The sequence below is a fragment of the Agrobacterium rubi TR3 = NBRC 13261 genome (assembly GCF_000739935.1).
In the GTDB taxonomy this organism is placed as follows: Bacteria; Pseudomonadota; Alphaproteobacteria; order Rhizobiales; family Rhizobiaceae; genus Agrobacterium; species Agrobacterium rubi.
The window spans coordinates 230,686-461,371 of the sequence record NZ_BBJU01000007.1 but is presented as its reverse complement, the minus strand read 5'-3'; the positions used below and the strand labels follow the sequence as shown (position 1 = coordinate 461,371).

195 protein-coding genes, 1 tRNA gene, 2 pseudogenes and 1 riboswitch (2 of these 199 running past the window's edge) are annotated in these 230,686 nt (G+C 56.6%); of the genes and pseudogenes, 95 read left to right on the top strand and 103 right to left on the bottom strand.

The window, feature by feature from the left end; genetic code table 11:
• From RRU01S_RS06610 to RRU01S_RS06600, 3 genes are all read right to left on the bottom strand, one after another.
• Nucleotides 1–1,589, bottom strand: partial view of a hydantoinase B/oxoprolinase family protein gene (locus RRU01S_RS06610; protein ID WP_045229416.1) — the 5' portion only. The gene continues 379 nt to the left of window position 1, outside the view; only the first 1,589 of its 1,968 coding nucleotides appear in the window; it begins with the start codon at nt 1,587–1,589; its stop codon lies off the left edge, out of view.
• A 3-nt stretch (nt 1,590–1,592) separates the two neighbouring features.
• A complete protein-coding gene (locus tag RRU01S_RS06605; RefSeq protein ID WP_045229662.1) occupies nt 1,593–3,620 on the bottom strand; it encodes a hydantoinase/oxoprolinase family protein in 2,028 nt (675 codons plus the stop codon).
• A gap of 90 nt (nt 3,621–3,710) precedes the next feature.
• Entirely contained in the window at nt 3,711–4,688 is a 978-nt protein-coding gene (locus RRU01S_RS06600) for an AraC-like ligand-binding domain-containing protein (protein WP_045229415.1), read from the bottom strand.
• A 279-nt stretch (nt 4,689–4,967) separates the two neighbouring features.
• Between RRU01S_RS06600 and scpA the strand changes: the two genes are divergently transcribed.
• Nucleotides 4,968–7,109 carry a methylmalonyl-CoA mutase gene (scpA, locus tag RRU01S_RS06595; RefSeq protein WP_045229414.1) on the top strand — a complete coding sequence of 714 codons (2,142 nt, stop codon included), beginning with the start codon at nt 4,968–4,970 and terminating at the stop codon, nt 7,107–7,109.
• 21 nt (nt 7,110–7,130) lie between these two features.
• On the opposite strand, the gene RRU01S_RS06590 is transcribed toward scpA, so the two are convergent.
• From RRU01S_RS06590 to RRU01S_RS06580, 3 genes are read right to left on the bottom strand one after another with little or no spacing between them, the layout of a single operon-like run.
• Nucleotides 7,131–8,177 (bottom strand): glutathione synthase, encoded by a 1,047-nt coding sequence (locus RRU01S_RS06590; protein WP_045229413.1) that lies wholly within the window; start codon nt 8,175–8,177, stop codon nt 7,131–7,133.
• A 10-nt stretch (nt 8,178–8,187) separates the two neighbouring features.
• A complete protein-coding gene (locus RRU01S_RS06585) occupies nt 8,188–10,062 on the bottom strand; it encodes a flavohemoglobin expression-modulating QEGLA motif protein (RefSeq protein ID WP_045229412.1) in 1,875 nt (624 codons plus the stop codon).
• On the bottom strand, nt 10,059–10,877 hold the full coding sequence (locus RRU01S_RS06580) for an N-formylglutamate amidohydrolase (protein WP_045229661.1): 819 nt from the start codon (nt 10,875–10,877) through the stop codon (nt 10,059–10,061). The genes RRU01S_RS06585 and RRU01S_RS06580 overlap by 4 nt, the downstream gene beginning before the upstream one ends.
• 224 nt (nt 10,878–11,101) lie before the next feature.
• Here RRU01S_RS06580 and RRU01S_RS06575 point away from each other — a divergent pair.
• Both RRU01S_RS06575 and RRU01S_RS06570 read left to right on the top strand, forming a co-directional pair.
• Nucleotides 11,102–11,191: transfer RNA gene (locus RRU01S_RS06575), tRNA-Ser, on the top strand.
• 147 nt (nt 11,192–11,338) lie between these two features.
• On the top strand, nt 11,339–11,863 hold the full coding sequence (locus RRU01S_RS06570; RefSeq protein ID WP_045229411.1) for a ClpX C4-type zinc finger protein: 525 nt from the start codon (nt 11,339–11,341) through the stop codon (nt 11,861–11,863).
• 270 nt (nt 11,864–12,133) lie between these two features.
• On the opposite strand, the gene RRU01S_RS06565 is transcribed toward RRU01S_RS06570, so the two are convergent.
• Nucleotides 12,134–12,922 carry a DUF4394 domain-containing protein gene (locus RRU01S_RS06565; RefSeq protein WP_045229410.1) on the bottom strand — a complete coding sequence of 263 codons (789 nt, stop codon included), beginning with the start codon at nt 12,920–12,922 and terminating at the stop codon, nt 12,134–12,136.
• Nucleotides 12,923–13,124: 202 nt separating this feature from the next.
• Between RRU01S_RS06565 and RRU01S_RS06560 the strand changes: the two genes are divergently transcribed.
• Together RRU01S_RS06560 and RRU01S_RS06555 are read left to right on the top strand one after the other, a co-directional pair.
• On the top strand, nt 13,125–13,670 hold the full coding sequence (locus RRU01S_RS06560) for a sigma-70 family RNA polymerase sigma factor (RefSeq protein ID WP_045229660.1): 546 nt from the start codon (nt 13,125–13,127) through the stop codon (nt 13,668–13,670).
• On the top strand, nt 13,667–14,386 hold the full coding sequence (locus RRU01S_RS06555; protein WP_045229409.1) for an anti-sigma factor: 720 nt from the start codon (nt 13,667–13,669) through the stop codon (nt 14,384–14,386). The genes RRU01S_RS06560 and RRU01S_RS06555 overlap by 4 nt, the downstream gene beginning before the upstream one ends.
• A 4-nt stretch (nt 14,387–14,390) precedes the next feature.
• Here RRU01S_RS06555 and RRU01S_RS06550 read toward each other — a convergent pair whose 3' ends face one another.
• Nucleotides 14,391–15,641: a glycosyltransferase family 4 protein gene (locus RRU01S_RS06550; protein ID WP_234902030.1), complete on the bottom strand. Its 1,251-nt coding sequence runs from the start codon at nt 15,639–15,641 to the stop codon at nt 14,391–14,393.
• Between the two features lie 131 nt (nt 15,642–15,772).
• On the bottom strand, nt 15,773–16,927 hold the full coding sequence (locus RRU01S_RS06545; RefSeq protein ID WP_081880008.1) for an acyltransferase family protein: 1,155 nt from the start codon (nt 16,925–16,927) through the stop codon (nt 15,773–15,775).
• Between the two features lie 204 nt (nt 16,928–17,131).
• On the opposite strand from RRU01S_RS06545, the gene RRU01S_RS06540 reads away from it, so the two are divergent.
• Entirely contained in the window at nt 17,132–17,983 is an 852-nt protein-coding gene (locus RRU01S_RS06540; RefSeq protein WP_131367770.1) for a methyltransferase domain-containing protein, read from the top strand.
• Between the two features lie 10 nt (nt 17,984–17,993).
• Here the strand turns inward: RRU01S_RS06540 and RRU01S_RS06535 are convergent, their stop codons facing one another.
• From RRU01S_RS06535 to RRU01S_RS06520, 4 genes are read right to left on the bottom strand one after another with little or no spacing between them, the layout of a single operon-like run.
• Nucleotides 17,994–19,226, bottom strand: a complete 1,233-nt coding sequence (locus RRU01S_RS06535) for a glycosyltransferase family 4 protein (RefSeq protein WP_045229407.1) — start codon at nt 19,224–19,226, stop codon at nt 17,994–17,996.
• Between the two features lie 12 nt (nt 19,227–19,238).
• Complete coding sequence (locus RRU01S_RS06530) at nt 19,239–19,991, bottom strand: polysaccharide deacetylase family protein (protein ID WP_052816022.1); 753 nt, start codon at nt 19,989–19,991, stop codon at nt 19,239–19,241.
• Nucleotides 19,981–21,312, bottom strand: a complete 1,332-nt coding sequence (locus RRU01S_RS06525; RefSeq protein WP_045229405.1) for an O-antigen ligase family protein — start codon at nt 21,310–21,312, stop codon at nt 19,981–19,983. Before RRU01S_RS06525 ends, RRU01S_RS06530 begins: the two co-directional genes overlap by 11 nt.
• Entirely contained in the window at nt 21,312–22,727 is a 1,416-nt protein-coding gene (locus RRU01S_RS06520) for a GumC family protein (protein ID WP_165572211.1), read from the bottom strand. Before RRU01S_RS06520 ends, RRU01S_RS06525 begins: the two co-directional genes overlap by 1 nt.
• Before the next feature lie 168 nt (nt 22,728–22,895).
• On the opposite strand from RRU01S_RS06520, the gene RRU01S_RS06515 reads away from it, so the two are divergent.
• On the top strand, nt 22,896–24,194 hold the full coding sequence (locus tag RRU01S_RS06515; RefSeq protein ID WP_045229656.1) for a lipopolysaccharide biosynthesis protein: 1,299 nt from the start codon (nt 22,896–22,898) through the stop codon (nt 24,192–24,194).
• Nucleotides 24,191–25,279 (top strand): hypothetical protein, encoded by a 1,089-nt coding sequence (locus RRU01S_RS06510; RefSeq protein ID WP_045229404.1) that lies wholly within the window; start codon nt 24,191–24,193, stop codon nt 25,277–25,279. Before RRU01S_RS06515 ends, RRU01S_RS06510 begins: the two co-directional genes overlap by 4 nt.
• Here RRU01S_RS06510 and RRU01S_RS06505 read toward each other — a convergent pair.
• Both RRU01S_RS06505 and RRU01S_RS06500 read right to left on the bottom strand, forming a co-directional pair.
• Nucleotides 25,276–27,465: a hypothetical protein gene (locus RRU01S_RS06505; RefSeq protein ID WP_045229403.1), complete on the bottom strand. Its 2,190-nt coding sequence runs from the start codon at nt 27,463–27,465 to the stop codon at nt 25,276–25,278. The genes RRU01S_RS06510 and RRU01S_RS06505 overlap by 4 nt on opposite strands.
• Entirely contained in the window at nt 27,462–28,457 is a 996-nt protein-coding gene (locus RRU01S_RS06500) for a glycosyltransferase family 2 protein (protein WP_045229655.1), read from the bottom strand. The genes RRU01S_RS06505 and RRU01S_RS06500 overlap by 4 nt, the downstream gene beginning before the upstream one ends.
• Before the next feature lie 286 nt (nt 28,458–28,743).
• Here RRU01S_RS06500 and RRU01S_RS06495 point away from each other — a divergent pair, with 286 nt between their 5' ends.
• The gene (locus tag RRU01S_RS06495; RefSeq protein ID WP_081880006.1) at nt 28,744–29,523 is read left to right on the top strand and encodes a GntR family transcriptional regulator; all 780 of its coding nucleotides are present in this window, start codon (nt 28,744–28,746) and stop codon (nt 29,521–29,523) included.
• 4 nt (nt 29,524–29,527) lie between these two features.
• Here the strand turns inward: RRU01S_RS06495 and RRU01S_RS06490 are convergent, their stop codons facing one another.
• The 21 genes from RRU01S_RS06490 to tssH all read right to left on the bottom strand — a co-directional run bounded on the left by RRU01S_RS06490 (nt 29,528) and on the right by tssH (nt 50,143).
• On the bottom strand, nt 29,528–30,937 hold the full coding sequence (locus RRU01S_RS06490) for an MmgE/PrpD family protein (protein ID WP_065699393.1): 1,410 nt from the start codon (nt 30,935–30,937) through the stop codon (nt 29,528–29,530).
• Nucleotides 30,937–31,713, bottom strand: a complete 777-nt coding sequence (locus RRU01S_RS06485) for an aspartate/glutamate racemase family protein (RefSeq protein WP_045229400.1) — start codon at nt 31,711–31,713, stop codon at nt 30,937–30,939. The genes RRU01S_RS06490 and RRU01S_RS06485 overlap by 1 nt, the downstream gene beginning before the upstream one ends.
• Nucleotides 31,710–32,480 (bottom strand): aspartate/glutamate racemase family protein, encoded by a 771-nt coding sequence (locus RRU01S_RS06480; RefSeq protein WP_045229654.1) that lies wholly within the window; start codon nt 32,478–32,480, stop codon nt 31,710–31,712. The genes RRU01S_RS06485 and RRU01S_RS06480 overlap by 4 nt, the downstream gene beginning before the upstream one ends.
• Before the next feature lie 18 nt (nt 32,481–32,498).
• Nucleotides 32,499–33,899 carry an FAD-dependent oxidoreductase gene (locus RRU01S_RS06475; RefSeq protein WP_045229399.1) on the bottom strand — a complete coding sequence of 467 codons (1,401 nt, stop codon included), beginning with the start codon at nt 33,897–33,899 and terminating at the stop codon, nt 32,499–32,501.
• Between the two features lie 16 nt (nt 33,900–33,915).
• Complete coding sequence (locus tag RRU01S_RS06470) at nt 33,916–34,809, bottom strand: isocitrate lyase/PEP mutase family protein (RefSeq protein ID WP_202032560.1); 894 nt, start codon at nt 34,807–34,809, stop codon at nt 33,916–33,918.
• Nucleotides 34,810–34,865: 56 nt separating this feature from the next.
• Nucleotides 34,866–35,567: an ABC transporter ATP-binding protein gene (locus RRU01S_RS06465; RefSeq protein ID WP_045229397.1), complete on the bottom strand. Its 702-nt coding sequence runs from the start codon at nt 35,565–35,567 to the stop codon at nt 34,866–34,868.
• A complete protein-coding gene (locus RRU01S_RS06460; protein WP_045229396.1) occupies nt 35,560–36,300 on the bottom strand; it encodes an ABC transporter ATP-binding protein in 741 nt (246 codons plus the stop codon). Before RRU01S_RS06460 ends, RRU01S_RS06465 begins: the two co-directional genes overlap by 8 nt.
• Nucleotides 36,293–37,270, bottom strand: coding sequence for a branched-chain amino acid ABC transporter permease (locus RRU01S_RS06455; protein ID WP_045229395.1), 978 nt, complete (start codon nt 37,268–37,270; stop codon nt 36,293–36,295). The genes RRU01S_RS06460 and RRU01S_RS06455 overlap by 8 nt, the downstream gene beginning before the upstream one ends.
• A complete protein-coding gene (locus RRU01S_RS06450; RefSeq protein ID WP_045229394.1) occupies nt 37,267–38,136 on the bottom strand; it encodes a branched-chain amino acid ABC transporter permease in 870 nt (289 codons plus the stop codon). The genes RRU01S_RS06455 and RRU01S_RS06450 overlap by 4 nt, the downstream gene beginning before the upstream one ends.
• Nucleotides 38,137–38,205: 69 nt before the next feature.
• Nucleotides 38,206–39,423, bottom strand: a complete 1,218-nt coding sequence (locus RRU01S_RS06445; RefSeq protein WP_045229393.1) for an ABC transporter substrate-binding protein — start codon at nt 39,421–39,423, stop codon at nt 38,206–38,208.
• 56 nt (nt 39,424–39,479) lie between these two features.
• Nucleotides 39,480–40,094 (bottom strand): 3-isopropylmalate dehydratase small subunit, encoded by a 615-nt coding sequence (gene leuD / locus RRU01S_RS06440; protein ID WP_045229392.1) that lies wholly within the window; start codon nt 40,092–40,094, stop codon nt 39,480–39,482.
• Between the two features lie 10 nt (nt 40,095–40,104).
• Nucleotides 40,105–41,511, bottom strand: coding sequence for a 3-isopropylmalate dehydratase large subunit (gene leuC / locus RRU01S_RS06435; protein WP_045229391.1), 1,407 nt, complete (start codon nt 41,509–41,511; stop codon nt 40,105–40,107).
• A 37-nt stretch (nt 41,512–41,548) separates the two neighbouring features.
• Complete coding sequence (locus RRU01S_RS06430) at nt 41,549–42,472, bottom strand: polysaccharide deacetylase family protein (RefSeq protein ID WP_045229390.1); 924 nt, start codon at nt 42,470–42,472, stop codon at nt 41,549–41,551.
• Complete coding sequence (locus RRU01S_RS06425; protein ID WP_202032559.1) at nt 42,472–43,419, bottom strand: polysaccharide deacetylase family protein; 948 nt, start codon at nt 43,417–43,419, stop codon at nt 42,472–42,474. Before RRU01S_RS06425 ends, RRU01S_RS06430 begins: the two co-directional genes overlap by 1 nt.
• A gap of 1 nt (nt 43,420) precedes the next feature.
• Entirely contained in the window at nt 43,421–44,158 is a 738-nt protein-coding gene (locus RRU01S_RS06420; protein ID WP_244446071.1) for an isochorismatase family protein, read from the bottom strand.
• Nucleotides 44,159–44,559: 401 nt separating this feature from the next.
• On the bottom strand, nt 44,560–45,453 hold the full coding sequence (locus tag RRU01S_RS06415; protein ID WP_045229389.1) for an NAD-dependent epimerase/dehydratase family protein: 894 nt from the start codon (nt 45,451–45,453) through the stop codon (nt 44,560–44,562).
• Between the two features lie 79 nt (nt 45,454–45,532).
• Nucleotides 45,533–45,727, bottom strand: a complete 195-nt coding sequence (locus tag RRU01S_RS06410; RefSeq protein WP_045229388.1) for a hypothetical protein — start codon at nt 45,725–45,727, stop codon at nt 45,533–45,535.
• A gap of 206 nt (nt 45,728–45,933) precedes the next feature.
• The gene (locus tag RRU01S_RS06405) at nt 45,934–46,434 is read right to left on the bottom strand and encodes a type VI secretion system amidase effector protein Tae4 (RefSeq protein ID WP_045229387.1); all 501 of its coding nucleotides are present in this window, start codon (nt 46,432–46,434) and stop codon (nt 45,934–45,936) included.
• A gap of 12 nt (nt 46,435–46,446) precedes the next feature.
• Nucleotides 46,447–46,833 (bottom strand): Rap1a/Tai family immunity protein, encoded by a 387-nt coding sequence (locus RRU01S_RS06400; protein ID WP_045229651.1) that lies wholly within the window; start codon nt 46,831–46,833, stop codon nt 46,447–46,449.
• Between the two features lie 104 nt (nt 46,834–46,937).
• Nucleotides 46,938–47,414 carry an Hcp family type VI secretion system effector gene (locus tag RRU01S_RS06395; RefSeq protein ID WP_045229386.1) on the bottom strand — a complete coding sequence of 159 codons (477 nt, stop codon included), beginning with the start codon at nt 47,412–47,414 and terminating at the stop codon, nt 46,938–46,940.
• 59 nt (nt 47,415–47,473) lie between these two features.
• Entirely contained in the window at nt 47,474–50,143 is a 2,670-nt protein-coding gene (gene tssH, locus RRU01S_RS06390; RefSeq protein ID WP_045229385.1) for a type VI secretion system ATPase TssH, read from the bottom strand.
• Between the two features lie 220 nt (nt 50,144–50,363).
• Between tssH and tssA the strand changes: the two genes are divergently transcribed.
• The 14 genes from tssA (at nt 50,364) to RRU01S_RS06320 (ending at nt 69,042) form a co-directional block, all read left to right on the top strand.
• The gene (tssA, locus tag RRU01S_RS06385; protein ID WP_081880005.1) at nt 50,364–51,425 is read left to right on the top strand and encodes a type VI secretion system protein TssA; all 1,062 of its coding nucleotides are present in this window, start codon (nt 50,364–50,366) and stop codon (nt 51,423–51,425) included.
• A 62-nt stretch (nt 51,426–51,487) separates the two neighbouring features.
• Entirely contained in the window at nt 51,488–51,997 is a 510-nt protein-coding gene (tssB, locus tag RRU01S_RS06380; protein WP_045229383.1) for a type VI secretion system contractile sheath small subunit, read from the top strand.
• 97 nt (nt 51,998–52,094) lie between these two features.
• The gene (tssC, locus tag RRU01S_RS06375) at nt 52,095–53,576 is read left to right on the top strand and encodes a type VI secretion system contractile sheath large subunit (RefSeq protein ID WP_045229382.1); all 1,482 of its coding nucleotides are present in this window, start codon (nt 52,095–52,097) and stop codon (nt 53,574–53,576) included.
• Nucleotides 53,577–53,631: 55 nt separating this feature from the next.
• Entirely contained in the window at nt 53,632–55,023 is a 1,392-nt protein-coding gene (gene tssC, locus RRU01S_RS06370; protein ID WP_045229381.1) for a type VI secretion system contractile sheath large subunit, read from the top strand.
• Complete coding sequence (locus RRU01S_RS06365; RefSeq protein WP_045229380.1) at nt 55,020–55,844, top strand: type VI secretion system accessory protein TagJ; 825 nt, start codon at nt 55,020–55,022, stop codon at nt 55,842–55,844. Before tssC (RRU01S_RS06370) ends, RRU01S_RS06365 begins: the two co-directional genes overlap by 4 nt.
• Nucleotides 55,837–56,346, top strand: a complete 510-nt coding sequence (tssE, locus tag RRU01S_RS06360) for a type VI secretion system baseplate subunit TssE (RefSeq protein ID WP_045229379.1) — start codon at nt 55,837–55,839, stop codon at nt 56,344–56,346. Before RRU01S_RS06365 ends, tssE begins: the two co-directional genes overlap by 8 nt.
• A complete protein-coding gene (gene tssF, locus RRU01S_RS06355) occupies nt 56,339–58,123 on the top strand; it encodes a type VI secretion system baseplate subunit TssF (protein WP_045229378.1) in 1,785 nt (594 codons plus the stop codon). Before tssE ends, tssF begins: the two co-directional genes overlap by 8 nt.
• A 9-nt stretch (nt 58,124–58,132) precedes the next feature.
• Nucleotides 58,133–59,137, top strand: a complete 1,005-nt coding sequence (tssG, locus tag RRU01S_RS06350; protein ID WP_045229377.1) for a type VI secretion system baseplate subunit TssG — start codon at nt 58,133–58,135, stop codon at nt 59,135–59,137.
• A 10-nt stretch (nt 59,138–59,147) separates the two neighbouring features.
• Nucleotides 59,148–60,353, top strand: a complete 1,206-nt coding sequence (locus RRU01S_RS06345; RefSeq protein ID WP_045229376.1) for an FHA domain-containing protein — start codon at nt 59,148–59,150, stop codon at nt 60,351–60,353.
• Complete coding sequence (gene tssK, locus RRU01S_RS06340; protein ID WP_045229375.1) at nt 60,343–61,683, top strand: type VI secretion system baseplate subunit TssK; 1,341 nt, start codon at nt 60,343–60,345, stop codon at nt 61,681–61,683. Before RRU01S_RS06345 ends, tssK begins: the two co-directional genes overlap by 11 nt.
• Entirely contained in the window at nt 61,680–63,194 is a 1,515-nt protein-coding gene (gene tssL, locus RRU01S_RS06335) for a type VI secretion system protein TssL, long form (RefSeq protein WP_045229374.1), read from the top strand. The genes tssK and tssL overlap by 4 nt, the downstream gene beginning before the upstream one ends.
• Nucleotides 63,191–66,676 (top strand): type VI secretion system membrane subunit TssM, encoded by a 3,486-nt coding sequence (gene tssM, locus RRU01S_RS06330; protein WP_045229373.1) that lies wholly within the window; start codon nt 63,191–63,193, stop codon nt 66,674–66,676. Before tssL ends, tssM begins: the two co-directional genes overlap by 4 nt.
• Nucleotides 66,677–66,758: 82 nt before the next feature.
• Nucleotides 66,759–68,180, top strand: a complete 1,422-nt coding sequence (tagF, locus tag RRU01S_RS06325; RefSeq protein ID WP_045229372.1) for a type VI secretion system-associated protein TagF — start codon at nt 66,759–66,761, stop codon at nt 68,178–68,180.
• Nucleotides 68,164–69,042, top strand: coding sequence for a protein kinase domain-containing protein (locus tag RRU01S_RS06320; RefSeq protein ID WP_045229371.1), 879 nt, complete (start codon nt 68,164–68,166; stop codon nt 69,040–69,042). Before tagF ends, RRU01S_RS06320 begins: the two co-directional genes overlap by 17 nt.
• Nucleotides 69,043–69,078: 36 nt before the next feature.
• Here RRU01S_RS06320 and RRU01S_RS06315 read toward each other — a convergent pair whose 3' ends face one another.
• The 7 genes and pseudogenes from RRU01S_RS06315 to RRU01S_RS06285 form a co-directional block, all read right to left on the bottom strand.
• Nucleotides 69,079–70,215: a polysaccharide biosynthesis/export family protein gene (locus RRU01S_RS06315; RefSeq protein WP_045229370.1), complete on the bottom strand. Its 1,137-nt coding sequence runs from the start codon at nt 70,213–70,215 to the stop codon at nt 69,079–69,081.
• Between the two features lie 253 nt (nt 70,216–70,468).
• A complete protein-coding gene (locus RRU01S_RS06310; protein ID WP_045229650.1) occupies nt 70,469–72,802 on the bottom strand; it encodes a bifunctional diguanylate cyclase/phosphodiesterase in 2,334 nt (777 codons plus the stop codon).
• A 189-nt stretch (nt 72,803–72,991) separates the two neighbouring features.
• Nucleotides 72,992–73,330 carry a hypothetical protein gene (locus RRU01S_RS06305; RefSeq protein WP_045229369.1) on the bottom strand — a complete coding sequence of 113 codons (339 nt, stop codon included), beginning with the start codon at nt 73,328–73,330 and terminating at the stop codon, nt 72,992–72,994.
• Nucleotides 73,331–73,452: 122 nt separating this feature from the next.
• Nucleotides 73,453–75,060 (bottom strand): ABC transporter ATP-binding protein, encoded by a 1,608-nt coding sequence (locus RRU01S_RS06300; RefSeq protein ID WP_045229368.1) that lies wholly within the window; start codon nt 75,058–75,060, stop codon nt 73,453–73,455.
• Nucleotide 75,061: 1 nt separating this feature from the next.
• On the bottom strand, nt 75,062–76,192 hold the full coding sequence (locus RRU01S_RS06295; protein ID WP_045229367.1) for an ABC transporter permease: 1,131 nt from the start codon (nt 76,190–76,192) through the stop codon (nt 75,062–75,064).
• On the bottom strand, nt 76,185–77,108 hold the full coding sequence (gene oppB / locus RRU01S_RS06290; protein ID WP_045229366.1) for an oligopeptide ABC transporter permease OppB: 924 nt from the start codon (nt 77,106–77,108) through the stop codon (nt 76,185–76,187). Before oppB ends, RRU01S_RS06295 begins: the two co-directional genes overlap by 8 nt.
• A 146-nt stretch (nt 77,109–77,254) precedes the next feature.
• Nucleotides 77,255–78,853: pseudogene (locus RRU01S_RS06285) on the bottom strand (peptide ABC transporter substrate-binding protein).
• Nucleotides 78,854–79,065: 212 nt separating this feature from the next.
• Between RRU01S_RS06285 and RRU01S_RS06280 the strand changes: the two are divergent.
• The 8 genes from RRU01S_RS06280 (at nt 79,066) to RRU01S_RS06245 (ending at nt 87,495) form a co-directional block, all read left to right on the top strand.
• Entirely contained in the window at nt 79,066–79,845 is a 780-nt protein-coding gene (locus RRU01S_RS06280) for a DeoR/GlpR family DNA-binding transcription regulator (protein ID WP_045229365.1), read from the top strand.
• A 103-nt stretch (nt 79,846–79,948) separates the two neighbouring features.
• A complete protein-coding gene (gene glpD, locus RRU01S_RS06275) occupies nt 79,949–81,457 on the top strand; it encodes a glycerol-3-phosphate dehydrogenase (RefSeq protein WP_045229364.1) in 1,509 nt (502 codons plus the stop codon).
• A gap of 72 nt (nt 81,458–81,529) precedes the next feature.
• A complete protein-coding gene (locus tag RRU01S_RS06270) occupies nt 81,530–82,612 on the top strand; it encodes an ABC transporter ATP-binding protein (RefSeq protein WP_045229363.1) in 1,083 nt (360 codons plus the stop codon).
• 12 nt (nt 82,613–82,624) lie between these two features.
• Complete coding sequence (locus RRU01S_RS06265) at nt 82,625–83,695, top strand: ABC transporter ATP-binding protein (protein WP_045229362.1); 1,071 nt, start codon at nt 82,625–82,627, stop codon at nt 83,693–83,695.
• Between the two features lie 3 nt (nt 83,696–83,698).
• Nucleotides 83,699–84,565: a carbohydrate ABC transporter permease gene (locus tag RRU01S_RS06260; RefSeq protein ID WP_045229361.1), complete on the top strand. Its 867-nt coding sequence runs from the start codon at nt 83,699–83,701 to the stop codon at nt 84,563–84,565.
• 14 nt (nt 84,566–84,579) lie between these two features.
• A complete protein-coding gene (locus tag RRU01S_RS06255; protein WP_045229360.1) occupies nt 84,580–85,398 on the top strand; it encodes a carbohydrate ABC transporter permease in 819 nt (272 codons plus the stop codon).
• Nucleotides 85,399–85,413: 15 nt separating this feature from the next.
• Nucleotides 85,414–85,695, top strand: a complete 282-nt coding sequence (locus tag RRU01S_RS06250; RefSeq protein WP_045229359.1) for a DUF2160 domain-containing protein — start codon at nt 85,414–85,416, stop codon at nt 85,693–85,695.
• Between the two features lie 78 nt (nt 85,696–85,773).
• A complete protein-coding gene (locus RRU01S_RS06245; protein ID WP_045229649.1) occupies nt 85,774–87,495 on the top strand; it encodes an ABC transporter substrate-binding protein in 1,722 nt (573 codons plus the stop codon).
• 295 nt (nt 87,496–87,790) lie between these two features.
• Here RRU01S_RS06245 and fba read toward each other — a convergent pair whose 3' ends face one another.
• On the bottom strand, nt 87,791–88,855 hold the full coding sequence (fba, locus tag RRU01S_RS06240) for a class II fructose-bisphosphate aldolase (protein ID WP_045229358.1): 1,065 nt from the start codon (nt 88,853–88,855) through the stop codon (nt 87,791–87,793).
• Between the two features lie 348 nt (nt 88,856–89,203).
• Between fba and RRU01S_RS06235 the strand changes: the two genes are divergently transcribed.
• From RRU01S_RS06235 to RRU01S_RS06220, 4 genes are all read left to right on the top strand, one after another.
• A complete protein-coding gene (locus tag RRU01S_RS06235) occupies nt 89,204–90,205 on the top strand; it encodes an ABC transporter substrate-binding protein (RefSeq protein WP_045229357.1) in 1,002 nt (333 codons plus the stop codon).
• A gap of 99 nt (nt 90,206–90,304) precedes the next feature.
• Nucleotides 90,305–91,192, top strand: a complete 888-nt coding sequence (locus RRU01S_RS06230; protein ID WP_045229356.1) for an ABC transporter permease — start codon at nt 90,305–90,307, stop codon at nt 91,190–91,192.
• Nucleotides 91,185–92,276 carry a quaternary amine ABC transporter ATP-binding protein gene (locus RRU01S_RS06225; protein ID WP_045229355.1) on the top strand — a complete coding sequence of 364 codons (1,092 nt, stop codon included), beginning with the start codon at nt 91,185–91,187 and terminating at the stop codon, nt 92,274–92,276. The genes RRU01S_RS06230 and RRU01S_RS06225 overlap by 8 nt, the downstream gene beginning before the upstream one ends.
• Before the next feature lie 88 nt (nt 92,277–92,364).
• Complete coding sequence (locus RRU01S_RS06220) at nt 92,365–93,387, top strand: LLM class flavin-dependent oxidoreductase (protein ID WP_045229354.1); 1,023 nt, start codon at nt 92,365–92,367, stop codon at nt 93,385–93,387.
• Nucleotides 93,388–93,430: 43 nt separating this feature from the next.
• Here RRU01S_RS06220 and RRU01S_RS06215 read toward each other — a convergent pair whose 3' ends face one another.
• On the bottom strand, nt 93,431–95,248 hold the full coding sequence (locus tag RRU01S_RS06215; protein WP_045229353.1) for an ABC transporter ATP-binding protein: 1,818 nt from the start codon (nt 95,246–95,248) through the stop codon (nt 93,431–93,433).
• A 191-nt stretch (nt 95,249–95,439) separates the two neighbouring features.
• Here RRU01S_RS06215 and RRU01S_RS06210 point away from each other — a divergent pair, with 191 nt between their 5' ends.
• On the top strand, nt 95,440–95,742 hold the full coding sequence (locus RRU01S_RS06210; protein ID WP_045229352.1) for a hypothetical protein: 303 nt from the start codon (nt 95,440–95,442) through the stop codon (nt 95,740–95,742).
• A gap of 20 nt (nt 95,743–95,762) precedes the next feature.
• Nucleotides 95,763–96,422 (top strand): peroxiredoxin, encoded by a 660-nt coding sequence (locus tag RRU01S_RS06205; RefSeq protein ID WP_045229351.1) that lies wholly within the window; start codon nt 95,763–95,765, stop codon nt 96,420–96,422.
• Between the two features lie 363 nt (nt 96,423–96,785).
• Here the strand turns inward: RRU01S_RS06205 and iolB are convergent, their stop codons facing one another.
• The 5 genes from iolB to RRU01S_RS06180 form a co-directional block, all read right to left on the bottom strand.
• Nucleotides 96,786–97,595 (bottom strand): 5-deoxy-glucuronate isomerase, encoded by an 810-nt coding sequence (gene iolB, locus RRU01S_RS06200; protein ID WP_045229350.1) that lies wholly within the window; start codon nt 97,593–97,595, stop codon nt 96,786–96,788.
• Between the two features lie 15 nt (nt 97,596–97,610).
• A complete protein-coding gene (gene iolE / locus RRU01S_RS06195; RefSeq protein ID WP_045229349.1) occupies nt 97,611–98,510 on the bottom strand; it encodes a myo-inosose-2 dehydratase in 900 nt (299 codons plus the stop codon).
• A 1-nt stretch (nt 98,511) separates the two neighbouring features.
• Complete coding sequence (gene iolD / locus RRU01S_RS06190) at nt 98,512–100,335, bottom strand: 3D-(3,5/4)-trihydroxycyclohexane-1,2-dione acylhydrolase (decyclizing) (protein ID WP_045229348.1); 1,824 nt, start codon at nt 100,333–100,335, stop codon at nt 98,512–98,514.
• A complete protein-coding gene (locus RRU01S_RS06185) occupies nt 100,332–102,254 on the bottom strand; it encodes a bifunctional 5-dehydro-2-deoxygluconokinase/5-dehydro-2-deoxyphosphogluconate aldolase (protein ID WP_045229347.1) in 1,923 nt (640 codons plus the stop codon). Before RRU01S_RS06185 ends, iolD begins: the two co-directional genes overlap by 4 nt.
• 117 nt (nt 102,255–102,371) lie before the next feature.
• Nucleotides 102,372–103,187 (bottom strand): MurR/RpiR family transcriptional regulator, encoded by an 816-nt coding sequence (locus RRU01S_RS06180; RefSeq protein ID WP_045229346.1) that lies wholly within the window; start codon nt 103,185–103,187, stop codon nt 102,372–102,374.
• 149 nt (nt 103,188–103,336) lie between these two features.
• Here RRU01S_RS06180 and RRU01S_RS06175 point away from each other — a divergent pair, with 149 nt between their 5' ends.
• Complete coding sequence (locus RRU01S_RS06175) at nt 103,337–104,962, top strand: ABC-F family ATP-binding cassette domain-containing protein (protein WP_045229345.1); 1,626 nt, start codon at nt 103,337–103,339, stop codon at nt 104,960–104,962.
• A gap of 50 nt (nt 104,963–105,012) precedes the next feature.
• Here the strand turns inward: RRU01S_RS06175 and RRU01S_RS06170 are convergent, their stop codons facing one another.
• From RRU01S_RS06170 to RRU01S_RS06155, 4 genes are all read right to left on the bottom strand, one after another.
• Nucleotides 105,013–105,246: a DUF2171 domain-containing protein gene (locus RRU01S_RS06170; protein WP_045229648.1), complete on the bottom strand. Its 234-nt coding sequence runs from the start codon at nt 105,244–105,246 to the stop codon at nt 105,013–105,015.
• A gap of 110 nt (nt 105,247–105,356) precedes the next feature.
• Entirely contained in the window at nt 105,357–107,111 is a 1,755-nt protein-coding gene (locus tag RRU01S_RS06165; protein ID WP_045229344.1) for a methyl-accepting chemotaxis protein, read from the bottom strand.
• 155 nt (nt 107,112–107,266) lie between these two features.
• Nucleotides 107,267–107,920 carry a DNA oxidative demethylase AlkB gene (alkB, locus tag RRU01S_RS06160; protein WP_045229647.1) on the bottom strand — a complete coding sequence of 218 codons (654 nt, stop codon included), beginning with the start codon at nt 107,918–107,920 and terminating at the stop codon, nt 107,267–107,269.
• Nucleotides 107,920–108,555 carry a hypothetical protein gene (locus RRU01S_RS06155; protein WP_045229343.1) on the bottom strand — a complete coding sequence of 212 codons (636 nt, stop codon included), beginning with the start codon at nt 108,553–108,555 and terminating at the stop codon, nt 107,920–107,922. The genes alkB and RRU01S_RS06155 overlap by 1 nt, the downstream gene beginning before the upstream one ends.
• A 170-nt stretch (nt 108,556–108,725) precedes the next feature.
• On the opposite strand from RRU01S_RS06155, the gene RRU01S_RS06150 reads away from it, so the two are divergent.
• Nucleotides 108,726–109,460, top strand: a complete 735-nt coding sequence (locus RRU01S_RS06150; RefSeq protein WP_045229646.1) for a metallophosphoesterase — start codon at nt 108,726–108,728, stop codon at nt 109,458–109,460.
• Between the two features lie 85 nt (nt 109,461–109,545).
• Here the strand turns inward: RRU01S_RS06150 and RRU01S_RS06145 are convergent, their stop codons facing one another.
• Entirely contained in the window at nt 109,546–111,366 is a 1,821-nt protein-coding gene (locus RRU01S_RS06145) for an IlvD/Edd family dehydratase (RefSeq protein WP_045229342.1), read from the bottom strand.
• Between the two features lie 62 nt (nt 111,367–111,428).
• Between RRU01S_RS06145 and RRU01S_RS06140 the strand changes: the two genes are divergently transcribed.
• The 6 genes from RRU01S_RS06140 (at nt 111,429) to RRU01S_RS06115 (ending at nt 117,180) form a co-directional block, all read left to right on the top strand.
• The gene (locus RRU01S_RS06140) at nt 111,429–111,662 is read left to right on the top strand and encodes a hypothetical protein (RefSeq protein ID WP_045229341.1); all 234 of its coding nucleotides are present in this window, start codon (nt 111,429–111,431) and stop codon (nt 111,660–111,662) included.
• A 197-nt stretch (nt 111,663–111,859) separates the two neighbouring features.
• Nucleotides 111,860–112,819 (top strand): galactofuranose ABC transporter, galactofuranose-binding protein YtfQ, encoded by a 960-nt coding sequence (gene ytfQ, locus RRU01S_RS06135; protein ID WP_045229340.1) that lies wholly within the window; start codon nt 111,860–111,862, stop codon nt 112,817–112,819.
• Between the two features lie 67 nt (nt 112,820–112,886).
• Nucleotides 112,887–114,410 (top strand): sugar ABC transporter ATP-binding protein, encoded by a 1,524-nt coding sequence (locus tag RRU01S_RS06130; RefSeq protein ID WP_045229645.1) that lies wholly within the window; start codon nt 112,887–112,889, stop codon nt 114,408–114,410.
• On the top strand, nt 114,410–115,453 hold the full coding sequence (locus tag RRU01S_RS06125; RefSeq protein WP_045229339.1) for an ABC transporter permease: 1,044 nt from the start codon (nt 114,410–114,412) through the stop codon (nt 115,451–115,453). The genes RRU01S_RS06130 and RRU01S_RS06125 overlap by 1 nt, the downstream gene beginning before the upstream one ends.
• Nucleotides 115,450–116,430 carry a galactofuranose ABC transporter, permease protein YjfF gene (yjfF, locus tag RRU01S_RS06120; protein WP_081880004.1) on the top strand — a complete coding sequence of 327 codons (981 nt, stop codon included), beginning with the start codon at nt 115,450–115,452 and terminating at the stop codon, nt 116,428–116,430. Before RRU01S_RS06125 ends, yjfF begins: the two co-directional genes overlap by 4 nt.
• Before the next feature lie 18 nt (nt 116,431–116,448).
• Nucleotides 116,449–117,180 carry a FadR/GntR family transcriptional regulator gene (locus RRU01S_RS06115; RefSeq protein WP_045229338.1) on the top strand — a complete coding sequence of 244 codons (732 nt, stop codon included), beginning with the start codon at nt 116,449–116,451 and terminating at the stop codon, nt 117,178–117,180.
• A gap of 21 nt (nt 117,181–117,201) precedes the next feature.
• Here RRU01S_RS06115 and RRU01S_RS06110 read toward each other — a convergent pair whose 3' ends face one another.
• The 13 genes and pseudogenes from RRU01S_RS06110 to pcaD all read right to left on the bottom strand — a co-directional run bounded on the left by RRU01S_RS06110 (nt 117,202) and on the right by pcaD (nt 131,637).
• On the bottom strand, nt 117,202–120,459 hold the full coding sequence (locus RRU01S_RS06110) for an error-prone DNA polymerase (protein ID WP_045229337.1): 3,258 nt from the start codon (nt 120,457–120,459) through the stop codon (nt 117,202–117,204).
• Nucleotides 120,456–121,973, bottom strand: coding sequence for a Y-family DNA polymerase (locus RRU01S_RS06105; RefSeq protein WP_045229336.1), 1,518 nt, complete (start codon nt 121,971–121,973; stop codon nt 120,456–120,458). Before RRU01S_RS06105 ends, RRU01S_RS06110 begins: the two co-directional genes overlap by 4 nt.
• Nucleotides 121,888–122,649 (bottom strand): ImuA family protein, encoded by a 762-nt coding sequence (locus RRU01S_RS06100; RefSeq protein WP_045229335.1) that lies wholly within the window; start codon nt 122,647–122,649, stop codon nt 121,888–121,890. The genes RRU01S_RS06105 and RRU01S_RS06100 overlap by 86 nt, the downstream gene beginning before the upstream one ends.
• 145 nt (nt 122,650–122,794) lie before the next feature.
• Nucleotides 122,795–124,066 carry an O-antigen ligase family protein gene (locus RRU01S_RS06095; RefSeq protein ID WP_045229334.1) on the bottom strand — a complete coding sequence of 424 codons (1,272 nt, stop codon included), beginning with the start codon at nt 124,064–124,066 and terminating at the stop codon, nt 122,795–122,797.
• A gap of 7 nt (nt 124,067–124,073) precedes the next feature.
• Nucleotides 124,074–125,270, bottom strand: a complete 1,197-nt coding sequence (locus tag RRU01S_RS06090; RefSeq protein ID WP_412674279.1) for a polysaccharide biosynthesis/export family protein — start codon at nt 125,268–125,270, stop codon at nt 124,074–124,076.
• Nucleotides 125,271–125,471: 201 nt separating this feature from the next.
• Nucleotides 125,472–126,152 carry a sugar transferase gene (locus RRU01S_RS06085; RefSeq protein WP_045229332.1) on the bottom strand — a complete coding sequence of 227 codons (681 nt, stop codon included), beginning with the start codon at nt 126,150–126,152 and terminating at the stop codon, nt 125,472–125,474.
• An 830-nt stretch (nt 126,153–126,982) separates the two neighbouring features.
• On the bottom strand, nt 126,983–127,543 hold the full coding sequence (locus tag RRU01S_RS06075; RefSeq protein ID WP_045229330.1) for a type 1 glutamine amidotransferase domain-containing protein: 561 nt from the start codon (nt 127,541–127,543) through the stop codon (nt 126,983–126,985).
• Between the two features lie 39 nt (nt 127,544–127,582).
• A pseudogene (locus tag RRU01S_RS26435) lies at nt 127,583–127,797 on the bottom strand (hypothetical protein).
• A gap of 203 nt (nt 127,798–128,000) precedes the next feature.
• Nucleotides 128,001–129,053: a 3-carboxy-cis,cis-muconate cycloisomerase gene (locus RRU01S_RS06070; RefSeq protein ID WP_045229329.1), complete on the bottom strand. Its 1,053-nt coding sequence runs from the start codon at nt 129,051–129,053 to the stop codon at nt 128,001–128,003.
• 7 nt (nt 129,054–129,060) lie between these two features.
• On the bottom strand, nt 129,061–129,681 hold the full coding sequence (gene pcaG / locus RRU01S_RS06065; RefSeq protein ID WP_045229328.1) for a protocatechuate 3,4-dioxygenase subunit alpha: 621 nt from the start codon (nt 129,679–129,681) through the stop codon (nt 129,061–129,063).
• A 1-nt stretch (nt 129,682) separates the two neighbouring features.
• Complete coding sequence (gene pcaH / locus RRU01S_RS06060) at nt 129,683–130,423, bottom strand: protocatechuate 3,4-dioxygenase subunit beta (protein ID WP_045229327.1); 741 nt, start codon at nt 130,421–130,423, stop codon at nt 129,683–129,685.
• Nucleotides 130,420–130,836, bottom strand: coding sequence for a 4-carboxymuconolactone decarboxylase (pcaC, locus tag RRU01S_RS06055; protein WP_045229326.1), 417 nt, complete (start codon nt 130,834–130,836; stop codon nt 130,420–130,422). Before pcaC ends, pcaH begins: the two co-directional genes overlap by 4 nt.
• Nucleotides 130,837–130,839: 3 nt before the next feature.
• Nucleotides 130,840–131,637 (bottom strand): 3-oxoadipate enol-lactonase, encoded by a 798-nt coding sequence (gene pcaD / locus RRU01S_RS06050; RefSeq protein WP_045229325.1) that lies wholly within the window; start codon nt 131,635–131,637, stop codon nt 130,840–130,842.
• 91 nt (nt 131,638–131,728) lie between these two features.
• On the opposite strand from pcaD, the gene pcaQ reads away from it, so the two are divergent.
• Nucleotides 131,729–132,661 (top strand): pca operon transcription factor PcaQ, encoded by a 933-nt coding sequence (pcaQ, locus tag RRU01S_RS06045; protein WP_045229324.1) that lies wholly within the window; start codon nt 131,729–131,731, stop codon nt 132,659–132,661.
• Here pcaQ and pobA read toward each other — a convergent pair.
• Nucleotides 132,655–133,827: a 4-hydroxybenzoate 3-monooxygenase gene (gene pobA / locus RRU01S_RS06040; protein WP_045229323.1), complete on the bottom strand. Its 1,173-nt coding sequence runs from the start codon at nt 133,825–133,827 to the stop codon at nt 132,655–132,657. The genes pcaQ and pobA overlap by 7 nt on opposite strands.
• Nucleotides 133,828–133,944: 117 nt before the next feature.
• On the opposite strand from pobA, the gene RRU01S_RS06035 reads away from it, so the two are divergent.
• On the top strand, nt 133,945–134,862 hold the full coding sequence (locus RRU01S_RS06035; RefSeq protein WP_045229322.1) for a helix-turn-helix domain-containing protein: 918 nt from the start codon (nt 133,945–133,947) through the stop codon (nt 134,860–134,862).
• Here the strand turns inward: RRU01S_RS06035 and RRU01S_RS06030 are convergent.
• The gene (locus RRU01S_RS06030) at nt 134,832–135,593 is read right to left on the bottom strand and encodes an IclR family transcriptional regulator (protein ID WP_045229321.1); all 762 of its coding nucleotides are present in this window, start codon (nt 135,591–135,593) and stop codon (nt 134,832–134,834) included. The two genes, RRU01S_RS06035 and RRU01S_RS06030, sit on opposite strands and share 31 nt — an antisense overlap.
• A 118-nt stretch (nt 135,594–135,711) precedes the next feature.
• On the opposite strand from RRU01S_RS06030, the gene RRU01S_RS06025 reads away from it, so the two are divergent.
• The 3 genes from RRU01S_RS06025 to pcaF are packed head-to-tail and all read left to right on the top strand — an operon-like array spanning nt 135,712 to nt 138,334.
• A complete protein-coding gene (locus RRU01S_RS06025; protein WP_045229320.1) occupies nt 135,712–136,419 on the top strand; it encodes a 3-oxoacid CoA-transferase subunit A in 708 nt (235 codons plus the stop codon).
• The gene (locus RRU01S_RS06020; RefSeq protein WP_045229319.1) at nt 136,416–137,120 is read left to right on the top strand and encodes a CoA transferase subunit B; all 705 of its coding nucleotides are present in this window, start codon (nt 136,416–136,418) and stop codon (nt 137,118–137,120) included. Before RRU01S_RS06025 ends, RRU01S_RS06020 begins: the two co-directional genes overlap by 4 nt.
• An 8-nt stretch (nt 137,121–137,128) precedes the next feature.
• A complete protein-coding gene (pcaF, locus tag RRU01S_RS06015; RefSeq protein ID WP_045229643.1) occupies nt 137,129–138,334 on the top strand; it encodes a 3-oxoadipyl-CoA thiolase in 1,206 nt (401 codons plus the stop codon).
• Between the two features lie 62 nt (nt 138,335–138,396).
• On the opposite strand, the gene RRU01S_RS06010 is transcribed toward pcaF, so the two are convergent.
• The 4 genes from RRU01S_RS06010 to RRU01S_RS05995 form a co-directional block, all read right to left on the bottom strand.
• Nucleotides 138,397–139,302: an amino acid ABC transporter substrate-binding protein gene (locus tag RRU01S_RS06010; RefSeq protein ID WP_045229318.1), complete on the bottom strand. Its 906-nt coding sequence runs from the start codon at nt 139,300–139,302 to the stop codon at nt 138,397–138,399.
• Nucleotides 139,299–140,189, bottom strand: coding sequence for an amino acid ABC transporter substrate-binding protein (locus RRU01S_RS06005; protein ID WP_045229317.1), 891 nt, complete (start codon nt 140,187–140,189; stop codon nt 139,299–139,301). Before RRU01S_RS06005 ends, RRU01S_RS06010 begins: the two co-directional genes overlap by 4 nt.
• A 54-nt stretch (nt 140,190–140,243) precedes the next feature.
• Nucleotides 140,244–142,466 (bottom strand): bifunctional diguanylate cyclase/phosphodiesterase, encoded by a 2,223-nt coding sequence (locus RRU01S_RS06000; RefSeq protein ID WP_045229316.1) that lies wholly within the window; start codon nt 142,464–142,466, stop codon nt 140,244–140,246.
• A gap of 266 nt (nt 142,467–142,732) precedes the next feature.
• The gene (locus tag RRU01S_RS05995; RefSeq protein WP_045229315.1) at nt 142,733–143,845 is read right to left on the bottom strand and encodes a citrate synthase/methylcitrate synthase; all 1,113 of its coding nucleotides are present in this window, start codon (nt 143,843–143,845) and stop codon (nt 142,733–142,735) included.
• Between the two features lie 85 nt (nt 143,846–143,930).
• Here RRU01S_RS05995 and RRU01S_RS05990 point away from each other — a divergent pair, with 85 nt between their 5' ends.
• The 3 genes from RRU01S_RS05990 to eglC all read left to right on the top strand — a co-directional run bounded on the left by RRU01S_RS05990 (nt 143,931) and on the right by eglC (nt 147,650).
• The gene (locus RRU01S_RS05990; protein WP_045229314.1) at nt 143,931–145,121 is read left to right on the top strand and encodes a citrate/2-methylcitrate synthase; all 1,191 of its coding nucleotides are present in this window, start codon (nt 143,931–143,933) and stop codon (nt 145,119–145,121) included.
• A gap of 131 nt (nt 145,122–145,252) precedes the next feature.
• The gene (locus RRU01S_RS05985) at nt 145,253–146,050 is read left to right on the top strand and encodes a hypothetical protein (RefSeq protein ID WP_052815988.1); all 798 of its coding nucleotides are present in this window, start codon (nt 145,253–145,255) and stop codon (nt 146,048–146,050) included.
• A 172-nt stretch (nt 146,051–146,222) separates the two neighbouring features.
• Entirely contained in the window at nt 146,223–147,650 is a 1,428-nt protein-coding gene (gene eglC, locus RRU01S_RS05980) for an endo-1,3-1,4-beta-glycanase EglC (RefSeq protein ID WP_045229313.1), read from the top strand.
• 103 nt (nt 147,651–147,753) lie between these two features.
• On the opposite strand, the gene RRU01S_RS05975 is transcribed toward eglC, so the two are convergent.
• Complete coding sequence (locus tag RRU01S_RS05975) at nt 147,754–148,572, bottom strand: bifunctional allantoicase/(S)-ureidoglycine aminohydrolase (RefSeq protein ID WP_173999657.1); 819 nt, start codon at nt 148,570–148,572, stop codon at nt 147,754–147,756.
• Nucleotides 148,573–148,705: 133 nt separating this feature from the next.
• Nucleotides 148,706–149,752 carry a class I SAM-dependent methyltransferase gene (locus RRU01S_RS05970; RefSeq protein WP_045229311.1) on the bottom strand — a complete coding sequence of 349 codons (1,047 nt, stop codon included), beginning with the start codon at nt 149,750–149,752 and terminating at the stop codon, nt 148,706–148,708.
• A gap of 317 nt (nt 149,753–150,069) precedes the next feature.
• On the opposite strand from RRU01S_RS05970, the gene RRU01S_RS05965 reads away from it, so the two are divergent.
• Nucleotides 150,070–152,061, top strand: a complete 1,992-nt coding sequence (locus tag RRU01S_RS05965) for a putative bifunctional diguanylate cyclase/phosphodiesterase (RefSeq protein ID WP_045229641.1) — start codon at nt 150,070–150,072, stop codon at nt 152,059–152,061.
• 91 nt (nt 152,062–152,152) lie between these two features.
• On the opposite strand, the gene RRU01S_RS05960 is transcribed toward RRU01S_RS05965, so the two are convergent.
• Nucleotides 152,153–154,675, bottom strand: a complete 2,523-nt coding sequence (locus RRU01S_RS05960; protein ID WP_081880002.1) for a DNA translocase FtsK — start codon at nt 154,673–154,675, stop codon at nt 152,153–152,155.
• A 494-nt stretch (nt 154,676–155,169) separates the two neighbouring features.
• Between RRU01S_RS05960 and RRU01S_RS05955 the strand changes: the two genes are divergently transcribed.
• Nucleotides 155,170–156,525: an enoyl ACP reductase FabMG family protein gene (locus tag RRU01S_RS05955; RefSeq protein WP_045229309.1), complete on the top strand. Its 1,356-nt coding sequence runs from the start codon at nt 155,170–155,172 to the stop codon at nt 156,523–156,525.
• Nucleotides 156,526–156,608: 83 nt separating this feature from the next.
• Here the strand turns inward: RRU01S_RS05955 and RRU01S_RS05950 are convergent, their stop codons facing one another.
• From RRU01S_RS05950 to RRU01S_RS05940, 3 genes are all read right to left on the bottom strand, one after another.
• Nucleotides 156,609–157,010 (bottom strand): (R)-mandelonitrile lyase, encoded by a 402-nt coding sequence (locus tag RRU01S_RS05950; protein ID WP_174003282.1) that lies wholly within the window; start codon nt 157,008–157,010, stop codon nt 156,609–156,611.
• Between the two features lie 461 nt (nt 157,011–157,471).
• Nucleotides 157,472–158,986, bottom strand: a complete 1,515-nt coding sequence (gene betC / locus RRU01S_RS05945) for a choline-sulfatase (protein WP_045229307.1) — start codon at nt 158,984–158,986, stop codon at nt 157,472–157,474.
• Nucleotides 158,987–159,001: 15 nt separating this feature from the next.
• The gene (locus tag RRU01S_RS05940; RefSeq protein WP_045229306.1) at nt 159,002–159,955 is read right to left on the bottom strand and encodes a choline ABC transporter substrate-binding protein; all 954 of its coding nucleotides are present in this window, start codon (nt 159,953–159,955) and stop codon (nt 159,002–159,004) included.
• Between the two features lie 91 nt (nt 159,956–160,046).
• Between RRU01S_RS05940 and RRU01S_RS05935 the strand changes: the two genes are divergently transcribed.
• The gene (locus RRU01S_RS05935; RefSeq protein ID WP_045229305.1) at nt 160,047–160,946 is read left to right on the top strand and encodes a choline sulfate utilization transcriptional regulator; all 900 of its coding nucleotides are present in this window, start codon (nt 160,047–160,049) and stop codon (nt 160,944–160,946) included.
• Between the two features lie 10 nt (nt 160,947–160,956).
• Here the strand turns inward: RRU01S_RS05935 and RRU01S_RS05930 are convergent, their stop codons facing one another.
• Entirely contained in the window at nt 160,957–161,742 is a 786-nt protein-coding gene (locus RRU01S_RS05930) for an AraC family transcriptional regulator (protein ID WP_234791184.1), read from the bottom strand.
• A 159-nt stretch (nt 161,743–161,901) separates the two neighbouring features.
• Here RRU01S_RS05930 and RRU01S_RS05925 point away from each other — a divergent pair, with 159 nt between their 5' ends.
• Nucleotides 161,902–163,107, top strand: a complete 1,206-nt coding sequence (locus RRU01S_RS05925; protein ID WP_045229303.1) for an MFS transporter — start codon at nt 161,902–161,904, stop codon at nt 163,105–163,107.
• A 64-nt stretch (nt 163,108–163,171) separates the two neighbouring features.
• On the opposite strand, the gene minE is transcribed toward RRU01S_RS05925, so the two are convergent.
• From minE to minC, 3 genes are read right to left on the bottom strand one after another with little or no spacing between them, the layout of a single operon-like run.
• A complete protein-coding gene (gene minE / locus RRU01S_RS05920) occupies nt 163,172–163,432 on the bottom strand; it encodes a cell division topological specificity factor MinE (RefSeq protein ID WP_045229302.1) in 261 nt (86 codons plus the stop codon).
• Nucleotides 163,429–164,241 (bottom strand): septum site-determining protein MinD, encoded by an 813-nt coding sequence (gene minD, locus RRU01S_RS05915; protein ID WP_045229301.1) that lies wholly within the window; start codon nt 164,239–164,241, stop codon nt 163,429–163,431. Before minD ends, minE begins: the two co-directional genes overlap by 4 nt.
• A gap of 30 nt (nt 164,242–164,271) precedes the next feature.
• Complete coding sequence (gene minC, locus RRU01S_RS05910) at nt 164,272–165,009, bottom strand: septum site-determining protein MinC (RefSeq protein WP_045229300.1); 738 nt, start codon at nt 165,007–165,009, stop codon at nt 164,272–164,274.
• Nucleotides 165,010–165,348: 339 nt separating this feature from the next.
• Between minC and RRU01S_RS05905 the strand changes: the two genes are divergently transcribed.
• The 6 genes from RRU01S_RS05905 (at nt 165,349) to RRU01S_RS05880 (ending at nt 172,293) form a co-directional block, all read left to right on the top strand.
• Complete coding sequence (locus RRU01S_RS05905; RefSeq protein ID WP_045229299.1) at nt 165,349–166,122, top strand: amino acid ABC transporter substrate-binding protein; 774 nt, start codon at nt 165,349–165,351, stop codon at nt 166,120–166,122.
• Nucleotides 166,123–166,230: 108 nt separating this feature from the next.
• The gene (locus tag RRU01S_RS05900) at nt 166,231–166,911 is read left to right on the top strand and encodes an amino acid ABC transporter permease (RefSeq protein ID WP_045229640.1); all 681 of its coding nucleotides are present in this window, start codon (nt 166,231–166,233) and stop codon (nt 166,909–166,911) included.
• Nucleotides 166,908–167,663: an amino acid ABC transporter ATP-binding protein gene (locus tag RRU01S_RS05895; RefSeq protein WP_045229298.1), complete on the top strand. Its 756-nt coding sequence runs from the start codon at nt 166,908–166,910 to the stop codon at nt 167,661–167,663. The genes RRU01S_RS05900 and RRU01S_RS05895 overlap by 4 nt, the downstream gene beginning before the upstream one ends.
• Nucleotides 167,664–167,761: 98 nt before the next feature.
• Nucleotides 167,762–169,294: an acyl-CoA carboxylase subunit beta gene (locus RRU01S_RS05890; RefSeq protein WP_045229297.1), complete on the top strand. Its 1,533-nt coding sequence runs from the start codon at nt 167,762–167,764 to the stop codon at nt 169,292–169,294.
• A 10-nt stretch (nt 169,295–169,304) separates the two neighbouring features.
• The gene (locus tag RRU01S_RS05885) at nt 169,305–171,308 is read left to right on the top strand and encodes an acetyl-CoA carboxylase biotin carboxylase subunit (protein ID WP_045229296.1); all 2,004 of its coding nucleotides are present in this window, start codon (nt 169,305–169,307) and stop codon (nt 171,306–171,308) included.
• A gap of 118 nt (nt 171,309–171,426) precedes the next feature.
• The gene (locus RRU01S_RS05880; protein ID WP_045229295.1) at nt 171,427–172,293 is read left to right on the top strand and encodes a D-amino-acid transaminase; all 867 of its coding nucleotides are present in this window, start codon (nt 171,427–171,429) and stop codon (nt 172,291–172,293) included.
• A gap of 18 nt (nt 172,294–172,311) precedes the next feature.
• Here the strand turns inward: RRU01S_RS05880 and RRU01S_RS05875 are convergent, their stop codons facing one another.
• Nucleotides 172,312–173,826 (bottom strand): serine hydrolase domain-containing protein, encoded by a 1,515-nt coding sequence (locus RRU01S_RS05875; RefSeq protein WP_045229294.1) that lies wholly within the window; start codon nt 173,824–173,826, stop codon nt 172,312–172,314.
• Between the two features lie 116 nt (nt 173,827–173,942).
• Between RRU01S_RS05875 and RRU01S_RS05870 the strand changes: the two genes are divergently transcribed.
• From RRU01S_RS05870 to thiD, 9 genes are all read left to right on the top strand, one after another.
• Complete coding sequence (locus RRU01S_RS05870) at nt 173,943–174,980, top strand: dipeptidase (protein ID WP_045229293.1); 1,038 nt, start codon at nt 173,943–173,945, stop codon at nt 174,978–174,980.
• A gap of 181 nt (nt 174,981–175,161) precedes the next feature.
• On the top strand, nt 175,162–177,762 hold the full coding sequence (mprF, locus tag RRU01S_RS05865; RefSeq protein ID WP_045229639.1) for a bifunctional lysylphosphatidylglycerol flippase/synthetase MprF: 2,601 nt from the start codon (nt 175,162–175,164) through the stop codon (nt 177,760–177,762).
• Nucleotides 177,759–179,126 carry a virulence factor family protein gene (locus RRU01S_RS05860; protein ID WP_045229292.1) on the top strand — a complete coding sequence of 456 codons (1,368 nt, stop codon included), beginning with the start codon at nt 177,759–177,761 and terminating at the stop codon, nt 179,124–179,126. The genes mprF and RRU01S_RS05860 overlap by 4 nt, the downstream gene beginning before the upstream one ends.
• A gap of 62 nt (nt 179,127–179,188) precedes the next feature.
• Nucleotides 179,189–180,355 carry a M24 family metallopeptidase gene (locus RRU01S_RS05855; RefSeq protein WP_412674275.1) on the top strand — a complete coding sequence of 389 codons (1,167 nt, stop codon included), beginning with the start codon at nt 179,189–179,191 and terminating at the stop codon, nt 180,353–180,355.
• A gap of 78 nt (nt 180,356–180,433) precedes the next feature.
• The gene (telA, locus tag RRU01S_RS05850) at nt 180,434–181,777 is read left to right on the top strand and encodes a telomere resolvase TelA (RefSeq protein ID WP_045229290.1); all 1,344 of its coding nucleotides are present in this window, start codon (nt 180,434–180,436) and stop codon (nt 181,775–181,777) included.
• Nucleotides 181,778–181,927: 150 nt separating this feature from the next.
• The gene (gene iolG, locus RRU01S_RS05845; RefSeq protein ID WP_045229289.1) at nt 181,928–182,920 is read left to right on the top strand and encodes an inositol 2-dehydrogenase; all 993 of its coding nucleotides are present in this window, start codon (nt 181,928–181,930) and stop codon (nt 182,918–182,920) included.
• Nucleotides 182,921–182,999: 79 nt separating this feature from the next.
• Nucleotides 183,000–183,102, top strand: a riboswitch (TPP riboswitch).
• A 68-nt stretch (nt 183,103–183,170) separates the two neighbouring features.
• Complete coding sequence (locus RRU01S_RS05840; RefSeq protein WP_045229288.1) at nt 183,171–183,908, top strand: hydroxyethylthiazole kinase; 738 nt, start codon at nt 183,171–183,173, stop codon at nt 183,906–183,908.
• Nucleotides 183,895–184,554 carry a thiamine phosphate synthase gene (gene thiE, locus RRU01S_RS05835; RefSeq protein ID WP_045229287.1) on the top strand — a complete coding sequence of 220 codons (660 nt, stop codon included), beginning with the start codon at nt 183,895–183,897 and terminating at the stop codon, nt 184,552–184,554. Before RRU01S_RS05840 ends, thiE begins: the two co-directional genes overlap by 14 nt.
• Nucleotides 184,551–185,351: a bifunctional hydroxymethylpyrimidine kinase/phosphomethylpyrimidine kinase gene (thiD, locus tag RRU01S_RS05830; RefSeq protein WP_045229286.1), complete on the top strand. Its 801-nt coding sequence runs from the start codon at nt 184,551–184,553 to the stop codon at nt 185,349–185,351. Before thiE ends, thiD begins: the two co-directional genes overlap by 4 nt.
• A gap of 3 nt (nt 185,352–185,354) precedes the next feature.
• Here the strand turns inward: thiD and RRU01S_RS05825 are convergent, their stop codons facing one another.
• Nucleotides 185,355–185,816: an Lrp/AsnC family transcriptional regulator gene (locus tag RRU01S_RS05825; protein ID WP_045229285.1), complete on the bottom strand. Its 462-nt coding sequence runs from the start codon at nt 185,814–185,816 to the stop codon at nt 185,355–185,357.
• A gap of 126 nt (nt 185,817–185,942) precedes the next feature.
• Here RRU01S_RS05825 and alr point away from each other — a divergent pair, with 126 nt between their 5' ends.
• From alr to RRU01S_RS05810, 3 genes are all read left to right on the top strand, one after another.
• Nucleotides 185,943–187,097, top strand: a complete 1,155-nt coding sequence (gene alr / locus RRU01S_RS05820) for an alanine racemase (protein ID WP_045229638.1) — start codon at nt 185,943–185,945, stop codon at nt 187,095–187,097.
• 7 nt (nt 187,098–187,104) lie between these two features.
• The gene (locus RRU01S_RS05815) at nt 187,105–188,361 is read left to right on the top strand and encodes a D-amino acid dehydrogenase (protein WP_045229284.1); all 1,257 of its coding nucleotides are present in this window, start codon (nt 187,105–187,107) and stop codon (nt 188,359–188,361) included.
• Nucleotides 188,362–188,498: 137 nt separating this feature from the next.
• Nucleotides 188,499–188,978: a BA14K family protein gene (locus RRU01S_RS05810; protein WP_045229283.1), complete on the top strand. Its 480-nt coding sequence runs from the start codon at nt 188,499–188,501 to the stop codon at nt 188,976–188,978.
• 31 nt (nt 188,979–189,009) lie between these two features.
• On the opposite strand, the gene RRU01S_RS05805 is transcribed toward RRU01S_RS05810, so the two are convergent.
• Nucleotides 189,010–190,371, bottom strand: coding sequence for a sigma-54-dependent transcriptional regulator (locus RRU01S_RS05805; protein WP_045229282.1), 1,362 nt, complete (start codon nt 190,369–190,371; stop codon nt 189,010–189,012).
• A gap of 1 nt (nt 190,372) precedes the next feature.
• On the bottom strand, nt 190,373–192,193 hold the full coding sequence (locus tag RRU01S_RS05800) for a sensor histidine kinase (protein WP_234791185.1): 1,821 nt from the start codon (nt 192,191–192,193) through the stop codon (nt 190,373–190,375).
• 254 nt (nt 192,194–192,447) lie between these two features.
• On the opposite strand from RRU01S_RS05800, the gene RRU01S_RS05795 reads away from it, so the two are divergent.
• Nucleotides 192,448–193,785: a dicarboxylate/amino acid:cation symporter gene (locus RRU01S_RS05795; RefSeq protein WP_045229280.1), complete on the top strand. Its 1,338-nt coding sequence runs from the start codon at nt 192,448–192,450 to the stop codon at nt 193,783–193,785.
• 226 nt (nt 193,786–194,011) lie between these two features.
• A complete protein-coding gene (locus RRU01S_RS05790) occupies nt 194,012–194,551 on the top strand; it encodes a flavin reductase family protein (RefSeq protein WP_045229637.1) in 540 nt (179 codons plus the stop codon).
• Between the two features lie 9 nt (nt 194,552–194,560).
• Here the strand turns inward: RRU01S_RS05790 and RRU01S_RS05785 are convergent, their stop codons facing one another.
• A complete protein-coding gene (locus RRU01S_RS05785; protein WP_045229279.1) occupies nt 194,561–195,004 on the bottom strand; it encodes an RrF2 family transcriptional regulator in 444 nt (147 codons plus the stop codon).
• 299 nt (nt 195,005–195,303) lie between these two features.
• Here RRU01S_RS05785 and RRU01S_RS05780 point away from each other — a divergent pair, with 299 nt between their 5' ends.
• Nucleotides 195,304–196,494, top strand: a complete 1,191-nt coding sequence (locus RRU01S_RS05780) for an AGE family epimerase/isomerase (protein WP_045229278.1) — start codon at nt 195,304–195,306, stop codon at nt 196,492–196,494.
• A gap of 62 nt (nt 196,495–196,556) precedes the next feature.
• On the opposite strand, the gene RRU01S_RS05775 is transcribed toward RRU01S_RS05780, so the two are convergent.
• The 5 genes from RRU01S_RS05775 to RRU01S_RS05755 form a co-directional block, all read right to left on the bottom strand.
• Nucleotides 196,557–198,560: an aldo/keto reductase gene (locus RRU01S_RS05775; RefSeq protein WP_045229636.1), complete on the bottom strand. Its 2,004-nt coding sequence runs from the start codon at nt 198,558–198,560 to the stop codon at nt 196,557–196,559.
• Nucleotides 198,561–198,594: 34 nt separating this feature from the next.
• A complete protein-coding gene (locus tag RRU01S_RS05770) occupies nt 198,595–199,680 on the bottom strand; it encodes an ABC transporter ATP-binding protein (RefSeq protein WP_045229277.1) in 1,086 nt (361 codons plus the stop codon).
• Between the two features lie 15 nt (nt 199,681–199,695).
• Complete coding sequence (locus tag RRU01S_RS05765) at nt 199,696–200,532, bottom strand: carbohydrate ABC transporter permease (RefSeq protein ID WP_045229276.1); 837 nt, start codon at nt 200,530–200,532, stop codon at nt 199,696–199,698.
• Nucleotides 200,529–201,389, bottom strand: a complete 861-nt coding sequence (locus RRU01S_RS05760; RefSeq protein ID WP_045229275.1) for a carbohydrate ABC transporter permease — start codon at nt 201,387–201,389, stop codon at nt 200,529–200,531. The genes RRU01S_RS05765 and RRU01S_RS05760 overlap by 4 nt, the downstream gene beginning before the upstream one ends.
• Before the next feature lie 82 nt (nt 201,390–201,471).
• On the bottom strand, nt 201,472–202,746 hold the full coding sequence (locus RRU01S_RS05755; protein ID WP_045229274.1) for an ABC transporter substrate-binding protein: 1,275 nt from the start codon (nt 202,744–202,746) through the stop codon (nt 201,472–201,474).
• Between the two features lie 57 nt (nt 202,747–202,803).
• Between RRU01S_RS05755 and RRU01S_RS05750 the strand changes: the two genes are divergently transcribed.
• The 4 genes from RRU01S_RS05750 (at nt 202,804) to recX (ending at nt 206,312) form a co-directional block, all read left to right on the top strand.
• Nucleotides 202,804–203,727, top strand: coding sequence for a helix-turn-helix domain-containing protein (locus RRU01S_RS05750; protein ID WP_173999647.1), 924 nt, complete (start codon nt 202,804–202,806; stop codon nt 203,725–203,727).
• 294 nt (nt 203,728–204,021) lie between these two features.
• Nucleotides 204,022–204,252 carry a helix-turn-helix domain-containing protein gene (locus tag RRU01S_RS05745; protein ID WP_045229273.1) on the top strand — a complete coding sequence of 77 codons (231 nt, stop codon included), beginning with the start codon at nt 204,022–204,024 and terminating at the stop codon, nt 204,250–204,252.
• 214 nt (nt 204,253–204,466) lie between these two features.
• Nucleotides 204,467–205,711 carry an adenylate/guanylate cyclase domain-containing protein gene (locus RRU01S_RS05740; RefSeq protein WP_045229272.1) on the top strand — a complete coding sequence of 415 codons (1,245 nt, stop codon included), beginning with the start codon at nt 204,467–204,469 and terminating at the stop codon, nt 205,709–205,711.
• Nucleotides 205,712–205,760: 49 nt separating this feature from the next.
• On the top strand, nt 205,761–206,312 hold the full coding sequence (gene recX / locus RRU01S_RS05735) for a recombination regulator RecX (RefSeq protein ID WP_045229634.1): 552 nt from the start codon (nt 205,761–205,763) through the stop codon (nt 206,310–206,312).
• Nucleotides 206,313–206,316: 4 nt separating this feature from the next.
• Here the strand turns inward: recX and RRU01S_RS05730 are convergent, their stop codons facing one another.
• The 3 genes from RRU01S_RS05730 to RRU01S_RS05720 form a co-directional block, all read right to left on the bottom strand.
• Nucleotides 206,317–206,700, bottom strand: coding sequence for a c-type cytochrome (locus tag RRU01S_RS05730; protein WP_081880018.1), 384 nt, complete (start codon nt 206,698–206,700; stop codon nt 206,317–206,319).
• A 100-nt stretch (nt 206,701–206,800) separates the two neighbouring features.
• Nucleotides 206,801–207,328 (bottom strand): DUF992 domain-containing protein, encoded by a 528-nt coding sequence (locus RRU01S_RS05725; protein WP_045229270.1) that lies wholly within the window; start codon nt 207,326–207,328, stop codon nt 206,801–206,803.
• Between the two features lie 200 nt (nt 207,329–207,528).
• Nucleotides 207,529–208,959, bottom strand: coding sequence for a mannose-1-phosphate guanylyltransferase/mannose-6-phosphate isomerase (locus RRU01S_RS05720; RefSeq protein WP_045229633.1), 1,431 nt, complete (start codon nt 208,957–208,959; stop codon nt 207,529–207,531).
• 325 nt (nt 208,960–209,284) lie between these two features.
• Between RRU01S_RS05720 and RRU01S_RS05715 the strand changes: the two genes are divergently transcribed.
• The 3 genes from RRU01S_RS05715 to RRU01S_RS05705 all read left to right on the top strand — a co-directional run bounded on the left by RRU01S_RS05715 (nt 209,285) and on the right by RRU01S_RS05705 (nt 214,622).
• Complete coding sequence (locus tag RRU01S_RS05715) at nt 209,285–211,576, top strand: NADP-dependent malic enzyme (protein ID WP_045229269.1); 2,292 nt, start codon at nt 209,285–209,287, stop codon at nt 211,574–211,576.
• Nucleotides 211,577–211,714: 138 nt separating this feature from the next.
• Entirely contained in the window at nt 211,715–213,283 is a 1,569-nt protein-coding gene (locus tag RRU01S_RS05710; RefSeq protein WP_081880001.1) for a glycosyltransferase family 39 protein, read from the top strand.
• An 85-nt stretch (nt 213,284–213,368) separates the two neighbouring features.
• Nucleotides 213,369–214,622, top strand: coding sequence for an NAD(P)/FAD-dependent oxidoreductase (locus RRU01S_RS05705; protein ID WP_045229631.1), 1,254 nt, complete (start codon nt 213,369–213,371; stop codon nt 214,620–214,622).
• 56 nt (nt 214,623–214,678) lie between these two features.
• Here RRU01S_RS05705 and RRU01S_RS05700 read toward each other — a convergent pair whose 3' ends face one another.
• The 3 genes from RRU01S_RS05700 to RRU01S_RS05690 form a co-directional block, all read right to left on the bottom strand.
• Nucleotides 214,679–215,626, bottom strand: a complete 948-nt coding sequence (locus RRU01S_RS05700; RefSeq protein WP_045229268.1) for a substrate-binding domain-containing protein — start codon at nt 215,624–215,626, stop codon at nt 214,679–214,681.
• 65 nt (nt 215,627–215,691) lie between these two features.
• Complete coding sequence (locus RRU01S_RS05695; protein ID WP_045229267.1) at nt 215,692–216,699, bottom strand: ABC transporter permease; 1,008 nt, start codon at nt 216,697–216,699, stop codon at nt 215,692–215,694.
• Nucleotides 216,700–216,746: 47 nt separating this feature from the next.
• Entirely contained in the window at nt 216,747–218,273 is a 1,527-nt protein-coding gene (locus RRU01S_RS05690; protein WP_045229266.1) for a sugar ABC transporter ATP-binding protein, read from the bottom strand.
• A gap of 164 nt (nt 218,274–218,437) precedes the next feature.
• Here RRU01S_RS05690 and RRU01S_RS05685 point away from each other — a divergent pair, with 164 nt between their 5' ends.
• Complete coding sequence (locus RRU01S_RS05685) at nt 218,438–219,460, top strand: LacI family DNA-binding transcriptional regulator (protein WP_045229265.1); 1,023 nt, start codon at nt 218,438–218,440, stop codon at nt 219,458–219,460.
• A gap of 39 nt (nt 219,461–219,499) precedes the next feature.
• Here RRU01S_RS05685 and RRU01S_RS05680 read toward each other — a convergent pair whose 3' ends face one another.
• Nucleotides 219,500–219,769, bottom strand: coding sequence for a DUF6074 family protein (locus RRU01S_RS05680; RefSeq protein ID WP_045229630.1), 270 nt, complete (start codon nt 219,767–219,769; stop codon nt 219,500–219,502).
• 396 nt (nt 219,770–220,165) lie between these two features.
• On the opposite strand from RRU01S_RS05680, the gene RRU01S_RS05675 reads away from it, so the two are divergent.
• Complete coding sequence (locus tag RRU01S_RS05675; protein ID WP_045229629.1) at nt 220,166–220,456, top strand: exopolysaccharide production repressor protein; 291 nt, start codon at nt 220,166–220,168, stop codon at nt 220,454–220,456.
• 113 nt (nt 220,457–220,569) lie between these two features.
• The gene (locus RRU01S_RS05670) at nt 220,570–221,565 is read left to right on the top strand and encodes a glycosyltransferase family 2 protein (protein ID WP_045229264.1); all 996 of its coding nucleotides are present in this window, start codon (nt 220,570–220,572) and stop codon (nt 221,563–221,565) included.
• A 20-nt stretch (nt 221,566–221,585) separates the two neighbouring features.
• On the opposite strand, the gene RRU01S_RS05665 is transcribed toward RRU01S_RS05670, so the two are convergent.
• Nucleotides 221,586–222,545, bottom strand: coding sequence for a polysaccharide pyruvyl transferase family protein (locus RRU01S_RS05665; protein ID WP_045229263.1), 960 nt, complete (start codon nt 222,543–222,545; stop codon nt 221,586–221,588).
• A 38-nt stretch (nt 222,546–222,583) separates the two neighbouring features.
• The gene (locus RRU01S_RS05660) at nt 222,584–223,549 is read right to left on the bottom strand and encodes a glycosyltransferase family 2 protein (RefSeq protein ID WP_045229262.1); all 966 of its coding nucleotides are present in this window, start codon (nt 223,547–223,549) and stop codon (nt 222,584–222,586) included.
• 109 nt (nt 223,550–223,658) lie between these two features.
• Between RRU01S_RS05660 and RRU01S_RS05655 the strand changes: the two genes are divergently transcribed.
• The 7 genes from RRU01S_RS05655 to RRU01S_RS05625 all read left to right on the top strand — a co-directional run.
• Nucleotides 223,659–225,140 (top strand): lipopolysaccharide biosynthesis protein, encoded by a 1,482-nt coding sequence (locus tag RRU01S_RS05655; protein ID WP_045229261.1) that lies wholly within the window; start codon nt 223,659–223,661, stop codon nt 225,138–225,140.
• Between the two features lie 356 nt (nt 225,141–225,496).
• Nucleotides 225,497–226,645 carry an acyltransferase family protein gene (locus tag RRU01S_RS05650; RefSeq protein ID WP_234791186.1) on the top strand — a complete coding sequence of 383 codons (1,149 nt, stop codon included), beginning with the start codon at nt 225,497–225,499 and terminating at the stop codon, nt 226,643–226,645.
• A gap of 4 nt (nt 226,646–226,649) precedes the next feature.
• Entirely contained in the window at nt 226,650–227,441 is a 792-nt protein-coding gene (gene exoK, locus RRU01S_RS05645) for an endo-1,3-1,4-beta-glycanase ExoK (RefSeq protein ID WP_045229259.1), read from the top strand.
• Nucleotides 227,442–227,496: 55 nt separating this feature from the next.
• A complete protein-coding gene (locus tag RRU01S_RS05640) occupies nt 227,497–228,681 on the top strand; it encodes a glycosyltransferase family protein (protein ID WP_045229258.1) in 1,185 nt (394 codons plus the stop codon).
• 14 nt (nt 228,682–228,695) lie between these two features.
• Nucleotides 228,696–229,712, top strand: a complete 1,017-nt coding sequence (locus RRU01S_RS05635; protein WP_045229257.1) for a glycosyltransferase family 2 protein — start codon at nt 228,696–228,698, stop codon at nt 229,710–229,712.
• Complete coding sequence (locus RRU01S_RS05630) at nt 229,709–230,653, top strand: glycosyltransferase family 2 protein (protein WP_045229256.1); 945 nt, start codon at nt 229,709–229,711, stop codon at nt 230,651–230,653. Before RRU01S_RS05635 ends, RRU01S_RS05630 begins: the two co-directional genes overlap by 4 nt.
• Nucleotides 230,653–230,686 carry the 5' portion of a glycosyltransferase family 2 protein gene (locus tag RRU01S_RS05625; RefSeq protein WP_045229255.1) on the top strand. 959 nt of this gene lie beyond the right edge of the window, so 34 of the gene's 993 nt are visible here — the first part of the coding sequence; its start codon is at nt 230,653–230,655; its stop codon lies beyond the right edge, outside the window. The genes RRU01S_RS05630 and RRU01S_RS05625 overlap by 1 nt, the downstream gene beginning before the upstream one ends.

Below are 230,686 nucleotides of genomic sequence, written 5' to 3'. Positions count from 1 at the left end.
CCGCCAGCCGTCGGTCGAGCAAACTCATCGCCCGTGAAAACAGGATAATCGGAAAAAACGGAGCCGAGCCAAGTGTCCGCATCCGCACCGGCACGACGGATGGTCAAGCCGTGTGGCATGGAGGGAAGACCGCCTTCAACACCCCAGACAACAGCGCGTTCGCGGTCGCAGATATAGGACATCACCGCCCCTTCCGCCTCCAGCAGCAGAGACGTTTTTTGCACACCGACGCCACCGCGCCATTTGCCTGGACCGGCCGAATCCCTCTTGATCTGAAACTCGGTGGTGCGGGTGGGATTGACGCGCTCATTGCCTTCGTTCGGCTGGGACATCAGTCCCGTGCCAAAGCAGGCAGTCGTGACATCTGCGCCATCCTTGCCGTTGCGACCACCCCAGCCACCCGGTAGCCATTCATAGAACATAAAGATCGGCTTTTCGGGTTTGCGCGCATCACGCCCGCCGGCCAGCAGATATTCCAGATTGAACGCACAGGCGATGGCCCGTTCCGGCATGATCTGCGACCACATCTCGAAGATCGCATTCATGATTTTCTCGAACGGCATAAGGAAGCCAGTGACCGCGACAGGCCATTCGGCACTGACGACGCTGTTCCTCGGCGCTGTCACATGGATCATACGGTAAAAACCACTGTTGAGCGGAAGATCGGGAAAGAAGGTCTTCATCCCCGCGACGACGGCAGAGAAGGTCGCGCCGGGAGCAGAGTTATACATGGAAGCAATGGTGGCATGGCTGCCGGTGAAATCGTAGTGGACGGCATCGCCCTTGATGGTCATCTTGATGCGGATGGGGATCATTCCCTCCCCGGCACCCAGATCGCGGTCGATATAGTCGACGGTTTCCCACGTTCCATCCGGCAGGTCTGCCAGACGTTTGCGCACGGCCCGCTCGACATAATCCTGCACCTCTCCCATGCCGCGCGTGACCTTGTCGCGACCGTATTTCTTGGTCAGCCGTAACAGCTCTCGCTCTGCGGCTTGCGTTGCCTGCGCCTGCGAGTGGATGTCGCCAATGATGGAGGCAGGGTCACGGGTGTTGGCGGCAATCATGTTGGCGACATCAGAGCAAAAGCGTCCCTGTCGGAACAGCCGCACCGGCGTGATCCGCAACCCTTCGCGGAACATGTCGCGCGCCGTCACGTCGAACGAGCCCGGAACCGAACCGCCAAGATCAGACCAGTGTCCGTTGGATTGCGCAAACCCGATCAGCGTATCCTCGTCAAAGATCGGTCGCACCAACCGCACGTCACTGAAATGCGTTCCGCCCGCATAGGGATCGTTGATCGCGTAAACGTCGCCCGGCGCCATATCACCTTCGAAAACGCGGATCACTTCCTTGCAGGTATTGTGAAGGGTACCGACATGCACGGCGATATCGTAATTGCCCTGCGCAACGGAATTGCCATCGGCGTCATGCAGCGCGTTGGAGAAATCGCGGTTGTAGATGACGAAGGAATAGCAGGTGCGCAGCATCTGTTCCGCCATCTGATCGACGGTGGTGATAAAGGAGTTTTTCAAAACCTCGAAGGTCACCGGATCGAGGCCGTTTTCCGTGTTCGCAAACTTGCTCATGTCTCAGCCTTTCGTCCCGATCAGAATGTTGAGGAAAGCATCGACCCTCGCACTCATGCCCGGTGGCACGACGGTAGTGGAATCGAACTGTTCGACGATGGCAGGACCGTTGAAGGTTGCACCTGAGGTCAGACTTTCCCGCTGGTAGATAGCCGCATCGTGCGAAATACCATCGAACCAGACTGCGCGTCGGGAAACCGGGTCAGGCGTGTGCTCTCTCACCTCGTATTTCGGCAAGTCGGCTTTGGGAACTATCCCGACCGCCTTGATGGCGATGCGGAAGATCGACACCGGCGCTTCATCACGGCGATAGTTGAATTCGCGCTCGTGTTCGGAATGGAAGGCTTCGATCAGCGCTCCCATGCTGTCGATTTTTGCAGGCGCGTTGACCGCAAGCGAACGCCACTGGCCCTGATACATCATTTCCACGGTGCGCTGCAAAGCCATGTCATCGGGGGCGATACCTTCATGCGAAAGCCGTTCCGTCGCCTGCCCTTCCATGCGCTGGAACGCCGTTTCCATCTCTTCGGGTGAAACGCCGGATGCATTCGCCATAAAGCTTTCGGAAAAATCGTGCTGCACATCCACCAGCAGGCAGCCAAGTGCAGAGGTCACGCCCGGATTGGGTGGCACGATGACGGTGGGAATGGACAGTTCTCTGGCAACAGCGGCCCCATGCAATGCGCCAGCACCGCCAAAAGCGACCAACGCGAAATCACGCGGATCATAACCGCGACTGACGGACAGAAGCCGTACCGCATTGGCCATGTTGGCATTGGCAACCGCGATGACGGCTTCTGCCGCCTTGTGAAGTTCCATATTGAACGGTGTGGCAACCGTTTCCTGAACGGCTTTTTCGGCAAGCGCTGAATCGAGTGTGATCTTGCCGCCCGCAAGGCTGGTGCCCAGACGTCCCAGAACCACATTGGCGTCCGTATTGGTGGCGATTGGGTTGCCGTTGCGGTAGCAGGCGGGTCCGGGATGAGCACCGGCGGACTGTGGACCATTCCGTAGTGAGCCGCCTTCATCCTGCCATGCAAGGGAACCGCCACCGGCACCGATGGTCAGTACCTCGATCGAAGGGAAGCGGATCGGGTATCCATATTCGATATACCAATCCTTGGTGATGCGAGACTGGCCGTTCCAGGCGAGTGACACATCCGTGCTCGTCCCGCCCATATCGAAACCGATGGAGTTGGGAAAGCCGCAGAGATTGCCGATGAACCGGCTGGCAATGGCACCGGCGGCGATGCCGGATCCTGCAAGACGAGCGGAAAATTCCTTGACGCTGGCAGGTGTCATCACGCCGCCGCCGGAATGGAGAAGCAAGAGATCGCGGTGATAACCGCCCACTGCAAGTTTCTCACTGAGGCGCGACACGTAATCGACGACCACGGGCGCGCAGACGGCATTTGCCATCGTGGTCGAGAACCGTTCGTGTTCGAAGATTTCCGGCATGACCTCAGACGAGACCGACACCGGAATATCCGGCATGACGTCTTTCAGAATATCGCGCATGCGCCGTTCATTCGCACCATTGACATAGGAGTTCATGAAGCAGACCGCGACCGACTTCACGTCACGTTTTCTAAGGATTTCGGCCACGCGGCGGGCGTTGTCCTCGTTCAACAGTTCCAGAACCGCGCCTTCGGCATCGACACGCTCTCGTACTGTCAGCCGGTCACGGCGCGGGATGTAGGGCTTGGCGACATCCTTGTAGGTGTCCCAGAGGTCCTCCTTGTTGGCGCGTCGTATCTCGACCACATCGCGAAACCCTTCCGTGCAGATCATCGCCGCACGTGGCAGGCGTCGTGTGATCAGGGCGTTGGTCGCGACCGTCGTGCCGTGGGAAAACATGGTGACTTCGGACAGGTCGATACCGGCCTGCTCTACGCCGTTCAGAATGGCGCGCATAGGATCATCCGGCGTGGAACCGGTTTTCTCGATGCGGATCGAGCCGGTGTCCTCATCCATGATGCAGATGTCCGTAAAGGTTCCGCCGACATCCACGGCGACTCTCGTCTTGGTCATGCTTTCGTCCTTGCGTGAGACAGCAGTTCTCTGGCTCGGCCACACGCGATGCAGCCGAGGTCTTTGTTTTCTTTCGGAAAAAATATTGTGTCAGTGTCGCAGCGCTTCCGTAGACGACCGCGCCCGCAGCACAGCCTGCCGGCGCGTGTCGCTTGGCGAACATCCAAACCTAGTCCGGTAGTGTCGGCAGAATTGCGACTGGTCGGAAAATCCCCAGCGATAAGCAATTTCCGCGATGGTGGCCGTGTTGGTCACCGACATCAGTTCCTCTGCGCAATGGTCGAGGCGGCTGTCGCGAATGAAACCGTTGATCGACTTATTGCTCTCCTGGAACAGGCCTTGGAGATAGCGCAGCGATATTCCGCCAGCTTCCGCCACAGCTTGCGGGCCGAGGGATCGCTTCTTGATATTGTCGCGAATGAACTGCTCGGCGCGGTGCAGGTGCCCCGCACGGATGGAAGAAACGCTGCTGTCCAGCACGCGGTCATCACTGACGATCGACAGACACAGCATCTCGAGAATATGTCGGCCGGTCATTTCGCGCGCCGCGTCGCTCAGATCAGCAACATGGCCGATGGTGGTACGTACGGTATCGAGAAACAGGGCGGCAACGCCGCTCGTGCCATCGAAACTGAGGGCGCTGAACCTGTCGGTCGAGCCAATGCGCGAGCGCACGCTGGCGGATGGTACTTTCAGCACCCATAAGGCGTTGGGCCGTCCATGCCAGAATTCGTAAGGCGCATCGCCACGCTCCAGCAAAAAGCCACCGGGATTGCATTTGACGCTGCGCGAGCCTTGCGAAAAATTCACTTCACTCAATTCGGGAATGGAAACCAGAAGACTGGCATCGTTTTCATTGAGAAAATGGCGGCGGTGGCGACGGTAGCTGACGCCATCACACTGCATTCGCGAGACACCCACAAGTCCGAGAGACCAGCTTTCCAACTGACCGGTGAATTCCCGCCGGTTGCGATATTCCGTATCCAGCGGAAAGTATGTTTCCGTTACTGCGGCCTGCCAGGCATCGCCTCCTGCAAGACCGCCGACCTTATCGACGACGTATCTCATTCTTCGATATTCCCCTGTGGTCCGGCTTTTCCGGTTCCTTTTATTGACCTCAAGATACATCAAATTCGGGGAGCGTATTGTGAAAAAACGCACAAGTTTCTGAACCCAGCCGTATCGGGCGCAAAGGATAGCGGCCTATTAGGTCGGTATTTTTGGTTGTGCTGCTGCTTTGGGCTGCCTATCCTGCCCGTGGCGATGCGTGCAACGCATGTGTTCCATTCGGGAGTTGACGCGTTCAGGTTGCCAATGGCCCGAATGCAATAATGCGAGGAGACGAGAATGTCCGACGAAAAGACCGTGAAGGACTGGGCTGGGCTTGCGGAAAAGGAACTCAAGCAGTCGCCGGATAGTCTCGTTTGGCAGACGCCTGAGGGCATCGATATCAAGCCGCTCTATACCGCCGAGGACATCAAGGACATTCCGCATCTCGACAGCATGCCGGGCTTCAAGCCCTTCGTGCGCGGCCCACGTGCCACCATGTATGCTGGCCGTCCCTGGACCATCCGCCAATATGCCGGATTCTCCACGGCGGAGGAATCCAACGCGTTCTACAAACGCAATCTGGCCGCCGGACAAAAAGGTCTCTCGGTCGCATTCGACCTTGCAACCCACCGCGGCTATGACAGCGACCACGAACGCGTGGTTGGCGATGTCGGCAAGGCAGGCGTCGCCATTGACAGCGTCGAGGACATGAAAATCCTCTTCAATGGAATACCGCTCGATGAGATGTCGGTGTCCATGACGATGAACGGTGCCGTCATTCCCATTCTCGCCAGCTTCATCGTCGCCGGTGAGGAACAGGGGTGCTCGAGAGCAAAACTGTCCGGCACCATTCAGAACGATATTCTCAAAGAATTCATGGTGCGCAACACTTACATCTATCCGCCAGAACCCTCGATGCGGATCATTGCCGACATCATCGAATATACGGCAAAGGAGATGCCGCGCTTCAATTCCATCTCGATCTCCGGCTACCATATGCAGGAAGCCGGTGCGACCTTGGTGCAGGAGCTGGCCTTCACGCTTGCTGACGGACGCGAATATGTTCGCGCGGCGTTGAAGAAAGGCCTCAATGTCGATGATTTCGCGGGCCGTTTGTCGTTCTTCTTTGCCATTGGCATGAACTTCTTCATGGAAGCAGCAAAGCTTCGCACAGCCCGTCTGCTTTGGGCCCGCATCATGGAGGAATTCCAGCCACAAAAGGCGTCGTCCTCCATGCTGCGCACCCATTGCCAAACATCGGGCGTGTCGCTTCAGGAGCAAGACCCCTACAACAACGTCATTCGCACCGCCTATGAAGCGCTGTCTGCTGCACTTGGCGGCACCCAATCACTTCATACAAATGCGCTTGATGAGGCGATGGCGCTACCGACCGATTTCTCCGCCCGCATTGCCCGCAATACGCAGCTTATTCTCCAGCACGAAACGGGTGTCACGAAAGTCATCGATCCGCTGGCCGGCTCCTATTACGTCGAAAGCCTGACCAACGACCTCGCTGAAAAGGCGTGGGCCTTGATGGAAGAGGTGGAAGCCCTCGGCGGTATGACAAAGGCCGTGGATGATGGTCTGCCGAAGAGGCTGATCGAGGAAGCGGCCACCAAGCGACAGGCAGCGGTGGACCGTGGCGAGGAAATCATCGTCGGCGTCAACAAATATCGTCTGGAAAATGAAGACCCGATCGACATTCTCGATATTGATAACAGTGCGGTGCGCGCTTCCCAGATCAAGAGACTGGAGACAGTCCGCCGTCAGCGAAACCAAGCGTCGGTCGATACGGCTCTCTCAACCCTGACCGAGATTGCCCGCAGCGGCACCGGCAATTTGCTGGAAGCTGCCGTGGAAGCTGCCCGCGCCCGCGCAACGGTTGGAGAAATTTCAGACGCCATGCGCATCGTCTTCGGGGATCATGCAGCCGTGCCGGAAGTGGTGCATGATGTCTATGGCGCGGCTTACGAAGATGATCCCGAATATACGACGCTGTGCACACGCCTTGGTGAACTGTCCAAAGTCGTTGGCGCCAAGCCGAAAATGTTGATCGCAAAGCTTGGTCAGGATGGCCATGATCGCGGTGCGAAAATCATTGCGTCGGCTTTCGGTGACATCGGCTTCGATGTTCTGGCAGGCCCCCTGTTCCAGACCCCGGAAGAAGCCGCGACTCTTGCCGTCGAAAACAAGGTTCATGTCGTCGGTATGTCGTCTCTGGCGGCTGGGCACAAGACGCTTGCCCCACAACTTGTACAGGCCTTGAAGGACAAGGGCGCGGAAAATGTCATCGTCATTGTCGGTGGTGTGGTTCCGCGACAGGATTATGAATTCCTTCTGGCAAACGGTGTGGCCGCTGTCTTCGGCCCCGGAACCAATGTGCTGGAAGCCGCCCGTGCCGTGATCGATCTGATGCAGGGACGGCTTCGCAACGCGTAGCGACGATCTTACTGGCGGCCTTTACAGTGTCGCCAGCAATCGGTTGTTCAGCATGCCTGCCGATGCCTGTTGCATGGCGACTTTCTTTTCGATCGCTTCGATAATCGTGTCGGTAAAATCCACGTTGGCCAGCTCGCGGATGTGCGACAACCCGCCGGGTGAGAAAACATTGACCTCGAGGATCTTGTCGCCGACAATGTCGAGACCAACCAGGAACATGCCGTCTTCCACCAGTTTCGGCCGCATCATTTCCGCCAGCTCAATCACCGCATCGCTTACCTCGACTGCCTCTGCCGTGCCGCTGGCATGGATGTTGGAACGGAGGTCACCCTTGGCAGGGACACGGCGAAGCGCCGCATATTGGCCATCCCGCATCAAGGGCTCACCATTCATCATGAAGAATCGAATGTCCCCCTCTTTAGCAGCAGGCAGATAGGCTTGCGCAATTAGATACCCCTCAATGCTGACGGCTTCGAATATCTGGTTGAGATTGGTCTCCTTGCTCGACCCGATCTTGAAGACATTCTTGCCGCCTGAGCCCTGCAAGGGCTTCACGATAACACCTTTGGGGTGAGCATCGGCAAAGGCCCGAATTTCCTCGACGTTGCGGGAAATCAGCGTCGTCGGTCTGACGATTTCTGGAAAGCTCTGGAAATAGAGTTTGTTCTGGGCAAGCGCCAGACCTTCGGGATCATTCAGCACGACGACGCCCCGCTGTTCGGCCAGCCGCCCGAACAGAATACCGGAATGCACAGCCCAAGGACGCGCGGTTTGATCCAGGGACGGATCGTTGCGCAGCATCAGAACATCAATTTCTTCGATGTCGATGGTTTCCCGCTCCAGCTTCTTTTCCTGAAGCACCGCATGGAAATTTTCGGTCTTTTTGTATTTTTGGCGCGGTATGGCGAGGCCATGCACCACCAGAGAATCATCTGGACGCAACGTGAAATCGCCCGGCGTCAGATAGATGACCTCATGGCCGCGGTTGAGTGCGGCCATTGCCAACAGCCCAGTCGCAAATGTCGGCTGCTCGCCCTCGATTGAATTGACGAAAAATGCGATACGCATGTGCCCTCCCTTACAAAGTTGCCATTTCGGCTATCGATAATCCTGATCTTATTGTCTCTAGGCGTTCAGTGGCTCTCGCGGGCGCAAGAAACGCTGGCCTTATGGCCGGAGGCCGCAGCAGTCCCCGCAATGCCAGTTCCTGCATGATGGGGAAATGAGCCGCAGAAATCTTGCCCATCCAGAACGGGTCCAGCGCTCCACCCTTTCGCAAATGCTCAAGGATTTCATTCAGGCCACGAAGATAAATCGCGTCCTTGGAAAGCCCTCCCCCGCGGTAAATTCTCAGCACCATGTTGAAAGCCGCCGCGTCATCAAAACCATGTGCGTCCGTCATAATACGGTAGGTGTCCACAAAGCTCGCGCCATCCAGCATGGCGGCACAGCCAACCACGCGCCCGGCAATCAGTCGCAACCGTTCCCGCGTCATGCCGCCAGAGAGATGTTCGGCCAGCACGGCCAGCCCCTCCTGCACGCCCTCGTAACCTGATAGCCCTGTCCGAAAGAGCCGCAAACCCTGAGCGGAGCCGTTGAAGTAGGTGAGGAGATGAACGCCGATCTCGTGATGCAACAGGGCATCCAGACGCCTTTTTTCCATGACGGTGTGGCGGGAAACGAGCAGCTTGTTGCCCGAGACCATTAGCCCCGGCGGCAGGTCGTCACGAATGTCAACACGGGCATCAAACTCAGGGTCTTCATTGTGATAGGCCTTCACCATCTCGCGGGCTTTTTTCGTTACCTCGTAACAATCCACCATGGCAATCTCCTCACCATGGTCTGGACGCAGGCACTGCGCCAAAACGGTTTCGGCAAGAGCCAGCAAGGGCGGTTCGACGGAGCCATAAAGCGCGCGGCTGAAATCCGTGAACTGGCGTTTGTGCAGATGCGCCAGCATGCTGAGCTGGAGATCGATCTCCTGCTGTTTTTCACGATAGAGATGGTAAAGGACCGGGTCTTCAAGATGATCGAAGGCCACTGAATAAAGTTTGCGCTTTTGCTCCTCGACATCGACGCTCAACGGTCGATAGAGAAAGTGTGGAGCATATTGGAAGTCGCTCGCCTTGAAATCCGCAAACGCTTTGCGCGCATTGATCGGCGTCACCGAGAGAAGGAAGTCGAACGACGCGGCGATGTCATCGACGGACCTATCGGCGCGGCGCACAGCATCCACGAAGGCCTGGCGACCTAGGGCGCGGTGAGATGTCACTTTCAGCGTTTCCGACGTTGTCGAAAAAGCCGCAAAAGCCCGAAGCCCGGCATCGAACAAATCCGCGATCATCGTCTCGCGCAGACCGGGATAATCGGCGCCGGATTCCGGTTGACGGTAGATCGGTGCGAAACGCACGGCAATGCAGGGAAACCGTAGTCCAGCTGACTTCAGCCTCAAAACAGGATCATGCTCTGCCTCGGGATAGGTGATGCGTGGCGTGCGGAACCGGATATCTGCATCGCAGACGGCTTTGATAAACACCCGTTTTGCGTTTTGTGTTTCGGCTTCCGGGGTGGCAGAGACCTTCACGTCATAATGGGGCAGAAAGGGAGAGTCATCGGCCAGCAGAACATCGTGTTCCAATTCGCCCATATCGAGCACGATGAACGTGCCGAAGTGCTTCGCCATCTCGGCGCCGACCATATCCAGAACAGGCATGGCTTCAGCGATGTTAGCGGCAATGAGGTAAGACGCATTCGCCGCCGCAATGTCACGCGCCGCTAAATCCTTTGAACCATTGATGAGGTGCAGACAGATGAAGGGCAGCGGTCTGTCGATGTGTAGCCGACCGTGATTGCCTATATCGTGGCGAATGGCCTTGCCCGCTTCCAGAAGCGCGGCTACCTCGTCCAGCCCATGAGGCTCATGGCTTACAGTCTTTGCCGGTGATGCACTCATCTGCGCGCATCCAGCAATTCTTCCAGGACCGGCTCGAGCGAGGTTATCGCATCTCGAATATCCTGAATCATTTGGCTGTCTGGCTGCCCGGTCCATTCATCCATGAAGATTTTCTTGAACTCGATTGCAATCGCACAGCCATGCTCAGGAAATCGTTCATGTACAAAGCGCGTCTGCTCGCCCTTGCCCTGAAACGCAATATTTTCCCGAACATCGAGCTGCCGACCCCCGATCGTGGCTGCCCTGAAATGCCGGATCGTAGCATCGATGACATCTGCCCAGCGGTCCCTATCCATTGAAATGGTGCCAATATTGATATCAGGCGCCTTGTCCTGCGATGTGGGCTGCGCTTCGGGGCCAGAGCGCCGGTGGTTGTAGCTGTGGACATCCAGAAGCACGAACGCTCCATGGCGGTTTTCGAGCCGTTTCAGCGACTGCTCGAGCATTGCGTAATACTCATAATGAAAGCCGAGCGATTGCGAAATTGTCTGTTCAGATGGCCGGTTCGCCCAAACCTTCAGCCCCCAGGCCTGCTCAGGCTCAAGATAAATTGCCTCGTCTCTTGCGCGGTTGAGATCGACTTCAAAGCGGGAATGATGAACGACGATCCGGTTCACCAACCCGGAAATCATGTCTGCAGTAAAAGGGTCCTCCTCACGAAGCCGCTCCTCGTCGGAAAGCGCCATCAACTGACCAATATCCCGTCGTGTGCCATGTCCGTCATGTATGGCCGTGCCGATAACCGGAGAATCACCATTTTCAACCGACCAGAAGCGCCGCTCTCCAATGGTCGTTTCTGCTGCCAAAGTGCTCATCATTCCCTCTCATAGGTTGATTTGCAAACACCAAAACGTGCAACTTGTTCCGTATTCTTATTGAGGAGCCGCTTATGTTCATCCATTTTAAGAGCTGACACAGCGTTGGGTCACAAAACCATCAAAAACTTGCAACACCACCGCCAGAACAGAGATTTAGCCCTTGCACGCAACCGCTTTGCTGGTTATGAGAACGCCCGCACGACCTCAAACGTCGTGCCCGCGGAGAGGTGGCAGAGTGGTCGAATGCACCGCACTCGAAATGCGGCATACCTGCAAGGGTATCGTGGGTTCGAATCCCACCCTCTCCGCCATCATGATCCTTCGGATATTAGGCTTTTCAGCTAGCTCCTAACTTTTGATCCGTTGAGGGTGAGGTAACAGCTTGACGCAATACGTGAGGCACAATCGCGTGCTCATCAACACAGAATTGTTCCGCCGCTTGAGGAGGACCAAACCGTATGAACCAACTTTCCATTAAAGATCGCTTGCATGCAGCGAGGCGCGTGCTCTTCGGCCGATCTGACAACGCCGTAATATGCAGTTTCTGCGGAAAATCCCGACAGGACGGCGTTGGTAATATCGTTGCGGGACCAAGAGTGGCGATCTGTGCATCATGCGCTCGCATCGCCTTAGACTGGAACCTTACCAGCTATTTTCAGGATATTACAGGCACCACGATCGACACATTCTCGATCTTTTATCAACATCAAGCATGCTTGCTCTCACAACATCGGAGCCAGATTGATGAGGAACTCCAATGGTGTGCCGGGGCATTTGATGCCGAGTTGATGGGTTGGAATTATGGCTGGGCGAAAGGTGATTTTGTTGATGGGTTGACGGTTTACGTACGGATCCGAAATGACGTGAATATTGCTATTTTCAGAGAGACATTCACCCAAACTTACCTTCGGTTGGCGTCAAGCGATATGACTTCACCACGTACATCCACATTGGCGGCACCTTGGCCGAGTGAAACCATGTGACCGGGACACGTATCATTGAGTTCTGCCAGTTTGCTGATTATGAACCTCCACTCGACAAACGCTGAGGTAGTTTGGGCTCAGTTGCCGCTACAGAAGTTGGGCCACATTGACGCCATGCCAGTGATTTCCGATGCCCCTCAGCAACGTCAGCAAAATGCCTGGCGCACAAATCGATCCGCACACGTCCGATCCGCAAATGCCACGTTCAATATGGAAATGGCCCTGCATGCCACAGGGCCATTGTCGTATCTTATGAGCTTCGCACGCAGTTTACATTGCGGGCAATACAGCGATGTCGCGGATTTCGGCGGTGGTGCCGGTGATTGCTCCGACTTCCGTGGCTGCTCCGGTTTCGAGGTTTACAGTATAGAGCGTCTTGTTGGCAGCTAGATAGGCGGTGTTCTTGCCGCCATCCATGCCCTGGATGTCGAAGGCATAGGTTGCGGGCTTTTCTTTCAGGCCAAGCTTTCCGATTGCCTTCAATGTGCCGTCGTTTGGCTTGGTCTGCTGGATCAGCGCGCCGATGGTGGCGTCGATGTTGTACATTGCGGTTTTCTCAGGCTTGCCGATGGAGTTCGTGTAGGCTGCCGCAACGATGTCTGGCGTTTCGCCCTTGTGCATATCGCCCTCTTCGAAAGCGAGCGTACCATCGACCGTTACTGCGCCCGTATCGGGATGAACGCGGTGGTTCGTGGTACCGCTCATGAAGCGGAGGCGGTCTGCCATGGGGTTGAAATCGACGACAACCGGGGCTTGGGTGACTGTCAGCGTCTTGTCCATCTTGGCAACATCGGTTGCAGCACCGGTCTCCAGATTGATGGACACGATCCGGTAATCCGGGGTCACGCCGATGACGGTCTTGTTTGAGGGTCGGAAATCAATACCAACCAGTTTTTCAACGCCGGTGACATCCATCGTCTGGGTGACAGCTGGCTTTTGCGTATCGAACATGACCAGCGTCTTGTCACCGCTCAACCCCAGAACTGGAGCGGCGATGCTTGTTCCGGCGGTTGCAGCAACAACAGTGGACGCGATCAAAGCGAGGCGAATGGTGTTCATATCTTTCTCCCGTGCGTTTATCCGTTTGGAAGTCATCCGGCCCTCGGCTCTGAATGCTTCCATTGGATAGACACATCAGTCGATGGGTTTGGATGCAGCCGTTAAAATTATTTTTTCGTGCATCCAAATATTCCCTCTGTGGGTATTGAAATCATATGCCATGCTGGTGACAGGATGAGACGTTGAAAAGGACAGGATGCTGATGGGCGTTGTGCCTGATGATTTGAACACAGCCCTTGTTGCATGTGCAAAAGGCGACAAGGGCGCATTGCGGCGCATATTCGATCGTGAAGCGGGCCAGTTGGTCGCGGTTGCGCAGCGGATCGTGCGGCGACGCGATCTGGCGGAGGACGTGGTGCAGGAAGCGTTCATCCGCATCTGGACCCATGCGCATCAGTACAGTGTCTATCGTGGATCGGCACGCGGCTGGATTTACGCGATCGTTCGCAACCGCGCGCTCAACCTGCTTCGCGATGGCAGGCGTGAACACACGGTGGCAGAGATCGAAACGCTGAAAGAGAGTGACCAAGCGGACGAAATCCTGGCGACGTGGCAGAAGCTGGATCGCAATTCGCGGCTTTATGATTGCCTTGCCAATCTCGATGAGACGAAACGGCGCGGTATTTTGATGGCCTATATCAACGGCTACACCCATGGCGAAATCGCTGGCCGATTGCAGATGCCGCTTGGGACCGTGAAATCCTGGATCCGTCGCGGACTTTCGACATTAAGGGAGTGCATGGCATGACGAGAGAGCAAGAGGACGTTGCCAACACTGCCGACGAATACGTGTTGGGCCTGATGGATGATGCAGACGCGGCGAAAGTGGAAGCCGCGATGGAAGATGACGCAGCGTTGCGGGACGCGATCGCAGCCAGCCGTGAGCGATTCCTCCCCTTAGACACCAGCATAGAACCATCTACTGTTGATGACAGTCTGTGGCAACGCATCGAGGCGGAGCTTCCACCTCAAAAGCAGTCTAGGACGCCACCGTCCAGACTGAGTGCCCGGAACCCGATAGCCAACGATAACCGCGCGGGTCCATGGCGCTTGACCGCCATCTCGGCGATTGCGGCAAGTTTGCTGCTGGCGATCGGATTGACTTTCAGTCTCTTGCGAACAGTGGACCCCTTGGTCGTCGCTGTCCTCGTCAATGACACGGGCGACGTACAGGCCGTGGTCGAGGATTTTGGAAACGAGAATGCGACTGTCCGGTTGTTGGCAGACTTCGATGTGCCGAAGGACAAGACGATCCAGGTCTGGACCTTACCATCCCAAGAAATGGGACCGATTTCGCTCGGTCTGCTTGAAGGTGTCCGCTCCGCCAAGCTCGCAGGACCCGCTTTACCAACGCCGCGCGGAAATCAGCTTTACGAAATTACGCTCGAACAGGCGGGCGGATCGCCCACCGGTCGCCCGACAGGTGCGATACTGGCAAAAGGATTTGCGCGCTTTCCACGGTGATGGTCTAACGCGCCACCGGCGTGGCGTCGCGCTTGGGTTGGCGATACGATCTCGAAGGAGCGGTCTTGGAAATCGACCGGTAGATTTCGGCAGTTCTCATGCCGATGGCACGCCAATCGTACTTTGCCATGACCTTTGAACCGTTCTGCCGGACGCGGGCAGTCGATGTGTTGGCCATTTTGCTCTGAAGCGCTGCGGACAAGGCGGGGATATTGCCGAGAGGGAAATAGGAACTGTCTTCCAGCGCCAAAGCGAGATTTGCCTCGATGTCGCTGGCCAAAACCGGAAGGCCGTGCGCCATGGCCTCAAGAAGCGCAATCGGCATCCCCTCATGGCTTGACGGAAGCACGAAAAGACCGGCATTGGCAAAAAGGCTGGCGAGTTTCTTGCCCGACTGCACACCTGTCAAAACCACGTCCGGGTTGCCTTGTGCACGGGCGTGAAGTTCGGTGACGTAATCACTGTCCAGATCGCCACCGCCAACCAAGACCAGCTTGGTGCCCTTCAGCTTTGTCCGAGCGAAGGCATCGATGAGGTCGAACTGGCGCTTTTCGGCAACCAGTCGCGCCACGAGCAAAACATATTGGCCCTTTTTCAAGCCGAACTCATCAAGCACACTGTTTTCGAGGTTCTTCGTATCAACCTTGACGCCATTGGGAATAAAATGGACAGGGGATTGGAAGTCCTTCTGCATGCGGTCGGCGATATGCTTTGCAATCGCGATACGGGCGTGGGAAAACCGCATTCCTGCCCATTCACCGAGCTGTAGAACCCGCTTTTCCACGGAATTCCATTTCTCCCGGTCGTAATCATAGCCATGGTGCGTGAAGACCACCCGCAACCCTAAAAGCCTGGCAAGCGGGGCAACGAGCGATGGACCGACGGCGTGAATATGGACGATATCCGGATTGAGAAGGCGCGCTTTGAAAAGAGCCAGTACGGTGTGGAAAATCGCTTCCAACCGCGCATTGCGCGGCGCCCAGAGTGGATGCACGGTGATGCCACGCCACACGTAGGGAGCGGTATCGGCAACGTAATTCTTGCGGGCAAAGACATGAACATCTGCGCCCAAATCAACGAGATTGGATACGAGCTGCTCGACATGGGTTTCGACGCCACCCTGGACATTGGGAATGCCCCGCAAGCCAATCATGCAGATGCGCATGGAATCGAGGAAATTGGTATTGTCTTCCAAACACACCGTGCTCATCGCCTCAGGTGCAGGCCGCAACTCCCGTGTCTCAACATGATCCATAGCCCGCTCCTAATTCATATTAGAACATTAGGATATAATAACTTAAAATCTCGATTAGGCTAGCGGATTCGGGGAAACATGCGATTGATCCCGCGCGTATAGTAAACGGCGCGGCTGCATAAATCCGAACGCTAGACCGCAATCTTCGATTCGGCATTGTCCTCTCGCCTGATAAACCTATACCCGAGGTTGATCATTGGCTTCTCCAAATACTCGTAGACGAACACTGACATGGCGAGGGTCAAGGCCAGGATGACAAGCGCAATCGGAAGATCGATCGACGTTCCCGTGAGTGGGATCAGTGAAAACACCATGAGTGCAGCGATGCCGTGGAAGAGATAGATCGAATAACTCAGAGCACCCAACCATGAGAGAAACGGGTGATTGGGACGTCCGGTTTTGACCGAAAACACAAAGACGAAGAGCGCAGCGAGATAACTCGCGAGGATTGGAAACTCTCCGACAAGAAAAAACCCGTCCTGCCGCGAGAGCGAAAACTCACCGATGGTGAGAAGCACGCCTGTCTGCACGAGCAAGACGAAGATGGCCCCCACCCAAGCACCGGCAAGCCTGTCCACCAGCGCCATGCGCAACAACAGGCCAAGGTAGACAAACGAGACATGCAGGCTGATATATTGCACGGGCAATGCCAGCCCGGCTGACCGGAGGACAATGGGACCTGCGGTGGCGAGGACAAGCAGAGTAGCGAAGGAGGCGATGACGGCGGGACGGTATAGGACGCGAAGCGTGAACAGGCCTGCCGACAACACGTAAAAGACGATCTCGCTTGTCAGGGTCCAGTAGGCACCAGACATCCATGGCTGGTGGAATAGCGATGGCACCATGGTCATGTTTGCGAGAACGGTGGGAAGCGACGGCATTTGCCCATGCATCGTCGAGGCGATGCCCAAGCAAAGCAGCGCCAGCCACATCGCAGGAAAGAGGCGAAAGAAACGCGAAATCGCGAAGCGATGCAGCGGATAGCGACCCTTGATGCTGAAGGGGACGACAAAGCCGCTGATGAGAAAGAAAAGGACGACGCCGAACCGCCCGGCATCGAAGTGGGCGATGCTCGTTGCGGCAACCCGAAAGGCTATGCCCTGCTGGTTCGTCGCTTCACGAAGAATATCGCCGAACAGGTGTTGGACGACAACGGCAAGGGCCGCGATTGCCCTGAGAGCATCGATGTTTTCGTAGCGATTGATACTTCTTTGAGGTCCAGCCTGGTTGGCAGCGACAGTGGTCGGCAAAACACCGGCTCTTGCAAGACTTTCTCGTGAATGCATCAAACCACGCCTTTCCGCCAGATCAGCTTAGAGCTGAAGCTCAATCTCGATATGAAGATTAGCGTATTGCAGTAAATTCTAAAATAACTAATTCCCCTCTAAGATTGTATGTTCTTGACGTGGCCTGCATGGGAATGCACCAACGCTGAATCGGAACCCGAGATGTTAGATGGGGCTAAAATGCCGTTAGTTTTACGGAATATGATGTTCAAGCTCGTTGGCGCCTTCATTCTGATGGGCGTCTGGGCAAAACACAGGCTGATGGGCTACCGGAAACCAAACACGGTCAGCGCCGACGACAGAACCGCGCGCATTGCCTATGTCCACGATGTCATCCAGTCATGGTTGAAGTTTCTTCCATCGGATGTTTCGGTTAGGGGCCGCTCCGTGCTGGAGTTAGGGCCTGGTTCATCGCTTGCAACGGGTGCCTTGCTTCTGGCACATGGAGCAAAATCCTACACTGCGCTCGATGCCTTCAGGCTGGCAGCCGATGAGACGCAGGATTTCCGTCGCGATGCCATCGCACGTTACCCAGGTCAGTTGAAAACGGAGGATGTCGAGGTCGCGCATCGGACGCTGGAAAATGCCTCCGCTCTTCAGTACCGTGTGGACCCTGGCTTCGATATTCCGGCCCTTTGCAAAGACGACAAGTTCGATCTCATCCTCAGTTGCGCCGCCTTCGAGCATTTTGACGCTATAGAAACAACCATTGACGGCCTGACGCGCGTTGCGCAGAGCGGTTGTGTCAGCCTTCATATCGTCGATCTTCAGACCCACACGAATGCCATCCGACAGCGTGACCCCAACAACATCTATCGTTTTTCGGACCGATTCTATTCCCACTTTGCCTTTCCAGGCCAGCCGAACAGGAAGCGACCGATAGATTACGTCAGGGCATTCGAGCGAAACGGCTGGGTCGATGTCGAGGTCATCGCGGCCAAATCGATCCCCAAAGACCTGCGTAAAAGACTGACGTCAGGTGTCGCAAAAGAGTTCAGGGGACCGGAAATGGACATGCATATTCTAGATGCCGTGATCATCAGCCTATACCCTTGAGGGTACCAAGTTACCGGGCTCCAAGCTCGCGATACAGCGCCGTTGTGCGCTCCAGATAAGCGGCTTGCGAAAACTCCTTACTAACCCAGTCTCTGCCGCGTTCACCCATCTCTTGGCGCGCGCTTTTGGGTAGGTCGTTCATAGCTGTGAGAACCTGAGCAAGGTTTTCGGCATCCAGCGGCTGCGCAATCAGGCCCGTTTCACCATTCTTGATGAGCTCCGGTATTCCGCCGATACGTGTTCCGATCACCGGACGCCCGAGTGCGTAAGCTTCCAGCAGGCTGACCGGGGCGTTTTCATACCATTCGGAGGGCAGAACCAGCGCCTTTGCACCTGCAATCACCTGATGGAGAGCACCGCCCGTCAGATATCCTAAAAACTCGACATCGGCACCGACATCCAGCGCCAATGTGCGAAGTGCCGCTTCATCAGGACCAGTGCCTGCGATGCGCAGCCGCTGCTTCGACAGGCCCGCAGCCCGGATCAAGGTCGCAATCCCCTTTTCAGGCGCCAACCGTCCGGCAAACAGAAAATAGTCACCCTCCTCCGACACGGCGGGATTGTCAGTGATCGACTGGTCCACGAAATTCGGGATATGGACGAGCTGCTCGCTCGGCCACCCCCATTCGATCAGCTTGGCCTTGTAGAACAGGCTAGGGACGATGATGCGATCCAGGTAGTCCCGATAGAGCCCGAACATGCGGTGGACGGCCGTTTCGACCATGACGAGCCCACTGAGAGAGACCGATTCCTTCATGCATCTGTTCGCAAGAACGTTGTAGATTCGTCCGCCCTTGCACTTCTCGCAGATGCCCTGTGGCGAGAGCATTTTGTAGGCGGGACAGGCCAGCTTCAAATCGTGAGCCGTCAGGACCGTTGGAATTCCCTTTTTTTTGAGAAGGGGGAATATGGACGGCGAAATGTGGTGATAGACATTGTGGGCATGGGCGATATCGGGGCGAGCCTGATCGATGAGGTTGCTCAGCAGCGCCCGGGCTTTTCGCGAATAGATGACCTCGAGACTGTGCTCTACCTTGGTCAAAAAGCTGGATTGACGACCGAACTCGATTTCGGGAATGAAATGGGACGACCAGTCAGACTTGAGATTGTTGGGATGCTGCATCGAGAACGGCACTGCGCGCCAACCGGCACGCTCGAACATATCGATCTGATCGAGAAATATCGCCTCCGCGCCTCCGCGCCGGTAAAAGTAGTTGTTGATTGCAAGCAATGTCCCTCCCATCGCGCAGCCGTCCTATTCGTGGATATGGTTGAGGGCGTCGCGGACGGGGAGAACAAGACAGCCGGTGGAGACAGCATAGCGAACCAGCCGCGAAAACGTGTAGGGCGTACAGCCATACGGCGTCGGCGTATCACTGATGTCGTGAGTGAAGAAAATGAGCCAGCCGGGTTGTGCCTTGACGGCATCGATCTGGTTCGTCAAAGCCAGAGCATCCGTCTCGGGCTGTCTGATTTCCATGCCCCAAAGATAGGAACGATTGACCTTGCCGCGATTGATCTGGTCCCCGCCTGCACGTGCGGTCGCATAGCGCTTGGCAAAAGCATGCCGATGACGAAGCGCGCCCTGATTATAGGGATAGGCGAAATTTCGTTGTCCAACAGCATGGTCGAAGCCATCCAGAACCTCGGCGTTGCGATTGAGGTCACGCGCCAACTCCGAGCTACTTAGTGTTCTGACAGAGTCATGCGCAAAAGTGTGGCAGCCGATCTCATGGCCGGATTGTGCGAGCGATCGACACCCTTCGTCCGAAATCAGCTTTCGGTCCGGCTCTGTGGTGCCGATCAAACTGCCGGCAATGTAGAACGTACCTCTCACACCGTTTTCTTCCAGTATTCTTGCGCCTGCGGAGTGGGCGGTATCTGGCACGTCATCGAAGGTGAAAGACACGATCGGGCGCTTGCAGGTTACATTCAGCGTCGAGACCGGCAGTGCCCGCACGGCTCTTTCAGCCATGCGCTCACCGATATATTTCACCTTAGACAGCAACGGCATGTTTCCCCTCCCAAAGGGCCTTTCGGTCACTGACAAGGCTCATCCGAGACTGCATCTCAAGCCCGAAGATGGAGACCAGCATGAAAAAGCAGATTGGGCTACCGCTCTGAAAGAAGATGACTTCGAGACAGCCCGCATAGATGACATAGAGCCAAACCCGCATGAACAGACGCGACAGTGCCGGGCTGTTGGACGCGGTCCCAAGACGTCCCACAGCGCGCAAAGGCACGAAGATGACGAGTGCGATGGTCAGAATGAAGCCAGGAATTCCCGTCGTCAAAAGCGCATCGACATAGGCATTGTGCCCGTTGAAGGCTTTCACGGCCCAGGTCTCCAGTCCAGCCGAACTCTGCGTGATATCCGCTGTCTGCCAGAACCCCTGGAAGCCATAGCCCAAAATGGGTGACTGGGTTATCGCATCGAAGGCGATTTTCCAGATATCGGTTCTGTTGGTAAAGGTGGGGTCGACGCCCAGTGCAGCGATGAAACCGCGAAAGCCTTCCGACAGTGCCGCTCCCAGCGCAAGGAGATTGAAGGCAGCAATGCCTCCAACGGCTATCGGCCAACGGCTCCAGCGAAATTTCTCGAATATCCACTGAAGAAGCAGGATGAGCGGCAACATCGCGGTGGACGATTTTCCGCCTGTCTGGATGAGAAAGAAAACCGACAGGACGATGACGACCAGTCCACTTTTCTTCCAACCGACGCTGCGAAAATAAAGCCCGAAAAAGACGGCCACCAGCATCACGGCGGCTGCCAGATTCTTGTGAGAATATTGCCCTCGCCAGAACCCAGCATTCATTGGCTCGATCAGCTCAGTCGGTTGGTGGATGGCCAGCATCGGCAGGAAGATGACGCCGAAATAGGCGATGCCGAGCATTATCGCCGTACCATACAGCAAAAGACGCGCAAAATGCTGCTCGGAGCGCGGCAGCAACAGAAACATGCCCGCATTGACGCATGTCAGTATCGCCAAAATGGTTCTTTTGATCGCATCCGTCGGATAGTTCGAAAGCGCTGACGAAATCAGAAACCATGAAAACAGGGCGATGACGAGGAGCTGTGGCTGGCAGATTCGCGAACGCAACGGATGCGTGAGTGCTGCGTAGAGAGTAACCAGGGTCAGAACCAGAAAGACCAGCTGGTTGAGGAGATTGGAACCACCCGTGGCATTCGACCCACCAACTTCGACGCTGACGAGATCCACGAAAGGATTGGTCGTGACCCAGAAAAACAGGAAGAGACCGATAAAGACCAGAGACCTGATCCTGGCCTGAAAACCTCCCTGTTCTTCTAGGCCCGCCACGGTCTGCATCAGCTTACCCGCTCAAAGCGCCAATTGTTGTCTCGAAGCAGGACGAACAGGCGCGTTGCCAGAACAGAGATGACGCCCATTATCAACCCGGCCAAGACGCCGCCAATTGCCAGAAGAAGTGTTGGCGGGGGCCAGCTGCGTTTTTCCGGCGGCACCGGTTCTGTGACGATGCGAAGGTTGGAAACACTGATCTGCTGCTGTTCGCTGGTTTCACCGACGCGCTTCAGGAAGGTGTCATACAGAGCGGATTTCGCCTGACTGTTGCGCTCCAACTCCTGCAACTGGACCTGAGCCGTATCGTCAGTCGAGACCCGTTTTTGCGCATCTTCCAACTGCGCGCGCAAGGTTGCGACGGAATTTTCCGCCTGATCCATATCGACCAGGATGGTCTGGAGCGAGCGTTCGGTTTCCCGCGCCATCTCCGCACGAAGTGTTCCAAGCTGGGCCCGCGCGGTGACGAGTTTCGGATAGCGGGTACCGTATGTCAGCGCCAGTTCTTCATATTGTTGCTTAAGAGCGCTGTATTGTGAGCGCAGCGCAATCAGCGTGGGTGAGTCCAGCGTGTCGGTTGGCACGATCCCGTCTGTCGCGGGCTGGCTCAGACGTCTGTAGCGCGATTGAACGTCCGATAGTCGTGAAGAGGCTTCGTTCAACAACGTGTTCAGTTGCGATACGCTTTGCGTGTTGACCGAGCCGCCACCAAGGTTTTGCAGATTGTTATCCTGGCGGAACTGCATCACGCTGTTTGCGGCCTGTGTGGCGGCCAGTCTCAGCTCTTCCAGACGGTTGGACAGTGCGGCACTCGCATTCTTTGCGAGATCAGTCTGGGTTGCCTCCAGCTCCTCGCGAAACGACTGCGCCAATGTCGAGAGCACTGCGACAGATCGACCGGAATCACGCGTCCACAAGCTGATCGACACCAGATAGGTGCCGCCCTGGCGTGCGACCTTGATGCGCTTAGCGAGGTTTCGCATGGCGACAACGACACCGTCGTCCGATGGCTGCGGGCTCGCCGATTTGAGCCAACTGAATAGGCCGTCTTCGGTGTCTGCGGCGGAATTGAACTCTGGCACCTGTTGAAGGTTCTGCTGCTCGACCGTGCGTCTCAATACATTGCCTGACGTTATCAGCAGAAGCTTGCTGGAAATATCGAGGATTTGCGCGTCGCTCTGGATGTTAGGCGTCGTCAGTTCATTCGGCACGACCTGGCCGGTTGGCGGCGGCAGAAGAATATCCATGCTCGACGTATAGCGTGGCTTTACCGCCAACCCAAAGCCGACAGCCAAGGCACCACCCAAAAGTGCAAAAATGATGATGAAAAGCAGGCCATGGCGCAGCCATGTGAGCAAAATCGCAGGCGTTATCATCGGCTCAACAGAGGTCGAACCTTTCGGTTTAACGGTCGCGCTGGGCACTGGATCATCAAATACAGGCCTGGCCCGCTTTTCGGCTGGGTACTCGTACATGCGTCACCGTAACCTCTACATCAATCAAAACGAAACATTTTCTTTATATACAATCTTACTAAATCATAGAGTCCGCTGATAAATCGTTTACAGCACGTCTGTTTTTGCGGCATGGACATGAACGAGATGATAAGCAACGATAAAAAAGACAAGCCAAGGTTGATCAGTATGCTGCTGTCCTACAGCGCATCGTCTGCAAGCTTGTTGATTGCGAATGCCGCACAACTCATCACATTTGCTATTCTGGCCCGCTCTTTCGGTGCGGAAGAATTCGGTCGATACGTCTCCTTCATCGCCATCACCAGCATCGCCGTGCATTTGTGTGGGCTGGGTGCTTCCGAGTGCCTCGTCCGCCGCGTGCCCCAAGATCCCACATGCTTTCCACGCATATTCGGCCACAACCTTATTTTGACATTCGTCAGCGGCGCCGTTCTGGTCGCTCTCGGTACCGCACTCCTGCCGGAGTTCATCAGCTTCGGTGAAACCACCAGCCAAAGCGTCCTGACGACATTTCAGCTGGTGTTGACCAATGTCGTCCTGGTTCGGTTGATCATGCTGGGCGAGAGCATTTTTCTCGCTCATTCTAAGTATGGCGCAGCCAACGCCTCTGTCGTCGGCTTTGCCTTCATCCGCACGGTGACTGCGATATTGGCCTGTCTGGTATTTCAGGTCTCGACTGTTCAGAGCTGGGCAACATGGCAGCTTGCCGCCCATCTCTTCACTCTCGCCCTCTATGCCTACTTCGCCTTGCGCATCGGGCGCCCGAAATATGTGATCGAGCGCGATGAGATACGGCTTGGCCTGCTGTTTGCCACACCCTTCATCTTTCGCGCCATTCGTCAAAACGTCGATCTGCTGGTGCTGGGCTTCGTGGCCGGAGCCGAGGTTGTGGGCAGTTACGGTGTCGCGCGACGAATAACCGACAGCAGCTACATGGCCATCGATGCACTGAACCGGCTCGTCTACCCCCGTCTTGCCGTTGCCAGCATGTCAGGCATCCACCATGCGTTTCGCCTGACGATGCGTATTCTGGGCGTCGCTTTTGCTTTGGGTCTGATCGCGGCCATCGTCATCTTCTTTTCCGCCTCGTTCATGCCTTTGATTTTTGGACCAGAATACGTGTCCCTGCCGCAGTTCTTGCGGATCATGGCATGGCTGATCGTTCTCGTCGCGATATGGTCAATCGCGGTCGATCTACTTGGTGCCGCCGGTGAGCATGCCTCACGGGCCTGGGTGTTGAACCTCTCCAATGGCATCGGCGCGATGGTGATTGGCCTTGCCGCATGGGCTTGGCCGCCCTACGGCATTTTTGTTGCGGGCTACATGATCGAACTGAGCATCGTTTTGGCCGCGTGGCTTGTCGTGAGGTTTCATGTCGCACGGTCTTTGGCCAGAACACGGGAGGTCCCATTATGACATCAGAACCTGCGACCAAGGTGAGACCCACCGAGCCTGCTGACGTAACCCAAATCGCTGATCTCTTTTCATCCGTATTCCGAACCCGTTCAAAGCCGAACAAAGCTGAACTCGCGGCATACCTTTCCCAACTCATGTTTTCCCACCCGAATTATACGCCCGAAAATGGGAGTATCGTTTCGGTCGATGGCGCTGGACGTCTCAAAAGCACCCTCATTATTTTGCCCATCTCATACAGAATTGGCGACGAACCCGTCACGGCGCGGCTGGCTTGCGCCTTCATGGCGGCAAACGATGCCAATCCTCGCAGCATTGCCGCTCTGATCTTCCAGCTGCGTCCTCGCGGACATCAGATCAGCTTTTCCGATAGCGCCGCACCCGTCAGTGTCTCGCATTTGAAAGCGATCGGCGGCACCGAACTGCCGGTTCAGGGGTTGCGCTGGTACAAGATTTTCAAACCCCTGCCCTCTGCCGTGAACTATGTCCGCCGCCGTATCTCGCAAAAATATCCGAAATTGCTGCACCCCGGATCGTTGCCGGTGCCCATCGCCATCGCTCCAACCGTTCTATCTTCTGGATATAGCGTCGCGTCAGCAGATAAGGCTGTCTACGCGCAATATGCCAATCAATTCCTGAGCCATTGCACTGTTGCCCCCATCTACAGCGCCGAACACCTTGACTGGACGATCACCGCATCGTGTGATGCAGACGGTCGCGGTCGGCTTGTTCTAGCTCAGGTGCAGGATGAGAATGGCGATCTATGCGGCCTCTTTTCCTTTGTTGGTGCAAGAGGCGGCGAAGTACAGGTTCTGGACCTTTTGTGGAAAACAGGTCAGCAGGATTCGGTCGTGGACGCGGTTTTCGAATCCTTGAAAGCAGCCGGCTTTTCGTTCGTATCGGCACAACTCCGCCCGGAGATCATACCCGCATTATCGCGACACAAGGACATCTGGTATCGGCATGTCACAGGCGTGTCCGCTACATCGAGATCACCTGAGTTCAGGCAAGCCATGCAGAATGGCCAAGCCTATATTGGCGGGGTTGCAGGGGAAAGCTGGAGCCGCTTGGTCCACGATTTTTACTAAAAGCGCTCGTTGGACGTTGGTGTGTTCGTTTTCTCGACCAGAAAATAGGTCGTTGGCCCCTGGGGCGTATCATTGGTCAGCATGACAGTTTCGCCGATGCCAGCATGGACGAAGGGCGGGTAAACACGACCATCAAGACCGACTGGTGAGATCGTGACCGCGCTATTGCTGCCGAACTGAAGGCCGATCTGCATGCGGCGGATCATCACTGGCAATTGCCCGAAATTCTCGATGATCCGCTCATCCGCATCCCGAAACGTCATATTGCTGTTGCGGGCGTCAGAGGCCATGATGAGCAGCTGTTTTCGGCTGGTCTCAAGCGGCAGGCCATCAAGAGACGACAAAGAAAACAGCCCTTTGCCATAAGTCGACTGCACGGTCACAAATCCGAGATTAATTGGCGTGTTGATGACATCGAACGCAAGCGCCTCAGTCAAAGGCGAGCGCACGGCCAGGCTTTTTTCCGGCGCATTCAATTGCAACTCACCAGTGGAACTGACCACGCGTCCCTGGTCCAGATCGGCGGCATGAATCGCGCTTAGCTTTCCCTGCTCTTTCAATTTCGCGACAATACCCATCGCTGTCTGACCATCTCGGGAGGGTGCCACTGCAACATCGCCACTCTCTTTGCCTGCTAGCGACTGAAGGCCAACGGCTCCGATCAATCCCAGGCGGGTCAGCTCTTCCGGCTCCATATCGTTGATACCGTCAGGCAAGCCGGTTTGCCCATCCACCAGAAAGGGTATGCGAAGCAGGGATGCTTTTACATCCCCACGCCGAAACACGAGTGCGGCGAGCGTCTCGCCTGCGCGCGCTGCGGGGTCGAGCGCAATGGCATAGGGCAGCATCTGCTTCTTATGCGGAAAGTCTTCGCCATAGGCGAGAATGATCGGCCCATGCGCATGCCGACACAGCACATCCCAACCTTGCATGGCGGCAAATGACGGCGCGGCGAGCCCCGCCTCATAACGATAGGGGCTCCAGAACAGATGGTCGTATTCGGTCACAAAAAACGGGTGCCCGAACCAGCGCGCTAGACCAATCGTCCGCAGATACAGAAGCCCATCCTCAAGGGAGCTTTTACCTTGAATGCTGGTGCCGGGTGCGTAGGAATCGACCCAATCTTGATAGGTATTCATCGCCACAGCATCCTGAATGCTGCGGGTGATACCCGTCTGGATCGTTGGCCAATTGTTATAAGGCAGGATAATGCCCTGAAAGCCGAAGCCGCGGAGAGCGCCGGTCATCTTACGCGTAGCGCCCTGCTCCACATCGATGAAAAAGGATTGCAGATCACGCATCCGCTCACTGCGTTCATAACGGTTGGCAGGCAACGCGATTGAGCGATCGGCCAGGTCGCCTTCCGTTACCCACCCGCCCCATTTTTGAGCAAGCGCTTGCGTCGTGCCGTATTTCTTCAAAAGCCATTCGTTGAACAAGGGCTTGAGGCGATCAGAAAACACACTGCCCCGCGTCGTCTCCTGCATCATCGAGTCGAATTCTAATCCATTCTCGTTGAACGGGACGATAGCGACGAGCGCGGGATCGTTAACGGGGGCCATGCCGGTATAGGGATTGACCTTGGCGAGAAACAGCTCCTGGAATTTGAGCCAGTGGCCAAAATCCTTTTCATCGATCTGCGTACCCAGTTTCAGATCGCCTTTAACCTCCCACCGATCACCAAAACCACCATAAGCGCCTCGAGAGGACGTGAGCCCGTCCAAAATCCAGTAGATGCCATTCCGCTTCAAGGCGGCCATCAGGTAGTGAACGCGATCAAGAACCTGCGGATTGAAATTGAAATCATCAGCGCGACCCTCCATCAAGGCCGCGTCCAGGTAATGGAAGCGAGCGATGTTATAGCCGTGCATTTTCAGCTGAGCGGCGTAGCGATCTGCCGTTTCATGATCGGGAAAACCACCAGATGCCGGGCTCCAGGCAAGCGACGCACAAAGAAAGCGCTGTGGCGTCTCGCTGTCTCCGACCTTGGCCAGCTTGCCAGCGGAATTGATCACGATCCTGGCGGCCTCATCAATGCTACCATTCGGTAGTATGCTTGAGAAATCCAGTGGGCTGCCCGGCTGAACTTCCAGTGACTGTTCCCGAACCGGGAGCCAAGCGTCGGCAGCGGCGGGCTGGCACAGCAGCAGGCACCCAACCAGACTGGCAAGAACAAGTGTTTTCATCGGGACTTCAAAAGCCTGCTTTCAATCCACTTGTCCGGCGGCTGGCGGGAGGCAAGAAATCCGAGCGGAAGCGCTGCAGCATGGAAACACCAGGCAACGACGGCATAAAATCCAAGTAACAGACTTTTTTGCTTGATGCTCATCAAGGCGACCGGGACGATAAGGACGGCCAAGAACGCGATGAAGCCGTATCCATTGTAGAAGCCTGCAATCAGACAAATTAACAATAGAACCCACCACGCATAGACACCAAACCACAGTCGAATTTCGGAGAGTTCGTTGGTCAAATGCCCCAAGCGGGACTGTTCGGACCCCGCACGCAAAAGCTCACCGACACCACGGAGGTATTTCGAAGACCAGCGCCGTGTGAGCAGCACATAGGAATTGATGCTGTGGCCGAAGTGGTCCACGAACCGCCTGTCCAGACGATAGAGCGTCCATCCTCGCATACGAAGCCGTTGCCCAAGGTCGAATTCTTCGTAGCCGTGCAGGTTTCGATCCGAAAAGTAGCCGACCTCTTCAATCGCCGCACGACGATAGAGCCCCCCACCATTCAGCCGATCAAGGACACCGCTTTTGTTTTCTGGCGCATTTCTCTGCACCCGCCGGGTGAATTCGAGATTGTCGAGATTGACTTCGTTGACATGGCCGCTCACCCCCGCGACACGCGGGTTCTTATCAAGATAATCGAGCGCTGCGGGCAAGAATGTCGGATCGAGCAACATGTCGCCGTCCATCAGGCAAACGAACTCGCCCTTGCTGTATTGATAGCCCAACTGAGGACCAATGCCGCAACTGGCTTTGGCCGGGGCCTCGATTTGCGCGATGATAACGGGGTAGCGCGAAGCGATCTCGACGGTCTTGTCCCGCGACCCGCTATCGGCAACGATGATCTCGCCCTCGAGACCAGACAGAGCCGCGATGACGCTTTCGATGGCAGCGCCGATGCGCTTTTCTTCGTTCAGTGTTTTAAGAATGATCGATAGTTTCAAATCCGCATCCGACACCTGACAAGCGATGGACCAAGAAGACACATCACAACCGAAACGTATATACGCGACAGCTTAAACGCCTAACGTATTGCGCGTTATTTCAGCATTATCCTTACCATCCTGCAACCTGCACCCGTCGAAAACTTTCAAAGCAGAGTGATGAGTGGGTCGGCCTCAAGGAGACTGCCCAATCATAAATGGTATAAATGACATAATGTTATAATCTTTTGATTTGCGCCGCCAAGTCTCCTGTGCAAGTATTTTATAGCTCTATTCATTTTCCAGGATGCCCTTATTCATGCGCGACACTCATTCTCCGACCCCCCTTTATCATCGGGTGTATGCGGTCATGCGCGAGCGTATCTTGAAGGGCTATTATCCCGGCGATGTGGCCGTGCCCAGCGAAGCGGAACTGTCGGAAAGCTTTTCCGTCAGCCGCATCACCATCCGCAAGGCCATGGAGATGTTGACGGCCGAGGGGCTGGTGACCCGCACGCGCGGGCGCGGCACCTATGTCACGGATCGATCTAAAGAGAATAAACTTAACCGCGCTGTCGTGTCGAACATCAATGGCCTGTTCAGCTATCTGAACGCGGTTGGCAAAAGCACGCGGCTGAAGGCCATCAGTCTCGACATGGGCGAGGCGCCACCCCGGATCTGCGAGCAGATGGGGGTTTCCCCAACCACAGAGCTCGTTCGGGCCGTGCGCGTCCGATCGCTGGATCGCCGACCCTATTCCCTCTCCATTGCTTATTTGTTGCCTGAGATCGGGCAGACGCTCAAACGTCAGGACCTAGCCTCGACCAATATGATTGACCTTGTTCAAAAGGCGGGCGCTGTCGTTGAGAAGGTCGAACAGACGCTGACAGCGACACTGGCCGATGACTACGCGGCCAAGCATCTGGAGATACCCATCGGCGCGCCGCTCATGCTCGTCAACCGACTGTTCTTCAACGCCGAACTCACGCCTTTCTACGCCGCCGAAATATTTTACCGGGCCGACCGTTACGAATATCGTGTGTCGCTGAAACGAGAAGACGGCAAGGATTTCTCGCTCGGAAATTGACGTTTCATGCCATTCGTATCGGACGTCTGAGCAAGTGGCCTATTTCATGCATAAAGTCCGCAGGCGGATCGTTTTCTAGACGATCAACCAACGCCACCAACAGGTCGCTTTGCCTCTCATCCCAGACCGTATTGATCAAACGTCGCGCCTTCAGATCGACATCGCGGCGCGAAAGCGCGCACTCGCCGTCACCTTTGGGGATCAGTACCTCCGCACTTTCCTCGCTTCCATCCGAAAAGGTCAATGTTACCCGCGCCGGTCGCTTTGCCGGGTAGAGCGCGGTAAAGGCGTTATCGATCACCAGACTGGTTTTGCTGACGAGATCAACCACATCCGGGTGTTCGAGACGCTCTTGGTGAAATCCATCGTGTCGCAAAGGGCCGAAGCGCAGGGCTAGGGCCGCAGCATGTCTGAAACTGAACCTCGCAGCCAGATCACTCGCCGGATTTGGGGAATCGTATTGAAGCGCGGTCGAATACACCTCGATCCGCACATTTCGAAGGTGGGCGAGTTCGAAGCCACCCAGGCGCTCGCGCAGGAGTTCGATACAATCCAGCATGGGGCTGAGATGGGCACAGACAGGATGCCATTTCAAATAGGCGTTGGTTATTTCGTCGGAAGACCATTGACCATTATCATCGATACCCTCGGTCAAGAGCGCCGGATTGAAAGCGTCGCCAGCACGCGGCCCGAAAAACCGCTCAAGCGTGGCGTCAGATGGCAAAAACCCTGCTTGCGCACTGCGAGCAGCAGCAATTCCGTTCTGCACACCCAAACCCACGAAAAGATGATGGGTCATCGCACCCTCCATGCAGGTATCGCGAAAAGGAAAGAGCGTGACAGAAGCGGCGTTACCGATCGCTGCTTCTATCAATGCAGCACGACCATGCTCTTCTGAGGTTCGTCCGAACAGATAAGCGGCGGCGACAGCAGCACCGATGCAGCCAAAGGTTCCAGTATCGTGGAGCAAGGGCTGCATGCCACCCAGAGAGGAACCGATCCGCGCGCAAACTTCGTAGCCTGCCACGATTGCGTTGAGAAAGGCATCCGTCGATGCGCCTGTCTCCTCGGCAACCGCAAGTGCGGCGGGCAGGACGTGGCTCATGGGATGACCCCGCGCCCGACGATGGCCGTCTTGCAATTGCAGCACCGTCATCGCCATTCCATTGACGAGACCCGCAATGCCCGCCGGACAAGGCTCTGCGATTCCCAAGGCAGAAGACTTTCCGGATCCGCCGGTCATGACGAAGGCTTGGCGCGCGGATGATATGGATGGATGCGCCGCTCCCGCCGCCATCACCGCAATCGTATCCAGTACAAAATTGCGATATGCCGCGCGCATGGGCGACGCAGCCTCCATGACATTGGTCCCGGCGGCAGCTAAAGCCAGAGATGTGGCGGCGCTTTGCATCATCAGCCTTTCACCTTGCCCTCAGCTTCCGCTCCCGCCTTCATCATGGCGTGCAGCATATCCAGCCGTGGCTCGACCGGAGGCGGATAGACGTCCCTGCCGTGGGTAAGGCCGAGCGCCAGAAATGTTTCGACCAGCTTGTAGGTCAGTGGACCGGGATTGACGACGGGCACGGGCAGGTTCGCAGCGAGGTACTCGCCAGCCTGATGCATGGTCGTCGACCCAAGGCAAATGACCTCAGCGCCATCTTCCTCGATGCAGCGCATGGCAACATCGCGCATGCGTGGGAAGACGCTATCTTCCTTGCCACCCAGCAGGTTGGAGAAATCCGGCGGCTGATCGAAGCTGCGCACCGAGGCGCATTGGCGGTCGAAACCATATTCGCGGATGGCCTTGCGGTATCGCGGCAGCGCCGGTTCCCATTGTGCCAGCACCGAGAATTTGCCGCCGAGCGTCAGTGCGTAAAGCATGGAGGCCTTGCCTGCACCGATGACGGGAATGGAGAGGACGGAGCGGAGCATAACCATGCCGCTATCCGACATCGTGTCGATGCAGACGGCGTCAAAGCCTTCGTCTTGCGCCTTGCATCCGGCCTCGAAGATGGCAAGGTCCATCAGGCCCCAGTCATGCGGAGACATGAAGGATGTCGGGCCGCAGGTGACGGGGCGGTAGGTCAGTTCCCAATCCGCAGGCAGCGGTACATATTGCGACTGCGCCTCGCGATTGCGCACGCCCTCAGCATCCAGCGCGAAGGGAACGATGACTAGAATGCGGGTCATTGGTTGCCCTCCAGATAGGCCGCACCGGCAGCGCCGATGGCACGGATCATGTCATGCTTGGGCGACAGCGGTGTCGGCCATGTCGCCTTGCTGTGGGTGAGGTTCAGATCGAGTGCGATGGACGCCAGCTTGTAGGTGAGCGGACCGGGATTGATGACGGGAACGCCGATGCGGGCGGAGAGCCAGGAATGTGCCTCGTGCATGGTCGTGGAGCCCAGGATCAGCACCTGCGCGCCATCCTCAACGCATTTCTTCGCGGCGTCCAGCAGAAGCGGGAAGACTTCGTCTTCCTTGCCGGCAAGCAAGCTCTTATTGTCGGGCGTCACGCCAATCGAGCGCATGGAGGCACATTTATGCTCCATGCCAAGCTCGCCCAGCGTCTTGGTATAAAGCATTTTCCAGCGATCCCACATCATCAGGATCGAGAATTTGTCGCCCAGCATCTGTGCCATCAGCATGGAATGACGCCCCGGCGCGATGACAGGGATGGTCAGAACGGAACGCAGCATCGACATGCCGCTATCGGACATGGTGTCGATGCAGACAGCGTCGAAACCCTCTTTCTCGGCATCGAGCCCGGCGTCGAGGATCGAGAAATCGGCGAGCGCCATATCGTGCTGGCTCGAATAATTCTTCGGCCCAACCCGCACCGAGCGATAGTGAAACTCGATGCCGGGGCCGAGATCGACCGCCTTCATCTGCGCTTGCCTGCGGGCGAGATCGTCCTGCCCCATGGGAAACGGTACGATGACCATAACCTTCTTCATCATGTCCTCCTCTTGTTTTCAGCTTTCGGAAGCAATCCGCGCAGCTGTGATGCCAGCCAAGCGGCCAAAGGCTGTCGCCGTCAAAAGACCATTGCCGGAGAGATATCCGTAATTGGAATCGCCAGACACGCCGCGCGCAGCCCCACCACCCGCCATAAGGTTCGGCAAAACAGTGCCATTTTCGCGCAGCACCCGCGCCTCGGCATCGATGACCAACCCGCCTTGCGTGTGGAACAATGCGCCGTTGACCTTGACCGCATAATAAGGCGCACTCAGCATCTGATCTGGCGGAAAGCTTCGACCAAACCGATCGGGCTTGCCGGTCCGTGCGCAGGTTTCGATGGCCTCGAACTCTTCGCGGATGGCAGCGAGCGAAAGACCCGTGACGGAGGCAAGTTCTTCCAGACTGTTTGCCGTCTTGATGGCACCCAGCTTGCGGATTTCACGGTAGTCGTAAAAGCCCATCCCAGCCTCGTCGCCCCTGGCATCATAGATGTCCCAAGCGATGTGGTCAGGTTGCGCAGCGACTTCAGCGGCGTGTTCGGAATAGCCGCGCATCTCATTGGAAAAACGTTGACCTTCCACGTTGAGAAGAATGCCGCCCTTGGTGATGACGGCCCATGTCAACGGCAAGGCATGGGGGTGCGCGACCGACCCATGTCCCTGATAGGAGCCCATATCGGCAAGCGCGGCACCAATTGCCTGTCCCCATTTCACCGCATCGCCTGTGTTGGAAAGGTGGCCGCAGCACTCGGCATCGGCAATTTCCGGGATGTATTTCTGGACAAGCGCGACATCGCCTGCAAAGCCGCAGGAGGCAAGAACGAGTGCCTTGCAGCCCAACATTTCCAGCGCACCATCGGGGCGGCGGAAACGGACGCCCGTCACGCGACCCGTCGCATCCACATAGAGGTCTTCGACCGACGCATGTGTAACGATATCGATATCGGCGTTGGACACAGCAGAGAGAAGCGACTGCTGCAGATCGGCACCGGTCCGGCTTTTGGGGCCATGCATGCGGAGGCGCGAATGGCCGGGATAGGTGAACCCCGTGACCAGTTCGAACTCCACCTTATGCGTATCCATCAACCAGTCGATCATCGGGCCTGCGGTTTGTGCCGCAACCAGCGCCATGTCGTGGGGTGTATGGTCATGGGTTTTGGCAACAAGGTCTTGTGCGAAAAGTTCTGGACTGTCCTCAATGCCCGCTTCCTTCTGCAACCTTGTGCAGGGTGCGGGAATGAGACCTGCAGACAGGGAGGTGGAGCCAGTGGGATTCTCGTCCCGCTCCAGCACCATCACCTCCTGACCCGCATCATGCGCCGCAAGGGCTGCGACCAGACCGCAGGCCCCTGCCCCGACGACGACCACCGGCATTTCAAAATCGAACGTCACGCCTTCCGCAGATAGCACTGCCATGGCTCAAATCTCCTGTTCAATAGCTGGTACGGTTTGCTTCCGGGGTGCCGTAGCGGGCTTCCAGTTCTTGAATTTCAGGCATCCGCGCCATATCGAAGAACTCCTTGAAGTTCATGACGTTTGGAGCGACCGAAGCGATGGTCTCTTCCGTCTTCAAGACCTGAAGCGTCTTGCGCGCGGCTTCGCAGGCCGAAAGCAGCAGCCAGTTGGGGTAGATGATGAGCTTGAAGCCCAGTGCTTCGATTTCAGACCGCGTGAGAAAGGGTGTCTTGCCTGAGGTCGCCATGTTGTAGAGCAGCGGAATGCCGGGGAAGCGCGGTGCGATATGCGCCAGGTCATCCGGGCCGGGGCTTTCGATGAAGATGACGTCGGCACCTGCCTCCCGGTACATTTCCGCACGGTCGAACGCAGCGTTCCGGCCATGCAGCGCCAGCGCATCCGTGCGGGCGATGACGACGAAATCTTGGTCGATACGCGCGTCTACAGCGGCCTTCACCTTCGCCACCATGTCTTCGACTGGAACGATCTGCTTGCCTGCCAGATGGCCGCAGCGCTTTGGCAGGACCTGATCTTCCAGATGGACCGCGGCCACACCGCCGCGCTCATAGAGCTGAATGGCGCGCCGCACATTGAGCGGACCGCCAAAACCATTGTCGGCATCGGCAATCAGCGGAATATCGGATGCATCGGCAATGCGGGTGGCATTATCGACCATCTCCGTCATCGTCAGCAAACCCACATCGGGATAGCCAAGCCGCGTGGCAGAGGTGCCAGCACCCGTCATATACATGGCGTCGAAACCGGCTTCTGTCACAAGACGGGCATACATGGCATCGACCACACCGGGAGCCATGAGGGCTCGTTCGCCTGCGAGCAACTGCCGCAGACGTTGGGTACGTGTAAGGGACATTCTATTCTCCATTTCTCCGTAAATTGGCCCCGGCTCACTCCATCCGGGGCCGCGTCTCACATTCCGAGATAGGCCTGGCGCAACTGCGGATCGGCCAGCAGGGTTGCGGCCTCTCCCTGCATGACGAAACGCCCCTGCTCGATGACATAGGCACGCTTGGCAACACCCAGCGACTGCATGACATTCTGCTCGACCAGCAGCACGGCAACACCGTCAGCATTGATCTTGGTGATCAGCCCGAACATTTCTTCGACCATGATGGGGGAAAGACCGAGCGACGGTTCATCCAGAATGAGCAGCTCCGGCTCCGACATCATGCCGCGACCGATTGCCAGCATTTGCTGTTCACCGCCAGACAGCGTGCCCGCCAGCTGGTTCATTCTTTCGCGAAGCCTTGGAAAGATTTCGCAGATGCGCTCGAAGTTCTGCTTGGTGTTTTTGCTGGCACGGCGAAACGCGCCGAGCTTGAGATTTTCGCCAACCGAGAGGTTTGGGAAAACCTTTCGCCCTTCCGGCACATGGGCGATGCCAAGCGCCACGATATCCCGCGCATTCTTGCCGGTGATGGTCACGCCCTTGAAAGAGATCGATCCGGCGCTGGGCTTGATGAAACCCGATATGACGTTGTTCAGCGTGGTCTTGCCGACCCCGTTGGAGCCCAGCAAAGCGACGATTTCGCCATTTTCGACGCTCATATCGATGCCTTGCAGCACGCTCATCGAGCCGTAGCCAGCGCGGATACCCTTGATATCAAGCATGGTTTTCCTCCTGCAGCCGCGCTGCGGCACCGTGGCCGAGATAGGCTTCTACCACGGACGGGTCCTTCACGAGTTCACGCGGCGTGCCATGGGCAATCATCTTGCCCTGGTTCAGCACATAGGCCGTTTCGGCCAGCTGCATCACAGCCTGCATGACGTGTTCGATCATCAGGAAGGTGTGCCCTTCCTCGCGGATTTTTCTGATGATGCCGACGATCTCGGTAATTTCGGAGGGGATCAATCCGGCCATGACCTCGTCGAGCAGCAGCAGCTTCGCTCCCGTTGCCAGCGCCCGCGCCAGCTCCAGCCGTTTGCGCCCGGCAATCGTCAGCGAAGATGCGGGGCGATCAAGCATCGCGCCCATGCCCAGCCGCTTGCCCACATCCCGCGCCACAGACATGGCTTCGCGACGGTCGTGGTGGTGGAGATAGGCACCAACAGCGATGTTTTCCTGAACCGTGAGCCCCGCAAAGGGCTGGACAATCTGGAAGGTGCGGATCATGCCCAGCGCGCAGATGCTGTGCGGCGCAAGGCCGGTGATGTTCTTGCCCTGAAAGCGCACCGTGCCTTCGTCGGCCTTGGTAAAACCGGCAATCATCGTAAAGCAGGTCGTCTTGCCTGCGCCGTTCGGGCCGAGAAGTCCGACAATGGAGCCTTCGGGCACATCGAGCGAAGCGTCGGTGACAGCCTTCAAGCCGCCGAAGCTTTTGGAAAGATTACGAACCTCAAGCATTGTCGTCCTCCTTCTTCTTGAAGGTGCCGAGCTTGCCGGCAAGGCCAACAAGACCGTTGGGCAGGAAGCGCAGCGCGCAGATCAGCACAATCGCGTAGAGCACGAAATTCAAACCGGGCGCATTGGGCAGAAGATGTTTTGCGCCTTCACCGAGGAGATGCAGGCCGAGAGTGCCGAGAAGCGGACCCCAGATGGTTCCGGCACCGCCGATAATCGGGCCGATCAGCGCCTCGATGGAGACGGCGCTGCCATAGACCACGTTGCTGTCGATGAAGAGCCAAAGCTGGAGATAGAGAACGCCAGCCAAGCCACCGAAAGCACCCGAGATGGCCATCGCCTGCACCTTGATCTTGTAGGTGTCGATGCCGAGCGCGCGGGCGGCATCCTCGTTTTCCCTGACGGCTATGAGATAGGCACCGAAGCGGGAATATTTGATGAGAGCCGTCAGCGCCATGACCAGTGCCACCACGACCAGAAGAGCAGTGTAGGCAACGGCGCGGTCGTTGAATTGCAGGTTGGCCACGCCTGGTGCCAGCTTCAATTGCAGCCCGCTGCCGCCGCCGGTAAAGTCAAAGGACGATGCGCAGATGCGCAGCACTTCGGCAAAGGCCAGCGTAACGAGCGCAAAATAGGAACCCTTCAGGCCATAACGGAACGCCAGAGCGCCGATGAAGGCACCCATGACGGCACCGGCAAGAATGCCAGCCCCGAAGCCGACCCATGCGTTGACGCCATACTGCACCTGAAGGATGGCGGATGCATAGGCACCGGTGCCGTAAAGGGCAGCATGACCGAAGGACGACAGGCCGCCGAAACCGCCGGTGATGTTCCACGACAGGGCGACGACCGCGACGATCAGCGCATTGATGGTAAAGCCCATCCACACCGGCGATGAGGCGAAATAGACCCCGAAGAGATAGGCGAGAGCCGCTGCGATGAGGGCAATCTGCCCGATGGATTGAGGTCTCATGTCCTTGCCCTCCCGAGAAGCCCTGACGGTTTGAAGAGAAGGATGAGGATGAAAGCGAGGAAGATGCCGATCTGGCCCAGGCTTTCGCCAAGGAAGAGACCGCAGAGAGACTCGATGACACCGAGCAGCAGACCGGCAACCAAGGCACCCAGCAGGCTACCCATTCCACCCAGAACCACAGTCGTGAAGGCGACCAAAACGAAGGTGTAGCCGACCTGCGGGGTGATGTAGAAGGTGGGCAACAGCAGGCAGGCGGCCAGTGCGACACAGGCGGTGCCGATGCCGAAACAGATGGCATAGGTGTGGTTGACATCGATGCCGACGAGTTCTGCACCGCGCTTTTCGATTGCAACGGCGCGAATAGCAGAGCCTGTGCGGGTATAGGCCATGAAGCACCAGAGCAAAGGCGCGACTGCAAGGGCTGCACCGAAAGCGATGACACGACCAAGCGGCAGGTATGCACCCAGCACTTCGACAGTGTCGTAGGCATAGGCGATATCAGCCGTGCGCGTATTCGACGTCCAGAAGTAGAGCGCCAGATTGTCGATGATCATCGACACCGCGAGGGTGATGAGAAGAACGTTCTGTTCCGAACCGCTGCTCATCGGCGCAATCAGGAACCGCTGCAACACGTAACCGAGCGCGAAGAAGGCCGGAAGAACGAGCGGGATGGCGAGATAGGGATCGACGCCAAAATAGAAGTAAAGGAAATAGACGGCGTAGAGCGCCAGCATCAACAGGCTGCCATGCGCAAAGTTGATGATGTGGAGCACGCCGTAAATCAGGGTGAGGCCCAGCGCCACAAGCGCATAGACGGCTCCCATCATCAGGCCGCTCAACACGGCAGGTAAGATCAGACTTGACATCAGGGCTCGCCTCTCTGTCGTTTGAAGAGCGCCCCCAGGGACATCCGCGTCCATGGGGGCGAGACCGTGTCAGTTTTTGGCTGGGATCGGGAAGACCGCTTCGGCCGTGGCATATTCCTTCGGGAAGACCAGTTCGATCTTGTCACCACGGATCTGCGTGTTCACCGGCTGCGAGTTGACATTGTCGCCATTGACGAACTTCGTCGGTCCATAAGGCATGATGGACTGGTCGAAGGTCGATGCGGCCAAGGCTTCGATCATCTTCTGGCGATCAGCCGAAGCGCCGCGCTCCAGAGCGTCAGCAATGACTTGTATCGTCGCATAGGACACCATGACGTCGTAGGTCAGGTCCAGCTTGGCAGCGGCAACACTGGCGGCGAGTGCCTTGGACAGATCCTTGGACGGATCGTACCAATGATTGCAGTCCATCACATATTGGGCGACTTCCTTGTTCTCGCGAACGAACTTGATGTTGGATGCAGCACCACCAAGGATGGAATAGATGGCCTTGAGTTCAACGCGCTGCTGGTTCAGCGCACGCGCCATCAATGTGTATTCGTTGATGTAGTTCGAAGGGATAAGAATATCGGCTTTCGATGCCTTGACGCGGAGCGCGATGTTGGAGAAATCGCGCTGAGGTGTCGGGTGCGAGATTGTTTCGACAACTTCGATACCCTGCTTCGGCAGCTGCTCAGCCAGAATTTTCGCCATGTTGGAGCCGAACGGACCGTCCTCATGGACGATGGCCGCTGTCTTGATGGAATTGCCAGCGCCTGCATTGAGTAGCTTGAGGTTTTCAAGCGCGACGCTCGTGCATTTGTTGACGCCCGGCGTGAAGCGGAAAACATTCGGCAGGCCGCGCTGGACAACCGTTTCGGCGGTACCGATGGAGAAGACCTGCGCGAGATTGTACTTTGCTGCTGCCTGCGAGGACGCAAGGCCGAGTGCGGATGCTGTCGCGCCGGTGAAGGCGCAGGCATCGGCCTGGATCAGCGTATCGACAGCGGAGGCCGCGGCTTCCGGGCGGCTCTGTGCATCGACGATGACGAGCTCGATTTTCGCGCCGCCCATGGACTTGATGCCGCCTGCGGCATTGATCGCTTCTGCGGCGAACTTTGCTCCGGCAGCACTTTGAGTACCGTTATAGGCGAGGTTGCCCGTCAGTGGCTCGATGACGCCAACCTTCACGGTGGCGGCCTGCGCGCGCAGGATGGATGGTGCAGCCAGGCTGACCGCAAGGGCACCAGAGACTTTTAAAAGGTCGCGTCGTTCGATTTTGAATGTCATTTTTTATGCTCCCAGTTTTTTTATGAGACGGCAAAAGAAACTCGCTGGTCCGCCCGTCAACGGCCCAGCCAGGAATGCGACGCCATTCGATCCGTCTCGAAGGCGGTGATCTGCTCCATGTATGTGAATGTCATCTCGATCTCGTCCAGACCGCGTAAGATGCAGTCCCGCGCGAAGGGATCGATGGCAATGGGATGAGTGCCGAGATTACCGGGCAAGACAAGCTCGCCAGCCTCAAGATCAACCGTAACCTCCGCGTCGGGAAAGCGGGCGAGATGTTCAGCCAGCGCATCACAATGCTCAGCGGTCAGGCGAACCGGCACGAGCCCGTTTTTCAGCGCATTGTTGAAGAAGATGTCGCCAAAACTCGGCCCGATGACAGAGCGAATGCCGTGATCCACCAGCGCGTAGACAGCACCCTCGCGCGACGATCCGCAACCGAAATTATCCTCGACAAGAAGAATGGTCGCGGCATCGGCACCCGCCTTGTTCAGCGGGAAGGCAGGGTCGATTTCCCCATGCTCGTCGCGCCTGATGTCATGGAACAGGAACTGGCCATAGCCCTGCGCACGGTCCGCCTTCAAAAAGCGTCCGGGAATGATCTGGTCCGTGTCGCAGTTGACGCCGGGTATGGCGACAGCCGTTGATGTTTCGCGAGTGAATGCTTTCATCATTGTCCCCTCACATCCTGCGCACGTCGGTCAGACAGCCGCTGATGGCAGCGGCAGCCGCCATGGCGGGGCTGACCAGATGGGTGCGCGCACCGGGGCCCTGACGACCGACAAAATTGCGGTTGGAGGTAGAGGCGCACCGTTCGCCAGGGCCAACCACGTCACCGTTCATTGCCGCGCACATGGAACAGCCCGACTCGCGCCATTCAAAGCCTGCCTCACGGAACGTGCGGGCGATGCCCTCGGCTTCCGCCTGCTCTTTGACATGTGTCGATCCCGGCACGACGATGGCCGGGATCATCGCCTTGCGACCTTTGAGAATGGAGGCCGCCGCCCGCAGATCCTCGATCCGGCTGTTGGTGCAGGAGCCGATGAAGACTTTGTCCAGCTTCAGGCCATCCAGCGGGGTGCCGGGTGCCAGCTCCATATACTCAAGTGATTTCGTCGCCGCCTTGCGCTTGTCGGAACTATCGAAACTCGTCGGATCTGGCACGCGCCCATTGATCGAAACGGCGTCCTCCGGGCTTGTTCCCCACGTCACCATCGGCGCAATATCCGCACCGTCCATTCTCACGTCCGCGTCAAAGAAAGCGTCGGTATCGCTGGAAAGCGTGCGCCAGTGCGAAACGGCACCGTCCCATTCCTGTTCCGATGGTGCAAAATGGCGACCTCTGACATAGGCAAACGTCGTTTCGTCTGCCGCGACCATGCCGAAACGGGCAGCAGCCTCGATCGACATATTGCAAAGCGTCAGCCGGCCCTCGATGGAAAGGTCTCTTACCACCTGCCCGGCAAATTCGATGGCATGGCCGCCGGCACCCGCTGCACCAATCTTCGCGATCAGCGCCAGCATGACATCCTTTGCCGTGACACCCTGCCCCAGCACGCCGTCAATGGTGACGCGCATCGTCTTGGGCCGAGACTGCCACAGCGTCTGGGTGGCCAGAACATGGGCATTTTCGGATTGGCCGATACCGAAGGCAATGGCACCGAGCGCCCCTTGCGTTGATGTATGGCTATCGGAACAGACGATGGTCAGGCCCGGCAGCGTGATGCCTTGTTCCGGTGCCACGACATGGACGATGCCCTGCTCGCGGCTCGACAGTCCGAAATGGCGCATGCCGCCCCATTCCATGTTTTCATCGAAGGTGTCGATCATGTGGGCAATAGCCGGGCTTGCCGCATCGCGCGATGTTCGCCCCAGTGTCGGCACATAATGGTCGGCAACACCGAAAATCTGCTGCGGACGCCGTGGCTTCAAGCTACGCCGCTTAAGATCGGCAAAGGCATGGAAGCTGCCCTCGTGGATCATATCGCGGTCGATATAAAGCAGCGACGGCCCTGCTGGATGCCGCAATATTTCGTGCTCATCCCAGATTTTGCCCAACATTGTGCGCGGTGCGGCTGCTTGCGCCATGACCTTGTCTTCCTGTTAGTCGGCTCGACGTTCGGTTTCAGCCAGCGGCACGGAACGCCGTGCAGATGTCACCTGCGGGTGCGTTCCACACCCCTTCATGCGACAGGATGTAATCCAGTGCTTCACGCAGATATTCAACGCGATACGGCATGCCAGACACCCAGCTGTGCAGCGGCAGGCTCATGACGCGACCACCATATTGCGCACTTTCGCGGTACAGCACATCGAACCGGTCCTTGACCTGCTGCACCCATTCGGCTTCCGACTGGAAATATTCGTCTGCCACCACACGGTCATCGGTCTCGTAAGCCATGGGCATGGCCAGCAGCGAACCGTTTTTCGTCTGCATCTCGTAAGGAAGGTCGTCATTTGCCCAATCAAGGCTGTAGGCGATCCCGTTGCGCGCCAGAAGATCGGGCGTGTTGAACCCCTGCGCACGGCCCGGCGACAACCAGCCCTCGACCTTCTGTCCGCTTGCTTTGCGAAGCAGGCTCAAAGCCTCGGCAATAATTGCGTTTTCCTCGTCTTCGCCAAGACCGGAGTGATGGACCTTTCCCATATCCAGACCATGCGCGATGATCTCATGCCCGCCTCTGACGACGGCCTCGATCAGTGCCGGATAACGCGAGGCAATCACGCCGTTGATGGCGAAGCTGACTTCCAGCTCTTTTTCCGCCAGCAGCTTGAGAATGCGGAAAATGCCGATGCGATTTCCATAGTCACGGTTCGTGTAATAGCGAAAATCCGGGTAAGGCATGGACAAAGCGCCCGGTGCCTTGAAGGGCTTGGACGGCATATCGAGCGGAAAATGCTGTACATGGGTGACGATGGAGAGTGCGATACGTGCACCATCGGGCCATGTGATCGGCTTGCGGGTGAACAAGTCGCTCCACGCATAGCGATCATGATCCATGCCATAATGACGAGCAGGGTATTTGAGATACTCTTCAGGCATAGACATCAGCGCGCTCCCTTCCCGGAATTATGGGCGACCATGGCAGCACTCATGGCGTCATAGACACCGCTGGCGTGATAGGCGGCAGCGATTTCGCGGCCTGTCGTTTGCCAAACGCCGTCATGTCCCGCGATATATTCGATGGCTTCGGCAAAGGCGTCGATGCGATGCGGCTGGCCTACGAGATAGGGATGCAGCGGAATGCACATGACCGTGCCGCTCTCATCGCCTTCCTTGTAAAGCTGATCGAACTGCCGCTTGATGATTTCGCCATAGTGGCGCGGCGTGACCTTCTGGCTGTTGTAAACGATGACATCGTTCATCTCGAGCGAGTACGGCATAGAAATCAGCTTGCCGGACTTGACCTTCACCGGCATTGGCTGGTCGTCATGAAACATGTCGCAGGTGTATTGAATGCCCGCTTCCGACAGAATGTCCATCGTCCAGAAATTGTTGGACAGTGCCGGCGAGAGCCATCCAGCCAGTTCCTGACCGGTGTGCTTGCGCACCGTATCGAAGGCATCGCGGATAACAGCGCGTTCCTGCTCGATATCGAGATTATAGACATAGCGCGTGTTGTAGATACCGTGGGAAAAGAACTCCCAGCCACGATCCGCACAGGCCTTGATGATTTCAGGGTGGTGATCGCAGAGCGCGACATTGAGCGAGACAGAGCCGCGAAAACCCGCCTTGTCCATCGCCGCCATCATCCGTTGCCAACCGGCGCGGTTGCCGTAATCGCGATGGGAATATTGCAGAACATCCGGGTTTGGCCGCGCCCAGGGTGTACGGGTCGGGTTGTTGGGCGGGTTGTATTCGTAGAATTCTATGTTCGGCGCAATCCAGACGGCGATCTTCTTGTTGCCGGGCCAGACGATCTTCGGGCGGTTGGGCCAGGGCAGATAATCGTAGAGCCCCAGATCCGATTTCATGGCGGTGTCTTCAGCGGCCATCTCAGCGAACCTCCGGCTGATAGGCCTCGTACCAGGCAATGGCATCCGAGACCGGGATGACGTCGCCATACTTCACGGAGATATCGTAGAGATTGGCGAAATGCGGGCTCTCATGCTTGTCCGCCACACACTCCTCGGGAACGATGACCCTGTATCCGCGCGAAATCGAATCCACCACGCAGGCGCGGACGCAGCCAGATGTCGAACCGCCCGTCAGGACGACCGTATCACACTGGTGCCAGACCATCAGCGACTGAAGATTAGTCTCATGAAACGGCGACGCCATGCGCTTGTTCATGATGATGTCTTTGACATGGTCAATCTCCAGACGCGGATCGAACTCGGCTCTGCGCGAACCGACCTTGATGTTCTGCAGGGAATCCGGCGTATTCGTGCGTGTGCCCCAGACGCCGCAATCTTCGCCCGATTCCATGTAGGCCACATAGGTCCAGGTCACGGGCAGGCCCTTGTCGCGGGCGAGATTTGACAGCGTGTTGACGTATTCGAGCTGCCGGGGGTCGGTTTCGTAAGCGGAGACAAACTCGCCCAAAGACGTGTAGGCACATTGCAGATCGATGTTGATCAGCATCGGCTTGCGACCGAACCCAAAACGCTTGCGCGTCGGATTTGCCTTGGCGTTCTCGTACAATTGACGGGCGGTGAGCGATGACGTTTCCATGACGACCTCCAGTACGCGCGACCTCCCTGCACGACCGATTTCAGCCGCCGTTTCCCTCATCAGGAGGTCGCTTTATACTTTCTATTGTTATCACTTTATATCATTTGTAAAGCCTCTTTTAGAAGTCGTAAGATCTCTTTTGTCGGGACGCTTTTTGTCTGTGCAGTTGCCTCTTGTGGGTCAACGTAAGCGCCAAGAAATGGGCAAAAAGCCCACAATCGTAAGGAATACAGCGGTCCATGCATAGCTCGATCAAGGCCACGCTTTGCCCAGCGGCGATGGGCATCGGGACTCGATTGTGGAGTGGAGCGGCCATGATAATTGCCGCGAACTCTGCGCGTAATGGACATTTATTAGTGACGAACGGTGGCTCGAATTCAAAAAATAAATGGCTGATCCGTGTTCACGGAACAGCCATCTGTCCTCTCAAGGCCATAGAATCGGCAGAAGGATTTCAAACGTTAACGCGTGACGTACCGCTTCCAGGGATGCTCTTCTTTAAAGCCCAGAACCTCACGCGCCTTGCGGTTGGAAAGCGGCGCCTCATCCGGCCCCATCTCACGCAAGATCGGAGTATCAGGGCAATATTTGGCAAGAAATTCGGCGGTCGGCAGATCGGCGGTGATGGTGTCGTTGACGGCATTGAACACCTGAAATCCAAGCCGGTCTTTCTCGATGCAGAGGTGAACAAGATTGCCCAAATCTCGGGCGTCGACATAGCTCCAGGCATTGCGTTTTCGAGACATCGGATCGTCCAGATATGCTGGAAAGTTGGAATATTCATGCGGCTCGATCACATTGGCGATTCGCAGAGCGTAAATGTCCGCCCCGTAGCGCATGGCGAAAGCACGCGCCGTCTTTTCGTTGACGAGCTTTGACAAGCCATAGCTGTCCATCGGGTCGCTATCGTAGCTCTCATCCAGTGGGAAGCTATGAAAATCCTTGTCGCCTTCCGCAAAGCAAACGCCATAGGTCGTTTCGCTTGAGGCGATAATGACTTTGCGCACGCCCAGCTTCATGGAAGCCTCGATGACATTGTACGTGCCGACGACATTGGCTTCGAATGTCTTGTTATCGGGCTCGATCAATACGCGTGGAATGGCTGCAAAATGCACGACTGCATCAGGCGCAGCGGGCGGCGCGCCATTCTCAAAACCGCCAAAACCAAAATGCGTCGTCAGCGCATTGAAAACCTGACCGCTGTCGGTGATATCCGCGATCAACGTGTTCACCCCCGGCAAATCCAGAGGCTTCAGGTCGATATTCAAAACGGAGTAACCTTTGTCTAGCAACTGTTGAACGGCATGGCGCCCGGCCTTGCCTGTGCCACCTGTAAAAATAATACGTTTGGTCATGTCTGGCCTCCTCTAAAACAAACGCGGCTTGAACCGGTCCATCAGCAGACAGCTGAGGACGACGGATTCTGCGGAATCGTTATAGCCCTAGCATAAGCCGATAATCAGGCCTGCCTGCTTTCAACATTTTTTCGAAGAACCCGCCAGAGATCGCAAGATTTACTTTCAGCGCATCACAGCCTGCGTTTCTCTCGCGGCTCACTTCAGCCATATCGAAAGCGGGCGTAAAGCCGAAAAGGTCATCGGCATAAATACCGGATGCCACCAGCAGCATTTCATCAAACGCCAGTCTCTAGAAATCAGTACCGACCCGCGCGCAATAGTGTTTCAGATGACCGGTAATGGTTGAAAGGACAGTGTGCCTGACACGGCATCACCTTTACAAATATCATGGGAGAAAGTCAGGCAGTCGAGCCGATCACGACCAACCAACTCCGCATGGTAACAAGGGAGGGGACTGTTCGGTCATGAGCAGCAACATCAGGACACGCGGCCGGACTGTAGTGGCCAGAACCAGATGGTCTCGGAATTGTAGTAGCAATGCGAACCACATTGCGTTGCGTCTGCTCCACCGAGAACGAGGTCGATGTGGCCGCCACCGCGATAACCGGGAATGTTGTTGAAGGCGACAACGCCTTTGCGAGCCCCGATACCGTTTTGCGCACTCGCGGGTGTGTAGGGCTCATATCGGCCGAGGTAATTGTTGCGCGCGAGAAGATCGGCAAGCCGTCGCATCGAAACCTCTACGCCTTTCCCGGCGAACGGTCCCTTTTGTATTTTGTGAGAACCGGGGACGATGTTGATACCCGATTTGACGAAAGCAAGACTGACACGAATGGCGCAGGTGTTGTTGTAGTTAGGGTTCCCTATGAAATCGTCCCAACCAATCTCGGTGAACAGGTCTTTTTGACTGACGTGGTTGCCACGCGATACTTCGCTGCTTGGATAGTTTGCATAGAGAGTGTCAAAATCGATGCGCATGACGGGATCCGATCAGTTCTTTTTGGGTTCACACGGAAATGAGCTCGCAAGCGCCTTTTCCACCAAGCTAGCGGCGGCCTGGCTGAGCGTTTCTGAGGGCGCATCGACCAGATAGGTATAGACGCGATCTGTAAGTTCATGCGGCGCGACACCCGCTCCACACCATTGCTTGCTTGCGGTCGCATCGGCCACGCCAGCGATATAGGCGCTGCTTTTTGCCACAGATATCATGCGGCGAAGTTCCGGATCGGAGGCTTCGGGAGCGAATTTCCCTTCGATCGCCTGTTTCAACTCTGAACCGGAAAATATCCAGGTCCGATCTTGCGCATGCGCTGACCCGGTACCCAGCATTATGGATAGGACTGCGGTCGCGATGAGCGCTGGAACAATATCGGGCATGTGCTCACCCATCAGAAGTCGCAGTGAAACAAACACGGCCCGAAGACCGCATCCGCCATAGGAAACCCCGGTGCGGGGGTAATCCCGCACCGGAGGCAAGGCAATTAGGCTGCCTTTGTTGTCGCCAGATCGTAAGACGAGATCATTGGCGACTGCGGGTTGTTCTGATCGTCGAACGGTGTGTACTTCACTTCAAGCTTGGTGAAGTTGAGCTTGATAGTCTCAACAGGACGGTCACCGCTTGAATCGACCGAGTAGCTGGCGATCAAAGTATTGGTCAGCAGATACTCGATATAGGTATTGCCTGGGTTGCCGGTGGTGACGAGGTGGATCGTCGCCTGCTTGCCGGTGCGGCCAGCGCACGCTTCACCAAAAAGCTTGGTGGACGAGGAGTCGCTGACTTTCGTGAGGATCACTTCCGAGATTGTCGGCTCGGAGGCTTCACGGTTCGCCGCAGAACCGGCAGAGGTATTCATGTTACGAGCGACGTTCCAGTGGAGGGCTTCGATATCCATCCACTTACGGTGTTCCTCATGGGTTGCATCACCCTGAATGCCGTCCAACTGCAGATAAATTGGCATACTGTAAGCTCCTGTAATGATTGAAAGACCTCTCGCTTTGAGGCCACGTTACCTTTCGTCTAATGCCGCATGCGTCGAGAAACCCCATCCGACGCGGCAACTTTATCCACCTCAGCCGCGGGGGCCGCTGCGAATTCGTCCATATTCCCAACCTCATCGGCGCGAATGCCGAACCCGGTCTCATCAAAATCGACAGTCACGCGCTTCACCTTTTCGCCAGCAATGACTTTCTCCAGAAAGAAGCTGGACAATGGTGGCAGCAAGTCCCTGCCAATCATGATTTCAATGGCGCGTGCGCCGATCTCGCTCGAACCGGCACGACCAACCAGCGCCTCGCGGGCAGCTGCCGAAAGTTCCAGCTCTGTGCCGTAGGCCGTGCGTACCCGCTCGGCGATCTTACGGATTTGTATGTCAACGATCCGCGACAGCTGCTCTGATCCGAGCGGCATGAAAGGCAGGATAACCGTACGTCCAAGAAACGCGGGCTTGAACTGTTTCGTCAGTTCCGGCATCAGAAGCGCCTCGAGAGCCTCGCCTTCAGGCATCGTGTCAGGGTCTGCCGACAGAGCCGTCAGAAGTTCCGACCCAGTATTGGCGGTCATGAAAATCGTCGTGTTTTTAAAATCGATGTCGCGTCCTTCGCCGTCTTTCAACATTCCCTTGTCGAACACCTGATAAAAGATGTCCTGCACGCCAGGATGCGCCTTATCGATTTCGTCCAGGAGCAAGACTCCGAACGGACGACGGCGAACGGCTTCCGTCAAAACGCCACCCTCGCCATAACCGACGTAGCCGGGCGGCGAACCAAGAAGCAGTGAAACCTTATGCTCTTCCTTGAACTCGGACATATTGATCGTCGTCAGGTGGCCATTGCCGCCATAGAGCAGATCTGCAAGCGATAGAGCTGTCTCCGTTTTTCCTGTTCCAGACATGCCGACAAGCATGAAAACGGCGGGTGGGCGTCGAGGATCGGACAAGCCCGCTCGCGCCGCGCGCATCGCATCCGCAATACGATCGATCGCCCAGTCCTGGCCGATGACGCGCTGCTTCATGCGCTCGTCCAGCGTCTTGGCACTTTCGATCTGGTCGGCAAGCAACTTTCCAAGCGGAATGCCAGTCCATCTTGAAACCACGGCAGCAATCATCTCCCGGTCCACGACAAGAGGCACAAGCCTCTCCTCCTGGCTATCGGACTGGACGGCTAGCGGTCTCAAGGGCGCAATATTGGAGACATCGGTCACGGCTGCATCCGATCCCTCCGCCTGCGATAAATCGAGTATTTCCGCATCATAACGGGCTCTCAAGCCGTCGATAGCTGTTTCAAGCCCCGCGATTTCACTGTTGATCGCGTCAGTGCGTTTGACATTATCTTCGTCCGAAGCCTCGCGTGACAGCCACTCAAGCTCAGTCGCAAGAAGACGCTTCTCGCTTTCCATATTGCGAAGTTTTTCGGGAAGTGTCTGGCGCGCAAGGGAAACGGCAGCGGCAGCAGTATCCAGAAGGCTGACAGCCTTATCGGGCAATTGACGGGCGGGCATATAGCGCGCAGACAGCTGTACGGCAGCAACGATAGCCTCGTCGCGGATGGTCACGTCATGATGCTTGATGAAAGTGTCTGCTACGCCACGGAGCATCCGGATCGCTGTCGCTTCGTCCGGCTCACGCACGTGGACCGGTTGAAACCTGCGGGTCAACGCCGCGTCTTTTTCGAAGTATTTCTTGTATTCGCTCCAGGTCGTCGCTGCGACGGTGCGAACTTCACCGCGCGCGAGAGCTGGCTTTAAAATGTTGGCAGCATCGCCCTGCCCTGCAGCACCGCCTGCGCCAACCAACGCATGGGCTTCATCGATGAAAAGGATAATGGGCTCAGGCGAACGCTTTACGGCATCAATTACGCCATGCAGCCGTCTTTCAAACTCACCCTTAACGCCTGCTCCCGCCTGCAGCAGCGACAGATCGAGGGAGAGGAGACGAACATCCCGAAGCTTCTCTGGCACGTTGCCGGAAACGATTTCCAGAGCCAGAGCTTCGGCAACCGCGGTTTTGCCGACACCGGCCTCACCGACGAGAATAGGGTTGTTCTGACGGCGACGGGTGAGGATATCAATCATCTGTCGCAACTCGTCGTCACGCCCAATGACCGGATCGACTTTGCCCTGACGCGCATCTTCCGTCATATCCTGGGTATAGAGCCGGAGAAAATCGTTTTGGTCTTTAGACTGCGCACCGAGAGGCGAGGTATCATGGTTTTTACCCTTGCCTGTTGGCTGCGAAGCCTGCTCTTCACGCAATGTCTGAAGTGCAGCACGGTCGATAAGCTTCAACGATGGGAAAGCAGCGCGCACAAGGCTTCGCAACGATGCCTCTTCATCAAGCGCGAGAATAAGGTGCACGAGGTCGACATGGCTGCGACCGTCCTGAAGGGATGCAAGCAGCCAAGCCTCGCGACCAGTTGTCAAAACGTTCTGCGATAGCGAAAGGGCGTCGCCATCCCCTATTGCCGCATCGTCCAGCGCCCTGTCGATCTCCGCACGCAAGTTGTCCAGCGGGATTTTGAGTTGAGTCAAAACGTCAGCATGTCTGTCATTTTCTACAACTGCGCACAACCAGTGAGCAATGTCCACATATCGATGATTTCGCCGCGCAGCAACAGATGCCGCTGCTTCCAACGATACCCGCAGGTCAGGCTCAAGCGCTTCTATAAGGCGATTGAGATCTATTTGCGACATGCAGCGAGCCTCCGATTTGCGACATTCCACAACGTGACGTGGCATAGTTAGGTCGATGAAACTCACTTGTCCAGCCAAAAGTTGCGTTTTTTATTTGACGAGTTTAAAATGAAGTCACCACAATTTTGCCTTATTTTCCATAAGTCTGGTTGGTGACTTACATTACGTAACGGAAGTAACCGTCACGGAAACATCATACTTTAAGAGGGATAGACTGATATTGGGTGCGCAAGGGGTCACAAGCAATATAGAATATCTTGGAGATTGCGGAGAGAATATTCGAAGCAACCAAAGAACTCGTGAACTCTACTATAGAATTAAGGATGAAAGAAACCAGGCAAGAGCAGAAGAACGCTCTGTCTCCCCGCAAGAAGTTCTGAGGATTTCCAACAACTGGACAGAGGTTAGCAATCTCGGATTGCATATTATATATTCGGAAAGTCGAGATGTCGAAATATTGGCATGGCTTGCCGAAGCAGAGCTTCGGCTGAGAGGCTATGTTGGCCTGCTGGAAATTTACCGACTGACCCATGATATTTTCTGCAACCAGTGGGACTCGCTCAAATCAATCAGTGACGATGACGACGAAGAAAAATTCGCGCCGCTGGCCGGGTTGAACGGTGTTGGAAGCGAGGGAACGCTGGTGCAACCCCTACGGCTGAGCTCGTTGATCCCCGGCGGCAAGTTTGGAGAAAGAACGCTCTGGGACTTTCAACTGGCGCAGAGACCGGCCGAGACGAAGCGCCGGGAGGACCTGTATCAGGCAGCGTCTGAAGTGGGCGTCGCTGCTATGTCGGCGCATCTGGCCGACGTGAACGCCTGCCTCGAGACGTTTGATGCCATCAGCGCAATTCTTTCCGAACGATGCGGGGCCAATGCACCGGCCAGTTCCAATATCCGCAATATCCTCATCGAGACAGCAGCAGCGATCCGCTCCTTGGGTGGAAAAGATGGTGCACCAGCCCCACCGCCGCAGAATACACCTATAGCGAAGTCAGAAATTACTGCTACACATCCTGAAGTTCAGAAAACCTTAACTTCAAACCCGGAAGAAATCGCATCACGTGACGACGCATTTGAAACTCTTCTCGCAGTTGCGCGTTATTTCCGCCGGACGGAGCCGCATTCTCCTATATCGCTGGCTATCGAAACATTGGTTCGCAGGGGGCGCATGGATTTTTCAGAACTGCTCGCAGAGCTTTTGCCCGAAGCAAACACACGCAACGCCGTTTTGACGGCAGCGGGCATAAAGCCGGGCGGCGAGGATACCGGAAAACAGTGAAACCACGGGAGTTGCACGCTCCCCAAAGTCAGCAAATGCTTTTAAGCATCAAGGAGGTTTGAATGCCAAGTGTACATGAGAAGCTGGAGCGGGTTCGCAAGCCTCGCGTTCACATCAAATACGAAGTCGAGACAGAAGGCGCGATGGTGGTCAAGGAATTGCCATTCGTCGTCGGTGTGCTCGGCGACTTCTCAGGCAACCCGACCCAACCATTGAAGCCGTTCGGCGAACGCAAATTCGTTCAGATCGACCGCGACAATTTCGATGAAGTCATGCGCCGCATGACGCCAGGCCTGAATATGAGTGTTCCCAACACCCTTCAGGATGATGGCACCGATTTACAGGTCAATCTTAAATTCGAAAGCATGGACGACTTTCTTCCCGGCGCCGTGGTCGAGCAGGTACCTGCACTGAAAGCCCTGCTGGACGCCCGCAACGAGCTCCGTGATCTGCTTTCCAAGGCGGACCGCTCCGAAGATCTAGAGCGCCTTCTCGAAGATATTCTTCAGAACAAGACCGATCTGGGAACACTCGTCGCCGAACTGAAACAGAAGAACGGCGAAAGCAAATAGCTTCGCTGCTCAAGCATTGCTTCGTTGAGATGCCCCGTTATGGGGCTTCCCCAGTTCTAGCGGCGATACAGAAAGCCGCATTTGGAAGGATTGAGACATGAGCGCTGATAGCCTGCTGAAAAATGATGCACAGGCAACGACGACCGAAGAAAATGGCCTGTTGGCCAAGGTTGTTGCCGCTACACGCCAGACCGAACCTGACCGCGCTCAAAATCTTTTGCGCACCCTGACCGACCAGGCATTGAAGGGCACGGTCAAATACGACCGCAACCTGACAGTCACCCTCAATCAGGCGATCGCCGAACTGGATCGCGCGATTTCGGTCCAACTTGCAGCGGTCATGCAAGCGCCCGAGTTCACCAAGCTTGAAGGCACATGGCGCGGCTTGAACTATCTGGTTAAAAATTCCGAAACCAGCGTCAACTTGAAGATTCGCGTGCTGAACGCCACCAAGCGCGAAGTGAGCCGCGATCTGGAAAAGGCCGTGGAATTTGACCAGTCGCGCCTGTTCAAGTCCATCTATGAAGACGAGTTCGGCACACCCGGTGGTGAACCCATGGGCGCGATCATCGGTGACTATGAGTTCGACAACTCATTCGAAGACGTCCAACTTCTGCAAGGCGTGTCTTCCATCGCCGCTGCTGCCTTCGCACCGTTCATTTCGGCTGCAAGCCCGCGCATGTTCGGCTTCGACGACTACCGCGATCTGGCCCGCCCGCGCGATTTGGAGAAGATTTTCGACACAGTCGAATATGCAAAGTGGCGCAGCTTCCGTGAAAGCGACGATTCACGTTTCGTCACACTCGCCCTTCCCCGTGTTCTGGCGCGCATGCCATACGGCCCCAAGACCAATCCCGTGGACGAATTTGCCTATGATGAGACCAAGGGCTCTGCAAACAACGATCTCGATCATGACGAATATTGCTGGATGAATGCGGCCTATGTCATGGGCACCAAGCTGACAGACGCATTTGCCAAAAATGGCTGGTGCACGGCCATTCGCGGCGCGGAAAATGGCGGCAAGGTGGAAAACCTCCCCATGCACGTGTTCTCCAGTGATGACGGCGACCTTGATCTGAAATGCCCGACCGAAGTCGGCATCACCGATCGTCGCGATGCGGAACTGGGCAAGCTCGGCTTCCTGCCACTGTGCCACTACAAGAACACAGATTACGCCGTCTTCTTCGGTGCGCAGACCGCGCATAAGCCGAAGCTCTATGACCGGCCCGAAGCAACCGCGAACGCTGCCGTGTCTGCGCGCCTGCCTTACATGATGGCGACTTCCCGCTTCGCCCATTACCTCAAGGTCATGGGTCGCGACAAAATCGGCTCCTTCATGGAGGCGTCCGACTGCGAGGTCTGGCTCAATCGCTGGATCGCCAATTATGTCAATGCCAATGATGAAGCCGGCGAAGAATCCAGAGCGAAATATCCGCTTCGCGATGCCAAGGTTACCGTTCAGGAAATTCCCGGCAAGCCTGGCGCATACAACGCCGTGGCGTGGATGCGCCCATGGCTGCAGATGGAGGAACTGACGACGTCTCTGCGTATGGTCGCTCGTATTCCGACCAAGAACTGACAAGGAAAAGGGGCAGCAATGCCCCTCTTCTCTCATTGCCGCCTGGAGCCCTTCCATGAAGCCACGGTCCGTTTCGGACACCCGCAGTCAAGCCGACCTGCTCATTGCGCTCATAGACGAGGCGCTGAATGAACAGGTCAACGCAATTTTGCACCATCCCGAGTTTCAGGCGATGGAGGCAAGGTGGCGCGGGCTTGCCATGGTGGTGCGTGAAGCGAGCCGTAGCCCTGATGTGAAAATCAAGCTGCTGAATGCAAGCTGGCGGGAACTGGCCAGAAGCATGGAGCGGGCGACGGATTTCGACCAGAGCCATCTGTTTGAAATCATCTACAGCCGCGAGTTCGGAATGCCGGGGGGCGAGCCGGTTGGCCTGTTGATCGGTGACTACACATTTTCTCCTGAAGACTTTGAAGGCATCGATTCCATCACCGCGCTTTCGCAGATCGGCATGGTGGCCGCTGCGGCCTTTTGCCCATTTGTCGCTGCGGCCTCTCCCATGACCGTTGGGCTCCAGGATTTTTCCGAACTCAGTCGCGTTCATGATTTTTCCTGGTTGAAGCAGGAAAAATCGCGGCTGCGCTGGAACGCACTTCGTGCCCGCGATGATAGCCGGTTCGTTGGTCTCGTCGCGCCTCGCATTCTGTTGCGCTCTCCTCACAAGCCGTTTTCGCGTCGCCGCGCAGATCCATTCCCCTTCCGTGAACATGTATCGGAGGGCGGTGAAACATTGCTGTGGGGAAATGCAGCCTTCGCCTTTGCTGCCGTTGTCGTCCGAAACTTCAACGATACCGGTTGGTTTGCCGATATTCGCGGTGTGACGCAGGACGCCGTGGATGGCGGCATGTTATCGCAGGCGCAGCTCCCGCCGCTGGACCTCGGGCTCGAGAGCAACGGCCTGTCCGCGCAGCCACCCGTCGAAGCGCAGCTAACCACGGGCCAGGAGCAGCAATTTTCCGATCTCGGCATCGTGCCCGTCTCGACAACCTATCTCTCCAGCATGGCGATTTTCAACGCCAATCAATCGCTACACGCGCCCGGCCATTATTCTGGTGAGAGCGCCCGGCAAAACGCAAGACTGGCTGCGATGCTGCAATATGTGTTGTGCGCCTCGCGGTTCTCGCATTACCTCAAGGTCATCATGCGCGACGATATCGGCGCGCTGAGCGATTCACGCACGATCGAGCGCAAACTCGAAACGTGGCTGGCGTCCTATACACTCGGCAACGACGATGCCGAGGCCACGTTACGCGCACGCTACCCCCTGCGCTCAGCTGGCATAGAAGTGTTCGAAATCCCCGGAAAACCCGGAAGCTTCTCCTGCACCGTGCGCCTGCAACCGCACTTCCAGCTGGATGACGTTTCAACCAGCTTCCACCTCATCGCCGAAACGACGACCCCGATTGTACGCAGCGGCGCTGCACCCGAGCCACAAAGGATCCCCGCATGACACTGCGCGACGATATCTCCCGCCTGCTCGACGGCGATCAGCTTCAGGACGCCATTGCGGCTGCAAAAGAGCACGTTAAGGTCAAGCCATCGGACAAGGAGGGCCGCAATCTTTACGTCGACCTGCTGATTCTTGCAGGAGAATTTGAAAAGGCGGATGCGCAGTGCAATCTTGCAGCAACCTTCGCACCCCAGGATGCCGTCGGCTTTTCAATCATTCGCCAGCACCTGCGCGCCATGGCTGCCCGTAATGCTTGGTTCGAAAACGGCGCAGTTCCCGATTTCGCGAACGGTCCTTCGGAACTAGACCAGCTTGCCATCAAGGCCAACATTGCCACGCGTGCAGGCGACACCGAGGGTGCCACAAGCGCGCTTGCGGAACTGGAAGCTCAACGCGGCGAACTCTCCATCGCCTGCAATGACAAGCCAGCTGGCGATATACGCGATCTCGATGACCGCATTCCCCATGCACTGGAAGTGCTGACGGATGGTGGTCGCTATCTCTGGATCGACTACAACAGGATCGAATCCCTGACGGTCGAGCCGATGAAGCGCCCCCGTGATATCGCATTCCGGCAGGCGGAACTGTCGTTGCGCGATGGCGCGATGGCATCAGTCTTGCTGCCATCGATTTATCACGGCGACACCGATAGTGCGCCCATGCTGCTCGGTCGTGAAACGATATGGAACGACGACGGGCCGCTGGTTACCGGACAGGGCCAGCGTTGCCTGTTGATTGGCAATGATCTTGTGCCGTTCCATGAAATCTCTACCCTTTCCGCCCCGGCTGAAACCAACGAGAGGCAGACCGCGCGTGGTTGATCCGCTCGAGCAATACAGGCCAAAAGAGCGAACATTGTCGCGATCGGTTTTGGACCGACTGCTGGACGATGCGCCGGATGCAGAGAATGATCCTCCCGCGAGCCTTTCGGATCAGGTCCGTGAAATGCGCGAGGTCATTCGACGTGATCTGGAGGCTCTGCTGAACACGCGGCGCAATCCGGCCGGGCCGTCGGCTGATCTGAAAGAGCTGTCGGATGCGTTGGTGAGCTACGGCGTGGACGGCATCCTCTCTGCCAATCTCGTGACGGATGCTTCCAAGGCAAAACTTGCACAGACGATCGAACGTCGTATCAGCATGTTTGAAACGCGTCTTTCCGATGTCCGGGTCACTATTCTGCGCAATCGGACAGATGGCGACCGGGCGCTGAGAATGCGCATTCAGGCGACCTTCCGCCTGCATGAAGGCATGCCGCCCATCAGCTTCGAGTCGAAGATCGACCCGTCCACGCAACGTTTTCTAGTGGAGGCGGGAAATGGCTGACGGCTTCCTCGAAAAATACAATGACGAACTGTTTTCGCTAAGAAAACGCGCGTCCCGTTTCGCCAAGGCATTCCCGAAGATCGCGGGGCGGCTGCGGATGACGGGAGAGGTCGCCGACGACCCACATGTCGAGCGGTTGATCCAGAGTTTTGCCTATTCCGCAGCACGCGTGCGCCAGAAACTGGATGACGAGTTTCCAGAGCTCACCGACAGCCTGCTTGAGACGCTTTATCCTCATTACCTCGCCCCCCTGCCCTCGATGAGCGTGGTGCATTTCACACCGAGCCCAGCCCTCACAACGGTGCAGAGACTGGATCGCCACAGTGAAGTTCTGGCCGAGCCGATCGGCGGGGAAAGCTGCCGGTTTCGCACCGCGCAGGACACCGATATCATTCCGTTGGAAATCTCAGGCGCGACCTTGGTCAGCCAGCCCATCGACGCGCCGTTTTCGGCGACCAGTGCCGGTGCTGCAAGCTGCCTGAAACTTTCGCTACGTACCACCTCGCCACGACCGACGACATTTCGCGAGATGGGGCTGAGTTCGCTTCAGATCTTCATTTCGACGGCCTGGCAGCAGGCGACGGCTCTTTACGAATTGCTGGCCAATCATTGCGTTGGGCTGGCGCTTGCGCAGCATTCGGAGGACAAGAATGCCGTCTTCCTTCCTGCCAGAAACCTGAAGCCATCGGGCTTTTCCCGCGATCAGGCGATGCTTCCCTATCCTGCCAACAGCTTCGACGGATACCGGCTGCTGACGGAGTTTTTCGCGCTTCCGCAGAAGTTTCTTTTTCTCGATATCGAGAGCATGAATCAGTGGACGGGTGGCGATTGCGAACTTTACATCTATCTCGATGCAGCCGACGCGCGCCTTGAGCGGATGGTGTCTGCAAAAGACTTCGTGCTGAACGCGTCGCCCGTCATAAACCTGTTCAAGCAAGCCTGCGAACCCATCAATCTGGATGGCACGCGCACGGAATATCGCTTATTGCCGGATGCGAGACGCCAGCGGACCCGCGAAATTTACGGCGTCGAAAGTGTCCAACTGACAAACCGTTCCGGCCACATCGAGACCACGTCTCCCTTCTTCGGCCGTACGCAACGCAGCAATGGCTCCAATGTGTTCTGGCAATCCTATCGCCGTTTCGACGATGATGACGGCTCGTCAGATACCGATATCGCTTTCGTCGATCAGCAACGCGGCCCCCTGGGACCAATCGATGTGGTCGCAAGCGTGGAAACGCTGTGCATCAACCGGGAACTCCCGAGCCAACTTCCCTTCGGCGGCGGGCACCCCTTCCTTCAGCTGTCGGCGGGAAACGAGGCGATCGAATCCATACATGCGTTAATGCCGCCAACGCCCGCCGTGCGGATGACCGAGCGGTCGGCGCGTGAATGGAGACTGGTCTCCCACCTGCTGCTCAACCATTTGTCGCTATTCGACAATGGGGGCGCACCGCTCAAGGACATCCTGTCGCTCTACGCGTTCCGCGACACGCCGGAGACACGGCAACTGGTGGAGGCGATCACGTCGGTTGAAGCCAGCAACTCGCATGCACGGATTGGCTCTGCTATGGTACCGGGAACGGACATCACGCTGGAGTTCGATCCGGCGATGATAGACCGCTCGGCCGCGTTCGTCTTTGCAAGCGTGCTTAACCATTTCTTTGGTCTCTACACCTCGATCAACAGCTTCACCCGTTTGACCGTTACCATGCGCGGCCAGTCCGAACCTCTTGCCAAGTGGCCTGCCCGTGCGGCAGACCGCCCATTGCTGTAGGGGTTCGCGATGAGGCATGGTTCGCCAGATATGCGGGAACAGCAGGCGGAGCGCTTAACGCGTGACCCCGGTGCATTCGAGCCGACAACGGCCTTTCGCGTCGCGCAGCATCTGGCCGAGCATGAGGAACTGTCGATTGGCGCGCACAATGGGTCGCGACTGACGCCTGTCGCCATTGGCGGCTTTCGCAAGAAAAACGGCAAGATGGAATTGCGCTCGGCTTTTGCGCCGATCATGGGTCCGCTCGGTGCGTTGCCGCCTGTCTATGGCGAGATGTTGCAACGGGAAGAGCGCAATCGCTCAAAAGCGATGGGCAGCTTCTTCAGTCTGTTTGCCGCCCGCTTTAGCGAGCTTTTCGTTGCCGCCACCGAAAAATACCGGCTGGCGCGAGGACTGCGCTGGTCGCGCGATCAGGATAACAACGCCTTCCGCAAGACCCTGCTTTCTCTCACGGGTTTCGGCACCGGCGGGCTCAGCGAAAAGGTGGGCGTGAAAGAAGACGTTCTGCTGCGCTTCAGCGGGCTTCTGGCAAACCGCAACCGAAATGCGACGGCACTGACGGCAATGCTCCGAGAATTTACCGGTCTTGATGTCACTGTCGAACAGTTTCGCAGACGCTGGGTTCCGCTTCCCGTTCACGAACAAAGCCAGCTTGGCCAGACAGGCGGTCTGTCGCTGGGGAAAAACGTATCTGCCGGAAGCGCGGTGCAGGATTTCAGCGGTGGTTTTCGCATCGTGCTGGGGCCTGTCGGCTATGCCGATTATCTGGCGCTGACACCTGGCTCCAGGCGGCTTGCAGAGATTTGCGCTGTCACCCGGCTGTTCGTCGGCAGCGCCTTTGATTTCGATGTTCAGGTGATTTTGAAAAAAGAGGACGTGCCATTTTGCCAGTTGGGACAACCGGACGCGCCTGCCCGGTTGGGCTGGAACAGCTGGGCGCGTGTAGCACCCGCCGAAAAGGATAGTACCGACGCCATCGTGACCGAGCGCGAAGGCTCGGCGCTGTCTGCATGAGGACGAGACAATGAAACTTGTTCTGAAAGAGAAAAATACCAGTGGAAGCCCAAAGCCGACCCAGTGGAGTTTCGAACACGGCAGCCGCATTATCGGGCGTTCCACAGATTGCGACTGGCAGGTCAATGACGACGCGCGGCGCGTGTCGAAAATCCATTGCACCCTGACCCGTGACCGTGAGGGTTTTACAATCCTTGATCGGAGCGCAAACGGCACGCAGGTGGACGGCCGTCTGCTTCTCGAGGGCCAGACGGCGCGGTTGAACAACGGATCGCAGATCGGCATCGGTGGCCAGACCTTCGAAGCTGTCATCACGGGTGAGGCTGAAATGGATTTCGGCGATCCAGACAGGTCGTTGCGTGTCAGCGATGAGACCATGACCATCTCCGCGATCCTTGCCGACATCGCACCCAACGGGCGCTCCGCGCGCGGCGTGATCGCAGGTGGCGCAACCAACGACGACTGGCCTGATGCGATGGCCAATCCATCGGGCAAAAAAACCAAATCCATCTCACGCAATGTAGATATCGGCTGGAATGCTCCACCTGCAACATCCGGTATCGGCACCGTCCTCCCCAATGACTGGAACGAAGAGCCGGACGAAAGCAGCAAGCACGAGCATACCGACGCTTTGAATATTCCAGTCATGGTCGCGCGCCCGAAGAAAAAGGCTGCGCCTGAAGATTTTGAGGCGGTTTTCACGGATACTGACGACGAGGTCGAAATCGAGGAGCCGCAGCCAACTGCTTTTTCTCCCGCTCAAGACGCCGTTGATGATCTTCTTGTCCAGCTGGAGAAGGAAATGGCTGAAAGCCTGGCTGTTCTGGACATCGACAAGGCGGCTATCGAGATCGAACTCAGCGACAACACGACCCGTGGACGCATGGAAGGTCTGATCCGCCAGCAGCGTCTGCTCGCATCGACGCTGGAGACATTGATACAGACCTGCACCCGCAAGCTGGAGCCCAGACTGATCGAGGCGATGGCGGATGCGGAAAATGACTGGCGGGCCAAGATCGAACGCAAGGAATGGCGCTCGGTGATCAAACGCACCGACTACTGGTCAGCATACAAACAGCAATTCGAAGAGGAAGGCCGGCAATTGTCCATCCGGCAGTTTCTGCAACGCGCAGCACAGGGCGACGTGGAGCGGGAAGAAACACCTTCCGAACTTGAGACAGATACCAAGGGGGTAAGCAGACAAGATGAGGCATGAAAACCGCGTTGCCTGGAGCGAAGGCATGTTCCTTCGCGTTCAACATTTTCAGCAATCCGACCGCTGGACCGAGCGGCTGGTGCGCAATACAACGCGCAACCTTTCCCCATACCCCTGGGGCATAGCGGAAATTGGCATCGACCGCAGCGCGTTAGCGATCGGACAATTTGCTCTGTCCAACCTGCGCGGCATCTTGCCGGATGGAACGCCGTTCGAGGCTCCTGAGGATTCCGACCTACCGCCGCCGCTGGATCTGGATGAGGGCGTCAAGAACGCCATCGTCTATCTGGCGCTCCCCGCGCGCCAACCCGGCAAGGCTGACATGTCCAGCGGCACCATTCCCAGCACCAGCAGTGTGCGTGTGCTGGCAACGACCTACGAGGCCTCGGACGCAAACGTCGATACCGATTTCGTGGCCCCCATCGATGTCGGACGCCTCAGCCTCAGATTTCTGAAAACCGGCGACGATCTCTCGGGCTATGATCTGATCGGTCTGGCACGAGTCATCGAAGTTCGGTCTGATCGGGCAGTCATCCTTGATCCCGACTTTATCCCCCCGTCTCTGAACTGCGCGGCGTCATCGCGCCTTGGCGAACTCCTGACCGAGCTTCTCGGCATCGTCCGTCATCGCGCGCAAGCGATCTCGGAGCGTATCGGCGACCCGACGATCCGCGGCACGGCGGAAGTCGGCGATTATTTCCTGCTGCAAATCCTCAATCGTGCAGATCCACTGCTCGCGCATTTTTCTGCCAACGCCACGCGGTTCCATCCCATCCGCTTTTACGAGGATTGCATTCAGCTGGCTGGCGAACTGGCGACCTTCACCACCGAAAAGAAGCGTGCGACGGAATTCCCGCCCTATAGGCATGATGATCTGAAGGCGAGTTTCGCGGCTGTGTTCGATGATCTGCGCACGTCTCTTTCGGCTGTGCTGGAACAGTCGGCCGTGGCCATCGAGCTTGTAGAGCGCAGACACGGTGTGCGCGTCGGCACCATTCACGACAGAACTTTGCTGCGCGATGCAGGCTTCGTTCTGGCGGTGCGTGCGGATATGTCCGCGGAAGACATTCGCCGCAAGCTTCCCGCCCAAATCAAGGTCGGTCCGGTGGAGCGTATCTCCGAACTGGTCAACGTCGCACTTCCGGGTATTCCGGTTCGCTCTTTGCCGGTGTTGCCACGTCAATTGCCCTATCGCTCGGGCACGATCTACTTCGAAATCGATACCAAGACACCTCTTTGGAAGCAGCTCGAAACCTCAGGCGCCATAGCGCTGCATCTCGCCGGCGAGTTTCCGGGTCTTGAGATGGAAATGTGGGCATTACGCGAATGAGCAATGAAAAGCCCTCCTCCTGGCAAGATTTACCGACGGTGGTGGAAATCACCGACGAAAGCCGCGCCCGAAACCAAAGTGCCCGAAACATGGCAGCGATCCTCGATGACATCATCGAAGGAGAGGACGCGCCTGCCCGCACGTCGAGTGGCGACGGTGGGCTACCCATCGATGCCCTTCTCACTAATTTCCGTTTTGGTGGCGAAGAGGTGCCGACGCTCGTTCAATCTGCAGCCCCGCTGCTTAACCTCGCGCATGTCCTGCGGTTCAGCGATGCTCAGCCCGACCCCGATCATCTGCGCCGCGCTTGCATGGAAGCGATTACCCGCTATGAGCGGGACCTGGCCTCGGCCCGCATAAGCCCCGAGCGCGCGCGCGCAGCGCACTATGTCGTGTGCGCCACTGTGGACGATGTCATCTTGAGCAAGCCGTGGGGCGTGCGTGCCGGTTGGGCGCGCTCCGGCTTGGTTTCCACCTTCCATAATGATGTTACGGGTGGCGACCGCGTTTTCGATATTCTTGACCATTTCCATCAGTCGCCCGGCGCCAACAAGGATCTGCTGCTGCTGATCTATCTGTGCCTGTCGCTGGCCTTTGAAGGACGAACCCGCGTTTCTGCCAAGGGTGCGCTCGAGCTGTCCCGCATTCGCGACAGCCTCTATAAAACGCTGATCGGCCAATACGGTGTGTTCGAGCGCGAATTGTCGCCTCACTGGAAGGGTGTGGAGGCGCGCCACACGCCACTTCGGACAATGGCTGCATTGTGGACGCTGCTATCGCTGATCGCACTCGCTTTCGCATTTGGCTATCTCTTCTTCACGCTGACACTCAACAATGCTTCGGATGCGACCTTCGAGCGCCTAGCGTCGCTGCCGCCCAATGAGACGCCGAGCGTGCTGATTGCTGCACCGCCACCGGAAGCCCCGCCTGTGATCGCCAAAGAAGAAGAGCCGCCCGTTATCAAGCCGCTCCCACCAGAAACGCCGCCAGCGCCAACACGACTGGACAATCTCCTGGCATTTCTCCAGCCGGAAGTTCAGAAAAATCTGGTGACACTTGCAAATGTCAATGGCCGCCTTCGCGTGCGCATCAACAATTCCGGTCTGTTTGAGGTCGGCAGTGCAGATGTCAGCCCGCAGTTCCGAGATTTGATACAGCGCATCGGGGGTGCGCTTGCGGCGGAAAACTTCCGCGCGGTGGTTATTGGCTATACCGATAATGTGCCGATCAAAACCGTTCAGTTTCCGTCCAACTGGCATCTTTCGGAAGCACGTGCAAAAGCGGTTGGCGATATCCTTTCTACACTCGCCGGCGAGGACGCGATCCTGACGGAAGGCCGCGCGGACAGCGACCCGATTGCCGACAACAGCACGGCCGAGGGCCGCGAGAAAAACCGTCGAACGGAAATCATGGTGCTGACAAATCCTGACGAAAAGCTCAGCGATGCCGGTATTCTATCTCCAGCGATCACAACGACAACCGGACAGCCAGCAGGAGAAACCCAGCAATGAATCCGCTGAGTTATTTTTATACGATCCGGTCTTACGTCGATAGCTACGCAGCCCTTGTCGGTCGCCGCTTCGTCTCGCTCATCTGGGCGGTCGCACTTTGTGTGGTGATCTGGTTTTACGGCTATCTGGTCGCGTTCGGAAACTTCAAGCCCTTCGGCACCACGCAGGCGCGGATCATTGCCATCTGCGTCATTCTGCTGGTTTGGGTCATCTATATCGGCATCTCGCTTTATAAGGCTCGCAAGCAGGATAAGGAGCTTGTCGACAGCCTTGAGCAGGAGGCGCTGGCTAACCGGCAGGCGGAAATCGGAGAAATCCAGACACGCCTAAAGGAAGCGCTGGCGCTGCTGCGGCGCATCACCAAGAAGCGGTTCGGCTATATTTACGACCTCCCTTGGTACGTGATCTTCGGCGCGCCGGGCTCAGGCAAGACGACCGCCCTTACCAATTCTGGACTGCAATTTCCCTTGGGCGACGCTCTGGGCGAAAATGCCGTCAAAGGCGTCGGCGGCACGCGAAACTGCAATTGGTGGTTCACGGACGAAGCGATCCTGATCGATACGGCCGGTCGTTATACCACTCAGGATGATCTGGATGGTGCATCCAAAGCCGGTTGGGAAGGCTTCCTCAACCTGTTGCGTCGCTATAGGCGTTCACAGCCGATCAACGGTGCGCTGGTCACATTGTCGATCCCCGATCTCTTGAGCCGCGATCCCGAAGAGCAGCGCCAGGAGCTTCGCTCGATCCGTCAGCGCATGTCGGAACTGGATGAGTATCTGCATGCGCGCGTTCCGGTTTACGTCGTACTGACCAAGGCCGATCTTCTGGATGGCTTCGTCGAATTTTTCGACGGCTTCAACAAGACGGATCGCCACCAAGTGTGGGGAACCACGTTCAAACTGGACGAAAGCTACACCTCGCAGGAATTGCCGCAGCGTTTTCTCGAAGAGTTCGAACTGCTTCAGCAGCGCGTCGACGCCATGCTCATCGAACGTTTGCAACAGGAGCAGAATGCGGAAATCCGTGGCCGCATCTTCCGCTTCCCTGCCGAACTGGCCAAGTTGAAAGACAAGCTGCATGAGGCTCTGACGGAACTCTGCGCCAGTTCACCGCTGGTTGAAGCGCCCCTGATGCGCGGCGTCTATCTGGCGTCCGGCACCCAGGAAGAAGCAGGCACCACCGCACCGAGAGCACGCCGCAGCTACTTCCTGGCGCGGCTGTTCAAGGAGGTCATCTTCCCCGAGGCGGCTCTGGTCATGCGCGACAAGCGTCTGTCCGGCAGACAGCTTCTGGTCAGACGTATCGCCTATGGTCTATCGGCAGCGGTGGTCGCAATTGTCTTTACCGGCTGGATTTTTACCTATTTTTCCAACACGCAGGCACTGGCGGAAGCCGACCGTAAGCTGAATGCCTATCAGCAGCTGGTTCAGGGCATCAACGTCCGCGACGTATCGGATGCGGATTTTCTGCGCATTCTTCCGGCACTCGATAATCTGCGTGACGTGAATGCCGGTTTCTCGGACGGTCGCGTCTGGAAGGTTGGATTCGGGCTTGACCAGGAAGAGAAAATTGCCGGGCGCCAACGCGATGCTTATCAACGCGCACTGAATGCGTTGCTTTTGCCACGCATGATCGTTCAGCTGCAAAAACAGCTGGATGATCAAAACGACGTCACACGCACGTTCAACTCCCTCAAACTCTACGGCATGCTAGGTGGTCTTGGCACACTCGACCGAGATTTTCTCGACGTGCAGTCTCAGGATATGTTTGCCTCGCTTTATCCAGGTGATGGTCGCGCCGCTGCGCGCGAAGCGCTTCATCAACATGCGCTCGCACTGGCCGGTGGCCTGCTGGCGCCTATCGAACTCGATACAAGGCTGATCGCTAAGGCGCGTGAAACGATACGAAACCAAGCGGTCGGCGCACGGGCCTACGATATCCTCGCCGGTCTTCCACAAGCGCGGGCGCTTCCCGAATGGAGCCCATCGGGTGCCTTCGGTGCTCTGGGTGATCGCGCCATCGAGCGAAAGAGCAAGGCGCCGATGCTGGATGGGATCGAAGGCCTGTTTACGGCCAATGGATATCGTGCCGTCGTCATTCCTCAGGTCTCCTATGCGTCTCGCGTCGCGCTTTCTGAAGCCTGGGTGCGCGGTTCAGACGACGCCATTCGCGGAACCACCGTTGAAAGCGTAGCCCAAGCCGCTTTGCAGATTTATTTCGACCGTTTTGAAAAACGTTGGAATGAGGTTCTGACCGATGTTCGCGTAAAGCCTTCCCAAAGCCTGGGCGATGCAGTGGAGACAACCCGCATTCTGGCAAACGATCGCAACATCGTCATCGAAGCTGCCAAATCCATCGCCGACGCCACCGATCTACGGCCGAACGCAGGTGCAAGTTTGACGACGTTGGCTGCGACTGACGATGGCGACACCACTGCCACCATCCTTTCCGCCACCGTTGATGCGGCAGATCCCTATGCCCGACTGCGTGAAATGCTGGCGGCGAAAGGCCCGACCCAATCGGAAGGGGCAAATCAGACGAATGGCGGAAAGCTGGCTGGTTCCCCATCCGAACAGCTCCTGGCGAACATTAAGGCTCTGCATGAACAATTGGCCCGCTCGTCCACGACCTCTGACGAGGTGGCGAAGGTGTTCGATGTCGACAGCCAACTTACCAAGGCCAACCAGGACCTTCTCCAGCAGGCGCGCCAGATGCCAGCTCCACTGGATGTCTGGGTCGCGGGACTTGCAGCCGATGTCGGTTCTCTCGCCGTCAAATCGGCCAGAACAAAGATCGCAGATCTTTGGGGTGCCGAGGGATCATCGCTCTGCTCATCCATCGTCACAGGCCGCTATCCGTTTGATCGATCATCGACCAGAGACGTCGCCATGGCCGACTTCACGCGGTTGTTCGGGCCGACGGGAACCTTCCAGACCTTCTTCAAGCAACGCATGGAACCCTTCGTCGACAAGACGGCAAGTCCTTGGGGATGGAAGGGAACATTTGGTGCAGAGGGCATGTCGAGCGAAGCCATCGCCCAGTTCGAAAATGCGGACAAGATTTTCAGGGCGTTCTTCCCGAATGGAAGCGAGGTTCCGGCTGTCTCGATCAACGTGAAGCCCGTTTCTCTGACGGAGGCATCGAGCGCGGTCATGCTCGAGATCGAAGGAGAACGCGTGGTCTATTACCATGGCCCGGTCCAGGCAAAATCGATCACGTGGCCAGCGAGCGGCAACTCCGCAAACCTGTCCCGTATTGCCTTCCAGCCTGGCGGCTGGCAACAGGCCAAAACGGAAAATGGCGACTGGTCACCGTTCCGCTTGTTTGACGATGCGAAAATCGAGACCCAGTCAGGCGATATGCTCAGAGCACGGTTTGAGAATGGCGGGCAGACTGCTGAATTCGATATACAATTCGGCTCGGTGCTCAATCCGTTCAAACTGGACGCGCTTGCCAATTTCTCTTGCCCTGTCCAATTCTAGACCCTGACACGTAGACGATTTCAACGGAGGAAATGATGAGGATGACTGAACAGAAGCGTCATAAAGCTGCTTTGCCGAACTAATGGCAAATCCGGTCAAAAAACCCGTCAAAGCTGCAGTCGAGACAGATCGTATCGGCTTTTTCGGTAAAATCCCAAGTCACGGGGACTTCATCTCCGAAGGCCTAGACCGCGAGCTGATCAGTGCCATCGATGGCTGGTTACGCTCCGGTATGCATGCCTGCGCCGACCTTTTTGTTGATCGCTGGACTTCGGTTTTTTCGACATTCCCACCCATTCGTTTCATCATCGAACGGGGCGTATGGGGGAACTATGCCTATGCGGGCGTGCTGATGCCGAGCCGCGATCGTGTCGGACGTAAATATCCGCTGGTCATTCTGGCTCAGCTTGGTGATTTCAAAGAGCATCCCAAAGCGCTCTACCTAGACGAAACCTGGTTCATGGCGGCTGAAGCCCTGGCGGAGACATCCCTGACGACGGATTTCGATATGTCGCGCTTCACAACGTCGGTGAAGAGATTGCGCATGCCAAAACCGCGGGAGGATGATGACAACCTCCCGGAGCCGACACGTGGCCGTCCGACCAGCCTTTGGTGGCACATCGACGCCGAAAGCCGCCGCCCTCGTGGGCTCAAAATTGACGGCAAACCAGCCGCGACGGATTTCGTCCGCCTGTTTAAGACAGCAGCACCGGAGGACAGCGCGCCCCCACCCAAGGCAGAGCCCGAGAAAACTCAAAAAAGCATGAGACCCGACGTGGTTTCACAAGGTGAGATCGCGCAACCCGCCCGAGCCAGAGACATACCGCCCCCCAACATCGTCTACAGTTATGCGACGCATCCCGGAACCAAGCTCAGCGTCAACGCCGATGCGCTGTTCGTCTCGAAATCTCCCACGTTGTTTGCCATTGCCGACGGAATTGGCGATGGCAACCCCGCCGTGGAGGCCGCGCGGCTGACGACAAATGCACTGACCGATATTGCCGATAGCGACCACGCTGACAGCATGACGCAGGATATCAAAGGCAAGCTTGGCACGGTGAACAGTTTGCTCCTGTCCCGTCAGGTTTCCGCAGAAACGGCACGGCCCATGGCCAGCGTGATCGTCGCATCGCTCGTGGGCCGGACGCTCACCGTTCTGTGGTCGGGTGACGCGCGCGCCTACCTGTTGCGGGATGGCACGATGCATCTGCTATCGCGCGATCACATCATTGTCGGCATGAAAAAACAGCTTTCCCAATGTGTTGGACACTCCCAGCAATTTCGACCCAGTAGCCTCACCGAAGAATTTGGCACCAATGACCGGCTATTGCTGTGCAGCTACCCACTGATGCAAGCATTGAAGGAAAGGGTCGTCGCTGAAATCCTGCATGACACGCCGATCAATGACTGCGCAAATGCTCTGATGCAGGAAGCATTGATCGAAAACGTGCGAGAAAACATCAGCGCCATCGTGATTGGGGACAAGCTTGAGCGGCGCGGATAAAGACCGTGAGATTTCCGATCGTTTCTCGCAGCTTCTGACCGCGATTCGTGCATCACAACATCCGCAAGACGTAACTGACCGAATTCGCGATGCGCTCGATCGGAAATCCGATCGTCCGTCGGATGAGGGCACGGTTTTCATTGATGGAAGCTTTGCGGTCGATGCCGTCGCCTATGAAAGCGAGACGACACAAATTTTGCAGGTCAGGCAGCGAGATCTTGGTGATTGTTTTGCCGTTAAAACGGTGCCGGTCTCACGGCGCGACGACCCGGTTCTGGTTCACAGACTAAGACGTGAAGCCAAAATCGGTCTTGGTCTGCGCCACCCCTGTTTACAGGAGATTTCTGCACTGCTGCGGTTGCGTGACGGCCGACCGGGATTGTTACAGCCCTGGGTGCCTTCCACCCTCGCCGCGCTGCTGAAAACCCGGCAACCCAGCTTGGATGAAATATCTCGAGTTCTTCATCGGGTCTTGCGAGGGTTATCCGTCATGCACGACGCTGGATATGTTCACTGTGATGTCAGCCCCAGCAATATCATGCTTCCCGAGAACGACATCATGAAAGCCAGACTTGGAGACTTCGGTATCACCTTGCAAAAAGGTAAGCGTCACGCCGATCTCGGTATCGCCGTTGCTGGGTCGCCTGAGTTTTCTGCGCCGGAACAACTGGCTGGGGCGCCGGCTCACGCGGTCCATGATATCTACGCTGCCGGACGGTTAGCAGAACGCCTGCTTGCAGGTCATCACGGTGAGGAAAGACCCGCGCTTATCAGGTTCATCCATGCCTGCACCCGCAACGAGGCCACAACGTGTCCTCAAAATGCCGATGACGCGATCAACTTCTTAGAGAGCGGCAGATAAAATAAATCCACCGCTTGAACATCTGTCAGGCAAAAATCAGTTCGATGCGCCTGGCTGCGGAGCAGCAGCCGTTGCTGCGCTCTTCTGGAAGACGGTCAGCAGCTTTGCCGTATCGACAAGAGGTGCGTTGCTGGCATAGAGCACGTCGCCCTTTTGCATCTGGAACATCTGCATCAGGACGATGCTGGACGCATCACGCATGTTGACGTGATAGATAACCGGTCTGATGCTCGTGGCAACGGCGGCTGGGCCCTTGGAGCCCGCGACAGAGGTTGACGGGACCTGCACGACTTCATTGCGGAAAACATAGACGTTGCGCGCATCTGCGCGATCATCCAGCAAACCACCGGCGCGGCCAACGGCCTGCGCAAGCGTCAACTTGCCGGTTTCGAACTGGAACTCACCGGCACTCTTGAACGCACCGAGCGCTGTGATGCTCGAGGCTTCGCCGTCGATCATGATCTGATCGTCAGGTGATACGCGGATATTCTGGCGGTCTTCACGCGTGACACGATCCAGAGACGCACTGGCGCGCTGCGTACCGCGAACGACAGTCACAGTCGCCGCACTTGGCGCAACCGTCGGGCCGCCGGCCTGATTGATGACGTCGAGCACACGTTCTTGGCGCGCCGTCAGTGCGATTTTACCGGGGGTCTTCACCGCGCCGCTCAACATCACAGCACTGGTCGGCTTATCGACGACAGTAACAACCGCCTGCGGGTTAACAGCAGAGCCCTTGAGCCCCGCCACAACCTGCGACTGGAGACCTTCGGGTGTCGAATCGATCACACGCTTCTTGCCCACGAAAGGCAGATTGACACTGCCACTCTGGTCAACCGTAAACCGGCCGAGATTGAGTGTCTTGCTCTGGGTCGATGAAAACAATCCGTCTTCGCCAGTATCCAGCACCGTTATGTCGATCACATCGCCACGGCGCAGTCGTTGCGCGTTATAACCCGTGTTGCGAAGGGCCGCCAAACCTGGGCCGGATGCGCTTTCGACAAGCGATGGGGAAACAGATGCGGCCGGAGCATTGGCAAGCTCCACGACCCGGATTTTCTCATTGGTCTGGGGAAGTTTTGCAGACCGTATATTGCCTGCGGTAGGCCCGTCCGACGGCTTTGCGCAACTGCTGAGCAAAACCAACAGAAGAACCGAAACAACCTTCTTCATCCCATATCCCCATGAAAGAATCGCTTACACGCAGGAATAGCATCAAGAGGCAAAGCTGCAATAACTTTGAAGCCGAAAATTGAAAAAGCCGTGATAGGTCACTGACCCTCTGTGGCTATTTGGCAACCAGTCACGTAACGTCATGTTTTCAGAACTGAAACCGACATCATGAATCGTGAATAAAGCGTAGCTTTTTGGGTCTGATCTATCCTTTTTAACTGAACAACAATTTCGGTCAAGAGCAGGCTGATATCTAATTTACCTCCACTGTTTCAGCTTGTCTGTTGCGAGACGGCACCCTTCCTGGCCTGCCGAAAAGATATCCCTGCGCCTGCGTGCAACCCTCGTCGACCACCATTCTGTATTGGCTGTCCGTCTCGATGCCTTCTGCGGTAACCGGAAGATCGAGACTGCGTCCCAAACCGATGATGGCGCGTACGATGGAGTGGGCATTTTCGTCATGCTTCATTGCGGCGATGAAGCTGCGGTCGATCTTGATCTTGTCGAACGGGAAGCTGCGCAAATTGCTGAGCGAAGAATAGCCCGTCCCGAAATCATCCATCACGATGGTCACGCCCAGTGCCTTCAACTGCCGCATCGTTGCCAGTGTGATCGCCCTGTCTTTCAAAAGTGCAGCCTCTGTCATTTCAAGTTCGAGACGGGACGGGGCGAGACCCGCTTTCTTCAAGACTGAGCAGACGGTATAGGCAAGGTTGGCGAGCGAGAACTGCACGGGAGACACGTTCACCGCCAGCTTGATATGCGGCTTCCAGCGGACGGCCGTGGCGCATGCTTCCTGCAATATCCATTCACCCAGCGCGATGATGATGCCGCTTTCTTCGGCAATGGGAATGAACACATCGGGCGGGACCATTCCGCGCGTGGGATGCCGCCACCGGACCAGAGCCTCGTAGCTGGCGACTTCTCCATTTTCCACGGAATGAACAGGTTGATAGAGCAATTCGAGTTCGTTGCGGCTGATGGCTTGACGCAGATCGGATTCCAGCCGTCTCCGCTCCTTCGTTTCCTGATCCATCGCAGGGTCATAAAAAGCGATGATGCCGCGACCGTTGATCTTGGCACGGTAGAGTGCAAGGTCAGCGGCATGCATCAATGTCTCGATGTCCTTTCCGTTCTCCGGAAAGGCTGCGATGCCGATGGTGACGCCGACAGCCGTCGGGTCGCTGACGTAATTCATCTCTTGGCGGAACGTCGCCAGAATGTGCTCACCCAGTTCGCGGGCATCTTCGGCCGTTGTGCCGAAGGCGGTCAGGATGACGAATTCGTCTCCACCCAGCCGTGCCACCAGATCGCCTTTTCTTGCCGTCTGCTGCAAAATCCGCGCGACGTCCTTGAGAACGCGGTCACCTTCCGCATGACCAAAAAGGTCATTTACGGCTTTGAACCTATCCAGATCCAAGGACAGAAGCGCAAATTCATCATGATCCTTGGCATTGGCGAGATGATTGCTCAGCCGTTCCTGAAACAGCTTCCTGTTGGCCAATGCCGTCAAAACATCGTGTCGCGCCAGATATTCGATCTCGCGCAATGCGCGGCGTTTTTCGGTAAGGTCACGAACGGCCATCACCTCGCAGGGACGGCCACGATATTCGATGGTTCGAACTGCAAGCTCGAACGTCCTGGACCTGTCACCTCTGTTCGGAACAGCCTCAACGGCTGCGACGCGCGGAAGATGTGCTGCAATACCATCATCCGCATGCATCAATTCGGCAGCATTTTCCCCGATCAGAGAGGCCTCGCTCGCCTCGAACAGCTTGGCAAAGCGGCTGTTGACCTCAACGATACGGCCGTCTCTTACCACAGCCAATCCGTCGAGCGTCGCTCCCACCAAGCCCTTGAGGTCGACCAGATATCGATCGAAGAGGGCGGCTGCGCCGGTGAGAGCAAGCACAAGGAGCGTAACCCCACTGATTGCCATCATCAAAATCACGCGCTCGACATCGTTGTTAAGCGGCCCGACAATACTGGGATCGGGGGTTAGAATGGTTGAAGACATGGCAGTAAAATGCAGGACCAGCACGCCAAGTATGGATGCCAGAGCCGCCACCGCGATCTGTCGCCATCCCCGCAGTCGCTTGAAAAAAACAAAGGACAGGGAAAAAAGGGCTGCGGCCACGGCCGTGCCAACCAGAATGGGTTGGATAAGATATTCCAGGGTTGCCGCAACCTGCATCCCTGCCATGCCGATGAAATGCATTGCCCCGACGGTCAGCGTGATGATGCTGCCAGACACGACAGCAGCGCCACTTTTTTGCCAGGAAAATTGCAGACTGAACCAAAATCCGGCGACAGCCACCACAGCCGATAGCGCTGTAAACGGGAAATCAAAACCGATCGGCACGCTACCCTGATAGGCCAGCATTGCAATGAAATGCGTTGCCCAAACGCTCAGGCCCGACGCGAACGCCGCTACCAGAATCCAATAGGGTCGTCGTCTCACCGGGCTTTCATCTGCGCGAAGAAGCAGGTGAAAGAAAGATAACATCCCGAGAAGAGAAATTGCGGCAGCAAGGCCAACAATATGTTGATCGTGTTGTAACGCAACGCATTCAAGTACAGCAAACACCGCAGCCATCCTCATGAGTGAATAACCAGCTATGTCTATTAGTACAGCTAACTTTAGAAATTACTAATCCAAATTGTCGTCGATGGCTTGGAGCGTTCTCTTATGAAACGGAGACGCTCTAAACGCAAAGAAACCCGCACAAAGCGGGTTTCAATAGACAGCAGTTTAAACGCTCAAACGTATTGCGACTTAGATTTCAGGGCAGCCACGGACGTTTGCGAATGTGATCGTGTCCTGGCCGCGGCGAGTGAAGCCTTCCACGACAACGCGGCGGGGCGTGACGCGGACGATCTCTGGGTCGCGCAGACCGGATGCGCGTGCCGCTGCACGGGCTTCGCGTTCGCTGCAGCCGCGGTCACGATCACGCGGTGGGCCACGGCGGTCGATGTCGCGGTCACGGATCACGGGACGCACACCGTCACGGCCGATTTGCAGCTCCACGTCTTGGGCCTTCGCTGGCGATGTCATAGCTACACCGGATGCTGCCATAACAACCGCAAGACCCGTAATCTGCAATACCTTGAACATATTCCCTCCTTCGTGCCTTGATCGTGGCACATATGAATTTTCAGGGGTAATAACGTGCAGAGATACCGCTTGTTCCTTTGCCGCCTCAAGAAAAATCCCGGCTGTGAGGCCGGGAGCTTGTTTTACGCCGCATCTGCCGTGAAGGCGGATTGGATCAGGGTCTTGGTATAATCGGCAGTCGGATTGTTGAAAATGCCATCCGTTTCGCCCTCTTCAACAATCTTACCGTCCTTCATGACGATAACGTAATCGGAGATTGCCTTGATGACCGAAAGGTCATGGCTGATGAAGATGTAGGAAAGACCGTGCGTCTTTTGCAGCTCCCGCAACAAGTCGATGACCTGCCCCTGAACCGAACGGTCGAGCGCAGAGGTCGGCTCATCGAGAATGACCACATCCGGCTTGAGAATGATCGCACGCGCGATGGCGATACGTTGGCGCTGGCCGCCGGAAAACTCGTGCGGATAGCGGTTGCGGGCAGCAGGATCTAGTCCGACTTCCGTCAGCGCCTCAATGGCGCGCTTGTCGCGCTGCGCGCGGCTCAGCTCCGGAGCATGCACGAACAGACCTTCGGTGATGATCTCTCCGACAGTCTGGCGTGGCGACAGCGAGCCGTAGGGATCTTGAAACACCAGCTGGAGCTGACGACGCATGGGCCGCATGGCTTTTCTTCCAAGACTGGAAATGTCCGTCTTGCCGAAGAACAGGCGTCCGGTAGACGGCGTCAGCCGCAGCAAAGCGCGACCGAGCGTTGATTTGCCTGAACCGGACTCACCAACAATGCCGATAGTCTGGCCCTGATGCAGATTGACGGTTACGCCTTCGACCGCTCTGAATGCCGTGGCCTTGGTAAAGATGCCACCGGGTATCTCGTAATCCACCGTCACGTTCTGGCCGGACAGAACGACCGGCGCACCCGGACCCACCGGTGGCTTGTGACCGCTGGGTTCGGCATCCAGAAGCATCTTCGTATAATCCGCCTGCGGACGCTCGAAAATGTCTTCCGTCGTTCCAGTCTCCACGATTTCACCACGACGCATGACGGCGACACGGTCCGCAAAATGCCGGACGACCCCAAGATCATGGGTGATGAGGACGACGGCCATGCCGAAACGCTGTTGAAGCGATTTCAGCAGATCGAGAATTTGCGCCTGAATGGTGACGTCGAGTGCGGTGGTCGGCTCGTCCGCGATCAGGAGATCAGGCTCGTTTGCCAGTGCCATGGCAATCATGACACGCTGGCGCTGCCCACCGGACAGCTCGTGCGGATAGCTATCGATACGCCTGTTGGGGTCGGGAATGCCAACCAGCTTCAGTAGCTCCAGCACCCTTGCGCGTGCTTCGGCTTTGCTGGAACCGCGATGGTGAATGATAGGCTCGGCGATCTGTTTGCCGATCTTGTAGAGAGGATCGAGCGAGGTCATCGGCTCCTGGAAAATCATGGTGACCTTCGCCCCCCTGATATTGTTGAGCTCATCGACCGGCAACGCTACCAGTTCGCGTCCCCGGTATTTGGCAGAGCCCTGAACGCGGCCATTTGCGGCCAACAGACCCATGATGCCCATCATGGTCTGGCTTTTGCCTGAGCCGGATTCCCCTACAACAGCGAGCGTCTCTCCCGCTTTCACGTCGAGATCGATGCCCTTGACGGCATTCACATCGCCATCAGGCGTGGTGAAATCGACTTTGAGACCGCGCACGGTCAGGATGGTTTCAGATGTCGTATTCATATCAGCGATCCTTGGGATCGAGCGCGTCACGCAACCCGTCGCCCACAAAGTTCAAAGAAAACAGCGTCAACACGAAGAATGTCGCCGGGAATATCAGCAGCCACGGGGCCGATTGCATATTGCTGGCACCTTCGGAAATCAGCGCGCCCCAACTGGTCAACGGCGCTTGTACACCCAGACCAAGGAAGGACAGAAAGCTTTCCAGCAGGATGACTTTCGGCACCACGACAGTCACAAACACGACGACCGGGCCGATGGTGTTGGGGATGATGTGACGGCGGATGATCTGCCAGTCGGTCAGGCCCAGCGCCTGTGCGGCACCCACGAACTCACGCCGCTTCAGCGCCAGCGTCTGTCCACGTACGATACGCGCCATATCCAGCCATTCCACCGCGCCGATGACGAGGAAGATGAGAATGAAACTTCGCCCGAAGAACACGACGAGCACGACGACGAGAAACACGAAGGGCAGCGAATAGAGGATTTCCACAAAACGCATCATCGCATTGTCGACCCGTCCGCCGATATAACCGGCAGTCGCGCCGTAGACGACGCCGATGCCGAGCGAGACGAGGCTGGCGAGAACGCCGACGGCAATCGAGATCTGGCCGCCCAGCATGACGCGCACGAGCAGATCGCGACCATTGCTATCGGTGCCGAAGAAGAAATATTCGCGGTTCACATCGCCTTCGATTTTCAGCGTGCGACCATCGTCTTCGGTGGCGACGACCTTGGTGTTTTCGAACTCGTTGGCACGGTCGAAATAGCGTGTCGTGCGCGGGTCGATCTGGCTGGACGACGTGACGGTTGCCGTAAATTTCTGGCCTACGACCGCAAATTCCTTGAGATCGACGCGTGCACGACCGGCAACACCTTCCATCACACCCTGAAGACTATCGGCATCCGGCCGCGCCTCAAGGCTTGGCGGAACGGAGACGTAGGACGAAAACACCTGATCATAGGTATGAGTGAGGAAATGCGGCCCAAGAAACGAAAAGAGCGTGATCAGCACCAGCATGACCGAACCGGCCATGGCAGCTGTGTTGCGCCGGAACCGCATGGTTGCGAGCTGGAAGAGGCTTCGGCTTTTCACCGAAGGAGAAACGGCTGATGTGCCGGGGATATCAGTCATGTCTGACCCTCGGATCAAGAAGGCCGTAAAGAATATCGACCACCAGATTGAAAACAATGACGAAGAGCGCGATGAGAACGACGGTTCCCATGACAAGCGTATAGTCACGATTGATGGCACCCAGCACGAAGTAGCGACCGACACCGGGAATGGTGAAGATCGTTTCGATGACGGCAGAGCCGGTCAGCAAAGCCGCCGCGCAAGGTGCGAGATAGGATACGACCGGCAGCATGGCCGCGCGCATGGCGTGGACGATGACGACGGTGCGGCTGGGAAGCCCATAAGCTTTTGCCGTACGAATATGGTCCATGCGCAGAGCTTCGATCATCGAACCGCGCGTGAGGCGGGCAATGACGGCGAGCTGCGGCAAGGCGAGCGCAATCATCGGCAACAGCAGATAGCGCAGCGAACCATCACCCCAGCTTCCAGCGGGCAGAAGGCCCAGCAGAACGGCAAAGACCAGCGTTAGCACAGGTGCGACGACGAAGTTCGGCACCGTGACACCGACTGTCGAAAACGACATCAGGGAAAAGTCAAAAAAGCTGTTCTGCCGCAATGCCGCAAACGTACCGGCCAACACGCCGCCGATCAGCGCCACCAGCAATGCGTAGAAACCAAGCTCCAGAGAATAGGGCAAACCCTTGCCGATCAACTGGGCAACGGTGTTGTCCTTATAGATATAGCTGGGGCCGAAGTCGCCGGTGACGGCGTTTTTCATGTAGATCAGATACTGACGCCACAATGGTTCATCCAGATGATAGGTTCTCATCAGGTTTTCCATGGTCTGCGGTGGCAGCGGACGCTCAAGATTGAACGGGCCGCCGGGTGCAAATCGCATCAGAAAAAAAGAAATCGTGACGACGATAAATAACGTCGGCACAGCGCTCGCCAAACGGCGCAGGACGAAAGAGATCATAATATTTTAGGCTCCGGCATGGCACGGCGGCTAGGCGTTGTGCGACCTTATCATCGCCGTAACGCTTTCGCCCGTTGTTTCAGCATGTCGCGCAAAAGCGTGGAGCTCTTGCGCGACATGTTTCAAAACCACCGTGGCAGCACTGCTTACTCGGAAACGCTCAGGAAGCGGCTGAGGTGTTCATTGTTGGCGTTGTCCACCCAGCCCTTGACGCGGCTGGACACCAACCAAAGATCGGCCTGCGTCAGGAACGGCGCAACCGGCTGCTCCTTCATGAGGATCGTTTCAGCCTCGTGCAAGATCTTGTTGCGAGCAGCGGGATCTTTCTCGTCGTAAGACTTCTTCATCAACGCATCGAATTCGGGATTGTTGAACTTCGAATAGTTGAAAGTCTTGTTGGTCGAGACAGACAGCGCAAGGAAGTTTTCGGCGTCAGCATAGTCGGCAACCCAACCAGCACGGGCAACATTGAACTTGCCGCCTTCCTGTAGATAACCGTAGTGCGAGGCAACATCTAGGTTCACCAGCGAAACATTCGCACCAAATGTGGTCTTCCACATATCGGCGATGGCTGTGGCAACGCGCTCATGGTTGGGGTTGGTGTTATAGCGGATTTCGATGGAAAGCGGCTTACCGCCCTCACCGTAACCGGCTTCCTTCATGAGCTTGAGAGCTTCGTCTTCACGATCCAGCTGCGAAAGTGTTGCGAAGTCTGCCTTGGCAGGCTCGCCATAGCTGCCCATGCCGGGTGGAACCATGGAATAGGATGGAAGCTGCGAGCCGCTGTAGATTTCCTTGGCAAGGAAGTCGCGGTCAACGGCCATGGAGAGCGCGCGGCGAACGCGAACGTCGTTATACGGCGCTTCACGCGTGTCGAAGGTATAATAATAGGTCGCAAGTGTCGGAGAGACGTGGACCTGATCACCTTAGGACTTGCGCAGACGATCCAGCTGATCGGCCGAGAAGTTGTAAGCGAGGTCCATTTCCTTGGCTTCGAAACGGCGAACCGAAGCGGCCTGGTCGTCGATCGGATAGAAGATGACCTTGTCGATCTTGGTGTTGGCAGCGTCCCAGAAATTAGGGTTCTTGACGACTGTCAAGCTGTCATTGGGAACGTGAGCCTCGAGCTTGTAAGCACCGTTCGAAACCATGATGCCTGGCTTGACGAAATCCGCACCATTCTTCTCAACACTCGCCTTCGAGACTGGAAGCGCAGTCTGGTGCGCGAGCAGTTCAAGGAAGAAAGGCGTCGCGCGCTCAAGCGTGATTTCAAGCGTCTTGGCGTCAACGGCCTTCACGCCGAGCTCTTCAAGCTTGGCTTCGCCCTTGTTGACCTTCTCCGCATTCTTGATCGGATACAGAATGTTTGCGTATTTTGCTGCGGTCTTCGGATCTTCTACACGCTTGTAGGAGAACACGAAATCCTCTGCCGTTACAGGCGTACCATCAGACCACTTTGCATTTTCGCGCAGCTTGAAAGTGTAAACCGTGCCGTCGTCAGACAAGGTCCAGCTTTCTGCTACACCGGGCGTGATCTTACCGTCAGCACCATAGATCGTGAGACCTTCATAAAGGTCCTTCACGATGAACGCTTCGATATCGATAGACGTCTGAGCCTGATCGAGAGTTTGTGGTTCGCCGGAATTACCGCGATGAAGAACGGTTTCCGCGAGAGCTGAACTGGCGCCAATCAGAAGCGAGCCTAGCAGGATTGCGGCACGCGTTGTTGTTTTTATAGAATTCATTTTTTTTATTTCCCCAAAAGTGTGAGAACGCGCAAACTAGGACAAAATGGGCCGAGGCGCAACCCCAATATTTATCAGGCGGACAAATTAGAGAATCTGTAGCCAAGTCGATTGTGGAAAACCTTGCTCCTAACAGTGCGTCAGCGGACTTTCGTTTCTCAAAAAAATGAAATAAAACGAAAGTCCACAGATATTGCCGGGTAGAAGCTTCCATGTTTTTCTCATCGCGCCAGATTGATATTATCGAACTTGCGAAATCCGAAGGCAAGGTCAGCGTGGATGATCTCGCCACGCGATTTTCAGTCACCGCGCAGACCATTCGCAAGGATCTAAACGACCTCTGCGAGGCCCGCGCGCTGACGAGAATCCATGGCGGCGCGATCTTTCCCAGCAGTACGGAAAACGTGAAATACGAAGCGAGACGCTCGATTGCCGCGACTGAAAAACAGGCGATAGGCCGGGCAGCAGCCGACCTCATTCCCAACAAATCATCGCTCTTCATCAATATTGGCACCACCACAGAAGCGGTCGGTGAGGCGCTGGTGGACCATCAGGAACTAATGGTGATTACCAACAATATCAATGTTGCCAACAGGTTGCGGATATTCCCTGGTATCGAGGTGGTCATTGCCGGTGGCGTGGTGCGCGGCACGGATGGGGGCATTGTCGGTGAAGCTGCGGTGGATTTCATCCGGCAGTTCAAGGTGGACTACGCCGTGATCGGCGTCTCGGCCATCGACAAGGATGGCGCGTTGCTGGATTACGACTTTCGCGAGGTGAAAGTCGCGCAGGCGATTATCGCCAATGCACGGCACGTCATCTTGGTCTCCGACTCCAGTAAATTCGACCGCACAGCACCGGTGAGGATAGGTCATCTCTCACAAGTCCACACCTTCATTACGGACCACTGTCCGCTTCCATCAGTCAAAGCCATCTGCAAGGAAAACGACGTTCGGTTGATCGAAACCGAAGGCTTACAACCGGAAAACTGAAACGGTTAACATTCGTTTGACATTCACTTTCTTTTCATTTTAACTCGCCCCAATTTCGAATTCCAACAATAAGCGGCGGAATGTCGCGTCAGGGAGAGACAAGGTGAGTGAGCAGGCGGTCCGCGATATTTTCGTGATCGGTGGAGGCATCAACGGCTGCGGAATAGCTCGTGATGCTGCCGGTCGCGGCTATTCGGTGACCCTTGCCGAGATGAACGATTTCGCATCTGGGACCTCGTCTGGCGCAACCAAGCTCATTCACGGCGGCCTTCGCTATCTCGAACATTACGAGTTCCGCCTTGTGCGCGAAGCGTTGATGGAACGCGAAGTGCTGTGGGCTATGGCTCCGCACATCATCTGGCCCATGCGTTTCGTTCTGCCTTTTCATAAGGGTGGCATCCGCCCGGCATGGCTCATTCGCCTCGGCCTGTTTCTCTACGATCATCTGGGCGGTCGCAAGCTTCTGCCCGCCACGAAATCCCTCGACATGCGCCGCGATCCTGCTGGCAAGCCGCTGAAGCCGCTGTTCACCAAGGCATTCGAATATTCGGACGGCTGGGTGGATGATGCGCGTTTAGTGGTGCTGAATGCGCGTGATGCTGCGGACAAGGGAGCAGACATCATGAGCCGGGCGAAAGTGGTTTCGGTTCGTCGCGAAGGCGGGCTTTGGAACGTTGATGTCAAGGAAAGCGCGACCGGCATAGTCAAGACCGTTCAATCCCGCATGCTGGTGAACGCCTCCGGCCCATGGGTCGACAATGTTCTGTCCAACGCAGCGGGCAAGAACCAGGTTCACAATGTGCGGCTGGTTCAGGGCAGCCACATCATCGTGAAAAAGAAGTTCAACGATGTCAGGGCCTATTTCTTCCAGAACCCCGACAACCGCATCATTTTCGCCATTCCCTACGAGACGGATTTCACACTGATCGGCACGACCGACCGGGACTACACCGGCGACCCGGCGGATGTGAAGATCAGCGGCGAAGAGACGGATTACCTTTGCAACGCAGCCAGCGAATATTTTGCCGAGCCAGTGACGAAGGACGATATCGTCTGGACTTATTCGGCGGTTCGCCCGCTGTTTGACGATGGCGCGTCCAGTGCGCAGGAAGCCACGCGCGACTATGTGCTGAAACTTGAGAATGCTTCCGGTGAGGCGCCGTTGCTGAACGTGTTCGGCGGCAAGCTGACGACCTACCGCCGCCTGGCGGAACATGCCCTTGAGAAAGTGGCTGAGGCCATTGGCGACAAGGGGAAACCTTGGACTGGAAAAAGCTCGCTTCCGGGCGGCGATTTCGCGGCCACCGGCTATGAGGCGGAAGTCAAAAAGCTCAGCACAAAGTATGGCTTCCTATCAGACCGTCAGGCGCGCAGACTGGTTCGCCTCTACGGAACGAAAGCAAACGCCATGCTGGGTGATGCGACCAGCATGGCGGCGCTGGGTCAGCATTTCGGCGGCGATCTGTATGAGCGCGAAGTCGAGTGGCTAATGCGCCAGGAATGGGCCAGAACCAGCGACGACGTGTTGTGGCGCAGAACCAAGCAGGGCCTGCATTTTTCCAAGGAAGAAGCAGCCACACTCGACAGTTACATGGCGTCTATAGCCGCATGATGAACGCCCGAAAGGGCGTAAAAGACTGACATTGAAGCAGATATCTTGCAGGTTGGGAGGCCTCGGGACAGCATGCTGGAATTACGTAACATTGCCAAGATGGTGGGTGGTGAATACCACATCTACCCAACCAATCTGACCCTCAAGCGGGGCACGCTCAACGTGCTGCTGGGGCCGACGCTGTCTGGAAAAACATCGCTGATGCGGCTGATGGCCGGTCTGGACAAACCGACCGAGGGCCAACTGCTGTTCGATGGCACGGATGTGACGGGCAAGCGCGTGCAGGACCGCAGCGTTGCCATGGTCTACCAGCAGTTCATCAATTACCCGGCACTCACCGTCTACGAAAACATCGCCTCCCCGATGCGGATCGCCAAAAAGGACAAGGCAACCATCGACCGTGAAGTGCGCCGCGCTGCCGATCTGCTGCGGCTGACGCCCTATCTCGACCGTACCCCGCTGAACCTTTCCGGCGGACAGCAGCAGCGCACGGCCCTTGCTCGCGCTATCGTCAAGAATGCCAGCCTCGTGCTGCTGGATGAGCCGCTTGCCAACCTCGATTACAAGCTGCGTGAGGAGCTGCGCGAAGAACTGCCGAAAATTTTCGCTTTGTCCGGCGCGATCTTCGTTTACGCCACGACCGAGCCATCCGAAGCGCTGCTTCTGGGCGGCAATACGGCGACCATGCATCAGGGGCACATCGCCCAATATGGCGCCACCATCGATCTTTACAGAAATCCTGTCGATCTCGTCTCAGCAAAGACTTTTGCTGATCCGCCACTCAACATAATCTCGCTGACCCGTTCCGGCCCTTCGTTTCTGCACAATGGCCAGCCTGTTTTCGACGTACCAGCACACCTCTCAAGCATTGCTGATGGCCCGGTGACGGTGGCGTTCCACCCACACCATCTATACCCGACGCCCACCCATAGTGGTGCGGTGAAGCTCAGCGCAAAGACGCTGATCTCCGAAATCGCTGGTTCCGAAAGCTTCATTCACGTCGATTTCGCTGGCAATCGCTGGGTCATGCTGACGCGCGGTATTCTCGATATCGAGCCCGACAGACAGATCGATATCTACTTGGATACCCGCCATCTGATGGCGTTCGATGCGAATGGCCGTTCGCTTTCCACCCCGCAACAAGCAGCCGCGTGAGGAGAAGAGACCATGGCACGCATCAGTCTCGATCATATCCGCCACGCCTACAACGCCAAGGCCAGGGCAGCCAATGATTACGCCCTTAAGGAAGTTAATTACGAGTGGAGCGATGGCGGTGCTTACGCGCTGCTCGGGCCATCCGGCTGCGGCAAGACAACCCTGCTCAACATCATTTCCGGGCTGATCAATCCGTCCGATGGCCGCATCCTTTTCGATGGCAAAGACGTGACCAACCTGCCGACGGAACAGCGCAACATCGCGCAGGTGTTCCAGTTCCCGGTCATTTACGACACCATGACAGTCTACGACAATCTGGCCTTCCCGCTGCGCAATCGCGGCGTTTCGGAGCCGGATGTTGACAGGCGCGTCAATGAAATTCTCGAAATGATCGATCTCTTATCCTGGGCCAAGCGCCGCGCGCATCGCCTGACAGCGGACCAGAAGCAGAAGATTTCGCTGGGTCGCGGTCTCGTCCGCGACGATGTCAACGCCATCCTCTTCGATGAACCGCTGACGGTGATCGATCCGCACATGAAATGGGTGCTGCGCTCGCAATTGAAGCGGTTGCACAAGCAATTCGGCTTTACCATGGTTTATGTGACGCATGACCAGACCGAAGCCATGACCTTCGCCGACAAAGTCGTCGTCATGTATGATGGCCAGATCGTGCAGATCGGCACGCCTGCCGAACTGTTCGAACGGCCAAGCCACACCTTCGTCGGCTATTTCATCGGCTCGCCCGGCATGAATTTCATGCCGGTTTCACTGGATGGCGCGCAGGCAAAGATCGGTGATCAGCATGTCTTGCTCGACGTGGCACCAAATGTTGAAACCGGCGCGAAGACGGAACTCGGCATTCGCCCGGAATTCATCTCTCTGGGTCGCGAAGGCATGCCGGTGACCATCAGCAAGGTGGAGGATATCGGTCGTCAGAAGATCGTTCGCGCCAGCTTTGCCGGACACCCGCTGACCGTGGTGGTGCCTGAAGATGGCGACATTCCGTCTGAACCCCGCGTCACTTTCGATCCCAAGGCCATCGGCATCTACGCTGATAGCTGGCGCGTTGGCACGGGAGCCTGACCCATGGAAAAGACGTTCAACAACAAGGCGTGGTTTCTGGTCATCCCGGTTCTGATCCTCGTCGCATTTTCCGCCGTCATTCCGCTGATGACGGTCGTCAACTACTCGGTTCAGGATACGTTCGGCAACAACCAGTTCTTCTGGGCGGGAACCGACTGGTTCGTGCAAATGCTGCATTCGCCCCGTTTCTGGGATGCGCTGATGCGCAACCTGATTTTCTCGATGGTCATTCTGGCAATCCAGATTCCGCTCGGTATTCTCATTGCGCTCAACATGCCGAAAACCGGCTTTGGTGTGCCGGTTTGCCTAGTGCTGATGGCGCTGCCGTTGCTCATTCCGTGGAATGTGGTGGGCACCATCTGGCAGGTTTTCGGGCGTGTCGATATCGGCTTCCTCGGCCATTACCTGTCGATGCTCGGCATCGACTATAACTACACGCAGGACCCTGTGGATGCCTGGGCAACCGTCATCATCATGGATGTCTGGCACTGGACGAGCCTCGTCGTGCTGCTGTGCTATGCCGGTCTCGTATCGATCCCCGACGCCTATTATCAGGCGGCCCGCATCGATGGTGCATCGCGCTGGTCGGTCTTCCGTTACATCCAGTTGCCAAAGATGAAGCGTGTCCTGTTGATCGCCGTCCTGCTGCGCTTCATGGACAGCTTCATGATCTACACCGAACCCTTCGTGGTCACCGGCGGTGGCCCGGGCAACTCCACGACCTTCCTGTCCATCGACCTCGTGAAGATGGCAGTGGGCCAGTTCGATCTGGGGCCAGCGGCGGCCATGTCGATCATCTACTTCCTGATCATCCTTGCTCTGTCATGGATTTTCTACACCGTCATGACCAACAGCGACGAACAGGCTTGAGAAAGGAGAAACCCATGAGCAATTCCAGATCCATCACCCGCTTCTCCTTCCTCATCCCGACGATTTATATCGTGTTTCTGCTACTGCCGATCTACTGGCTCGTGAATATGAGCTTCAAGGAAAACGGTGAAATTCTCGGTGCCTTCTCGCTCTGGCCGCAAAACCCGACGCTGCGCAATTACACCATCATCTTTACCGATCCGGCCTGGTATAACGGCTACATCAACTCCATCATCTATGTGGTGATGAACACGGTGATTTCGGTCGCCGCTGCTCTGCCCGCCGCCTACGCGTTTTCGCGCTACCGCTTTCTGGGCGATAAGCACCTGTTCTTCTGGCTGCTGACGAACCGCATGGCACCACCCGCCGTCTTTGCGCTTCCTTTCTTCCAGCTCTATTCCGCATTCGGGCTGATCGACACGCACATCGCGGTGGCCATTGCCCACTGCCTGTTCAACGTTCCCCTAGCGGTCTGGATTCTCGAAGGCTTCATGTCTGGTGTTCCCAAGGAAATCGATGAAACCGCCTATATTGACGGCTACTCATTCCCACGCTTCTTCGTGAAGATCTTCATGCCCCTGATTGCCAGCGGCATCGGTGTGGCAGCCTTCTTCTGCTTCATGTTCTCTTGGGTGGAACTGCTGCTGGCCAGAACGCTGACGACAACCGCCGCAAAGCCGATTGCAGCAACCATGACACGCACCGTTTCCGCATCCGGCATGGACTGGGGTGTGCTGGCCGCCGCCGGTGTGCTGACCATCATACCCGGCGCACTCGTCATCTATTTCGTCCGAAACTACATCGCCAAGGGCTTTGCCCTCGGTCGCGTCTAAGAAAGGAGAAGGTCGATGAATTTTTCCTGGATGGCATGGACGTTGCCCACGGCGCTGTTCTTTCTGACCATATTGCTTCTGCTGATCGGCATGGCGGTTTGGGAATATGTCTCGCCCGGTGGCAATCCGCGCGTCGGAATCCTACGCTTCGAGACCACGCGCGGCGACCGCCTGTTCGTGTCGCTGCTCGGCTCCGCATTCATCCACCTCGGTTGGCTCGGCCTCGTCGGCCCCGGCCTTTGGTGGGCACTGGCTCTTTCGGTTGTCTATGCGATTGGCGTGTTTCGCTTCGTTTAGGCATTCGACTGAAATACCGGGAGGGAGGACCGCCCGGAGATACATCTACAAGCAATCGTAAATACTGGGAGGATGATTATGCGAGTGCATCTTTTAACAACGACGGCAGCGGCGCTGCTGGCACTGACCGGCGTGGCAAACGCCGGTATGAACGAGGCCAAGACCTTTCTAGACAAGGAAATCGGTGATCTCTCGAGCCTTTCCCGTGCTGATCAGGAAAAGGAAATGCAATGGTTCATCGATGCCGCCAAGCCTTTTGCTGGCATGGATATCAAGGTCGTCTCGGAAACGCTGACCACGCATGAATACGAGTCCAAGGTGCTGGCCAAAGCCTTCACCGAAATCACCGGCATCAAGCTGACGCACGACCTGATCGGCGAAGGTGACGTGGTGGAGAAACTCCAGACGCAGATGCAGTCTGGCGAAAACATCTATGACGCCTTCGTCAACGATAGCGATCTCATCGGCACTCACTGGCGTTATCAACAAGCCCGCAACCTGACGGACTGGATGGCCAATGAAGGCAAGGACGTCACCAATCCCGGCCTAGACCTGAAGGACTTCATCGGCACCAAGTTCACGACGGCACCGGATGGTAAGCTTTACCAGCTGCCCGACCAGCAGTTCGCCAACCTCTATTGGTTCCGGTATGACTGGTTCAACGACGAAAAGAACAAGGCAGACTTCAAGGCCAAGTATGGCTACGATCTCGGCGTTCCCGTCAATTGGTCAGCCTATGAAGACATCGCCGCCTTCTTTACCGGCCGCGAAATCAACGGCAAGAAGGTCTATGGCCATATGGATTATGGCAAGAAGGACCCGTCGCTCGGCTGGCGCTTTACCGATGCCTGGCTGTCCATGGCTGGCAACGGCGACAAGGGCCTGCCAAACGGTCTGCCGGTGGATGAATGGGGCATCAAGGTCAACGAAAAGTCTCAGCCCGTCGGCTCCTGCGTTGCACGTGGCGGTGATACCAACGGACCCGCGTCGGTCTACGCCATCCAGAAGTACCTCGACTGGTTGAAGGCCTACGCGCCTCCAGCAGCGGCGGGCATGAACTTCTCCGAATCCGGTCCCGTTCCGGCGCAGGGCGAAGTCGCGCAGCAGATTTTCTGGTACACGGCGTTTACGGCAGACGCAGTCAAGAAGGGACTGCCCGTCGTCAACGAGGACGGCACGCCGAAATGGCGCATGGCCCCCTCCCCGCATGGCGTTTACTGGAAAGACGGCATGAAGCTCGGCTATCAGGACGTGGGGTCCTGGACGTTGATGAAATCCACCCCTGACGACCGCGCCAAGGCAGCATGGCTCTACGCACAGTTCGTGACCTCGAAGACCGTGGATGTGAAAAAGAGCCATGTCGGCCTGACGCTGATCCGCGACTCTTCGATCAACCACGAAAGCTTCACCAAGCGTGCCAAGGACCTCGGCGGCCTGATCGAGTTCTATCGCTCGCCTGCCCGCGTTCAGTGGTCGCCAACCGGTACCAACGTTCCTGACTATCCAAAACTGGCTCAGCTCTGGTGGCAAGCTGTCGGCGATGCATCCTCCGGCGCAAAGACAGCGCAGGAAGCGATGGACTCGCTCTGCGCCGAACAGGAAAAGGTCATGCAGCGTCTGGAACGTGCAGGCGTTCAGGGCGAAATCGGACCGAAGCTGGCTGAAGAACACGATCTTGAATATTGGAACAAGGACGCGGTTGCGAAGGGCCACCTTGCGCCACAGTTGAAGATCGCCGAGGAAAAAGAAAAGCCGATGACCGTCAATTATGATGAGTTGGTCAAGAGCTGGCAGAAGTAAGTCTGCGGGATTGAAGAGATACCGGGGGCGGCTCCCTGCCCCCGGTTTTTTTGTGGCACCACCCCACGTTCGTCACCCTCGGGCCTGTCCCGAGGGTCTACTGCCGCTCAAGCAGGCTGCGACGCGGGCTTGTGCCAGAAACGGAAAAAGCCGGAGGCGAATTCATCGCTTCCGGCTTTTTTGGTTTTCTTATCTGCGTCAAGAGCCCACTACCGTCGTGAAAGACGAACTGTAGCAGATGCTCGGGACGAGCCCGAGCATGACGACCGGGAGGGTTCAGTCTCTCTCTGATCGCTTACGAGACAACCGGGTCCAACGAACCAGACGCATAACGCTTCGCCATATCCCGAAGCGGAATAGGCGTGATCTTCGAAGCCTGTCCAGCCGTCCAGAACAACTCGAAGCGTTCCTTACAGAGCTTCGTCATAGCCTCGCGCGCGGGCTTCAGATATTTGCGCAGATCGAATTCCGCCGGGTCTTCCGCCATAACCTTGCGGATTTGGCCGGTGATGGCCATGCGGCAGTCGGTGTCGATGTTGATCTTGCGAACGCCATTCTTAATACCGCGCTGGATTTCCTCGATCGGCACGCCCCAAGTTGGCTTGATGGCCCCACCATAGGCGTTGATGATGTCCTGCAAATCCTGCGGCACCGTGGATGATCCGTGCATGACGAGGTGCGTATTCGGCAGCTTATTGTGGATTTCCTCGATGACGTTCATGGCCAGCACGGAACCGTCAGGTCTGCGCGTGAACTTGTAAGCACCGTGGCTGGTGCCCATCGCAACGGCCAGCGCATCGACCTTGGTTTCCTGCACGAACTTGACGGCCTCATCCGGGTCGGTCAGCAACTGGTCGTGCGAGAGAACACCTTCAGCACCGTGGCCATCTTCAGCCTCGCCCATGCCGGTTTCCAGCGAGCCGAGAACACCCAGTTCACCCTCGACGGAGATACCGCCGTAATGGGCCATGGTCGTAACCTGGCGGGTGACGCCGACGTTGTAATCCCAATCGCCGGGGGTCTTCCCGTCAGCCTTCAGCGAGCCATCCATCATGACGGATGTGAAACCAGCCTGCATGGCCGTCATGCAGCTTGCCGCTTCGTTGCCATGGTCCAGATGGACGCAGACGGGAATATGCGGGTAGATTTCAACCACCGCATCCATCATGTGCTTGAGCATGATGTCGTTTGCATAAGCACGTGCGCCGCGCGATGCCTGCATAATGACGGGCGAATTCGTCGCATCCGCCGCTTCCATAATTGCCAGCGCCTGTTCCATATTGTTGATGTTGAAAGCAGGCACGCCATAGCCGTGTTCGGCTGCGTGGTCGAGCAATTGGCGGAGCGTAATTCGTGCCAAGGTATTTCCTCCTAAACGAGTTCTTTTGAGAATGGCATCCCTCAACACCATCCTGTCCCTTGCCGGACGGTTGCTACTATTGCCTCGCCAATACCAACTATCCAGCTTTTTTTGACATCTGCCGCAAACAATGAGCGATCGACGCTTCGCAAGCTGACATGGCTGAAAGGTTATCGGAAGATTAAAATGCCGTGACCTGTCGTGGTTTGGCGAATGGCCGTCGCATTTTGCGTAGGTTGCGGACGAGCTTCACGCCATCATCCCTACAACTTTGCAAAGACAAAGACAGGGGCAGACCCAAGCGGCAGGTTCGTCTCTTTATAAGCGTCGCCAATAAAGGGAACAGATATGAAGAAACTGCTTGCATCGACCTGTCTGGTGTTCGGTTTGCTGGGAGGCGCATCCGCGTCGAACGCTGCAGACTGTGGAAGCCCCACCATCGCCAGCATGAACTGGCAGAGCGCCGAAGTGCTCTCCGCCATCGACAAAATTATTCTCAACGAAGGGTATGGTTGCAGTGCCGACATCACCATTGGCGATACTGTGCCGACCATCACCTCCATGGTCGAAAAAGGCCAGCCGGATATCGCCCCGGAAGCCTGGGCCGATACGCTGCCGGAAGTGGTCAAGCGCGGCGTGGATGAAGGCAAACTCGTCGTTGCCGCAACCGCTCTGCCGGATGGCGGCATCCAGGGCTGGTGGATACCGAAATACGTGGCCGACGCCCACCCCGACATCAAGACCATTGGCGATCTGCTGAAAAATCCGAAGCTGTTCCCGGATACTGAAAACCCCGACAAGGGTGCCATCGTCAACGGCCCACAGGGTTGGGGCGGCACCGTGGTCACGGGGCAGCTTTTCAAAGCCTTCGAGGCTGAAAAAGCGGGTTTCATCCTGGTGGATAGCGGCTCTTCCGCCGGTCTCGACGGCTCCATTGCCAAAGCTTACGAGCGCAAGCAGCCATGGGTCGGCTACTACTGGTCGCCCACCGCCCTTCTCGGCAAATATGAAATGGTGAAGCTGGAGCCCGGCGTTGCCGCCGACGCAGCCGAATGGAAACGCTGCAACACGGTTGCCGATTGCCCAGACCCGAAGCCCAACGCATGGCCGGTTGACAAGGTCGTGACGCTGGTTGCCAAGCCTTTCTCGGAAAAGGCTGGCCCGGAGATCATGGACTACCTCAACAAGCGTTCGTGGAGCAACGCCACCGTCAACAAGCTGATGGCCTGGATGACGGACAATCAGGCGACGGGTGAAGACAGCGCCAAGCACTTCCTGAAAGAGAACCCCGACATCTGGACCAAGTGGGTGTCTGCCGACGCTGCGGAAAAGATCAAGGCTTCGCTCTGACGACCTTCCCTACTGCCTGACCCATCGTCCGGCAGCCACGCAAATCGATGTGCGATTGGCAAAACCAGTCGCATGTCGCCGTGATCACAGGGGAATTGTATGGACTGGCTTTACACGTTTCCGCACATGAACGACGACACCCTTCGTGCTCTGAAAAAGATGATCGATGACGGTTTTCGTGAGTTCACGCGCGCCTGGGGCGGCAGCATCGAAGGCTTCTTCTCACCGCTGCAACAGTTTCTGATCTGGGCCGAGCGTTTCATGACGCAAACGCCGTGGCCCATCATCATCCTGATTATCCTGGGCATTGCCTGGGCAGCCAGTCGCAGCGCTAAGATCGTGCTGGGCTGTCTGTTCACACTTCTGGCCATAGGCTATTTCGATATGTGGACGGATACGATGCGGACGATCTCGATGATCTTCGTCTGTACGGTTCTGTCCATCACCATAGGCCTTCCCATCGGCATCCTCATGTCGCATTCCAATCGCTTCCAGCGTGTGGTCAATCCAATTCTCGATGTCATGCAGACTATGCCGAGTTTCGTCTATCTCATTCCCGTCGTCATGCTGCTGGGCATCGGCAGGGTGCCGGGGCTGATCGCGGTGGTGATCTACGCCATTCCGCCGATGATCCGCCTCACCAATCTCGGCATCCGATTGGTGGATAGAGACGTGTTGGAAGCGGCAGACGCTTTCGGCTCATCCGGCTGGCAGAAGCTACTCAAAGTCCAACTGCCGCTTGCGCTTCCCACCATCATGGCTGGCATCAACCAGACCATCATGATGGCACTCGCCATGGTCGTCATCGCCTCGATGATTGGCGTACAAGGGCTGGGCCAACCGGTTCTGAAAGCCATCGCCAACCAATATTTCACGCTGGGCATCTTCAATGGCCTCGCCATCGTCGGCATCGCCATCATCTTCGATCGCATCAGCCAGGCCTATGGCAAAAGGCTCCAGAAACATCAGGAGATTGCGCATGGGTGACATGGCATTCGGCGGCATCAAGATCAGCAATCTCTACAAGATTTTCGGCAGCAACCCTCAAGCCCATGTCGATGCGGTCAGACACGGCATGACGAAGACGGAACTGAACGAGAAACACGGCCATGTTCTGGGCCTGCGCGATATCAACATCGATATCCCCTCCGGATGCATTCAGGTAATCATGGGACTGTCCGGTTCCGGCAAATCCACGCTGATCCGCCACATCAACCGGCTTATCGACCCGACAGCCGGGGAAGTGCTGGTGGATGGTGTGGATGTGGTGAAGATGAACGCAACCGAGTTGCGCGCCTTTCGCCGCCATCAGACCGCCATGGTTTTCCAGAAGTTCGCGCTTTTGCCGCATCGTAACATTCTGGACAACACGCTTTACGGGCTCGAAGTGCAGGGCATGGCACGCGCAAAAAGCGTCGATATCGCCATGCGTTGGCTGGAACGGGTCGGGCTGAAAGGCTTTGAAACGCGCTTTCCCAACCAATTGTCTGGCGGCATGCAGCAGCGCGTCGGGCTGGCGCGGGCACTCTCCAACGATGCGCCTGTTTTGTTGATGGATGAGGCCTATTCGGCGCTCGATCCGCTGATCCGCACCGATATGCAGAGCGTGCTTCTGGATATTCAGACGGAAATCAAGAAAACCATCATCTTCATCACCCATGATCTGGATGAGGCACTGCGTCTGGGGGACCAGATCGCCATTCTACGCGATGGCGAGGTCATTCAGCAGGGCACCAGCCAGGACATCGTCTTGCGCCCTGCGGATGATTATATCGCGACCTTCGTCAAGGAAGTGAACCGCGGTCGCGTCATCAATGTCGAGGCGATCATGTCGCCGGTCAGGCCCGGCCTGCCACTCGGCGGCCCGCAAGTTACAGCAGGCACCAGTGTCGAGGAGGCGATGCGCCTTCTGTCTGTCAGCGTTCAGGACGATGCAGCGGTTGCTAGCCTCTCCGGGGACGTGGTGGGCATGGTCAGTTTCCGCCAACTCGCCAGCGCCATCGTTAATGCACAGGTGCCGGAAGGTCTCAATGGTCAGTCCACTGGGAACATCGTTCGCGCCAAGGCCTGAACAGACTGTTCACAATCTTGGCCGCACATTCCCTTAATTGCGCACTATATGTTCGGCAACGAAACATACGCAATTCAGGTGAATTATCATGAAAAAGATAGGCTTTTTGTCTTTCGGTCACTGGAGCCCAGGAGCGCATTCGCAGGCCCGGACCGCGAAAGACGTGCTTCAACAATCCATCGAGCTTGCCGTTGCCGCCGAGGAGATCGGCGTCGATGGTGCCTATTTCCGCGTCCACCACTTTGCCCGCCAGCTCGCCTCGCCGTTTCCGCTGCTGGCCGCTGTCGGTGCCAGAACGAAGACGATCGAGATCGGCACCGGCGTTATCGATATGCGCTACGAAAACCCACTTTATATGGCGGAAGATGCCGGTTCTGCCGACCTTATTTCCAACGGACGCCTACAACTGGGCCTCAGCCGTGGCTCGCCGGAACAGGTGATCGATGGCTGGCGGTATTTCGGTTATCAACCGAAAGAGGGTTCAAGCGATGCCGATATGGGCCGCGATAACACGGAGGTTTTTCTGGAAGTGCTGAAGGGTGAAGGTTTTGCCGAGCCAAATCCGCGCCCGATGTTTCCCAACCCGCCCGGTAAGCTGCGCCTGGAACCGCATTCGGAAGGCCTGCGCGACCGTATCTGGTGGGGTGCCGGCTCCAACGCCACGGCCATCTGGGCTGGCAAGCTGGGCATGAACCTGCAAAGCTCGACCCTGAAAGACGACGAAACCGGCGAGCCGTTCCATGTGCAGCAGGCCGCGCAAATCCGGGCGTTTCGTCAGGCGTGGAAGGAAGCGGGCCACAGCCGCGAGCCTCGTGTTTCCGTCAGCCGCAGCATCTTTGCGCTGACGGATGACCGCGACCGCGCCTATTTTGGCAGCGGAGCCAAGGAAAGCGACAGCATCGGCTACCTGGATGCCAACACCCGCGCTATCTTTGGGCGCTCCTATGCTGCGGAGCCGGACGTTCTGATCAAGGAACTGGCGCAGGATGAGGCGATTGCCGAAGCCGATACGCTGTTGTTGACGATCCCGAACCAGCTGGGCGTCGATTACAATGTCCACGTCCTTGATTCTATTTTGAAACATGTCGCGCCGGAACTCGGCTGGCGATAATAAAAACGTCCACGGCATCTCCCGATGCCGTGGACTTGAGGCCTTAGTCGGCAACATCCATCACAAGACCCTTCGTCAGCTCCAGCGCCTGCCGCTCGAACAACCCGCGATAGATGCCGCCCTTTTTCTGGATGAGGCTGACATGCGTGCCCTCTTCCGCAATCGTGCCGTGGCTGAACACCAGCAGACGGTCGAGCGAGCGGACGGTCGAGAGACGATGGGCAACAACAAGCGTCGTGCGCCCCAGCATCAGCCGCTCCATCGCGTTCTGAATCAGCATTTCCGATTCCGAGTCCAGGCTTGATGTCGCTTCATCGAGAATGAGAACAGGCGCATCTGCCAGAAACGCACGTGCAATGGCGATACGCTGACGCTCACCGCCCGACAGTTTCACGCCACGTTCGCCCACCAGCGTGCCGTAGCCTTTCGGCAAAGCCGTGATGAAGCCATGCGCGCTGGCAAGCTTTGCCGCATTCTCGATTTCGCTCTGCGTAGCGTTCGGCCTCGCATAGGCGATGTTTTCCGCCAGCGACCGGTGAAACAGGATCGGCTCCTGCTGCACGATGGCAATCTGCTGGCGCAGCGACGCCTGCGACACCTGCGAAATATCCTGCCCATCGATGCTGACAGTGCCGTGGCTGACATCATGCAGCCGCTGGATCAGCTTGATGAACGTCGTCTTGCCCGAACCGGAATGGCCGACAAGTCCCACCCGCTCACCCGGTTTGATGGTGACGGAAAAGTCCTTATAGAGCGGCGCGAGATGCTTGCCATAATGGAAGCTCACCCGGTCGAACTCGATCTTGCCCTCATCGATGACAAGCGTCTTCGCGTTTGGCACATCGTCAATGCCAAGCGGCTGCGAATGGATGGAAACAAGCTCTTCCATATCGTTTATCGACCGCTGCAAGTTGCGGATATGCATCCCGATTTCGCGCAGATAACCTTGCAGAATGAAGAAAGCCGTCAGAACGAAGGTGATATCACCGGCATTGGCTTTGCCGCTGGCCCACAGCAACAGCGCGAGGCCGACAACGCCTGCCCGCATGATGCTGAGCAGACCAGCTTGCAACGTGCCATTGATGGTGCCGCGCGTCCATGTGCGCCGTGTCCGGTCCTGCCACTTGCCCATGACGCGTGTCAGGCGGCTGTCTTCCCGCTCTTCCGCACCGAAGGCTTTTACCACGGCATTGCAGGTGACGGCATCGGCCAGGGAGCCGCCCAGCTTCGTATCCCAGGCGTTGGCAAGGCTTGCCATTGGCGCAACATAGCCAAGCGCCATGCACACAGTGATGACGACGAAAAGCAGGGAGCCCAGCCCGACGAGCAACCCCATCATCGGCCAGTACCACGTCATTAGAACAGTCGATCCGATGAGCATGATGACGGACGGGAACAGCGCGACGAACACCGTATCGTTCAACAGATCCAGCGCCCACATGCCGCGTGTGACCTTGCGCACCGTCGAGCCCGCAAAGCTGTTGGCATGCCAATCCGAGGAAAAACGCTGGATGCGGTGAAACGAATCCGCCGCGATATCCGTCATGGACCGCAGCGTGAAGCTGATGATCGTCATGAAAGTGGCATGCCGCAACATGACGGCCAGCACGGCAAGGCCCATGAGCCAGCAGAATGCGGTAAGCGCGTTGTTCCAGACGATGGGATCGCTGGCCGTGCCGGACACCACGGCATCCACCAGATGACCAGCAAACATAGGCGTCAACACATCGGCAAGCGTGGAAAACAGTACGGCGCATAGCATGAAAGCCACGCGACCGGGTTGCCGGCGCCAATGCACCCAACAGAAACGAAAAACGCTGCGAAACGCCTGACTTCGGCGTATTTTCAAACCAAAAGACATTGATAGCATCCGGCGGGCAGCCGGTCCCATAAAAGAAGGAAAAACGGAATCCGCGCCGGATCGATGCGCGAAATAATTTGGGAAAAATCAGAAGAACTGGCTCAGCCAGCTATTGTCGTGCGATCTCTTGCTGAGAAGAGAGGCTAGGCCTCAACCGTGATTGGCTGATGCCACCGGGGAGTTAGAAAAATATGCCATCAAATACCTCCCTCGTTAACGTTGATGAGGCCATAATATGCATCTTCAATCAAAAGGCCAAGTTGGTTTTTCTTCCCGAAGCAACTAAACCTGTGGCTGCGGCAGAGTTGCCACAGGTCGCACCGACGATGGCGTTATGGACCGGGACAACCGTCCCCGTTCCCGAGCGGAAAACTGGCATTGCAACATCATTATCCCCATATGCCAAAAGAAGAATTTTTCTCCTCTCCATCGCGCCTTTTGTGGATGATTATTTGGCGACTTTGAACGACCGACAGGAGAAAATCGGCTTCTAACCTTATGCTTGGAGCATGCCATGACGTTGCGTATCAACCAGACCGCCCCGGATTTTACCGCCGATACAACTCAGGGACCGATCAATTTCCATGAGTGGATCGGCGATAGCTGGGCTGTTCTGTTCTCTCACCCGAAGAACTTTACGCCCGTCTGCACGACGGAACTTGGCGCAATGGCGGGGCTGGATGGCGAATTCAAGAAGCGCAATGTCAAGGTCATCGGCATTTCAGTCGATCCGGTCGAGAGCCATTCGAAATGGAAGCAGGACATCCAGACCGCCACCGGCTTCGAGGTCGGCTATCCCCTGATCGGCGACAAGGATCTGAAGGTCGCCAAGCTCTACGACATGCTGCCGGATGATGCAGGCGAAAGCTCCGAGGGACGCACGCCTGCCGATAACGCCACCGTCCGCTCCGTCTACGTCATCGGCCCGGACAAGAAGATCAAGCTGATCCTCACCTACCCCATGACCACAGGCCGCAACTTCGATGAAATCCTGCGCACCATCGACTCGATCCAACTGACCGCCAAGCATCAGGTGGCAACGCCCGCAAACTGGAAGCAGGGAGAGGATGTGATCATCACGGCGGCGGTTTCGAACGAAGATGCGATTACGCGGTTTGGGTCGTTCGATACGGTGCTGCCGTATTTGCGCAAGACGAAGCAGCCGCAGGGGTGATGTGTCGGGGTGCACTCTGTTTTGTCTGGCGGGCGGCGTTTTACGCACGTTCGCCAAGCGGCAGGGTTGCGCCCTGTTACCCACTCCGTGTGATCTCGTCGGCCAACCACACCCTCCACCCTCATGCTGAGGTGCTTTGGCCGAAGGGCGAAGCCTCGAAGCATCCGCCGCGCACTCTGCGCTCTCGTCCCGCAACCCTCGTCCTTCGAGACTCCGGCTTTGCCTCCGCACCTCAGGATTAGGGTTGCTACCGTTGCAGCCTGTCACTCTATCACTGCAACAGGTCAAACAATTGCAGTCAGCCCGATCCCCCCTTCTGGGGAAGATGCCAGCAGACAGAGGGGATTAGCCGCGTGTGCACCCTCACCCATTATCCCGCTGAAAAATCCAGTCATGGTCCGGGTGGTTCTGGAAGCGCCATTTGCGCTTCGGCCCCGCCATGACATTCAGATAATACATCTCATACCCATAGGGCGCACCGCAGGGGTGATGTCCCTTCGGCACCAGCACCACGTCACCATCCGAAACCGCCATGGTTTCATCCAGCGAGCCGTCTTCCGTGAAAACCCGCTGAAAGCCGAAGCCCTTGTTAGGGTTGAGGCGGTGGTAGTAGGTTTCTTCGAGATAGGTCATGTCGGGGAAATTATCCTCGTCATGCCGGTGGGGCGGGTAGGACGACCAGTGGCCGGAGGGGGTGAAGACTTCCGTGACCAAAAGGCTGTCGGCCACATCCCGGTCTTCCATGGCAATGGGGAAGATGTAGCGGGTGTTGGCGCCCTTGCCGCGTTCGGCAAGGGAAATGCCTGCGGGCCCGATGACCTGCGCTTGCCTGCCCGGCTTGGCGGGTGCGGTGCAGACGCCGATGGTACAATCTGTCGTGGCAGTGACCGACCAGGAGGAACCGGCGGGAATATAGACGCAATGCGGTGGCTTGCGCTCGAACACATTCATGCGGTCGCCGAGTTCGCCGAAGTTCTGGTCTTCGGAGGAGACCTCCGCCTTGCCTTCCACGAGCACCAGAATGACTTCCGTATCCCCGGTTTTCTCGCTGGCGGTCTCGCCCGGTTTCAGCCGGTAGAGACCGAAACCGACATAGCCCCATTCCGCACTCTCAGGCGTGATATTATGGACCTTGCCAGACTGACCGGTAGGCTTGCGCAGCAGATTTGCCATCACTCATCTCCTCATTCAGGCTTCATCAAGCCCGGCTTCCCTGGCATATGCCCGAAGCGATTTAAGCCCGAGGCTCTGGTATTCGAAGGGATTGCGGACGTCAGGGTCCTGCTCTGCTTCGATCACCAACCAGCCGCTATAGCCATGCTCGGCGGCAATTTTCAGGACGGATGGAAAATCGACGCCGCCGTCCGTATCTCCGGGAACGGTGAAGACGCCACGGCGCACGCCTTCCAGAAACGAAAGATTTTCGTTGCGCACCTGAACGGCAATCTCAGGCCGGACGTTTTTCGCATGGATGTGACCGACGCGGGCCATGTGCTTGTGCGCAAGACGTGCGGGATCACCACCGCCGAACAGCGTGTGGCCGGTGTCCAGCAGCAGCTTGGTGTGCGGCCCGGTGTTTTCCATCAGGCGATCGATTTCGTCTTCGCTCTCGATGATGGTGCCCATGTGGTGGTGGTAGACGAGTGCGATACCCTGCTCGGCAGCGAATGCCGCCAGCGTTTCCACGCCTGCGCCGAACGATTTCCAATCAGCATCGGCAAGTTTAGGGCGGTCGTTCACCGGTTTGCCATCATCACCGTGAATGGCGTTCGATGTCTCGCAGACGATGATGACCTTGGAGCCCATGGCTTTCAGAAGATCGAGCGCGGGCTGCATGGCTGCCTTCTCGTCTTCGATGGAGTTGGTCAGAAGGTTGAGCGAATGCCAGCCCGAAACGAAGCGCAGGTTGCGGGGCTCGAGCACCGCCTTCAGCGCATCTGGCTGCTGCGGGAACTTGTGGCCTTTTTCTATGCCGTCGAAACCGATTTTCGACGTCTCGTCCAGGCACTGCTCGAGGCTGATGTGCGCACCTAGAGTGCGGTCGTCATCATTGCTCCAGGCAATGGGGTTGGTGCCATAAAGGATCATCTCACTGTCTTTCCTTCAACGCGGCTTCGTAAGCGGCGCGTGCATTGTTGACTTCTTTCCGCTCAGAAACCTCCGGCACGGCCACATCCCACCAGTAACCACCGGCATCCGGTGTTGGGTATGGGTCGGTGTCGATGACGATAACTGTCGTCACCGTCGCTTCGCGCGCGGCATTTAAAGCTGTCTCCAGCTCCGCAATCGAGGACACCTTGTGGGCATCCGCGCCCATGCTGGCGGCGTGGGCGGTGAAATCGATGGCGATGGGGTTGGTGTGGTTGGTGTGGGCGTAGAGGTTGTTGAACTCCGCGCCGCCGGTGCCCATTTGCAGACGGTTGATGCAGCCGTAACCACGGTTATCGGTAATCACGAGGGTGATTTTCACGCCCATGGCAACGGCGGTGGCAAGCTCCGAATTCATCATCATGTAGGAGCCATCGCCGACCATGACGATCACGTCGCGATGCGGTTGCGCCATCTTGATGCCGAGGCCACCGGCAATCTCGTAACCCATGCAGGAGAAGCCGTACTCCATGTGGTAAGAGAGCGGCAGTTTGGCCTTCCACAGCTGGTGCAGTTCTCCGGGCATGGTGCCTGCCGCACACATGACGACGGTGTTGTCACGCGAGGCCCGCTGCACGGCACCGATGACCTGCATGTCGGTTGGCAGGCTGTTGGCTTCCGTGGGAGCAGCCGTCACGGCATCGGCCTTTGCGAACCATTGCTGTTTCAACGCGGTGTCGGGTGCCGCAAAACGATGACTGCCCAAGGCGGCTGAAAGCTTCTGAAGCCCCACCTTGGCATCCGCCGTGAGGCTGATGGCGTTGTGCTTGGCGCTGTCATAGGGCTGGACGTTGAGCGCCAGCAGCTTGCGGTCCGGGTTCTTGAACAGCGCCCAGGAACCGGTGGTGAAATCCTGAAAGCGGGTGCCGATGCCGAAAACGAGATCGGCCTTTTCGGCGATGGCATTGGCGCTATCTGCACCGGTGACGCCGACGGGGCCGAAGTTCAGGTCGTGATCCCATGCGAGTGCAGATTTGCCCGCCTGCGTTTCGATAACCGGAATGGAGTGCGTTTCGGCAAAGCGTTTGAGCGTTTCCGTCGCGCCGGAGAAATGCACGCCACCACCGGCGACGATGACCGGATTTTTGGCGGCTTTCATGGCGGCGACGGCTTCTTCGAACTCTGCGATGTCGGGCTCAGGACGACGCTGACGCCAGACTTTTTTCTCGAAGAAGCTGGCTGGATAATCGTGAGCTTCCGCTTGCACATCCTGACAGAAAGCCAGCGTGACGGGGCCGCAATCGGCGGGGTCGGTCATGGTGCGCATGGTACGTGGCAAAGCGGTGAGAAGCTGTTCGGGCCGCGTGATACGGTCGAAATAGCGGCTGACGGGTTTGAAGCAATCATTAGCCGAAACGGTGCCATCGCCGAAATCCTCTATCTGCTGCAAAACAGGGTCGGGGCCACGATTGGCGAAGACATCGCCGGGGATGAGCAGGACGGGCAAACGGTTGATATGGGCCAGTGCGGCAGCCGTGACCATATTCGTCGCACCAGGGCCGATGGAGGATGTGACCGCCATGGCACGGCGGCGACCCAGCTGCTTGGAATAAGCGATGGCGGCGTGGGCCATGGATTGTTCGTTCTGCCCGCGATAGGTCTTCAACTCATCGCGAATGCCGTAGAGCGCCTCACCAATACCGGCGACATTGCCGTGGCCGAAGATGGCCCAGACACCGGCGATATAGGTGTCGCCATCCTCGTTCAATTGTGCGGCCAGATAGCGCACCATTGCCTGCGCTGCCGTCAAACGTAATGTCGTCACGCTGCCTCTCCCTTGTTTCCTGCGGCCCGCGCCTCATCCCAGATGCGGCAGAGCGCGCTGTAGCGATCCGCCATTTGAGCGACGGCCTCCTCGTCACTCATCTTGCCGGAAAGCCATGCCCGACCAGCATCTGCAAAAATCGTTCGGCCCACGGCGAAACCTTTGACCAGATCGAAACCTGCTGCCAGACGGAAGCTCTCCTCCAGCTCCGCCTGTGGCGCATCCAGACCCAGCACCACGATGCCGCGCACATAGGCGTCGTTGCGCTGCACCGCGTCGGTCGCATTCTTCCATGCGGCCTTGCTTTTCATCGGCTCCAGCTTCCACCAGTCGGGGTAGACGCCGATCTCGTAGAAACGGTCGATGATCTTGGCCGTCGTCGTGTCATCCACCGCACCTACTTTGGACGGTATGACTTCCAGCAGCAGTTCCAGCCGGTTGCGGCGCGCGGCCTGGAAGAGGCGCAGCACTGTGTCTTCCTGTTGCTTGCGCAAATCCTCTGCATCATCTGGGTGATAAAAGCACAGGACTTTGACGACATTGTTGGCGGGCCACTCATTGAGGCCGCCGAAATCGAGGCCGAGTTCGGGCTCCAGCGTTAGCGGGCGAGAGCCCGGCCATTCCACGGGGCGGCCAATCCAGAGATTGGTGCCACTGGCTTCGTAAAGCGCATCGCGGCCAAGGCGGCTGTCGCAGAGAATGCCGTATCCGGCTTCGCCGCCGGACACCTGAAGGGCTGCTTGCAGGCAAAGTGTCTTGAAGTCGCCAATCTTGCCATGATCGACACCGGCCTCATCCGCCATCGCTTCCAATTGCATGCGATGATCGAAGGCGAAGACGCGCATGGTGTTCCAGTCACCCTTGCGGTTGGTGGCCCAATGCACCTGCTCCAGCGCCTCGTCCTTGCGCAACGCCTTGTTCTTGATCCCGGTACGGAAGAAATATTGCAGTTCTTCCCAGCTTGGGTAAGCGGGCGTGCAGCCGTGGCGGGAGACGGCGAAGGCGCCGCAGGCATTGGCGTATTTCAGCGTTGTCGGCCAGTCCTCGCCACGCAGCCAACCGCGGAACAGGCCAGCCATGAAGCCGTCGCCTGCACCCAGCACGTTGAAGACCTCGATGGGGAAACCTTCGCCAGAGAGGCCGTCATCGAGGTTGGCTGGAATATCGCCGGGGAATACGACCGCGCCCATGGGACCGCGCTTGCAAACCAAGGTCGCCTTGGAGACCTTGCGCACCGCGTTCAACGCCGCCAACGTATCCGTCGAGCCACCTGCAATGTGAAATTCCTCTTCCGTCCCGACAATGAGGTCGAACAGATGCAGGGTCGATTGCAGCTTGGCCGTGACCTTCTGCGATTCCACGAAGCGGCTTTCGCCATCGCCATGGCCCGCAACGCCCCAGAGGTTCGGGCGATAGTCGATATCGAGCGCAGTCTTCGCGCCATTTTCCCGCGCAAGCCGCAGCGCCTTCAAGACGGCAGCTTCGGTGCGCGGATGGGAAAGATGCGTCCCCGTTGCGCAGACGCATTCGGCGCTGGTAATGAAGGCGGAGTCGATATCGTCTTCGCACAGCGCCATGTCAGCGCAGTTTTCACGGTAGAAAATCAGCGGAAATTGCGACTGGTCGCGAATGCCAAGGAGAACCAGCGCCGTCAAGCGTTCCGGGTCGGTGGTCACGCCAGCGACATCCACCCCTTCGCGCACCAACTGTTCGCGAATGAAACGGCCCATATGCTCATCGCCCACGCGGGTGATGACGGCGGTCTTCAGACCCAGCCGCGCGCCACCGGCGGCGATATTGGTGGGCGAGCCGCCGATATATTTGTTGAAGGAGGACATATCCTCCAGCCGACCACCAACCTGCGCGCCGTAAAGATCAACCGACGAACGGCCTATCGTAATGAGATCGAGCTTTTTCACGACCGTCCTCCCTCGCTCTAACGCGAATCCTGCCTCTGGAATGACACTCCACCATCATTCCATTTCAGGTTATTTTTGGACTATAAATTCCATTTTTCCTGTTTTCAACATAAATATTCAATTTTGACGGTGCGTGCCCACGCCCACTGCCAACGCTATGGCAACACAAAGCGTGGCCGAAAGCGAGCGAAACGCGCCAAAATCGACTTCCGAAACGGCCAAAATCGTCGCTCCGAGCTTTCGCATCGGGCTGACTGCCGTGTCCGTCAACGCCACGACCGGGATGCGTCGTGAAAGGCTAGAGGAGACGAGGTCCATCGTCTCCGCCGAGTAGGGGGAAAAGGTTATGGCGAGCACGACATCGCCGGTGCGGATTGCGCTTTCATTGTGCAATTGCCCGACCGAAGCATGCAGCATGGCGGGAACGCCCATTTTTTCAAACGCATAGGCCAGATAACTGGCGACCGCGAATGAACGGCGCAGCCCGATGATATGAAGCGTCGAAGCTTTGGCGAGAACCTCGATCGCCGTTTCGAACTCCTGCGGATCGACGGTGTTGAGCACGCTTTCCAGCGAGGCCCGGCCTGCATCTACGAATTCGGCGAGCAGCAGTGCACCGCCGTCTTCGCCGTTGTTGCGCAAATTGCTCAGCCGCGTCGTGTAATCCGGCCATCCACCGGTGTAATGCTCGCGAAACAGCTTCTGCATCTGCGAGTAGCCGGAGAACCCCATGATCTGGCTGAACCGCATGACGGCGGATGGCTGGACACCAGCGACTTCCGCCAGCTCTGCCACCGTCGAGACTGCGATACGGTCCGCATTGGAAGCGATGTAGTCAGCGCATTGGCGCAGGCGTTTCGGCAGGCTGTCAGTTACTTCCAGCAACCGCTCCTGAAAGGCTTCCACCGTTGCTGGGGCCGCGTTTGCGATCATGACATCTCCCTCGTTTTCTCATCCCACCTGCAATATGGAATATCCATTCCAAAAAATTTCACAAGTATTCCACGGCGATTCATCTGATGACAGTGACGGCCTGACATGGCATAGGGACGCCAAACTCCCAGCTTATCGGTTACGCCTCTATGATCCGCATCGAAAACATCAGCAAATCCGCCAGCCATCGCATCCTCTTCATCGAGGCCTCGGCTGCGCTCAATCGCGGAGAAAAGGTCGGCTTGGTCGGCCCCAACGGTGCGGGCAAGACCACGCTGTTTCGCATGATCACCGGTCAGGAACAGCCTGACGAAGGTCAGGTCGCTTCTGACAAGCACGTCACCATCGGCTACTTCAATCAGGATGTCGGTGAAATGGCGGGCCGCAGCGCGGTGGCCGAAGCCATGGAAGGTGCAGGTCCTGTCAGCGCCGTTGCGACCGAACTGCGTGAACTCGAGGCACGGATGGTCGATCCCGATCAGCTCGACCAGATGGACGAGATCATCGAGCGTTATGGCGAGGTGCAAGCGCGCTACGAAGAGCTTGACGGTTACTCGCTGGAGGGCCGCGCCCGCGAGGTTCTGGCAGGCCTGAGCTTCAGCCAAGAGATGATGGACGGCGATGTCGGCAAGCTCTCGGGAGGCTGGAAAATGCGCGTGGCGCTGGCCCGCATTCTGCTGATGCGGCCTGATGTGATGCTGCTCGACGAACCGAGCAACCACTTGGACATCGAAAGCCTGATCTGGCTTGAAAACTTCCTCAAGACCTATGATGGCGCGCTATTGATGACCTCGCATGACCGCGAGTTCATGAACCGCATCGTCAACAAGATCATCGAAATCGATGCGGGCTCGCTGACCAGCTATTCCGGCGACTACGGCTTTTACGAGCAGCAGCGCGCCCAGAACGAAAAGCAGCAGCAAGCGCAGTTCGAACGCCAGCAGGCGATGCTGGCCAAGGAAATCAAGTTCATCGAGCGCTTCAAGGCCCGCGCTTCGCATGCCTCACAGGTGCAGAGCCGCGTCAAGAAGCTGGAAAAGATCGATCGCGTCGAGCCGCCAAAGCGCAGGCAGAGCGTTGCATTCGATTTTCTGCCCGCACCACGCTCCGGTGAAGACGTCGTTTCACTGAAACAGGTTCACAAGACTTACGGTTCGCGCCGCATCTATGAAGGTCTCGATTTTATGATCCGCCGCAAGGAGCGCTGGTGCATTATGGGCGTGAACGGCGCTGGTAAATCCACGCTGCTCAAACTCATTGCAGGCACGGCAAAGCCTGATAACGGCACCGTCACCGTGGGTGCCAGCGTCAAGCTCGGCTATTTCGCACAGCATTCCATGGACTTGCTGGATGGCGACAGCACCGTGCTGCAATGGCTGGAACAACGCTTTCCTAAGGCGGGACAGGCGCCGCTACGCGCGCTATCCGGCTGTTTCGGCTTTTCGGGTGACGATGTCGAAAAGAAGTGCCGCGTGCTCTCGGGTGGTGAAAAGGCGCGTCTGGTCATGGCCGCCATGCTGTTCGACCCGCCGAACTTCCTCGTTCTGGACGAACCGACCAACCACCTTGATCTCGACACCAAGGAAATGCTGATCAAGGCGCTCGGTGAGTATGAGGGCACCATGCTTTTCGTTTCGCATGATCGTCACTTCCTCGGGGCATTGTCCAATCGCGTCTTGGAACTGACACCTGACGGCATCCACCAATATGGTGGCGGCTATACGGAGTATGTAGAAAGAACAGGCGCGGAGGCTCCGGGGCTTATGCAAGCATAAAAAAATGCGGCCACAAGGGCCGCATTTTTGAATGTCAAAACGTTAGGTGCTCAGTTGAGCGTTTCCCAATTGCTGCGAACGTCAGAAGCCGACTTGCTGAGGTGTACGTGCGCATCGACGTGATCGACCCAATCCAGCGGGATCAGGTGGTGCTTGCCGTCATCGGCATCGGTTTTCGTCAGCTTGATACGGCTTTGGCCTTCCATGTGGTCAACGGTGCCAACGTGGCTGCCATCTGCGGAACGCACTTCCATATGCTCGCGAATTTTGTCCTGAGAAATCATGGTCATTTCCTCCGTGTTTTCTTTATCTACACGCGGAAAATGGACAGCGGGCTGTTTCGTTCCCACATTGCTCATATTGAATATTCGCAAGGCTAGTTTCCTACCATCTCCTAGAAAAGTGCGTCAGCGAAAAGATCGTCGTCATCTGCTGCGGCTGACTGGCTGCCAGAGGATGCGGTGGCAGCACTTGCTGACGAGACGTTTGCTGGCAGGAAGCGGACATGGATGTCGCGTTCCTGCGACATAGTGTAGAGCTTGTAGACCCGCGCGCTGAAGGTTTCGATCTTGTGGCTGAAGCCAGATACGTTTGCTTCGAAGCCTTGCGACAATTGCGCGGCAATCTGGCAGCATTCATTGAAGGTATCGCCGAGTTCGCTCTCGAAATCCAGCGTAACGACTGCCGAACTGATGCGGCTGAAAACCGCCTGACCTTCTTCGGCAAGCGCCTGCATGCCGGCATCCATCTGCGTCTTTGCGTGGCGGATTGCCTGAAGGGTTTCGTTCAGCGGCACTGCGAGATCGGCAGAAAGGCCGTGTCCCTGTTGGGCCAACTGGTTGGTCGCGCTTTCGACGCGCTGCAATTCCTCGACAATTGCATCGGCTGGCGTTTCCAGCTTGCCTGCGAAAACCCGCATTTCGCCGCTGACGACGTTGACGGACCTGCCGGCGTCGCCAAGCTTGGAGCAACGCAGGTTGGAATTGAGTGCCATATAGTGAATGTCGATCTTGATGGACCGGAGAATTTCGATGCCGCGCGACAGTTCCTGCGCGCTGTTGGTGACGGAAAGAACCACGCCGTCGGCACCGGTACTGCTTTCCTGAACGCGTGCGACAAGGTTACAGGCCTCAACGATGCCCTGCTCCATCAGCTCCAGCGTGCCCTTATCGCCGTTGCGGGTTTTGTCGACCAGTTCATCGCGCAAAGACAGGATGCGGGCCGCATCATCGGCAAAGCTTGAAATGCTGGCGAAAATCTTGGTGCAATCGCGATGGAAATCGGCAGCCGTTTCATCCATCTGGGCGCCTGCCATTTGCAGGACGGCTTCTTTCAAAACCGCATATTCATCACTGTCGAGTTGTTTTCCCTCATCGGATGATGAGAAGGTGTCCAGCATTTCCAGCATGCTTTGAATGTGCTCGATGCGCTGGCGGGTGATATCGCCGATCTGCAAGGATGACAGGACCGAGCCGATCTTGCCCTGAATGGTGTTGGCGATCTTCTTCACCTGCGCGGCAATATCGGCCATTTCCTGATGCTGCTTGCTGATGCGCGCGGAATTTTCGTTGAGACCCGTGATGATCTGCGGGATGGTCTTTTCGAAATCTTCAAGCGTTCCCGACGAGAAGGAACGCGCCTTGATCAACTGCGAACGCATGGCCTCAAGGTTCTTGGCAAAACGGCTGACTTCATCTGCGCCGGACTGAATGCGTTCACGAATTTCATCGGCAAAGCCGGCAAATTCGGCGAGACCCGCGCCGGTGATTTTAACGGTGATCACGAAGGTCTTCAGATAGCGGATCGTCTCGTGGATGTCTTCGATATGCCCACCGGTGGACGAGCACATATGCGCCAGCGAATTGAACGCTGCCTGGCGCGTTTCTTCGGTTTTTGGCAATTGGGCGAGCTCGTCGATTGTCTTGCTCAGACCATCAAGTGTGCTTTGGGCGGTCTTTCCGTCGAGCGTACCCGTCATGCCATCTAGAATGCCGGTCAGACTGCCCAGGATGTCCATAACGGAGACCAGAACCGCGCCGCCTTCAAGAAACGTCTTTTCGATGCGCGCATGCGCAGCCGTCAGCTTGGAGGTGAACTCCACCTGTCTGTCGATCTCGAACGTTTTCTTGAACTGAAGCGCTGTACTCATCGTCGTTTCCCGATCTGGTGTTGTGAGACGACGCTAGTCTGATTTCGGAAACGACAGGTAAACCGGGCAAGCCGCGAGCACCCTAATGCGATTCACAGTTAACAGTTGTGAAAAAAATCAGATCAAAAGGCTGGTTATGAAGCCTGGGGCCGATTTCACACAGCAGCGTGACGGAATGTTAGATTGAAACGCGCACACCCCGCTGCATCATGCGAACCTTCTTTCAAAGGCAGGATGCCGTGGAAAAATAGACGCGACGGGCCACCCCAGACGACGACATCACCGTGACTGAGCACGTGTTTGCGAACAGGGTCGCTGCGATTGATGCCGCCGAACTGGAAGGTGGCAGGCAAACCCAGCGAGACGGAGACGATCGGATTGGTGAAATCCTTCTCGTCCTTATCCTGATGCAGCGACATCTTGGCGCCGGGCTCATAGCGGTTGATGAGACAGGCGTTGGGCGTGAAATCCGCATAGCCCGCCTCCCTCGCCGCGCTCGTGGCAAGCGACAGAAAACTTTGCGGCATAGAGGGCCATGGTTTTCCACTCTCGGGATCGGTCGTCTGGTAGCGGTATCCCCGGCGATCCGTCACCCAGCCGTAAGGGCCACAATTTGTCATGGCGACCGACATGGAGAAACCACCCGGCGTGACCATGTGGCGGAAGGGAGCAGCGGCGGCTATTTCGTCGATCTCGCGCATCAGGTCGTTGGCACCATCAAGCGCGTGATGGCGCAGCAACCAGGCGCCATCCGCCATTTCGATGCGCTGCGGCTGTGCCGCTTGAAGACCTGAGAACAGATCATCCATCATGCGACGCGTTCCCGAGTTCTCGCGACCGACGGGTGAAGACGTGGCACGTATCCGGCCCGAAGGGTGTTGAGCGTGGAGGGTGGTGTCAGCAAGCCATCGACGAAGGGCAAGGTCTTGGCGGGCTGATATCCGTTGATGCCCCAATGATAGGGCTTGCCGCCGACGATCAAGAACGCCTCTCCGCCTGCTGCAATCATCGCGCCATCCGGCAGGTGTTCCAGCGGCGACAGCAGCATGTTCAGGCGCTTGCGGCGAGATTGAAGCCGCTCTTTGTGAAGCACGCTGTCCATGGTCTTGGCACTGGGTGGCGATGTTTCGTTTCCCGATGCCCAGGCCGCACGAAACCGGTCGGCATCCTCACGGCGGCATTGAAAACAGGGGCGGTGACCGGCCGCCAATGCCGTTGCTTCGTCAAAGAAGAAAAGCTCAGTCCAACTGCGCGTCGCCATGACATTGCGGCGCACGTCTTTATAATCGCATGTGCAGACTAGCCACGACTTGGAGGTCCAGCGCTTTGTGGTCAGGGTCTTGGTATCAGGGTCGTGAATGATCCCGCGGTTGCCGGTGAAAAGCCCACGCAACGGCAGATCAACGATGTCTCCAAAAGGATCGACTCGGTTCTGTAGCGGCATCGTCACCTCCCATCGCTTCTATCAGCAATGCCAAAAATTCATGTAAAAGAGACGATTTTAGGGACGACATATGTGGTCCCTCTCCGTCAATGCTGCGTTAAGCATAATCGTTCATACCTTTTTCCATGAATTCGCGGCCTCGCCGCCACCGCGAGGAAGGTCTATCGACGATGCAAACACCGCAGATGCGCCGAAAATTATTTTCGCACGACAGGCCAGACATCATCTATGCCGTCGGCGACGTTCACGGCTGCTTTGATCTTTTGCAGGTGTTGCAGCAGAAAATCTTGAGCGACGCGGCGCAAATCCATGGGTCCAAATGGATCGTGATGCTGGGCGATTACATCGACCGCGGCCCGAAATCCTCCTATGTCATCCACGAGTTGATGCAGCCGCTTTCGGGCGATATCGAGCGCTTCTGCCTTGCAGGAAACCACGAGGCAACGATGCTGGATTTTCTCAACGATCCGCGCCGGGATCATCTCTGGCTGGAATTCGGGGGGCTGGAAACACTTAAGTCTTACGGGATCAGCGAAATACCGCAGGACAAGAAAAGCCTGAAGGCGCTGCTTCACGAACACATCCCGCAGAGCCATATCGACTTCATGGCATCGCTGCCGTCACTGCTAGCGGTGCCGGGCCTTTGCTTCGTGCATGCGGGTGTGGTGAATGGCGTTCCGCTGCAAAGGCAGGAAGACAAGAATTTGCTGTGGATACGGCCCAAGGATCAGACCATGCCGGGCGCCGACAATCTGTTTCTGACCGTGCATGGCCATACCCCCGTGCGCACCGTGTCTTTGATGGACAACAGGCTGAACGTCGATACCGGTGCGTTTATGACGGGGAGGCTGTCTGCGGTGAAGATTACGCGTGACGGTACCGTAACGGTGATGCACGCGGAATAGAGACTGGCCCAAAGCCGGTAGACGGAAAGACGCACAAAAAAACACCGGCTGATGTCAGCCGGTGTTTTGTATTTCTCAGGCGACCTTAGTGGTTGTCGCGTGGCACGCCCTTGGTCTGGGCGATGCGCTGATACTTTACGGCATTTTCCAGAACCGCGCCGGTTTCCATCTGGCCGACGAGGCCGCGCTGGATTTCCTGCCATGGGGTCTGGTGATCGGGGAACTTATAGCCGCCTTCAGCAGCCAAAGCTTCATAACGCTTGGCCAGTTCTTCCGGCGAAATCAGTATGTCCGCCTTGCCCTGACCAACGTCGATGCGAACCCGGTCGCCGGTCTGAAGGATCGCGAGACCGCCACCGGCAGCCGCTTCTGGCGATGCGTTCAGAATGGACGGGCTGCCCGAAGTGCCGGACTGGCGACCATCACCGATGCAGGGAAGCGAGGTGATGCCCTGCTTGAGCAGGTAGTCCGGCGCACGCATGTTGACGACTTCAGCCGCACCCGGATAACCGATAGGACCGGCACCACGCATGAACAGAACCGTGTTGGCGTCGATACCGAGCGACGGATCGTCGATGCGGTGGTGATAATCTTCCGGGCCATCGAACACCACGGCCTTGCCTTCAAAGGCTTCCGGGTCATTCGGGTTGGACAGGTAACGCTCGCGGAACTCAGGCGAGATAACGCTGGTCTTCATGATGGCGGACGAGAACAGGTTGCCACGCAGAACGCGGAAACCGGCACGCTCCTTCAATGGCTGATCGAACGGACGAATGACCTTTTCGTCTTCGATGATGGCGCCACGGCAATTGTCGCCAATGGTCTTGCCATTGACCGTCATCGCGTCTTCCTTGATGAGGCCCTGTGTCATCAACTGGTTGACGACCGCTGGTACGCCGCCAGCATGGTAATAGTCTTCACCAAGATATTCACCGGCAGGCTGAAGGTTGACCAGCAAGGGCACTTCTTCGCCATAGGTCTGCCAGTCATCGACCGTCAGTTCGACGTCAAGGTGACGGGCCAGACCGTTCAGATGGATCGGCGCGTTGGTGGAGCCGCCGATGGCCGAGTTGACGCGGATGGCGTTGATGAAGGCGTCCTTCGTCATGATATCGGAAGGCTTCAAGTCTTCGCGAACCATTTCAACGATGCGCAGACCGGTGAGGTAGGAAATTTCCTGACGGTCCCGGTAAGGCGCTGGGATCGCAGCAGAACCGGGAAGCTGCATTCCGAGGGCTTCAGCCAGCGAGTTCATGGTCGTTGCCGTGCCCATGGTGTTGCAATAGCCGGTCGAAGGTGCCGAGGAGGCAACGAGCTTCACAAAGCCCGCATAGTCGATTTCGCCCTTGGCCAGAAGTTCACGTGCTTTCCAGACGATGGTGCCGGAGCCGGTGCGCTCGCCACGGAACCAGCCGTTCAGCATGGGACCGACGGAGAGCGCGATGGCAGGAATGTTCACGGTGGCCGCCGCCATAAGACAGGCAGGCGTGGTCTTGTCGCAGCCGATGGTCAACACGACGCCGTCGAGCGGATAGCCGTAAAGCACTTCCACGAGGCCGAGATAGGCGAGGTTACGGTCGAGGCCCGCTGTTGGGCGTTTACCGGTTTCCTGAATGGGGTGAACCGGGAATTCGATGGCGATGCCACCGGCTTCACGAATGCCTTCGCGCAGACGGTGAGCAAGCTCGAGGTGGTGACGGTTGCACGGCGACAGATCGGAACCTGTCTGGGCGATACCGATGATCGGGCGATCCGACTGCAATTCCGCCTGGCTGAGGCCGAAGTTCATGTAACGCTCGAGATAGAGCGCCGTCATATCCGCATTGTCAGGGTTATCGAACCAAGCGCGAGAACGCAGCTTACCGCCCTTGCCTTGCGTTGCGGGTAGGTTGTTCTGGTCTTTCATGATTCTGGTCTCCAGCCGGAAGTGGCGAATGGGTACGACTATAGGATTGCGACGACCTTGTGATGAGCGAAAGAGAAAAGAGCCCGGCGACTGTGCGCGCAAGCATCATCAGGCTGGGGACATCGCCCCAGACGACCCGTTTTCTGAAAGCAGTCGATACCGATTGCCACGAAGTTTCCGCCCTGAATTTTTCTTTTACGCCCGCTCATCTGCGGCAATTGACTTCGTCGGTCAACACCTCGGATCAGCTTTCGTATTCATATTACTATTTTGCCGAGCGGCGCCTTGTCAAGTAAAGCATCAGGGTGATCCGTTCGCCCACGAAGAAAAATTTCAATATGATTTTCTATTGAAATATAACGCGAATTTCTCGTTTTCTCAGATTTTCGACACCCAACAACATAAGAAACTGCTTAGGGAGCTCTTTTCAAAGATAATACTATATGCTCATATCACCCTCGTCATAGCCAATTCATCTCTGGGAGGATATAAGATGAAATTAGCACTCGCGGCGGTCACCGTCGCTCTTTCCGCTTGTCTGGCATCAGGCGTATCAGCAAAATCTCTCACCGTTGGCTTCTCGCAGATCGGCTCCGAATCCGGTTGGCGCGCCGCTGAAACGACAGTGACCAAGCAGCAGGCCGAAAAACGCGGCGTCACGCTGAAATTTGCCGATGCGCAGCAGAAGCAGGAAAACCAGATCAAGGCCGTACGCGGCTTTATCGCACAGGGAGTCGATGCGATCTTCATCGCACCCGTCGTCGCAACCGGCTGGGATGCCGTTCTGAAAGAAGCCAAGGAAGAGAAGATCCCCGTCATTCTTCTGGACCGTCAGATCGAGGCTCCAGACAGCCTTTACCTGACTGCTGTGACTTCCGATCAGGTCCATGAAGGCAAGGTTGCTGGCGAATGGCTGGCCAAGGATGTCGGCTCCAAGGACTGCAAGGTGGTCGAGCTTCAAGGCACCACCGGTTCTTCGCCTGCCATCAACCGCAAGAAGGGCTTTGAAGAAGGCATCGCATCGCATGCCAACATCAAGATCGTTCGTTCGCAGACCGGCGACTTTACGCGCACCAAGGGCAAGGAAGTCATGGAAAGCTTCATCAAGGCTGAAGGCGGCGGCAAGGATATCTGCGCAGTATACGCCCACAATGACGACATGGCCGTTGGCGCAATCCAGGCCATCAAGGAAGCTGGCCTGAAGCCGGGCACGGATATCAAGGTCGTGTCCATCGACGCCGTCCCTGACATCTTCAAGGCCATGGCTGCCGGTGAAGCAAATGCGACCGTTGAACTAACGCCAAACATGGCTGGCCCTGCCTTCGATGCGCTCGACGCGTATCTGAAGGACAAGAAAGAGCCTGCAAAGTGGATCCAGACAGAATCCAAACTCTACACCGCGTCAGATGACCCGATGAAGGTTTACGAGGAGAAGAAGGGACTTGGCTACTAAGCCGGTCTCCGCTTCTGGAACGGCGTGAACGCGCCGTTCCAACCTACTGTCCGTGCAGGAAACGATCATGTCCGAAACCAGCCCCCTTCTGGAAGCGCGCGCTATTGGAAAGTCCTTCCTTGGCATTCCCGCTCTGGATAATGTCGATATATCGCTCAACCGAGGTGAGGTTCATGCCCTTCTCGGTGAAAACGGTGCGGGGAAATCGACGCTCATCAAGATACTCACCGGCGTCTACAGCCGGGATCGCGGCACGATACGCCTGGAGGGAAACGAAATTTCCCCTGCGAATGTCGCGGAAGCACAAAACCTCGGCATTGGGACTGTCTATCAGGAGGTCAATCTTCTCGAGAACCTGACGGTTGCCGAAAACCTTTTTCTGGGCAGACAGCCGCGCCGCTTTGGCCTGATCGACAGACGCGAGATGCGCGTGAGATCGCAGGCGCTGCTCGCCCGTTACGGGCTCACAATCAATGTCGATGCGTTGCTCTCCAGCTATTCCGTCGCCATCCGCCAGATTATTGCCATCGCCCGCGCCGTTGATCTCTCCGGCAAGGTGCTGGTGCTGGACGAGCCGACCGCCAGCCTCGACAATCATGAAGTCGAGATGCTGTTTACGGTGCTGCGACAATTGCGGGCCGAGGGTCTTGGCATCATCATCATCACCCACTTCCTCAACCAGGTCTACGACATTGCCGACCGCGTAACCGTGCTGCGCAATGGCAAGCTTGTCGGCACCCGCACGATTTCCGAATTGCCGCGCGGCGAACTCATTTCCATGATGCTGGGCCGCGAGTTACAAAGCGTGACCCATGACCGCGAGGCGCCGGAAGCAACTGTTGTGGAAGGCGAAGCACCCATTCGCTTTACCGGTTATGGAAAACGCGGCAGCGTCGAGCCCTTCGATCTCGATGTGCGCCCCGGTGAAGTCGTCGGCATCGCCGGTCTCTTGGGCTCTGGCCGCAGCGAGACGGCTTTCCTTCTGTTCGGCATCGACAAGCCGGATGGCGGACAGGCCAGCATCGATGGCAAGACGGTCGCCATCACCTCGCCGGAAGCCGCCATCGAGAACGGCTTCGGCTTTTGCCCGGAAGAGCGTAAGACGGATGGCATCATCGGTGATTTTTCCGTGGCCGATAATATCGCCCTTGCCCTGCAAGCCAGACAGGGATGGATGCGTCCGCTTTCGCACAAGCAGAAAGCTGTATTGGCGGATGGCTTCATCAAATCACTGGATATTCGCCCGGCGGATCGTGAAAGGCCGATCAAGTTTCTCTCCGGCGGCAATCAGCAAAAGGCCATCCTAGCCCGTTGGCTGGCTACCGATCCGCGCCTTCTCATTCTCGATGAGCCCACACGCGGCATCGATATCGGAGCGCATGCGGAAATCCTGAAAATGATCGAGCGTCTCTGTTCCCAAGGCATGTCGCTCATCGTCATATCGTCGGAGCTTGAAGAACTGACGGCTGTCGCACACCGCGTCATCGTTCTCTCCGACCGCCGCCATGTGGCCGAACTCAAGGGCGAAGACGTCACCGCCGACAATATCATGCAGGCCATTGCCAGTGCGGCCAGAACGGAGGCCGCGTAATGAATGTGATCACTCACCGCCTGAAACGGCTGGCACCGCAGCTTGCAGCGCTCGTCATCATTCTCGCAGCTATCGCCGCGATTTCGCCCGGCTTTCTGAACGTCTCGCTCCAGAACGGGCGACTCTATGGCAGCGTCATCGACATTCTGGTGCGCGCCGCACCCGTCGCCCTGCTGACCATCGGCATGACATTGGTGATTGCCACCAAGGGCATAGACCTTTCCATCGGCGCCGTGATTGCCATCTGCGGTGCGGTTGCGGCGATGCTGATCAGCGGAGGTCATTCGATCCCGGTCGTCATTGCCGTATCGCTGGCTGTCGGCATTGTTTGCGGCATCTGGAACGGCATTCTCGTCGCCATCCTCGACATCCAGCCGATCATTGCGACACTCATTCTGATGGTCGCGGGGCGCGGTATTGCGCAGCTGATTACCGAAGGCGTTATTCTGACCTTTAACAATGACAGCTTTTCCGCCCTGGGTTCCGGCTCGTTTGCGGGCATTCCAATGCCCATCGTCATCTGGGTTTTCACCGCCTTGCTGATCGGCATTCTCGTGCGCAAATCGGCACTCGGCTTCCTCATCGAAGCAACCGGCGTCAACCGGCGTGCCGCAGCGCTGGCGGGTGTACGAGCCCGCTTCCTGCTGTTCTTCGTCTATGCCGTCTCGGGCCTCTGCGCCGCCGTTGCGGGCATGATTGTAACTGCCGACATCCGAGGCGCGGACGCCAACAATGCTGGGCTGTGGCTGGAACTGGATGCCATTCTGGCCGTGGTCATCGGCGGCACATCGCTGAATGGCGGGCGTTTCTCTATTACCGCATCGCTCATCGGTGCCTTGATCATCCAGACAATCAACACCGGTATTCTCGTGTCCGGCTTTCCGCCGGAGTTCAACCTCATCATCAAGGCAGGCATCATCATCGTCGTGCTGACATTGCAATCCCCGGCCATTGGCACCGTCATCGGCTTTGCCAGATCGCGCAAACCTGATGGACCTGCTCCGCACGCCAAACCCGTGAACCATGAGGGAGCCGCGCGATGATCCACACCCGCAATCTACCCTTCCTGACCACGCTCGCGGTCTTCATCGTCGCCTATGCGCTCTGCGTCATGCAATATCCCGCGATGTTTTCGACCCGCGTGGTCGGCAATCTTCTGACGGACAACGCTTTTCTCGGCATCGCCTCCGTCGGCATGACCTTCGTCATTCTGTCGGGCGGTATCGACCTCTCCATCGGTTCGGTCATTGCCTTTGCCAGCGTGTTCGTGGCCGTGCTGGTCGGCACATACAATGTTCACCCGCTGGTGGCCTTTGCCGCGGTGCTGGTCATCTCAACGCTGTTCGGTTGCCTGATGGGCGCGATGATCCGGTTTCTGACCATACCGCCCTTCGTGGTAACGCTGGCGGGCATGTTTCTGGCACGCGGCGCGGCCTACCTTATCTCCACGGATTCAGTGCCAATCTCGCACCCCGTTATTGATGCGATCCAGGGCTTTTACTTCCGCTTTCCCGGCGGCGGGCGGCTGACGGCGCTGGCCATTTTGATGCTGATCGTTTTTGCCGTTGGCATCTTCGTAGCAAGCCGCACGCGCTTCGGTGCCAATATCTATGCGCTGGGCGGCAACCAGCAATCGGCGGAACTGATGGGCGTTCCCATCGGCAAGACGATCATCGGCATCTATGCCCTCTCGGGCTTTCTCTCCGGTCTGGCGGGCATCGTCTACACGCTTTACACATCGTCTGGCTATTCGCTGGCGACGGTTGGTGTGGAGCTGGATGCCATCGCAGCCGTGGTTATCGGCGGCACCTTGCTAACGGGCGGCACGGGGCTGGTGGCGGGAACCTTCATCGGCCTGCTGATTCAGGGGCTGATCCAGACCTATATCGTTTTCGAAGGCACGCTGTCCTCCTGGTGGACGAAAATCGTGATCGGCATACTATTGTTCATATTCATCGTGTTGCAACGCACAATCATCTGGTATTCAAACAGACGATTGACCGGGGGACATCCGGCGTAAACGGAAGCGGAGAGTTTGTTGGGGCTGCTGGAAACGACGATTACCGGACGAAAGCGGCGTAGCAGCCACGCGCATGTCGTGGCTGAACTCGGTAGCGCCATTGTCTCAGGCCGCATCCCCGAGGGATCGCTTCTGCCGAACGACGCAGAACTTTCCTTGCGCTTTGGCGTCTCGCGCACCGTGCTGCGGGAAACGATGAAGACGCTGGCTGCCAAGCGCCTTGTCGAGCCGAAAGCCAAGGTCGGCACCCGTGTTCTGGAAAAATCCAGCTGGAATTTTTTCGATCCCGACGTTCTGGGCTGGCGCTGCGACGCAGGACTGGACCCTGAATTCATCAATCATCTGGCCGATATCCGCTTGGCTCTCGAGCCCGCAGCCGCGGCGGCAGCAGCCCGCCATGCCTCCAGCGAAGACATCGTCTCGCTCTACACCATCGCCGCACAGTTCGATAATGTGAACCACACCCCGGAGACCATCGCCAAGGTCGATCTGGAGTTTCACCTGGCTGTCGCCCGCATTTCCGGCAACCCCTTCATGCGCTCTGCCAGCGGGTTGATCGAAGCGGCGCTGGCCATTTCCTTCCAGCTCTCGTCGCCCGCGTCTTCACCCGAGACGATTTCGGAAATCGCCTCCAACCATCTGCGCATCGTCCACGCGATTGCCGCCCGCGATGAAGCTGCTGCCATCAAAGCCATGCGGCAGGTGATATTAGTGGGCAAGGACCGGATAAAGAACGCGATTTCAGAGTGAAGTTCCGGGGCACCCGATAGCTCAATGAAAATTGCGGCCTTTGACGGTGATGTGGTCGCCTCCATCTCCCTGCATATCCGATCGTTTCGGCAGTCGGCGTCGGTCTTCCGGTGGAATGCCATGGTGAAACTCATCGCCGCGACCATGCGGCAGCGGAAAGGGCCCTTCCCGCTCGCCAACGCTTCTCAGCACATCGGAAAGATCAGTCACCCGATGGGCCACCAGATGCACGACTTCACCCTCACGCTGGATTTTGCCGTAGATGCCGACCATGCCAGCCGATAGAATAACACGACGATACTTCTCGAAGGTTTTGACCCAGACGACGGCGTTGGCGATACCCGTCTCGTCCTCCAGCGTCATGAAGATGACGCCCTTGGCCGAACCCGGTCGCTGACGCACCAGCACCAGCCCCGCGAGCTCCAGCCAGCGCCCGTCTTTCGCGCCAACGGCCTGCGCGCAAGTCGAAATGCGCCGCTTTGAAAGATCATCCCGCAGAAACGCCATGGGGTGCTCGCGCAAGGTCAGTCCGACATGTCCATAATCCTGCACCACCTCCCCACCCGCCGTCATGGGCCGCAGGGCAACATCCGGCTCTCTCAGTTCAGCAATGACGCTATTCTGACGCGTCGCGGCCGCGGCAAACAAGGGCAGTGGTTCATCCCGCAAGGCCTTGATGGCCCAGAGAGCCTGACGGCGGGAAAGACCAAGCGATGGCAAAAAGGCGTCCGCTTCCGCAAGGGCGATTAAAGCATCGACCGGAATACCCGCCCTACGCCAAAGATCATCGATGGATACAAATGGACGGTCTTCACGGCACGCGATGATATCGCCTGCGCGCTTGTTGGACAGCCCTTTGACCAGACACATGCCGAGCCGCACCGCATTGCGCTCCGGTCCGACTTTTTCTTCCAGCGCACAATCCCAGCGACTGGTGTTGATACAGACCGGGCGCACGACAACACCGTGATTTTGCGCATCGCGGACCAGTTGCGCCGGTGCATAGAAGCCCATGGGCTGGGAGTTCAGCAAAGCGACGCAGAAAATATCCGGGTGATGGCATTTCACCCATGCGGATGCGTAGGCGATCAGTGCGAAGGAGGCGGCATGGCTTTCAGGGAAACCGTAACTACCGAAGCCTTGAATCTGTGCGAAAAGCCGCTCCGCAAACTCTCGATCAAAGCCGTTCTCTATAAGTCCGCCAATGAGTTTTTCTTTAAAGTTTGCAATTGTCCCAACGTTCTTGAACGTTGCCATGGCTCTTCGAAGTTGGTCGGCTTCGCTAGGCTTAAAGTTGGCACATTCGATTGCGATGCGCATGGCATGCTCTTGGAACAGCGGGACACCGAGCGTTTTGTGAAGGACTTCCTTGAGCTTGGGATGCTCGTACTCGATTGTCTTTCCCTGAGCCTTTTCAGCACGCCGCTTGAGATAGGGATGCACCATATTCCCCTGAATCGGACCAGGCCTCACAATCGCTACCTGAATGACCAGATCATACAGTTCTTGCGGTCTCAGTCTCGGTAGCATCGACATCTGCGCACGACTTTCAATCTGAAATGTGCCGATGGTATCGGCCTGACAGATCATGGCATAGGTCGGCTTGTCACCCTTCTCTATGCTGGTCAGTCCGAATGTTTTGCCCTTACGTTCTGTCAACAATTCGAACGCACGGCGCATACACGACAGCATGCCGAGTGCCAGGCAATCCATCTTCATGAAATCCACGACTTCGATATCATCCTTGTCCCATTCGATGATCCGTCGGTCATCCATGGCGGCGGGTAAGATGGGAACGAGTTCGTCCAGACGGTCATGGGTCAACACGAAGCCACCCGGATGCTGGCTGTGATGGCGCGGTGTGCCAATGAGTTGGCGGGCAAGATCAAAGGCCAGCTTCACGCGGAGGTCATTCAGGTTGATGTTGAGGTCTTTGGCCTCCTTTTCCCCCGCATCCTCCGTCCACCACCAGATTTGCGAGGACATAAGCTTGGTCAAATCTTCCGGCAGCCCCAGCACCTTGCCGACATCCCGGATGGCGCCTTTGCCACGATAACGGCTGATGACGGAACACAGCGCTGCCTTGTCATGCCCATAGTGATTGTAAATCCACTGGATGATCTCCTCGCGTCGCTGATGTTCGAAATCGACATCGATGTCGGGCGGCTCGTCCCGGTCTTCGGAGACAAAACGTTCGAACAGAAGGTCGCTCTCCTTGGGATCGATGGCGGTGATGCCGAGCACAAAACAAACGGCGGAATTGGCCGCAGAGCCACGACCCTGGCACAGAATCTCCATTTCCCGAGCTTGACGAACGATGGCGTTAACGGTGAGAAAATAAGGAGCGTATTTCTTCTTGGCGATGATCGCCAGTTCGTGCTTGAGGGTCTTTTCCACCTTCTCAGGCAAACCATCCGGATATCGTCCCGGCACCTCGTCCCATACATATTTTTCCAGTGCTTCTTGCGCGGTTAAGCCCGGCAGGATGTTTTCTTCTGGATATTGGTATTGCAATTCTTTGAGCGAGAATTTGCAGCGCCTTACAATCTCCAGCGTTCGACGCAAAGCGAAGGGGTAAGCGGAAAACAGCCGGTGCATTTCCTGTGGTGGTTTCAGGTAGCGGTCGGCATGCCGCTCGCGCCTGAAACCGGCATCATCAATGGTGCAGTTGTGGCGGATGCAGGTGACGACATCCTGTAACATGCGCCGTTCCGGTTCGTGAAACAGCACATCATTGGTGACGACGGTGGCAACGCCGATGCGCTCTGCCATGAACGAGAGATCATAAAGCCGGACATGATCGTTCGGTCGACGGCGCAGGCTCATCGCCACATAGGCGCGGTCCCCGAAATCCGCTTTCAGCCGACGCAGCCGAATGGATAGGGTTTCATCCACAAGGTCTGGCAAGAGGATAACCAGCAATCCCTCACCATAAGCGACCAGATCGCTCCATGTGAGGTCGCAATTTCTGTTGGTGGGGTCTCTCTTGCCATGGGTGAGCAGACGGCAAAGGCGGGCATAGGCAGCGCGGTCTGTTGGGTAGACCAGCACCGAGATATCCTCCGCCAGATCAAGCCTGCATCCGATAACGAGCCGGACACCGGTCTTTTCCGCAGCTTGGTACGCGCGCGGGATGCCTGCCAGGCTGTTGCGATCCACGATGCCGAGTGCTTCTATGCCAAGGGCTTTCGCCTGGGCGAACAAATCTTCGCAAGAGCTGACTCCCCGTAAAAACGAGAAATGCGACGTCACCTGGAGTTCGGCGTATTGGGCGCTCATCCGAAAAACCCGTGCAGGAACCAGCCTTGAGACCCGGTATTGGCGTGTTCGCCATCACCGGAGCGGAAAATCCAGAAGCGCTCGCCGACTTCATCTTCCACGGTGAAATAATCGCGGACTGCTGCCTGCTCGCGGTCGCGTTTCCACCATTCGCCGAAGACCCGTTCCGGCCCATCGGCGCGTTTCACCAGACGGCGGACGCCGCGCCAGGTAAAGCTTTTGGGTGGATGGTCCGGCAGCAGCGCCATGGTCTGTATTGGTTCCGGGCGGGCAAGCAAACGGACGGGGCGTGGCCAGTGATCCGGCCAGCCGAGGGGATCATCGGCAGATTGGGCGGCAACGATCTGGACGGAGCGTTCGGGCACGTCGCTGGCGACAGCCGCGTAACGGTAGACCTTGTGGCCACGGTTGATGATGACATCGACGGTTTCACCGATATCGGCCTTCGCATCATCCAGCAGTGTGGAACGCACTTGCCCCACCACCAGCGTTTCGGCGTGAGTGGCCGTCAGGGTCATTTTTTCAATGCCGAAACCGGGATTGATCGTGTCGATCCGGTCGCTCAACAGGCGGGTCAGTTGCTTGACGTCGCGAACCGGCTTGGAGGTTCCAGCGCGGATGGCCTGAACGCCACTATCGACCCGGTGCAGCACCAAATCGACGCGGCGAGCACCAAGGCCACGCTTTTCCAGCCTAAGACAAAGCTGGCGCACGAGCTTTTCGGTGTAGCGCGCAATGGTCTCGGCCGCGGAAATGGGTTCGGCAAAAAATCTGAAAGCCTCGACCAGTTCCGGCACGCGGATCGGCTCGATGGGTTCCGACAGCAGGCCATGGGCCTGATCCAGCCTGCGCCCGACCTGCGGGCCGAACCGCAGGGTGAGTGGTGCCCGCGCCGTGGCCATGAGGTCTGCGATCTGGCGAAAGCCCAGCACTTTCAGATCAGCCAATATTCTTGTCTCAAGGCGCAGTGCTGCCAAAGGCAGAGCAGCGAGTGCCGCGGTGGAGCCGTTTTGCGGCACGATGGTCACGGGCTCTTTTCCGAAACGGGCCAGCGCGTGCGCCGCACCCCAGCTATCGGCAATCGCGGCACGCGCCGTAAAGCCGAGCCCATGCAGGCGGTTGACCATACCGGTCAACATCATCAGCTCATTGCCGTGCAGATGGTCTGCCCCGGTGGTATCCAGTACCAGACCGTCGGGCGCATCAGGCGCGACGATGGGCGCGTAAATGCGCAGGAACCAGAAGGCGAGATCGCGCAGTGCTTTGGCATCGTCGGCTGCCTGCAAGTCTTCCACGATGAGGCCGGGAATGATGGCCTGCGCCTTGCTGACCGGCATGCCGAGCCGCAGGCCCACTGCCGCAGCCGCCACATCCTGCGCGGCGATAACGCGGCGGCTTCCCTGACGACCGATCATCACGACTGGCCTATCAAGCGGTGGCGCCTGCTTGCCAAGCGTCCTGCGGTATCGGTCTGTCGACCATGTCGGCAGGTAGAGCGAGACGACCCTTTGCATCACAGGCTTCCACTTCAAAATTGGCACATTCGCCGCCGCGACACCTTAAAAGCTCTAAAGCCCAGCGCGCTCGACCCACCCCCTGCACGGGCAGAGGTGTGGAAGGCCGCACGGATATGCGCCAGCGCGTTACGGCAGCGGTCGGCTGTCCATACTCGACGGCGCCGGAGGAGTGACGCCAGCGCCGTACCGCAAGCCCGACCACACCGGATGTTTCCGCCGCCAGCTGCAATCGCCGCGACGTGGTCATCGGCAGTTTCGAGACCTCGCCAATGACGGCACCGAAGCCGTTGCAGCGCAGGCCCTCCTCGAAACAGTCCAGCACGCCCTTTTCATCGCGGCATTCCACGATGATCAACCGGTTTTGCGAAAGACCTGCCTGAGTAAGAGCAGGCATGAACAGATCTGGCCGCGTCACGCACCACAGGATCTTTCCTTTCACACGCGCGGCGATGCCTGCCGAAAACAGGGCTGAGGCCGCTCCATCCACGGCACCGTTGCCGGCACCGCTGACTTCGTGCAGGCTGCCGAGCTTCAACCCGCCACCCGGCAGATGATCATCGATGGGCTGAACCCCGAAGGGCAGATGGTCGTGGTGCCGGGCCGGACCCTGGGTGATCCGCTCCAGCCGCTCTCGCAATTCCTCCACAACAAGCTGTTCGGCGCGTTTATGCATGACACAAGACTTCTCAAGAGCATTCACGCTTGGACTGAAAATTACTTGTTCGCTTTTTGTTCTTATTTCAGAAAAGAGTCAAGAAGAGTCTTGTCTGGCTGTGGACAAGATAGGGACTGCAATGAGCCTCCCTCTTAGGGAGCCCCTATCGCCCGGCAATCGGGCGCATGGCAACGCGGGATAAAACGCTGTCGGTTGAGGTCACGCGCTGCGGAAGCGTCAGCTTTCCAGCGGCATAATACAGCAGGAACGAGCCGATCTGGTAGGCAAAGATGATATCGATTTCAACGAAGGATCGCACGACGAAAAGCGCGCACAGAGCAAACAGGATCAGCCCCTGCGGATCGTCTTTTTTCAACAGAATGGAGCGCAGGTGCCCCAAAAGCGTGCCGTAAAGCAAGATGACCAGAAGCGCCAATCCAACGAAGCCGTTTTCTACGACGGTTTCGATATAGGTGTTGTGAAAGTGAAAGCCGCTGCGCGTGGTGATGAAGAAATCATCCCACAGACGTTCGGCATCATAAAAACCCACCACCCAAAAGCCTTGATAGCCGACGCCCAAAATAGGAGAGGCTTTCGCGGCTTCGATGCCCTGTTGCCACAGATAGGTACGCCCTGTGAGCGTGGAATCCTTGCCAAAAATCCCGAGGATGGCATCGAGCAGACCGAATTGCAGCGATGCCACGACGAACAGGCTACCGACCCCAACAAGTGCCAGAAAGATCATCTTGCGATTGCCGGGATTGAGCATGTTCATGGGCAGAAACCCGATGATGAGCGCAACAACAGCCGCGGTTGTGATAACCGACGTTGCCGACTGCGATGCCAGCAGGCAATAGGCGGAAATCAGGCCTGTTACGCCAGCGACCCCAAGCCAGATGATGTCCCGCTGGCGCAGAACCAGCACGGAACTTGCGGCAAAGATCACGCCGAGGGAGGCGTAGAAGCCAAGCTGATTTTTCGAGGAGAAAGCACCGACGAAGCTCACCGTACCATCGAGTGCATCGAACAGATAAAGGCCGAACAGCAGCGAATACAGCAGGACGACAATGACACCGATCATCGCACCGCGCGTCAGCGTCGTGATCGAGATGACGCGCATGGCAATGAGCGCGCAGATGATATGCGTCATATACTGGATGGACGCGCGCATGGTGGTGGACATGGCGTCCGACCAGAAGCTGGACAGGATCGCCAGAATTCCGAAAGCGAAAATCCACAGATACTTGAAATAATTGCCGAGAACCTTGCGATAATCCACGAGCACAAGCGGCAGCCACACGCCGTAATAGGCGAGCACGGACACCATTCCGAACTTGGAGGAATAGGCAAAGACAAAGAATGACAGCGCAACGGCTGCCATTCCGTAAAGGCCGTTCTTATCGGGGTCGATCAGGGCCGATTTGGCAATCCGCATGCGGACCTCACTGCATCAGAACATCTGATGACACCTTTATCACATCGCCAGGCTGGATGGATGTGGTTTCATCAGCCTTGATTTCCTTCGACGCGCCGCCTTCTTCACGAACGATGACGTAGGTGATACTTGCCGACTTGCCCGAGGGATCAAAACGGATGGCTTCTGCCGATTGGGCCAGCGCCTCGGAAATCAGTTCACGGCTGGTGCCGAGTTGCAGGTTGAGCTTCTGCAATTCCGCTTCGGTATCCTGCAATTCCTTGGAGCGCTGGGCGACCCAATCATTGCGCAGGTTGATCTCGTCCTGCATCGCCTTGTTGATATCCTGCTTGGCACGCAGCGAAGACGTATCGATATCGAGAAGGGTGGACTCCACTTCGGCGGCACGCTCTTCGGCGGAAATCCGTCGCTGGGCAAGGGCAAGCCCCTGCTCGTTCAGTCGGTTGACCTTCTCTTTGTCTTCATTGGCCAGTTGAAGCTGACGGTTCTGGGTTTCAGACTTCTTTTGCAGGGATTCGACTTCCGTTTCCAGAAGCTGACGCAGATCGGTCAAAGCCTTCAGTTGAAGCGTGTAGCGTTCGCTCCGCGACTTCATGAGAGCGTTTTCACTCTCCAAGAGAGCGTCGATATTCAGGATTTTTTCCAGCGCAGGCGTTTTGGTTATTTCCTTGTCGCCCCTCACTTCCGCCTGAAGACGTGCCTGCCGCGCCAGAAGGCGTCCGCGCTGGTCATCATAGACAGCAGCATCGCCACGCGCGTTGATGAAATCGCGGGCGAAACGCTGACCGGCATCAGACCGGCGCAACCCGCCGGACAGGCTGACAGCCTTGAGAACGGTGAGATTGGGTGCGTAGGGATATTCGCCGGGGGTCTGAACGTCACCTGTCAGAAAAACAGGGCGGAATTGGGAGATTTCGACAGAGGCGGATGGCAGGTTGCGCAATGCAAACTTGCTTTGCAGCTGCGCTCCTATTTCTTCGCCAACTTCACCGGTGGTTTTGCCAGCCACATCGAGCTGCCCGATGAAAGGCAGGGATAGCGAACCAGATGCGCCAACGGAGTAATCACCGTTGATGACCTCCCAATTGCGGATGGTCCCGTCGGCAGGTTGCCACTCGGCAACGCGGATGCGCAGCTTGTCGGCTGTTCCAAGACGATATTGGTTGTCTTGAGCAAAAGCGTGGAGAGGGATTGATGCCAGCATCGTTGCGGCGACGAGAAGCGCAGGAACCTTGCGCAATGCAACATTCAAGGAAAATCCGGTGGCACTGCCAACCATATTACACTCCATGTTTACGACTGCATGCCGCAGTCGGAATACGACCAGCCTGAAAGCTGGTCGTAAATGCCACGTCTCGGTGGCCGCAATAAGTTTTGTCGCAAAACGTAAAACGTCAAGTTTGGTTCAATAACTGCCGCGCGACATGCAAACCGCAGGGATTGTTTTCGCGATAATGAAAACATCCTGCATCATCGACCAGTTGCGCACATATTGCGTATCATAGTCAACGCGCTCTTTGTAGGAAACGTCGTTACGACCGCTGATCTGCCAAAGGCCGGTCAGGCCTGGGCGGGTGCTAAGGTAGTATGACGCAGCGCTTTCGTAATAGTTCAGCTCTTCATCCACAACAGGACGTGGGCCAACCACACTCATTTCACCACGGATGATGTTGATGAGCTGTGGAAGTTCGTCAAGGCTGAGCTTGCGCAGAACGCTTCCGATCGCGGTGACGCGAGGGTCGTTCTTCAACTTGCGTGTTGCTTTCCATTCTTCGGCAGCTTCTGGGTTTGCAGCAAGATATTGCCGAAGGACCTCGTCACCGTTCATGACCATGGTACGGAACTTCAAGCAATGAAACATGCGTCCGTTATGGCCAACGCGGCGATGCCCGTAAAACGCAGGACCGCGGTCTGAAAATTTCACCAGAGCCATGATCATGAGAAAGATCGGGCTCAGGATGAGGATTGCTAGCAGGGCTGACGAAACGTCAAAGCTGCGTTTAGCGATTCCTCCGATCGGAAAGCTCATATCGGATTCATGTGAGCTACTAAGCGGCGAAACAGCCGATCTTGTCGCGGACTTCATAGAGAGGACTCCATTTATGTTTTGCGATGGTCGGTACCCGTTGGGCGCGTCAATTCGAGTTAGATCATTCAGCAATGCTGTGACGAGAATTTGGTGCTTTTGAATTTTTTGTGAGGCATGCCGCCTTAGTCTGCATGGGGTGTTCCCGCATAAATCCTCACAAATGCGGACTGCAAAGAGCGAAGACCGCAGTTCGAAGAACAAATACGGCTATTGGCAGCAGGGGTAGAATTCTTTCGTGTTACTTCATGTATTCATAGATTAACGTCACTATAAGTCTTCTTATAGTTTTCTCTGTAAAATGAGATTTTCGAAGTCACCGTTTGCCATTAAAAAGAAAAAACAAGCAAAAGAAGCTTTTGTGCACCGCAACAAAATTGCGGCGTCGCACACTCAAAAAGACAACAAATGTCTCGATTTTTATGAAGAAAAATTAATCTTGGCTCAAAAACAACGCCTTTACACTCCGAAAATGGACGCAATCATGACCCAAATAAGGCGAAAAAGTGGCGGTATGCATTTGCATAGCTGTTAAATATGGTCAGCGAGTTCTGACATAAGCCATTCAATCGTTTCAGTGATGATTTCACAGCGATTCTTCACCAATTTTCCAAAGTCGCTGAAACCTGCGCCATGCGAAAATGATACCCTAGCGCAGTAAATTGCACATTATTACGGCGTTACGCTGGGTCAGTCTGTCCGGTATCGTACACAACGCGAACGCAATACGGGTGACTATCATGATGAGCGAGAGGGGCTAAGGGTCGTTCAGGCATAAAAAAAGGCCGCCATCTTCATGGCGACCCTTTTGAACATAAATATGGAAGTTATTATGCAGCGTGCCGTTCGTGGCGACCTTCTTCGACTTCCTCGACAATCTTTGCCACGAAAGCGTCGAGGTCATCTGGCGAGCGGGATGTGATAATGCCCTTGTCGGTTACGACTTCTTCGTCCTTCCAGATACCGCCAGCATTCTTGATGTCGGTCTTGATCGAGCCGTAGGAGGTGACCTGACGGCCCTTGACGGCGTCGGCCTCAACCAGAAGCCAAGGCGCATGGCAGATGGCTGCGACCACCTTACCCGACTTGACGAAGTCGCGAACGATGCGCATCGCGTCTTCATTGGCTCTCAAGATATCCGGGTTGATCTGGCCACCCGGCAAAACCAATGCGTCGAAGTCTTCAACACGAACAGCCTTGGCGAGCAGATCGACGTCGATGCTGTCGCCCCAGTCCTTCTCATCCCAGCTCTTGATCTGGCCTTCTTCGATGGACGCGATCTTGACGTCCGCGCCCTGTTGCTTCAGCTGCTCATAGGGAACACGCAGTTCAGAACGTTCGTAACCATCTGTTGCCAGAATTACGATCTTTGCAGCGTTGATAGCTGTCATGGCTTTCTCCTTTAATAATTGGTTGGATGTGTCAGAAGCTCAGACGGCTTCGTCGGAATTGATGGACGGCAGGAAGAATTCCACGTCGTCTCTGCGTTCCTTGTCCAGCACCGCAATACGGTCCTGCCAGAAACGCTCGGCCTCCTCAGGCTCGGTGTCGTATTGACGAATGAAGGTCTTGTTGTCGTCACCTGACGGGTGCCGCCAAGGAGCATGTATTCTTCCGCAAGCTTACGCGTTTCGGTCTTTTCCATCTCTCGCTCCTTCGGCAGGGAGTTCATAGGTAGGAGAGCACCGGATGGGTGAGAAGCTCGGCTGCCATTTCGTTGGCCATCAGAAGAAAACGGAAAAATCCTGATGTTCTTCGGCACCATCATGTCCGTTTGACACGGTGGCTCTCCTGCCAAGTGAACGTAGCCCGGAAACAATGGTTCCTAAAAAAATCGTCGCTAATATATCAAGTGCCGAGATGTTCGATCTGACCAATGAGGCGTTCAGCAAGGAGCAGCGCGCTGCCGGTTGCTACGACCATTTGCGGCAGAACCAGCCATTCCAGCATCCACGCGGCTCCTGATCTTTCCTGCTCATGCACCATGGAGTGATGCAGGGCTGAAACCTGCACGGCATTGAAACGGGCAAGTGTTACCAGCGTTTCAGCGACAACAGGATTTTGCTTATGCGGCATGGCGGAGGAGCCGCCGCCGCCAGCGAGACGGATTTCTTTTCCCATTTCGGCAAGAAGCGCCACGTCCTGCCCGAGCTTACCGAGGGAACCAGTGATAAGAGCCAGGCAATGGCCTAGATCGGCAACAGCATCCCGTTGGCTCTGCCATTGTGCCGTATCCACAAGGCCTAGACGCTTGGCAAGCTCGGCTCGGACCGCAGCACCTTTATCACCAAATTTTTCGAGCGTTCCGGCAGCTCCACCGAATTGAACAGCAAAACCACGGTCACTGATATCAACAAGCTTGTCACGATGACGCGACAGCGGTTGCTGCCAACTCGCCACCCGGTCGGCAACCGTCATGGGGATAGCCGCCTGCATGCGTGTATAGCCCATAAGCGGGTTCGCACCATCTCGCGAGGTGATATCTTGCAGGCCGGAAACGCAGGACGACAGACGCGCTATGATAATCGCGGTTGCTGCCTTCAGGCGCAACATCAGACTCGTATCGATCACGTCCTGGCTGGTCGCACCGAAATGCACTTTGGTCGCGGCCTGTTCACCAACGGCCAAGCGCAGCTGTCGCACGAAGTCCGGAATGACAACGCCGTCCTTCGACACCCCTTCCCGCAACGAAGCGTAATCGATGACGGTGGTGGCAAGCGCTTCACCTATCCGTGCTGCATCTTCCGGCGATATGATACCGCACGCGGCTTGCGCCTCCGCAAGTTCCACTTCAAACCGCAGCATCGCCGCAACATCGGCCTCGGCGCTGAACAGAGCGGTGATATCAGCATCTGCGAAAAGGCCGCCCAGAAAGGGATGTTCGAAAGGGGAAAGGCTCATTCTACTCTCAAATATCGAAGAAGACGGTTTCGCCTTCGCTCTGGAGGCGAATGTCGAAACGGTATGTATTGCCGTCTTCCTTCTTCGCAATCAACGTTGGCAGACGCGGCTTGTGCTCGACGCGTGCCAGCACCGGATCGGTCGCATTCGCCTCTTCTTCTTCCGGGAAATACATGCGTGTGTGAAGGCCGATATTGATGCCACGCGCCACGATCCAGAAGGTGATGTGAGGCGCCATCCAGCGACCGTCCTTGAAGGGAACCTTGCCCGGCTTGATGGTTTCGAACACGAATTCGCCCGTGTCCATATTGCCGGGTGAACGGCCCCAGCCGGAGAAATTCTGGTCGGCCGTGCCGCGTGTTTCGCTCGGGCTGTTGTAAAAACCTTCGGCATCTGCCTGCCAAATCTCGATGAGAGCGTCTTTCAATGCGTTGCCAGCACCATCGTAAACGGTGCCGCGAATGGTGATCCGCTCGCCATTGGCACCTTCACTATAAAGAGCGCCCGATCCCAAATCCTGCGCGAACACGCCGTTGATGCCGACGAAATTTGGGGTGCAGCCGATGTGAACATAGGGACCGGCTGTCTGAGACGCACTTTCCTTGAAGTAGTGAAGCGGTTGAACCATGTCAGTTGCCCTCCGTGCGGTTTTCAAACAGGGTCGAGCGGCGCCCGCGCAGGACGATATCGAATTTGTAAGCGCGCATGTCCATCGGAATGGCCGATGTCATATCCAATGCAGCCACCAGCCGCTCGATGGCTGCCTTATCGGGAATGGTTTTGACGATTGGACATTGCCAGATCATCGGATCGCCTTCGAAATACATCTGGGTGATCAGACGCTGCGAAAAGCCGTGGCCGAACACGGAGAAGTGGATGTGAGCAGGGCGCCAGTCGTTGACGCCATTGGGCCATGGATAGGCGCCCGGTTGGATCGTCTTGAACCAATAATAGCCATCCGCATCGGTAATCGTGCGGCCAACGCCACCGAAGTTCGGATCGACCGGAGCCAGGTAGCTTTCTTTCTTGTGAAGGTAGCGACCGCCCGCATTGGCCTGCCAGAACTCCACCAGAGCGCCGTCGACACCCTTGCCACGCTCGTCCAGAACGCGGCCATGCACCAGAATGCGTGGACCGATGGGCAATTCGCCTGGGCGCGCGTAATTCAAGATAAGGTCGTTGTCGAGCGGATTGAGAAGACTGTGGCCAAAGACGGGGCCTGTGATTTCGCTTTTCGTGCCCTCCAGAGAAATAAGAGCCCGCTGCGGCGAACGCAGAATGGAGGTCTTGTATCCGGGTGCATAGGCAGGCGGATGAATGCTGTGATCTCTGGCGAAAAAAGGCCCGGTCTCTGGCGGCTTGTTGGTCATGGCTTGTCCTCCTGCGACAAAGCGTTTGCCCGCATTTCGGCAAGCGTCGTCTTTGCAATCTTGAAAGCATGGTTGGCGGCTGGAACACCAGCATAAATCGCCACATGCATCAGTGCTTCGCGAATGTCCTCCTCGCTCGCACCGGTATTGGCTGTGGCACGCACGTGCATGGCCACTTCTTCATCCTGACCGAGCGCGGCCAGCAGCGCGATGGTCACCATGGAGCGCTCACGTTTGGTCCACTGCTCACTAGACCAGACGTTGCCCCAGGCGGATTCGGTAATCAAGCGTTGAAAGGGTTCATCGAAAGGCGTCGATGCCGCTTGGGCGCGATCGACATGGGCGTTTCCCAGCACCTTGCGGCGGGTGGTCATGCCCTGTTCGAACCTGTCAAATTTTGTTGCTTCAGCCATGCGTCAAAGCTCCGGCAGGGATTTGAGAAAATGATCGACAACCGCCGCATAGGCGCGCGGCTGTTCCAGACACGGAATGTGTCCACAATGATCGATGATGGCCATACGGCTGCTTGGAATAAGGGACGACAGCGTGCGCACCAGATCAGGCGGCGTCGATCCATCGCCATCACCCGCAATGCACAGGGTCGGGACGGCAATTTTCGGCGCCTGTTCGGTATAGTCAGCGTCGCGGATAGCGGCGCAGGTCGCGGCATATCCGGCCTTGTTCTGCTGTATCAGCATATTGCGCGCACCAAGATACGTCGCATTCTCATGCGAACGAAACGCAGGTGTAAACCAACGCTCCATTACGCCGTCAACCAATGGGGCTATGCCATCGCGCTCGATAAGCCCGATGCGGTCGTTCCACATTTCCGCAGTGCCGATCTTGTGCGCCGTGTTGCTGAGAACGAGTGCGCTCACAAGATCAGGCCGCCGTGCATAAAGACGCTGGGCAATCAGCCCACCAACAGACAGACCCCAGATGAAGGCGTGTTTGACAGCGAGATGATCGAGCAGAGCTTCGAGATCATCGACGTGATCGTCTATGGAATAGGGCGTAACACCGACGTCGGACAGACCATTGCCGCGCTTGTCGTGTAGGACATAGGCATAACCATCGCCCAGTTCCGCCATGACGTCGTTCCAGATGCGGAAGTCCGTTCCCAACGAGTTAATAAACACGATGACGGGTTTTGCAGCGCCTAGAGCTATAGCCGAATAGTGTATGGTCCGCGCGCCGGACAACATAAATTGCATGAAACAATCCTCCTGCGGATTACCTTGCAAGCTGCAAATGGTTAAGTAAAATGAGTTTATCGCTAAAAAACATAACCATTAGATTATATAAATGCTCGATAACCGCCTTAAATTCCGTCATATCCAGACCTTTGTGGAAATCGCCCGCCAGAAAAGCGTGATGAAGGCAGCGACCGTTTTGCATGTCAGCCAGCCTGCAGTGACCAAGACCGTTCGAGAATTGGAAGAGGTGCTGGGTGTGGTGCTGTTCGAGCGTGACGGGCGCGGTATCAAGCTCAGTCGCTATGGCGAAATCTTCTTGAAGCATGCCGGCGCCACCATGACGGCGCTGCGGCAGGCAGTAGATTCGGTTTCGCAGGATGCCTTCAAAAGTGGTGTGCCGGTGAGGATCGGCGCCTTGCCGACCGTATCCGTCAGCATCATGCCGAAGGTCATGGCCAGTTTTCTGAAAGAAGACACAGGCAGCACCGTCAAAATCGTGACGGGTGAAAATGCCGTCCTGCTCGAGCAATTGCGGATCGGCGATCTCGATCTCGTCGTCGGGCGACTGGCAGCACCTGAGAAAATGACGGGCTTTTCGTTCGAGCATCTCTATTCAGAACGGGTCCGTTTCGTGGTGCGGGCCAAACATCCGTTATTGTCCGAAAAGACCTCCATTTTCGCGCGCCTGCACGAGTTTCCGGTGCTGACGCCGACGCGGAACTCTGTCATCGGGCCGGTCGTCGATCAGTTTCTGCTGGCACATGGCGTGCCGCAACTGCAGACCCGGATCGAGACGGTATCCGATGCCTTCGGCAGAGCCTTCTTGAGAACCAGCGATGCTATCTGGATCATCTCGGAAGGCGTGATCGCCGCGGATGTGGCGGATGGCACGCTTGCCGTGCTGCCGCTCGACACCACCGACACGAGTGGCCCTGTGGGTCTAACCATGCGTGCAGATACCCAACCGTCTCTGCCCCTTTCGCTGTTGATGCAGACGATCCGCGAGACAGCCGAGGCACTGGCCGCCTCACCGCTTCAATAGGGCAGGCCGACATAGTTCTCCGCCAGCGACGTGGCAGCGGCCCTTGATTGCACGAGATAGTCCAGTTCCGCTTCCTGTATCTTCTGGCCGAAATCGCCGGTATCGGGAAAGCGGTGCATCATTGTCGTCATCCACCAGGAAAAGCGAACGGCTTTCCAGACTCTGGACAGGGCCCGACCCGAGTAACCTTCGATGCCCGCTTCGGAGTGATCCTTGTAATATTCGGTCAAGGCGTGGCTGAGATAATAGACATCGCTGGCAGCGAGGTTGAGACCTTTCGCACCCGTGGGGGGCACGATATGGGCGGCGTCACCTGCCAGAAACATCCGCCCGAACCGCATCGGTTCAGCCACAAATGAGCGCAGCGGCGCTATGGACTTTTCGAAAGATGGCCCGGTGACCATCGACTGCGCATGCTCGGACGGGAGGCGAAGGCGTATCTCATCCCAGAACCGGTCATCGCTCCAGCTTTCGACCTTTTCGTCAAGAGAACACTGAATGTAATAACGGCTGCGCGTCTCAGACCGCATGGAACAGAGCGCAAAGCCGCGCGGATGGTTGGCATAGATCAGCTCATGATTGACCGGTGGCACATCGGCAAGAATGCCGAGCCAGCCGAAAGGATAGACGCGTTCGAATTCCTTGATCGCGCCTTTCGGAACGGCCTTACGGCTTGCACCGTGGAAACCATCACAACCCGCGATGAAATCGCAATCGATGCGCTGTGTCGAGCCGTCTTTGTCAAAGGTCACATAGGGTTTGTCGCCATCGAAGTCGTGCGGCTGCACGTTAACCGCATCATAGATGGTGACGAGGCCCTGGCGTTCTCTCGCATCCATCAGGTCGTGGGTGACCTCGGTTTGGCCATAGACCATGACCCTTTTTCCACCCGTCAATTCATGGAGATCAATGCGATGATCGCGGCCATCGAACGCCAGGGAAAACCCATCATGCGGCAACCCTTCCTTATGAAGGCGGGCGGCGACACCGACCTCCTCAAGTAAACGGACGGTGCCCTCTTCCAGCACACCGGCGCGAACTCTGCCAAGGATGTAATCTTTCCCGACCCGATCCAGGATGACGGTGTCAATACCCGCCTTTGCCAAGAGCTGCCCAAGCAGCAGGCCCGCTGGCCCTGAACCGATGATGACGACGTGAGTGCGCATTGTATCCTCCCAAAACGGTCTCTCCCGTCGGGAAATCTGCCGCCCCAGCCATCACCTTTCAATGGACTTTCAAACACAGCTCTTGCACTATCCGACCATAAACTCCAGGGTGGCGGCATGGCGCACGACGTTGAAGACCAACTCTACGGCGAAGATTCCGGCCAGCAGGCGGATTTTCGCTTTCATTGCGAAACGTTGTTTTCGCGCAGCAGCCTTCACCGCTTCGAGATCGGCCTTCATCGTCATGAGGGCTTTCTGCAAATCCTCTATATCTCAGGCGGGGAAGGCGATGCCGTGCTGAATGGCGAGGCTAAAACCATAACGCCGCCTGCCATTATCGTCGTGCCGCCCGGCTTTCAGCATGGCTTCCGGTTCTCGCCGGATATTTCAGGTGTTATCGTCACCATCATACCGGCGGCGCTGCCTGCCGCCATCCAGGCATTGTCGCGCCGATACTTCAAAGCACCATCTTTGATCACGCTCGAGAACAGCACTGTGCTCGGTGATGTCCGTTCGTGTTGTGAGACGATCTCGCGAGAATATTCAAGCAGCGGATTGGCGTCCATATCGCTCATCGAAGGACAAATCGTATCGTTGATCGTCTATCTTGTCCGCATATCGCAGCAAACATTTCACGGAGACGGACTGGATGCCAATGGCAGTCGCTTCGAGCGCCTGCTGGATTTGATCGCGCGGCATATCCGCGAACAGAAACGCACCGCTTTTTACGCAGAGCAACTGGGCGTATCGCAAACGCATCTCAATCGTCTTGTGAGACAACAATGCGGTACGAGCCTCCAGAGGCTGATTGCGCAAAAACAACTCGACATTGCCAAGCAGGAACTGCTGTTTACGGTATCCACCGTGCAGATGGTGGCAAGCGGTTTGGGATTTGACGATCCCGCCTATTTCTCGCGTTTCTTTCAACGCGAAACCGGTATGAGCCCACGTGCGTGGCGCACTGTCGAGCAGACGAGACTGTCGATTGCCTTGCAAGCTGACAATCAGACCAGCATTCTAGCCAGCTCGCCTTGAACCTTTAAAAGTGGCGGAAGGTAATTTTCGACCAATTGCGCCATCGATGCCGCCGAGGCAGGCAGGCCGACATTGAGCGCTGCGACTGTTTTGCCATGGACATTTCTGAGCGGCACGGCAATCGACCGAAGCCCGACCTCGACTTCCTGGTCGATCAGCGCATAACCGCGGGCCTTCGTCACATCTAGTTCGGTCATCAGCAACTGAATGTCAGTGATGGTTTTTTCCGTTCGCGCCTCAAGCTTGATCGATGCCAGATATTTTTCCCTGTCATCTGAATTCATTGCGGCCAGCAAGACGCGCCCCATTGAGGTGCAATAGGCTGGGAGACGCGATCCCGGCATCAGGGCAATGGACATGACCCGTCGCTGGGCGGCGCGTGCGACATAGACGATATCGGTCTCGTCGAGAATAGAAACCGATGTGCTCTGGCCGATCTGTTCGGAAAGATGATCCAGCAAAGGCTGGACGATACGCGGCAGCCGCATGGTGGCAAGGCACCCGGTGCCCAGACGCAGGACCTTGGGCGTCACCGTAAAAAACTTACCGTCATAGGCGGCGTAGCCAAGCTGCGCCAACGTCAGAAGGCAGCGTCTTGTTGTCGCCCGATCAAGCCCGGCGATATCGGCAGCCTGCGAGATGGAGAGACGTGGATGGTCTGCGCTGAATGCCTCGATAACACTTAGGCCTTTAGCAAGCCCGCCCATCATGTCTTTGTCACTTGTTACCATCAGACCACCATTTTCGTGCGATAATCGAACAAATATGGCATATCGCACAAAATGGTTGCAGTCGAGCCCTGTTCAGATTTAGCTGTCGGCCATTGGACGAAGTCTGGGAGGCCGACATATGGACAAGACGATCAAGAGCGCTGCCGATGCTGTTAGCGCCATAGGTGACGGCGCAGTCGTCATGATTGGTGGCTTTGGAGGGTCGGGCGCGCCCATCGAGCTCATCCATGCACTGATCGACAAGGGTCCGAAGAACCTGACCGTCGTCAACAACAACGCCGGAAACGGGCGCATCGGCATCGCCGCCATGATTGATGCCGGGATGGTTGCCAAGATGATCTGCTCATTCCCCCGTTCGTCCGATCCACGGGCTTTCACCGACCGATATCTGGCAGGCCAGATCGAACTCGAACTCGTTCCGCAGGGAACGCTGGCCGAGCGCATCCGCGCAGGCGGTGCTGGCATTCCGGCTTTTTACACGCCGACAGCCTACGGGACCGAACTTGCCGAAGGCAAGCCGATCGCTGAATTCGATGGTCGCCACTATGTGCAGGAGCGCTGGCTGAAAGCGGATTTCGCCATCGTCAAGGCGCATCTGGGGGACACCCACGGCAACCTGACCTACAACAAGGCTGGCCGCAACTTTAACCCGCTCATGTGCATGGCGGCTGCAACGACAATCGCGCAGGTTTCCAGGATCGTGCCGCCGGGTAGCATCGACCCCGAGCAAGTGATCACGCCAGGCATCTTCGTGGACGGAGTCGTCCAGATCGAACATCCGCAGCAAGAAGAAGAACTGATCCGCGCAGGAGTGGCCTACGCATGACCGACGACATCAACGCTCTCAACACGTTCGAAGACATCAAGCTCTCCAATGCCCAGATCGCGTGGCGCGCAGCGCAGGACATCGAGGACGGTGCCTATGTCAATCTCGGCATCGGCTTTCCCGAAATGGTCGCCCGTTACCAGCCGCCTGGGCGCGAAGCCATCTTTCACACCGAAAACGGCATCCTCAATTTCGGCGAAGCCCCGCCTGAAGGCGAGGAAGACTGGGACCTGATCAATGCCGGCAAGAAGGCCGTGACACTCAAGCAGGGGGCTGCCTTCTTCCACCATGCCGACAGTTTTGCCATGGTGCGCGGCGGACATCTGGATGTGGCCATTCTGGGTGCTTACCAAGTGGCGCAGAATGGCGATCTCGCCAACTGGCGTGTCGGCTCCAAAGGCGTGCCAGCCGTCGGTGGCGCGATGGATCTGGTGCATGGTGCAAAACAGGTCTTCGTCATCACCGAGCATGTGACCAAAAAAGGCGAACCAAAGCTCGTCGAAAAATGTGCATTTCCGCTGACCGGCGTTGGCTGCATCACACGCATCTACACAAGCCACGCGGTTGTGGATGTAGTCGATGGCCGGTTCGTCTTGCGTGAGAAGCTGGCGGGCATGACGATTGACGATTTGCAGGCGATGACCGGCGCAAAGCTCCATACCGATGGAGCTGTCGCTGATCTTGCTGCTCCCGAACTATGAGGCACGACATGACCGACGTCTTTATCTGCGACTATATCCGCACCCCGATCGGCCGCTTCGGCGGCGCACTGTCTTCGGTGCGCGCTGATGACCTTGGAGCCATTCCGCTGAAAGCCCTCATTGAGCGGAACTCCGGAGTGGACTGGGAAGCAGTAGATGATGTGATCTTCGGCTGCGCCAACCAGGCCGGCGAAGACAACCGCAACGTCGCCCGCATGTCATCTTTGCTCGCTGGATTGCCGGTGTCAGTCACCGGCACGACCATCAACCGTCTCTGCGGCTCCGGCATGGATGCGGTCATCACAGCAGCCCGCGCTATCAAATCGGGCGAGGCAGAATTGATGATCGCTGGCGGCGTGGAAAGCATGAGCCGTGCGCCTTTCGTGATGCCGAAAGCGGAGACTGCCTTTTCGCGCAACGCTGAAATCTACGACACAACCATCGGCTGGCGCTTCGTGAACCCTGCCATGAAGTCTATGTATGGCGTCGATTCCATGCCTGAAACCGGCGACAATGTCGGCATCGACTACGACGTATCGCGCGAGAGCCAGGATGCGTTTGCCGTTCGCAGCCAGCAGAAAGCATCGCAGGCGCAGGCAAACGGACGGTTGGCAAAAGAGATCACACCGGTCAGCATTCCGCAAAGAAAGGGCGATCCCGTCATCGTTGATAAGGATGAGCACCCCCGCGAAACGAGCATCGAGGTGCTCGCTAAATTGAAGCCGATCAATCGCATGGATGGTGCGACGGTGACGGCGGGCAATGCTTCCGGCGTCAACGATGGTGCGGCCGCCCTGATCATCGCTTCAGAGGCAGCGGTCAAGAAATATGGTCTCACGCCGCTCGCCCGCGTCAGCGGTGGAGCAACGGCTGGTGTCCCACCCCGCGTCATGGGCATCGGTCCGGCACCGGCTTCGGCGAAGCTTTTGGCTCGGCTTGGCTGGGCGCAAGACATGTTGGATGTCATCGAACTCAACGAGGCCTTCGCGTCGCAAGGGCTGGCCACGCTGCGCCAGCTTGGCATCGCCGACGACGACCCGCGTGCCAACATCAATGGTGGTGCGATCGCGCTCGGCCATCCCTTGGGTATGAGCGGCGCGCGGATTGCCGGAACGGCTGCTCTTGAGCTTTCGCTGACGGGTAAAGCCAAAGCACTTGCCACCATGTGCATCGGCGTTGGCCAGGGCATCGCGATTGCTCTTGAAAAGGCCTGACGGCAGGGGTGGAAACGCATTGGCGGGGTCGGCTGATCGTCGATCCCGCAGCACTGCGTGCGTTACTTGATTGGAACGGGGTTGGCCAAGGCTTCTTTTAACGTTGCGCTCATGGGAAGCTTGAGATTAACACCTGTCCCCGGAGCGGGCTGCTCGAACCAGCGGGAATAGATCTCAGGCATTTGTGGGCTTTTGTAGATTTCGGCCAGCGCATGGTTGACCGCATCAGTAAAGGCTTCGTCGTTTAGCCGCATCATAAAGCCGAAGGGTTGCTCGTCGCTCACCTTGTCTGATGACATCCGATAATCGGACGGTGTGTTCGATTGCGCAATCATCATGCTCAACAAAACCTCATCCATGGAAAATGCAGACACCTTACCATCCGTGACCATGTCGAACGCCGATTGCAGTGTGTCCACCGGTACAATCGACATATTGAGCTTTTGTGACCGATTGATCTCGTTGATGTCACTGACGTTGACCGTGCCAAGAGCGACGCTGACGGAACGGCCCTTCAGGTCTGCCAAGGTTTCCATGCCGTTTTTCGCGAGCGACACATAGCGGGTTGCACCGAAGAAATGGCTGATGGAAAAACTCGCGCTCTTACGCCGCTCGGCTGTGTTTGTACTGGCGTTGCATTCGATGTCCATCATGCCATCGTTCAGCAATTGTATGCGGTTGCTCGGCGTGCGCGGGATAAATTCGACCTTTATCGTCGGCATTTGCAGCCGATCTTTCAGCTTTTCGGCCAATGCGCGACATATGTCGACGGAATATCCAACCACTTCACCCTGCGCCGTCGTGAACGAAAATGGCGGGGTGACGCCGTATCCTATCCTGATCTTGCCGGTTTCCTTGATACGCTCCAGAGTCGGCGTCGTGAAGTCCGCAGCCGCTAGACCTGCTGACATGAGAAAGACAATGACCGATTGAATTAGGCAGATTTGACGGAGGAAGCTGCGTTTCATTGCAGATACTCCTTGGGGTCACGAAATGCCGCCTTGAGTTCCTCAGACATCGGCAAGTTGAAATTACGTCCATCCGGCGGAAGTGGTGACATGAACCATCTGTTGTAGATATCGTCGATTTCCCCGCCAACGAATATAGTGCGCAGCGCATCATTGACGCTGGTGCGGAAGGGCTCATCACCCTTGCGCATCAAAATTCCATAGGGTTCAGGCGGGCCAAAGGTTTCAGATGAGATCATGTAGTCATCGGGCGATTTGGAAAATGCCACGTGCGCAGCCAACAACACACCGTCCATGACGAAAGCCGACGCCTTGTTGGTTTCCACGAATGAGAAACCCTCTAAGTTCTGCTTGGCCAGCATCACCGAGATATTGAGATTGCTGGTGCGGTTTCGCTGCTGCAATTGCTCGATATTGACCGTGCCGGTGGTGGACGCCACGGTGCGCCCGGCCAGATCCTTGATCTCCCTGATATTGCTCGACTTTTTCGCCACGAACCGCGTCGCCGTGATGAAGTGGGGATAGGAGAATGCGACCTGCTCGCGTCGCTCGGCATTGTTCGTGGTGGCGCTGCATTCCAGATCGATTTTACCGGTCTTGATGAGAACAAAACGGGTGGCAGCTGTCGCCAGGACGTAGTCAATATTGATCTTATCGAGACCAAGCTCAGCACGGACGTGATCGGCAATGCGATTGCATAACTCAACCGTATAACCGACAGCTGCGCCATCTTGGTTGCGATAGGCAAACGGCACTTCATCGGAGCGATACCCGATCGTTATCGTTTTGGTCCGAGCGATCTTGTCCAGCGTCCCCTCCTCACTGGCAGTTGCAACCGATGTACCGAACACCTGAAAAGCAAGTGCTGCGGAGACGAAAGCGCTCACGCCAATCTGCAGGAATTTCCTATTCGCACACAAAAACTCAGCATATCGCATGTGTTACGCTCCTAGCGATGACACCTTCCGGGGATAAAAATGATGATAGATACGCTCGATTTCCTCGATATTGGCGGGGCGCCCAAGATGGTATCCCTGCGCCAGCAAGCAGCCAGTGGACCGAACGAACTCAAGTTGATGTTCGGTTTCAATGCCTTCCGTCGTCGTCTCGAGCCCAAGGCTACCAGCGAGCTGTAAAAGGCTGCGAATGACGGCTCGGCTTTCAGACCGCTCTTCGATGCCCATGATGAAACTACGGTCGATTTTTATCTTGGTAACGGGCAGTGTGAGCAGATAGCTGACGCCGCTATAACCCGTCCCAAAGTCATCAAGCGCAATGCCGATGCCCAGCGCTCTGATGCTCTCCAACGTTTCCTTGCACTCCAAGGCGGATATCTGCACGCTCTCCGTCAATTCCAGCTCCAGACGTGATGCCGGTAGACCATTGTTGAAGAGCGCTGATTTGACCGTCTTTATGAAGTTGCCGTGCTGCAACTGTACGGGAGACACGTTGACCGCAATCGTGCAATCGGGTGGAAGTCGGCTGGCATCGACGCACGCCCGTCTCAGAACCCACTCGCCGATCGCCACGATCTGCCCAGTCTTTTCGGCAATGGGAATAAAATCGGTCGGTGAAACCCAACCCAGCCGGGGATGCCACCACCGCAAGAGGGCCTCGAACCCAACAGGCTCCGACTTCAGGACAGAGAAGATCGGCTGATAATGCAGCACGAACTGATTGTCGCGCAAAGCCGCATCGATGTCGTGTTGCATCACGTGTCCGCGGTCGCCGGACATTTCCATGCCCGGTTTGAAGAAGCGGTATATTCCGCGCCCCTCTGACTTCGAGGCATAAAGTGCGATATCCGCCTTTTTGAGCAACTCGGAAATTTCGACATCAGTCGCCGTATCGGTGCAGATACCGATACTGGCCCCGACAGATATCTCTTTGCCCAAAAGATTGAATGGTCTTGCCACCGAACGAATAATCGCAGACGCCAGTTTACTGGCCTCGACAATCGGGTTCTTGCTCACCACCTGCATGATCGCAAATTCGTCGCCGCCAAGACGAGCGGCGATGTCGCCAGGCCTCATCAAAAGCAGCAACCGCTCGGCAAAAGACACAAGCAAAGCATCGCCGCTTGCATGCCCCAGCCCATCATTGATGGATTTGAAGCGATCAAGGTCCAGCAGCATGATGTTGAACTGGCGACGCTCACCATCGGTCAGTGCCGTCATCTCTTCTATTTTCTTGCTAAAAAGCGCGCGGTTTGGAAGCCCGGTCAGAGCGTCATGATGGGCAAGATGCTCCATATGTTTGGCCACATCGCGCACCTGCCTGAGGTGTTCGCGTTCGACCACCGCTTCGCGCAGAGCTTCGATGGCAATCGCAAAACGGCCGATTTCGTCGTGGCGATCCTGAAAAGGGGTAACGATGCGGGTATCGTCATGCGCGATGCGGGTCAACGCGCTGACGAGCGACGGCACCGGCTTGAAAACCTTGCGCATGATCAAGGTGACGGTGATGCCGGTCAGGACGAGGATGGTAAGAAGCAGCACTACGGAGTTGCGCAACAACCGGTTCTGGCTTTCCTGAAGAACAGAAGCCTCGCCGATGGTCGTGACCACAGCGCCTTGAAGGTTACCGTGCGGCGTGACGACGGGCACGTAGGCGATGAAATGCTTGATATCGCCGATATCGGCAAATCCAACGTAAAAATGAGCCGGTTTCGCGTCCTCGGGCAGAACCAGGGCTTCGCCTTCACCCGAGCCGAGTGCCTTTGCCGAGCTGGAAAAAGCCTGTCCTTTCGATGATGTCTGAAAGAGCCAAATATTGTTTTTGGTCTGCGATGCGGCAAGGTTTAAAACATCGCTAGGGTTGAAACCGGTGTCGAGGATAGACGCATCGTCGCCCAAGGGCCGCTCGCTTATAATTTTGGTAATCTGGCCATCATCCGCGCTATCAATGGCAACGAATGTATAAATGGAGCGGATAGCGGACGAGGTGACCTGCGCATTTAGTTCGGCCTGACGCCGCCATTGCTCTTGCGAATCGCGCTCCACCATGACCCAGCCGATGGTCGCACCGACGATATAGGCAAGGACCACACTGGACACCAAGAAGACATTGATCTTCCAGAAAAGCGAATGATACCAGACGAGCCGAGACCGGCTTCCACGCAGATCGCCAGCCTCCCGTTCCTCAATGTTATCGTGAGCGACCATTCAGGCCTGAAACCTTTTTCCCCGTGTCCACGGACCCTAGGGAATAAGCTTTAACCATGGACTTAACGGACAGGCGTAAATTGCTATTTCCCACAACCATTCCGAGATATGGAAAACAAAACCTAAATAACAGATCGGTTTTTTAGCATTCACAGCAAGGTTGGCGGGCAAGAGCGTTCAAGCGGGAAGTGTATAGCACCATAACGGGAAAGCCGTTCAATACATACGATGCCGCTTCGATTTCGGGTGCCCCTACCACGTCAATTTCATCGCGGCATAGGACCGATATAGTGCGATTGCGGACGGATGAGCTTTCCCACGTGATCCTGCTCCAAAACATGCGCGGTCCATCCCGCCATACGACCGGCGGCAAACACATTGGTGAAACTTTCCCTTGGGAAGCCGACACCTTCCAGAACCAGCGCCGTATAAAATTCCACGTTAGTTTGCAACGGACGCAAGGGCTTCTTTTCTGCCAAGAGGGATAGAGCTTCTTTTTCGACCGCCTCTGCAAAGCTGATGCGATCACTATCGTTTCGCAAAGCGCCGACGGCCTTTTTGAGCACATCCGCCCTCGGATCGCGGACCCGGTAGATGCGATGACCAAACCCCATCAATCTGTCACCCCGTGCGAGCGCATCGACCAGCCACGCATGAATATTGCTGTCATCGCCGATGGCATCCAGCATATCGAGGACCGGACCAGGGGCGCCGCCATGGAGTGGACCTTTCAGCGCACACAGCGCGCCGATGACGGACGAGAACATCCCGGCTTTCGTAGACGCAATGACGCGGGCCGTGAAGGTGGAAGCGTTGAGACCGTGGTCGGCTACGGTCACAAGATAGGTGTCGAGTGCCCTGACCTTTTCGGGAGATGCCTCAACGCCATGCAGCATGTGGAGGAAATCGGCTGCGTGGCCCAGCGTTGCATTGGGGGCGATTGGCGCTAGACCAGCGCTTTTACGCGCAATAGCAGCCGCAAAGACCGGCACGGCGGCAACGGCCATGATATGGTGCGCTCCGGGCTCTGCGTCTGCAAGCGAGGACAGGAATAGCCGCAATGCCTCGACGTGCGACAGCGCCTCTGTGGTCGCCAGAAGCGGTTCGACCAACGCGAATGCTTGCGTTCGCGCCTGCGCAAGCGCCGCCCGGATTTCCACCGCATCTTGAGAGTTGGGCGCCAAATCCTTCCAGAGAAGCGCGAGAACGGCCTCGAAGCTCCAGTCTGACAGGCTATCGAGATCATATCCGCGCAAAATCAGGCGACCGGCGGCGCCATCGACATGGCTGAGAACAGTTTGCGCTGCAACGATATTCTCCAGACCGGGGCTGACGGCGTCTAAGACCGATGAAGAGACGTTTTTCGATTGGGCGGCCATGATAATCCTCACAGGGTTGACTTGCGTGAGAATGATGGTTGAATCAATATAATCAATCTTGATTCAATTAATCAATGTGAAGAAAATGACCGGGTACGACCATTTCATTGATGCGGAGGCCGCATCACACATCCTCGGCATCAGCCGTGCGACACTTTACGCCTATGTCAGTCGCGGCCTTGTGCGTGCCATGGAGGACCCGGACGATCCCCGCAAACGCCTCTATGACAACACCGACATCGAGCGGATGAGGAAGACCAAGTCGGTCGGACGCAAACCGCGTGATGTGGCGGCGACGACGCTGGATTGGGGGTTGCCGGTGTTATCCTCGGGCATTACGCTGATCGAGAATGGTCTGCTCTTTTATAGAGGCCAAGACGCCGTCACCTTGGCAAACCACGCATCTCTGGAAGATACCGCACGTTTATTGTGGGCCTGTGGCGATCACGATCCTTTTGCGAGTCTTGAGCCCTTGCCATGGGACAGCAATTTGCTGGAGCTGACGAAAAATCTGCCATTGACGGAGCGCTGTCAGGCGCTGCTTTCCTTCGTTGAGGCGGGTCGGCTGACGGCGTGGCAGCGCGACAATCGGAACCTTTGGCCAAGTGCGGCAGCGTTGGTGCGAGCGATGACCGCTGCGGCCAGCGGCAGCCAGCAGAGCGCAATGCCCACCCATCTGCACTTGGCGCATACATGGCGGCTTGATGAAAAAGGTGCGGATATTTTGCGACGGACACTCGTTCTTTTGGCCGATCACGAACTGAATGCGTCAACCTTTGCAACACGTGTCGTCGCGTCAACAGGCGCTTCGCTGGGAGCAAGCCTTGATGCGGGACTTGCAGCATTGAGCGGCCCCTTGCATGGCGGCATGACAAGCCTTGTCGAAATCCTGTTCGAGGAAATCAATGCGGAGGCCAATGGCGCAGTTGTGATAGAGAGGCGCCTGCGCCGCGGTGATAGTCTACCTGGTTTCGATCATCCGCTTTATCCGGACGGAGACCCCAGAGCCGCAGCCTTGCTGGCTCTCTTGCCGCGCAACGACGCACGTCAATCCCTCATAGACACCGTTGCGGAAACGACGGGCAAACGACCGACAATCGATGTTGCGCTGGTGTGCGTTCGCCGTGAACTGGGACTGCCGAGCGGTGCGGCGCTGGCCCTCTTCGCGATCGGCCGAACCGTCGGCTGGATTGCGCACGCCCTTGAGCAGTTTCAACAGAAAAAACTGATCCGTCCACGTGCACGATATGACGGGCCACAACCGCGCAAATCATGAAGATTCAGCAATTGCGATGAATAGATGTTGAAGACCATGTATTTATGACGTCTCGAATGTCGCTTCACTTGCCAGCACCACAAATGACTGCGATGAAAACCTTAGAAATTGACGTTACGGGAGCGTTTTGCATGACGACGATGACTGAGGCGAACATAAGACTTGGTGCTATTCTCGCCGAGGCTGAAAACCAGCAATCGTCACTCAGCGCGGCGAAACTGGAAAGCAACGGTCTTGTGCCCGATACGGTCGAGACAGGCATGGCCGCGCAGGCAATCGCGGCAGCGGCCATCGGCAAAGAGATCGGCGGATGGAAGGTTGCGATGAATGGCGTTCGCGCCGTTGCCGCACCCCTTCTCGATGTTTTCGATACCATCACAGATACGGCCTTTGACGTTCCCAAACCGGGTGCAGTCGGTATCGAAATCGAGATATGTTTTGTTCTTGCAGAGGATATTCCTCCACCAGCGAACAACAAAGAATATTCCCGCGAGGAGATTCTCGCCCACGTCGCATCCGTTCATCTGGGCGCCGAGCTCGTCAGCTATCGGATGATCGAGGAAAACAAGGCACCGTTTGCGTTGCATCTGGCCGATCGCCTTGGCAATCACTCCTTCGTTCTCGGCCCTGAAATCGACAGATCGATTATCGATCGTCTGACCAACCAGGACGCTACTCTTCCCGCCCTTGTTCTGGAGAGTGGCGAGGATGTGCTGTTTGCCGCCGTGCCCAAGCATCCGCAAACTGATCCCCTCACCCCGCTCTTGGCCTACGCCAATGCGCCACTCGACCACCTCGGCGGGTTCAAGCGCGGTCATGTCGTAACGACGGGTAGTCTTTGCGGCCTGGTCAGACTATCGGGACAAACATTGCTTCAGGCATACTGGGGTGACATTGCGAAACTGACGGTGACCCTGCCCGCGTCGTGATCTGCATGCAAAATCACGTCTGAACGTTTTGACTGCCACCACATACCCCTCACTTTTGAGGAGGGTCTGAGGGCAATTTATCGCATTTTCGCCATATATGAAAACGCCGTCGCTGTTACACTCCTCACCAGCGAGAGTGTCGGGGAGGACAGTTTCAACAGGAGATGGTTCGATGGCGAAATCGATTTTGAATGCTCTTGGAAAGCCGCTTTATTATAGCGACACATCCACCGGCTTTTTCTCGGCGACCGGCTCCGGTCCCGATCTCTACGGCACCACCAAGAATGACTCCATGTGGGGTGATAGCAGCGTCAACGTCACCATGCATGGCGGCACAGGCGACGACATCTACTATCTCTATTCGACATCCAATCGTGCAGCTGAATCTGCCGGTCAGGGCACCGACACCATTAACACCTGGATGAGCTACACGCTTCCCGACAACTTTGAAAACCTCATCGTCACGGGTGATGGTCGCAATGCGTTCGGAAATTCCATCGACAACATTATCACAGGTGGTTCCGGCAAACAGACGATCGACGGCGGTGCGGGTAACGACGTGCTGACGGGGGCTGGCGGTGCTGATACCTTCGTGTTTGCCAAGGGCAACGGCACGGATCTCGTCACCGATTTCGGTTCTGACGACATCATCAGGCTGGATGGGTATGGCGTAACGTCCTTCGATCACCTGATGTCCACATCGACGCAAAAGGGTGCGGACCTCTGGCTCAACTTCGACAATGGTGAAAGCGTCGTTCTGGCCAACACCACCACCGACAGCCTGAACGCCAATCAGTTCCGACTGACGCTTGACCGGTCCCAGCTCACATCGACCTTCTCCGACGAATTCAACTCACTGTCCTTGAGCGACGGTCAGACAGGCGTGTGGCAGCCGAAATTCTGGTGGGCAGGAGACGCCGGTGGCACCCTGCACACCAACTCCGAAAAACAATGGTACATCAATCCGGCCTATCAGCCGACATCATCGGTCAATCCGTTTTCCGTTCAAAACGGTGTACTGACCATTAAAGCCGCCCCTACTCCGGATTCCATTTCGGAAGCTGTCAGCGGTTATGATTACACGTCTGGCATGCTGACCACGCACCCATCCTTTTCCCAGACCTATGGCTATTTCGAAATCCGCGCGGACATGCCGAGCGACCAGGGAGCTTGGCCCGCCTTCTGGCTTTTACCGACCGATGGAAAGTGGCCACCGGAACTCGATGTCATCGAGATGCGCGGCCAAAACCCCAATACGCTTATCATGTCTTCGCATTCCAACGAAACGGGCCAGCAAACATCAACGGTCAACAATGTGCAGGTCTCCAGCACCGAAGGGTTTCACAAATACGGGCTGCTGTGGGATGAAGAGCATATCACCTGGTATTTCGATGACGTGGCGGTAGCCCAGACCGATACACCATCCGACATGCACGATCCCATGTATATGATCGTCAACCTTGCGGTTGGTGGCATAGCAGGAACGCCGACGAACGGATTACCAAACGGTTCGGAAATGAAGATTGACTATATCCATGCTTACTCCATCAACGATCCGGCCGTGAGCCAGATCGCCTCGACAGAGCATTTGCTGGTTTGACAGGATCGCGCCGCTTAAAGTGCGGCGCGTTTCCAACCGTATATCGACGCCTCAAGCCATCTGCGCACGACACGCGCGAAAGCCAGTGAGCCGAAAACGGAACTTACCAAAGCTTCACATGACGGTTGACGTCTTTGTAAAGCAGATATCGGAAGCGTCCGGGCCCACCGGCGTAGCAGGCCTGCGGGCAGAATGCGCGCAACCACATGAAGTCACCGGCTTCGACTTCCACCCAGTCATTGTTGAGCCTGTAAACGGCTTTGCCTTCCAGAACGAACAGCCCATGTTCCATGACATGGGTTTCCATGAACGGAATGGTCGCTCCAGGCTCGAAGGTGACGATGTTGAGATGCATGTCATATCGACCGTCTGCGGGATCGATAAAGCGAGTCGTGGCCCATTTGCCATCCGTATCGGGCATGGCGGATAGCTCGTGATCGTCTTCATGCGTGAAGATGGCGGGTGGCAGTTCCAGACCATCGACGACATCAAACACTTTTCTGACCCAATGGAATTTGACCGGGCCAGTCCCCTCGCCGCGCAGTGTCCAGACGCTGCCCGCTGGAATATAGGCGAATGAGCCCGCCCGCAGAGCATGTTTTTGACCCTGATAGTTGATGCTCATCTCACCATCGACGACAAAGATCCCCGCTTGCGCACGCGCGTCCGGCTCAGGCTTGTCGCTGCCGCCACCGGGCTGCACTTCCATGACATATTGGGCAAACGTTTCCGAGAAACCCGTCATGGGTCGCGAAATGATCCAGGCGCGCGTTTCTGTCCAATGAGGCAGAATACTGGTGACGATATCAGACATGACGCGCTTGGGAATGACCGCGTAGGCCGTGGTAAAGGTGGCCTTGCTCGAAAGCAATTCGGTCTGGCCTGGAAGGCCTCCAAAATCAGAATAATACCGCTTGTCCATCATCACTCCAAAGGCGCTGCTTTATCAGCGCAATCATTAGAGCCTTTCGACGCCGAAGGAAATCACTCTCGGATCATTTTAAAGCATTGCTGTCGCGACACCGGCAAGGCATCGCGACAGCCGAGAAGCTCAATCAGGCCTTCTTGCGGATAACACCGTAGACGATGTTGCGGTTCTCGCCGAAGAACACCTCCGCCTCCACCAAGGACGGGTCGATGCTGGCATTGATGATGTGCCACATATCTTGTTCCGTGCGCAAAAGCAGCGCCCAGTTCATGAAGGATTCCATGTAGCCGTCGACACCGATATCCTGCGAGAAATTCGCAAACAGGAAGGTACCACCTGGCTTCAACATCTCCAGGCAACGCTGCGTCAGCTTGATGGACACCTTGTCGATCAGATAGTCGTAAAGGCCTGCGGCGTAGACAAAATCGAAGGTGCCGAGTTCCTGACGTCGTGAGAGAATTCCGCGCACGGAGCCGTCGATGGCCTCGATGCAGGTGCCCTGGAAATCGCGCATGATCGCACCGATGCTGAGCGGGTCCTGGTCGAGTGCGACCCAGCGTTTGATTCTTCCCTCAGCCAGCGCAGACGAACGGTTAGCCTCCCGCAGATGCCCGGCTGCAATCGTTAAAATCTCGGTGTCCGGGCCGCGCTCAGTGGCAAGATCGTCAACGTATCTCGTCAGAATATCCCGGCGCTCACGCACGGCGACAGAGGATGACGCGTCCTTGGTATATTCGTAAAGTGCCGATCCGACCGGTGAAGCGGCCTCGATCTTATCCTGAACGCTCGCATGCCCGTAGATGAAGTCCAGAAGCTGGGCGTCGCCGGAATAGCCGCGGGGCTTGTCAAACGACCAGTGCGTGAAGGGGTCCTGCAGGAAATAGTCTGCGACGGGGTGGTTCTGAATAAGAGGTATCAGCTCTTTCCACACGCTGGAATGGTACTTTTCCCTGAACTGATGTAGTCGGCCCGCAACTTCATGTATAATTTGCTGCGGTGCAATATCGCTGAGAAACTGTTGATGCGCCAAATTGAGAAGGATCGCGATCTCAGCTTCCGCGATCACAAAGTGCTCTTTAAAATTGTCCGAGTGTTGTGCAAATATCTCATCGGATATTGCTTCAGGCGTAATAAGACTTTCACCATCAAATTTTTTATTCAGCAACTGGGACACCGATAACTCTCCTGATTAACGATCTGTTAACTTTGAAACAATTCACATCTTATTGGATTGCAAGTCAATGTGGTGCAGGTGCAGAAAAACATCGTTTAGCGGGAAACTTTTTATTAAGGTAAACGGCAGATCGATTGTATTTTTCTTTTGCCTTAAGCAAATTTAAGCTGGAACTACGCCATATTAGCGGGAGTTGTGACTGTTTCTGACATCACCACGATTGCGGAAACGGAAGTAAGCGGCAAATCTCTGGCAATATAATTTGCAAGCACCCGTGATGTAATCTCGCAATATTATTGCAACCTATGGAAAAGTGCATGAAGCACACTTTGGTAGATGTGGTAGGACTTGATCCCCAGCCGGATGCATCGCAGGAGCGATCAGCCGATGCTTCACGAGCGCTGTTTTTCAAAGAGGCCGACGCCAAGCGGCGCACGTCGATCCGGCAAGGATTGTGGATCGCGGTGCCGATCTACCTCTTGTTTTCGGTAACCGACATCCTGCTTATTCCCGACGTCTCGCCGCACACGATGTTTGCGCGCTTCGTCGTCGGCATTGCCGCATTGCTCATGCTTGAAATGCAAATTCGTGCTAATGCCAAGACGAGCCATATGGACATTGCCTGCGCCACCGCGCTGGTGTGCGGTTACATCGCCTGGCTGATGCCGGCCATGATGACCACACATGTCACCAATATGTCCTACTACATGGTGTTTGGCGCGATTTTCATGATGGGCGCGAACCTGTTTTTCACGTTCAATTTCGTGCTGTCTCTGATCGCCTCGAGCCTTGTGCTGTGCATATACTTTCTTGCGCTCAGCTATTTCCACGAAGACATCTATTACCAGATCAATTTTGGCACATTCTACTTCTCGTGCTTCGTCTTCACGTCCTACGTCAACCTGCGGCTCAATCGTGAGCGTTACCGGGTTTTCCTGAACGCCATCGAAGCGAAGGTCCAGCAGCGGGAGGCGGAACAGCGCGGCGAAGCGTTGCTTCATCTCTCGAACACCGATCCGTTGACAGGGCTTGAAAACCGCCGCGCTATCGATAGCAGGCTGCGGCAGCTTTGGGACGGCTGGATCAACCATCAGCACAACTTCGCCGTCTTTCTCATCGACGTCGATTTCTTCAAGAAATACAATGATTTCTACGGTCATCAAGAAGGTGATCGATGCCTCATCCAAGTTGCGCAGAAGCTGCAAACCAGCTTGAGCAGGTTCGACGCTGTGATCGGTCGCTATGGCGGCGAAGAGTTCATAGCCCTTGCCCGTTTCACGACCGCCAAGGACATCGAGGACATTGCCGAAACGCTGCGCACGACCGTTCAGGATATGCGTCTTGTCCACGAGAAGCGTCGGGACGGCACATCTGTCATCACGGTGAGCGTCGGCGCGTCCTTTACCCGCCCACAACAGGACCCGAAGCTGGAACGCATCATCAACGAGGCCGACCGCGCGCTCTATCTTGCCAAGGCAAACGGTCGTAATGCCGTGAAACTCTTCGATCCCAATGACCCGCAAAACAGCGATGACACGGAAAACGTCGCTGCCTTGCTGAATATCGCAATCGCGCAAAATCTCGTATCGCTGGTCTATCAACCCATCAAGGATCTCAAATCCAATACCATCGTCGGCGCTGAATCATTGATGCGGCTGAGACTTCTGGATGGGACGGCCGTACCCCCCAGCATCTTCATTCCCATAGCAGAGCGCACAGGCGCAATCATGGAACTTGGTCTATGGGCGATCCGAACGGTGTGCCAGCAGGCACTGAAATGCGAAAGAATGCCTGTCGTTAGCGTTAATGTTTCACCCATCCAGCTCAAGAGCCCGGGTTTCGCAACCTCAGTGGCGGCCATTCTCGGCGAGATCGGTGTGTCCGGCGGACGTCTGGCCTTCGAAATCACCGAAGGCTTGGAGATGGACATGAACTCCGATGTCCTGCGCTGCATCAGCGACCTCAAGACGCTCGGCATCAAAATCTGGCTCGATGATTTCGGCACGGGCTTTGCAGGATTGTCTTGGCTAAGGCTGATCGACTTCGACACGGTGAAGATCGATAAGTCATTCCTTCACGATGCGCAAACGCCGCGTGGAAAACTCATGCTGAGCGACATCATCGCCCTCATTCGCAACCGGGGTAATAAAATTTTGGTCGAAGGCGTAGAGACCGCCGAGCAACTTGAGCTGCTGAAAGAGCTGCGCATCAATCAGGTTCAGGGTTATTACGTCGGGCGCCCAGCACCGGCCAATCTCTTCACCAAAGACATGGTCTATCGTCCCCGCAGCGTGACCCAGCCTGCCTAAAGCGGCTCCTGAATAATCACCTCAACGAAAAACCCGGCAAAGTCTCTTGCCGGGTTTCGTGTCTGTTGCGCGATCGATTGGGCCGGACTGCTCAGTCCACCGCCCCTGGCACTTCGCACATATCACGCTCGCCAACAATGATGGAGCGTTTGCCGACATGGTTGGCAGGCCCGACGATGCCTTCCTGTTCCATGCGCTCCACCAGAGATGCCGCACGATTGTAACCGATCGACAGGCGACGCTGGATGTAGGAGGTCGAGCACTTCTTGTCGCGTAGCACGACCTTCACGGCTTTTTCATAGAGATCGGCGGTATCGTCTTCGGCCATGGCGGTCTTGTCGAAGACGGCGCTGTCTTCTTCTTCCGCCTCGTCGGCCTCATCCGCATCTTCGGTCACGGTACCCAGATATTCCGGGCGACCCTGCGTCTTCAGATGCGCGACGACCTTTTCGACTTCCTCATCGGAGACGAACGGCCCGTGGACGCGGGCAATGCGCCCACCGCCCACCATATGCAGCATATCGCCCTGCCCCAGCAGATGCTCGGCACCCTGTTCACCAAGGATGGTGCGGCTGTCGATCTTGGAGGTGACCTGGAAGGAAATGCGGGTGGGGAAGTTGGCCTTGATCGTGCCGGTGATGACATCGACGGAGGGGCGCTGCGTCGCCATGATGAGGTGGATACCGGCCGCGCGCGCCATCTGTGCCAGACGTTGGATCGCACCTTCGATCTCCTTGCCGGCGACCATCATCAGGTCGGCCATTTCGTCGACGATGATGACGATGTAAGGCATCGCCGTCAGGTCCATTTCCTCCTGCTCGTACACGGCTTCACCCGTTGCACGATCAAAACCGGTCTGAACATTGCACATCACGGTCTCGCCCTTGGCACGGGCAGAGGCCGCGCGAGCATTGTAACCATCGATGTTGCGCACACCCAGACGCGACATCTTGCGATACCGGTCTTCCATTTCGCGCACGGCCCATTTCAGCGCCATCACGGCCTTCTTGGGGTCCGTCACCACGGGGGTCAGCAGATGCGGGATCCCGTCATAGACGGAGAGTTCCAGCATCTTGGGATCGACCATGATGAGGCGGCATTCTTCCGGCTTCAACCGGTAGAGCAGCGACAGGATCATGGTGTTGATCGCAACCGACTTGCCCGAACCCGTGGTACCGGCCACCAGAAGATGCGGCATCTTGGCAAGCTCGGCCACAACAGGCTCGCCGCCAATGGTCTTGCCCAGGCACAATGCCAGCTTCATCCTTGTTTCGTCGTAGTCGTGAGACTCGATCAATTCACGGAAATAGACTGTTTCGCGAACCGGATTGGGCAGCTCGATACCGATGACGTTACGGCCGGGCACGACGGCCACACGGGCCGACAGTGCCGACATGGAGCGGGCGATATCATCAGACAGACCGATGACACGCGAAGATTTTACGCCAGGTGCAGGCTCGAATTCGTACAACGTGACGACAGGGCCAGGCCGGACGTCGATGATTTCGCCTTTGATACCGAAATCTTCCAATACGCTTTCCAGCAGGCCAGCGCTCTGCTCCAACGCTTCCGGCGTCATCGTCGTGGTTTGCAGAACCTGCGGCTTTTGCAGAAGGTCGATGGGCGGATATTCGTATTCGCCCTCGCTGAAAACAGGCGCATCCAGGAACATGGGCTGATTGTTGCGCGCGACCGTGCGCATCTCGCGGCGCCGCTGGGTGGCCACGGGAGACTCGATGAGCTGTTGCTCGACGGGTGAAGCGACCTGCGCTGCCTCTTCGACGGACGCGGCAACGACGAGGTCTTCGACTTGCTCGGCTGCATCCGTTTCAGCCGGTCGAACGGCACGAATTTCAAGCTGCCGATACAATGCAACAGCTGATCCCTCAGCCTTGGGAAGAAGAGGCTTGTCAGTGACTGGCAGCGATTGACGGATAATCTGGACCGGCGCGGGCTTCACAACCAAAGGTGCCATTGGCTTCGGCGGAACGGTGGCCATGCGCTGGGCTTTGATCCGGGCGAGTTCGGCAAGCCGCATCGGCTGCGAAGGCGGCAGGATGGCGCCGCCCACGTCAAGGCTCATGGCTTCCCAGAACATTTCGTCTGACAGAGATGCGGCAAAGGCTGGCACATCCAGCGTATCGATTCGGCTTGCGCGATCACGTTCGGCAGGAAAGCAAACCAGATCGACTGGCTCGGTTACAACGGCATCCGTCGGATTGACGGCATCAGGCGCCGGCTCAACTGGTGCAGATGCATCCTGCTGCTGTTTCAAAGCCAGTTCGCGGCGCAACCGATATGTCAGTGCAAGTGCACCGATTGCACCGGGCGGCTGTGGCAAAACGGCTGGCTTGGCGATTTTACGCTCTTCGTCCGTCAACTTTGATTCGGCAACTTCCGTGCTCACCAGCTTGATGTCAGTGGGCGCAAATGCAGCGACATCATCCTCGGCTTTGCCGGGCGCTCCGTTCGTGGATTGCTTTCCAGCAACGATATTCTGCGGCGTGCGCGTAAACCGGACATTAGGCCCAAGCGTGAACGCATTCTGCCATAACGGCATGTCGTCACGTCCCTCGATCGCGTTGGCGGCAATCTGGTCTGCGTTATGGCCCATAACAGCACGCTGATCAGCGGTTAACGGAATCATTCCGTCCGACGCGCCTTGCGTCACATGCGGTTCTGCCACGGGCTTATTTGCTCCCCTCTCTTCTATCGTATTGATGGAATGGTTTAAATTGGAACGGGGAATACGCATCACAGCCTGTACACTCATCATAAACGGACATTCGGCACAGCAACTGAGATAGAAAATAAAGGTTAATCACCTATTGCCAAAGCGCCGCTCGAGGCGATTTTTCCCCAGCGAGTTTTCCGCTGTGGCTCTGCAGACACGCTCGATAGCAGCCATTCGATGCCAAAAAAAATTGAAATCGTCCACGGAACCAGCCGAAATCCAATGCGTCTTAACACCTGCACGGCCATCGCCTTCACGTTTTGATATATTCCGTCATTTTAAATGACTTTCTTTCTGGGCCCACTGCAGTCATTTAGTGTTCAACACCTGTCGCGGCGATTTGCCGACGCCTCTTAATATGAAGAACTGAGCACATGAAAAACCCGATTGCGATGGAGACGATCTCCGAAAACACCGTGTTTCAAAAAGGCGACGTCTTTGTACTGTTCGGCGAACTGTTCGGACGTGGCTACGCGACAGGCCTGCTCGATCAAGCCCGTAAGGCCGGAATGCGGATCGTCGGCATCACGGTTGGACGGCGCGACGAAAACAATGCCCTGCGTGCCCTGACCAAGGATGAGCTTTCGGAAGCGGAAGCACGACTGGGCGGAACCATCATCAACGTTCCCCTGATGGCAGGCTTCGATCTGGATGCGCCCGAGGGTGGCCCAACGCCAACAGACCTTCTCACTGGATTGACGCTTGAGAGCTGGGAGCGCGAAAAGCTCGACTGGGATTACATCGAAAAATGCCAGGCAGTCGCAACGGCGCGTTTCACAGACGCCCTGTCTGAGGTGATGGCCACTCTCAACGACATGATTCCTGACGGTCAAAACGTCTTCTTCGCTCACACGATGGCCGGTGGCATTCCGAAGGCGAAGGTTTTCCTCGTCGTTGCCAACCGCATCTACAAGGGCACCGGTGCCCGCCACATGTCGTCGCAGGCTTTGATCGACAGCGACATGGGCAAGCTCATTCTTCGCAATTTCGATGAGGTCTCGGCCAATACATTCCAGCACCTGATCGACGCTAGCGCCGCCATCCGCAACCGTGTCGAAGCATCCGGCGGCCAGGTTCGCTACACGGCTTACGGTTACCACGGCACAGGCATTCTGATCGACGGTGAATATCGCTGGCAGACCTATACGAATTACACGCAGGGCTACGCCAAGATGCGTCTCGAAGGCATTGCCGAAGGTGCATGGGCAAAGGGCATCAAGGCTTCCGTTTATAACTGCCCGGAAATCCGCACCAATTCGTCGGATGTGTTCACCGGTATTGAACTGCCTCTGATTCCACTGTTGCTGGCGCTGAAAAAAGAAAACGGCGGCCAGTGGGCAGACGAGCAGTGGCAGGCCTGTGAAGCGCTTCTGGCAGACGGTCACACGCTCGATGGCGTCATGCACAAGATCAGCAAGCTGCAAGCGAGCGACGTGATGGTGCCGTTCTACGACTTCACCGCATGGCCGATGCCCAATAGCCAGACACAGGCTGACCTGACAATCGGCACGTCGAACGAAATCACTGCCATGCATCGCGACAACAAGGTGATGATCAGCGATCTCTTGAGCGCGCTTGTTGTGGAAGCAACGGGACAACTGATTTTCGGCGCATCGTCTCAGCCACGTGCGCCAGTGCAGTGGCTCAACCACGATATCGTCGCACGCCGCCTCAACGCAACGCATGAAAGCCGTTCTGCTGATACCATCGCTGCAACGAAAGCCGCATGATATTTTGTCATGCGGCAGTTCGCCCGCACAGAAGCTACTAGTGAGACGCAGCTTTCACCTATGTGCCGCTAAGGCCTGACGACCTACTGGGCGCTATATTGCTCATCAGTCACGTGTTCCATCCAGTCTACAACTTTGCCATCAAGGTTTTCCTGGATCGCAATATGCGTCATCGCGGTTGTGGCCGATGCGCCGTGCCAATGCTTCTCTCCGGGCTCGAACCACACGACATCACCGGGGCGAATGTCTTCTACAGGCCCGCCGTCTCGCTGCACGTTTCCGAAGCCCGCCGTAACGATCAAGGTCTGCCCCAACGGATGCGTATGCCAAGCCGTGCGCGCACCCGGCTCGAAGGTGACGGTTGCCGCAGCTCCACGGCGCGCCTCATTGGACGCAAAAAGCGGATCGATGCGGACCGTTCCGGTAAACCACTCAGCAGGCCCCTTGCCAGACGCCTGGCTGCCGATACGTGTAATATTCATGATGGTCTCCCATTCTGGCGGTTTAAATCGCCTCAGGTTGCGTCGCGGGCTGATTGTGTTGGAAATGGTGTCTACGAGAGGATTCGAACCTCCGACCCCAGGATTCATACCACTTCGACTTTTGCCGCCGCTTGCGCGTTCGTGGTCTGGACTGTCCCTTCACCATGGACCCGAAGGCCTTTAGGTGCTGCCCATCCAGTCTCTACACCTTCACCAGATTTTCACCCGGTGCTTGGCTCGGGATTGGCATGCTGAAAGCTCAGCGAAGCGTTCCCCGAATTTGAGCAGATCGATTACGGCGTTTCCGACCGTAACCCCCAATTTGCAACTAGGAATCCTGTGCTCTATCCTGCTGAGCTACGTAGACATTTCTCATTTTTCACGGGGCTTGGATACCGCATTCGAGGGATTTGGGCAACGGCCTTTTGAAGTTTAACATCCGCCATCAAGTTGCCTATCAGCAATCACTCACCTCGGGGATATCTCTGGTTTTCCTCCAGAACATTCAAATCCATGTGGTTTCGCATGTAGCGCTCAGAGGCTTTTTGAAGCGGTTGGTAGTCCCAGGGATAATAGGCGCCGTTTCGAAGTGCCTTGTAGACAACCCACCTGCGTGCCTGGCTTTCGCGAACCGACGTGTCGAAGGCAGGCAGATCCCAGCGGCTGTTCACCTGCTCCATGAGGGATGATAATGCATCCTGATGCTGAGGATCATTAGCAAGGTTGTTGCGTTCGTCTGGATCCGCCTCCAAATCAAACAGCATCGGAAAGTCTTTTGCGCAAACCGTCAGCTTGTAGCGCCCGTCGCGTATCGCCACCAATGGCGCGATAGATCCTTCGGCAGCATATTCCATCGGCACGGGGCTGCGCGAGCCGGTTTGCTGCGCAAGACCTGATAAGTCCTCGCCATCGGTCCATCGTTTTAACGAGGTAATATCGAGGCCAGCAAGCGCACATAAGGTGGGCGTCACATCCAGTGTCGAGACCGGGGTCTCAATGCGTTTTGGGCTCCAGTCCAGCGTCGAAATCATCAGGGGCACACGCGCCGAACCCTCGAAAAAGCACATCTTGAACCACAGCCCACGCTCGCCCAGCATATCGCCGTGGTCTGACAGGAAGACGATGGTCGTGTTCTCATCCATGCGCGTGCGCTTCAGCACATCGATGATATCGCCAATCTTGTCATCGACATAGGATATATTGGCAAAATATCCTTGCCGGGCGCGTCTGATATGTTCGGGCGTGATATCGAAGGCGCGGTGATCGCAGGCTTCCAGCAGTCGCTGCGAGTGTGGATCGTGCTCATCGAACGGCAGTGGACCAACCTGCGGATCAAGGGCGGGGCAGTCCTCGTATAAATCCCAATATTTACGCCTCGCCACATAGGGGTCGTGCGGATGCGTGAAGCTGACCGTCAGACACCACGGGCGATCATCCAGCCCACGAGAGAGATCGTAGAGTTTGCGGGTTGCGTGGTAGGCAACTTCGTCGTCATATTCCATCTGGTTGGTGATTTCGGCGACACCTGCGCCCGTGACGGAACCGAGATTGTGATACCACCAGTCAATCCGCTCACCCGGCTTGGTGTAATCGGGTGTCCAGCCGAAATCCGCCGGATAAATATCCGTCGTCAGCCGCTCTTCAAAGCCATGAAGCTGGTCTGGTCCGACGAAATGCATCTTGCCGGACAGGCCGGCGTAATAGCCAGCCGAGCGCAGGTGGTGCGCATAAGTCGGAATATCGGATGCGAACTCTGCCGCATTGTCATAGACGCGTGTACGGCTGGGCAGTTGCCCGGACATGAAGGATGCTCGCGCGGGCGCACACAGCGGACTTGCGGTGTAGCTATTGGCAAAGCGCACGGAGCGCTTCGCCAGAGCTTTCAAATGCGGCGCGTGGAGAAAATCCGCAGGTCCATCCGGGAAGAACGTACCGTTCAACTGGTCGACCATAAGGATGAGAATATTCCGGCGCGTCATGCACTTATCCTGATATCAAAGACCGACTGCAGCCTTGACCGCTGCGTCACCCGGCTTTCCGTCCAGCGTCGTTACACCGGAAAGCCAGCTATCGATGGCCTTTGGATTGGCTTTCAACCAAGCTGTGGCCGCGTCCGTCGCTGTCTGACCACCCAGAATATCGCCCATCAGCTTGTTTTCCATGCCGACGTCGAACTTCAGGTTCTTCAGCAGGGCTGTCGCATTCGGGCACTGTGCCGTCCAGCCCGTGCGTGCCAGCGTGTAGACCTGCGCACCGCCAAAGTTGGGTCCGAAATAGTCGTCACCGCCGGAGAGATATTCGATGGAGAATTTCTCGTTCATCGGGTGTGGTGCCCATGCGAGAAAAACGACGCCTTTCTTGGATTTACCCGCACGTTCCACCTGGGACAACATCGCCTGCTCGCCGGATTCGACTAGCTCCCAATCTTTCAAACCGAATTTCTCGTCAGCGATGATCTTCTGAATGTTCTGATTGGCTGGTGCGCCGGGCTCAATACCGTAAATCTTCTTGTCGAACTCATCGGCATGCTTGGAAAGATCGGCGAAATCCTTGATGCCTTTGTCGGCCATATAGGATGGTACGGCGAGCGTGAATTTGGCGCCTTCCAGATTTTGTCCGATAACCTCGACAGCCTTTGCGGCGTTCAGATCGTCGATAAAGGATTTCTGGGCAGGCATCCAGTTGCCGAGGAAGACATCGATTTCTCCGTTTTTCATCGCCTGATAACCGATAGGCACCGAAAGGGTCTTGACGTCTGGCTCGTATCCCAGCGCACCCAGCACCACGGAGGCAACGCCATTGGTCGCAGTGATATCGGTCCAGCCGGGATCGCTCAGGCGGATTGTCTTGCAGGCGGCGTCATCGGCCGCTTGGGCATGTCCTGCAAAAGCAGCGACAAGAAAAAACAGGCCTGAGGTTATGTGTCCTATGCGAGATTTCTTGTTCATTGCCGCTCTCCGTTTTTGGATTTTCAATGAACAACGGATTGATCTTTGCCGTGAAGCGGCTATTTTTTAATGGCTAATAAAAGGATTCTTTATGGCTGATCGGCCGATCAACCTCGGATGGATGCGGATACTGGAGGTGATCGGGCGACGTGGGAGCTTGACGGCCGCAGCACAAGAGCTCGGTTTGACCCAGCCTGCGGTCAGCTATCAGATGCGCCGTCTTGAGGAAGAACTTGGCATTCGACTTTTGAAGCGGCAACACCGCGGGGTGGAACTGACACAGGAAGGCTTGAGGCTGTATGGCCTCGTCAGTCGCCATGTCGCCGAAATCGATAGGATGACAGGTGAACTCAAGGGCGCGTCCAGACCAACGGTGCGCGTGCACACCGATTACGCCTTCTCATCACTCTGGCTGATCCCAAGAATGCAGGCTTTCCGCGCTCGGTATCCAGATGTTCATATTCAAATTGCAGCAACTCAAAATCCGCTTCGCCAGAATGTGGCTGACAACGATGTGCTGATCATCTTTGGATCACGCGCCGACGCGGAAGACGGCGGGATATTGCTGGTACCGGAAAGTGTAAGACCGGTCTGCGCGCCGGGCTTTTTCGATGTTCCGAACGATACGGTGACACCGCAACACTTGGCGGGGCTGAAGCTCATCCATCTGGAGAGCTCCTGGCCATCGACTTGGTTCGACTGGCCCAGTTATCTGGCAGGTGTCGGGGTTGCCAGAGGCCAGGAGTACGGGCGCGGCGATATCAGTTTCAACACCTATTCGCTGGTCATTCAGTCTGCCATCGGCCAACAGGGCATTGCGTTGGGCTGGGCAGGCTTAGTGGATGGCTTGTTGGAAAGTGGTGCGCTTGTTGGCGTCGGGCCGACTGTGGAGGCACCGGAGCGTGGCTATTGGTTGGTAGGCTCCAAGGATAGAAAGGGAGCCGCGCTGAAGCTGGCGGACTGGCTGCACGAACTGGTAGCTGGGCGATAGGCGCAACTCTTTAAGAGGAGATGGACCCGTTTGCCTGTCGCATCCCGGTCGCTTTCAAATAGGCACTCGGCGAACTGCCCAGCATACGCCGGAACATGGTGGTGAAGGCAGAGACGTTCTCATACCCCGCATCCAGCGCAACATTCGTCACGCTTTCTCCGCTGGCCAGACGCGGTAGAGAGGCGAAAATGCAGGCTTGCTGTCGCCATGTCACGAAACTCACACCGGTCTCGGCGCGAAACACGCGGGTAAATGTACGCCTACTCATGCCCAGCGTCTGCGCCCAATCATCGATGCTGGCATTGGCGGCCGGGGTGGTGAGAAAATGTCTGCAGAGCACTGCTATGTTCGGCTGCGACGGAAAAGGAAGCCCCAGCGGCTGTTCGGGCAGTTGGCCGATTTCATCCATCAACAATTCCATCACCAGTTCGCGCCTGCGCGCGCCTGATCGTCTCACGTCATCTTGAACGAGTTCATGGATCAGATTGCCCGCCAAAACCGTCATCCCCACGACGCGTGGTCGGTCGGTGTTGATCACATCACGGTGGACATAGACGGAATGCATCTCCACATCGCTGATCATTTCGCTGGAATGATGCAATCCTGCGGGAATGATGAGCCCATGGCCGGGCGGTATCATCCACCGCCCATCGCCTGTGCTGACGATCACGACACCACTATGCGCAAACCACAACTGAGTTTTGCTGTGCAAATGCACCGGGCTTTTGAAGCCCTCGGGATAAAGGCGACGAAGCGCAAGCACGGATTCATTGTGGCCATCAATGAAACTGAGCATGGCGTCATGCTCATCACTGCGCAGAAAGCTTGTCCCCTCAATAAAACCATCCAGCATTTTGGCCCACTCGCGTAAAAACTAGACCAGAGCACAAAAGCAGGCCGAAAACAATGCGCGTACAAGGGCCGCAAATCATGAAGACTATCTGGAGAGAAACCCATGGCGAGTGTGACCAGCACGAGCTTTTCCGCTGAAAAAACGACGTTTTCGATCATCGCTGCTGCAAGCTTCTGCCACATGCTCAACGATATCATGCAGTCGCTGCTGACATCGCTTTATCCGCTTCTCAAGGCAAATTACGCGCTGGATTTCGTCCAGATCGGCCTTTTGACCTTCGCGTTTCAGGTCACCGCGTCGCTACTGCAACCGGCCGTTGGCATTGCCACGGACAAATGGCCCATGCCGTTCTCGCTGCCGGTAGCCATGCTGTCCACCTGCGCCGGTTTGATCACGCTTGCCTATGCGCATAGCTTTCCGGTTCTGGTGATCGGCGCGTGCCTGATCGGCATCGGCTCGGCTATCTTCCACCCGGAAGCGTCGCGTGTTGCACGTGTTGCATCGGGCGGTCGCCATGGTCTGGCACAATCCTTCTTTCAGGTCGGCGGCAACACGGGAACGGCGATTGGGCCGCTTCTCGCTGCGTTCGTCGTTTTGCCGATGGGTCAGCAGAGCCTCAGTTGGTTTTCGCTTATCGCCCTTGCCGGATTTGCCGTGCTCTCATGGGTCAGCGTCTGGTACAGCCGTCACCGCCGCAGCAATGCGGGTCGTCCACCCGTCAGCCGCGCGCTGCCGATGGCGAAAAACAAGGTGTTGATGACGCTTGTCGTTCTGCTCATCCTGACCGCGACCAAGAATGCCTATCTGGCAAGTCTGTCGAGCTATTTCACCTTCTACACGATTGAGAAATTCGGTCTTGAGGTCCAAAGCGCGCAATTGCTTCTCTTCCTGTTCCTCGGCGCGTCGGCTGCCGGTGTGTTCTTCGGTGGCCCTATCGGTGACAAATTCGGCTCGCGCGTCGTCATCTGGTTCTCGATCCTCGGCGTCATACCGTTCGCGCTGCTTCTGCCCTACGCAAACCTCACGTGGACTGCCATTCTCGTAGTGCTGATCGGCTTCATCTTCTCCTCGGCATTTTCGGCCATCGTCGTCTTCGCGCAGGAGTTGGTGCCTGGACGCGTGGGCTTGATCGCAGGCATGTTCTTCGGCTTTGCCTTCGGCTTCGGCGGCATCGGCGCCGCTGTCCTCGGCGTGTTCGCAGACCGCGAAGGCATAGAGTTCGTCTACCGCATCTGCTCCTACATGCCGCTTCTGGGCTTGCTCACGGTCTTCCTGCCACAACTGCCAAGCCGCAGAAAAGCAGCCTGATCACCAACACAAAAAGACCGCCCGAATTGTCATCCGGGCGGTCTTTTCATTTGAAGAGACGTGATCAGGCAGCGCGCAGGCTGGCAGCCAGGGGGATTTCGACATCGATTTCCAGCAGCGAGACATGCTCGTCGCTGTCCATCTTGACGTGAACCTTGTCGCTGTCGATCTGGACGTGCTTGGCGATCACGGCGAGAATTTCTTCCCGCAACAGAGCGACAAGCTCATTGCCCACGCCGTTGCGTTCATGCGCCAGCAGAACCTGCAACCGCTCACGCGCAAGAGGCGCCGATTTCTGTTTGCGGAAAAGGTTGAAAATGCTCATGCGGCCCTCCCGAAGAACTTGGCGAAGATGCCACGCTTTTCGCCGGGGATCATCATCGGAACGTCTTCGCCACGCAGACGACGTGCCGCATCGAAATAAGCCATGGCAGGTGGAGACTTCGCATCCGCCAGCGTAACAGGCGCACCAACGTTGGAGGCGCGAAGAACGTCCATGCTCTCAGGAATGATGCCGATCAGCGGGATGGAGAGAATTTCCAGGACGTCTTCGACCTTCAGCATGTCGCCACGCTCTGCACGCACGGAGTCGTAGCGGGTCAGGAGCAGGTGCTTTTCCATCCGCTCGCCGCGTTCGGCCTTCAGCGTCTTGGAATCCAGCAGGCCGATGATGCGATCGGAATCGCGAACCGAGGATACTTCCGGGTTGGTCACCACAACGGCAACATCCGCATGGCGCATGGCAAGCGTCGCGCCGCGTTCGATACCGGCAGGGCTATCGCAGATGACCCAATCAAAATGCTTCTTCAACTCGCCGATAACCCACTCGACACCCTCAGGCGTCAGATTGTCCTTATCGCGTGTCTGCGAGGCAGGCAGCAGAAACAGCGTATCGAGACGCTTGTCACGGATCAGCGCCTGCGGCAGCTTCGCGTCGCCCTGAATGACGTTGACCAGATCGTAAACGACGCGGCGTTCCGCGCCCATGACCAGATCGAGGTTACGAAGACCGACGTCAAAATCAACGACGACGACCTTTTCCTTGTTCTGTGCCAGCGCCGCACCGAGCGCGGCAGTCGACGTGGTTTTGCCTACGCCTCCCTTGCCGGAAGTAACGACAACTACCTTCCCCATCCTGCTCTCCTGTTTTCTGCCGCTTACGGCCTAATTGAGTTTTTCGGCTTTGATCGTATCGTTTTCCAGCCAGAGCTGAACGGCTTGGCCGCGCAGCTTCGGATCGATATCTTCAGCCACCTTGTAGACACCATCGATGGCCAGCAGCTCGGCTTCCAGCTTCTTGCAAAAAATCCGCGCCGAAGCATTTCCAAGCGAACCCGCCATGGCGCGACCACGCAGTGCGCCATAAATGTGAATCGACCCGCCTGCGATGATCTCCGCACCTGACGCAACGGAACCGACAACGGTCACATCGCCCTCGGGAAAGATCACCGACTGACCGGAGCGAACCGGCTCGCTGATCATCAGCGACTGCACTGTGCTGCGAATCTCCGTCACCGGAACCCGCACAGGTTCTTCTTCCACCTCTGCCGTCGCGAGCGAGACAGGCTCCACCTCGATATCAGAGGCAGCCTTTCCACCCTTCAGGGCCGGTGGCATGCCCGCCTCAATCATGGACGGGCGTGCGCCTTCGATACCCATGATGGCGACGTTGCGCGAAACAAGTTCGGCTATCAGCCCCTTGAGACCTGCCTTATCGAGTTTCAGATCCGCAACATCGAGCACGACGGCACGCGACAGGAAGAAACCGGCGGACCGCGCTGCCAGATCATCAAGCCGCTCCAGCCACTGGTCCAGAGGCTGCTCAGGCGACAGCACAACCGCGAGAAACGATCGGCCTTTTATACGAATTGAGCGTGAGGTGTCTGTTAGCACTTTGGTCATCTTGGTAAACAAATCATTGACAATGAGGTACCGCAAATGTGGTTAATAAATGGTTAACGCGCCCCGTGTCGACCGCTAGAAATTAACCTCAAGATCACCTTGACAGCACGAATTCCCGAAAGAGCATATCGCTGATTTTTAAAGTGATTCTGCGCTGTGAGAGAGCGCTTGACGCGTTTTCGGAGAGTGCTCGTCGAGCACTCAACCGAGCGATCCGGGCGAAGCGCTGAGGAAGAGAAAAATATTCTCCCAAGCTGCATCTTTTTGCGTCTTTTTGCCGTTTAAACGGGCAGGATTTATGGGATGAGACGTTACTAGAAATTCCTGAAAGGAACACCGATGAGCTGGCTCAAGACAATCGCAACCGCCGCCGCAGTCAACGCTGCCATTTTCGCACCTTCCTTCGCCGGCGAAAATCTTGACCAGATCAAATCTGCTGGTGTGATCAAGATCGGCACCGAAGGCACCTACGCACCATTTACGTTCCACGATGCCAGCAACAAGCTCGTTGGCTTCGACGTGGAAATTGGTGAAGCTGTCGCCAAGAAGCTGGGCGTAAAGGCTGAGTTCGTGGAAGGCAAATGGGATGGCCTGATCGCCGGTCTCGATTCCAAGCGTTATGACGCCGTCATCAACCAGGTCGGCATTACCGAAGCGCGCAAGCAGAAATATGCTTTCTCCGAGCCCTATATCGCATCGAAGGCCGTTCTGATCGTTAGCGACAAGAATGACGACATCAAGGGTTTCGAAGGCATGAAGGGCAAGAAGTCCGCACAGTCGCTCACCAGCAACTTCGGCAAGCTGGCCACGGAAGCAGGTGCTGAACTGGTCGGTACGGATGGTTTCGATCAGTCGATCCAGCTCGTTTTGACGGGCCGCGCCGACGCGACGATCAATGACAGCCTTTCCTTCTATGATTTTAAAAAGAAGCAGCCAAAGGCGCCGGTCAAGATCGTGGCTGAAAAGGCGGATGCGGATTACTCGGGCATCATTGTGCGCAAGGGTGACGACGATTTGGTGGCGTCCATCAACAAGGCCATGGCCGACATCAAGACAGACGGCACCTACAAGACGATTTCCGACAAGTATTTCGGTCAGGACGTCTCCAAGTAAGGCGTCATTACAGGCCTGTTCTCCCCTGTGGAAATAGGCCATGATCAGAACAAGACCAGACAGTCCGGCGTTCGCGCCGGACTTCGTTTTTTTATTGAGGGGCTCGCCGTGCCGCATTGGCTGCAATTGATGATGGACTCTTTGCCGACCCTGCTCTGGGCTGGCGTGAAGTTCACGATACCACTGACATTGCTTTCGTTTCTTTTCGGATTGATCCTCGGGCTGGCAACCGCAGTCGCGCGGCTCTTCGGACCAACCCCGTTGCGATTGCTGGCCCGTTTCTATGTCTGGGTCATCAGAGGTACGCCGCTGCTGGTCCAGCTTTTCGTGATCTTTTACGGCCTGCCGAGCATCGGCATTCTGCTGGATGCGTTTCCGGCAGCGCTCATCGGCTTTACGCTGAACGTCGGCGCCTACACGTCAGAGATCATCCGCGCAGCCATCTCATCCGTTCCCAAGGGTCAGTGGGAAGCCGCGTTTTCGACCGGCATGAGCTGGCGTCAGGCGATGCAACGCACGATCCTGCCGCAGGCGGGGCGCGTTGCCGTGCCGCCGCTGTCCAACACCTTCATTTCGCTGGTCAAGGACACATCCCTTGCCGCAGCCATCACCGTGCCCGAACTGTTTCAGTCAGCTCAGCGTATCGTCGCCACCACCTATGAGCCGCTCATCCTCTACATCGAGGCAGCGATCATCTATCTGGCGCTGAGTTCCGTGCTGTCCACTTTGCAGGCGCGGCTGGAAGTACGCTTTGCGCGTTATGGCGGCATGATGGAGAACAGCCGATGATCGAGCTTTCCAACATCGAAAAACGCTTCGGCGATGCGGTGATCCTGAAAGACATTTCTCTGACCTTCCCCGAAGGTAGCGTAACGGCACTCGTCGGGCCCTCGGGCGGTGGCAAGAGCACGCTGCTGCGCTGTATCAACCTGCTGGAACTGCCTACCGAGGGAACCGTGCGCATCGGCGACGCCACGACGTCCTTTACCGCAGGCCAGAAAACCCCATGGCAGTCCATCCAGAAAATTCGCCGCCAGACGGGCATGGTGTTTCAGAATTTCCAGTTGTTTCCGCATCGCACCGCCATCGAGAACGTCATGGAAGGCCTGTTGATCGTTCAGAAGTGGTCGCGCGAAAAAGCGAGAGATCGCGCCATGGAACTGCTGACCAAGGTTGGCATGGCGCATAAGGCGGATGCGTGGCCCGCCAACCTTTCCGGTGGACAGCAGCAACGCGTTGCCATTGCCCGTGCGCTCGGGCCTTCCCCACAAGTGCTGTTGTGTGACGAGCCCACATCCGCTCTCGACCCGGAACTTTCAGAAGAAGTCGTTGAAGTGCTGGGCAAGCTCGCGCGCGAAGGAACAACCATGGTCATGGCAACGCATGACCTACGTCTGGCGTCTCGCATTGCCAATAACGTCGTATTTCTGGAAGCGGGCAAGGTGGTGGAAACCGGCACGGCAGACGCCATATTCCGCGCACCGACGCAGGAGCGCACCCGGCGCTTCGTGTCGTCCATCAATGCGGCGCAATCTCTCTGAACAAGTCCGAAATCAGCACATATGGCCGTAATAGACTGTTTTCAATTCGAGAATTCACGTCTAAGCCTATGTGATGACATTCGTATCAGGGAGGTTGCATGCCGACGGTTCTCGATGAATTGGACGCCCGCCGTTTGCAGGCAAGGCGTGGCGGCGGGCAAAAGCGCATCGATGCCCAGCACGCCAAGGGCAAGCTGACGGCGCGCGAACGGCTGGACGTTCTGCTCGATGAGGGCTCTTTCGAAGAATACGACATGTATGTCACCCACCGCGCGGTGGATTTCGGCATGGCCGAACAGAAGGTCGCTGGCGACGGCGTCGTGACCGGTTGGGGTACCATCAACGGCAGACAGGTCTACGTCTTCAGCCAGGACTTTACCGTACTGGGCGGCTCTCTTTCCGAGACCCATGCGCAGAAAATTTGCAAGGTCATGGATATGGCAGCCCGCGTAGGTGCACCTGTCATCGGCCTCAACGACAGCGGCGGCGCACGCATTCAGGAAGGCGTCGCTTCGCTTGCCGGTTACGCAGAGGTTTTCCGTCGCAATGCCGAGGTGTCCGGCGTCGTGCCGCAAATCTCCGTCATCATGGGCCCTTGCGCGGGAGGTGCTGTCTATTCTCCTGCTATGACGGACTTCATTTTCATGGTGCGCGATACGTCCTACATGTTCGTCACAGGACCGGATGTCGTCAAGACCGTGACGAACGAGATCGTCACGGCAGAAGAACTGGGCGGTGCGTCGACCCACACCCGAAAATCATCGGTTGCCGATCGCGCCTATGAAAACGATATCGAGGCACTGGAGGCGGTACGTGCCCTGTTCGATTTTCTGCCGCTCAACAACCGCGAAAAAGCCCCTGCCCGCCCGTTTCATGATGATCCGGCACGGCTGGAGCAGCGTCTCGATACGCTGATTCCCGACAGTTCCAACAAGCCCTATGACATGAAGGAACTGATCCACGCGCTGGCCGATGAGGGCGATTTCTTTGAGATACAGGAAGCATTCGCCAAGAACATCATCACCGGCTTCATTCGCCTGGAAGGCCAGACGGTCGGCGTGGTCGCGAACCAGCCCATGGTGCTGGCCGGTTGTCTGGATATCGATAGCTCACGCAAGGCCGCCCGGTTCGTGCGTTTCTGCGACGCCTTCAACATTCCCATCCTGACTCTGGTGGATGTACCCGGCTTCCTTCCCGGCGTGGCGCAGGAATATGGCGGCGTCATCAAGCATGGCGCGAAACTGCTATTTGCTTATTCGGAAGCGACCGTGCCGCTGGTCACATTGATCACCCGCAAAGCCTATGGCGGCGCATACGACGTCATGGCCTCCAAACACATCGGTGCCGACGTCAACTATGCGTGGCCCACCGCGGAAATTGCGGTGATGGGGGCAAAGGGTGCGGCGGAAATCTTGTACCGTTCCGAACTGTCAGACCCGGAAAAGATCGCCGCACGGACCAAAGAATACGAGGAACGCTTCGCCAACCCATTCGTGGCCGCAGAGCGCGGTTTCATTGACGAGGTCATCATGCCGCATTCTTCCCGTCGCCGCATCGCTCGTGCTTTCGCTTCACTGCGCAACAAGCAGGTGACGACGCATTGGAAGAAACACGACACCATTCCGCTTTGAGGCTGCACCCATGATCTCGAAAATCCTCATCGCCAACCGTGGTGAAATCGCCTGCCGCGTCATCCGCACGGCCAAAGCCATGGGCATCAAGACCGTTGCGGTCTATTCCGATGCCGATGCCAGCGCTCTGCATGCGCGCGAGGCCGACGAGGCGGTGCATATCGGCCCTGCCCCATCCAATCAGTCTTATATCGTCATCGAAAAGATACTCGACGCCATAGAGCAGACCGGAGCAGACGCCGTGCATCCCGGCTACGGTTTTCTGTCTGAGAACGCCGCTTTTGCCGCTGCTCTGGAAAAGGCAGGCGTCATCTTCATCGGCCCACCCGTCAATGCCATCGAGGCGATGGGCGACAAGATCACATCCAAGAAGCTGGCCGCAGCGGCTGGCGTCTCCACCGTGCCGGGCCATATGGGGTTGATCGAGGACGCCGAGGAAGCGGTGAAGATCGCCGCAACGGTCGGCTATCCCGTCATGATCAAGGCCTCAGCGGGCGGCGGCGGCAAGGGCATGCGCATCGCATGGAACGATGCAGAGGCCCGCGAAGGCTTCCAGTCCTCCCGAAACGAAGCAAAATCGTCGTTCGGTGACGACCGCATCTTCATCGAAAAATTCGTCACGCAGCCACGCCATATCGAAATTCAGGTGCTGGGCGATCAGCACGGCAAGGTGCTTTATCTGGGTGAACGCGAATGCTCTATTCAGCGCCGCAACCAGAAAGTCATCGAAGAGGCGCCTTCGCCATTTCTCGATGAAGCGACCCGCAAGGCCATGGGCGAACAGGCGGTGGCTCTGGCGCAGGCGGTTGGCTACCACTCGGCGGGCACCGTCGAATTTATCGTGGATGGCGACCGAAACTTCTATTTTCTGGAAATGAACACCCGCTTGCAGGTGGAGCACCCGGTCACCGAACTCGTGACCGGCATCGATCTGGTCGAGCAGATGATCCGCGTCGCATCCGGCGAACCACTGGCGTTTTCACAGGAAGACGTGCGGCTCGATGGCTGGGCCATCGAGAGCCGGCTTTACGCAGAGGACCCCTACCGCAACTTTCTACCCTCCATCGGACGATTGACGCGCTACCGTCCGCCGCAGGAGGGCAAGCAGCCGGATGGAAGCATTTTGCGCAACGACACCGGCGTCTTTGAAGGCGGCGAAATTTCCATGTATTATGATCCGATGATCGCCAAGCTCTGCACATGGGCACCGGACCGTAAACGCGCCGTCGAGGCGATGGGAGAGGCGCTGGACCGCTTCGAAGTCGAGGGGATCGGCCACAATCTGCCCTTCCTTTCGGCGGTCATGCAAAACCAGCGCTTCAAGGATGGCAGGCTGACAACCGGCTTCATCGCCGAGGAATTTCCCGATGGCTTCACCGGTGTCGAGCCGGATGAGGATGCGGCAAGAAAACTCGCGGTCATTGCCGCCGTCATCCAGCATCGCATTCAGACCCGTGCCACGCAAATCTCCGGCACCATCGGCAATCATCGCCGTGTCGTGAGCGACGATTGGGTGGTCGCGTTCGGAAAGATCCACCACACCGTTTGTCTTCAAATCTCCGCGGGTGGTATGTCAGCGGTTTTGGAAGGTGACATATCGCTATCCGTGGAAACAGACTGGCTGCCCGGCAAGACACTCGGCATCTTCACCGTCGGTGACACAAAGATGGCTGTCCAAGTCGATCTTACACCATCCACCATCCGTCTGCGCTGGCGCGGCATTGATCTCGTTACGCGCGTGCGCAGCCCCCGGATTGCCGAACTGGCACGGCTAATGCCCGAAAAGCTGCCACCAGACACCTCCAAACTGCTGCTCTGCCCTATGCCAGGGGTCATTACCACCATAGCTGTGTCGGAGGGAGAAACCGTGGAAGCCGGACAGGCACTGGCAACCGTGGAAGCGATGAAGATGGAAAACATTCTTCGCGCCGAACGGCGTGCGAAGGTTGCCAGAATTGCGGTCGGTCCCGGCGATAGCCTTGCCGTCGATGAGATCATTATGGAATTTGAATAGCGGTTTGCGAGAAGAAACGACATTGTTTGCACTGCCGTTTTGCCACAAATCACGCTAATGCTTGGCCATATGTCAGACCATGAGTCTCGGCCAAACGCCGAGTGTAGAAGGACCAACCATGCCCAGCGCAACCGACCGCATCGTCTATCTCAACGGCGAGTTCCTCCCCGAATCCGAAGCAAAGCTTTCTATCTTTGATCGCGGCTTTCTCTTCGGCGACGGCATTTATGAGGTGACATCCGTCATTGATGGCAAACTGATCGACAGCGATCTGCACATGGCCCGGCTGCAACGCAGCGCCGGTGAAATCGACATCACGCTGCCGGTCACGACGCAGCAGATCGTGGAGGCTGAACGGCGCCTGATTAGGGATAACAATCTGACGGAAGGTCTGATCTATCTTCAACTGACGCGCGGTGCCGAAGACCGCAACTTCCTGTTCTCCGACGATCTCGCCCCGACACTCGTGATGTTCCCGCAGGTAAAGAAGCTGGTCGGCACCCCGCAGGAAGCAACAGGACTGTCGGTGAAATCCGTGCCGGATCAGCGCTGGGCCCGCCGCGACATCAAGTCCGTCTGCCTGCTGCCGCAGGTCATGGCCAAGCGCATCGCCAAGGCCGAAGGCTGCGACGAGGCATGGATGATCGAAGACGGCTTCGTCACCGAAGGCGCGTCGTCGACCGCCTATATCATCACCGCTGACAAGAAACTCGTGACGCGCGGCAACAGCAACAAGACGCTGCCCGGCTGCACTCGTCAGGCGGTTCTGCAACTGATTGAAGAATCAGGGCTGACGCTGGAAGAGCGCGCGTTCACGCTTGAGGAAGCGCTGACTTCTCAGGAAGCGGCACTCACTAGCGCCGGTAACTTCGTGATGTCCGTTACAAAAATTGACGGCAAGCCGGTGGGCGATGGCAAGCCCGGCCCACTGGTGAAGCGGCTTCGCGAACTTTATCTCGAAAACGCGATGCGAACCGCGATCTGATACATAACGGCGTTCGTCCTAGCGGGGCGAACGCCGATACTCGATCATGCGTGCACGGCTGGAAACCAACTCCAGATGGTCGTCCCCCAGCATGTGCAAGCAGACGCGTTTTGTCCATGGCCCATCGTTGAGCGTGAACAGGAAGCGACCATGTCCCAGTGCCGTGAGGGGCATCGTCTGTCGTGCCGGGCCGGTGCCCATGGAAAGCGAACCAGCATCAATCACGAATTCGGCACCCTCTTCAGAGGTCCAGCGACCGGAAAGCGTGGCTGGAACTTCGTGTTTGCCAACGGGCAGGAATCGGCGCGGCGCATGGCCCGCTTCCCCCACCAGGGCATCGCCATCGGCGCGAAGACGCATGGGCGATGAGGCCGAGCGAGAGGATGCCCAGCCATCACCATCATCATACAGCGTATCGTCGGCATCGATGAAAGTGCAAGTGCTGCCCATGATCTCTAACCACCATGGCCCCGTTTCAGTGACATAGAGCCCATCCGGCAGACTAGTCGTCGGCTTTGGCAGCGGCAGTCCGGTCAAGGCCGCCATGCTTTCCAGCGCGATCTTGAAACTGTTGGTATCCTCCCTGTTGGAAACGACGACAAAGCCTGTGCCGTTTTCCGGGTCGAGCAGAAAGTAGGTCTTGTAGCCAGGATGCGAACCGCCGTGGCCCAGGAAGCGACGGCCCCCGAGATGCGACCAGCGCAGGCCCAGCCCATATTCGCTCATTCGACCATCCTCCAAGGGACGTTCGGACGAAAGCGTGTCCAGAACGCCCTCGAAACCCTGCTCACCGTTCAACAGCGCCTGCAACCAGCGCACCAATGCCTCGGCACTTCCCGCAAGACTACCGGATGCCGAGATATGCAGGCCTGCGGATGAGAGTTGCCAGCCCTGTTCGGTCTTCCAGTATCCCGGCACAAGTCCTGCAACCGGGTCGTTCCAGACATCCGGTGCCTTGAGAACAACGCCGAAAGGTGCAGCGATTTTTTCCTGCACGAAATCATCGAAGCGCAATCCGTTTCGCTCCAGCGCTGCTTCCACCAGCCGATAGCCGGTGTTGGAATAGGATACCTCGCTTCCAGCCGGAAAATTGAGGCGCGTGAGCCGCGACACATAGTCCAGAAGCGGTGCGGCCTTCGTCTCCGTATAGACAGACAGTCCCAGCAGCGAGAGGCATTCACGCACATCCGGCAGACCGCCACTCATATCCAGCGCTTGCCCCACCGTCACATCGCGCAGCGGCGATTGAAGTTCATCGATATGCTTGTCAAGCGGGTCTTCCAGCGCGATCAAATGGCTGTTTTCCAGCACCATGGCACAAAACACATGCTTGGTGACGGATGCATAGCGCACGACGCTTTTGGGCGAAAAAGGCGTGTATGTAGCGAGGCTTTCCACACCGCCGGAACAGGCGAACCGCAGCCCAGACAGATCAAAACCAATAACGGAACCGCCCGGTTCGTTGTTGCTCCACTGCGAAACGAAGTCTTCCGCAACGTTTGAGGCAGCGTTCCAGTCTTGATTATCGAGCATGTCTTTTCCATTCAAAATCGTCCTAGCAATGCAAAGGACCCTGTTCAGACGTTGCATTTGCACCTATCTGACGCTTACAGCAATGCCCTGTCAGACCTTCCGAAAGTGACCACCCTATGACCAACCCCAACGCCGTGCCCGTATTTGATGGCCATAACGACGTCCTGCTGCGTCTGAGACTGTCTGGCCATTCGGACCCGGAAACGCGGTTCATCGACGGTGAAGCGGTCGGGCATATCGACCTGCCCCGCGCCAAGCAGGGCGGTCTGGCGGGTGGTCTATGCGCCATCTTCGTACCCTCACCGCAAGGTTTTGATGCGGACCGCAATTTTATTCCGCCAAGCCAGCCAGATGCGCTGGCCACCACTCTCGGCATGGCCAGCCTGCTGTTTCGCATCGAGAAAGCGTCAGATGGAAAGCTCAAGGTTTGCCGCAGCGCGTCTGATATCCGTGATGCAATGGACAATGGCGCGTTCGCATCTGTTCTGCATATCGAGGGCGTAGAGGCGTTCGATGCTGATTTGGATGCGCTCTATGTGCTTCATCAAGCTGGGCTGCGCACGCTGGGACCGGTCTGGAGCCGCCCCAATATGTTCGCGCACGGTGTTCCCTTCCGCTTTCCGTCCACACCCGATATCGGACCCGGCCTGACGGACGCAGGACAGCGGCTGATCAAGACCTGCAACGAGTTGAAGATCATGGTCGACCTGTCTCACATGAATGAGCAAGGCTTCTGGGATATCGCCAAAATCTCAAACGCACCGCTGGTCGCATCCCATTCCAATGCGCACGCGCTGTGCAATCACAGCCGCAACCTCACCGACCGGCAACTGGACGCCATCCGCGATACGGGCGGCATAGCAGGCATCAATTTCGGCGTGCTGTTCGTGCGCCAGGACGGCGTCAAGAACCCCGACACCGATTTGAGTGAACTGGTCCGTCACGTCGATTACATGGTGGAGCGCATGGGCATCGACCACGTCGCCTTCGGGTCGGATTTCGATGGTACGACCATCCCGGCAGCCATGAAGGATGCCTCCGACTTGCAACTACTTGTCGATGCCTTGCGTGATGCAGGCTACGATCGCGAATCGCTCGAAAAGATTTGCCATGGCAACTGGATCCGAACCTTGGAAGCAACCTGGGGCCAATAGTAATTCGGCGGGAAGATACTCTATACCAACGTCGGGTTGTTGCGTTTTTTGCTGTTTCCCGCACGGTTCGCCTCTGCAATTTAGAAAATAAAAATTAAATCTTCGTATGACTGAGACCATACCGAACTAGCGTCACAATCCTGTGGTTCGCCAGACGCAATATGGTCTCGTGGAAAAGCATATGACTGAGAAGAACGACGTCGCGCAGATTGAAGAGGCCGAAGCTGGTCTCGAAGGCTTTTTTGAGCGGTACAGGCCGCACCTTACGTCCATCGCGGTGACCGTCGTCTTCGTGATGATGACCTTCACCATCTACAAGCTGACGTCGGAAGTCCGTTATGACGACATCGTCGATGCCCTTGCAGACACCAGCTGGAAGGCCGCAGCACTCGCGGTTCTGTTTACCGGTTTAAGCTTTGCAGCGCTGATCTGTTACGATCTGAACGCCATCGAATATATCGGCAAGAAGCTGCCAACGCCATCGGTTATCGCGACCGCCTTCATTGCTTACGCGGTCGGTAACACCGCAGGTTTCGGGCCTTTGAGCGGCGGCGCGATCCGTTTTCGTGCCTATTCCCGTATGGGTCTGACCCCGTCGGACATCGCCCGCATCATCGCCTTCGTGACGCTGTCGTTCGGTCTTGGCCTGCTTGCCGTCAGCGCATTGTCCACGCTGATCGTCGCCCCCCGGATCGCGACCATCATCGATGTCGATTCGATGTGGTTGAGAAGCGGCGCGCTGGCCGTCATCGCCATCATGGCAGCATTGCTGTTTCTGGGCCGTAACGGCCGGGTTCTTCAGATCAAGCGCCTGAAACTGCGCCTGCCCGACAGCCGCACCTCCTCACGCCAGTTCCTGGTGTCGGCGCTCGATATCGCGGCCTCCGCATCAGTCCTTTACGTGCTGCTGCCCGAAACGAATGTCGGCTGGCCAAGCTTTTTTGCCATTTACGCAACAGCCGTTGGCCTTGGTGTTCTCAGCCACGTTCCAGCAGGTCTCGGCGTTTTCGAAACGGTGATGGTTGCTGGCCTCGGCAATGCCATTAGCCTCGATCAGCTGCTCGGCGGCCTCGTGCTGTACCGCATGATCTATCATGTGCTGCCGCTTCTGGTTGCCATCATCCTGATGCTCGCCACGGAAATGAAGCAGTTCGCCTCCAAGCCCGTCATGGCGGATATCGGCCATCTCGCCGGGCGATTGGCGCCTTCGCTGCTCTCGGCCTACGCCCTCATTCTCGGCACGATGTTGATTTTCTCGAGCGTGACGCCGACGCCGGATAGCAATCTTGATTTCCTCTCCGGCTTCGTGCCGTTGCCGATCATCGAAGCCGCGCACTTTTTGTCCAGTATCCTCGGTCTCGTTCTGGTGGTTGCCTCGCGTGGCCTAAGCCAGCGGCTCGATGGCGCTTGGTGGGTTGCGCTCGTTGCCGCCGCTGGCGGTCTTTTCTTGTCGTTGATCAAGGCAATCGCTGTTTTCGAGGCGATCTTCCTTGGAATTTTCATCGTCGCGCTGTTCTTCAACATCCGCAGCTTCACGCGCCACGCATCGCTTCTGCGTCAGGCACTCGGACCGACCTGGCTCGCTGCCATGGCGGTCATCGTTGCGGGTGCCGCGACCATCCTGTTTTTCGTTTACCGCGATACCGATTACAGCCAGACACTTTGGTGGCAGTTCGAATTTTCCGAGGAAGCACCACGCAGCCTGCGTGCGCTGCTGGGTCTAGTGCTTGCTTCATCGACTGTCGCAATTTTCAGTCTGTTGCGGCCGGTGATGTATCGCCCCGAAGAAATCCACCCGGAAGATATCGAAAAAGCGACTGAAATCGTCAAAAAGCAGGATGTGGCGGACGCCAATTTGGTGCGCATGGGCGACAAGCACGTCATGCTGTCTGAAAGCGGCAACGCCTTCATCATGTACGGCATTCGTGGCCGCTCTTGGATTGCGCTGGCTGATCCTGTCGGTGACGAAAACGATTTCGCAGATCTGGTCTGGCAATTCGTGGAAACAGCCCGTTCATCAGGTGGAAGAGCGGTGTTTTACCAGATTTCACCCGCTATTCTCACCCACTGTGCTGATGCGGGTCTTCGCGCCTTCAAACTGGGTGAGCTTGCCATGGTCGACCTCACGCGTTTCGAGCTGAAGGGTGGCAAGTTGGCCAATCTGCGCCAATCGCTGAGCCGTGGCGCGCGCGACGGATTGACCTTCTCGGTCATCGATACACCGCAGGTTCCAGAGATTTACGACGACATCAAACGGGTCTCCGATTCTTGGCTTGAGCATCACAACACACGCGAAAAGACCTTTTCTCTCGGCTCTTTCGAGAAGGATTACATTCTCTCGCAACCGGTTGCCGTGCTGCACAAGGATGGCAAGGTCACGGCTTTTGCCAATCTGCTGATGACGGAAACGAAGAAAGAAGTAACCGTCGATCTCATGCGCTTTTCGCCGGATGCACCGCGTGGTGCCATGGATTTCCTGTTTGTCAGCATTATTGAATATATGCGCGAACAGGGTTACTCCTACTTCAATCTGGGCATGGCACCGCTTTCTGGGATGTCCAAACGGGAGGCGGCGCCTGTCTGGGATCGGATTGGCGGGACATTATTCGAACACGGTGAGCGTTTTTATAACTTCAAAGGTTTGAGAGCGTTCAAATCGAAGTTTCACCCGAAATGGGAGCCGCGTTATGTCGCGGTTTCCAATGGCACGAGCGCCGCTTTGGCGCTGATGGATGCCACCGTTCTCATCAGCGGCGGCGTCAGAGGAGTGATTGGTAAATGACAGGCCTGACATATCTGAAAGCCGCGTTGATAGCAGCGACACTCTCCATACCAGTTCATGTGTCGGCACAAGACGCCAACGGCTTTGAGACAGGCATGATCCCACCCGATCACATCATGTTGCCGGATGGCGACGTGGCCGCCAATATTTTTCTGATATCGGGCGCAAATGGCTGGGGCGAAACCGAACAGACGCAGGCCCAAGCTCTCGTTGAAAAAGGTGCCGCTGTCGTTGGCATCGATTTTCCGAAATACATCGAAGCCCTCAAGGCCGATGACGACGAATGCATCTACATGATTTCCGATATCGAGGAACTTGCGCAGGAAATTCAGCGCAAGGCCAATGTCTCGGCCTATCGTCCGCCCATCGTTGCCGGTATCGGTGATGGGGCAACGCTTGCCCTTGCCATGATTGCACAAAGCCCGGCCGCGACGATCGGCGAGGCGGTCGCTGTCGATCCTGTTGCCAGCGTGCCCTTGGACAAGAAGATTTTGTGTACGCCTGCGACGAAAGAGCCCGACAACGGTCGCACGATTTATGGTCTTACAGACGGTCCCCTGCCCGCCCCTGTCAGCGTGGTGTTTACATCCAAGGCAGATGCCAAAGGTCGGGCGCATGTCGAAGACCTTGTCAAATCCCATTCCGACATCGACGTGAAGGATGTGGATGACGATGCGCAGGCGGCACTTGGCCAGGCACTTCAAGACCGTATCGACGCAGCCGGAAACGGCGATAATCCGCTGGGTCTGCCGCTCACGGTGCTGGAAGCAAAACCGACCATGGACACGATGGCGATCATCTATTCCGGCGACGGTGGCTGGCGTGACCTGGATAAGGACGTTGGTGGCTTCCTGCAGCAGGATGGCGTTCCCACCATCGGCATTGATTCCCTGCGCTATTTCTGGTCGGAAAAAAAACCGCAAGATATCGCTGAAGACCTTACGCGCATCATCGACACCTATCGCAAGGAGTGGAAGGTCAAGAACGTCATGCTGATCGGCTATTCATTCGGGGCCGACGTATTGCCTGTGACCTTCAACCTGTTGCCGGACAAGGATAAAAGCCGCGTCGTGCAGATGAGCCTGCTGTCGCTCTCCCACGAGGTATCCTATGAAATATCGGTGGGCGGATGGCTTGGCGTTTCCGGTTCCGGTGCGCAAGACCCGGTCAACGACTTGGCAAAGATCGACCCGAAAATCGTGCAGTGCGTTTACGGCACCGATGACGAGGACGCCGCCTGCCCGGCCCTGAAAGACAAGGGCGCGGAAATTATCGGCATTGATGGTGGACATCATTTCGATGAGGATTATGAGGCTCTGACAAAACGCATTGTCGCGTCGCTCAAAAAGCGTTTGAGCCAGTAGCGAAAGCCGTATTTCTTTGTCGACATATTGAATACATAGCAGGGATTCGATATCCCGTTGGCATGACGTCAACGAAAGATCCGGTTATGTTTCTCGGCACCAAGCCAGCCCCCATTGGCACGACAGAGCGCCTCGAAAGACTGGAGCGCATTCGCGCTCTTATGGCAGAGCAGGATATTGCTGCACTGCTGCTCGGCTCCACCGAAAGCCTGCGTTACTTCACCGGTTTGGTCTGGCACCAGAGTGAGCGCCTGCTGGGAGCTGTCATTACGCCGACTGGCTTGCACTACGTCGTGCCCGGCTTTGAAAAAAGCCGAGTCGACACCTTGCCCCACATGGATGGCGAAATCCACATCTGGCAGGAAGAGCAGAACCCTGCGGCATGCGTCGCTTCGCTGGTTGGGCACACTGGACGCGTTGCTCTGGACGATGCGCTGCCGCTTTTCATCTACCACAGTCTCGCAAAAGAATTGGGACAGGATCGTCTGGTGGATGGTGGCTCCATGATCAGCGGCCTGCGGGTTCGCAAATCATCCGCCGAAATCGCGATCATTCAATACGCGATGGACTTGACGCTCGAAGTACAAAAGCGGGCACATGCGATAATGAAGCCTGGAATCCGTGCATCAGAGGTTGTTCGCTTCATCAACGAGCAGCACCTGGAACTCGGTGGCGAAGGAGGCTCCTCTTTCTGTATTGTGTCCTTTGGCACGGCCACGTCGCTTCCACACGGGGCAGACGGTGATCAGACACTGCAAGAGGGCGATGTCATTCTGGTCGATACCGGCACGCGGATCGACGGCTACCATTCCGATCTCACCCGTACCTATATTCTCGATGAGCCGGCACCCGAATTCGCGCAAGCCTGGGCAATCGAGCGCGAGGCGCAACAGGCCGTTTTCGATGCAGCCAAGCTAGGCGCGCCTTGCAGCAATCTGGATGATGCCGCGCGTCGCGTGATGTTAAGGCACGGACTGGGACCGGATTACGCATTGCCGGGACTACCGCATCGTGCCGGTCATGGTCTCGGACTGGAAATCCACGAAGCACCTTACATCGTGCGGGGAAATTCATTGCCGCTGGCGCAAGGCATGTGCTTTTCCAACGAACCGATGCTGGTCTATCCCGACAGGTTCGGCATTCGTCTGGAGGACCACATTTATATGGGCAGCGACGGTGCCCAATGGTTTACGCAGCCGGCAATGTCGCCAACCAAACCATTTGCTTGATAACCAATCAAACTTAGACGTCGCCGCGACGTATAATATATACTTTTCCAAACGCGAATCATATTGCTGGAGCTATCGATGTCCGTGGCCGAAAAACGAAAAACAAAAACACCCATTCTGGTCGAGCGGATCACGGATTTCATCGAGAAAATAAAGGCCACCAAAAAGGCTGATGGCACCTTCGACACGAAAAAGATCGGCGCACTCTGGAACGAGGAAGTGCGTTTTCATTTCGACAATGGCCGAACGGAAAAGACGCTCGAACTCTACATCGTAAAATATAGATATGCACTCAAGGATGCCTTTGGTCCCAAGACCACGCCGCTTGCGATCTGCAACATGAAAAAGCTCCGTGAGCGGCTGGATACTTACATCAAAGTCGCCGACTATCCCGTGAAAGGCGTAGCCAATTCCATCGAGGAGAAGCTCGAACGCGCCGGGTATAACATGGCGGGACGTAAGCCTCGCTTCCTGTTGCGAGTGTCGGACTTTATCGCGGCAACGAATGGTGTCACGACCAAGCCGGAAATGCAGGCGCTGTGGGATGCCGAGATGGAGTCCATGGGAGACAAGGCGCAAGCCACTGTCATTTCCTACATCACCAAATACCGCAACGCGTTGCGCGAAGCCTTTGGCGATGACCACCCCATGCTGCGCATTGCAGCCGGAACACCGCAGCTTTACGACGAAGCACGCAAGATCAAAATGGCGAAAATCGCCAACAAGCATGGCTCGCTGATCACCTTCGAGAGCTACGCGGAGGTCATGAAGCGATGTCGCCGCTACCTGCAATCGTCCGACATCATGACAGTCGCCATTGGCCTGATGGGCACCACTGGCCGCCGCCCGTACGAAATCTTCACGCAAGCCGAACTGACGCCCGCGCCCTATGGCAAGGGCGTTTCGAAGTGGAGCGTGCTGTTCAATGGGCAGGCGAAAACCAAGCAGGGCGAAGGCACAAAGTTCGGTGTCACCTACGAAATTCCCGTGCTGGAACAGTCGAAGATCGTGCTCGATGCTTACCGTCGCTTGCGGGACAGCAGCGATGGCAAGCTGTGGTTTGGGTTGAGCGTGGATGATTTCACCTCGGAGGTTCGCCTACCGCTGCGCGATGCGGTCATCAGCAAGTTCGAAGATATCTGGCCGAAGGAAGAGCCGCCGAAACCCTATGGCCTGCGACATCTCTATGCCGAAATCGCCTATCGAAATTTCGCGCCATCCAGCGTCACTAAAAACAGCTATTTTGCTGCCATCCTTGGCCATAACAACAACGACCTAGAAACGTCGCTGTCCTACATGACCTACACATTTCCGGAGGATGCGGGGGTGTCAAAGGCTCGCGCCGAGCGTGTTGCCGAGCGCACGATCCAGCAGATGGTGAGTGTGAACCAGATACCGGGCATGCCTGTCAAAGCTGGCTGACGACACCACCCCCTCCGCACAAATTCGTCTCTGTTTTGTCTTCTTGACACGGGTGAAATGCCACTCTAGCAAGATGGAACATATATTCCAAAATACTCCATGGTTCGCATTAGCGTTCCATTGAAAGAATAACCTAATCGGGAGGAAACGATGGTTACGAGATTGGCTTTGCTGGGTGCGGGTCGCATCGGAAAAGTGCACGCAAAAGCGATTGCTTCCGACAAGCGCGCAAAACTGGTTGCCGTGGTCGATGCCTTCCAGGAGGCGGCTCAGGCCATCGCGGACGAAACCGGTTGCGCGATCAGCACCATCGACGACGTCTTGGCCAACCCCGAGATCGACGCGGTCATCATCTGCACACCGACGAATACACATGCCGATCTGATCGAACGGTTTGCCCGCGCCGGAAAGGCGATCTTCTGCGAAAAGCCGATCGATCTGGATGTCGCCCGCGCTCAGAGTTGCATCGATGTCGTCAAGGAAACCGGCGCAAAGATCATGCTCGGCTTTAACCGCCGCTTCGATCCGCACTTCCGCGCCGTGCGCAAGGCGATCGATGACGGCCAGATCGGCAAGGTCGAGATGGTGACCATCACCAGCCGCGATCCCGGCGCACCACCCCCGGAATACATCAAAGTATCCGGCGGCATTTTCCGCGATATGACCATCCACGATTTCGACATCGCGCGCTTTCTGCTCGGTGAAGAGATCGTCAGCGTTTTCGCAACCGGCTCCGTTCTGGTCGATCCCAAAATCGGTGAGTTAGGCGACTACGACAGCGCCAGCATCATTCTGACGACAGCAAGCGGGCGTCAAGCCATCATCTCCAATTCGCGCCGTGCAACTTATGGCTACGACCAGCGCATCGAAGTTCATGGTTCTCTCGGTTCGGTTGCCGCAGAAAACCAACGCCCGGTGTCCATCGAAGTCGCCACCAAAGATGGCTACACCCGCCCACCGCTGCATGATTTCTTCATGACACGCTACACCGCCGCCTATGCTGCGGAAATTGCGGCCTTTATCGATTCCATCGAAACCAACGTCGCGCCCTCGCCTTCCGCGCAAGACGGCCTGATTGCGCTGAAACTGGCCGACGCGGCACTGAAGTCTGCGCGTGAAAAAGCGGTGGTCCAGATCGCCTGATCCGTCGTGACAAAAGGCGGGGCCATTCAGCTCCGCCTTTGCCTGCCATTGACAGCAAGCACAAAAGACGACAACTTCCAGACATTCCGAGGGGAGCATCGAACGATGCTGAGATGGCGCTGAGCCGGACCCTTGAACCTGATCCGGGTCATGCCGGCGTAGGAACGGAACAGTCCGCCATTGGCCAAGCTTTTCTCTTCTGCGCGCGACCCTGATCTCCTTGATGATACATCTGGAGTGCAAGAGACCAATGGCCAGTTTTCCAACAGCAAACACAGCGGCGGAGCTTCTGGCGCGGGTGCGACAACGACGACCGCGGGTGCATTGCCTAATGAACACCGTCGTCCAGAAGTTCACCGCTGATGGCATAACGGCGGTCGGCGGCATTCCCTCCATGACATCCTCAGAGGAGGAAATCGAAAGCTTTGTTTCAAAGGTCGATGCTCTCACGATCAACTTGGGCACGCTGGACGCCGCGCGCCGCAAGGTCATTCGCATGGCGGTGGAGGTGGCAAACGCTGAAGGAAAACCCTGGATCGTTGACCCCGTACATTGCGACTATTCGCCCTCACGGCTGGAGTTCGCTCGTGAACTCGTGACCCTCCACCCCACCATCGTGCGCGGCAATGCCGCTGAAATGGCTGTGATCGGCGATGTCGGCAGAGCGCTGCGCATCCAGACTGGGCCGCAGGACCTGTTCAGTGATGGAGCCAGAAAAGCAAAAGTTCTGAACGGCCACGCGTGGATGGCGAAGGTCACGGGCACCGGCTGCCTTTCCGGCGGGGTGATCGCCGCATTCATGGCGGTGGAGCCGGACCAGTTGCTGGCCGCAACCGCCGCGCTGACAGTGACAGGTGTTTCGGCAGAAATTGCAGCAAAACATGCGCGTGGCCCCGGCACGTTCGAGGCGGCCTTCCTGGATGCGCTGAATGCCATAGACGCCAACGACATTCTGTCCCTTGCAAGGATCGAGCATGATGAAGATTGACTACAGACTGAACGCGTTGGTGGATGCCTCGCTTGCCGATATCGCACCCCTGCCTGAACTGGCAGCGGTTGCGGCACGGCATGGTGCAACGATCATCCAGTATCGTGACAAACATGCCTCCACGCGGCACGTGATCGAACAAGCAAGCCTAATGGTCGAAGCATTGAAGGCGACCGGCGTTCCCCTCGTTATCAACGACCGTGTCGATGTGGCACTGGTTTCCGGCGCAGATGGTGTCCATCTGGGTGCGGACGATATGGATGCTGAGACAGCCAGACGCCTTCTGGGGCCAGGCGCGATTATCGGGCTGACTGTCAAGAACATTGCCGATGCCCAGCGTGTCGCCCAAGCACCTGCGGACTACGCCTGTATCGGCGGTGTTTTCGAGACGATCTCCAAGGTCAATCCGGATGCCCCGGTTGGCTTGGAAGGTCTTCGCGCGTTGCGAGCCTATCTCCGCAACGCAAGGCCAGACATGCCTGTCGGCGCTATTGCAGGCATCACGCTGGAAAGGGTTGCCTCCGTCATCGACGCAGGCGCGGATGGCGTCGCCCTGATTTCAGGCCTGTTTCGCGCCATCGATATTGCTGCGGCCACGGGGGATTTCCGCCGCCAAGTTGATCTTGCGCTGGAGACTCGCGAATGACCGCGATCGCTCTGACGATTGCTGGATCGGACAGCGGCGGCGGTGCGGGCATACAGGCCGATCTGAAGACGTTTTCAGCACTCGGTGTTTACGGTGCCAGCGTCATTACCGCCATCACCGCCCAGAATACCAGAGGGGTAACAGCGGTCGAAGATATCTCGTCCAACATGATTGCTGCTCAGTTGGAGGCAGTTTTTTCGGACCTTGATGTCGGCGCGGTGAAGATCGGAATGGTTTCGCGCATCGAAACCATCGAGACCATCGCTGCGAGGCTGCGTGATATCAGCAGCCCTGTCGTCATGGACCCCGTCATGGTGGCGACATCCGGCGACCGCCTGTTGCAGGAAGATGCAATCGAAAGCCTGCGCAGCACCTTGCTGCCTCTGGCACTGCTCGCTACGCCGAACCTGCCAGAAGCGGCACTTCTGAGTGGCCTACCCGTTGCGACGAACCGGCAGGAAGTGATCCGTCAGGCCGAGGCGATCCTGAAGACCGGCATTCGCGCCGTTCTGATCAAGGGCGGGCATAGCGGTGGCGCTGAGAGTGCCGATCTCCTGCTGGATGGCGAAGGTGTGCAGGAGTTTTCGATGCCGCGCATCGATACTCGAAACGACCATGGTACCGGCTGCACCTTGGGATCGGCCATTACAGCACATCTAGCGCTCGGATATTGTTTGGCGGATGCGATCGGGCTCGCGAAGGATTATCTGCAAGGTGCGCTGGCGGCCGGACGAGACTTGCATGTCGGCCAAGGCCACGGGCCGGTGCACCATTTTTACCGCTGGTGGAGCGCCTGAGTATCAGGCTCTCGGTTTCGGGCTTGCCAGCGCATTGCGAATGGCGAAGCTGGAGTGGATGCGCGACACGCCCGGCAGTTTCGACAGGATTTCCTTGTGAACTCGCTCGAAATCACCGGCGCTCTCCACTTCCACCCGCAGGAAATAATCGGAGCCGCCGGTCATCAGATAGCATTCGCGAATTTCAGGATAACGCCGCACGGCATTCTCGAAACGATTGAGAAAATCCTCCGTCTGGCGGTCGAGGGTGATTTGGACGATGACTGAGATCACCTCACCACCTGCGGCACTCCCCGTCAGTGCCGTGTAGCCACGAATGACACCTTCCCGCTCCAGAATATCCACCCGCCGCAGGCAGGCCGATGGCGAAAGACCGACCTCCGCTGCCAGCTTGGCATTGCTGATGCGGGCATTCAGCCTGAGAACGCGGATGATGTGACGATCGGTAGCGTCCAAAGCCGACATAAAATCATTCCGTTTTGCCGTCGAAAATTGCGCTGGATCAATAAACTTCGAATGATCCACGCATCAAACTGCAAAAATTCGATGATCGTTGCAATAGTCTTGTTGGAAAATAACAAGGGAACGATGATGGACATGACGATCAGTCGCCAAAAGGCGAGTGGCGGCGCCAGCGGCTATCTCACGATAGACCTCGGCGCCCTGCGCGACAATTACCTGATGCTGCGGGCCATGGCCCCGAATGCGATTACCAGTGCCGTGGTCAAGGCCGACGCCTATGGTCTTGGCGAAGATATTGTCGCGCCCGTGCTTTACGATGCCGGTTGCCGCCACTTCTTCGTCGCCCATATCGATGAGGGCATTGCGCTGCGCCACCGCATTGCTGGAGACGCTGACATCTTCGTTCTGAACGGGCTCCAGCCCGGCAACGAAATGTCCTGCGCGGCCATGTCGCTGACGCCGGTCATCAACTCACTAGAGCAACTGGGGCAATGGGCGGCCCATGCCAAGAGCTTGGGAAAAACGCTGCCATCGGCAATCCAGATCGACACGGGCATGTCGCGGCTGGGCATGGCACCACCTGAGATCGAAGCGCTGAAAGCCTCGCCTGAATTGCTGAATGGCATGAAAATCGCATTCGTCATGAGCCATCTGGCGTGCGCGGACGAGCCAGAACACACCGCCAATGGTGCGCAACTCACGGCTATGCGCAAGGCAGCGCACCTGTTTCCCGACGTGCCCGTTTGCTTTGCAAATTCAGGCGGCATTTTTTTGGGTACAGACTACTACAACACCGTCATGCGGCCCGGCATCGCTCTTTATGGTGGCGCGCCTTCCTCTGCGCGCCCCAACCCGATGAAGCCGGTGGTGCGGCTGGACGTGGCCGTCGTTCAGACACGAACCGTCCCAGCCGACACGCTGGTGGGGTATGGTGGCACGCTGCGCACGACGGGTGAGACCCGACTGGCGACCATCGCGGCAGGTTATGCAGACGGCCTTCCACGCTCGCTGAGCAACCGAGGCGCCGCTTATTTCAATGGCGTGGGTCTGCCCATTGCCGGGCGCGTTTCCATGGACAGCATGAGCCTTGATATTTCCGCGCTGCCGGAGGGAACCTTGACCCATGGCAGTCTCGTTCAAATCATTGGACCGGACCAATCGCTTGAAGACATTGCGCAGGATGCGGGTACGATTGCCTACGAAATTCTGACGGGTCTGGGCCAGCGTTACCGACGCACCTATATTCAGCCTGAACAGGCTGTCGCACAAAACGAAGACGAGTGAGAGCAACATGAACATCATCATTCTCGGAGCCGGTGTCGTCGGCGTCACATCTGCCTGGTATCTGGCAAAGGCTGGTCACTCGGTCACCGTTATAGACCGCCAGCCTGCGGCAGCACTCGAAACCAGCTTTGCCAATGCGGGCGAAGTTTCGCCCGGCTACTCTTCCCCGTGGGCCGCCCCTGGCATTCCCGTAAAAGCCATGAAGTGGCTGTTTATGAAGCACTCTCCGCTCATCATTCAACCGACGCTCGAACCCGCGGCTTTGCGGTGGATCGGCCAGATGCTGAGCAATTGCACGTCTCAACGTTACGCCATCAACAAAAGCCGCATGGTGCGCATCGCCGAATATAGCCGCGATTGCCTGATGGCGTTGCGCGAGGAGACCGGCATTCAATACGATCAGCGCACCCAAGGCACACTTGAGGTTTTCCGCACGCAAAAGCAGTTCGATGGTATCGGTAAGGATGTCGCCGTTCTGAAAGCGGGCGGCGTCGCTTACGAAGTTTTGGATCGCGACGGCTGCGCAGCGGTGGAGCCTGGTCTTTCAGGTTCCAAAGACAAGATTGTCGGTGGTCTGCGATTGCCGGGCGATGAGACCGGCGATTGTTTTATGTTCACCACTGAACTGGCAAAGCTGGCCGAGCAGGCGGGCGTGAAATTTCTGTACGACACGGGCATTATGCGTCCGATCACGGAAGGCAATCGCGTCAAGGCGGTCGAGACGACAAAGGGCCTCATAGAAGCGGATGTCTTCATCGGCGCGCTGGGCAGCTACACGCCGCAATTCCTCAAGCGACTCGATATCGATTTGCCGGTCTATCCGGTCAAGGGCTACTCGATTACCGTGCCCATTGTCGATGTCTCACTGGCGCCGGTTTCGACTGTGATGGACGAAGCGCATAAGATTGCCATGACCCGTCTGGGCGACCGTATTCGCGTCGGTGGCATGGCCGAGATTGCCGGTTTCAGCAAGAGCCTCCCCGCCAAACGCCAGGCGACATTGACGCACTCGATCGAGGATTTGTTCGGCGGAGCGGGTGATCAAACCCAGGCAAAATTCTGGAGCGGGTTGCGCCCCATGACACCGGACGGCACGCCGGTTATCGGTGCAACGCGCTATAGCAATCTTTACCTCAATACAGGCCATGGCACGCTGGGTTGGACAATGGCCTGTGGTTCGGCACGGGTTCTCTCGGACATTGTCAGCGGCAGCAAGCCGGAGATCGAGACTGCGGACCTGGCCATCAGCCGCTACGCGGCATAATGATCGGGTGTGGATCAGCGGTGGGATAACGCCACCGCAATGCCACAATTCATTCAGCGAGGGTTCAGCCTGCGAGGACTAATTCTTAACCATTGAATAACAACTGGCAGCCCCTGCCATCTGGATGGATAACGAAAATGGCTTCCTTCGCAGCTAAAACACTTCTGGCTCTTGCCGTCTCTGCAACTGCCATCGTTCCGTTGAATGCAGCCCACGCCGATGAGTGGCGTCACCGTAACCGCGATGCGGCTCTGGTCGGTGGCGTGCTTGGTCTTGCCGCCGGTGTCGCGGTCGGCTCTGCCCTAGCCCAGCCGCGCTACTCCGAAGAACCCGTGTATGTCGATCCACCGGTGCGCCGCTATCCTGCCTACCAGCCGAGCTATGTCTATAGCGAACCCGATGATGGCTATTATCGCCCTGCGCCACGCCCGGTTTACCGTGCCCAGCCGGTCTACGATGCTCGCCCCGCTTACCAGCCACGCCCCACATATCGCACCATTGAACCTTGGACTGAAGCCTGGTTCAACTACTGCTCGCAGCGTTATGGCAGCTTCAATGCGCGCACGGGCACCTACATGGGCTATGATGGCCAAAACCATTTCTGCGTTGCGGGCTGATCTATAGCAACGTAACCAATGATCGTGCGGCCTATGATCCTTTCGGGACGAAGTCCGCACGACTGATGTGATGGCGTTGCAGTTTGTCGTAAAATGTCTTGCGCGCAATGCCCAGCGCGCCGACTGTACCCGTCACATCCCCTTCGAACTTTTCCAATGTCTCCCTGATGATGCGCGCCTCGTGCCGGTCCATCTTCTCCGCGAGCGTGCCGGCAGCAAGATTTTCGTCTGAAGGCAAATTCTTCGCAGACGCGCCACCCTCCAGACCTAGCACCACCCTTTCTGCAAAATGGCTAAGCTCCCGCACATTTCCCGGCCATTCGTGATCGTTCAGGTGCCGTGATACGGCTGATGTCATGGATGGGATCGGCATGCCGAAGCGGGTCGATGCTTTCTTGAGGAAGTGCGAGAATAACAGAGGGATATCTGCCCGTCGTTCGCGAAGCGGCGGTATGGAAAGCGTTACCACATTCAAACGATAATAAAGGTCATCGCGAAAATCGCCGCGTTGGGCAGGATCACCCAGATCAACCTTGGCTGCCGCCACCACGCGAATGTCGACGGCGCGCTCCTCATTCGAGCCAACAGGCGAAACCTGACGCATTTCCAGCACGCGCAGCATTCTGACCTGCACGGCCGGCGGCATGCTTTCGATTTCGTCGAGAAAAAGCGTGCCGCCGCTGGAGTGCTCAATGCGGCCGATACGTTTTTTCTGCGCGCCGGTGAAAGCTCCGGCCTCGTGCCCAAACAACTCGCTTTCGATTACCGTTTCCGGCAAGGCACCGCAATTCAGCGCAACGAAATTGCCGTTCACCCGCCGTTTGCTCCATCGGTGTAAAGCAGTGGCAACGACTTCCTTGCCGCTTCCTGTTTCGCCAGCCACGAGAACATCGACATCCGTATCGGCAATGTGGCGCAAAGTGTTGCGCAAGCGCTCCATGGCGGGCGTTTGGCCGATGAGCGGAAGATTATCCTGGACCTCTGCTGCATTACGCCGCAAGGCACGGTTTTCCATCACAAGTCGGCGTTTCTCGAGCGCCCGACGTGCACTTTCGACCATTCTTTCAGCGGGAAAGGGTTTCGATATGAAATCATAGGCACCATTTTGCAGCGCAGCCACTGCCATTGGTACATCGCCATGGCCGGTAATGAGAATAACTGGCAAATCCGGGTCGATCCGCCGCACACGCTCGAAAAGTTGCAAGCCATCCATTCCGGGCATCCGCACATCGGAGATGACGATGCCGTCAAATGTGTCCGAGAGAGCTTCCAGTGCCTGTTCCGCTCTTGGAAACGGCGTGACGGTCATGCCTTCCAGCTCCAGCGTCTGCCGCATCGCTTTGCGCAGCTGAGAGTCGTCGTCCACGAGATAGATCGTTCCGTTTGTCATTATGTCATGCTCGCTTCAAATACACAGAAAAACAGGTGCCATCTCCCCCCGTTTCGACCTCGAGACGCCCGCCATAATCGGATGCAATGTCTCGGGATATGACCAACCCAAGCCCTAGGCCGCCTTCCTTTGACGTGTTGAACGGCGAAAACAGCTGCTGGTGTATGTCGTGCGAGATACCAGGGCCATTGTCAGCTATCGACACCACCACCTCATGACCTGTATCCTTGACGCGAACAGCGACCTGTCCCTCCGCCTCGTCTTCGACAGCCTCCAAAGCATTTTGCAGAAGGTTGATGACGATCTGTTCGAGCCGGATGCGGCTTCCTAACACCATAAGACCTTCATCCGGAAGTTCGATATCCAGCGCATCCATGCGCCCGGCAAAGCGGCTTCGCAGCAAAACAACAGCCCCCTCGATCACGAGACGGACGCTGACAGGTTCCGCGGCAGTGCGACCCTTACGGGCCAAAATTTTCAGATCGCTGGTGATGACTCCGATCCGCTCTGTTAGAGACGCGATACTCTCCAGATTATCGTCGGCGTCCTGCATGCGATCCCGCTTCAGAAACACACGCGCATTGTCGGCAAAGGCCCTGATGGTAGCCACCGGCTGATTGATTTCATGCGCGACACCGGCTGCCACTTGGCCAAGGATCGACAGGCGGTTGGCTTTCACCAGCTCATGCTGCACGCTTTGCAGTTCTTCAGCCGTCTGCTCATGCCGCACGATTTCAGCCTGAAGCCGGTCGCGGGCCATGGTTAGGTCGATGGTTCGCTCCTGAACACGGCGTTCGAGTTCGGCACGGTCGTGTTCAGCAGCGGCGCGTTCACGCGCAGCCTTCTGCCTGCGCCACATCCATATGGCGGAAAAAGCAATCAATGGCATGAGGCTGGCAGCAGCAATCACCCGTGTCTCGCGAATGGCCCCGTTCGTTGCTGCCGCAACCGGCTGTAAATAATGAAGCGACCATGCTGTCGTGGGAACCGGCAGCTCAAGCCGCAGGTATTCGCCCTTGAGCTTGGCAGGATTGTCGACTTGGACGATAGCGACATGCTCACCCGGTTTGTGAACAACGCTCATCGGCAAAGGCGAGAGCTTCTCATCGCCAAACTGCAAACTGTCTGAGATGGATTGCCTGCGATTTTGATCAATCGGCGCGACGGTGTTGAACCGCCACTCGGGGATGCTTGTCATCAAGACGACACCGTTGGGGTCAACGATGTAAACAGGCCGCCCGCCGATGCTCCAGTCGGCCTCAAGCCGATTGAACTCGACCTTGGCGATAACGACACCCAGCGCCTGCCCATCGGCCGTGTCCACGCGCCGAGAAATGTAGAGCCCCGGCTTGCGGCTGACATTGCCCAGTGCGTAGTGCTCGGCAGCACCGCTGCGCATCGCGCCCTGAAAATATTCGCGAAACGCGTAGTTGGAGCCAACGAAACTTTCCTGCGTTTGCCAGTTGCTCGACGCGACCGTTACGCCATCCTTGTTCACCACATAGATGACGGACGCCTGCGTTCCCTCGATCAAACCTTCCAACTTACGATCAAGCTGCTCCACCGATAGACCGCCAACCTCCAGAGCCTCCACGAGATCCTTGTCCCGCGACAAGACAAGCGGAAGAACTCGCGGACGTTCTAGTGCGACGTTGAGAAGCGCGGATTTCAACTCCGCATCGGTTGTTGCCGTCGCCAGAAGCGTTTTCATGGCCTGGACACGACCAAGCTTATCGGCAGCCACGAAAGCGCCGATGGCGATGATGATCCACATCGCGGTGAAGGCGATCCAGCGCATGCGGGATGTATCGAAATCTTTGGACATAGCTCTTCTCACAGACATCCACCATTGTGCGGATTTCCACACAGATAACAAGAAGAACTGAGTGAAAACCCACACAGAAAGCTACAGCGCTAGAAGCGCGTGGAATAATATTAATCTATATCAATAATTTAGATTAAAGCTTCTCCGCTTGGCACGCCGCTTGCTAGCTCTGACCTTTAACGGTCAAGGACCGTGGAACCAGAACGGCAGACCCGGGAGGCCGCATGGCAGGGTCCAGTCCGAGGAGGACTAACATGATTGATAGTAACACCGTGGCTGACAGCCACGTTAAACTTCCATTTTATCGGCATCTTTATTTTCAGGTTATCGTAGCGATCCTCGCCGGCATCACGCTAGGCCATTTCTACCCCGGCATCGGTGAGCAGATGAAACCTCTCGGCGACGGATTTATCCGCCTCGTCAAGATGATCATCGCACCGGTTATCTTTCTGACAGTCGCAACCGGCATCGCCGGCATGAACGACATGAAGAAGGTTGGTCGCGTTGCCGGCAAGGCAATGATCTACTTCCTCACCTTTTCGACACTGGCACTCATCGTCGGCCTGATCGTCGCCAACGTCGTTCAGCCTGGCGCGGGCATGAACATCGATCCTGCCTCGCTGGATGGCAGCGCCGTTGCGACCTATGCCGCAAAGGCCCACGAACAGACCATCACCGGCTTCCTGATGAACATTATCCCGACGACCATCGTCGGTGCGTTTGCAGATGGCGACATCCTTCAGGTTCTGTTCTTCTCGGTCCTGTTTGGCATCTCGCTTGGCGTTGTCGGAGACCGTGGCAAACCTGTCGTCGATTTCATGCATGCTTTGATGTATCCGATCTTCAAACTGGTTGCGATCCTGATGAAGGCGGCCCCGATCGGCGCTTTCGGTGCTATGGCCTTCACCATCGGCAAGTACGGCATCTCATCCGTTACCAATCTCGCGATGCTGATCGGTACGTTTTACTTCACGTCGATCTTCTTCGTGCTAGTCATTCTGGGCGCGGTTTGCCGTTACAACGGCTTCTCGATCCTGGCGTTGATCCGCTACATCAAGGAAGAGCTTCTGCTGGTTCTGGGAACGTCTTCTTCGGAAGCAGCATTACCAGGCCTGATGAGCAAGATGGAAAAAGCAGGCTGCAAGCGCTCCGTCGTGGGCCTTGTCATTCCAACCGGCTATTCGTTCAACCTCGATGGCACCAACATCTATATGACGTTGGCGGCTCTCTTCATCGCACAAGCTACCGGCATCCATCTGTCGCTGGGTGAACAAATCCTGTTGCTTCTGGTGGCGATGTTGAGCTCGAAGGGCGCAGCAGGCATTACAGGCGCAGGCTTCATCACGCTGGCGGCCACCCTGTCTGTCGTTCCGTCCGTGCCCGTTGCAGGTATGGCGCTGATCCTTGGTATCGACCGCTTCATGTCGGAATGCCGTGCACTGACGAACTTCGTGGGCAATGCCGTTGCGACCATCGTCGTTGCGCGCTGGGAAGGCGAACTGGACGAAGCACAGCTTGCCTTGATGCTGAGCGGTGAAAAGACCGCCAGCATCGGCGATGTTCCATCCGCACCGGTGCAGCCAGCCGAATAATTCTTGGCAGACGCTGCGACTTAAAAAGGCCCGCCCGGGAAACCGGTGCGGGCCTTTTACTTCGGATCGGACTGATCAAACTTGTCGGATCTATGCCTCCCAATGTGGCTGAGATCAAAATAGATTTCTATAAAATTGATAAACAATAAAATGCCTTCGCTCCCTGCCACCACCACTCGCTGGTATCGTTTCATCATAAGCATTAACGCTTGTGGAGATGGAAACGATGACGGCAACGGTGACTTATCTTCAGAACGAAGCCGAAAGAGCGGTATTTGATTCCAACGCGTTGAAAGCTGCCATGCGCAGTCTGGCTGGAGGCGTTTCTGTCATTACCGCCGGAACCGGCGCAAACCGCACCGGTGCGACGGTTACATCCGCTACGGCCCTATCCATGGACCCGGCCACAATGATCGTAAACATCAACAAGTCGTCTTCGACTTGGCCGATCATCTCCCGCTTCAACCATTTCTGCGTCAATATTCTTTCAGCAGAACAGCAAGAGGTCGCCGCACGCTTCGCTGGTGTCGGCGGATTGAAAGGAGCGGAGCGATATGCGGGCGCGGATTGGTTTACGCTTGAGAGCGGGGCCTACGCTCTGAAAGGCGCTTTGGCCGCCATCGACTGCGCGGTTGAAGATGTGATTGAACGGCACACGCACGCGATCATTATCGGGCGGGTGCTATCGGTCGAGCAAAGCAGCGGAGAACCGCTTGTCTATCATGGCGGGCAATACGCCGCGCTTGCACAAAGAGCACTCTCCTGACAAACGGAACTAAGCAGTCCGCTCTGCCGCCTCCTCTCCGGTGTTAGAGGCGAACTGCTCCAGCGTCATCGTGTCCAGTACAGACGCCATGGCGTCTCTGACGTCGGTCATGGACCGGCGCACCTGACAGGTGTCCGGGTCTTCACAATCTTCGCAAGCTTCGAACGCCGAGCGGCTGGCACAGCGTATGGGCGCCAAAGGACCATCCAGCGCGCGGATGACCTGACCGATATAGATGTCGGATGCCGATTTCGACAGCGCATAACCGCCGCCGGGACCCTTCTTCGAACGGAGCATGCCTTCGTTGCGCAACTCCAGCAAAATCGAATCCAGGAATTTCTTGGGAATGTTGTTTCGGGCAGCGATATCGCTCACGAACGCCGTTTCGCCCTGTGCCAGACTGGCCAGATCAATCATGGCTTTCAGTCCGTACTTTCCCTTTTTCGTAAGCATCGACGTCTTTCACAGATGAGCAGATTGAAAGCACATATCCCGCACCACATGAACTTTCAATGAATTGTATTATTCCGATCGAATAGCGGGAAATCCGTACCGATCCAATAAACAAGAATGTGTCCATTGGCAAAACGCAGCGCAAATCCATCTCGGAAATGCTCTTTGTGGCACCTGCGCCCCTCTCAACAAAAACAATGCCTTATCGCGATCATTGGAACTTTGCTGATGCGAGGTGATTGGAATTCTTGCGGTTCAGGTCAAACGAACCTAAAAGACAGGCAAACAACGGGATGAATATGACAGATCAACCGATGAGCCCAACACGCCAACTTTCTGATGAAGTCAAACGATTACGCCGCTGGCTGGACGAAGACGCACTGCCCATGTGGTGGGATGTCGGCGCTGGAAAACCCGATGGTGGTTTCTATGAACGCATCAATCAGACCGCAAAACCGATGCTGGGTGACAACCGGCGCGCGCGCGTACAGCCGCGACAGGCCTATTGCTATGCTGCGGCGGGACAGAATGGCTGGACCGGCGACTGGCAAAAGGCTGTCAGCCAAGGATTGAACTGGTTCGACAAGGTCTACCGGCTGGACAATGGCCTCTATGGCAACCTCGCTGATGCCTCCGGCAAGCTGATCGATGACACCTTCGATTTTTACAATCAGGCTTTCGCCCTCTTCGCCGCGGCGCAGACCGCTCTGGTCTTTCCGGAGCGCAAAGAGGAAATGCGCAAGCGCGCGCTTGAAATTCTGAGCGTGCTACAACGCGACTACGCGCACCCGACTGCCGGTTTCGAAGAAGCCAATCCTCCGGTCGAGCCGCTCTGCTCCAATCCGCACATGCATTTCTTCGAAGCAATGCTGGCCTGGGAGGTTGTTGATGCGGACGGCCCTTGGCGTCAACTGGCCGATGATGTCGCCAATCTGGCCATGGAAAAATTCATAGACGCCCAATCTGGTGGACTGCGCGAGTTCTTCGACCATGACTGGGCGCCGATGCCGGGTGAAAAAGGCCGCATCATGGAGCCCGGCCACCAGTTCGAATGGGCCTGGCTTCTGACACGCTGGGGCAGTCTGCGACAGAACGATGCGGCGATCACCAAGGCCAAACGCCTTTTCGAGATTGGCGAAAAACATGGGATTTGCCCGCGCCGCAAAGTCGCGATGATGAGCCTTTACGATGATTTCACGGTCCACGATCCACTCGCGCGGCTTTGGCCGCAAACGGAGTGGCTGAAGGCAGCGGTGCGGCTGGCTTCGGTCAGCCATGGCGAAGAGCGGTATCGATATCTGGGCTCTGCGCTACGGGCTATCGGAGCCTTGCAGCCATTTCTCGACACGCCTGTTCCCGGCCTATGGTTCGACAAATGGCCCGCTGACGCACCGATGATCGATGAGCCCGCGCCGGCAAGTACGTTTTATCACATCGTCTGCGCGATCTATGAAGCGGAAGACATGCTGACGCAGGTCTTGCAGCAATAGAATTTGCCTTGATGTCGTCATCCCCGGCTTCCCGAGGATGACGACGGAACGTGGCACAGAATTTAAGTCTTCAACCACCGCACCTGTTCGGGCGTCAGTTTTATATCGAGCGCAGACAAGCTGTCCTCGAGTTCTGCAATCGTGCGTGGCCCGATAAGCGGGATGACGGGAAACGGCTGGGCGATGACATAGGCCAAGGCGATGTGGATCGGATGGCGACCGAGCTCATTGGCAAGTTGAATGGCGCGGTCACGACGCTCGAAGTTGCGATCGGAATACCAGACGCGCACGATTTCCTCGTCGTCACGTTTGTCGCGTCCCGCTCTCTCCGTAAAGAAACCACGTCCCTGGCTTGACCAGGCGAAGTTTGGAATCTGTCGTTCTTGCTGCCACGCCTTCCACGCGTCATCCGACGCCGCGACGCAACCTGCCCAGATGGGATCAAGCATCTCGGCCAGCGAGAAATTGTTCGATAAAGCAGCAGGTGCCGCTTTTCCGTTTTTCTGCGCGTAGGCTGCGGCCTCATCCATGCGCTCGCGCGTCCAGTTGGAACCGCCGAAGATGCCTCTGATACGACCACGTTTGACCTCAGCGTCCATGGCATCCACGAATTCGCCAACAGGCACGCCCGTATTGTCTCGGTGCATGAAATAGACATCGATGTAATCTGTTTTCAGACGTTGCAGCGATTGATCGAGCTGCTTGGCGATCATATCCGGGTAACATAATGGCGAATGCGCACCCTTACCGATCAGCACGATGTCCTCACGCGGCACGTTTCGGCTGGTATGCCAGTCCCCGAAAATACTTTCCGTCTTGCCGCCGCCATAGACATAGGCCGTATCGAAAAGATTGCCGCCTGCCTCATAGAAACTATCCAGCGTCAGCGACGCAGATGCGAAATTCGGGAAGAATTCGAAGCCCAGCGCAACGACAGAGGCCTGCTTTGAAAGACCCGGAATCGTACGCTTCGGAACGGCACTGCCTGCGACGACCTTGCCGCCAGCGATATTCGAAACACGTTTGGCGGAGGTTTCGATACCATATTCCAGGCCAACGGACGCCCGCCACTGATCCATGACCCTGAGATTGCCGAGCGAATCTGCCCAACTCATGCCCGGATAGTCGAATTGCTGTTGTCCGCCACGAATGGCTTTACCGGCTGCATCAACCTCGAAGGCATAGAGCCAGCCGTCTTCCCGCACTTCGATTGTCTGCAGGTCCTTACCTTTCACGACATCGATCTTGCCGACACCGCCCTTGTGGCCCGATGCATACCAGAAGTCTTCGACCTCGATGCGGCCTTCCGAGCCGATGATGCGCAGCACATTGTCCTGTTGCGCCATGATCGAGCAGGACACCTCAGCGACGATCCCATTGGGGAATTTCAGTACGGCAGAGGCCCATTCATCGACACCGGATTGGCCGAGATGAGCAACGCCTGAGACTTTCTCGGGCTCAAGCGTTGGCTGATCCGTAACGGCACCTGCAATCAAACGCGCCATGGAGACGGGATAGCCGCCAACATCGAGAATGCCGCCACCGGCTGCATCATTGGCAAACAACCGGTGCTCCGGCTTGAAGCCACCCATGTTGAAGCCGAAGCTCGTGCGGATAATACGGACGTCGCCAATCGTGCCGCTTTTGACGAGCTCGATGATTTTCGCCGTCTGCGGGTGCAGGCGATACATATAGGCCTCACCCGCAAAAACGCCTGCCTTCTTCGCCTCGTGAAAAATCGCATCCGCATCGTAGGCAGACAAAGCAATCGGCTTTTCCACCAGTACGTGCTTGCCAGCGCGAATGGCCTTGATGGCCCATTCCGCATGGCCTGTGTGGGGCGTGGCGATATAGACGGCTTCGATCTCAGGGTCGGCCAGCAGAGCCTCGTAGCCATGCACGATCCGTGCCCCCGGAAAGCCATCGCCAAGCCCTGGCTTGTCTGGATTGCGGCTGGCGATAGCCACAAGCTTGCCCGTCTTGGAGTGTGCAACACCATCAGCAAATGTGCGGGCGATTGTTCCGGGGCCGATAATACCCCAACGGATCGGTTGAACGTCAGTCATGTCAAATCCTCGTTCGTTTGTCTTGAAAAGTGTTTCAGCGCAGACGCTGGCCTGCGCTGTCAAAAAGGAAAGCCTTGCGCGCCGAAATCGCGACGGTCAGGCGCATTTGGTTGATGGAATGTCGTGATTCCGGCTGTTCGATAACAAGCGGGGTATTGCCGGCCATACGCGCATAGACGTAGCTGGTATTGCCAAGGTGCTCTGCCACATCGATATCAACATTCAGATCAGCGTCACCTGTACCAGCCAAACCGAAGTGTTCGGGCCGGATACCGAGGACGACGTCGCTCCCCTCCGCTACAGGCGTTGTTAAAGGCAGGGTGACGCGGACATCCGGATCGTGCGTCAGTGTTACGTTTACACCGGCTTCTGCTTGTCCAACGACCTTGGCGGGCAGAAAATTCATCTTGGGCGAGCCCACGAAACCGGCAACAAAGCGATTGGCCGGGTCATCGTAGAGATCGAGCGGCGCACCCACTTGTTCGATGTGCCCCGCCCTCAGCACCACGATCTTGTCTGCCAGCGTCATGGCTTCCGTCTGGTCATGCGTAACGTAGATCATCGTCGTGCCAAGCTGCTTGTGAAGCCGCGAGATTTCCACACGCATCTGGACACGCAGCTCCGCATCGAGGTTCGACAGCGGCTCGTCGAACAGAAACACGCGCGGTTGGCGCACGATCGCACGTCCGATGGCGACGCGTTGACGCTGCCCGCCTGACAATTGTTTCGGTCGGCGCTCCATCAACTCGTTGATCTGAAGAATATCGGCTGCATGTTTGACGCGCTGATCGGTATCGATCTTCGGGTTACCGTTCATGCGCAGACCGAAGGACAGGTTCTGCTCCACCGTCATGTGCGGATAGAGCGCATAGGACTGGAAGACCATCGCGATACCGCGGTCGGTCGGCTCGGCATCGTTGACCACCTTGCCGCCGATGCTGATTTCACCATCGGAGATATCCTCCAACCCTGCAATCATCCGAAGCAGGGTCGATTTTCCGCAGCCGGATGGCCCGACGAAGACGACGAACTCGCCGTCGGCAATCTCCAGATTTGCCCCGTGGATGACTTCCAACGCGGCGTAGCGTTTGACGACGTTTTTGAGTGACAGTTCCGCCATGCGGTTCCTCCGGGATTACTTGACGGCGCCAGCAGAAATGCCGGCAATGAAATGGCGCTGCAACAGCACGAAGATGACGAGAACCGGGCCTGTCAGCAGAACTGCTCCGGCCATGATGCCGCCCCACGACACTTTGGTGAGACCGATCAGCGAGCCGAGTGCAACAGGCGCCGTCATCATGCCCGGCTTTGAATTGATCAGCAGCGGCCAGAGATAGTTGTTCCACGACGCAAGGAAGAGAATGATCGACAAGGCCGCCATGGTCGGTCGCGCCAGGGGCAAGGCAATGCGCAGGAAGATTTGCCATTCCTTGACGCCTTCCACACGCGCAGCGTCGAACAGCTCAGTTGGCATCATAGAGAAAGACTGCCGCATAAAGAGAACGCCGAGCGAGTTGAACAATGGCGGCACGATAAGCGCGACCCATGTATTGGCCAGCTTGAACTCTCGTGCCACCATGATGAACTGGGGAATGACAACGACGGCATAGGGCAGAGTGATCGTCCCCAGGATGATGGCCACGACGACCGATCGCCCGGCAAAACGATAACGTGCTAATGCCCAGCCCGCCATGGATGTCAGCATGACCGACAGCACGGTATAAATCACCGCAACGCCGATCGAGATGGACATGGCACGTATGAAGTCGGTGTCTGCCTGAAGGTTCTGAAAGTTTTCCAGAAAATGCGTAGATGGCAGCAGCTCTATGTTTGGGCTGAAGATGCCGTTATCCGGCATGGTCGAGAAAACGAACATCATCCAGATCGGAAACAGCCAGATGACGGCGAGCGGGGCCAAGATGGCGTGCAGGCCGATTTTTTGCCACAGTAGGGATTTCGACTTGGACCTCATTTCGCGTCCCTCCCGACCCAGAGTTGAAACAGCGAGATGACGACGGCAAGAGACGCAATGGTGTAGGCGATGGCCGAGGCATAACCGAAGTTCAATGCGGTAAAGCCCTGACGATACAGGAAAATACCCAGCGTCTCGGTCGCGCCACCAGGGCCGCCTCTGTTGGTAATGAGGAACGGTTCGGTAAACAGCTGCATCGTGCCGATAACCGACAAGACGACGCAAAACATGATGATGGGTTTTAGCAACGGCAAGGTGATGTGGAGAAATTGCTGCCGTTTGCTGACGTGATCCAGCGTCGCCGCTTCATAGACGTCACCCGGAATGGACTGAAGTCCTGCCAGAATGATGATCGCATTGTAACCGGCCCAGCGCCAGGTGACGGCAATGATGATGACCGCCATCGCAGCCGTGCCATTGTCGAACCACGAAACGGGTGGCAGCCCAATCGATGTGATGAATTTGTTGATGATGCCGAAATCGGCGCTGAACATCAGGCGGAACACCGCCGCATAGGCGACCTCTCCCACAACGACCGGGGCAAAGAACGCGAAGCGAAACAGCGGTCGTGCTTTCAGAAGCGGTGAGTTCAGCAACACGGCCATAACGGTAGCCAGCGCAATCATTACTGGCACCTGCACGATGAGGATAACAACGGTGTTCTGGAGCGCATTGTAGAAAGCTGGATCGCCAAACAGCCTTCCCCAGTTCATCGACGGGGCAAACCGCCAAGGATTGATGCGGGTATTTTGAAACGACAGCAAAAACGAACTGATGATCGGCCACAGCCAGAAGGTGGCGAAAATCAGGAGATAAGGCGCCAGAAAGGCGTAAGCAACCCTGTTGCGCAGCGGCATATCGACAACCTCACAAAGCCAGATGGTGCGTGGAGCCGGACGCTTTTGACAAAAAGCGCCCGGCGACGATCAGCCTGGGAGGCTATTGTGCAATAGGAAGTCCGCTTGCGGCCTCGATCTGCTTGGCGGCATCATCAAGAGCCGACTTGGCATCGGGAAAACCACCGGCAAGATATTTGGTTTGGGTCGCGCGGAAGATACCTTCAGCATCGGACTGGAAAGCCGTTCCTCGGCTCGGCACGATCTTCGGCAAGGTGGCAAGAATGTCAGACCACACGGCCTGTCCACCCCAATAAGGTTGCGGTTCTTTCACGAAGGGGTCGTTGTCGGCCGATAGCAGCGAGGGTACCAGGCCGAAAGATTTCAGCATGGTGATTTGCCCCTCATTGGTCAGCAGGGCGTAATCGACGAATTTCCAAGCTGCTTCCTTGTTCTGGGAAGCAGAGCTGATGGCCAGCGACGAACCGCCTAGATTGGCAGCATGCGGGCCGTCTGCGGTGAGGCTAGGCATCGTGTAGACGCCCCATTTCCCGGCCAGATCAGGCGATCCGGACCGGACCGTTCCTTCAAACCAGCCACCATACATCTGCGTCGCAACCTTGCCCGATGTGTTGGATTGGATTTTCTCATCCCAGATTGCAGCGGTAATGATACCGGCGTCCTTCATCTGCTTGAGCTTGTCGAGCGTAGCCACGCAGGCAGGCTGGTTGATGGTGATGTTTTGACCATCGGTCGAAAAGTAACCGCATCCCTGCTCGTTGGCGATCATGCGGAACCATTCGCTATCGCCGTTGAAATCGGCCTGCGTCATGACGGTGCCGGGATTGGCTGCCATTACCTTCTTGCCCGAGGCAATGAAATCATCCCACGTCTTGATTGTCGCGGGATCGACGCCTGCTTTTTCATAAAAATCACGACGGTAGAACATGGCAACCGGGCCGGAATCCCATGGCACGGCATAGGCAACGCCATCCACTTCCAGTTCCGTTCGTTTGAAGTCGGGGAATAGCGCCTGCTTTTCGGGGGTATAGCCGAGTTGCGTGGCATCCGTGAAGCAGTCCGGGAAGCGGCTCCAGAACACTTCCGCTTCATAGTTTTCGACCGTTACGATGTCCGGCAAGCCCTCGCCGCCAGCGGCACAGGCTGCAATCGATTTATCGTAAACCTGGCTGTTGCCAAGGTCCTGAACATCCACCTTGATATCAGGATACTTCTTGTTGAAGCCTTCTAGAGTGGATTTCAGCGCGGACGCCGCAACGTTCCAGCTCCAGACTGTAATGGTGGTGGATTGTGCCGCAGCGGGTGCAGCGGCAAGCAACGCGAGCGATACGGACGCGCCGAGAATTTTAAAGTCCATTGAAAACCTCCCTTTTCAATTGCCGTCCTCCAACGACACGGGCAGATTAGCGAGTGGATGGAAACTGTCTCGTTGAAAGGGAACACCGATTTGGCGAAAAGTAAGGTGGAGGAAACAGCGGTCTATCACCCTGGCGCCAGCAGCATCGAAGGCGCACCGACCATGCTTCAATTTTTTCGCGCCCATCCTCAGATGATGCTGATGCCGCACTGGCACGCACAGATCGAAGTCAACTACGTCATATCCGGCAGCGTACACTACCGGATGGGTGATCACTCCGTGCGTCTGAGTGCCGGCCAGATATGCCTGTTTTGGGGAGGGCAAGCGCACCAGATGGACGAATCCTCTAAGGATTCCTTTTATGCGGGCGCACATTTGCCCCTCGTCCACTTTTTCCGCATGCGGCTTCCTGTTGCTGTATCTGCCAAGTTGATGGGAGGCGCAACCATGCTGACGTCGGTGACCGACACGTCTGACGACGAGAATTTCTCCCGCTGGTTTCGCTACGCGAATTCCGGCGATCCGCAGAAAGCCGAAAACGCGGTGGAAGAGTTGCTGCTGCGGGTAGAGCGGATGTTTCTGGAACCGTACACGGTCATATCGCCCGCTTCCCAAGACGGCAAAGTCGGCGACGGAGAGAGTTCTCACTCCATCAGCGTCGTGCGCATGTGCGATTTTATTGCGGCCAATTTCCTGGAGGACATCGATGCGACGGACATTGCCCGTTCAGCCAGTCTTCATCCCAAATATGCGATGAACCTGTTTCGAAAATCGACGGGCATGACTCTGATCAAATATCTGACATTGCTACGGCTTTCGCGCGCGCAGGCGATGCTCATCAATGATAACGACAACATTCTCCATGTCGCGCTGGAAAGCGGATTCGGCTCCGTCAGTGCCTTCAACAAGGCGTTCAGACAGGTTGCCGGAATGTCACCTTCGGACTTTCGCCGCGACATGCGGTTCAATCTGCCTCATTAGCGACCATGTACGAGCAATATACAGATCAGGATCAAAGGCTTTCTGGAGAAATTCTTCGAAGACTTTAGTCATTGATTTTTAAGAAAAAAATCGACTTACTAACGTCGACGCGCCTCTTTTTAAACCGCTTGGTTTAATCCTTACCAAAATTTAACTGTTGCTCCCATCAGAAAGATGGCTATTTTCCGTGCTGCGCTGCAGCATAGCCTCTCCTTATGCAGCGCTATCGCATTCAGTGCCGGTAACTCCAATGGACCCCGGGTCTATTCAATGTCCATTCCAAGGGAGATTATAATGACAATATCTGTTACTCATCCTCATTCCAGCGATCAGACAGACGCACCATTTGCCGAAAAAATTGCGGCAACCAGAAACAGCGCCGGTTATACGGTTGAACAGTTGGCTATCACGTGCGGGCTAACCGTGCAGGAAATCGTCGCGCTCGAAGACGGTTCGGACAACAACCCCTCGCATATCCAGCGGGTGGCGGCGGCTCTGCAGATTCCGCTTTCCAGCATCGTCTGACGATGCTCCACCCTCTGACATAGAGGGCCTTTCCTCGCCTGCCGCTACCGAGCTTTCATCGGCGGGACGGGCGAGGAAAATTGTATGTTTGCTACGTTTCCAGTTCCCCCTTAAAAATCGCTTTATCAAATCCCACATTCAGGGCGCATCATCCGGTCCTATGTTTCGGTGACGCGCGCATTTTAATATTCATGACCTGACCTGTGGGAAACTCATGACAGACGCATATGACGCTGACCTGTCGCCGTACCGCGCATCGGACCAACTCTGGCCGTCTCCGAAATCCGAAATACTAAATTGGTTGGTGCTGGAGACGCATGAACAACGCTTCATCGACAACATTTTTGTCGAGCTTTGCCAGCGGCTGAATAAGACAGGCGTTTCGGTCGCGAGAGCGTCGTTGAATTTCATGGTCGAGCATCCGCAGTGGCGTGGTGCGCGGATTCTGTGGCTCAAAGGTCGAACCGAGGCCGAGTTTACGACCTATGCCTACGGAACGGAAAACACCCAAGAATACCGCAACAGCCCCATCTACGAGATACATTCGGGCGCAGACGAATTGCGTCACAGGCTGGATGTTCCACCGGCGACCCCGGAGTTTGCCATCTACGCAGATCTGCGCGCCGAGGGCCTGACAGAATATTGCGCCTGGCCGTTGAAGCATACGTTCGACAAGCGCCATGTCATAACATTCTCCAGCGATCAGCCGGGCGGATTTACCGATGCGGAGATTGACCTGCTGCGAAGCCTTATTCCTGCGATATCGCTGGTGTCTGAAATTCGTCTGAAAAACCGCATCGCGCGAACATTGCTGGAAACCTATGTCGGTCCGCATGCGAGCCAGGCCATTCTGGACGGTGCGACGCGGCGGGGCAGCGGGACGACGGTTGGTGCGGCGATCCTGATTTGTGACCTGCGCGACTTCACCCACATTTCTGACCTCTGGCCGCGCGACGACGTGATCGAACTGTTGAATTCCTATTTCGACGCGATGTCCGATCCTATCGAAAAATTCGGTGGGGAAATTTTGAAATTCATGGGCGATGGTCTGTTAGCAATCTTCCCGCTGAGCGACCCCGACGCCTGCAAGAACCTTATTGCTGCGATCGAAGAAGCGCAGATTCATCTGCAAGCGTTGAACGAAGCCAACATCAAGCGTGGTCATGAACCCCTGGGTTACGGCATCGGCGTGCATGTGGGCGATGTGATGTATGGCAATATCGGCTCGAAAAGTCGGCTGGATTTCACCGTCATCGGCCCGGCCGTCAACATTGCGTCGCGACTGGAAAGCCTGACCAAACACATAAAACGAACCGTGCTGATGTCTCAGACATTTGTCGAGATGGCGGGAGATATTCAACGGTTCGAGAGTATCGGCGCACACACACTGCGAGGTCTGGAAAATCCCATTCATGTCTATGCCTTGCCAACAGCTGACAACCGCTCGATTTTATCCTAGAGACGCTACCGAGAATAAAGTGCTGTAATTGCGACAGGGACTGATGTCGTTGACTGATGAAACGGAAGCACCGGTTGCTCCCACCGCCAGAATGCTAACCTGGGTGCGCAACTCGACCATCTACCGGCTTCAGCGCCAGATGCTGACAGAGCGGCAATTGTTCGATGCTATCAAGCGCAAGGCCAAGCAGAAATTCGAAGACATAACGCCTGAGCAAATCGATGCGCTTGGCCATGCCGCCGTAAAATTTGGCTATGACCTCAGAGCGTTGGACGATGTTGCCTATGCCGAAAGCGCGACACGGTCGGCGATCCGCAGCGGCCGGTCTCGTCGCGCCATCGCGCAGAGGTTGAGCATCAAAGGTGTCAGCAAAGAGATCGTCGAAAAAGCGCTTGATGAGACGGACGATCTTTACTCGGCGGTTATCATGGCACGCAAACGCCGGTTTGGCCCGTTCAGACGGGATGAAGCAGATGAAAAGCGAATGCAGAAAGAGATATCCGCCTTTGCCCGCAACGGCTATAGCTTTGAAATAGCGGGACGGGTTTATCGAATGTCGCTGGACGAAGCAGAGGAAATCCTGGCAGACAGTCCGCTGTGATACATTATTGCGGAGCTTGAACCGTCTTTAAGTAAGCAATCAGATCGTCGATCTCGCTTTCACTCCACAAGCCAAAGAAGCGCATGGACGTGCCCGGCACAGTCTTCTTCGGACTATATAAAAATTCCCGCAATTTATCGTCCGACCAGATCATGCCCTGTGCGCCGGCATCTGCCATGGCCTGCGAATATTTGTAATCGGGCACAGAGCCGGCTGACCGACCGACGACGCCCATGAGATGCGGGCCGAGACGGGTGCGTGGTGACTCGATGTTGTGACAAGCGGAGCATTTGCTGAATGAACGCTCACCACGCGCCGCATCTCCTTCTGCCCATGTCGTTGAAGCGGGAAGGAGCACGCAGGAGAGCACCAAAATTGTCAGTCTCATCGTCATCTCCACAAACCTGCCTTGACCCAAATGCAAAAACGCCCTTCCCGTCCATACGACAGAAGGGCGCTTCTTATAATGCGTCAGATTGACCGGGTTATCAGCCGTTGATTGGGTTCAACGTGACGGATGTACCGGTTGCAGCGAGGTTCAGACCAACCTGGCCAGTCACGCTTACAGTCTGAAGCTGAATGGAGCCGGATGTGCCGCCCACGAGAACGTTTGCGCCGATACCGACACCAACTGTGGCTTCAGCTGTCGCACCCTGGTAAAGGCCACCGAGCGAACCCTTGTGGTAACCGGCGGTCGGAGCAAATACCGCCCAAACCAGACGGCCCTGTGTCGTGAAGCCCAGGTCTACACCAAGCTTGCGGATGGCACCGCTGTAGTGGTCAGTGCGGCGGGCACCCATTGTCGACTGGAAGGTGCACTCGAGCTCCTTGGCGGAACCAACAACGTAACCGACGCCACCGCCGACTTCGCATGTCAGATAGCCGATTTTGACGCCATTACGGTCGTCCTGTTCCTGAGGTTCCTGATAGGTTGCAAGGTCTGCAGCGATTGCGCTTGCAGTACCACCAAGACCCAGTGTGATTGCGGCGAAAGTGACGGCTAAAGCCTTTTTCATGTTTTTTTCTCCTGTTTAATTCTTGACCCGCGGCAGCCCTTTGCCCTTTTCGGATTATGAATGGCGCACCATTAACGTTTGTTCCGGAAAATCGATCCAATTGCCGAGGACGTCGGCAAAACAATCGGCAGGTTAAGATCGTTTGGCAGCTAGAGGCCCAATGAGGCGCAGTTAGGGCACCTCATTTTCGCGGGCTCGTCTCAATCGCGTCGATAATCATCTTCCAGACGTTTGATGTCGTCTTCTCCGAAGTATGACCCCGTCTGTATCTCGATGAGCTCGAGGGGAATCTGTCCCTCATTCGCCAACCTATGCGGCTTGCCAAGAGGAATGTAGACAGACTCGTTTTCCGTCAACAGGCGCGTTTGATCATCGATGGTGACGGTGGCCGTGCCGCGCACGATGATCCAGTGTTCGGACCGGTGATAGTGCTGCTGGAGCGAGATGCGGTGACCAGGCTCAACCTTTAGATGGCTGACCCGGTAGCGAGGACCGAAGTCGGTCTGCTCTATATGCCCCCAAGGCCGGTAGGCTCGTCTGTGGACTTCTGTTTTCTGCGCATGATCGCTCTCTTTTAGAGCTTCGACGAGACCCTTGACACTCTGGACCCGATCCTTTGGCGTCACGAGAACCGCGTCCTTCGTCGCCACGACGACGAGATCCTTTGCGCCAACCACGGTCGTCAAGATACTGTTGGAGTGGATAAGGCACCCTTCGGAATCGATGAATATCCCCTGCCCTTCGACAGCGTTGTTATCGCCCTGTTTATCGGCAATCTCCCAGATCGCGTCCCAGCTGCCAATATCCGACCAGCGGAAATGACCGCGAACAACCGCCATGCGTTTGGTGTTTTCGATGACAGCGTAGTCGATGGAGTTTTTCGGCGAAGCCTCGAAGCTTTCCTTGTGAAGCCGCACGAAGCCAAGGTCAGCTTCCTGCTCGTCGACCGACCGTGTCACGGCTGCAAGGATTTCCGGAGCGTGGGCTGAAAGCTCCGCAATCATGACATCCGAACGGAAAAGGAAATTACCGGAGTTCCAGAGGTAGCCTTTCTCAACATAGGAGATGGCTGTCTCTTCGTCCGGTTTCTCAACGAAGGCTTCGACTATACACAGGTCTTCGTTGCCGTTGATAGGCTCGCCAGGATTGATATAGCCGTAAGACGTTCGCGGTTCCGTTGGCGTGAGGCCAAACACCACGATGTTGCCCTGTTCCGCAGCTTCGGCACCCAGCCGAACGGCGTCCGAAAACTTGTCATTGTCCAGCACCACGTGATCGGCCGCAAGTGCTAGAACCAGCGACCCTGGCTCACGGCGCTCGGCCAGCACGGCAGCTGCGGCCATGGCTGCGGCACTGTCGCGACGCGCCGGTTCGAGCACGACCGTTGCCGTCATATCCACCTCTTCGGCTTGGCGCCGTGCGAAGAACCGGAAATCTTCATTGGTGATGACGAGCGGCTCGTCGTAGAGCGCTTCATCGCTCACACGCTTCAGCGTCTGCTGGTAGGTCGATAGGCTGCCGACAAGCGGCTGAAACTGCTTCGGCAATTGATCGCGTGATACAGGCCATAGTCTCGATCCCGCCCCGCCTGCCAGAAGTACCGGGATAATCTTTCGAGTGTGTGCGCTCACGTTCTTACCTTTCAATTCCAACTCATATACGTCTTACGGCGGGCAACAAAACACGTGTGGCCATGAATGCCAAGCTTGAGCCGCCCACGCCGCCACAACCTTTTCCTGCATCGGGCAGGCGGATTGCGCGTCGCCGAGACGCTTCAACAACGACGACACTGTGCTGCGGTTCCTCTTAGAACAGGACGGCTAATCGATTGAAGCGTTCGCAATATCCATGTTTTGTCGGATTTATCATGGCGAAAGACACTGAGCGCTTGGCAGCGTCATGAAAAATACAATAACAACGACCACCATTTGATAACCAACAAGAAAAGGTGGGGGCATGTCCGACAAGACGAATTCCAAAACCGACAAGATGTCTGTCACGGATCAGGAAGCGTTGGACTTCCATTCGCAGGGACGACCGGGCAAATTGGAGATAACGCCAACCAAGCCGATGGCGACCCAGCGGGATTTGTCGCTGGCCTACTCACCCGGCGTGGCAGTTCCTGTCAAGGCCATCGCCGAGAACCCCGATACCGCCTACGACTATACGACGCGCGGCAACATGGTTGCAGTCATTTCCAACGGCACGGCCATTCTAGGCCTTGGCAATCTCGGCGCATTGGCATCCAAACCGGTGATGGAAGGCAAGTCGGTTTTGTTCAAACGCTTCGCCGACGTCGATTCCATCGATCTTGAAGTCGATACGGAAGACGCGGATGAATTCATCAATTGCGTGCGCTATCTCGGCCCCTCCTTTGGCGGCATCAATCTGGAAGACATCAAGGCGCCGGAATGTTTCATCATTGAAAGCCGCCTGCGTGAGCTCATGGATATCCCCGTTTTCCATGACGATCAGCACGGTACAGCCATCATCGCTGCAGCCGGTCTCATAAACGCGATTGCGCTGACGGGCCGTGATTTCAATACCACCAAGCTTGTTTGCAATGGAGCGGGTGCCGCCGCCATCGCCTGCATGGACCTGATCAAGGCCATGGGTTTCAATCCGGCAAACATCATCCTATGCGACACGAAAGGCGTTATCTATCAGGGCCGAAGCGAGGGCATGAACCAGTGGAAATCCGCTCATGCCGCAAAAACCGACAACCGAACGCTGGCAGAAGCCATGAACGGCGCGGACGTCGTTTTCGGCCTGTCGCAGAAGGGTGCATTTACCGAAGACATGATCCGCTCCATGGCACCCAAACCGATCATCTTTGCCATGGCGAACCCGGATCCGGAAATCACACCGGAGGAGGTCGCCCGCATCCGGGATGACGCCATCATGGCGACAGGACGCTCCGACTACCCCAACCAGGTCAACAACGTCCTTGGTTTCCCTTACCTCTTCCGCGGCGCGCTGGATGTGCGTGCCAGCCAGATCAACGATGCCATGAAAATTGCCGCCGCCAAGGCGCTGGCCGATCTCGCCCGCGAAGACGTCCCGGATGATGTTGCAGCCGCCTACCAGGGCGTACGTCCACGGTTCGGTCCGCAATACATCATCCCCGTTCCATTCGATCCACGTTTGATCTCGGCAATTCCAGTTGCCGTTGCCAAAGCGGCAATGGAAACGGGTGTCGCACGCCGCGAATTGACCGATCTGGAAGACTATGCGCGCGAGCTCTCGGCCCGCCGCGACCCTATGGCATCGACCACGCAGCGTCTTTACGAGCGCGTCCGTCGTTCTCCAAGACGGGTCGTGTTTGCAGAAGCCGAGGAGGAACAGGTCATGCGGGCGGCTATTTCCTATACCGCACAGGGCCTTGGCACCGCCATTCTGCTCGGCCGCGACGATATCATCCGTGCCAACGCAGAACGTGCCGGGATCGATCTGGAGCGACCGAACATCAAAATCACCAATGCACGCCTGTCAGAGCGCGTCGATACCTACATCGATTATCTCTATGCACGCCTGCAGCGGCAAGGTTTCCTGTTACGCGACGTTCAGCGTCTTGTGCATAATGACCGAAACCATTTTGCCGCTTGCATGGTGGCGCTTGGCGACGCCGATGCCATGGTCACAGGTACGACCCGCAACTATTCGACGGCTCTGGAAGATGTGCGCCGTTGCATCAGCACCAAGCCGGGACACCGTGTCATCGGCGTGTCGCTGGTCGTTTCACGCAATCGAACCGTTTTTGTTGCAGATACTGCGGTTCATGACATGCCTTCGGCCGAGGATCTTGCCGATATCGCCGAGGAAGCTGCAGGATTGGCTCGTCGTTTCGGCTATGAGCCGCGTGTTGCCATGCTTGCCTACTCCACCTTTGGTCATCCAGTGGGGGAACGGTCCGACAAGGTCCGGGAAGCCGTGCGCATTCTGGACAAGCGCAACGTGAATTTCGAGGTGGATGGCGAGATGGCGGCAGACGTTGCGCTGAACCATCACAAGATGCAAAGCCAATATCCGTTCACGCGTCTGTCGGGTGCAGCCAATGTCCTGATCATGCCGGCCATTCACTCCGCATCCATATCGACGAAGATGTTGCAGGAACTGGGAGGCGCAACCGTCATCGGCCCGCTTCTCGTAGGACTTGATAAATCCGTTCAGATTACGTCGATGGGTGCGAAAGACAGCGATATCGTCAATATGGCTGCGATCGCCGCCTATAATTCCGGCGGCTTCTGATAGGGACTGCCACACATCCCCAGTGATTTGTGGCAGCATTGCACTGCGTGCCATGGTTCGGCCACATAGTCCGGTTTGTTCGCTGCCATCGAACAAGCTGGGACAGATTCTGCTGCTTGGAACTAAGACGGACAGGGAATGGCTATCACAGGACACTCGGCAGAAACGGCGCACGGTGAGAGGAAAGCAGGGCTTCGACACAAAGTATTGTTGTGCCTGACGGAAAATCCGAATGCGGTCATCGTGCTGTTTGGCGCCTACTTTCTAGTGCAGACCATCGTGCGCCAGTTGCTCCCCCCTGCCCTGCGGATCGATGAAGCGCAGCAGGTGCTTTTCGCGCAATGGCTCGCGCTCGGTTACGATGCTCAGCCGCCTTTGTACAATTGGTACCAGCACGCTGTTTTCACAATCTTCGGCACCTCGATGGCCACTCTGGCCTTTGCCAAGAACTTCATTTTGTTTCTGACCTTTGCCGTTTACACCAAAACGGCAGAACTGGTTCTCGAGAACAAACGGCTTGTCGTCGTGGCAGCCATGTCGCTGTTCGTGATACCGCAGGTGTTCTGGCAGGCGCAGCGCGACCTCACGCATACAGCCATGCTGATGCTCACCTTCGTGTCGCTCATCTATTGTACCATCAGGCTTATACAACGACCGACCACGATGGGCTATATTCTGGTCGGCTTGGCCGCTGGCCTCGGCATGTTATCGAAATACAATTTCGCCCTTATTCTTCCTGCCCTTCTGGTCGCGGTATGGTTTCATCCCAAAGGGCGCGAAAGGATATTCGATAGACATTTCCTGCTGACACTGGCCATCAGCGTTTTGGTTGTCATACCGCACCTCTTCTGGCTGATCGATAATCTGACCTTCGCCTCTGAGGTGACGTTGAAGCGGATGGCGGAGGATGCACCGGAAAACCGTTTCTTGCAGGTGGCGCGCGGGCTTGGCCGTTTCTTTTCAGGCTCTGCCATTATCGTTGCTCTGCCGACTTTGTTGCTTTGGCTATCCGCCCGGCAGGAAAAGAAGCAACCTACAACCGCAGACAATGTCTGGCTGCGTTTCTTCCTCCACTATTTCGCGGCAGTCGCCATTTCAATGACGCTCGTCATTCTCGCGACGACGATGACGGAACTGCGTGACCGATGGCTGCTACCGTTGCTCCTACCGTTTCCAATTTTGGCGACACTCATTCTTGAGCGACGGGCTTCCGATATAGGACGCGTCTTGGGGAAGTTTATCCCCCTGGCATTCATCCTGATGACACTCGTCCCTGTCGCATTGCTGCTCTCACAACCCGTCACAGCGTTTATGGGCAGAACGTCCAATTCCAACTATGATTGGCAGGCCTTTCGTCGCCACATCGTTGAAGAGGAGAGAATTTCCCCGTCTCTCATCGTCACACCTGACTGGCCCAGCGGCGGAAACTTGCGGTTTGTGTTCAAGACCATACCCGTGGGAACGACGATCTACGACGACTACGATCCCGTCTTCTCGCTCTCGGAGGAGCATCCCGTTCTCCTGGTCTGGACAGGCATTGATGGAGGCGTTGAGCCCTTGACCAGGTGGCTGGGGGATCAATTGCATGCCAAGATCGAGGGCGTTACCGTGTCCAAACTGATTGTGCCATTGTACTTTCCAGTCAAAAACAAGACCCTTCAGTTCAATTACGCAGTCGTGAAACCGTCCAATATCGTCAAACAGTAGCTCCACCAACAGAGCGTGCCCATTGCTGTCGACAGTTTGCATTTAGCCGTGCTACCTGTGTCACATTAGCGATGGGATGGTTGCGATGGATACTTCAGAAAAATGCGACGTGTTGGTCATTGGCGCCGGCATTATCGGTGTGATGTCGGCTCTCTATCTCCAGAATTCCGGCAGACGTGTCACGCTGTTGGAGCGGGAAGACGTTGCCTCGGGCGCAAGCGCAGGCAATGCCGGTATTCTTGCCTTTTCTGAAATCATTCCCATCCCTGCGCCTGGCGTCATGAAAAAAACACCGAAGTGGCTGGTCGATCCACTTGGGCCGCTCAGTATCCCTCCCGCCTATGCGCTGCAGATTGCCCCATGGCTGTGGCGGTTCTGGAAAGCCAGTTCCCCACGCGCCTACCAGCATGGTCTCAATGTGCAAAAAAGCATGATGAAGCTCGCAGCGAGCGAAATGCAGGCCGTCGCGGCAATGCCGGAATTGTCTCACCACGTTTCCAATACGGGAACGCTTGATCTTTACGACAGCCGGGCCAGTTTTGATGCGGCAGGTAGAGACTGGGAGGAAAAAGCAGAGTCCGGCTTTACGTTCTCGCGAGTCGGACGCGACGAGATCGAGCAATTACAGCCCGGGCTGGCACCACACTTCAAGCACGCAATGTATAGCCCCGATGGGATGCAGGTTAGAGATCCCTATGAGTTTACCAAAGCCATCGCTGATCTCGTCATCTCCCGGGGTGCAACAATGCGCAAGGGTGAGGCGAGCGGCATCGCGACCGTCGGCGAGTGCACAATTGTCTCTCTGACCAGCGGTCAGACCATCGAAGCTGACAAGGTGATTGTCGCATGCGGCGCGTGGTCCAAAACACTGGCGGCATCACTCGGAAACATCGTCCCGCTGGAGACCGAGCGCGGTTATAATACGACGCTACCGGTCGGTGCATTCGATTTGACCCGACAGCTTTACTTCAACGACCATGCCTTCGTCGTCACGCCGTTATCATCCGGTATCCGTGTCGGTGGCGCAGTCGAGCTTGGTGGCTTGCATCTACCTCCCAATTTTCGCCGCTCCGAAGCCCTGCTGAAAAAGGCGAGCCGCTTTCTGCCCGGCTTGGACACTGAAGGCGGCAAACAGTGGATGGGCTTCAGACCATCCATGCCGGATTGCCTGCCGGTCATCGGGCCTTCCCGCGCCAGCCGATCCGTCATCTACGCCTTCGGCCACGGACACTTGGGCCTGACGCAGTCAGCTGCCACGGCAAAGCTCGTGACGGAGCTTGTGATGGGCACGGATACATCCGTCTCGATCGACCCGTTCCGAGCCAGTCGCTTTTCTTGATCGCAAAGTAGAAAGGCCCGCTCTTTCGAACGGGCCTTGGCTTTAAATCTCAGACATCAGAACGGTGAATCGGGGAAGTAGAAGCCCTCGGCGTTGTCTTTCGTGACCAAGGTTGCGTCCAGGATATAGGTGCCACGAACGGGGACCTGATCATAGAAGTTGGCGGCTGTCAGCTGCATCGCCGTTGCGACCATGGCTGGCGGATACAATACGTCCACGGGGATCATCTTGTCGCCATCCATGACCTTCTTGATCATGTCCTTCGAGCCAGCACCACCAACGACATATTTGATATCGGTGCGCTTGGCCTGCTCGATCGCCTGCAGAACGCCGACCGCCATATCGTCATCCTGGCACCAGACGACATCGATCTTCGGATATTTCGTCAAATAGTCCTGCATGACTTTGAAGGCATCATCGCGGTTCCAGTTGCCGAACTGGCGGTCAAGGATTTTTACCTTGGAGCCAGCGATACCTTTATCGAAACCATCCTGGCGCTGCTGATCGATGGGGATCGGCAAGCCGCGAATGACGACGACTTCGGCTTCCGGTGTCGTGTCCGCAATATACTTGCCTGCAACTTCGCCCAGCGCCGGGTTGTTACCGGCGACGTAGAGGTCACGGACCGTATCGTCATTGACGCTTGGCGCGCGGTCAACGAGCGCGACGAATTTGCCGTTACCCTTCACTTCCTTGATCGCATTGACGAGAGGATCGGGGTCGGACGGCAGAATGACAAGCGCGTCGATGCCTTGCGTTTCCAAATCCTGCACGGCATTTGCCTGGGTCGCGGCATCCGGCGATGTCTTGACGATGACATTGAGGCCGGGATGTTCCTGCATCAAGAGCTTCGCGACACGCTCTGCATGATACACCACACCAGCTGTCCAGCCATGATCGGCGGCCGGGATGGAGACCCCGATCGTTACCTTTTTATCCTGAGCCTGAACCGCCCCCGAAAGCGCCACCAGCGCCATAGCCATTCCCAACAGTCTCTTTCGCATGTGTTTTCCTCCCACATTTTAAGGTCTTGATTTTCAAAACCGGGCGACCTGTAACCCGGTAACTTTTATGAGCGACGCATCAGCGAGCGCTGGACCAGCATGGCGATGATGATGATCCCGCCCTGGATGGCGCCGATCAGATATTCGCTGATGAAGTTCGACAGCAGCATGATGTTGCCGACGAGTTCGAGAATGAACGCACCGCAGATCGTGCCCCAAACGCGACCAGCACCGCCCTTGAGCGCCGTGCCGCCCACGACGACCGCCGTGATGGCCTGCAATTCCCACATCATGCCCGTTGTTGCCGACGTCGAGCCAAGTCTTGGCACATAGAGAAGAACGGCGATGGCGACGCAAAGGCCTTGGATGACAAAGGCAATCGTCCTGATACGATTGACCGCAACACCGGAATATTTCGCCACATCACGGTTCGAGCCAACGGCGGTGACGTGACGCCCGTAGCGCGTGCGGTAGAGAATAAAGGCAGCGATGGCGGTCACGACCAGAATAGCCAGAATGGGAAGCGGCAATCCCAGGAAAGACCCGAAGTAGACAGGACGATACATGGCCTGCAATTGTGGCTCACGCAGCGTGATTGCGCCGCCTTGCGACAGCCAAGTCGTCAGCCCGCGGTACACGCCCATGGTGCCGAGCGTGGCAATGAAGGGTTCGATCTTCCCGACCGTCGTGATCAAGCCGTTGGCAAGACCGCAGAAAGCACCCGCCACCAGCGCAAAGACGACGGCCAGGATGAGCATCAAAGCAGGGTCCGCGACGATGCTGGAATTCATCAGCAGGATCATGAGACTTGCGACGAAAGCAACCATGGAGCCGACAGAGAGATCGAGGTCTCCAGCGGAAATCACGAAGGTCGCGCCCACTGCGATAATCGCGATGAACGCACTTCGTGTCGCCACATTGGCGAGATTATTGATGCTGATGAAATTCGGATTGACCATCGCTCCGACGATCAACAGTAGGAACAAGGCGACAAAGGGCGCGACCGCGCGCAGATCTATGTCGCGAAGCGATCGCCCTGCCTTCTTCTCCTTGCTCTCTTCACTTACGCTCATACCCAAAACAGACCTCCCAACCTGTCACACCGGTCATCGACCGTTCGCTATGCAGCGGCCTTGGTTTTCAATCCGGCCGCATAGCGCATGATTTCCCGTTCATTGATTTCGTCGCCTTCCAGAATGCCGACAAGACGCCCTTCGCGCATGACGGCAACCCGGGTGCATAGCCCGATGACCTCCTGCATTTCGGACGAGACCACGATGACCGAATGGCCATCGCGCGCCAAAGCCGAAATGAAATGATAGATTTGCTGCTTCGTCCCCACGTCGATGCCGCGGGTGGGTTCATCGATGATGATGATCTTCGGCTCGGTTTCCATGACCTTGGCCAGCAGCAGCTTCTGCTGGTTGCCGCCTGACATGCGGCCCACAACCACGCTGCCATCCCGCACCCGGATATCGAAACGGCGTCGCGCCCTTTCGAGCGATCTGGCCTCGCTGGAGGCGCTGAGATAACCGAATTTGCCGTGTCGCTCCAGCGATTGAAGGGTCAGGTTCAAACCCATGCCAGCGCTTAAGAGAAGGCCCTTGGATTTGCGGTCCTTCGTCATGTAGGCAAGACCGGCAGCAATCGAAGCATGAAGATCATAAGGCGGCAACACTTGCCCATTGGCATGAACATCGCCAGCTGAGCGAGCCCTCAGTCCCACGATGGCTTCCGCAAGCTCCGTGCGGCCGGATCCGATCAGGCCAGAAAACCCGATGATCTCGCCCTTTCGAAGGTCGAAACTGACATCCTGCACATAACGGGTCGACAGGCCACTAACTGTTAGAACGATCTCTTCGTCCACATCCGGTTCACGCTTGGCAGGGTAAAGGCTCGATAGCTCTCGCCCGACCATCAATTGGGCGATGGCCTCGCCATCGAGCATGGCTGTCGGCGCTGTCTTCACCCAGTGGCCATCACGAAGGACTGTCACACGATCCGTCAGTTCCATCACCTCATCCAGTTTATGCGAAACGAAGACGAAGCTCGTGCCCTTGTCCCGTAGTTTTCGAACCTGCTGGAAGAGATAATTCGTTTCGTCGCGCGACAGAACGGCGGTCGGCTCATCCATGAAAACGATACGCGCGTCGCGACTGATGGCCTTGGCAATTTCCACCATCTGCTTTTCAGCGATAGACAATGTGCCGATCAGCGCATTTTCATCCACGTGACAGCCGAGTTCGTCGAGAACGCGTCTGGCCTCAGCTCGCATTGCCCTGCGATCAAGAACGCCGAAGCGCGTCACCTCTCGCCCGAGAAAAAGACTTTCGGCAACGGTCAGGTGTTCCGCAAGATTGAATTCCTGGTGGATGATGACAATCCCGAGCGCTTCGGCAGCGCCATTTGCAGGCAGCTTTACCGAACGGCCATCAAGAAGAATTTCACCGGAGCTCGGCTGTTCGAAACCGGAGAGCACCTTAACGAGCGTGGATTTTCCAGCGCCATTTTCGCCCATGAGTGCATGTATTTCGCCCCTCTTCAGCTCGAAATTGACGCTGAAAAGAACTTGCACACCATTGAATGATTTGGAAATTCGGCGTGCCGACAGCACGATGTCTCCGCCATGTGCGGTGCTGTTTTCCATGGTACCCCTCCCCAGGCAGTTCCCATCTGTCTAACGCCGATGTAAACCTTTACACTGATAATGTAAAGGTTTACATTAGCATCATCGCAGGGATTTGATCGATCGTATTTGACGGATGATCAAGTCCGTGTAGTGTCCGGTCGCGCACCTATTCGAGGCCCTGATTGTCGATTCCCTCATCCGCTACGATTGAAGACGTTGCCCGAATTGCGGAGGTATCCATCGCAACGGTGTCGCGCGCTATTCATATGCCTGAAAAGGTAGCGAATTCCACGCGGCTGAAGGTCAATCAGGCGATTGCAGTCACAGGCTACACCACGAACGCGATGGCGCGCAGTCTCAGGCTCGGCCGCTCCAACATGATTCTCGTGGTTGCACCTGACATCGGCGACCCGAATTTTTCCAACATTCTTGTCGGACTTGAGAACGAAGCTCGCGCGCATGGTTACGGCATCCTTATCGGCCATACACAAAACGATGCACAGCGCGGCCTGGAATATCTGAAATTCCTCAATTCGAACCAGGCTGCAGGGCTTATTCTCTTCACAGGCATTTTGCCGTTTGGCCATCAGGCCATGACGGCGCGGCTACCGCCAAGCGTGGGCGTCTTCGAACCGATCTACAACGGTGGCATTCCCTATGTCGGCGTCGACGATATGGCCGGTGCGCGGAAGATTGTCGATATGCTGATCGCGGAAGGTCATCAGCGCATCGCTTTCATCGGCGATTCGAGAACCCGCCTAGCCTATGGCAGGCGACGTGAGGGGTTTGACGAGGGGATGAAAGGTGCAGGCCTGACCGCGGTCAAAGACCTCGTGATCGAGGGGGATGGCACACTGGAAAGCGGGCGGCTCGCGGTGGAACAGATGTTCATGCGCGACAATTTGCCGACCGCGTTCATGTGCGTGAACGATCAGACTGCCATCGGTGTCATGATCGGCCTTACCGCGCGTGGCTACGACATTCCACGCGATTTTTCCGTGACCGGCTTTGACGACATTCCTCAGGCTGTTTTCATGTCACCGGCGCTGACGACCATTCGCCAGCCTCGAACATCCATTGGCAAACACGCCATGGCTTTGCTTCTGGACCTCCTGGACGGAAGACAGCCAGATGAGCCCGAGATATTGCTGAGCCCGGATCTCATCGTGCGCAACTCCGTCAGCGGGCCTGCGCGGCGCGGTTAAGCGCAGAGCGCGCATCAACTCTAAAAGCAGTCGGCGCTATCAGTAGGTTTCACGCAGGGCCAGTTCGTCTTGCTGCGAAGCGGCCCAGAGTCCGGCTTGGACGGCACCCTGAAACTCCATGATTTCCTGGCGCATGGCGACATCGTCATAACCGAGGCCGGTCAAATGAGCGGCAAGAGCCCTGCACTCAGTGCGCCAGAAGAGATTTGCCTCTTCTCCGTGCAAGTGTTCAAGCATCTGAACACAGCGCTTGATGTCTACGACGCGATTTTTGGCGGGAAACGCAATTACTTCAGAACGCTCTGTCACACGCACACCTTACTGCTTCGGGAATCAACATCCTATGTTTACCTGCCGCATGGTTAACGAAGTCTACAGACGCCCGATTATGATCCAACTGGCACTGCGTTTTCTGAGGTTTGCCAGCATCCCAAGGGTAAATATCGTGATAAGGGAAACCGGTATTCATATGCTCTTAACTGTAATCGACGCCCGCGTTTACTGAGGCTCGACATCACCAACAGAGCCTGGTCAAAAATTTGCGCAAATTTTACCATTAAAGATCACCAAAATTTCATTCTGCGCGCTTTAAGAGAAGTATAAGCATATTGAACGGACTTTGATTCCGTAATATACTGCATTCAAAAGAAACGAATAAAAAAGCATGACTCAATCATGAGCGAATGCTTGGCGGAGGAGAAACCCATGTACGCGCCGCGCGTTTTCATCAGCATGATTTGTGCTTTGCTGTCGTTTGCAGTAGCAACATATTTTATCTATGGGTCTTTCTACACCGCCGTCGTGCAGACCATACTCTGTCTTATCATTATACAGGTCGGCTACTTCGCCGGTATCGTTTTTCTAGTTGCAAAAGAAAAGCGACGTATGCGCGAAACCTTGGGCTTTAAGACGGATGCGCCCATTCTGCCTGAAACATCCATCGCCGACAGCATCACGGTTGTCGCGCCTCATCGCGCCAAGCTGAGCGACTTTTAACGGCGGCACCCCTCGCCACGCCTTTTCGCAGATGCGAAATAATACCCGCCTCTCCATATCTCTGACATTTTCTACGTTGAAAAAACATCGACGTAACAAAGCAGGGAAACCGCATGGCCTCGGGTTTACAATCCATTTGTGTAATCATCGCCGCAAAAAACGCTTCTGATACGATCCGAACCGCTATTGTTTCGGCCTTGTCAGAGCCGGAAGTTGCCGAAGTCGTCGTGATCGACGACGGTTCGACAGACGCGACGGCGGTCGTGGCGCAGGCCTGCGACGATGGAACCGGTCGCCTGAAAATCGAGCGATTCGATGTCAATCGCGGACCATCTGCGGCTCGCAACCACGCGATATACATTTCGACATCCCCTCTGATAAGCATTCTCGATGCCGATGACTTTTTCTTCAAGGGCCGCTTTGCAGCAATGCTGGAAACCGACGACTGGGACCTCGTTGCTGACAATATCGCTTTCATACAGCAATCGGTGGCAGGCGCATCTTCCATGCTGCCTGCTCGATTTGCCCCTGAAGAACATTTTCTCGAGCTGGCGGAATTCGTTGAAGGCAACATTTCTAAGCGCGGCGTGGAGCGTGGCGAAACGGGATTTTTGAAGCCGGTCATTCGCCGCAACTTTTTGGAAAAACACGGACTTCGCTATGACGAGGCTTTGCGGCTGGGTGAAGATTACGAACTTTACGTTCGTGCACTCGCCTGCGGCGCTCGTTATAAGGTCATCCGCAATTGCGGCTACGGCGCCATCGTTCGTGGGAATTCTTTGAGTGGAAGCCACCGCACGGACGATCTGAGACAGCTCTTTGAAGCCGACCGCCGCATCTTGTCTGACTACACGTTAAAAGAAGACGAGAGAGCGGTTCTAGAAGAACACGAGCGCCACATTCGCGAAAAGTTCGAACTGCGTGATTTTCTGGATGCAAAATCAAAAGGTGGTATCGGAGCGGCGCTGAGCCACGCACTCAATCGCCTGCCTGCTGTCCCCGCTATCATACAAGGGATAGTCCGCGACAAGACCGCTCGTTTCCAAAAAAAGCCGCAACAGGTTGCGGATATCCGGTATCTGCTAAGAGCAACGCCGCTTGGGTCTTGAAACCAAGCGGCGCCTCCCTATCAGAAGTAGTCTTTTTTGATGGTTTCCAGCACGGCCTGAAAGCGCTGTTTGCGCTCTTCGAGCCGACCATCGGGGCTGAGGCGCGGTTCGGCGCGACTTGCCTGCCAAAGTGCCAAGGTCGATGGCGCGGCAAGCACTTGTTTCGCCAGCTTTCGAAGAGAGCGCTGCTCCTCTTGCGGACGAACGAGAACTTCACTGTCATGGGCGTGAGGTGTTGATGCCTGTTCAACGACCACAGGGGGCGGTGGCGGCGGCGGAAAGCTCATTCCCCAGAACTTGGAGCCCTTCTTCGCCGCTTCGGCGCGTGTCGAAACCGGAACATAGCGCGGCTCGTACTTGACACCGACGCTGCCCGCCCAATCGCTCCACTTGAAGCTGTTGATGGATGTCGACGTGCTGACGGCGACCCATGGCACGCGGAAGGCATCTGCCAGAATGGCACCATGCATGGACTCGGCCACGATGAATTCCGATTGTGCGATGTGCTTAATAACCGCCTTGGCCTCTCCACGAGGATCAAGATAGGTCAAGCCTGCTGGTTCGCAAACGGTTTCCCACATTCCGAATTCCGCTGATTCCCAATGGGGGACGAAGGTCTTCTTATGGAGTTTGGGCAGATTTTTGAAGTCCGGCATATCGGTGACCATGACAGCAGGATCGACAATGCCCATTTCGGGTGGAAGGCCGAGCTTTCCAGCGGTCATTTCGCCGCGAACGCAACGTATGTCCCAAAGCTCGCGATTGGAAATATCCGGAACGGCACCATAACCGTAACCGCTACCAATAATTAGTTTGCGCTGCGTTGGGGGAAAGAGAACATCGTTCAAAACGGTGCCGACTCCCACCAGCAGAACATCCGGGTGGACATCGCGCAGACCAGGCAGCAGAAAATCCCAAAGCCAAAGATTGAGGTCATCGCCGAAATTGCCGTGATGCGATTCCCAGTGATAAGGTTTCATGGACTACTCCTGAATAAAAATATTGATAGCAAGCAGGCTCACTTCGGGCGGGCGAATTTGCCCGTTCCCAGTTCGAGCGCTGCACGCAAAATAGCCGGATCACGCATCATCCATTTGAAGAGCAGCCCGAGTTCCGGTGCCTGACGCTGTTTCAGTTTGCCCGCCTGGCTCCAAAGAGCCTGCTTGCGCGCCGTGTTTTTATAAGACGCAATCGAGGCAACGTCGGCTGGACGTTTGGCAAACCGGCTCTGCAACGTATCGAGCGCCACCCAGGTATTGAACTGCTGGCGCAGAAATTCCGGCGACGTATTGTCGATGCTATGGAAGATATTGACGCCCATACCACGCATGGCGCCTGCATCGTCACACAAGAGAGTCCGTTTGGATGCGAGAATGCAGTCGCAGAAAAACAAAACATCTTCTGCTGCAAGGCGCAGCACCGGATCAAACCGTATTGTCTCGAACAACGGCCGACCGATGACCATGCATGACAGATGCAGAAAGCTCCAGTTGCGCAACATCACGGTGGCGAGATTCGGCAACTCGATGATCTTGGGTGATTCCGACAGGCGCACCGCACCCTCGTCGTTTTCCAACTCTGAAATAGCGAAGTGATAATAGAATTCGTCACTCGCCTGCATCGATGCCCAATAGCACTCGCCCCCAAACGTATCGAGGCTGAAAGCCGCATTCTTCAGGTGATCCGGCGTCCACATATCGTCGGAATCGAGGAACGCGACATAGGTCGTTTCGGCCGGTACATGATCCAGCCCGGTGTTGCGCGCACCACCTGGGCCGGCATTCGCCTGCTTAACAACTTTGATGCGCGCCTGTTGGTCTGCGCTCAATTCGGCGATTTCTTTCTCAATCGGATAGGGCGATTCATCATCGACGATGACGAGATCGAAATCCTGAAGGGTCTGGGAAAAAACCGAGGCCAATGCACGGCCAAGTACGCCATGCTGTTTTTGATAATAAGGAATAACGACTGTAAATTTCGCCATTGTTTCGCCCCTTGCGTTGATCAAGAAGTGTCGGGCCCGATAAGAGCGGCCCCGATGAGTGGCTAACCTCCTGCCAGCCCCCACTGGCCTCCAATTATAGGATGCACGTATGCCCCCTGCTCCAAGCGTCAAAACGATTACCACGAATGTCGGCTGGAGCGTATTGTCAAAAACAGGCACATTCGGGCTTAAGTTTGTCACGGTGCCAATTCTCGCCCGATTGCTGACACCTGAGGAATTTGGCGTCGTCGCCGTCGGATTGACGGTGGTTCAGTTCCTGACGATGATCGCGGGTGCCGGACTGACATCTGCGCTGATCGTTGAGAAGGAAGAGGATATGGACACGATCCATACAGTCTTCTGGGCGAATCTCGCGATTTCCTGCACCATGGCAGCCATTCTTTATTTTGGCGCGGAGTTTTTTGGCGAATTGCTGGGCGCGGTCGAAAGCGCCTATCTCCTGCGGATCATGGCCTTCCTTATTCCCTTGCAACTGGCCGGTGACGTCGCCTATTCGCTGTTGGCGCGGCGTATGAATTTCAGCAAAGACGCCATCTGGAGCATGACCTCGGAAAGTGCCGCCGCTATCCTCGCTGTCGTTCTCGCATTTTCCGGCTTCGGTGTCTGGGCGCTGATTATTCAGCTGTTTGCGGCAGCTCTCATTCGCCTAGTCGGTCTTTATGCCGTCTCTCGCTACAAACCCGCCTTTGTCATGAAGCCAAAGCGCCTCGTCCCGTTGCTGGGTTTCAGCTCCGGCCTGATGGGATCCGAGATCGCAAATTTCGTAACCTTCCAGTCGCCCATGGTCATCATCGCCCGCTATCTCGGTCTGGCCGATGCGGGTGCTTATTCCGCGTCTAACCGTTTCGCCAGTATTCCGAACCAGGTGGTCCTGTCCGCCGTGATGGGCGTTCTGTTCCCGGCCTTCAGCCGCATGATGGATGACAAAAATCGTCGGCGTGAAGCGCTGATGTTCAGCACGCAGGTTCTAACCGTCCTCTTGGCACCGATGATGTTCGGGCTTTGGGCTGTTGCTGAGCCCGCCATGCTGGTCATATTTGGTCCCAACTGGGCTTATGCCTGGCCGGTCCTAGGACTTCTCGCGCTGTCCAAGGCGATCCTCACACCCTGCAGCACCTTCATTCCTTACCTTAAAGGTGCGGGATATGGTCGGGTGCTGTTCTGGTCTGCTGCAATTCGCGCTGGCGTCACCACCGCCGCAGTCTGGCTTGCAGCAACATACGGCACGCTGATCGACGCCATGGTGTGGCTGTGCATCGTCAACGCGGTGACACTCGTCGCCTATTCCTGGACAGTCTTCCGTGCCAGTGAAACCCCGCTTCTCCAAGGCATGTATGTTAGCAGCAGACCAATGATCACCGCCTTTATCATGGCGCTGGCGGTGCGCTATATTCTGCACGTCTTCGAGGGCAGTCTTCCCCACGCCTATATGCAGGTTCTGGTTGGAGGTGCCGTTGGGGGTACCATATACGCCGTGCTGATACTGCTGACGGAAAGGGCGCTTTTACGCAAAATCCTTGATCTTGTGCTTGATCGCAAGGCAAAAATGGCAGTTCCAGAGCCAGCCTGACCCAGAATTCCTTTTGCCACAAAGCGGCCCGTTTTGAGATCTTCACCTCGCCCGGCATTGCAACCGATCGATGATATTTTTTGCAGTGCAGCAATTTTAATGAGAGACGTTAAGAGGTTATCCATCATGCGAAAATCATACCGAATTTCAATATTTTCAATATAAATCAACTATTTACAGATTAACCTAAAATTGCATCTGCGTATCTACACAGATTCACCCGTGAGATTTCTGCGGAACTTTTGCCGCGTCGCCACATTTTGCCCGTAACTAAAACCGAGACTCCGGCCTCGAGCTTACGTTCGTTCTGGTTGTAACGCGGTGGAGGGAGACGCCGCCCAATAAGGGTAACCGACGTGACTTTTGATCAGAACCTATCCTCCCGTATCAATTTGATGCGCATCGTTTTGATATCCGGTATTGTGTTCGTGCATGTGCCGCACAATCCCGAGACCAGCCCGTTTTTGGGCGTTTATGGTTTTTTTGACTGGATTCGCGTGTTTTTGGGTGACACGCTGTTTCGCATCGGCGTTCCGTGCCTGAGTGCGATTTCCGGTTATCTGCTTTTCAGACGAGGTTTGAAAACCTTCGACTATTTGGCGACAATCAAGTCCAAGGCAAGAACCGTTTTGCTGCCGTTCATCTTGTGGAACGGGCTTTTGTTTTTAGCCGTGCTTTTGATGCAGCGCTTCGATGTCGGCGACGGATATTTTCCGGATTTGTGGAATGCGACGACCCGCGAAATCATGAGTCATGGCGCTGCCATCGAAGAATTCCCTGTCAACGTTCCGCTCTACTTCCTGCGCGACCTCTTCGTCTGCATTCTGCTTTCGCCGATCCTTGCCTTCTTGGTTCATCGTTTTCCGCTACCGACGCTTGCTGTCCTTCTCGTGTTGACGGCGATACCGGATCTTACGCTTTGGATCGTCCAGAAGAAGTCCATTCTGTTCAGCTTCTCGCTCGGCATTGCACTTGCGCTTCATAAGGTCGATTTGAAGACACTCGACCCGTATGCTGGCCGCATCACACTTGCCGTGATGGTCGCGGCAACGCTGTTGGCAACTGGCCTGTACTTTACCGGGCCAGAATTCACATTCGAGTTGAATCTCTTGCGAAATCTGCTGGCGGTTTTCGGTGCTGTCGGCCTGTGGGCTTCGTCCTCCATCATGATCGAAAGCCGGGCGGGACGTCGACTGTCACAGACTGGCAGCCTCAGCTTCTGGATTTTCTGTGCCCACTACCCGCTTCTCGTCATCATGTGGATGATCTGGAACAAGAGTGGTACGGATTTCTACCCGGCATTCTATATCGGTGCTGTGCTGTTGTCCTTCGTCATTCTGATCGTGACAAATGCCCAGGTACGATCCAGGCTTCCAGCGCTCTATGCTGTGCTCACGGGAAGCCGCAGCGGCAAACCAAAAAGCCAAATCCCCCTTACCTCGACTGCGTCGGCGACACCAAACCCAACATCCGCCGAAACGGCCTACTCGCAAGGACACAGGTGACACAATGACCGCATCTATTACACGCTTTCAGTCGCGCCTGATCACGTCTGCCATGCTCGCGCTCAGCCTCAGCGCCCCCGCTGCACTGGCACAGGAAAACAACGGCAAATCCTTTATCGAGACATTCGACAGCATGGACCGCTCCTTTTGGTACGTGTCCGATGGTTGGAACAACGGTCCGCACCAAAATTGCACGTGGTCCAAAAAGCTGGTGAAGTTCGAGGGCGGGCAGTTGCAGCTCGGCTATCAGGAAGGCAAAGCTGGTGACCGCAATTACTCCTGCGGGGAAATCCAGACCAAAGGCCGTTATCGCTACGGCACATATGAGGCCCGCATCAAGACCGCGACCGGATCAGGTCTGAACTCGGCGTTCTTCACCTATATCGGGCCAACCGACAAAAAGCCTCACGACGAAATCGACATGGAAGTTCTGGGCAAGAACACAGCTCAGGTCCAGCTGAACCAATATGTGTCTGCCAAGGGTGGCAATGAAAAACTGGTCGATGTCGAAGGCGGCGCAGACAAAGGTTTCAACGACTACGCCTTCGTTTGGGAACCTCAGCGTTTGCGCTATTACGTGAACGGAAAAATGGTCCACGAAGTAACGGATGCATCGAAAATCCCGCAGAATCCGCAGAAGATTTTCTTCAGCCTGTGGGGAACAGACACCTTGAAGAGCTGGATGGGCAAGTTCGCCTATAGCGGCCCGACCATCATGAGCGTCGATCGGATGGCCTTTACGGCACTTGGTGATAAATGCCAATTTCCTGAATCCGTCGCCTGCGTGTCAAACTGACGCGACGACACGCCAGTAGACTGCATTTACCGATCGTTTTCTCAGGGCCTTTTTAATGACGCATGTTCTCTATCTCGCTCATGACCTAGCCGATCCGGCCATTCGCCGGCGGGTCATGACGTTGCAGGCGGGTGGAGCAACGGTCAGCCTCGCAGGGTTCACGCGCGGCGAAAACAAGCTCGCGACCATAGACGGCATCACCCCGATCGTGCTGGGAGAGACTGCCGATGGACGGTTCGCCCAACGCATCATGGCGGTGGTAAAATCGAGCTTTTCCCTGAAAAGCCTTTTGAAAAACGTGACAAAGCCCGACGTCATCATCGCACGTAACCTCGAGATGTTGGCGCTATCTCGGCGTGCGTCGAGCATCTACGGACGCGAGGTGCCCGTCGTTTATGAATGCCTCGACATTCACCGGTTGCTTCTGAACGAAGGCCCGGCTGGAAAGATTGTGAATGCCGCACAGCGCTATTTCGCCAAGGGCGCCAAGCTTCTGATCACGAGCTCACCTGCATTCGTCAGCCAGTATTTTGTCCCCCGCTCTGGTCTGGCCTTGCCGGTGCTGCTGCAGGAAAACAAGGTTCTGATGCTCGATGGATCGCAGGCTGAGATCACACCCTCTCCACGCGCTCCGAAGGCAGGCGAGCCTTGGAAAATCGGCTGGTTTGGCGCGCTGCGTTGCCGAAAGTCGCTTGAGATTTTAGCCGATTTTGCAAAGCGGATGGACGGCAAGGTGGAGATTATTCTGCGCGGTCGTCCGGCCCAGTCCGAATTTGACGATTTCGACGGTTTCGTTGCCAATGCGCCCTATCTGAGTTTCAAGGGGCCCTACAAGAACCCGGAGGACCTGGCGTCGATCTATAATGACGTGCATTTCACATGGGCGATAGACTTCTTCGAAGAAGGACAAAACTCAAGCTGGTTGTTACCCAACAGGCTTTACGAGGGATGTCTTTACGGCACTCTTCCCATTGCGGTGGCGGGAACGGAAACGGCCCGTTTTTTAGAGGCCAAAAACATCGGGCACATTCTTCCAGTTGCGAACACTCAGACGCTTGAGGCACTCTTTCTGAACATGGACGACCAGGCCTACCTCCAGTCGTTTCAAAATCTCGCATCCATCGATCGCAACCAATGGGTCACGGATATCAAGGACTGTGCTCAACTCGTTCACAAACTCGCTTCTCTGGCAGCGCCGCACAATGGCCGCGCCGTAGCAGCGAAACTCTCAACTGCTTGACGGGGGTCATAGCCATGAAGTCACACATTATTCCAGACGTGAAGACATTGATCGTTATTCCATGCCTCAACGAGGCGCGGACGATCGACGACCTGTTGCTGAAATTTTCCAGCACCTTGAACAATGCAGAAGACCGCATCATCGTGGCTGATGGTGGAAGCACCGATGGGACGCGTGATATCGTCGCGAAGTTTTCCATGCAGGACCCTCGCATCATTCTGCTGGCCAATCCCAAGCGTATTCAAAGCGCCGGGATTAATCTGGCAGTCGAGATGTTTGGTGACGGATATGACTATCTCATTCGCATCGACGCGCATGGCGATTATCCAGACGATTACTGCCACAGCCTGCTGGAAGACGCCGTCAAAACCAATGCTGATTCCGTTGTCGTTGCTATGGACACTGTGGGCCACGGTACCTTCCAGAAGGCTACGGCTATCGCGCAGAATTCCAAGCTCGGCAATGGCGGCTCGAAACACCGTGAGGGGGCGAAAGGCCACTGGATCGATCACGGTCACCACGCTCTCATGCGTATCTCCGCCTTCACCACGGTCGGCGGCTACGATGAAAGCTTCAGCCACAACGAGGACGCGGAACTGGACTTTCGGCTGCGCAAGGCCGGGTTCCGCATCTGGATGACCGACAAAACGCGCATGACCTATTACCCCCGCGCCAATGTCCGGCCGCTGTTCAAGCAATATATGGCCTATGGTCGTGGACGCGCGAAAAACCTGCTGAAACATCGCTCTCTACCGAAAATCCGTCAGATGATTCCGTTGGCGGTCATGCCGGTTGCGCTTTTTGCGCTGCTGGGCGTCTTTCACTGGATCGCGCTCGTACCCTTATGCCTTTGGATCGCCGCATGCCTGGGCTATGGGCTCTGGATGGCCATTGCGCAGAAAAACTCTTACGGCCCACTGGCAGCTTTTGCTGCGATGGTTATGCACTTTGCGTGGTCAACCGGTTTCTGGCTTGAGTTGGCGGGGTCTTTCGGCACCCCGGCACCGATGACGAGAAAGGCGATCTCATGAACAGCACGGCCCTTGCTCCGGCGTCCCAGCCTGTCAAAGTGGATATCGGTATCTGCACCTATCGCCGCCCGGCCGTGGTTGCAACGCTCCTGTCGTTGTTTGAGCTGACCGTTCCGAAAGACGTCAACGTTCGCTTGATCGTTGCGGATAATGATGCAGAGCCCAGCGCCAAGGCATCGATCGACAGGTTGCGTGAGACCTCGCCCTTCGAAATCACCTATGTCCATTGCCCGAAATCCAATATTTCGATTGCCCGCAACGCCTGCCTTTCGACCACCGATGCCGATTATTTAGTCTTCATCGATGACGACGAGACCGCGCCTAGGGAATGGCTGGTCGAGCTTCTCAAAACAGCAGATGAGACGGGCGCCGAAGCTGTCTTGGGACCGGTGACGGCAGTTTATAAACCAACCGTGCCCGACTGGATGCGCAAGGGTGATTTCCATTCGACCTTGCCGGTCTGGGTCAACGGCAAGATCATCACCGGCTATACCTGCAACACGCTGCTGCGTATGAAAGCTCCCTCGGTCGCTGGTCGCCGCTTTGCATTGTCTCTTGGGCAAAGCGGCGGAGAAGATACGCATTTCTTTTCCCACATGCATGCTGAGGGTGGACGGATAGCATTTGCCGAAAAGGCTCTGCTTTCGGAACCCGTGCCCGATACGCGTGCCAGCTTCATGTGGCTGGCAAAGCGCCGCTTCCGCTCTGGACAAACGCACGGGAGGTTGCTCGCAGAGAAAAAGCCCGGCATCCGCCGCGTGGTTCAGGTCGTGATTGCCGCTGCCAAAATCATTGCGTGTGCTGGTATGGCGGCGCTGAGTGCCTTTGATCCGGTGCGCCGAAACAAGCAGTTGCTTCGCGTGGCCCTTCACATGGGGTCACTCAGCGGAGCGTTTGGCGTGCGTGAAATCCGCCAATATGGCGCCGTGGAGGCGACGTGATGGAGGCACTGCCACAGCCCGACGTCACCTTTG

What these genes read in the sequence shown, in the direction of transcription:
- RRU01S_RS06470 (WP_202032560.1), bottom strand. Translation starts at nt 34,809, where the DNA reads ATGTCCCTTACACGTACCCAACGTCTGCGGCAGTTGCTCGCAGGCGAA.
- RRU01S_RS05780 (WP_045229278.1), top strand. Translation starts at nt 195,304, where the DNA reads ATGACAGATCAACCGATGAGCCCAACACGCCAACTTTCTGATGAAGTC.
- RRU01S_RS06455 (WP_045229395.1), bottom strand. Translation starts at nt 37,270, where the DNA reads ATGAGACCTCAATCCATCGGGCAGATTGCCCTCATCGCAGCGGCTCTC.
- RRU01S_RS06205 (WP_045229351.1), top strand. Translation starts at nt 95,763, where the DNA reads ATGACGTTGCGTATCAACCAGACCGCCCCGGATTTTACCGCCGATACA.
- RRU01S_RS05755 (WP_045229274.1), bottom strand. Translation starts at nt 202,746, where the DNA reads ATGGACTTTAAAATTCTCGGCGCGTCCGTATCGCTCGCGTTGCTTGCC.
- minD (WP_045229301.1), bottom strand. Translation starts at nt 164,241, where the DNA reads ATGGGGAAGGTAGTTGTCGTTACTTCCGGCAAGGGAGGCGTAGGCAAA.
- tssH (WP_045229385.1), bottom strand. Translation starts at nt 50,143, where the DNA reads ATGTCGCAAATAGATCTCAATCGCCTTATAGAAGCGCTTGAGCCTGAC.
- pcaQ (WP_045229324.1), top strand. Translation starts at nt 131,729, where the DNA reads ATGCTCGATAACCGCCTTAAATTCCGTCATATCCAGACCTTTGTGGAA.
- tssC (WP_045229381.1), top strand. Translation starts at nt 53,632, where the DNA reads ATGAAGCCACGGTCCGTTTCGGACACCCGCAGTCAAGCCGACCTGCTC.
- RRU01S_RS06105 (WP_045229336.1), bottom strand. Translation starts at nt 121,973, where the DNA reads ATGCAAAGGGTCGTCTCGCTCTACCTGCCGACATGGTCGACAGACCGA.
- RRU01S_RS05815 (WP_045229284.1), top strand. Translation starts at nt 187,105, where the DNA reads ATGAACATCATCATTCTCGGAGCCGGTGTCGTCGGCGTCACATCTGCC.
- RRU01S_RS06600 (WP_045229415.1), bottom strand. Translation starts at nt 4,688, where the DNA reads ATGAGATACGTCGTCGATAAGGTCGGCGGTCTTGCAGGAGGCGATGCC.
- RRU01S_RS06270 (WP_045229363.1), top strand. Translation starts at nt 81,530, where the DNA reads ATGCTGGAATTACGTAACATTGCCAAGATGGTGGGTGGTGAATACCAC.
- RRU01S_RS06030 (WP_045229321.1), bottom strand. Translation starts at nt 135,593, where the DNA reads ATGGTAACAAGTGACAAAGACATGATGGGCGGGCTTGCTAAAGGCCTA.
- RRU01S_RS06215 (WP_045229353.1), bottom strand. Translation starts at nt 95,248, where the DNA reads ATGTCTTTTGGTTTGAAAATACGCCGAAGTCAGGCGTTTCGCAGCGTT.
- RRU01S_RS06305 (WP_045229369.1), bottom strand. Translation starts at nt 73,330, where the DNA reads ATGTTCAAGGTATTGCAGATTACGGGTCTTGCGGTTGTTATGGCAGCA.
- RRU01S_RS06230 (WP_045229356.1), top strand. Translation starts at nt 90,305, where the DNA reads ATGGACTGGCTTTACACGTTTCCGCACATGAACGACGACACCCTTCGT.
- RRU01S_RS05760 (WP_045229275.1), bottom strand. Translation starts at nt 201,389, where the DNA reads ATGCCGCTGCGCAACAGGGTTGCTTACGCCTTTCTGGCGCCTTATCTC.
- RRU01S_RS06450 (WP_045229394.1), bottom strand. Translation starts at nt 38,136, where the DNA reads ATGTCAAGTCTGATCTTACCTGCCGTGTTGAGCGGCCTGATGATGGGA.
- RRU01S_RS06095 (WP_045229334.1), bottom strand. Translation starts at nt 124,066, where the DNA reads ATGCGGATTGCCAAATCGGCCCTGATCGACCCCGATAAGAACGGCCTT.
- RRU01S_RS05790 (WP_045229637.1), top strand. Translation starts at nt 194,012, where the DNA reads ATGACGGCAACGGTGACTTATCTTCAGAACGAAGCCGAAAGAGCGGTA.
- RRU01S_RS05825 (WP_045229285.1), bottom strand. Translation starts at nt 185,816, where the DNA reads ATGTCGGCTTTGGACGCTACCGATCGTCACATCATCCGCGTTCTCAGG.
- RRU01S_RS05670 (WP_045229264.1), top strand. Translation starts at nt 220,570, where the DNA reads ATGGCCTCGGGTTTACAATCCATTTGTGTAATCATCGCCGCAAAAAAC.
- RRU01S_RS06560 (WP_045229660.1), top strand. Translation starts at nt 13,125, where the DNA reads ATGGGCGTTGTGCCTGATGATTTGAACACAGCCCTTGTTGCATGTGCA.
- minC (WP_045229300.1), bottom strand. Translation starts at nt 165,009, where the DNA reads ATGACCAAAGTGCTAACAGACACCTCACGCTCAATTCGTATAAAAGGC.
- RRU01S_RS06150 (WP_045229646.1), top strand. Translation starts at nt 108,726, where the DNA reads ATGCAAACACCGCAGATGCGCCGAAAATTATTTTCGCACGACAGGCCA.
- thiD (WP_045229286.1), top strand. Translation starts at nt 184,551, where the DNA reads ATGACCGCGATCGCTCTGACGATTGCTGGATCGGACAGCGGCGGCGGT.
- RRU01S_RS05715 (WP_045229269.1), top strand. Translation starts at nt 209,285, where the DNA reads ATGTCCGACAAGACGAATTCCAAAACCGACAAGATGTCTGTCACGGAT.
- RRU01S_RS05990 (WP_045229314.1), top strand. Translation starts at nt 143,931, where the DNA reads ATGACCGGGTACGACCATTTCATTGATGCGGAGGCCGCATCACACATC.
- eglC (WP_045229313.1), top strand. Translation starts at nt 146,223, where the DNA reads ATGGCGAAATCGATTTTGAATGCTCTTGGAAAGCCGCTTTATTATAGC.
- RRU01S_RS05725 (WP_045229270.1), bottom strand. Translation starts at nt 207,328, where the DNA reads ATGAAAAAGGCTTTAGCCGTCACTTTCGCCGCAATCACACTGGGTCTT.
- RRU01S_RS06430 (WP_045229390.1), bottom strand. Translation starts at nt 42,472, where the DNA reads ATGTCTATGCCTGAAGAGTATCTCAAATACCCTGCTCGTCATTATGGC.
- RRU01S_RS05875 (WP_045229294.1), bottom strand. Translation starts at nt 173,826, where the DNA reads ATGCTCGATAATCAAGACTGGAACGCTGCCTCAAACGTTGCGGAAGAC.
- RRU01S_RS06525 (WP_045229405.1), bottom strand. Translation starts at nt 21,312, where the DNA reads ATGCAGACCGTGGCGGGCCTAGAAGAACAGGGAGGTTTTCAGGCCAGG.
- RRU01S_RS06100 (WP_045229335.1), bottom strand. Translation starts at nt 122,649, where the DNA reads ATGCATAAACGCGCCGAACAGCTTGTTGTGGAGGAATTGCGAGAGCGG.
- RRU01S_RS06480 (WP_045229654.1), bottom strand. Translation starts at nt 32,480, where the DNA reads ATGAAGAAGGTTATGGTCATCGTACCGTTTCCCATGGGGCAGGACGAT.
- tssC (WP_045229382.1), top strand. Translation starts at nt 52,095, where the DNA reads ATGAGCGCTGATAGCCTGCTGAAAAATGATGCACAGGCAACGACGACC.
- RRU01S_RS05890 (WP_045229297.1), top strand. Translation starts at nt 167,762, where the DNA reads ATGCCGACGGTTCTCGATGAATTGGACGCCCGCCGTTTGCAGGCAAGG.
- RRU01S_RS06395 (WP_045229386.1), bottom strand. Translation starts at nt 47,414, where the DNA reads ATGCCAATTTATCTGCAGTTGGACGGCATTCAGGGTGATGCAACCCAT.
- RRU01S_RS06510 (WP_045229404.1), top strand. Translation starts at nt 24,191, where the DNA reads ATGACATCAGAACCTGCGACCAAGGTGAGACCCACCGAGCCTGCTGAC.
- RRU01S_RS05985 (WP_052815988.1), top strand. Translation starts at nt 145,253, where the DNA reads ATGACGACGATGACTGAGGCGAACATAAGACTTGGTGCTATTCTCGCC.
- RRU01S_RS06495 (WP_081880006.1), top strand. Translation starts at nt 28,744, where the DNA reads ATGCCCTTATTCATGCGCGACACTCATTCTCCGACCCCCCTTTATCAT.
- RRU01S_RS05885 (WP_045229296.1), top strand. Translation starts at nt 169,305, where the DNA reads ATGATCTCGAAAATCCTCATCGCCAACCGTGGTGAAATCGCCTGCCGC.
- pcaG (WP_045229328.1), bottom strand. Translation starts at nt 129,681, where the DNA reads ATGGTTCAACCGCTTCACTACTTCAAGGAAAGTGCGTCTCAGACAGCC.
- RRU01S_RS05965 (WP_045229641.1), top strand. Translation starts at nt 150,070, where the DNA reads ATGAAGCACACTTTGGTAGATGTGGTAGGACTTGATCCCCAGCCGGAT.
- RRU01S_RS06425 (WP_202032559.1), bottom strand. Translation starts at nt 43,419, where the DNA reads ATGGCCGCTGAAGACACCGCCATGAAATCGGATCTGGGGCTCTACGAT.
- RRU01S_RS05855 (WP_412674275.1), top strand. Translation starts at nt 179,189, where the DNA reads ATGACGTCAACGAAAGATCCGGTTATGTTTCTCGGCACCAAGCCAGCC.
- RRU01S_RS05750 (WP_173999647.1), top strand. Translation starts at nt 202,804, where the DNA reads ATGGAAACTGTCTCGTTGAAAGGGAACACCGATTTGGCGAAAAGTAAG.
- RRU01S_RS06250 (WP_045229359.1), top strand. Translation starts at nt 85,414, where the DNA reads ATGAATTTTTCCTGGATGGCATGGACGTTGCCCACGGCGCTGTTCTTT.
- RRU01S_RS05640 (WP_045229258.1), top strand. Translation starts at nt 227,497, where the DNA reads ATGACGCATGTTCTCTATCTCGCTCATGACCTAGCCGATCCGGCCATT.
- RRU01S_RS06255 (WP_045229360.1), top strand. Translation starts at nt 84,580, where the DNA reads ATGAGCAATTCCAGATCCATCACCCGCTTCTCCTTCCTCATCCCGACG.
- RRU01S_RS06295 (WP_045229367.1), bottom strand. Translation starts at nt 76,192, where the DNA reads ATGACTGATATCCCCGGCACATCAGCCGTTTCTCCTTCGGTGAAAAGC.
- alkB (WP_045229647.1), bottom strand. Translation starts at nt 107,920, where the DNA reads ATGGATGATCTGTTCTCAGGTCTTCAAGCGGCACAGCCGCAGCGCATC.
- RRU01S_RS05740 (WP_045229272.1), top strand. Translation starts at nt 204,467, where the DNA reads ATGACAGACGCATATGACGCTGACCTGTCGCCGTACCGCGCATCGGAC.
- RRU01S_RS06490 (WP_065699393.1), bottom strand. Translation starts at nt 30,937, where the DNA reads ATGATGCAAAGCGCCGCCACATCTCTGGCTTTAGCTGCCGCCGGGACC.
- RRU01S_RS05895 (WP_045229298.1), top strand. Translation starts at nt 166,908, where the DNA reads ATGATCGAGCTTTCCAACATCGAAAAACGCTTCGGCGATGCGGTGATC.
- RRU01S_RS05860 (WP_045229292.1), top strand. Translation starts at nt 177,759, where the DNA reads ATGACAGGCCTGACATATCTGAAAGCCGCGTTGATAGCAGCGACACTC.
- tssG (WP_045229377.1), top strand. Translation starts at nt 58,133, where the DNA reads ATGAGGCATGGTTCGCCAGATATGCGGGAACAGCAGGCGGAGCGCTTA.
- tssB (WP_045229383.1), top strand. Translation starts at nt 51,488, where the DNA reads ATGCCAAGTGTACATGAGAAGCTGGAGCGGGTTCGCAAGCCTCGCGTT.
- RRU01S_RS06460 (WP_045229396.1), bottom strand. Translation starts at nt 36,300, where the DNA reads ATGCTTGAGGTTCGTAATCTTTCCAAAAGCTTCGGCGGCTTGAAGGCT.
- RRU01S_RS05695 (WP_045229267.1), bottom strand. Translation starts at nt 216,699, where the DNA reads ATGAGCGTAAGTGAAGAGAGCAAGGAGAAGAAGGCAGGGCGATCGCTT.
- tagF (WP_045229372.1), top strand. Translation starts at nt 66,759, where the DNA reads ATGGCAAATCCGGTCAAAAAACCCGTCAAAGCTGCAGTCGAGACAGAT.
- yjfF (WP_081880004.1), top strand. Translation starts at nt 115,450, where the DNA reads ATGATCCACACCCGCAATCTACCCTTCCTGACCACGCTCGCGGTCTTC.
- RRU01S_RS06535 (WP_045229407.1), bottom strand. Translation starts at nt 19,226, where the DNA reads ATGGGAGGGACATTGCTTGCAATCAACAACTACTTTTACCGGCGCGGA.
- iolB (WP_045229350.1), bottom strand. Translation starts at nt 97,595, where the DNA reads ATGGCAAATCTGCTGCGCAAGCCTACCGGTCAGTCTGGCAAGGTCCAT.
- RRU01S_RS06420 (WP_244446071.1), bottom strand. Translation starts at nt 44,158, where the DNA reads ATGAGGGAAACGGCGGCTGAAATCGGTCGTGCAGGGAGGTCGCGCGTA.
- RRU01S_RS06110 (WP_045229337.1), bottom strand. Translation starts at nt 120,459, where the DNA reads ATGAGCGCCCAATACGCCGAACTCCAGGTGACGTCGCATTTCTCGTTT.
- RRU01S_RS06225 (WP_045229355.1), top strand. Translation starts at nt 91,185, where the DNA reads ATGGGTGACATGGCATTCGGCGGCATCAAGATCAGCAATCTCTACAAG.
- RRU01S_RS05785 (WP_045229279.1), bottom strand. Translation starts at nt 195,004, where the DNA reads ATGCTTACGAAAAAGGGAAAGTACGGACTGAAAGCCATGATTGATCTG.
- minE (WP_045229302.1), bottom strand. Translation starts at nt 163,432, where the DNA reads ATGAGCATTTTCAACCTTTTCCGCAAACAGAAATCGGCGCCTCTTGCG.
- RRU01S_RS06075 (WP_045229330.1), bottom strand. Translation starts at nt 127,543, where the DNA reads ATGACAGCTATCAACGCTGCAAAGATCGTAATTCTGGCAACAGATGGT.
- RRU01S_RS06315 (WP_045229370.1), bottom strand. Translation starts at nt 70,215, where the DNA reads ATGAAGAAGGTTGTTTCGGTTCTTCTGTTGGTTTTGCTCAGCAGTTGC.
- RRU01S_RS06485 (WP_045229400.1), bottom strand. Translation starts at nt 31,713, where the DNA reads ATGACCCGCATTCTAGTCATCGTTCCCTTCGCGCTGGATGCTGAGGGC.
- RRU01S_RS05930 (WP_234791184.1), bottom strand. Translation starts at nt 161,742, where the DNA reads ATGCTCAGTTTCATTGATGGCCACAATGAATCCGTGCTTGCGCTTCGT.
- RRU01S_RS06245 (WP_045229649.1), top strand. Translation starts at nt 85,774, where the DNA reads ATGCGAGTGCATCTTTTAACAACGACGGCAGCGGCGCTGCTGGCACTG.
- RRU01S_RS06505 (WP_045229403.1), bottom strand. Translation starts at nt 27,465, where the DNA reads ATGAAAACACTTGTTCTTGCCAGTCTGGTTGGGTGCCTGCTGCTGTGC.
- RRU01S_RS06555 (WP_045229409.1), top strand. Translation starts at nt 13,667, where the DNA reads ATGACGAGAGAGCAAGAGGACGTTGCCAACACTGCCGACGAATACGTG.
- mprF (WP_045229639.1), top strand. Translation starts at nt 175,162, where the DNA reads ATGACTGAGAAGAACGACGTCGCGCAGATTGAAGAGGCCGAAGCTGGT.
- RRU01S_RS06260 (WP_045229361.1), top strand. Translation starts at nt 83,699, where the DNA reads ATGGAAAAGACGTTCAACAACAAGGCGTGGTTTCTGGTCATCCCGGTT.
- RRU01S_RS05765 (WP_045229276.1), bottom strand. Translation starts at nt 200,532, where the DNA reads ATGAGGTCCAAGTCGAAATCCCTACTGTGGCAAAAAATCGGCCTGCAC.
- RRU01S_RS06545 (WP_081880008.1), bottom strand. Translation starts at nt 16,927, where the DNA reads ATGCATTCACGAGAAAGTCTTGCAAGAGCCGGTGTTTTGCCGACCACT.
- RRU01S_RS05660 (WP_045229262.1), bottom strand. Translation starts at nt 223,549, where the DNA reads ATGGCGAAATTTACAGTCGTTATTCCTTATTATCAAAAACAGCATGGC.
- tssF (WP_045229378.1), top strand. Translation starts at nt 56,339, where the DNA reads ATGGCTGACGGCTTCCTCGAAAAATACAATGACGAACTGTTTTCGCTA.
- RRU01S_RS06140 (WP_045229341.1), top strand. Translation starts at nt 111,429, where the DNA reads ATGAGCGAAAGAGAAAAGAGCCCGGCGACTGTGCGCGCAAGCATCATC.
- RRU01S_RS06220 (WP_045229354.1), top strand. Translation starts at nt 92,365, where the DNA reads ATGAAAAAGATAGGCTTTTTGTCTTTCGGTCACTGGAGCCCAGGAGCG.
- RRU01S_RS06085 (WP_045229332.1), bottom strand. Translation starts at nt 126,152, where the DNA reads ATGAAGTCCGCGACAAGATCGGCTGTTTCGCCGCTTAGTAGCTCACAT.
- RRU01S_RS06345 (WP_045229376.1), top strand. Translation starts at nt 59,148, where the DNA reads ATGAAACTTGTTCTGAAAGAGAAAAATACCAGTGGAAGCCCAAAGCCG.
- oppB (WP_045229366.1), bottom strand. Translation starts at nt 77,108, where the DNA reads ATGATCTCTTTCGTCCTGCGCCGTTTGGCGAGCGCTGTGCCGACGTTA.
- RRU01S_RS06605 (WP_045229662.1), bottom strand. Translation starts at nt 3,620, where the DNA reads ATGACCAAGACGAGAGTCGCCGTGGATGTCGGCGGAACCTTTACGGAC.
- RRU01S_RS05745 (WP_045229273.1), top strand. Translation starts at nt 204,022, where the DNA reads ATGACAATATCTGTTACTCATCCTCATTCCAGCGATCAGACAGACGCA.
- leuC (WP_045229391.1), bottom strand. Translation starts at nt 41,511, where the DNA reads ATGGCGCAAGCAGCCGCACCGCGCACAATGTTGGGCAAAATCTGGGAT.
- tssM (WP_045229373.1), top strand. Translation starts at nt 63,191, where the DNA reads ATGAATCCGCTGAGTTATTTTTATACGATCCGGTCTTACGTCGATAGC.
- RRU01S_RS06130 (WP_045229645.1), top strand. Translation starts at nt 112,887, where the DNA reads ATGTCCGAAACCAGCCCCCTTCTGGAAGCGCGCGCTATTGGAAAGTCC.
- RRU01S_RS06515 (WP_045229656.1), top strand. Translation starts at nt 22,896, where the DNA reads ATGAACGAGATGATAAGCAACGATAAAAAAGACAAGCCAAGGTTGATC.
- RRU01S_RS06415 (WP_045229389.1), bottom strand. Translation starts at nt 45,453, where the DNA reads ATGACCAAACGTATTATTTTTACAGGTGGCACAGGCAAGGCCGGGCGC.
- RRU01S_RS05655 (WP_045229261.1), top strand. Translation starts at nt 223,659, where the DNA reads ATGCCCCCTGCTCCAAGCGTCAAAACGATTACCACGAATGTCGGCTGG.
- RRU01S_RS05995 (WP_045229315.1), bottom strand. Translation starts at nt 143,845, where the DNA reads ATGGCCGCCCAATCGAAAAACGTCTCTTCATCGGTCTTAGACGCCGTC.
- RRU01S_RS06165 (WP_045229344.1), bottom strand. Translation starts at nt 107,111, where the DNA reads ATGAGTACAGCGCTTCAGTTCAAGAAAACGTTCGAGATCGACAGACAG.
- RRU01S_RS06300 (WP_045229368.1), bottom strand. Translation starts at nt 75,060, where the DNA reads ATGAATACGACATCTGAAACCATCCTGACCGTGCGCGGTCTCAAAGTC.
- RRU01S_RS05935 (WP_045229305.1), top strand. Translation starts at nt 160,047, where the DNA reads ATGGCTGATCGGCCGATCAACCTCGGATGGATGCGGATACTGGAGGTG.
- RRU01S_RS05675 (WP_045229629.1), top strand. Translation starts at nt 220,166, where the DNA reads ATGTACGCGCCGCGCGTTTTCATCAGCATGATTTGTGCTTTGCTGTCG.
- RRU01S_RS06400 (WP_045229651.1), bottom strand. Translation starts at nt 46,833, where the DNA reads ATGCCCGATATTGTTCCAGCGCTCATCGCGACCGCAGTCCTATCCATA.
- RRU01S_RS06125 (WP_045229339.1), top strand. Translation starts at nt 114,410, where the DNA reads ATGAATGTGATCACTCACCGCCTGAAACGGCTGGCACCGCAGCTTGCA.
- RRU01S_RS05635 (WP_045229257.1), top strand. Translation starts at nt 228,696, where the DNA reads ATGAAGTCACACATTATTCCAGACGTGAAGACATTGATCGTTATTCCA.
- RRU01S_RS06570 (WP_045229411.1), top strand. Translation starts at nt 11,339, where the DNA reads ATGAACCAACTTTCCATTAAAGATCGCTTGCATGCAGCGAGGCGCGTG.
- RRU01S_RS06000 (WP_045229316.1), bottom strand. Translation starts at nt 142,466, where the DNA reads ATGGTCGCTCACGATAACATTGAGGAACGGGAGGCTGGCGATCTGCGT.
- RRU01S_RS06565 (WP_045229410.1), bottom strand. Translation starts at nt 12,922, where the DNA reads ATGAACACCATTCGCCTCGCTTTGATCGCGTCCACTGTTGTTGCTGCA.
- RRU01S_RS06465 (WP_045229397.1), bottom strand. Translation starts at nt 35,567, where the DNA reads ATGCTTGATATCAAGGGTATCCGCGCTGGCTACGGCTCGATGAGCGTG.
- tssK (WP_045229375.1), top strand. Translation starts at nt 60,343, where the DNA reads ATGAGGCATGAAAACCGCGTTGCCTGGAGCGAAGGCATGTTCCTTCGC.
- RRU01S_RS05705 (WP_045229631.1), top strand. Translation starts at nt 213,369, where the DNA reads ATGGATACTTCAGAAAAATGCGACGTGTTGGTCATTGGCGCCGGCATT.
- iolG (WP_045229289.1), top strand. Translation starts at nt 181,928, where the DNA reads ATGGTTACGAGATTGGCTTTGCTGGGTGCGGGTCGCATCGGAAAAGTG.
- RRU01S_RS05795 (WP_045229280.1), top strand. Translation starts at nt 192,448, where the DNA reads ATGATTGATAGTAACACCGTGGCTGACAGCCACGTTAAACTTCCATTT.
- RRU01S_RS06235 (WP_045229357.1), top strand. Translation starts at nt 89,204, where the DNA reads ATGAAGAAACTGCTTGCATCGACCTGTCTGGTGTTCGGTTTGCTGGGA.
- RRU01S_RS06090 (WP_412674279.1), bottom strand. Translation starts at nt 125,270, where the DNA reads ATGCTGGCATCAATCCCTCTCCACGCTTTTGCTCAAGACAACCAATAT.
- RRU01S_RS06280 (WP_045229365.1), top strand. Translation starts at nt 79,066, where the DNA reads ATGTTTTTCTCATCGCGCCAGATTGATATTATCGAACTTGCGAAATCC.
- RRU01S_RS06590 (WP_045229413.1), bottom strand. Translation starts at nt 8,177, where the DNA reads ATGCGTATCGCATTTTTCGTCAATTCAATCGAGGGCGAGCAGCCGACA.
- RRU01S_RS06145 (WP_045229342.1), bottom strand. Translation starts at nt 111,366, where the DNA reads ATGAAAGACCAGAACAACCTACCCGCAACGCAAGGCAAGGGCGGTAAG.
- RRU01S_RS05960 (WP_081880002.1), bottom strand. Translation starts at nt 154,675, where the DNA reads ATGGGCCATAACGCAGACCAGATTGCCGCCAACGCGATCGAGGGACGT.
- RRU01S_RS06445 (WP_045229393.1), bottom strand. Translation starts at nt 39,423, where the DNA reads ATGACATTCAAAATCGAACGACGCGACCTTTTAAAAGTCTCTGGTGCC.
- ytfQ (WP_045229340.1), top strand. Translation starts at nt 111,860, where the DNA reads ATGAAATTAGCACTCGCGGCGGTCACCGTCGCTCTTTCCGCTTGTCTG.
- RRU01S_RS06265 (WP_045229362.1), top strand. Translation starts at nt 82,625, where the DNA reads ATGGCACGCATCAGTCTCGATCATATCCGCCACGCCTACAACGCCAAG.
- RRU01S_RS06210 (WP_045229352.1), top strand. Translation starts at nt 95,440, where the DNA reads ATGCCATCAAATACCTCCCTCGTTAACGTTGATGAGGCCATAATATGC.
- RRU01S_RS05770 (WP_045229277.1), bottom strand. Translation starts at nt 199,680, where the DNA reads ATGGCGGAACTGTCACTCAAAAACGTCGTCAAACGCTACGCCGCGTTG.
- RRU01S_RS06175 (WP_045229345.1), top strand. Translation starts at nt 103,337, where the DNA reads ATGATCCGCATCGAAAACATCAGCAAATCCGCCAGCCATCGCATCCTC.
- RRU01S_RS06550 (WP_234902030.1), bottom strand. Translation starts at nt 15,641, where the DNA reads ATGGATCATGTTGAGACACGGGAGTTGCGGCCTGCACCTGAGGCGATG.
- RRU01S_RS05925 (WP_045229303.1), top strand. Translation starts at nt 161,902, where the DNA reads ATGGCGAGTGTGACCAGCACGAGCTTTTCCGCTGAAAAAACGACGTTT.
- RRU01S_RS05840 (WP_045229288.1), top strand. Translation starts at nt 183,171, where the DNA reads ATGGCCAGTTTTCCAACAGCAAACACAGCGGCGGAGCTTCTGGCGCGG.
- RRU01S_RS06020 (WP_045229319.1), top strand. Translation starts at nt 136,416, where the DNA reads ATGACCGACGACATCAACGCTCTCAACACGTTCGAAGACATCAAGCTC.
- RRU01S_RS05775 (WP_045229636.1), bottom strand. Translation starts at nt 198,560, where the DNA reads ATGACTGACGTTCAACCGATCCGTTGGGGTATTATCGGCCCCGGAACA.
- telA (WP_045229290.1), top strand. Translation starts at nt 180,434, where the DNA reads ATGTCCGTGGCCGAAAAACGAAAAACAAAAACACCCATTCTGGTCGAG.
- RRU01S_RS05665 (WP_045229263.1), bottom strand. Translation starts at nt 222,545, where the DNA reads ATGAAACCTTATCACTGGGAATCGCATCACGGCAATTTCGGCGATGAC.
- RRU01S_RS05940 (WP_045229306.1), bottom strand. Translation starts at nt 159,955, where the DNA reads ATGAACAAGAAATCTCGCATAGGACACATAACCTCAGGCCTGTTTTTT.
- RRU01S_RS06170 (WP_045229648.1), bottom strand. Translation starts at nt 105,246, where the DNA reads ATGATTTCTCAGGACAAAATTCGCGAGCATATGGAAGTGCGTTCCGCA.
- RRU01S_RS06585 (WP_045229412.1), bottom strand. Translation starts at nt 10,062, where the DNA reads ATGAGTGCATCACCGGCAAAGACTGTAAGCCATGAGCCTCATGGGCTG.
- RRU01S_RS05955 (WP_045229309.1), top strand. Translation starts at nt 155,170, where the DNA reads ATGAAAAACCCGATTGCGATGGAGACGATCTCCGAAAACACCGTGTTT.
- RRU01S_RS06010 (WP_045229318.1), bottom strand. Translation starts at nt 139,302, where the DNA reads ATGAAACGCAGCTTCCTCCGTCAAATCTGCCTAATTCAATCGGTCATT.
- RRU01S_RS06405 (WP_045229387.1), bottom strand. Translation starts at nt 46,434, where the DNA reads ATGCGCATCGATTTTGACACTCTCTATGCAAACTATCCAAGCAGCGAA.
- exoK (WP_045229259.1), top strand. Translation starts at nt 226,650, where the DNA reads ATGACCGCATCTATTACACGCTTTCAGTCGCGCCTGATCACGTCTGCC.
- RRU01S_RS06365 (WP_045229380.1), top strand. Translation starts at nt 55,020, where the DNA reads ATGACACTGCGCGACGATATCTCCCGCCTGCTCGACGGCGATCAGCTT.
- RRU01S_RS05870 (WP_045229293.1), top strand. Translation starts at nt 173,943, where the DNA reads ATGACCAACCCCAACGCCGTGCCCGTATTTGATGGCCATAACGACGTC.
- RRU01S_RS06475 (WP_045229399.1), bottom strand. Translation starts at nt 33,899, where the DNA reads ATGGCAGTGCTATCTGCGGAAGGCGTGACGTTCGATTTTGAAATGCCG.
- RRU01S_RS05710 (WP_081880001.1), top strand. Translation starts at nt 211,715, where the DNA reads ATGGCTATCACAGGACACTCGGCAGAAACGGCGCACGGTGAGAGGAAA.
- RRU01S_RS05810 (WP_045229283.1), top strand. Translation starts at nt 188,499, where the DNA reads ATGGCTTCCTTCGCAGCTAAAACACTTCTGGCTCTTGCCGTCTCTGCA.
- RRU01S_RS06410 (WP_045229388.1), bottom strand. Translation starts at nt 45,727, where the DNA reads ATGCTGCTGGTGGCATCCGGTATTTATGCCGATGACCTTTTCGGCTTT.
- RRU01S_RS06155 (WP_045229343.1), bottom strand. Translation starts at nt 108,555, where the DNA reads ATGCCGCTACAGAACCGAGTCGATCCTTTTGGAGACATCGTTGATCTG.
- RRU01S_RS06540 (WP_131367770.1), top strand. Translation starts at nt 17,132, where the DNA reads ATGTTCAAGCTCGTTGGCGCCTTCATTCTGATGGGCGTCTGGGCAAAA.
- alr (WP_045229638.1), top strand. Translation starts at nt 185,943, where the DNA reads ATGGACATGACGATCAGTCGCCAAAAGGCGAGTGGCGGCGCCAGCGGC.
- RRU01S_RS05730 (WP_081880018.1), bottom strand. Translation starts at nt 206,700, where the DNA reads ATGAGACTGACAATTTTGGTGCTCTCCTGCGTGCTCCTTCCCGCTTCA.
- RRU01S_RS05630 (WP_045229256.1), top strand. Translation starts at nt 229,709, where the DNA reads ATGAACAGCACGGCCCTTGCTCCGGCGTCCCAGCCTGTCAAAGTGGAT.
- RRU01S_RS05880 (WP_045229295.1), top strand. Translation starts at nt 171,427, where the DNA reads ATGCCCAGCGCAACCGACCGCATCGTCTATCTCAACGGCGAGTTCCTC.
- betC (WP_045229307.1), bottom strand. Translation starts at nt 158,986, where the DNA reads ATGACGCGCCGGAATATTCTCATCCTTATGGTCGACCAGTTGAACGGT.
- RRU01S_RS06025 (WP_045229320.1), top strand. Translation starts at nt 135,712, where the DNA reads ATGGACAAGACGATCAAGAGCGCTGCCGATGCTGTTAGCGCCATAGGT.
- pobA (WP_045229323.1), bottom strand. Translation starts at nt 133,827, where the DNA reads ATGCGCACTCACGTCGTCATCATCGGTTCAGGGCCAGCGGGCCTGCTG.
- RRU01S_RS05905 (WP_045229299.1), top strand. Translation starts at nt 165,349, where the DNA reads ATGAGCTGGCTCAAGACAATCGCAACCGCCGCCGCAGTCAACGCTGCC.
- pcaC (WP_045229326.1), bottom strand. Translation starts at nt 130,836, where the DNA reads ATGGCTGAAGCAACAAAATTTGACAGGTTCGAACAGGGCATGACCACC.
- iolE (WP_045229349.1), bottom strand. Translation starts at nt 98,510, where the DNA reads ATGATCCTTTATGGCACCAACCCCATTGCCTGGAGCAATGATGACGAC.
- RRU01S_RS06580 (WP_045229661.1), bottom strand. Translation starts at nt 10,877, where the DNA reads ATGAGCACTTTGGCAGCAGAAACGACCATTGGAGAGCGGCGCTTCTGG.
- pcaF (WP_045229643.1), top strand. Translation starts at nt 137,129, where the DNA reads ATGACCGACGTCTTTATCTGCGACTATATCCGCACCCCGATCGGCCGC.
- RRU01S_RS05690 (WP_045229266.1), bottom strand. Translation starts at nt 218,273, where the DNA reads ATGGAAAACAGCACCGCACATGGCGGAGACATCGTGCTGTCGGCACGC.
- leuD (WP_045229392.1), bottom strand. Translation starts at nt 40,094, where the DNA reads ATGAAAGCATTCACTCGCGAAACATCAACGGCTGTCGCCATACCCGGC.
- RRU01S_RS05800 (WP_234791185.1), bottom strand. Translation starts at nt 192,193, where the DNA reads ATGTCCAAAGATTTCGATACATCCCGCATGCGCTGGATCGCCTTCACC.
- RRU01S_RS06180 (WP_045229346.1), bottom strand. Translation starts at nt 103,187, where the DNA reads ATGATCGCAAACGCGGCCCCAGCAACGGTGGAAGCCTTTCAGGAGCGG.
- scpA (WP_045229414.1), top strand. Translation starts at nt 4,968, where the DNA reads ATGTCCGACGAAAAGACCGTGAAGGACTGGGCTGGGCTTGCGGAAAAG.
- RRU01S_RS05975 (WP_173999657.1), bottom strand. Translation starts at nt 148,572, where the DNA reads ATGGACAAGCGGTATTATTCTGATTTTGGAGGCCTTCCAGGCCAGACC.
- tssL (WP_045229374.1), top strand. Translation starts at nt 61,680, where the DNA reads ATGAGCAATGAAAAGCCCTCCTCCTGGCAAGATTTACCGACGGTGGTG.
- RRU01S_RS05700 (WP_045229268.1), bottom strand. Translation starts at nt 215,626, where the DNA reads ATGCGAAAGAGACTGTTGGGAATGGCTATGGCGCTGGTGGCGCTTTCG.
- pcaH (WP_045229327.1), bottom strand. Translation starts at nt 130,423, where the DNA reads ATGACCAACAAGCCGCCAGAGACCGGGCCTTTTTTCGCCAGAGATCAC.
- RRU01S_RS06070 (WP_045229329.1), bottom strand. Translation starts at nt 129,053, where the DNA reads ATGAGCCTTTCCCCTTTCGAACATCCCTTTCTGGGCGGCCTTTTCGCA.
- thiE (WP_045229287.1), top strand. Translation starts at nt 183,895, where the DNA reads ATGATGAAGATTGACTACAGACTGAACGCGTTGGTGGATGCCTCGCTT.
- RRU01S_RS06035 (WP_045229322.1), top strand. Translation starts at nt 133,945, where the DNA reads ATGGCGCACGACGTTGAAGACCAACTCTACGGCGAAGATTCCGGCCAG.
- pcaD (WP_045229325.1), bottom strand. Translation starts at nt 131,637, where the DNA reads ATGCAATTTATGTTGTCCGGCGCGCGGACCATACACTATTCGGCTATA.